The organism is Chryseobacterium lathyri (genome assembly GCF_003290185.1).
Lineage (GTDB): Bacteria > Bacteroidota > Bacteroidia > Flavobacteriales > Weeksellaceae > Chryseobacterium > Chryseobacterium lathyri.
Window position 1 is genome coordinate 1 of record NZ_QNFY01000002.1, and the last position, 230,686, is coordinate 230,686.

General features: G+C 37.5%; 222 protein-coding genes and 8 tRNA genes (1 of these 230 cut by a window edge). 108 read left to right on the forward strand and 122 right to left on the reverse strand.

The window, feature by feature from the left end; genetic code table 11:
• The 4 genes from DRF61_RS02195 to DRF61_RS02205 form a co-directional block, all read right to left on the reverse strand.
• On the reverse strand, positions 1-2,736 hold a 2,736-nt coding region (locus tag DRF61_RS02195), incomplete at its 3' end, for a hypothetical protein (RefSeq protein ID WP_157963352.1).
• A 4-nt stretch (positions 2,737-2,740) separates the two neighbouring features.
• A complete protein-coding gene (locus tag DRF61_RS02200; RefSeq protein ID WP_238601909.1) occupies positions 2,741-3,976 on the reverse strand; it encodes a T9SS type A sorting domain-containing protein in 1,236 nt (411 codons plus the stop codon).
• Positions 3,936-4,307 carry a hypothetical protein gene (locus DRF61_RS22850; RefSeq protein ID WP_238601910.1) on the reverse strand — a complete coding sequence of 124 codons (372 nt, stop codon included), beginning with the start codon at positions 4,305-4,307 and terminating at the stop codon, positions 3,936-3,938. The genes DRF61_RS02200 and DRF61_RS22850 overlap by 41 nt, the downstream gene beginning before the upstream one ends.
• 362 nt (positions 4,308-4,669) lie before the next feature.
• Entirely contained in the window at positions 4,670-6,748 is a 2,079-nt protein-coding gene (locus DRF61_RS02205) for a T9SS type A sorting domain-containing protein (RefSeq protein WP_111953629.1), read from the reverse strand.
• 148 nt (positions 6,749-6,896) lie between these two features.
• Here DRF61_RS02205 and DRF61_RS02210 point away from each other — a divergent pair, with 148 nt between their 5' ends.
• Positions 6,897-7,766, forward strand: coding sequence for a helix-turn-helix transcriptional regulator (locus tag DRF61_RS02210; RefSeq protein ID WP_111953631.1), 870 nt, complete (start codon positions 6,897-6,899; stop codon positions 7,764-7,766).
• Positions 7,767-7,861: 95 nt separating this feature from the next.
• On the opposite strand, the gene DRF61_RS02215 is transcribed toward DRF61_RS02210, so the two are convergent.
• Together DRF61_RS02215 and DRF61_RS02220 are read right to left on the reverse strand one after the other, a co-directional pair.
• Positions 7,862-8,146, reverse strand: a complete 285-nt coding sequence (locus DRF61_RS02215) for a hypothetical protein (protein ID WP_174772309.1) — start codon at positions 8,144-8,146, stop codon at positions 7,862-7,864.
• Between the two features lie 91 nt (positions 8,147-8,237).
• Positions 8,238-9,845, reverse strand: a complete 1,608-nt coding sequence (locus DRF61_RS02220) for a fumarate hydratase (RefSeq protein ID WP_111953633.1) — start codon at positions 9,843-9,845, stop codon at positions 8,238-8,240.
• A gap of 136 nt (positions 9,846-9,981) precedes the next feature.
• Between DRF61_RS02220 and fumC the strand changes: the two genes are divergently transcribed.
• A complete protein-coding gene (gene fumC / locus DRF61_RS02225; RefSeq protein WP_111953635.1) occupies positions 9,982-11,376 on the forward strand; it encodes a class II fumarate hydratase in 1,395 nt (464 codons plus the stop codon).
• Between the two features lie 143 nt (positions 11,377-11,519).
• Positions 11,520-11,726 (forward strand): bacteriocin-like protein, encoded by a 207-nt coding sequence (locus tag DRF61_RS02230; protein ID WP_111953637.1) that lies wholly within the window; start codon positions 11,520-11,522, stop codon positions 11,724-11,726.
• A gap of 43 nt (positions 11,727-11,769) precedes the next feature.
• Here the strand turns inward: DRF61_RS02230 and DRF61_RS02235 are convergent, their stop codons facing one another.
• From DRF61_RS02235 to DRF61_RS02275, 9 genes are all read right to left on the reverse strand, one after another.
• Positions 11,770-12,495, reverse strand: a complete 726-nt coding sequence (locus tag DRF61_RS02235) for an ABC transporter ATP-binding protein (RefSeq protein ID WP_111953639.1) — start codon at positions 12,493-12,495, stop codon at positions 11,770-11,772.
• Between the two features lie 2 nt (positions 12,496-12,497).
• Positions 12,498-13,964, reverse strand: coding sequence for a DUF5687 family protein (locus tag DRF61_RS02240; protein ID WP_111953641.1), 1,467 nt, complete (start codon positions 13,962-13,964; stop codon positions 12,498-12,500).
• Between the two features lie 48 nt (positions 13,965-14,012).
• On the reverse strand, positions 14,013-15,662 hold the full coding sequence (locus tag DRF61_RS02245; RefSeq protein ID WP_111953643.1) for a DNA repair protein RecN: 1,650 nt from the start codon (positions 15,660-15,662) through the stop codon (positions 14,013-14,015).
• Between the two features lie 75 nt (positions 15,663-15,737).
• Positions 15,738-16,640 carry a type IX secretion system protein PorD gene (gene porD / locus DRF61_RS02250; RefSeq protein WP_111953645.1) on the reverse strand — a complete coding sequence of 301 codons (903 nt, stop codon included), beginning with the start codon at positions 16,638-16,640 and terminating at the stop codon, positions 15,738-15,740.
• Positions 16,641-16,676: 36 nt separating this feature from the next.
• Entirely contained in the window at positions 16,677-17,882 is a 1,206-nt protein-coding gene (gene coaBC / locus DRF61_RS02255) for a bifunctional phosphopantothenoylcysteine decarboxylase/phosphopantothenate--cysteine ligase CoaBC (protein ID WP_111953647.1), read from the reverse strand.
• A 122-nt stretch (positions 17,883-18,004) separates the two neighbouring features.
• A complete protein-coding gene (locus tag DRF61_RS02260; protein ID WP_027372958.1) occupies positions 18,005-18,328 on the reverse strand; it encodes a DNA-directed RNA polymerase subunit omega in 324 nt (107 codons plus the stop codon).
• A 42-nt stretch (positions 18,329-18,370) separates the two neighbouring features.
• Positions 18,371-19,366 carry an outer membrane protein assembly factor BamD gene (locus DRF61_RS02265; protein ID WP_111953649.1) on the reverse strand — a complete coding sequence of 332 codons (996 nt, stop codon included), beginning with the start codon at positions 19,364-19,366 and terminating at the stop codon, positions 18,371-18,373.
• A gap of 163 nt (positions 19,367-19,529) precedes the next feature.
• Positions 19,530-20,153 carry a GyrI-like domain-containing protein gene (locus DRF61_RS02270; RefSeq protein ID WP_111953651.1) on the reverse strand — a complete coding sequence of 208 codons (624 nt, stop codon included), beginning with the start codon at positions 20,151-20,153 and terminating at the stop codon, positions 19,530-19,532.
• 129 nt (positions 20,154-20,282) lie between these two features.
• Positions 20,283-20,912 carry a TetR/AcrR family transcriptional regulator gene (locus tag DRF61_RS02275; protein ID WP_073328854.1) on the reverse strand — a complete coding sequence of 210 codons (630 nt, stop codon included), beginning with the start codon at positions 20,910-20,912 and terminating at the stop codon, positions 20,283-20,285.
• Between the two features lie 96 nt (positions 20,913-21,008).
• Between DRF61_RS02275 and DRF61_RS02280 the strand changes: the two genes are divergently transcribed.
• The 4 genes from DRF61_RS02280 to DRF61_RS02295 all read left to right on the forward strand — a co-directional run bounded on the left by DRF61_RS02280 (position 21,009) and on the right by DRF61_RS02295 (position 23,548).
• A complete protein-coding gene (locus DRF61_RS02280; RefSeq protein WP_111953653.1) occupies positions 21,009-21,635 on the forward strand; it encodes a TatD family hydrolase in 627 nt (208 codons plus the stop codon).
• On the forward strand, positions 21,628-22,353 hold the full coding sequence (locus tag DRF61_RS02285) for a tRNA threonylcarbamoyladenosine dehydratase (protein ID WP_111953655.1): 726 nt from the start codon (positions 21,628-21,630) through the stop codon (positions 22,351-22,353). The genes DRF61_RS02280 and DRF61_RS02285 overlap by 8 nt, the downstream gene beginning before the upstream one ends.
• The gene (rnpA, locus tag DRF61_RS02290; RefSeq protein ID WP_111953657.1) at positions 22,353-22,730 is read left to right on the forward strand and encodes a ribonuclease P protein component; all 378 of its coding nucleotides are present in this window, start codon (positions 22,353-22,355) and stop codon (positions 22,728-22,730) included. Before DRF61_RS02285 ends, rnpA begins: the two co-directional genes overlap by 1 nt.
• 209 nt (positions 22,731-22,939) lie before the next feature.
• Positions 22,940-23,548 (forward strand): DUF4126 domain-containing protein, encoded by a 609-nt coding sequence (locus tag DRF61_RS02295; RefSeq protein WP_111953659.1) that lies wholly within the window; start codon positions 22,940-22,942, stop codon positions 23,546-23,548.
• Between the two features lie 56 nt (positions 23,549-23,604).
• On the opposite strand, the gene DRF61_RS02300 is transcribed toward DRF61_RS02295, so the two are convergent.
• The 14 genes from DRF61_RS02300 to DRF61_RS02360 all read right to left on the reverse strand — a co-directional run bounded on the left by DRF61_RS02300 (position 23,605) and on the right by DRF61_RS02360 (position 39,465).
• Positions 23,605-25,572, reverse strand: a complete 1,968-nt coding sequence (locus DRF61_RS02300) for a hypothetical protein (RefSeq protein WP_157963353.1) — start codon at positions 25,570-25,572, stop codon at positions 23,605-23,607.
• A 67-nt stretch (positions 25,573-25,639) separates the two neighbouring features.
• Positions 25,640-26,161 carry an LPS assembly lipoprotein LptE gene (lptE, locus tag DRF61_RS02305; RefSeq protein WP_111953663.1) on the reverse strand — a complete coding sequence of 174 codons (522 nt, stop codon included), beginning with the start codon at positions 26,159-26,161 and terminating at the stop codon, positions 25,640-25,642.
• A gap of 153 nt (positions 26,162-26,314) precedes the next feature.
• Positions 26,315-27,601: a sigma-54 interaction domain-containing protein gene (locus tag DRF61_RS02310; RefSeq protein ID WP_111953665.1), complete on the reverse strand. Its 1,287-nt coding sequence runs from the start codon at positions 27,599-27,601 to the stop codon at positions 26,315-26,317.
• A gap of 30 nt (positions 27,602-27,631) precedes the next feature.
• A complete protein-coding gene (locus DRF61_RS02315) occupies positions 27,632-28,429 on the reverse strand; it encodes a tetratricopeptide repeat protein (protein ID WP_111953667.1) in 798 nt (265 codons plus the stop codon).
• Positions 28,401-28,577, reverse strand: a complete 177-nt coding sequence (locus DRF61_RS22525; protein WP_157963354.1) for a hypothetical protein — start codon at positions 28,575-28,577, stop codon at positions 28,401-28,403. Before DRF61_RS22525 ends, DRF61_RS02315 begins: the two co-directional genes overlap by 29 nt.
• 200 nt (positions 28,578-28,777) lie before the next feature.
• Positions 28,778-30,214 (reverse strand): tRNA (N6-isopentenyl adenosine(37)-C2)-methylthiotransferase MiaB, encoded by a 1,437-nt coding sequence (gene miaB / locus DRF61_RS02320; RefSeq protein WP_111953669.1) that lies wholly within the window; start codon positions 30,212-30,214, stop codon positions 28,778-28,780.
• Positions 30,215-30,333: 119 nt separating this feature from the next.
• A complete protein-coding gene (locus DRF61_RS02325) occupies positions 30,334-30,714 on the reverse strand; it encodes an energy transducer TonB (RefSeq protein ID WP_111953671.1) in 381 nt (126 codons plus the stop codon).
• Complete coding sequence (locus DRF61_RS02330) at positions 30,701-31,111, reverse strand: energy transducer TonB (protein WP_111953673.1); 411 nt, start codon at positions 31,109-31,111, stop codon at positions 30,701-30,703. Before DRF61_RS02330 ends, DRF61_RS02325 begins: the two co-directional genes overlap by 14 nt.
• A 9-nt stretch (positions 31,112-31,120) precedes the next feature.
• Positions 31,121-31,606, reverse strand: coding sequence for an energy transducer TonB (locus tag DRF61_RS02335; protein WP_111953675.1), 486 nt, complete (start codon positions 31,604-31,606; stop codon positions 31,121-31,123).
• Positions 31,607-31,719: 113 nt separating this feature from the next.
• The gene (locus tag DRF61_RS02340; protein WP_111953677.1) at positions 31,720-32,964 is read right to left on the reverse strand and encodes an MFS transporter; all 1,245 of its coding nucleotides are present in this window, start codon (positions 32,962-32,964) and stop codon (positions 31,720-31,722) included.
• Positions 32,964-34,697: a thiamine pyrophosphate-dependent enzyme gene (locus DRF61_RS02345; RefSeq protein ID WP_111953679.1), complete on the reverse strand. Its 1,734-nt coding sequence runs from the start codon at positions 34,695-34,697 to the stop codon at positions 32,964-32,966. The genes DRF61_RS02340 and DRF61_RS02345 overlap by 1 nt, the downstream gene beginning before the upstream one ends.
• Before the next feature lie 265 nt (positions 34,698-34,962).
• Entirely contained in the window at positions 34,963-36,162 is a 1,200-nt protein-coding gene (gene lysA, locus DRF61_RS02350) for a diaminopimelate decarboxylase (protein ID WP_174772310.1), read from the reverse strand.
• A 260-nt stretch (positions 36,163-36,422) separates the two neighbouring features.
• A complete protein-coding gene (locus tag DRF61_RS02355) occupies positions 36,423-37,646 on the reverse strand; it encodes a 3'-5' exonuclease (RefSeq protein WP_111953683.1) in 1,224 nt (407 codons plus the stop codon).
• A gap of 295 nt (positions 37,647-37,941) precedes the next feature.
• Positions 37,942-39,465, reverse strand: a complete 1,524-nt coding sequence (locus tag DRF61_RS02360) for a helicase HerA-like domain-containing protein (protein WP_111953685.1) — start codon at positions 39,463-39,465, stop codon at positions 37,942-37,944.
• Between the two features lie 309 nt (positions 39,466-39,774).
• Between DRF61_RS02360 and DRF61_RS02365 the strand changes: the two genes are divergently transcribed.
• Genes DRF61_RS02365 through DRF61_RS02375 form a run of 3 tightly spaced genes read left to right on the forward strand, consistent with a single transcriptional unit; the run spans position 39,775 to position 41,921 of the window.
• The gene (locus tag DRF61_RS02365; protein ID WP_111953687.1) at positions 39,775-41,184 is read left to right on the forward strand and encodes an MBL fold metallo-hydrolase; all 1,410 of its coding nucleotides are present in this window, start codon (positions 39,775-39,777) and stop codon (positions 41,182-41,184) included.
• Between the two features lies 1 nt (position 41,185).
• Positions 41,186-41,563: a rhodanese-like domain-containing protein gene (locus tag DRF61_RS02370; RefSeq protein ID WP_111953689.1), complete on the forward strand. Its 378-nt coding sequence runs from the start codon at positions 41,186-41,188 to the stop codon at positions 41,561-41,563.
• A gap of 58 nt (positions 41,564-41,621) precedes the next feature.
• Positions 41,622-41,921, forward strand: a complete 300-nt coding sequence (locus tag DRF61_RS02375; RefSeq protein ID WP_111953691.1) for a thioredoxin family protein — start codon at positions 41,622-41,624, stop codon at positions 41,919-41,921.
• Between the two features lie 130 nt (positions 41,922-42,051).
• Here the strand turns inward: DRF61_RS02375 and DRF61_RS02380 are convergent, their stop codons facing one another.
• Complete coding sequence (locus tag DRF61_RS02380; protein ID WP_111953693.1) at positions 42,052-42,867, reverse strand: hypothetical protein; 816 nt, start codon at positions 42,865-42,867, stop codon at positions 42,052-42,054.
• A gap of 123 nt (positions 42,868-42,990) precedes the next feature.
• Positions 42,991-43,746: a nitrilase-related carbon-nitrogen hydrolase gene (locus tag DRF61_RS02385; protein ID WP_111953695.1), complete on the reverse strand. Its 756-nt coding sequence runs from the start codon at positions 43,744-43,746 to the stop codon at positions 42,991-42,993.
• Positions 43,747-43,845: 99 nt separating this feature from the next.
• Here DRF61_RS02385 and DRF61_RS02390 point away from each other — a divergent pair, with 99 nt between their 5' ends.
• From DRF61_RS02390 to DRF61_RS02410, 5 genes are all read left to right on the forward strand, one after another.
• The gene (locus DRF61_RS02390) at positions 43,846-44,286 is read left to right on the forward strand and encodes a DUF6646 family protein (protein ID WP_111953697.1); all 441 of its coding nucleotides are present in this window, start codon (positions 43,846-43,848) and stop codon (positions 44,284-44,286) included.
• A 103-nt stretch (positions 44,287-44,389) separates the two neighbouring features.
• Positions 44,390-45,871: an RIP metalloprotease RseP gene (rseP, locus tag DRF61_RS02395; protein WP_111953699.1), complete on the forward strand. Its 1,482-nt coding sequence runs from the start codon at positions 44,390-44,392 to the stop codon at positions 45,869-45,871.
• 81 nt (positions 45,872-45,952) lie between these two features.
• Positions 45,953-46,029, forward strand: a tRNA-Asn gene (locus DRF61_RS02400).
• Positions 46,030-46,296: 267 nt separating this feature from the next.
• Positions 46,297-46,373, forward strand: a tRNA-Asn gene (locus DRF61_RS02405).
• A 585-nt stretch (positions 46,374-46,958) separates the two neighbouring features.
• Positions 46,959-49,487, forward strand: coding sequence for a DUF5686 family protein (locus DRF61_RS02410; protein ID WP_228452612.1), 2,529 nt, complete (start codon positions 46,959-46,961; stop codon positions 49,485-49,487).
• Positions 49,488-49,641: 154 nt separating this feature from the next.
• Here the strand turns inward: DRF61_RS02410 and DRF61_RS23080 are convergent, their stop codons facing one another.
• The 3 genes from DRF61_RS23080 to rplU form a co-directional block, all read right to left on the reverse strand.
• Positions 49,642-49,809, reverse strand: a complete 168-nt coding sequence (locus DRF61_RS23080) for a bacteriocin-like protein (protein ID WP_223557801.1) — start codon at positions 49,807-49,809, stop codon at positions 49,642-49,644.
• Positions 49,810-50,008: 199 nt separating this feature from the next.
• Positions 50,009-50,266 carry a 50S ribosomal protein L27 gene (gene rpmA / locus DRF61_RS02415; RefSeq protein WP_111953703.1) on the reverse strand — a complete coding sequence of 86 codons (258 nt, stop codon included), beginning with the start codon at positions 50,264-50,266 and terminating at the stop codon, positions 50,009-50,011.
• 12 nt (positions 50,267-50,278) lie between these two features.
• Positions 50,279-50,854 (reverse strand): 50S ribosomal protein L21, encoded by a 576-nt coding sequence (gene rplU, locus DRF61_RS02420; protein WP_111953705.1) that lies wholly within the window; start codon positions 50,852-50,854, stop codon positions 50,279-50,281.
• Between the two features lie 193 nt (positions 50,855-51,047).
• Here rplU and DRF61_RS02425 point away from each other — a divergent pair, with 193 nt between their 5' ends.
• The 8 genes from DRF61_RS02425 (at position 51,048) to DRF61_RS02460 (ending at position 60,375) form a co-directional block, all read left to right on the forward strand.
• Positions 51,048-51,935, forward strand: a complete 888-nt coding sequence (locus tag DRF61_RS02425; protein WP_111953707.1) for a neutral zinc metallopeptidase — start codon at positions 51,048-51,050, stop codon at positions 51,933-51,935.
• A gap of 114 nt (positions 51,936-52,049) precedes the next feature.
• Complete coding sequence (locus DRF61_RS02430; RefSeq protein WP_111953709.1) at positions 52,050-53,138, forward strand: acyltransferase family protein; 1,089 nt, start codon at positions 52,050-52,052, stop codon at positions 53,136-53,138.
• A 75-nt stretch (positions 53,139-53,213) separates the two neighbouring features.
• The gene (locus tag DRF61_RS02435) at positions 53,214-53,795 is read left to right on the forward strand and encodes a MiaE family protein (RefSeq protein ID WP_111953711.1); all 582 of its coding nucleotides are present in this window, start codon (positions 53,214-53,216) and stop codon (positions 53,793-53,795) included.
• 26 nt (positions 53,796-53,821) lie between these two features.
• Positions 53,822-54,439 carry a DUF502 domain-containing protein gene (locus DRF61_RS02440; RefSeq protein WP_111953713.1) on the forward strand — a complete coding sequence of 206 codons (618 nt, stop codon included), beginning with the start codon at positions 53,822-53,824 and terminating at the stop codon, positions 54,437-54,439.
• Positions 54,440-54,588: 149 nt separating this feature from the next.
• The gene (locus DRF61_RS02445) at positions 54,589-55,509 is read left to right on the forward strand and encodes a DsbA family protein (protein WP_111953715.1); all 921 of its coding nucleotides are present in this window, start codon (positions 54,589-54,591) and stop codon (positions 55,507-55,509) included.
• Between the two features lie 24 nt (positions 55,510-55,533).
• Positions 55,534-56,619, forward strand: coding sequence for an FAD-dependent oxidoreductase (locus DRF61_RS02450; RefSeq protein WP_111953717.1), 1,086 nt, complete (start codon positions 55,534-55,536; stop codon positions 56,617-56,619).
• 3 nt (positions 56,620-56,622) lie between these two features.
• Positions 56,623-57,780, forward strand: coding sequence for a pyridoxal phosphate-dependent aminotransferase (locus DRF61_RS02455; protein WP_111953719.1), 1,158 nt, complete (start codon positions 56,623-56,625; stop codon positions 57,778-57,780).
• Positions 57,781-57,942: 162 nt separating this feature from the next.
• Entirely contained in the window at positions 57,943-60,375 is a 2,433-nt protein-coding gene (locus DRF61_RS02460) for a TonB-dependent receptor plug domain-containing protein (protein WP_111953721.1), read from the forward strand.
• An 82-nt stretch (positions 60,376-60,457) separates the two neighbouring features.
• On the opposite strand, the gene DRF61_RS02465 is transcribed toward DRF61_RS02460, so the two are convergent.
• The gene (locus DRF61_RS02465; protein ID WP_111953723.1) at positions 60,458-61,675 is read right to left on the reverse strand and encodes a PQQ-dependent sugar dehydrogenase; all 1,218 of its coding nucleotides are present in this window, start codon (positions 61,673-61,675) and stop codon (positions 60,458-60,460) included.
• A gap of 105 nt (positions 61,676-61,780) precedes the next feature.
• Here DRF61_RS02465 and DRF61_RS02470 point away from each other — a divergent pair, with 105 nt between their 5' ends.
• The 3 genes from DRF61_RS02470 (at position 61,781) to uvrB (ending at position 65,693) form a co-directional block, all read left to right on the forward strand.
• A complete protein-coding gene (locus tag DRF61_RS02470; protein WP_111953725.1) occupies positions 61,781-62,152 on the forward strand; it encodes a BlaI/MecI/CopY family transcriptional regulator in 372 nt (123 codons plus the stop codon).
• Between the two features lie 2 nt (positions 62,153-62,154).
• Positions 62,155-63,552, forward strand: a complete 1,398-nt coding sequence (locus DRF61_RS02475; RefSeq protein ID WP_111953727.1) for a M56 family metallopeptidase — start codon at positions 62,155-62,157, stop codon at positions 63,550-63,552.
• Between the two features lie 149 nt (positions 63,553-63,701).
• Entirely contained in the window at positions 63,702-65,693 is a 1,992-nt protein-coding gene (uvrB, locus tag DRF61_RS02480; RefSeq protein WP_111953729.1) for an excinuclease ABC subunit UvrB, read from the forward strand.
• A gap of 85 nt (positions 65,694-65,778) precedes the next feature.
• On the opposite strand, the gene DRF61_RS02485 is transcribed toward uvrB, so the two are convergent.
• The 4 genes from DRF61_RS02485 to DRF61_RS02500 all read right to left on the reverse strand — a co-directional run bounded on the left by DRF61_RS02485 (position 65,779) and on the right by DRF61_RS02500 (position 68,647).
• On the reverse strand, positions 65,779-66,006 hold the full coding sequence (locus DRF61_RS02485; protein WP_111953731.1) for a DUF3820 family protein: 228 nt from the start codon (positions 66,004-66,006) through the stop codon (positions 65,779-65,781).
• Between the two features lie 2 nt (positions 66,007-66,008).
• Complete coding sequence (locus DRF61_RS02490) at positions 66,009-67,091, reverse strand: AI-2E family transporter (protein ID WP_111953733.1); 1,083 nt, start codon at positions 67,089-67,091, stop codon at positions 66,009-66,011.
• Between the two features lie 24 nt (positions 67,092-67,115).
• On the reverse strand, positions 67,116-67,853 hold the full coding sequence (locus tag DRF61_RS02495; protein ID WP_111953735.1) for a beta-carotene 15,15'-monooxygenase: 738 nt from the start codon (positions 67,851-67,853) through the stop codon (positions 67,116-67,118).
• Between the two features lie 71 nt (positions 67,854-67,924).
• Entirely contained in the window at positions 67,925-68,647 is a 723-nt protein-coding gene (locus tag DRF61_RS02500) for a hypothetical protein (RefSeq protein WP_111953737.1), read from the reverse strand.
• Between the two features lie 47 nt (positions 68,648-68,694).
• Between DRF61_RS02500 and DRF61_RS02505 the strand changes: the two genes are divergently transcribed.
• A complete protein-coding gene (locus DRF61_RS02505; protein WP_111953739.1) occupies positions 68,695-69,672 on the forward strand; it encodes an aminodeoxychorismate synthase component I in 978 nt (325 codons plus the stop codon).
• Positions 69,656-70,282 carry an aminotransferase class IV gene (locus DRF61_RS02510; protein ID WP_111953741.1) on the forward strand — a complete coding sequence of 209 codons (627 nt, stop codon included), beginning with the start codon at positions 69,656-69,658 and terminating at the stop codon, positions 70,280-70,282. Before DRF61_RS02505 ends, DRF61_RS02510 begins: the two co-directional genes overlap by 17 nt.
• On the opposite strand, the gene menD is transcribed toward DRF61_RS02510, so the two are convergent.
• On the reverse strand, positions 70,279-71,955 hold the full coding sequence (menD, locus tag DRF61_RS02515) for a 2-succinyl-5-enolpyruvyl-6-hydroxy-3-cyclohexene-1-carboxylic-acid synthase (protein WP_111953743.1): 1,677 nt from the start codon (positions 71,953-71,955) through the stop codon (positions 70,279-70,281). The genes DRF61_RS02510 and menD overlap by 4 nt on opposite strands.
• Positions 71,956-72,039: 84 nt before the next feature.
• Between menD and DRF61_RS02520 the strand changes: the two genes are divergently transcribed.
• Positions 72,040-72,990, forward strand: coding sequence for an isopenicillin N synthase family dioxygenase (locus DRF61_RS02520; protein ID WP_111953745.1), 951 nt, complete (start codon positions 72,040-72,042; stop codon positions 72,988-72,990).
• Positions 72,991-73,173: 183 nt separating this feature from the next.
• On the forward strand, positions 73,174-73,335 hold the full coding sequence (locus DRF61_RS22775; protein WP_167409392.1) for a bacteriocin-like protein: 162 nt from the start codon (positions 73,174-73,176) through the stop codon (positions 73,333-73,335).
• A gap of 84 nt (positions 73,336-73,419) precedes the next feature.
• Here the strand turns inward: DRF61_RS22775 and DRF61_RS02525 are convergent, their stop codons facing one another.
• Positions 73,420-74,466 carry a PA0069 family radical SAM protein gene (locus DRF61_RS02525; protein WP_111953747.1) on the reverse strand — a complete coding sequence of 349 codons (1,047 nt, stop codon included), beginning with the start codon at positions 74,464-74,466 and terminating at the stop codon, positions 73,420-73,422.
• Positions 74,467-74,585: 119 nt separating this feature from the next.
• Complete coding sequence (locus DRF61_RS02530; RefSeq protein WP_111953749.1) at positions 74,586-74,780, reverse strand: hypothetical protein; 195 nt, start codon at positions 74,778-74,780, stop codon at positions 74,586-74,588.
• Between the two features lie 173 nt (positions 74,781-74,953).
• On the opposite strand from DRF61_RS02530, the gene DRF61_RS02535 reads away from it, so the two are divergent.
• Positions 74,954-75,304: a hypothetical protein gene (locus DRF61_RS02535; protein WP_111953751.1), complete on the forward strand. Its 351-nt coding sequence runs from the start codon at positions 74,954-74,956 to the stop codon at positions 75,302-75,304.
• A gap of 57 nt (positions 75,305-75,361) precedes the next feature.
• On the opposite strand, the gene DRF61_RS02540 is transcribed toward DRF61_RS02535, so the two are convergent.
• Genes DRF61_RS02540 through DRF61_RS02550 form a run of 3 tightly spaced genes read right to left on the reverse strand, consistent with a single transcriptional unit; the run spans position 75,362 to position 79,941 of the window.
• Positions 75,362-78,010 (reverse strand): hypothetical protein, encoded by a 2,649-nt coding sequence (locus DRF61_RS02540; protein ID WP_111953753.1) that lies wholly within the window; start codon positions 78,008-78,010, stop codon positions 75,362-75,364.
• A 37-nt stretch (positions 78,011-78,047) separates the two neighbouring features.
• Positions 78,048-78,845, reverse strand: coding sequence for a DUF2797 domain-containing protein (locus DRF61_RS02545; protein ID WP_111953755.1), 798 nt, complete (start codon positions 78,843-78,845; stop codon positions 78,048-78,050).
• Positions 78,846-78,882: 37 nt separating this feature from the next.
• Positions 78,883-79,941 (reverse strand): DUF389 domain-containing protein, encoded by a 1,059-nt coding sequence (locus tag DRF61_RS02550; RefSeq protein ID WP_111953757.1) that lies wholly within the window; start codon positions 79,939-79,941, stop codon positions 78,883-78,885.
• A gap of 76 nt (positions 79,942-80,017) precedes the next feature.
• On the opposite strand from DRF61_RS02550, the gene DRF61_RS02555 reads away from it, so the two are divergent.
• The 9 genes from DRF61_RS02555 to msrA all read left to right on the forward strand — a co-directional run bounded on the left by DRF61_RS02555 (position 80,018) and on the right by msrA (position 93,456).
• Positions 80,018-81,040 (forward strand): GDP-mannose 4,6-dehydratase, encoded by a 1,023-nt coding sequence (locus DRF61_RS02555; RefSeq protein ID WP_111953759.1) that lies wholly within the window; start codon positions 80,018-80,020, stop codon positions 81,038-81,040.
• A 143-nt stretch (positions 81,041-81,183) separates the two neighbouring features.
• Positions 81,184-81,405, forward strand: a complete 222-nt coding sequence (locus DRF61_RS02560; RefSeq protein ID WP_002662059.1) for a DUF2795 domain-containing protein — start codon at positions 81,184-81,186, stop codon at positions 81,403-81,405.
• Between the two features lie 127 nt (positions 81,406-81,532).
• Positions 81,533-84,607, forward strand: a complete 3,075-nt coding sequence (gene secA, locus DRF61_RS02565) for a preprotein translocase subunit SecA (RefSeq protein WP_111953761.1) — start codon at positions 81,533-81,535, stop codon at positions 84,605-84,607.
• 153 nt (positions 84,608-84,760) lie between these two features.
• Positions 84,761-86,947, forward strand: coding sequence for a TonB-dependent siderophore receptor (locus DRF61_RS02570; protein WP_111953763.1), 2,187 nt, complete (start codon positions 84,761-84,763; stop codon positions 86,945-86,947).
• 40 nt (positions 86,948-86,987) lie between these two features.
• Complete coding sequence (locus DRF61_RS02575) at positions 86,988-88,190, forward strand: PepSY-associated TM helix domain-containing protein (protein ID WP_111953765.1); 1,203 nt, start codon at positions 86,988-86,990, stop codon at positions 88,188-88,190.
• Positions 88,190-90,307 (forward strand): TonB-dependent receptor, encoded by a 2,118-nt coding sequence (locus tag DRF61_RS02580; RefSeq protein ID WP_111954386.1) that lies wholly within the window; start codon positions 88,190-88,192, stop codon positions 90,305-90,307. The genes DRF61_RS02575 and DRF61_RS02580 overlap by 1 nt, the downstream gene beginning before the upstream one ends.
• Positions 90,308-90,359: 52 nt before the next feature.
• Positions 90,360-91,571: a PepSY-associated TM helix domain-containing protein gene (locus DRF61_RS02585; protein ID WP_111953767.1), complete on the forward strand. Its 1,212-nt coding sequence runs from the start codon at positions 90,360-90,362 to the stop codon at positions 91,569-91,571.
• Positions 91,572-91,655: 84 nt separating this feature from the next.
• Complete coding sequence (locus DRF61_RS02590; RefSeq protein WP_111953769.1) at positions 91,656-92,624, forward strand: ROK family protein; 969 nt, start codon at positions 91,656-91,658, stop codon at positions 92,622-92,624.
• Positions 92,625-92,901: 277 nt separating this feature from the next.
• Positions 92,902-93,456, forward strand: coding sequence for a peptide-methionine (S)-S-oxide reductase MsrA (gene msrA, locus DRF61_RS02595; protein ID WP_111953771.1), 555 nt, complete (start codon positions 92,902-92,904; stop codon positions 93,454-93,456).
• Positions 93,457-93,505: 49 nt separating this feature from the next.
• Here msrA and DRF61_RS02600 read toward each other — a convergent pair whose 3' ends face one another.
• Positions 93,506-94,321, reverse strand: a complete 816-nt coding sequence (locus DRF61_RS02600; RefSeq protein ID WP_146897028.1) for a hypothetical protein — start codon at positions 94,319-94,321, stop codon at positions 93,506-93,508.
• 377 nt (positions 94,322-94,698) lie between these two features.
• On the opposite strand from DRF61_RS02600, the gene DRF61_RS02605 reads away from it, so the two are divergent.
• From DRF61_RS02605 to DRF61_RS02665, 13 genes are all read left to right on the forward strand, one after another.
• A complete protein-coding gene (locus DRF61_RS02605) occupies positions 94,699-94,896 on the forward strand; it encodes a hypothetical protein (protein WP_146897031.1) in 198 nt (65 codons plus the stop codon).
• Between the two features lie 64 nt (positions 94,897-94,960).
• Complete coding sequence (locus DRF61_RS02610) at positions 94,961-96,601, forward strand: tetratricopeptide repeat-containing sensor histidine kinase (RefSeq protein WP_111953777.1); 1,641 nt, start codon at positions 94,961-94,963, stop codon at positions 96,599-96,601.
• 11 nt (positions 96,602-96,612) lie between these two features.
• A complete protein-coding gene (locus tag DRF61_RS02615; RefSeq protein ID WP_111953779.1) occupies positions 96,613-97,278 on the forward strand; it encodes a response regulator in 666 nt (221 codons plus the stop codon).
• Between the two features lie 126 nt (positions 97,279-97,404).
• Positions 97,405-97,611, forward strand: a complete 207-nt coding sequence (locus DRF61_RS02620; protein WP_111953781.1) for a hypothetical protein — start codon at positions 97,405-97,407, stop codon at positions 97,609-97,611.
• 9 nt (positions 97,612-97,620) lie between these two features.
• Positions 97,621-97,953: a YegP family protein gene (locus tag DRF61_RS02625; protein WP_111953783.1), complete on the forward strand. Its 333-nt coding sequence runs from the start codon at positions 97,621-97,623 to the stop codon at positions 97,951-97,953.
• Between the two features lie 10 nt (positions 97,954-97,963).
• Positions 97,964-99,034: a type I restriction endonuclease gene (locus DRF61_RS02630; protein WP_111953785.1), complete on the forward strand. Its 1,071-nt coding sequence runs from the start codon at positions 97,964-97,966 to the stop codon at positions 99,032-99,034.
• A gap of 15 nt (positions 99,035-99,049) precedes the next feature.
• Positions 99,050-99,556 (forward strand): SH3 domain-containing protein, encoded by a 507-nt coding sequence (locus DRF61_RS02635; RefSeq protein ID WP_111953787.1) that lies wholly within the window; start codon positions 99,050-99,052, stop codon positions 99,554-99,556.
• A gap of 18 nt (positions 99,557-99,574) precedes the next feature.
• Positions 99,575-100,198: a PH domain-containing protein gene (locus tag DRF61_RS02640; RefSeq protein ID WP_111953789.1), complete on the forward strand. Its 624-nt coding sequence runs from the start codon at positions 99,575-99,577 to the stop codon at positions 100,196-100,198.
• A gap of 4 nt (positions 100,199-100,202) precedes the next feature.
• Positions 100,203-100,418, forward strand: a complete 216-nt coding sequence (locus DRF61_RS02645) for a TM2 domain-containing protein (RefSeq protein ID WP_111953791.1) — start codon at positions 100,203-100,205, stop codon at positions 100,416-100,418.
• A gap of 11 nt (positions 100,419-100,429) precedes the next feature.
• Positions 100,430-100,831: a DUF6804 family protein gene (locus DRF61_RS02650; protein WP_146897034.1), complete on the forward strand. Its 402-nt coding sequence runs from the start codon at positions 100,430-100,432 to the stop codon at positions 100,829-100,831.
• A gap of 7 nt (positions 100,832-100,838) precedes the next feature.
• The gene (locus DRF61_RS02655) at positions 100,839-101,246 is read left to right on the forward strand and encodes a hypothetical protein (protein WP_111953795.1); all 408 of its coding nucleotides are present in this window, start codon (positions 100,839-100,841) and stop codon (positions 101,244-101,246) included.
• 6 nt (positions 101,247-101,252) lie between these two features.
• Complete coding sequence (locus tag DRF61_RS02660) at positions 101,253-102,590, forward strand: coiled-coil domain-containing protein (RefSeq protein WP_111953797.1); 1,338 nt, start codon at positions 101,253-101,255, stop codon at positions 102,588-102,590.
• 10 nt (positions 102,591-102,600) lie between these two features.
• Positions 102,601-103,488, forward strand: coding sequence for a hypothetical protein (locus DRF61_RS02665; RefSeq protein WP_111953799.1), 888 nt, complete (start codon positions 102,601-102,603; stop codon positions 103,486-103,488).
• 50 nt (positions 103,489-103,538) lie between these two features.
• Here DRF61_RS02665 and DRF61_RS02670 read toward each other — a convergent pair whose 3' ends face one another.
• From DRF61_RS02670 to DRF61_RS02680, 3 genes are all read right to left on the reverse strand, one after another.
• Positions 103,539-103,988 (reverse strand): GNAT family N-acetyltransferase, encoded by a 450-nt coding sequence (locus tag DRF61_RS02670; RefSeq protein WP_111953801.1) that lies wholly within the window; start codon positions 103,986-103,988, stop codon positions 103,539-103,541.
• On the reverse strand, positions 103,981-104,604 hold the full coding sequence (gene yihA, locus DRF61_RS02675; RefSeq protein ID WP_111953803.1) for a ribosome biogenesis GTP-binding protein YihA/YsxC: 624 nt from the start codon (positions 104,602-104,604) through the stop codon (positions 103,981-103,983). Before yihA ends, DRF61_RS02670 begins: the two co-directional genes overlap by 8 nt.
• A gap of 64 nt (positions 104,605-104,668) precedes the next feature.
• Positions 104,669-105,430, reverse strand: coding sequence for an alpha/beta fold hydrolase (locus tag DRF61_RS02680; protein ID WP_111953805.1), 762 nt, complete (start codon positions 105,428-105,430; stop codon positions 104,669-104,671).
• Positions 105,431-105,702: 272 nt separating this feature from the next.
• On the opposite strand from DRF61_RS02680, the gene mraZ reads away from it, so the two are divergent.
• The 17 genes from mraZ (at position 105,703) to DRF61_RS02765 (ending at position 125,649) form a co-directional block, all read left to right on the forward strand.
• The gene (gene mraZ, locus DRF61_RS02685) at positions 105,703-106,161 is read left to right on the forward strand and encodes a division/cell wall cluster transcriptional repressor MraZ (RefSeq protein WP_048501622.1); all 459 of its coding nucleotides are present in this window, start codon (positions 105,703-105,705) and stop codon (positions 106,159-106,161) included.
• Positions 106,162-106,202: 41 nt separating this feature from the next.
• Positions 106,203-107,096, forward strand: coding sequence for a 16S rRNA (cytosine(1402)-N(4))-methyltransferase RsmH (gene rsmH / locus DRF61_RS02690; protein WP_111953807.1), 894 nt, complete (start codon positions 106,203-106,205; stop codon positions 107,094-107,096).
• A gap of 113 nt (positions 107,097-107,209) precedes the next feature.
• The gene (locus tag DRF61_RS02695) at positions 107,210-107,575 is read left to right on the forward strand and encodes an FtsL-like putative cell division protein (RefSeq protein WP_111953809.1); all 366 of its coding nucleotides are present in this window, start codon (positions 107,210-107,212) and stop codon (positions 107,573-107,575) included.
• The gene (locus tag DRF61_RS02700; RefSeq protein ID WP_111953811.1) at positions 107,559-109,550 is read left to right on the forward strand and encodes a penicillin-binding transpeptidase domain-containing protein; all 1,992 of its coding nucleotides are present in this window, start codon (positions 107,559-107,561) and stop codon (positions 109,548-109,550) included. The genes DRF61_RS02695 and DRF61_RS02700 overlap by 17 nt, the downstream gene beginning before the upstream one ends.
• Before the next feature lie 65 nt (positions 109,551-109,615).
• The gene (locus DRF61_RS02705) at positions 109,616-111,076 is read left to right on the forward strand and encodes a UDP-N-acetylmuramoyl-L-alanyl-D-glutamate--2,6-diaminopimelate ligase (protein ID WP_111953813.1); all 1,461 of its coding nucleotides are present in this window, start codon (positions 109,616-109,618) and stop codon (positions 111,074-111,076) included.
• A gap of 47 nt (positions 111,077-111,123) precedes the next feature.
• Positions 111,124-111,504: a four helix bundle protein gene (locus tag DRF61_RS02710; RefSeq protein WP_228452614.1), complete on the forward strand. Its 381-nt coding sequence runs from the start codon at positions 111,124-111,126 to the stop codon at positions 111,502-111,504.
• 39 nt (positions 111,505-111,543) lie between these two features.
• A complete protein-coding gene (gene mraY, locus DRF61_RS02715) occupies positions 111,544-112,785 on the forward strand; it encodes a phospho-N-acetylmuramoyl-pentapeptide-transferase (RefSeq protein ID WP_111953817.1) in 1,242 nt (413 codons plus the stop codon).
• A gap of 74 nt (positions 112,786-112,859) precedes the next feature.
• Positions 112,860-114,185: a UDP-N-acetylmuramoyl-L-alanine--D-glutamate ligase gene (murD, locus tag DRF61_RS02720; protein ID WP_111953819.1), complete on the forward strand. Its 1,326-nt coding sequence runs from the start codon at positions 112,860-112,862 to the stop codon at positions 114,183-114,185.
• A gap of 55 nt (positions 114,186-114,240) precedes the next feature.
• The gene (locus DRF61_RS02725) at positions 114,241-115,494 is read left to right on the forward strand and encodes an FtsW/RodA/SpoVE family cell cycle protein (protein WP_228452616.1); all 1,254 of its coding nucleotides are present in this window, start codon (positions 114,241-114,243) and stop codon (positions 115,492-115,494) included.
• A gap of 33 nt (positions 115,495-115,527) precedes the next feature.
• The gene (murG, locus tag DRF61_RS02730; RefSeq protein ID WP_111953821.1) at positions 115,528-116,640 is read left to right on the forward strand and encodes an undecaprenyldiphospho-muramoylpentapeptide beta-N-acetylglucosaminyltransferase; all 1,113 of its coding nucleotides are present in this window, start codon (positions 115,528-115,530) and stop codon (positions 116,638-116,640) included.
• A 50-nt stretch (positions 116,641-116,690) separates the two neighbouring features.
• The gene (gene murC, locus DRF61_RS02735) at positions 116,691-118,064 is read left to right on the forward strand and encodes a UDP-N-acetylmuramate--L-alanine ligase (RefSeq protein ID WP_111953823.1); all 1,374 of its coding nucleotides are present in this window, start codon (positions 116,691-116,693) and stop codon (positions 118,062-118,064) included.
• Positions 118,065-118,140: 76 nt separating this feature from the next.
• Positions 118,141-119,106 carry a cell division protein FtsQ/DivIB gene (locus tag DRF61_RS02740; RefSeq protein ID WP_111953825.1) on the forward strand — a complete coding sequence of 322 codons (966 nt, stop codon included), beginning with the start codon at positions 118,141-118,143 and terminating at the stop codon, positions 119,104-119,106.
• An 89-nt stretch (positions 119,107-119,195) separates the two neighbouring features.
• Positions 119,196-120,578 (forward strand): cell division protein FtsA, encoded by a 1,383-nt coding sequence (ftsA, locus tag DRF61_RS02745; protein ID WP_111953827.1) that lies wholly within the window; start codon positions 119,196-119,198, stop codon positions 120,576-120,578.
• A 117-nt stretch (positions 120,579-120,695) separates the two neighbouring features.
• Complete coding sequence (gene ftsZ / locus DRF61_RS02750) at positions 120,696-122,609, forward strand: cell division protein FtsZ (protein ID WP_111953829.1); 1,914 nt, start codon at positions 120,696-120,698, stop codon at positions 122,607-122,609.
• Between the two features lie 111 nt (positions 122,610-122,720).
• A complete protein-coding gene (locus DRF61_RS02755; RefSeq protein ID WP_111953831.1) occupies positions 122,721-123,167 on the forward strand; it encodes a GatB/YqeY domain-containing protein in 447 nt (148 codons plus the stop codon).
• Between the two features lie 451 nt (positions 123,168-123,618).
• Positions 123,619-124,029 (forward strand): BrxA/BrxB family bacilliredoxin, encoded by a 411-nt coding sequence (locus tag DRF61_RS02760; protein ID WP_034701172.1) that lies wholly within the window; start codon positions 123,619-123,621, stop codon positions 124,027-124,029.
• Between the two features lie 105 nt (positions 124,030-124,134).
• Entirely contained in the window at positions 124,135-125,649 is a 1,515-nt protein-coding gene (locus tag DRF61_RS02765; protein ID WP_111953833.1) for a GH3 auxin-responsive promoter family protein, read from the forward strand.
• Positions 125,650-125,724: 75 nt separating this feature from the next.
• Here DRF61_RS02765 and DRF61_RS02770 read toward each other — a convergent pair whose 3' ends face one another.
• The 17 genes from DRF61_RS02770 to DRF61_RS02850 form a co-directional block, all read right to left on the reverse strand.
• Positions 125,725-126,105, reverse strand: a complete 381-nt coding sequence (locus tag DRF61_RS02770) for a hypothetical protein (RefSeq protein ID WP_111953835.1) — start codon at positions 126,103-126,105, stop codon at positions 125,725-125,727.
• Between the two features lie 23 nt (positions 126,106-126,128).
• Complete coding sequence (locus DRF61_RS02775; protein ID WP_111953837.1) at positions 126,129-126,491, reverse strand: hypothetical protein; 363 nt, start codon at positions 126,489-126,491, stop codon at positions 126,129-126,131.
• Positions 126,492-126,495: 4 nt separating this feature from the next.
• Positions 126,496-127,470 carry an endonuclease/exonuclease/phosphatase family protein gene (locus tag DRF61_RS02780; protein WP_111953839.1) on the reverse strand — a complete coding sequence of 325 codons (975 nt, stop codon included), beginning with the start codon at positions 127,468-127,470 and terminating at the stop codon, positions 126,496-126,498.
• A 75-nt stretch (positions 127,471-127,545) separates the two neighbouring features.
• A complete protein-coding gene (locus DRF61_RS02785; RefSeq protein WP_111953841.1) occupies positions 127,546-128,535 on the reverse strand; it encodes an endonuclease/exonuclease/phosphatase family protein in 990 nt (329 codons plus the stop codon).
• Between the two features lie 8 nt (positions 128,536-128,543).
• Entirely contained in the window at positions 128,544-129,272 is a 729-nt protein-coding gene (locus tag DRF61_RS02790) for a rhomboid family intramembrane serine protease (protein WP_111953843.1), read from the reverse strand.
• A 3-nt stretch (positions 129,273-129,275) separates the two neighbouring features.
• Positions 129,276-131,066: a DNA mismatch repair endonuclease MutL gene (gene mutL / locus DRF61_RS02795; protein ID WP_111953845.1), complete on the reverse strand. Its 1,791-nt coding sequence runs from the start codon at positions 131,064-131,066 to the stop codon at positions 129,276-129,278.
• Between the two features lie 395 nt (positions 131,067-131,461).
• Positions 131,462-132,289 carry a YoaK family protein gene (locus DRF61_RS02800; RefSeq protein WP_111953847.1) on the reverse strand — a complete coding sequence of 276 codons (828 nt, stop codon included), beginning with the start codon at positions 132,287-132,289 and terminating at the stop codon, positions 131,462-131,464.
• 32 nt (positions 132,290-132,321) lie between these two features.
• Positions 132,322-132,816, reverse strand: coding sequence for a hypothetical protein (locus DRF61_RS02805; RefSeq protein ID WP_111953849.1), 495 nt, complete (start codon positions 132,814-132,816; stop codon positions 132,322-132,324).
• 269 nt (positions 132,817-133,085) lie between these two features.
• On the reverse strand, positions 133,086-134,489 hold the full coding sequence (locus DRF61_RS02810; protein WP_111953851.1) for a HAMP domain-containing sensor histidine kinase: 1,404 nt from the start codon (positions 134,487-134,489) through the stop codon (positions 133,086-133,088).
• 3 nt (positions 134,490-134,492) lie between these two features.
• On the reverse strand, positions 134,493-135,200 hold the full coding sequence (locus DRF61_RS02815) for a response regulator transcription factor (RefSeq protein WP_111953853.1): 708 nt from the start codon (positions 135,198-135,200) through the stop codon (positions 134,493-134,495).
• Positions 135,201-135,308: 108 nt separating this feature from the next.
• Positions 135,309-135,788 (reverse strand): GNAT family N-acetyltransferase, encoded by a 480-nt coding sequence (locus DRF61_RS02820; protein WP_111953855.1) that lies wholly within the window; start codon positions 135,786-135,788, stop codon positions 135,309-135,311.
• Between the two features lie 16 nt (positions 135,789-135,804).
• Positions 135,805-137,220, reverse strand: a complete 1,416-nt coding sequence (locus DRF61_RS02825; RefSeq protein ID WP_111953857.1) for an aminotransferase-like domain-containing protein — start codon at positions 137,218-137,220, stop codon at positions 135,805-135,807.
• 41 nt (positions 137,221-137,261) lie between these two features.
• The gene (locus DRF61_RS02830; RefSeq protein WP_111953859.1) at positions 137,262-137,630 is read right to left on the reverse strand and encodes a hypothetical protein; all 369 of its coding nucleotides are present in this window, start codon (positions 137,628-137,630) and stop codon (positions 137,262-137,264) included.
• 240 nt (positions 137,631-137,870) lie between these two features.
• Positions 137,871-137,952, reverse strand: a tRNA-Leu gene (locus DRF61_RS02835).
• Positions 137,953-138,129: 177 nt separating this feature from the next.
• Positions 138,130-138,213 (reverse strand) — tRNA-Leu (locus DRF61_RS02840).
• 5 nt (positions 138,214-138,218) lie between these two features.
• Positions 138,219-138,294: transfer RNA gene (locus tag DRF61_RS02845), tRNA-Gly, on the reverse strand.
• A gap of 4 nt (positions 138,295-138,298) precedes the next feature.
• A tRNA-Leu gene (locus DRF61_RS02850) sits at positions 138,299-138,380 on the reverse strand.
• A gap of 176 nt (positions 138,381-138,556) precedes the next feature.
• Between DRF61_RS02850 and DRF61_RS02855 the strand changes: the two genes are divergently transcribed.
• Genes DRF61_RS02855 through DRF61_RS02865 form a run of 3 tightly spaced genes read left to right on the forward strand, consistent with a single transcriptional unit; the run spans position 138,557 to position 140,525 of the window.
• Positions 138,557-138,934 carry a DUF3127 domain-containing protein gene (locus DRF61_RS02855; RefSeq protein ID WP_034739828.1) on the forward strand — a complete coding sequence of 126 codons (378 nt, stop codon included), beginning with the start codon at positions 138,557-138,559 and terminating at the stop codon, positions 138,932-138,934.
• A 60-nt stretch (positions 138,935-138,994) separates the two neighbouring features.
• Complete coding sequence (gene aat / locus DRF61_RS02860) at positions 138,995-139,648, forward strand: leucyl/phenylalanyl-tRNA--protein transferase (RefSeq protein WP_111953861.1); 654 nt, start codon at positions 138,995-138,997, stop codon at positions 139,646-139,648.
• Positions 139,635-140,525 (forward strand): DMT family transporter, encoded by an 891-nt coding sequence (locus tag DRF61_RS02865; protein WP_111953863.1) that lies wholly within the window; start codon positions 139,635-139,637, stop codon positions 140,523-140,525. Before aat ends, DRF61_RS02865 begins: the two co-directional genes overlap by 14 nt.
• A gap of 161 nt (positions 140,526-140,686) precedes the next feature.
• Here DRF61_RS02865 and DRF61_RS02870 read toward each other — a convergent pair whose 3' ends face one another.
• The 8 genes from DRF61_RS02870 to DRF61_RS02905 form a co-directional block, all read right to left on the reverse strand.
• Positions 140,687-142,069, reverse strand: a complete 1,383-nt coding sequence (locus DRF61_RS02870; RefSeq protein WP_111953865.1) for a tetratricopeptide repeat protein — start codon at positions 142,067-142,069, stop codon at positions 140,687-140,689.
• A 206-nt stretch (positions 142,070-142,275) separates the two neighbouring features.
• Complete coding sequence (locus DRF61_RS02875; RefSeq protein ID WP_111953867.1) at positions 142,276-143,247, reverse strand: quinone oxidoreductase family protein; 972 nt, start codon at positions 143,245-143,247, stop codon at positions 142,276-142,278.
• Positions 143,248-143,323: 76 nt separating this feature from the next.
• Positions 143,324-143,911: a Crp/Fnr family transcriptional regulator gene (locus tag DRF61_RS02880; RefSeq protein WP_111953869.1), complete on the reverse strand. Its 588-nt coding sequence runs from the start codon at positions 143,909-143,911 to the stop codon at positions 143,324-143,326.
• Between the two features lie 48 nt (positions 143,912-143,959).
• Positions 143,960-145,342 (reverse strand): phosphoglucosamine mutase, encoded by a 1,383-nt coding sequence (gene glmM / locus DRF61_RS02885; RefSeq protein WP_111953871.1) that lies wholly within the window; start codon positions 145,340-145,342, stop codon positions 143,960-143,962.
• A 58-nt stretch (positions 145,343-145,400) separates the two neighbouring features.
• Positions 145,401-146,429, reverse strand: a complete 1,029-nt coding sequence (locus DRF61_RS02890) for a DUF4421 family protein (RefSeq protein ID WP_146897037.1) — start codon at positions 146,427-146,429, stop codon at positions 145,401-145,403.
• 221 nt (positions 146,430-146,650) lie between these two features.
• Positions 146,651-148,684 carry a ferrous iron transport protein B gene (feoB, locus tag DRF61_RS02895; RefSeq protein WP_111953875.1) on the reverse strand — a complete coding sequence of 678 codons (2,034 nt, stop codon included), beginning with the start codon at positions 148,682-148,684 and terminating at the stop codon, positions 146,651-146,653.
• Positions 148,684-148,938: a FeoA family protein gene (locus DRF61_RS02900; protein WP_111953877.1), complete on the reverse strand. Its 255-nt coding sequence runs from the start codon at positions 148,936-148,938 to the stop codon at positions 148,684-148,686. The genes feoB and DRF61_RS02900 overlap by 1 nt, the downstream gene beginning before the upstream one ends.
• Positions 148,939-149,073: 135 nt before the next feature.
• Positions 149,074-149,991, reverse strand: coding sequence for a GLPGLI family protein (locus DRF61_RS02905; protein WP_111953879.1), 918 nt, complete (start codon positions 149,989-149,991; stop codon positions 149,074-149,076).
• 248 nt (positions 149,992-150,239) lie between these two features.
• Here DRF61_RS02905 and DRF61_RS02910 point away from each other — a divergent pair, with 248 nt between their 5' ends.
• On the forward strand, positions 150,240-150,737 hold the full coding sequence (locus DRF61_RS02910; RefSeq protein WP_111953881.1) for a DinB family protein: 498 nt from the start codon (positions 150,240-150,242) through the stop codon (positions 150,735-150,737).
• A 61-nt stretch (positions 150,738-150,798) separates the two neighbouring features.
• On the opposite strand, the gene DRF61_RS02915 is transcribed toward DRF61_RS02910, so the two are convergent.
• Positions 150,799-153,474: a carboxypeptidase-like regulatory domain-containing protein gene (locus DRF61_RS02915; RefSeq protein WP_111953883.1), complete on the reverse strand. Its 2,676-nt coding sequence runs from the start codon at positions 153,472-153,474 to the stop codon at positions 150,799-150,801.
• A 433-nt stretch (positions 153,475-153,907) separates the two neighbouring features.
• Here DRF61_RS02915 and DRF61_RS02920 point away from each other — a divergent pair, with 433 nt between their 5' ends.
• Positions 153,908-154,789, forward strand: coding sequence for a cupin-like domain-containing protein (locus DRF61_RS02920; protein WP_111953885.1), 882 nt, complete (start codon positions 153,908-153,910; stop codon positions 154,787-154,789).
• Positions 154,790-154,823: 34 nt separating this feature from the next.
• On the opposite strand, the gene DRF61_RS02925 is transcribed toward DRF61_RS02920, so the two are convergent.
• The 16 genes from DRF61_RS02925 to DRF61_RS03005 all read right to left on the reverse strand — a co-directional run bounded on the left by DRF61_RS02925 (position 154,824) and on the right by DRF61_RS03005 (position 167,040).
• Positions 154,824-155,234 (reverse strand): hypothetical protein, encoded by a 411-nt coding sequence (locus tag DRF61_RS02925; RefSeq protein WP_111953887.1) that lies wholly within the window; start codon positions 155,232-155,234, stop codon positions 154,824-154,826.
• Entirely contained in the window at positions 155,224-155,505 is a 282-nt protein-coding gene (locus DRF61_RS02930; protein ID WP_111953889.1) for a hypothetical protein, read from the reverse strand. Before DRF61_RS02930 ends, DRF61_RS02925 begins: the two co-directional genes overlap by 11 nt.
• A gap of 141 nt (positions 155,506-155,646) precedes the next feature.
• Positions 155,647-157,371: a M14 family metallopeptidase gene (locus tag DRF61_RS02935; protein ID WP_111953891.1), complete on the reverse strand. Its 1,725-nt coding sequence runs from the start codon at positions 157,369-157,371 to the stop codon at positions 155,647-155,649.
• 312 nt (positions 157,372-157,683) lie between these two features.
• A complete protein-coding gene (locus tag DRF61_RS02945) occupies positions 157,684-158,430 on the reverse strand; it encodes a metallophosphoesterase family protein (RefSeq protein ID WP_111953895.1) in 747 nt (248 codons plus the stop codon).
• 2 nt (positions 158,431-158,432) lie between these two features.
• Positions 158,433-158,975: an RNA 2'-phosphotransferase gene (locus DRF61_RS02950; RefSeq protein WP_111953897.1), complete on the reverse strand. Its 543-nt coding sequence runs from the start codon at positions 158,973-158,975 to the stop codon at positions 158,433-158,435.
• A gap of 11 nt (positions 158,976-158,986) precedes the next feature.
• A complete protein-coding gene (locus DRF61_RS02955; protein ID WP_111953899.1) occupies positions 158,987-159,928 on the reverse strand; it encodes an ADP-ribosylglycohydrolase family protein in 942 nt (313 codons plus the stop codon).
• Positions 159,928-160,614 carry an SIR2 family NAD-dependent protein deacylase gene (locus tag DRF61_RS02960; RefSeq protein ID WP_111953901.1) on the reverse strand — a complete coding sequence of 229 codons (687 nt, stop codon included), beginning with the start codon at positions 160,612-160,614 and terminating at the stop codon, positions 159,928-159,930. The genes DRF61_RS02955 and DRF61_RS02960 overlap by 1 nt, the downstream gene beginning before the upstream one ends.
• A gap of 47 nt (positions 160,615-160,661) precedes the next feature.
• Positions 160,662-161,303: a DUF4291 domain-containing protein gene (locus tag DRF61_RS02965; RefSeq protein ID WP_111953903.1), complete on the reverse strand. Its 642-nt coding sequence runs from the start codon at positions 161,301-161,303 to the stop codon at positions 160,662-160,664.
• Entirely contained in the window at positions 161,300-162,115 is an 816-nt protein-coding gene (locus tag DRF61_RS02970; RefSeq protein WP_111953905.1) for a TIGR02452 family protein, read from the reverse strand. The genes DRF61_RS02965 and DRF61_RS02970 overlap by 4 nt, the downstream gene beginning before the upstream one ends.
• Entirely contained in the window at positions 162,112-162,531 is a 420-nt protein-coding gene (locus DRF61_RS02975; RefSeq protein ID WP_111953907.1) for an ADP-ribosylation/crystallin J1, read from the reverse strand. The genes DRF61_RS02970 and DRF61_RS02975 overlap by 4 nt, the downstream gene beginning before the upstream one ends.
• Positions 162,532-162,544: 13 nt before the next feature.
• A complete protein-coding gene (locus DRF61_RS02980; RefSeq protein WP_202974493.1) occupies positions 162,545-163,195 on the reverse strand; it encodes a DUF4291 domain-containing protein in 651 nt (216 codons plus the stop codon).
• Between the two features lie 8 nt (positions 163,196-163,203).
• Positions 163,204-164,274 (reverse strand): adenylosuccinate synthetase, encoded by a 1,071-nt coding sequence (locus DRF61_RS02985; RefSeq protein WP_111953909.1) that lies wholly within the window; start codon positions 164,272-164,274, stop codon positions 163,204-163,206.
• A 3-nt stretch (positions 164,275-164,277) separates the two neighbouring features.
• Entirely contained in the window at positions 164,278-165,132 is an 855-nt protein-coding gene (locus DRF61_RS02990; RefSeq protein WP_111953911.1) for a hypothetical protein, read from the reverse strand.
• 2 nt (positions 165,133-165,134) lie between these two features.
• Entirely contained in the window at positions 165,135-165,470 is a 336-nt protein-coding gene (locus DRF61_RS02995) for a hypothetical protein (protein WP_111953913.1), read from the reverse strand.
• A gap of 71 nt (positions 165,471-165,541) precedes the next feature.
• Positions 165,542-166,090, reverse strand: a complete 549-nt coding sequence (locus DRF61_RS03000) for a prolyl hydroxylase family protein (RefSeq protein ID WP_111953915.1) — start codon at positions 166,088-166,090, stop codon at positions 165,542-165,544.
• A 272-nt stretch (positions 166,091-166,362) separates the two neighbouring features.
• Entirely contained in the window at positions 166,363-167,040 is a 678-nt protein-coding gene (locus tag DRF61_RS03005; RefSeq protein ID WP_111954392.1) for an NUDIX hydrolase, read from the reverse strand.
• 140 nt (positions 167,041-167,180) lie between these two features.
• Between DRF61_RS03005 and DRF61_RS03010 the strand changes: the two genes are divergently transcribed.
• Positions 167,181-167,813 carry a DUF1579 domain-containing protein gene (locus DRF61_RS03010; protein WP_111953917.1) on the forward strand — a complete coding sequence of 211 codons (633 nt, stop codon included), beginning with the start codon at positions 167,181-167,183 and terminating at the stop codon, positions 167,811-167,813.
• Positions 167,814-167,911: 98 nt separating this feature from the next.
• Positions 167,912-168,121, forward strand: a complete 210-nt coding sequence (locus DRF61_RS03015) for a hypothetical protein (RefSeq protein ID WP_111953919.1) — start codon at positions 167,912-167,914, stop codon at positions 168,119-168,121.
• A gap of 39 nt (positions 168,122-168,160) precedes the next feature.
• Here the strand turns inward: DRF61_RS03015 and lepA are convergent, their stop codons facing one another.
• From lepA to DRF61_RS03040, 5 genes are all read right to left on the reverse strand, one after another.
• A complete protein-coding gene (gene lepA / locus DRF61_RS03020; RefSeq protein WP_111953921.1) occupies positions 168,161-169,957 on the reverse strand; it encodes a translation elongation factor 4 in 1,797 nt (598 codons plus the stop codon).
• A gap of 77 nt (positions 169,958-170,034) precedes the next feature.
• The gene (locus DRF61_RS03025) at positions 170,035-171,066 is read right to left on the reverse strand and encodes a hypothetical protein (RefSeq protein WP_111953923.1); all 1,032 of its coding nucleotides are present in this window, start codon (positions 171,064-171,066) and stop codon (positions 170,035-170,037) included.
• Positions 171,067-171,253: 187 nt separating this feature from the next.
• Positions 171,254-171,772, reverse strand: coding sequence for a hypothetical protein (locus DRF61_RS03030; protein WP_111953925.1), 519 nt, complete (start codon positions 171,770-171,772; stop codon positions 171,254-171,256).
• 5 nt (positions 171,773-171,777) lie between these two features.
• Positions 171,778-172,311 carry a hypothetical protein gene (locus DRF61_RS03035; protein ID WP_111953927.1) on the reverse strand — a complete coding sequence of 178 codons (534 nt, stop codon included), beginning with the start codon at positions 172,309-172,311 and terminating at the stop codon, positions 171,778-171,780.
• Between the two features lie 18 nt (positions 172,312-172,329).
• The gene (locus DRF61_RS03040; protein ID WP_034701130.1) at positions 172,330-172,881 is read right to left on the reverse strand and encodes an RNA polymerase sigma factor; all 552 of its coding nucleotides are present in this window, start codon (positions 172,879-172,881) and stop codon (positions 172,330-172,332) included.
• 190 nt (positions 172,882-173,071) lie between these two features.
• Between DRF61_RS03040 and DRF61_RS03045 the strand changes: the two genes are divergently transcribed.
• The 4 genes from DRF61_RS03045 (at position 173,072) to porW (ending at position 177,555) form a co-directional block, all read left to right on the forward strand.
• Complete coding sequence (locus tag DRF61_RS03045; protein ID WP_111953929.1) at positions 173,072-173,821, forward strand: Rossmann-like and DUF2520 domain-containing protein; 750 nt, start codon at positions 173,072-173,074, stop codon at positions 173,819-173,821.
• Positions 173,811-174,329: a KdsC family phosphatase gene (locus DRF61_RS03050; RefSeq protein ID WP_111953931.1), complete on the forward strand. Its 519-nt coding sequence runs from the start codon at positions 173,811-173,813 to the stop codon at positions 174,327-174,329. Before DRF61_RS03045 ends, DRF61_RS03050 begins: the two co-directional genes overlap by 11 nt.
• Positions 174,330-174,335: 6 nt before the next feature.
• The gene (locus DRF61_RS03055; RefSeq protein WP_111953933.1) at positions 174,336-174,890 is read left to right on the forward strand and encodes a Maf family protein; all 555 of its coding nucleotides are present in this window, start codon (positions 174,336-174,338) and stop codon (positions 174,888-174,890) included.
• An 85-nt stretch (positions 174,891-174,975) separates the two neighbouring features.
• Positions 174,976-177,555 (forward strand): type IX secretion system periplasmic lipoprotein PorW/SprE, encoded by a 2,580-nt coding sequence (gene porW / locus DRF61_RS03060; protein WP_228452619.1) that lies wholly within the window; start codon positions 174,976-174,978, stop codon positions 177,553-177,555.
• 57 nt (positions 177,556-177,612) lie between these two features.
• On the opposite strand, the gene tsaB is transcribed toward porW, so the two are convergent.
• From tsaB to rpiB, 8 genes are all read right to left on the reverse strand, one after another.
• Positions 177,613-178,299, reverse strand: coding sequence for a tRNA (adenosine(37)-N6)-threonylcarbamoyltransferase complex dimerization subunit type 1 TsaB (gene tsaB, locus DRF61_RS03065; RefSeq protein ID WP_111953935.1), 687 nt, complete (start codon positions 178,297-178,299; stop codon positions 177,613-177,615).
• A 146-nt stretch (positions 178,300-178,445) separates the two neighbouring features.
• Positions 178,446-179,195 carry an SDR family NAD(P)-dependent oxidoreductase gene (locus DRF61_RS03070; protein WP_111953937.1) on the reverse strand — a complete coding sequence of 250 codons (750 nt, stop codon included), beginning with the start codon at positions 179,193-179,195 and terminating at the stop codon, positions 178,446-178,448.
• A 48-nt stretch (positions 179,196-179,243) separates the two neighbouring features.
• Entirely contained in the window at positions 179,244-179,615 is a 372-nt protein-coding gene (locus tag DRF61_RS03075; protein WP_111953939.1) for a YraN family protein, read from the reverse strand.
• A complete protein-coding gene (locus DRF61_RS03080; protein WP_111953941.1) occupies positions 179,615-180,040 on the reverse strand; it encodes a hypothetical protein in 426 nt (141 codons plus the stop codon). The genes DRF61_RS03075 and DRF61_RS03080 overlap by 1 nt, the downstream gene beginning before the upstream one ends.
• A gap of 17 nt (positions 180,041-180,057) precedes the next feature.
• Positions 180,058-180,987 (reverse strand): S66 peptidase family protein, encoded by a 930-nt coding sequence (locus DRF61_RS03085; RefSeq protein ID WP_111953943.1) that lies wholly within the window; start codon positions 180,985-180,987, stop codon positions 180,058-180,060.
• Positions 180,984-181,670 carry a LysE family translocator gene (locus tag DRF61_RS03090; protein ID WP_111953945.1) on the reverse strand — a complete coding sequence of 229 codons (687 nt, stop codon included), beginning with the start codon at positions 181,668-181,670 and terminating at the stop codon, positions 180,984-180,986. The genes DRF61_RS03085 and DRF61_RS03090 overlap by 4 nt, the downstream gene beginning before the upstream one ends.
• 64 nt (positions 181,671-181,734) lie before the next feature.
• The gene (gene rnr, locus DRF61_RS03095; RefSeq protein WP_111953947.1) at positions 181,735-183,888 is read right to left on the reverse strand and encodes a ribonuclease R; all 2,154 of its coding nucleotides are present in this window, start codon (positions 183,886-183,888) and stop codon (positions 181,735-181,737) included.
• 428 nt (positions 183,889-184,316) lie between these two features.
• Positions 184,317-184,751, reverse strand: coding sequence for a ribose 5-phosphate isomerase B (rpiB, locus tag DRF61_RS03100; RefSeq protein WP_111953949.1), 435 nt, complete (start codon positions 184,749-184,751; stop codon positions 184,317-184,319).
• Positions 184,752-185,305: 554 nt separating this feature from the next.
• Between rpiB and DRF61_RS03105 the strand changes: the two genes are divergently transcribed.
• Positions 185,306-186,496, forward strand: a complete 1,191-nt coding sequence (locus tag DRF61_RS03105; protein WP_111953951.1) for a phosphoglycerate kinase — start codon at positions 185,306-185,308, stop codon at positions 186,494-186,496.
• A 546-nt stretch (positions 186,497-187,042) separates the two neighbouring features.
• Here the strand turns inward: DRF61_RS03105 and DRF61_RS03110 are convergent.
• The 6 genes from DRF61_RS03110 to DRF61_RS03135 all read right to left on the reverse strand — a co-directional run bounded on the left by DRF61_RS03110 (position 187,043) and on the right by DRF61_RS03135 (position 195,731).
• Positions 187,043-187,864 (reverse strand): class I SAM-dependent methyltransferase, encoded by an 822-nt coding sequence (locus DRF61_RS03110; RefSeq protein WP_111953953.1) that lies wholly within the window; start codon positions 187,862-187,864, stop codon positions 187,043-187,045.
• A gap of 116 nt (positions 187,865-187,980) precedes the next feature.
• The gene (gene mnmG, locus DRF61_RS03115) at positions 187,981-189,843 is read right to left on the reverse strand and encodes a tRNA uridine-5-carboxymethylaminomethyl(34) synthesis enzyme MnmG (protein WP_111953955.1); all 1,863 of its coding nucleotides are present in this window, start codon (positions 189,841-189,843) and stop codon (positions 187,981-187,983) included.
• Between the two features lie 150 nt (positions 189,844-189,993).
• Positions 189,994-190,413, reverse strand: coding sequence for an rRNA maturation RNase YbeY (gene ybeY / locus DRF61_RS03120; RefSeq protein ID WP_111953957.1), 420 nt, complete (start codon positions 190,411-190,413; stop codon positions 189,994-189,996).
• 4 nt (positions 190,414-190,417) lie between these two features.
• Positions 190,418-192,574, reverse strand: coding sequence for a patatin-like phospholipase family protein (locus tag DRF61_RS03125; protein WP_111953959.1), 2,157 nt, complete (start codon positions 192,572-192,574; stop codon positions 190,418-190,420).
• A gap of 2 nt (positions 192,575-192,576) precedes the next feature.
• On the reverse strand, positions 192,577-195,024 hold the full coding sequence (locus tag DRF61_RS03130; protein WP_111953961.1) for a bifunctional UDP-N-acetylmuramoyl-tripeptide:D-alanyl-D-alanine ligase/alanine racemase: 2,448 nt from the start codon (positions 195,022-195,024) through the stop codon (positions 192,577-192,579).
• Positions 195,025-195,140: 116 nt separating this feature from the next.
• Positions 195,141-195,731: a thymidine kinase gene (locus DRF61_RS03135; protein ID WP_111953963.1), complete on the reverse strand. Its 591-nt coding sequence runs from the start codon at positions 195,729-195,731 to the stop codon at positions 195,141-195,143.
• Between the two features lie 61 nt (positions 195,732-195,792).
• Here DRF61_RS03135 and DRF61_RS03140 point away from each other — a divergent pair, with 61 nt between their 5' ends.
• From DRF61_RS03140 to fabG, 4 genes are all read left to right on the forward strand, one after another.
• Positions 195,793-197,292 carry a hypothetical protein gene (locus DRF61_RS03140; protein WP_111953965.1) on the forward strand — a complete coding sequence of 500 codons (1,500 nt, stop codon included), beginning with the start codon at positions 195,793-195,795 and terminating at the stop codon, positions 197,290-197,292.
• A gap of 2 nt (positions 197,293-197,294) precedes the next feature.
• Positions 197,295-197,969 (forward strand): 16S rRNA (cytidine(1402)-2'-O)-methyltransferase, encoded by a 675-nt coding sequence (gene rsmI / locus DRF61_RS03145; RefSeq protein ID WP_111953967.1) that lies wholly within the window; start codon positions 197,295-197,297, stop codon positions 197,967-197,969.
• 5 nt (positions 197,970-197,974) lie between these two features.
• The gene (locus DRF61_RS03150) at positions 197,975-199,483 is read left to right on the forward strand and encodes a WG repeat-containing protein (protein ID WP_146897040.1); all 1,509 of its coding nucleotides are present in this window, start codon (positions 197,975-197,977) and stop codon (positions 199,481-199,483) included.
• A gap of 173 nt (positions 199,484-199,656) precedes the next feature.
• Positions 199,657-200,400 (forward strand): 3-oxoacyl-[acyl-carrier-protein] reductase, encoded by a 744-nt coding sequence (gene fabG / locus DRF61_RS03155; RefSeq protein ID WP_111953971.1) that lies wholly within the window; start codon positions 199,657-199,659, stop codon positions 200,398-200,400.
• A 120-nt stretch (positions 200,401-200,520) separates the two neighbouring features.
• Here fabG and DRF61_RS03160 read toward each other — a convergent pair whose 3' ends face one another.
• Positions 200,521-201,561 carry a GMP reductase gene (locus DRF61_RS03160; protein WP_111953973.1) on the reverse strand — a complete coding sequence of 347 codons (1,041 nt, stop codon included), beginning with the start codon at positions 201,559-201,561 and terminating at the stop codon, positions 200,521-200,523.
• A gap of 70 nt (positions 201,562-201,631) precedes the next feature.
• Between DRF61_RS03160 and DRF61_RS03165 the strand changes: the two genes are divergently transcribed.
• Genes DRF61_RS03165 through DRF61_RS03175 form a run of 3 tightly spaced genes read left to right on the forward strand, consistent with a single transcriptional unit; the run spans position 201,632 to position 204,021 of the window.
• The gene (locus tag DRF61_RS03165; RefSeq protein ID WP_111953975.1) at positions 201,632-202,375 is read left to right on the forward strand and encodes a prolipoprotein diacylglyceryl transferase; all 744 of its coding nucleotides are present in this window, start codon (positions 201,632-201,634) and stop codon (positions 202,373-202,375) included.
• Positions 202,372-202,605 (forward strand): hypothetical protein, encoded by a 234-nt coding sequence (locus DRF61_RS03170; RefSeq protein WP_174772311.1) that lies wholly within the window; start codon positions 202,372-202,374, stop codon positions 202,603-202,605. Before DRF61_RS03165 ends, DRF61_RS03170 begins: the two co-directional genes overlap by 4 nt.
• A gap of 12 nt (positions 202,606-202,617) precedes the next feature.
• Positions 202,618-204,021: a radical SAM protein gene (locus tag DRF61_RS03175; RefSeq protein WP_111953979.1), complete on the forward strand. Its 1,404-nt coding sequence runs from the start codon at positions 202,618-202,620 to the stop codon at positions 204,019-204,021.
• Between the two features lie 75 nt (positions 204,022-204,096).
• On the opposite strand, the gene DRF61_RS03180 is transcribed toward DRF61_RS03175, so the two are convergent.
• Together DRF61_RS03180 and surE are read right to left on the reverse strand one after the other, a co-directional pair.
• Entirely contained in the window at positions 204,097-204,762 is a 666-nt protein-coding gene (locus DRF61_RS03180) for a GNAT family N-acetyltransferase (RefSeq protein ID WP_111953981.1), read from the reverse strand.
• On the reverse strand, positions 204,762-205,532 hold the full coding sequence (gene surE, locus DRF61_RS03185; RefSeq protein WP_111953983.1) for a 5'/3'-nucleotidase SurE: 771 nt from the start codon (positions 205,530-205,532) through the stop codon (positions 204,762-204,764). The genes DRF61_RS03180 and surE overlap by 1 nt, the downstream gene beginning before the upstream one ends.
• Positions 205,533-205,677: 145 nt before the next feature.
• On the opposite strand from surE, the gene DRF61_RS03190 reads away from it, so the two are divergent.
• The gene (locus DRF61_RS03190) at positions 205,678-207,807 is read left to right on the forward strand and encodes a carboxy terminal-processing peptidase (RefSeq protein ID WP_111953985.1); all 2,130 of its coding nucleotides are present in this window, start codon (positions 205,678-205,680) and stop codon (positions 207,805-207,807) included.
• Between the two features lie 52 nt (positions 207,808-207,859).
• Here the strand turns inward: DRF61_RS03190 and DRF61_RS03195 are convergent, their stop codons facing one another.
• Complete coding sequence (locus DRF61_RS03195) at positions 207,860-208,363, reverse strand: superoxide dismutase family protein (protein ID WP_111954394.1); 504 nt, start codon at positions 208,361-208,363, stop codon at positions 207,860-207,862.
• A gap of 148 nt (positions 208,364-208,511) precedes the next feature.
• Here DRF61_RS03195 and DRF61_RS03200 point away from each other — a divergent pair, with 148 nt between their 5' ends.
• The 9 genes from DRF61_RS03200 (at position 208,512) to DRF61_RS03240 (ending at position 216,474) form a co-directional block, all read left to right on the forward strand.
• Positions 208,512-209,414: an AraC family transcriptional regulator gene (locus tag DRF61_RS03200; protein WP_111953987.1), complete on the forward strand. Its 903-nt coding sequence runs from the start codon at positions 208,512-208,514 to the stop codon at positions 209,412-209,414.
• A gap of 92 nt (positions 209,415-209,506) precedes the next feature.
• Positions 209,507-211,750: a TonB-dependent receptor gene (locus DRF61_RS03205; protein ID WP_111953989.1), complete on the forward strand. Its 2,244-nt coding sequence runs from the start codon at positions 209,507-209,509 to the stop codon at positions 211,748-211,750.
• Between the two features lie 82 nt (positions 211,751-211,832).
• The gene (locus tag DRF61_RS03210) at positions 211,833-212,483 is read left to right on the forward strand and encodes a hypothetical protein (RefSeq protein ID WP_111953991.1); all 651 of its coding nucleotides are present in this window, start codon (positions 211,833-211,835) and stop codon (positions 212,481-212,483) included.
• Positions 212,484-212,611: 128 nt separating this feature from the next.
• Positions 212,612-213,946 carry a 2TM domain-containing protein gene (locus DRF61_RS03215; RefSeq protein ID WP_111953993.1) on the forward strand — a complete coding sequence of 445 codons (1,335 nt, stop codon included), beginning with the start codon at positions 212,612-212,614 and terminating at the stop codon, positions 213,944-213,946.
• Positions 213,930-214,232, forward strand: a complete 303-nt coding sequence (locus tag DRF61_RS03220) for a 2TM domain-containing protein (protein WP_111953995.1) — start codon at positions 213,930-213,932, stop codon at positions 214,230-214,232. The genes DRF61_RS03215 and DRF61_RS03220 overlap by 17 nt, the downstream gene beginning before the upstream one ends.
• Before the next feature lie 53 nt (positions 214,233-214,285).
• A complete protein-coding gene (locus tag DRF61_RS03225; RefSeq protein WP_111953997.1) occupies positions 214,286-214,855 on the forward strand; it encodes a methyltransferase family protein in 570 nt (189 codons plus the stop codon).
• Between the two features lie 222 nt (positions 214,856-215,077).
• Positions 215,078-215,374: a 2TM domain-containing protein gene (locus DRF61_RS03230; protein ID WP_111953999.1), complete on the forward strand. Its 297-nt coding sequence runs from the start codon at positions 215,078-215,080 to the stop codon at positions 215,372-215,374.
• Between the two features lie 24 nt (positions 215,375-215,398).
• Positions 215,399-215,674, forward strand: coding sequence for a 2TM domain-containing protein (locus DRF61_RS03235; RefSeq protein WP_111954001.1), 276 nt, complete (start codon positions 215,399-215,401; stop codon positions 215,672-215,674).
• Between the two features lie 56 nt (positions 215,675-215,730).
• Positions 215,731-216,474 carry a LytR/AlgR family response regulator transcription factor gene (locus DRF61_RS03240; RefSeq protein WP_111954003.1) on the forward strand — a complete coding sequence of 248 codons (744 nt, stop codon included), beginning with the start codon at positions 215,731-215,733 and terminating at the stop codon, positions 216,472-216,474.
• Positions 216,475-216,646: 172 nt separating this feature from the next.
• Here DRF61_RS03240 and DRF61_RS03245 read toward each other — a convergent pair whose 3' ends face one another.
• Complete coding sequence (locus DRF61_RS03245; RefSeq protein WP_111954005.1) at positions 216,647-217,543, reverse strand: hypothetical protein; 897 nt, start codon at positions 217,541-217,543, stop codon at positions 216,647-216,649.
• A 138-nt stretch (positions 217,544-217,681) separates the two neighbouring features.
• On the opposite strand from DRF61_RS03245, the gene DRF61_RS03250 reads away from it, so the two are divergent.
• From DRF61_RS03250 to DRF61_RS03260, 3 genes are read left to right on the forward strand one after another with little or no spacing between them, the layout of a single operon-like run.
• Positions 217,682-218,422, forward strand: a complete 741-nt coding sequence (locus DRF61_RS03250; RefSeq protein ID WP_111954007.1) for a glycine-rich domain-containing protein — start codon at positions 217,682-217,684, stop codon at positions 218,420-218,422.
• 13 nt (positions 218,423-218,435) lie between these two features.
• Positions 218,436-218,792 carry a hypothetical protein gene (locus tag DRF61_RS03255; RefSeq protein WP_167409393.1) on the forward strand — a complete coding sequence of 119 codons (357 nt, stop codon included), beginning with the start codon at positions 218,436-218,438 and terminating at the stop codon, positions 218,790-218,792.
• 10 nt (positions 218,793-218,802) lie between these two features.
• Positions 218,803-219,603 carry a hypothetical protein gene (locus tag DRF61_RS03260; RefSeq protein WP_111954011.1) on the forward strand — a complete coding sequence of 267 codons (801 nt, stop codon included), beginning with the start codon at positions 218,803-218,805 and terminating at the stop codon, positions 219,601-219,603.
• A gap of 94 nt (positions 219,604-219,697) precedes the next feature.
• On the opposite strand, the gene DRF61_RS03265 is transcribed toward DRF61_RS03260, so the two are convergent.
• Together DRF61_RS03265 and mnmA are read right to left on the reverse strand one after the other, a co-directional pair.
• Positions 219,698-219,904, reverse strand: a complete 207-nt coding sequence (locus DRF61_RS03265; RefSeq protein WP_111954013.1) for a hypothetical protein — start codon at positions 219,902-219,904, stop codon at positions 219,698-219,700.
• An 80-nt stretch (positions 219,905-219,984) separates the two neighbouring features.
• Positions 219,985-221,172 carry a tRNA 2-thiouridine(34) synthase MnmA gene (gene mnmA, locus DRF61_RS03270; protein WP_111954015.1) on the reverse strand — a complete coding sequence of 396 codons (1,188 nt, stop codon included), beginning with the start codon at positions 221,170-221,172 and terminating at the stop codon, positions 219,985-219,987.
• A 117-nt stretch (positions 221,173-221,289) separates the two neighbouring features.
• On the opposite strand from mnmA, the gene DRF61_RS03275 reads away from it, so the two are divergent.
• The gene (locus tag DRF61_RS03275; RefSeq protein WP_111954017.1) at positions 221,290-221,817 is read left to right on the forward strand and encodes a hypothetical protein; all 528 of its coding nucleotides are present in this window, start codon (positions 221,290-221,292) and stop codon (positions 221,815-221,817) included.
• 332 nt (positions 221,818-222,149) lie between these two features.
• On the opposite strand, the gene DRF61_RS03280 is transcribed toward DRF61_RS03275, so the two are convergent.
• On the reverse strand, positions 222,150-224,678 hold the full coding sequence (locus tag DRF61_RS03280) for an ATP-dependent Clp protease ATP-binding subunit (RefSeq protein WP_111954396.1): 2,529 nt from the start codon (positions 224,676-224,678) through the stop codon (positions 222,150-222,152).
• Positions 224,679-224,830: 152 nt separating this feature from the next.
• Between DRF61_RS03280 and DRF61_RS03285 the strand changes: the two genes are divergently transcribed.
• Genes DRF61_RS03285 through DRF61_RS03300 form a run of 4 tightly spaced genes read left to right on the forward strand, consistent with a single transcriptional unit; the run spans position 224,831 to position 227,593 of the window.
• Positions 224,831-225,055, forward strand: coding sequence for a uroporphyrinogen decarboxylase (locus DRF61_RS03285; RefSeq protein WP_111954019.1), 225 nt, complete (start codon positions 224,831-224,833; stop codon positions 225,053-225,055).
• Positions 225,055-226,149: a glycosyltransferase gene (locus DRF61_RS03290; RefSeq protein WP_111954021.1), complete on the forward strand. Its 1,095-nt coding sequence runs from the start codon at positions 225,055-225,057 to the stop codon at positions 226,147-226,149. Before DRF61_RS03285 ends, DRF61_RS03290 begins: the two co-directional genes overlap by 1 nt.
• 50 nt (positions 226,150-226,199) lie before the next feature.
• Positions 226,200-226,619: a SufE family protein gene (locus DRF61_RS03295; RefSeq protein WP_111954023.1), complete on the forward strand. Its 420-nt coding sequence runs from the start codon at positions 226,200-226,202 to the stop codon at positions 226,617-226,619.
• 2 nt (positions 226,620-226,621) lie between these two features.
• Entirely contained in the window at positions 226,622-227,593 is a 972-nt protein-coding gene (locus DRF61_RS03300) for a glycosyltransferase family 9 protein (protein ID WP_223557911.1), read from the forward strand.
• Here DRF61_RS03300 and DRF61_RS03305 read toward each other — a convergent pair.
• The 4 genes from DRF61_RS03305 to DRF61_RS03320 form a co-directional block, all read right to left on the reverse strand.
• Positions 227,583-228,704, reverse strand: a complete 1,122-nt coding sequence (locus DRF61_RS03305; RefSeq protein WP_111954027.1) for a glycosyltransferase family protein — start codon at positions 228,702-228,704, stop codon at positions 227,583-227,585. The two genes, DRF61_RS03300 and DRF61_RS03305, sit on opposite strands and share 11 nt — an antisense overlap.
• 92 nt (positions 228,705-228,796) lie before the next feature.
• A tRNA-Val gene (locus tag DRF61_RS03310) sits at positions 228,797-228,871 on the reverse strand.
• A 35-nt stretch (positions 228,872-228,906) separates the two neighbouring features.
• Positions 228,907-228,981, reverse strand: a tRNA-Val gene (locus tag DRF61_RS03315).
• Between the two features lie 41 nt (positions 228,982-229,022).
• A complete protein-coding gene (locus tag DRF61_RS03320) occupies positions 229,023-230,267 on the reverse strand; it encodes a bifunctional folylpolyglutamate synthase/dihydrofolate synthase (RefSeq protein ID WP_111954029.1) in 1,245 nt (414 codons plus the stop codon).
• A gap of 98 nt (positions 230,268-230,365) precedes the next feature.
• Here DRF61_RS03320 and DRF61_RS03325 point away from each other — a divergent pair, with 98 nt between their 5' ends.
• A protein-coding gene (locus DRF61_RS03325) for a TolC family protein (protein WP_111954031.1) crosses the window boundary here: on the forward strand, positions 230,366-230,686 show its 5' portion. The gene runs 1,017 nt beyond the window's last position; only the first 321 of its 1,338 coding nucleotides appear in the window; its start codon is at positions 230,366-230,368; the stop codon falls past the right edge of the window.

A 230,686-nucleotide genomic window follows, 5' to 3' on the forward strand; every position in this document is an offset into this window, starting at 1 on the left:
AATAGTCTCGGTTCTTGACAGTGTTTTTGTGCTGCTTCCAATAGTCTGGTTTGTAGTAGTTTCTAATGGAATGCCAACCATATTCTTATCAATCATCAGTTGGTTGCCTTTTTCATGAGCATAACTATAATTTGTTTCATTAATAGATGCATCAGGAAAAGTAATTTTTTGTTTATTCAGCTGATAATGCGATGGATTATTGTAGAAGTATTCTGTTTGGGTAACAACCGGAACACCATTTAAATAATCACTTGTTTTCTGAGATTTTAAATAAGTAAAACGGCTGATGTTTTTATAATATACAACATCCATATGTGGATGATCAGCATCCCAAGTACCATTATTACCATTAGTGGCAACAGGCTCATAAATTTTACGTCGACTGATACCTCCCAGATAAGATATTCTGGTGGGATCTTCAGCATACAGATTTTCAACAGCTTTTAAAGTAGTTCCCCCATTGTCTTTATAAACGGTTAATACCTCTTTTCCATTCTTCCAACCTGAGTTCGTCCAAGGAGCAGAGATAATAGAACCTCCTTTAATAGGATTACCCGGGTAATCCGTCTCGGAACTGAAATAATGGACGCTTTTTCCTTTTCCTTCTATTTGTTCTTCCACGGTATCATAAAAAATATTCGGATTAAAAGAAAATAACCTGCCTATGTTGGATGAAGTAATGGCCGTATAGGTGGACATAGCAGGCAACGAATTTGTAGAGCCTATACAAAGTGAACCTACCAACCTATCTTCAACAAATACAGGGTCTCTGGTAATATTAATAGAATACTCCCCATTATCCCTAATATACTTATATTTTCTGGTTATAGGAAGTCCGTCAACAGGAGTGTCAACCGTTGATGCAACTCTATATCCTCCTTTTAACACATCTTGTAATACATATTTGTCTTCCTGATCAAAGTAGTAAGCCTGAATATATGCCTGACAACAAGCGAATAATGCTTGTACAGTGATTTTAATGGTCTGATTTTTCTCAACATATACATAAGCTGTTTGGCTATTATTCAATGAAGATTCTGCCGAAATACCAAGAGAGGTATATCCGATACCAGGAAAATATTCAAATAAAGGCATATAATTGCCTGACTGATCTTTAACCCACATTCCACCTTTCTGCTTATCAGTTTCTAAATCAGGGCTGTCTTTACAGTTCCCATAAGGATTAAGATAATTGGATAATTGAATACGAACATATCCCGACTTTGCAGGGGTAATAGTTAATTCCTGTGTTGAATCATAAGTGTTAGAGTTATTGACAGTCGAGGTACCTAAAAAAACTTCAGGTGCATACACCAAAACATTTTCCTTCCTAACGTGATTTTCGTAATTAAACAGTGTGTTGCCTCCTGTTGGGTAAGTAATGGTTTTTAATAACCCGTACTGTCCATAGGAAGGTTCAACTTTCTGATTAGCGCCACTATATTGAGGTGCTGTAGTATCGTTACTCGAAAACAATTGAGGTACGAGACTGCTGTTGCTCGCCCCATTATAAAATCCCCACATATCCCTAGAAAAGCTCAATCTTGAAGGAAGTACCTCAGGGTTATTGTAGATAAATTTATGTAACGAATTCGTTTTATTATTTCGTATTTCGGTTAAGAAAAGTCTTGATGCTCCGGTGGTGGTATAATTAAAACTATAATCATCTACATCTATATTATTATGATATTTTTTGATACTGGTGAGTTTTGAGTAATCACCATTTTGCGCCGAATATGAAAAAACGATAGAATTATTATTGGAATCATATATTTTTTTGAGTTGTTTGCCCAATACATACTGCTCTGAATCTGCAATAAGACCTAAATCAGGTGGTATTGTATATGTTATAAGAGGGCAATAAGGCAGTCCCAAAGAACCACCATATAATACATCTCCATATTTATACTGTTCCTCTTTGGTATAGGTCATTGTTTGGGATTGTGAAAGAATGGTCGTATAATTCACATCCTGATATTCAAAGGTAAGTGTCTGACCATTAGGAGTAATGATGGAAGTTAAATACCATGATTGTATATATTGTTGTGGAGGCTGATGTCCTCCAGTATTAAGTGTCCTGTTTTGTATATATTCTACAGCATTGAAATTATATCGTACTCCATTATCCAAGATAATTGAAAATAGGTTTCCATTATCATTTCTTTTAATTTGGTAATCTTTCTGATCAATCATAATAATATTACCTGCTTTATTGATCACAAATTTCACATTATAACCACCAAAGTTCGCAGAGTACAAATCAGGCTCAGAATCAAAATCATCATTTTCACAAAATGCCAGGTACGCATTCAGTTGTGTAGCAAAGTTCTCAGTTAGTGGAACATCCCCACTATTAAAACTACTTTCTTCATCGGGTCTATCCCGTATGGTTCTGGTAATTACTCCACCTGAAATAAAAGTCCATCCCAATCCTACTGAGCCATTCATTTCGTCCACATTAATTCCGTTGGAAGCATAGTTTAAAGAAATGGGAATACTTGTTCCATCGACTGAAAGTTCTGTAATTGGTATATTAATATTGGGAGCACCTGTAAACATTCCTATGGGAACATTTCCATATTGGCTGAATTTAAATGATTCAGGGCTGGTTGGAGATATCTTAGGAATGTGTTTGCCAGCATCATTCGTATTGGTAGTATAATCCTCTGGGGTATTACTTTGGCTATACACCAAAGCAGAAAAAATAATCCCCACCAATGTTAATTTTTTTTTCATCGTGTTATTTTTTTATGAGTTTAGCACTTGCTGTTTTATTAGTATCCGTTTTTATCGTCACCAGATAAGCCCCCTGTATCAAATTCTGGGTATTAATCTTCGTCACTTTATTCTTAGTCTTTAAAATCTGAAGCTGTCTTCCACCCATATCATACAGCATAATATCAGCTTCTTTAAAGTCAAAACCGATTTCTACATAAGCATAATCTGAAACAGGATTAGGATAGATTTTGATGTCTTGTTTTTCTATAAGCTGATCAAGTTGTTTATCTCCCAGCTTTACGATCTTCCAATTCTCTTTTCCAAGCTCTTCTGCACTGGTTCCTGCTAAAATGATTGAGCCATCTCTATTCAGCTTTATATCTGAAAGTCTTTCTTCTCTCTTCCTGGATTCTCCTTTTACGTGTTTTCTCCACTGCTCATTGCCCTCTTGATCCAAATACAGCATCCAGAAGGTTTCATCATCAGTCTCAATTCTTCCTTCTGCCTGAGTATAGCCTCCTAAAAGAATTCCTTTTGTGACATCTTGGTTCTTGGCTCTTGAATCTTGACTCTGGATTACACTCGTTCCCATCAGAATATCTCTGTTCCCAAAATTGTAAGATTTCTGCCAGATTTCTTCCCCTCTTTCGTTAAGTGAGATAAGCCATAAATCTGTACCTTCTTCTATACCTGAGGTTTTGTTTCCTGATCTCTCGGATCTGGATTCACCGCCAATTAAATAGCCTGAAGAGGTCAATGCCAATGTTCTTAAATGGTCATCTGCTTTGCCCCCCAAATTTTTTTCCCATTCTGTTTTTCCTGTTTTATCAAGCTTGATCACCCAGTAATCTCCTTCTCCAAAATTTTCAGTTTTCTTTGAACCGCCTGTAGCACTTCTGGAATAGATTCCTAATAAGGCACCACCATCTTTAGTGGGAATCATTTTCTCTATTTCATCAAGACCTTTTCCTCCTAAAACTGACTGAGAAAGTTCTTTTCCATCTTTATCGAGTTTTACAATTAAAACATCTTTTGAACCATAACCTTTAGCTGAGTTTTGAACGTTACCAGCTACAAAGAATCCTAAGTCTGTTGTTTGAATAACAGATCTTGCTTCTTCATCGGATGCTGATCCTAAAGTTTTCTGCCAGAGTTCGTCTCCAAATTCATTAAGTCGTATCAGCCAAATATCAGATCCACCTTTGGAATCTTCTTTTTTATCCAGACCCTTTCCTGAATATGAGGTACCAGAAATCAAAAATCCACCATCTTGTGTAGCAACGGTTGCGGAGATAGTCGTGATTATTTCCTGAAATGTATTTCTCCCAGGCTGCTTCACCTTGTTGGTTAAGCTTTACCAGATGGAAATCATAGCCGTTATTCTGCTTTTGACTTGAGGTCCCTGAGCCTATTGAAGGGCTGGATTGAATTGAGCTTCCCGTGATCAGATACTGTTGATCTATTGTTGTGGTCACCTGGCTTAGAAAATCCTGTGTAGAGGATTTGATGTCTTTCTGCCATAATACTTCCTGGGCAGAAAGTCCAAGAATCGTGCATAGAATACATGCACCAGAGTAAATTTTCTTCATCTGATTGTGTATTTAGTTTTATAATTAAAAATGTAAAATTAACTTTTTTTAACACATGTGCAAGTCTCCTTGCTGAGATTTAATATAGATCATATCACTTGCCAGTGTTTTCTTTTCTTGCTAATGCAAATCTATTAATGTAAAGCGACAGATCTTGACGTATTATTATATTACTTCCCCTTCATTTCTAATTGTAATAAATACATTATTAATTATCCTATCAAAAATGAAAGACCCATGATTGCATGAGTCCTTAAAACTAAATAAAAAAGTTATCCCCCTATAATACATAATTCCTATTAAACATAAAACAAAAGGCTTTGCTAAAAAAGGCTTTGCTGATCAACCAAACGGAACAGGACCTAGTTTTTAATAATTTTCTTAGAAAAAATATGGCCGTTCTTTAATTTTAATTCCACGATATAAATTCCATCCGGAAGTCCGTTCATATGGATTTGATTATTAACAAGCTGTACATTATTAAGTCTTTGCCCTGTCATATTGGTCACATTTACGCTTTCAATCAGTGAATCTGCCTTGATATTAAGGATCCCGTTTGTCGGGTTAGGATACATTCCCACTGTTTCAGTATTTTTTATGATATCCGATGTTCCAAGAGCAGAAGCAGTTTTTATACATCTTACCGCAGAACCCTGTCCCCTCATCGCCCCTGAAGAAGGATTGGCAATGGTAGAACCTATATATAAGTATTTCCCCCCTGAATTTGATGTATCCGAGCTCCAGAAATACCCTCTCTGTCCTGCAAACGTAAGTGCCCCGCTGGAAGAACTTCTGTAACCGGACGCAGGAAGTTTCAGGTGACTGTTGTAAGCTGTGCCGGGATTGGCAATATTTTCTGCATTCACAATACCTGTCCATTCTGCCTGCGATGGCATTTTCCAGCCTGTTCCTACAGCCCGGCAAGGGTCTGCCCCTACATGCTTGGATACATTTGCAGGATCTGAAGCAGTCCATTTATCGGTAGCCTCAAAGGTTCCCCACCATGAAGGTGAACCAATGATAAAAGCACTCAAACCAGCTAATCCGTCCGGTGAATTGGGAGATACCGGAGCCGCTGTTGCTGAATTTCTAAGCTGATGCCCGTCATCCCATCTTCCCCATTGGAAAAGGTCTCCATAGGAACTCTCGTCACCCATGGCAGAGGCAATCTGAGAGCTTCCCAGGTTTTGCTGCAGCCATATATTTCCGTCACCACCTCTTACAGTTGCATAGGTAACCTGCTGTCCACGGTAAGTAAAAGTAATACAGCCCGTATCTCCGGCATTGCTGCCCGGGTCTGTATTGGTACAGCCAGGCGGAACACCGTCTAACGGAATTCTTTTCACTTTAGTAACATCTTCCGTATAAGCCAGTACCAAATAATTATTTACCCTGTCTATGGCCAGGTCGTTATATTTTGCCTGTCCGTCAGAAATAAAATCCCCGCCTAAAGTCACCCAATTTTGGATAGCAGCATCAAATTTATACACTGTATTTCTTAACAGATCATCATTTTCAAAACGGCTGGCAACCACATAAGGCTGTCCGGACTGGGTCACCGCTATAGCTACGTGCTGTACCTTCCCACCGGAAAAATTAGCCTGTCCAAGCTGTACCCATGCATTTCCTTCAAATTTCTTAACGTTCAGTTTCTGCCCGTTAGCCGAACTGGAAACATAAGCTACATACAGATTATTATTTCCATCTATAGCAATATCTGAGGTATACTGTTCTGAGGAAGAAGCGGCATCTACAATACTTCCTCCAACCAGGCTCCATGCATCCGTAGCCGCTGCTGAAGTATTATTCTGATACACCCTTACACCTCCGGATATACTGCAGGTGTATACTTTTTGATCAGATCCTATAACCATTTCTGCAAATGTAGCCCCATTGGAAAATCCTGTATTTCCTACCTGTTCCCAGGCTCCGTTTATATAACGCTGTACTGTTCCTGAATTCTGACCTCCAAATGTAAAAAGTATGTTAGATGGAGAAACTGCAGAAGCATGATAGTTAGCTGCTGATGTTGTAACGTTGGGAAGCGATGACCATACAGTTCCGTTAAATTGCTGTGCTGCAATTCCCGAACCCGGATAACCAATCTGACTGGTATAAAAAACATTCCCGGAACCGTCTAATGACAGGGAGTTAAATGTTGCCGTTCCTTCTGTAATTCCTGGAGATCCTCCTACATATGACCATGAAGTTCCATTGAATTTCTGTACAGAGCCTTTAGCGACAGAAGTGTCATAATAAGAAAGGTAATAATTCCCTGTCTGGTCTACGGCCAGGTTATTATAACTGCTTCCAGCTGCTGAAACTCCCGCTGCACTTCCTACATCTTCCCATTGTTGGGCATATAGATAACTTCCTGCGATGGTCAGCAATGCTAAACCGGTGCCTATTTTACGCATCGCAAAATGTAAATTTTGAAACATATTTAATATTATTTTTAATTATTCTAAATTTAATTTAATTTTGTGCAAAATTACCTTTCATTCTTAACCCTGAGTTATCATTTCCAAACTTTTTGTTATCCGATGTTAGGCTTATTTCAAAAAATTATACATCCCTAAATCATTGTGTATGAAGAATTCCTCCAGAAACGGATTGCTTTTCAGTTCCGACCATATCAAGATGATCATGCAGGAAGAGCATCAGCCTAAGAAGTTTTCAAGATTACATATGATTGAGAGTAAGGCGAGCTTCAGTCTTCTCTTTCTGCTAAGCCCCAATATCAGATTAGAAGCGAATGACTGTGAAACAAAATTCATGTTCAGAAAAAACCAGTATATTCTCCACTATTCTTCTCAGGAAAGCACAGCCGAACTTTGGACAGAAAGCCAGGAAACTATAAAATATTTCCAGATACAGATCAATTACCAGCATATCTTTAACCTTATTGATCCCGAATCGAGCAGAGAAAATGCGGAAATTCTGGAAAATATGATCCGGAACAATTATATTTTTCTCCACAAGAAAACTCCTCCCTACATGACTGTGGAAATGCACATGATTTTAAATGAGCTGATCAGCTATTCAAAGAAAGGAATGATGCAGAGGTTATTTGTCGAGGCAAAGATTATTAAACTCCTTATCCTTATTTTTGAGCAATTCAATGAAAAAAACAATACCCGGGAAGAGCCTGGCATTTCTTTTACCGTCAAAAAGTTCATCGATGAGAATTATCACAAAAATATAAGAGCAGAAGACATCGGAAAGCTGGCGGGTATTAGCCAGAATAAGATCAGGAAAGAATTTAAACATCAGTATGATATGACCGTGACGGATTATATTTCGGAACTGAGAATGCTCAAGGCAAAGAAAATGATCATCGACAAAGACATTATGATTAAGGAAATCGCTATTGAATGTGGTTATGAGTATGTCCAGAATTTTACCCGTGCATTTAAGAAAAAATTCGGAGTTTCCCCGGAAAAGCTGAGAAACGGGTAATAAAAAAACCGCCTAAAAAATTAAGCGGTTTATATATGTTGTTTTGCTTTGATATTACTTTTTCAGAATTAAGGTGAAAAAGCAATGACAATCAATTAATGATGATGTCCGTGATCGTGGATGAAGGGTCCGTTCCCTTTAGGGTTGCTAAAGATCACTTCTACACCTTCCTGCTCATTTACCTGTTTTCTTCTGATATCTTCAGGGTCAAAAGGTTTTACTTTTCCGAAATATTCTTTCAGACCTTCAGTTAACCACATTGGGATTACCAATCCGAAGAACATGAAGATACACCAGAATCCTACTAAGAACATAATTATAAAGAATACAGTCCATAGGAACTGGTAAAACGGCCAAAATGCTGATAAAATAGTTATCATTCTCTAAGATTTTAGGCAAAAATAGGACTTTTTTGTTTTGTACACAAAAGATACAAGCCCTATTTTATAATTTATTTTGATTTTAAACTAATTAATGGGCAAGATCTGCGAAGAAATCATTGCCTTTATCGTCAGTAATGATGAATGCCGGGAAATCTTTTACTTCAATTTTTCTTACGGCTTCCATCCCTAATTCAGGGAAATCCACAATATCTACAGACACAATATTGTCTTTGGCAAGGATGGCGGCAGGTCCTCCGATGGATCCCAGATAAAAACCTCCATATTTACCACAGGCATTGGTAACATCCTTACTTCTGTTCCCTTTGGCCAGCATGATCATACTTCCGCCGTGACTCTGGAACTCATCAACGTATACATCCATTCTTCCTGCTGTTGTAGGCCCGAAGCTTCCTGAAGCCATTCCTTCCGGAGTTTTTGCCGGTCCTGCATAATAGATCGGATGATTTTTGAAATATTCCGGCATCGGTTTTCCGCTATCGATGATCTCTTTGATCTTTGCGTGGGCAATATCTCTTGCTACAATTAACGTTCCGTTCAATTTCAATCTTGTTTTGATCGGGTATTTGGACAGTTCGGCAAGAATTTCAGGCATTGGTTTATTTAGGTTAATCTCAACAGCCTCTTCCAGGTGTGGAGGCGTATCCGGTAAAAATCTTTTCGGATCCTGTTCAAGCTGTTCAAGGAAGATACCCTCTTTTGTAATTTTTCCTTTGATATTTCTGTCTGCTGAACACGAAACGCCCATTCCGACCGGACAAGAAGCAGCATGACGAGGAAGTCTGATTACTCTTACATCATGGGTAAGGTACTTTCCTCCGAACTGTGCTCCGATAGCACTTTCCTGACAGATTTTCTGAACTTTAGCTTCCCATTCAAGGTCTCTGAAGGCCTGTCCTGCTTCGTTTCCTTCTGTCGGAAGATGATCGTAATATTTTGCAGATGCTTTTTTCACGGCAGCCAGATTCGCTTCAGCAGAAGTTCCCCCAATGACAAGCGCCAGGTGATAAGGCGGGCATGCCGCTGTACCCAGATCTGAAATTCTTTCTTTAACGAATTCTTCAAGAGATTTTTCGTTCAGTAATGATTTGGTTTTTTGATAAAGGAATGTTTTGTTGGCAGAACCTCCTCCTTTCGTTAAAAATAAAAATTCGTAGTAATCTCCTTTTTTAGCATAGATATCAATCTGTGCAGGAAGATTTGACCCTGAATTTTTTTCGTCAAACATCGTCAAAGGGACTACCTGGGAATATCTCAGGTTTCTTTTCTGATAAGTATTGTAAATTCCTTTGCTTAAATATTCACCGTCATCAACCCCTGTATAAACATTTTCTCCTTTTTTCCCCATTACAATAGCCGTACCTGTATCCTGGCATGAAGGAAGAGCTCCTTCAACGGCAACCGCAGCATTCTGCAACAGGTTATAAGCAACGAATCTGTCGTTATCAGTAGCCTCCGGATCATCGATGATTCTTCTCAGACTTTCAAGGTGTGAAGAGCGAAGCATAAAAGAAACGTCTGCCATTGCTTCTTCAGCCAGAAGTTCAAGACCCTTAGGATCAATGGTCAAAATCTCTCTTTCTCCTAATTTTTCAACCTTTACGTAATCTGATGTAAGCTTTTTATACACCGTATCGTCTTTCTGGATCGGATACGGATCCTGATATCTAAAATCCATTCAATTTTTGTTTGTGCAAAAATACGGCATCCTCAAAAAAGCATGAGTAAAATCAGTCATCTGTATTGATATTTATAATGATTATAAATTGCGTGATTCTGCGTTTATAATTAACTTTATAAAAATTTCAATCACAATGAATTACAGAATCGAAAAGGATACTATGGGAGAGGTTCAGGTGCCTGCAGATAAGTTTTGGGGAGCACAGACTGAACGTTCAAGAAATAATTTTAAGATCGGACCTGAAGGTTCTATGCCCCACGAAATCATTGAAGCTTTTGCTTATTTAAAGAAAGCAGCAGCTTACACCAATACTGATCTTGGCGTTCTTTCTGCAGAGAAAAGAGATATGATTGCTAAGGTATGTGACGAAATCCTGGAAGGAAAGCTGAATGATCAGTTTCCATTGGTGATCTGGCAGACGGGCTCGGGAACGCAATCGAATATGAACGTTAATGAAGTGGTTTCAAACAGGGCTCATGTTAACAATGGAGGAACTTTAGGCGACAAATCTGAAATTCATCCGAATGATGATGTGAATAAATCACAGTCTTCCAATGACACTTATCCTACAGCCATGCATATTGCCGCTTATAAGAAAGTGGTGGAGGTAACCATTCCTGCTGTTGAAAAATTAAAGAATACACTTGCTGCAAAAGCAGAAGCTTTTAAAGATATTGTAAAAATCGGCAGAACGCATCTTATGGATGCTACTCCGCTTACCCTGGGACAGGAATTTTCAGGATACAGAGCTCAGCTTGAATTTGGATTAAGAGCTTTAAAAAATACACTTCCCCATCTTTCTGAACTTGCGTTGGGCGGTACCGCAGTAGGTACAGGGCTTAACACTCCAAACGGTTATGATGTAAAAGTAGCTGAATATATCGCGAAATTTACGAACCATCCTTTTGTTACGGCTGAAAATAAATTTGAAGCGCTGGCCGCTCATGATGCGATTGTGGAATCTCACGGCGCATTAAAACAACTGGCTGTTTCTTTATTCAAGATTGCCCAGGATATCAGGTTATTAGCGTCAGGACCACGTTCAGGAATCGGGGAAATTCATATTCCTGAAAATGAACCGGGATCTTCTATCATGCCTGGGAAAGTAAATCCTACGCAAAACGAGGCAATGACTATGGTTTGTGCCCAGGTTTTAGGAAACGATACCACGATTTCTTTTGCAGGAACGCAGGGGAATTATGAACTTAATGTTTTCAAACCTGTTATGGCATATAATTTCCTTCAGTCTGCCCAATTGATTGCAGATGCATGTATCTCATTCAATGATCATTGTGCGGAAGGTATTGAACCCAACCATGAGAGAATTAAAGAACTGGTAGACAAATCATTAATGCTTGTTACTGCTTTAAATACCCACATCGGTTATGAAAATGCAGCAAAAATTGCAAAAACAGCTCATAAAAACGGAACTACTCTAAAAGAAGAAGCTGTGAACCTTGGCTTTTTAACGGCTGAGCAGTTTGACGAATGGGTGAAGCCGGAAGATATGGTGGGAAGCCTGAAATAAATTTTTAGAATTATAGATTAAATGTAGAAAAGCCTCAGGAATCCTGAGGCTTTTAATTTGTATAAAATACTGATATTCAAAATTTTAAATCTATTTCAATTAATAATTTCACATATTAGTGATATAATATAAAAACTAATCTTATGAAAAATTTAAAAAAATTCAGCAGAGAAAGCCTGAAACAGGTATTTGGAGGTGCGGTTATTCCGCGTTGTCCTACGAACTGGTATCTTGTTCAGTACAATGGTTATTATGCATGCTGTAGTATTCCCACGGACAATCCTTGCCAGGGGTTGTGCATGGTGCATGTAGATATGTGTGCAATTCCGATAGAGGAAGATCCTATTTAAGATAATTGATGGAATGGCCGGGAAAATTTTCTCGGCCTTTTTATTATAAACTAACTGCTGAAGGCACTGAAACCTGATCTGCAAAATACTGTTCGAGATCCTTTAACGTTTCCGGATTGGTCTTTATATCTTTTACAAGCTGTCCTTTATTCACAACAACGATTCTGTTGCAGACTTCTGTGGTATGGGAAAGATCATGGCTCGAGATCAGAAAAGTTACACCATCCTGCTTTGAAAGTTCTTTGATCAGATTTTTCAGTTTGATCTGGGTGGAAGGATCCAGGTTCGCAAAAGGTTCATCAAGGATAATGATCTCCGGATTTCCGATGACAGCTCCTACTATTCCTACTTTTTTCTGATTTCCTTTTGACAGATCACGGACGTATTTTCCTGAATTAAGAATCTCACCATTGAAAAAATCGTGAAATGGTTTTAAAAATTCATCAATGGAAGCCTTATTCTGCCCTCTCAGTTCTCCGATGAAATAAAAATATTCTTCCGGTGTCAGATAGCCAATCAGGAAAGTATCATCTACAAAAGCAGAAACTTTGTTTTTCCAGGCTTCAGATTCATTCACCCTGATCTCATCAATACTTACGAAGCCTGTAGTAGGCTGAATCAGATCAAGCATAAGACTGAAAAGAGTGGTTTTTCCGGCTCCGTTGTTTCCTACCAGTCCAAAGGTTTCACCGTTAGGGATTTCAAGATGCTCAATATTAAGAACTGTGGCAGTTCCGTAAGTCTTGGATAAATTATTGATAGTAATCATAGTTAATCTTTGTTTTTAAATGCGTCCAGTGTACTGTATTTTTCGCGTTTATATTGTTTGACGATGATATCGAATATTTTTTCTCTGAGGAAGAATCCTGCAAGTCCAAAAACTGCGATGCTTACAACTCCGGCCGTAATTCCAAAGAAATATTTTGAAAGGGCAAAAACACCCATTGGAAGCAGCATTTTCGGAATTAATAAGAGCATGGATTTCAGATTAAAGCTGTTTTTCTGTCCTATCCTTTTTTCTTTTGAATTCAGATCAATTTGGGTTTTATTAAATGCTCCGGACCAAAGGGTAAGCTGGGAATTCACTCCGATATTATAAAGTCCTGCTGCCAAAAATGTGATATAAACTTCCCAACCGAAATAAGCATAAAATAATGCAACAATGATTGAAGCTGCCGTCACAATATTGATCAGCCACCATTTTGCTTTGAGATATTCTTTGTAAGGAACATTCAGCGTCATCATCAATGGATAGTAAGAACTGTCGAATGCAGGAACCCGCTGCCCGAAGAGAAACTGAAAGCCTCCTGTTACAAACAGTCCCATAAACATCATCATGGCAGGCGTCTTATAAATCACAGAGGTATACATCAGCAATCCGTAAAAAAGAAAGAAAAAACTTCCGATCAGAATTCCTTTGGTGACTTTATTCCGTCTCAGCATTTTAATATCATTATTGATAAAGGTTCCGATAACGCCATATTTGTTTAGAAAAGCAATATTTTCCGTTTTCCCGAACTGTTTTTTAGCTTCAAGCCCCTGATCCAAATAAAATTCTTTCCGGACGTAATTAAAGCATATTTTCCAAAGACTGAAAAACAGCATAACCGGAATTACAATCATATAAGGATTCTTGTAGAAACCGTAAACAAATCTCTCTGAGTAAGAAAGCACAGGGACTATATTATAATACCCAAGCCCGGCCACTGCAGCAAATAGAAGCCCTATGATAATTGCTACTATTTCCTTATCATTAAACAGAATATTAATGAAATTATTAAGGTAAAACGAAAAAGAAATCCCGATTAACCAGGCCAAAATACCCGTCACACTGTATCCATTGAACAGTGCAATAACGGAAAATGTAATAAAGAATAAAGAATTCAGCCAGCTTAATGCCGAAAGAAAGGTTTTCACAAGCATATAATTGACCAGTGTATTCTTGGGAATATTCTGGGTCAGAAACGGTTTAATATTCTGGGTAGACATTTCCTGCCAGATGTATTTCAGAATGAGGTCCAGCGCCCAGGCAACCACTACAAGTTTTGAAATCGCTTTTAAAGGATCTTGGTGCATTTCGTCCCGCACATAGAAGAATGCGGCAAAAGCACCTCCTGCCAGGCATGCCATAAAGTAGAGGATTCCTATAAAACGAAGGATCTTCATGGCAAGATTCACCCCTACAGAAGTACCACGGAAAAAGCTCTTGATTTCGAGCCTGAGGAACTTTAGAAACATATTTAGTTTTTTTACATTAGTCAGTATAATGTAAAATATGTTACAATTTTAGCCAATAAGTTCTTTAGCCTGTGCCAGTGCGGCCTCAGTAATTTTGCTCCCGGAAAGGAGCTGGGCAATCTCGTTCAGCTTTTCCTCGTCATCCAGAGGAATGATGGTAGATTGTGTTTTACCGGAAATATCACGTTTAACCACTTTGTAGTTATTATTTCCTTTGGCTGCAACTTGTGCAAGGTGAGAAATAACAATAAGCTGCATGTCTGTGGCCATTTCCCGCATCAGGTTTCCAATCTCTTCTGCTACTTTCCCGGAAACTCCCGTATCTATTTCATCCAGAATCAGGGTTGGAAGCTCATCGCTTTCGGCAATGATTTTCTTCACTGCAAGCATGACCCTGGACCTTTCACCGCCGGAAATAGCCGTCTGAATTGGTTTTAAAGGGAAGCCTGAGTTAGCTTGAAACAGCAACTGTATATTTTCTTTCCCGAATGCATTAAATTCAGGGGTATCCTGAAGCTCAATGTCAACTCGGGCTTTTTCAAGTCCTAATTTTTTAAGAAGACCTTCTGCTTTTTTGACAAAGACAGGAATAGATTTTTTTCTGTTTTTTGAAAGTTTTTCGGCCAGAGACTGAAGTGTTTTTTCTTTTTTGGAAATACTTTCTTCAATTTCCAAAATTTTATCTTCAAGTTCTGAAGCACCTTTCTGTTCTCCTGCAAGCTGGTCTCTGAGTTCTTTCAATTCATTGATATCAGAAACGCTATGCTTTAGAAACTGGGCATTGATTTTATTATTAAGATCAACAAGGATAGCAAGATTGGCTGGATTGATTTCTATTCTTTCCGATTCATTTTCAAGTTCGGAAATAATATCTTTTAGCTCCACAAAAGAAGTTTCCAGTCTTTCATCAAGTTCTGAAAAACTACTTGAAACTTCTGATATTTTTGATAGTTTATTTTTAGCTTCGTTGAAGAAAGAAAGGATCCCGACTTCTTCCTGGTGAAACCTTGAAAGAATCTGGACCAGGTTTTCAGAGATCATTTCGGCATTCTCCTGGATGGAAAGCTGGTTCTGAAGGTCTTCATAGTCTATATCGTCCAGTTTCAGTTCCTCCAGTTCGTTTAAGAGAAACTCTTTATAATCGCTTTCTTTCCTGTTTTCAGAAAGCTGGGCCTGAAATTTTTTAAGCTGTATTTTTAAACTCTGAAAATCTGAAAATTCATTCTGATATTCTTCAATCGCTTTTTTATTTTCAGAAAGACCGTCAATAATTTTAAACTGGTATTCTGAGGTAAAAAGGTTTGAGGTTTCAAACTGCGAGTGGATATCAATCAGTTTTGAAGATAATTCTTTAAGTACATCAAGGGTTACCGGTACATCATTGATAAATGCTCTGGATTTTCCGGAAGGAAGAATTTCCCTTCGGATGATGGTCTGATGCTCATAATCGAGATCATTTTCAATAAAGAATTTTTTGAACTGGTTATTTAAATCAAATTCAGTTTCTACAATACTTTTCTCTTCTGATTTGGAAATAGACTTTACGTCTGCCCTTTCGCCCAGGATAAGCCTTAAGGCACCTAAAATAATAGATTTTCCTGCTCCGGTCTCGCCGGTGATGACCTGTAAACCGTTATGCAATGATACTTCAAGAGTATCAATCAAGGCAAAATTTTTAATATAAATTCTCGAAAGCATGGATAATAGCTGATTACTTTAAGTAATGCAAATATAGAATTAAGTATTCAAAAACTTAAAACGAAGGATCTATCTTTATTTCCACTTACTCCACTTATTCTCCGAATATTTAGGTGTGAAGATCATCATCAGCTGTTTAAGATCATTCATAACAAGTCCTCCATTATTTCCTGAATTGAAAATATTGAAGATCTCATCACTTTTATTATCAAGAAACAGATTGAAGTAATAGGATTGCTGGAAAGAGTTTTCATACCTTTTCAGCTGCATAAGGGCGTCAAAAATCACTTTTTTCGCAGCGGTCTGATCCTGATTGAACAGATTATCCAAACCTGCTCTGTGATAGGTATACATCGTGGAACGCAATTGATTCCAGTTCGGGTTGATAATTTCATTGATGAGGATGGTACGGCTTCTTGGCTCATTGATGACATTCCAGCCTTCATAGTTTCTGTTCTGAGAGTTCTGGGCAATCTGCTGGGCTTTTGCAAACCATGGTGTTCCGCCCATAGACTGGAAGCTGTCTGCGTCATAACCTAAAATGACGTACACATAAAAGCTGATCACATCAATAAGGTTTTTTCCTGAGAACTGTCTTTCATTGAATACAAGATTTTCGTTTTCAATATATTCAAAGGCAAATCTCTGGTCCTGAAGGTTAATCAGCGGAGACTCATAGCTGGTACTGAATACGGGGCGCACAGCCTGAATCACAATGCTTCCCTTGAAACGGTTTCCGTCTCTTTCAGCAATAACAACTGCAAAATTACATTTGATCTTTTCGAAATTCTGAAGTTTTTTCCCGGTCCAGCTGGTATTATTGATGAAGTCTCTAAGACTTTTCTCCAAGGCTTTATAGGCCTGCTGGTTACTCCCTCCCAGTTGCTGGGAGTTGATCTGTACGGTCGCAAGCAATTCCTGGGAAAAACTCAGATTATATATAAAAAGCAGCAAAAATAGGCTTATGATTTTTTTCATTATCTATTAAAAATTGAGAACGGAAATTTATTAAAATTATTTTAAAAGTTGAGCCTCAACAAAATCCAGAATATCTGCAGCGACTTCATCTTTAGATTTGAGATCAAATTCTTTTTTTCCTGTTTTGGTAAATATCTTAATTTTATTGGTGTCGTTTTTAAAGCCTGCACCTTCATCACGGAGGGAGTTCAGCACGATCATATCAAGATTTTTCTTTTCGAGTTTCCCTTTGGCATTTTCTTCTTCATTCTGGGTTTCCAAGGCAAAACCTACCAAAAACTGATGGGTTTTCTTTTCACCCATTGTTTTAAGAATATCAGGATTTTTAACCAGTTCAATGGTTAAATTATCATCATTTTTTTTTATTTTCTCTTTCGCAACCTCTTTTGGGGCATAGTCTGCTACGGCGGCACTGGCAATACCAATATCCACGCGGTCATAAAATTCAAACACTTTATTCAGCATTTCTTTGGCAGAGGTTACTTTATGAAGCTGGATATTTTTATCTTCTGTCTTCTGTGAGCTGGGTCCTGATATCAAAATAACTTTTGCGCCTCTTTTTGAGGCTTCTTCAGCAAGGGAAAAGCCCATTTTGCCTGAGGAATGGTTACCGATAAATCTTACGGGATCAAGAGCTTCGTAGGTTGGCCCGGCTGTGATCAGCACTGTTTTTCCTTCTAAGCTTTTGGCATGATTTACGGAATTAAAAAAGTTTTCAACAGTTTTAAAAATAGTCTCAGGTTCTGCCATTCTTCCCTGCCCTACCAATCCGCTGGCCAGTTCACCGGTTTCAGCGGGGATAATGATGTGACCGTAATCTTCTGCCAGTTCAATATTCTGTTTGGTAGAAGGATGCGCATACATATCAAGGTCCATTGCCGGAGCAATAAATACAGGGCATTTTGCAGACATATAGGTAGCAATCAAGAGGTTATCACACATACCGTGAACCATTTTAGCCAAAGTATTAGCCGTACATGGAGCTACGATCATTACATCTGCCCATAAGGCCATCTCCACATGGCTGTTCCAGGTACCGTTATTGCCATAAAAATCTGAATATACAGGTTTTCTGGAAAGGGTTGAAAGACTTAATTTCGTTACAAACTGCTCTGCATCGGGCGTCATAATCATCTGAACTTCGGCTCCTTTTTTTACAAAATCCCTGATCAGGAAATGAATTTTATAGGCCGCAATTCCCCCAGAAACAGCGATAAGTATCTTTTTACCGGAAACACTCATTTAGTTTTAATTTTTGAAATACTAAATTACTTATTTTTTCGCACAAAGACAGGTATAAACAGACAAAGGTCATAAAAGAACTGAATTCCTTTATGACCTTCATATATAAAAAACACAAATAATTATTTTCTGTCTTCTGTCTTTCTGAAATAGATATCTTCATTCAGCCATTCTTCGATAGCAATAGAAGTAGGCTTAGGAAGTTTTTCATAATGTTTAGAGATTTCAATCTGCTCTCTGTTTTCGAAAACTTCTTCCAATGTAGAATTGTGCACCGCAAATTCGTCCAGTTTATTGTGAAGTTCTGTACGGATTTCTGCGTTGATCTGCTCTGCTCTCTTTCCCATGATAACAATAGCTTCATAGATTGAACCTACTTTATCTTCAATCTTGTCTTTATCGTAAGTAATAGTATTTACTTCTGCTTTTGTATCTTTTACGCTCATTTTGAGAAATTTATTTTATTAATAAGATGGCAAATTTACGAATTATCTTTGGATTTTGAAAGTGGCCGCCGGAGGAGGGGTCTGAAGTGCTGCACTATCCCTCTGGATCTGCATTGCCTTCTTTTCATTGCTGATCTGATCTTTAATCTGCTGCTCAGCTTTAGTTTTTTCTGCCATTTTATCAGCCTCCTTTTTCTGTCTTGCCGTTAATGCTGCAATTCTTGCTTCTGTCTGTTTTTTAACAACAGCAAAGTTTTCTTTTTCTTTTGTCAGTTTCGCTCTAAGGTCTACTGCTGTTTTAGAATATTCCGTATTCGGAAGCTCTTTTTCTACCAGCTTTGTATAAGCAAGGGCACTTTCTATACGCTCATCTTTAAGGTCATATACAGACTTTAAAGCCAGCTCATAGCGTGATTTCATGATATAATCATAAATCTTCGGACGAAGCTTGGTACTTGGAAAATCTTCCAGTACGTTTTCAAAAGCAACATTAGCAGCTTTGTACTCACCCATTTTGAAGTACTGTCTGGCATTTTCATATGCCTTGAACTCTAATTTATAAGACAGCTCATCAATCAGCTGGCTGATATTTTTAGATCTTTCAGAGTTTGGATAATTGGTCAGGAAATCCTGAAGCTCATTGATTGCGGTTTCTGTAGTGGACTGGTCCAGGTTATAATCCATAGAACCTTCGTAGTAGCATAATGCAGACATATACGCTGCTTCTTCTGCTCTCGGATCTTTAGGGAAGTTGACCGCAAAGTTTTTAAACTGATGCCCCGCCAGCTTATAGCTTTTGTCATAATAATTCGCATAAGCAGTATTAAAACCTACATTAGGAAAATCATCTGTTCCTGCTACGAGGTTAGTAAGCCTGTCATATAGTGCCAATGCATTCTTCCACTTCTTTTTGGCAAAGTTATCATTAGCTGCCTTTAAGATAAAATTCTTGTCAGCACTCTTCATTGCTTTTTCCTGCTGGCTTACGCATGAGGAAATCACTGCCACTGCAAAAAGACCTAAAATATATTTTTTCATATAAAAAATTCAACAGTTTTCGGATGATACAGCCGATTTACTAATTTGCAAAAATATAACTTTTTTGTCAATAGATTTTTTTTTATGAATATTTAACGTATTTTAGTTTACAATAGATGCTGAATTATCAATTGCAATAAAAATATCCAAAATACATTTTAGGCTATTTTACCGGTTCTCTTAAAATCGTCCTTAACTTTTCAGGGGCTGTTTTCCTAAAATCAGAGAGGTAAATTTCGTGGTGTAAACCATTCCTGGAAAGACGGTTATTATCCATAAAAACACTGATTTTTTTCAACGATTCAGGTTCCGTAGAAAACGGGCCTAAATGCATTATCTGAACTGAACGTCCTTTCTCTAATGTGAACCATTCAACAGCCGTGGCTTTTTGTATTTTCTTTTCACCGGATACTTTGTCTATTGCGTTAACGAGATCTTCAGGCTTAACAAATTCAGGCATACGAATCATTAAGCGGTACTCCCATTCGCTTCTGGGAACTTCAACCGGACTGCTATCAATCGTTTTTCCCGCATATTTTTTTTCATCGAACCACCAAAGTCCTTCTAACTTTGACACCACAAAATCTTCATTTTTTTCTTTATGTGTAAATTTTAAGGTATAAGCAATGGAATACAATGCTTCAATGTTTTTTTTAAAAGGTTCTCCGGAGGGATCTCCTTTGCCGCAAATTGAAATAAAAGATGCTTTTTCAATCTGTACTAGCTGTGGCTGAGCTTTAGCTGTAAAATACGTTTTGTATTTTTTAGCAAGATCTAATTTTTCCATATTAATTATTTTAATTTGTTAAAAATATTCGGTGTGTTTTCCGATCTAATTAATATGCAAAGTATATTTTTTCCGCTAATAGATTCTTATATTTATAATCATTTAACGCATTTTAAGTGTGCACCTATTTTAATCCGCAGCATATCCTAAAATAGCAAAAACACTGACTAAAAGATTCATTCTTACTTTTTTTTCTGCTTCTTTGGTATAGGCCTCTTCATTTTTACTCGGCACATACAGCTCATAGAAATTTTTGTTCCTGATGACAAATAATGTAGACCCAATGATCATGGTAAGAATATCTTCAGGCTTTGGTGTGAAAGTAAATACGCCTGATGCAACCCCTTTTTTGATAACATCATCCAGCTTTTTCACAAACAGCTGATAAAAATCCAATAGCTCATCTTTTAAATTTTCGGTATGTCTGAGCTCCTGTGTCACAAACCCGTGGAAATAATTGTATTTGAATAGTTGCGAAACAATGTACTTAATGATCTCCCTGAGCTGCATTTCGGGTTTGCCATCCTTAATGGTATCTGCAAATTCTGAAAAATTCTCTCTGGTCTTCAATACGCGGTATTGATAGAGATAGGACATCATTTTTTCTTTGGAACCGAAGTAATAGGAAATCATGGCCACATTAATGTTGGCCTTGGAACAGATATCCCTTACAGAGGTTCCTTCATATCCCTTTTTGGCGATAAGCTCTTCGGCAATGTCCAAAATATGGATCTGTTTTTCTGTAAATTTTTTTCTCATGAAGTGCACTTTGAGTAAAGTTAAGAAATTTTTAACAAAATTATAAACGTTCGTTTAATAATTTTAAATTAATTCTGGATAGTTGTACTTTTGTGAATGGATTTTTTTGATTTTCACCATCATAAGAAGAATAACCTGAATGGGATCTACAATATAGATTTTGGGACAGTTCCTCCGGATTCTCCTTATTCTATAGGTATACATCCTAAAGATATTGTTGTGGATTCTATGAAGGAACAGTTCAGCTGGCTGGAATCCAATATTTCAGAAAACTGTCTGGCTATCGGTGAATGCGGACTGGACTCTATTGTACCGATACCCCAGAATATCCAGGAGAAGGTTTTCCAGAGACAGATTATTATTTCAAACGAGGTGAAAAAACCTCTGATTATTCACTGTGTAAGAAAGTTTTATGAGGTCATTTCTTTTAAAAAGAAGGCTGAACAGGCGGTTATCATTCACGGTTTTAATAAAAAGCAACGGATAGCGGAAGACCTTCTGAAAAATAATTTTTATTTGAGTTTTGGAAAAGCTGTTTTGTATCATCTATCTTTGCAGGATATTGTAAGAAACACTCCTTTAGACAGATTGTTTTTAGAAACTGATAATGAAGATTTTAACATAGAGGAGTTATATTCAAAAGTTTCGGAATTAAAGGGTATTTCTCTCGAAAAACTGAATGAACATATTGTAGAAAATTTAGACACGATAAAGAATGGATAAGTATTGGCTGGAGAGAACAGAGCTCCTGATCAAAGAAGAAGGGCTGGAGAAACTTAATAAAGCAAATGTACTGGTAATAGGCTTAGGAGGCGTGGGCTCTTTTGCCGCAGAATTTTTAGCCAGAGCGGGTGTAGGGAATATGACTATTGTAGACGGTGATACGGTGGATATTACCAATGTCAACAGACAGCTTCCGGCATTGCATTCTACAGTGGGGAAACACAAAGTGGAGGTTGTTGCTGAAAGGCTTCTTGACATCAATCCGAAAATTAATTTAATCAAGATCAACGAATTCCTGAATCCGGAAAGAATGGATGAAGTCATTGATTCTGATAAGTTTAACTATATTTTGGACTGTATCGACAGTGTTACTCCAAAGCTATGCTTAATAAAAGCAGCCAAAAGAAGAAAAATAAAACTGATCAGCTCTATGGGAGCCGGTGGAAAAACAGATCCCAGCAAAGTAATGGTAAGAGATATCAGCAAAACGCAGAACTGTTTTCTTGCCCGGCAGATCAGAAAAAGACTTAAAAAGGAAAAGATCAATAAGGGTTTCAGATGTGTATTCTCGAATGAGCTTCAGCAGGAAGAAAGTTTGAAAATGACGGACGGAGCCAATTACAAAAGGTCTTTCTACGGCACTATCAGCTATATCCCTGCCATCTTCGGATTGTATGCAGCAGCTGAGGTGATTAATTATCTAGTGAAACAAGATTAATGCAGAACTTTAAATACTCCAGGGAAGAAAAGCTCAAAAAAAATACTGAGATTGCTTTACTTTTTGACAAAGGTAAATGGAGAAGCTGCGGAAATCTGAGGGTCATCATTCTGAAAGACAAGCCCAATCTGGAGGTGGAAAGCCATAAGTTCGGGGTATCTGTTTCTAAAAGATATTTCAAAAAGGCTGTATACAGGAATCGGGTAAAAAGGCTTTTGCGGGAGTGTTATCGTCTGAACAAGAATCTGTTTAAAGAGGCTTTTGGAGAAAAAACATTAGCTATGATGTTTTGGGTTTCTCCTGAAATGCCTGCTAAGTTTCAGGAAGTGGAAGAGCAGTTCATCAAGCTTTGTCATATGCAGAAGAAGCCTCAATGATATAGCAATATAACAGTGTAGTAATTTCCCAATGCAATCATCTTGTATAAACTCTTGTAAAGTCTGAAGGTGTGTTTAGCTACAGATGGCACAGATTTTCACAGATGATTCCGGAAAGTTGTTGTTATAAAATCTACAAGTATTTATTTTTTACAAAACCTTGCATAGTTTTTGTAATTTTAGGGGAAACAATAAATCTGAAAATTAAAATGTTAGATCATGTTCCCTATTTTTCCTACATACTCAGTGCCTTCATTGGTATAGGATTGGCTGCCGCTACGGGCTTCAGAGTTTTTCTGCCGATGTTTGCGGTAAGTCTTGCCTCTTATTTTCACTGGATCCCGATGAATGAGCATTTTGAATGGCTTTCGGGGCTTCCGGCACTTATTACTACCGGAATTGCAACAATCGCTGAAATTTTAACCTATTACATTCCGTTTGTGGATCATCTGCTGGATACGGTCTCGGTTCCTTTGGCTACTGTGGCAGGCTCTGTTTTATTTGCCAGCCAGTTTGCCGATCTTGGAACTTTTCCGCAATGGGCACTTGCATTAATTGCCGGGGGCGGAACAGCTGCTACGATCAGTTCCGGTTTCGCAGGAATCCGGGCAGCTTCTACTGCGACAACGGGCGGCCTGGGAAATTCTGTAGTGGGAACTACTGAAACTGCAGGAGCCGGAATCATGTCTATACTGGCGATGGCTGCACCGATTATTGCTGCTGTTTTTGCACTTATCATGATTATTCTTGTTATTATCTTTGGACGGAAAGCCCTGCGGAAACTGCGTGGCAATAAAAACGCCACTGATAGTATATAAAAAAATAAGGCTGACACTTTTCTGTGATCAGCCTTTTTATTATTTTTTAAGCCTATTCAGCTTTTACTTCTGAAATCTTTTATTTCCTTGATTTTAGATTGGAAATATTCCTTTTTTTCCGGATTTTTAGTGATCAGAATTTCAAATGCCTTGATGGCTTTCGTATAGAGTTTCTGCTCGAAATAAAGGTTGGCAAGTGTCTCTGTCATCAAATGAGAAATGTCATCATTCTTTTCTTTGACAACGTAAGTACTCTCGTCTCTTAACTGACTTATTTTAGGATTATTTTCAATGAAAGCTTCAATTACCTTTTCCTGAACCGGAGTTTTTTCCTTTTGAGAAACCTCCTCTTCTGTTCTGCCGATCTTAAGCCAGCTCTGCCATGTATTGATAAATCCGGGCACATTGCTGTCGGCCTGTGTTTGGCTCTCTGCTTTGCCCTGATGAACAGGCTCTTCTTCTTTTGCTGCTTTTTCTACTGCCAGACTCGAAATATCGGTCCCAAAGAAAGATACATTCATAACTGGTGCTTCTTCTTTTGGCATTTTTGTTTCGATCATTGCTTCTGAATTTTCAACTTCTTCATTTTTCTCTTCTACAATTTCAGGTATTTCTTCTTCAGCAACAGAAAGTTTTTCGTCTGAGACTGTTTCAGAATCTTTTTGAGGTTCTTCAACCGTTTGTGGAACAATTCTTTCTTGTTTATCTTCTATTACCGGGATTTTCTCCTCTTTTGGGATTTCTGCCTTAGCCGCAGGAACTGCACTGGCATGGCTGATCATGGAATCGGGCAGATTGGACTCAAGACTCATAGGCTTCCACACAAAAGCTTGTTCTACCGCAGTTCCGATTTCTTCTACTTTTTCCCGAATCTCTACAGGCTCTTCATGCTGAATTGGCTGTTCGATTATATCTTCTTTTACTTCCGTAGCAGGTTCTTCAGCTTTTGGTTCTTCTTTTTCCGTGGACCAGAAATGAAAGCTCTGTGTTTCAGCAAAACTGATCTCATGATCAGCAGTTTCCGGCTCTTCATTTTCAACCTTTGATACCGCCTGTACTTCTTTCATTTTTTTCTCTACTTCTTCAATAAGGCGTCTCATTTCTTCCTCATGCTTATTTACATTCGGCTTAGGAATTTCAGCAGTTACAGCTTCGTTATCTGTGTTTCCTTGGATTTTAACATCCGGCAGAAATTCATCCATCCCGTGGAAACTGATCTCAGCATGAGGCTCATTTACATGGGTATCTTCATTTGTAATTTCCGGGTCCGGCGCTGTTTCAGCAGTCACGGGCTCTTCAATAGCTTCATTTGTCTCTGTCTGTTCAGCTGATGGCTCTGTTTCCGGTGTCAGAGTTTCTACTTCATGGAAGCTTAGTGCATCATCTTTCTGTATTTTCAGCTCTTCTGAGGGGCTGTCAATTTTATTTTCCTCAACAATTAATTCAGGAGTGAATTCTACTCCGGCTTCTGAGTTTTCAGGCTGATCGTTTTTATTTGCGGCCGGCTCGGTTATAATTTTTTCGTTAAGATGTTCTGTTACCGGTTCAGTTTTTTGCGTAACTATTACTCCTGATTCCAGTGTAGATTCAAGATCTATTATTTCAGAATGCACTTCGTCCAGGAAGTTTTCTTCTCCTTCAAATAGAATTCTGTTTCTTTCCCCATTAACATGAATATGCTTAACTTCCTTTGAAGGCGGAATCATACCTGCTGCCTCTTCATATTTGTTTTCCCTTTTTTCGGGAGACTCGTCTCTTTTTATCGGGAATGTTTTCTCTTTATAAGAATATTTTACTGGTTTTTCCAGAATTTTAGAAGCATATCTATCTTCTACAGTTTCCGGTTTCGGTTCACGTTGGATTTTACCGTTGATCAGCTGGTAAAGAAGTTTCTTATCTGTGGTATAAGCGGCGGTCGTGGAAAGTTCTTTCTGATAGTTTTCTTTATCGTAAAGATGTACCCCAAACAAATGAAGCGCCCTGATGTTCTGAACATAGGGAAAAGCATGTATTTCTTCTTTCAAAAGAGCTAGATCTTCTGACTGTATATTTTTGGGACTCTTTAATAGTTCTAAAACTCTGGGATTCATCTTACCAATTGGCTACAATATCGTTAAATATCTTATTAATAATTCTATCTGTTACAAGTTTTACCTGGGAAGTTTCTATCTGGCTCTGGCTCAGGTCGCTGTTGTAAACCACTTCATCCGAATAGGTTCTGTCAAAACTGGAATCCGGATGTATTTTATTTTCGTAATGCACTTTTACACTGATGGTCAGCTTGTTCTGTGCCTGCTGTACAACGCCTCCCGAAGGGTTTGTCAGTGTATTGGAGCTGATCGTAGTCGGCGAAAAATTATAGTCTGAAATTTCACCTTCTATCAGAATGTCAGGATTTGATTTTGTTCCTTTTAATGTGGTTCTCTGCAGAAATCTGTTCTGGATATCTGTAGAAAACTGCTGGGAAAGGGTAGGATTCACCAGCGCTGCATTATTCGGAAATTCATTGATCTGGACGGTTTTTTCGTCTGTCAATGATGATCCTGTAAAAGAGTAACACTGCTGGAACAGCGAAAGAATTACAAACCCAAATATTATTTTTAATTTACTCATACCTTTTTTATTTCTCTAATACATCTTTACAGACTACATCCTCATACAGATCCCCAAAGGTATGGAAAACAGTATTCTTATCCCGCATGCAATAATTATAAGCTGGGAAATGCTTTCTACTGGGGGTGAGTAGCTCCAAATTCTTCATCTCCGTTAGTCTTCTAAGTTATATTGTTTTATTTTTCTGTATAAAGTTCTTTGTGAAATACCAAGCTCGTCTGCCGCCCTGTTCCTGCGTCCCTTATGCTTATCCAATGCTTTGATAATCAAATCTTTTTCATTATTCTGAAGAGATAAGGATTCAGGTCTGTTTTCTTCTATTTCTATATCTTCAATATCTTCATAGCTGTCCTCAGCATTTGAAATGATGGTAGGTGCAGACTGTACTCCCGGTGATTTGTCCTCGAAATACAGCAGTGAATTTTGGCTCACCGGCGGTGTCTGATCTGCAGAATAGATCCTGTTGATCAGATTTTTCTCCTGATTGCTGAGATCAGCAGTTCCTCTGTTTTTGATCAATTCTGAGGTAAGTGATTTTAAGTCGTTGATATCACTTCTCATGTCAAAGAGAATTTTGTACATAATTTCTCTTTCACTTCCGAAATCATTCTGCTTTTGGGCATTCTGATTATTCACAACCATCGGCAAATGGGTTTCCATAGGGATATATTCAGCCAGTTTTTCAACTGTTACCTGTCTGTTTCTTTCCACTACGGTCATCTGCTCTACCAGGTTTCTCAGCTGACGGATATTTCCCGGAAAGCTATAATTTTCAATATAATGAACGGCACTTGGCTCTAGTTCCAGTTCCGGCATTCTGTATTTTTCTGCAAAGTCTATAGAGAATTTTCTGAATAGCAAGTGAATGTCTCCTTTTCTTTCCCGTAAAGGCGGCATGTCAATCTGCACAGTATTCAGACGGTAAAATAAGTCTTCACGGAATCTTCCGTCGTGAATAGCCTTCATCATATTCACGTTGGTAGCTGCCACAATTCTCACATTGGTTTTCTGAACCTGAGAGGAGCCCACTTTCATGAATTCACCGCTTTCCAGCACCCTCAAAAGACGGACCTGGGTCTGCAGGGGAAGCTCTCCTACCTCATCAAGGAAGATGGTTCCGCCATCTGCTACCTCAAAATATCCTTTTCTGGTTGCTGTAGCTCCGGTAAATGCTCCTTTTTCGTGGCCAAATAACTCAGAATCAATGGTCCCTTCCGGAATTGCTCCACAATTAACCACAATATAGGGCTGATGTTTTCTTTTGGATTCTGAATGAATGATTTTCGGGATAAATTCTTTTCCAACACCACTTTCTCCAATGACCAGGACGGAAATGTCCGTAGGCGCAACCTGGATTGCTTTTTCTAAAGCGCGGTTCAGTGCCGGGAAGTTCCCGATAATTCCAAAGCGGTTTTTTATGTTTTGTAAGTCGTTGCTCATAAGTAAATTTTTGATTATTGATTTAATAATCTACAGCTCCTTGATCTGTTTTCTGTAGATTTTGTTGAAGTGATGAGTGTAGACATCTTTCATGGTCTTTCCTTCATCATAAGTCATTAATGCTAACTTTTTTAAATCCAAATAATCTTTGTTCCTGATTTTAGAAACTTTACTTTTAAAGTATATATTCTCGGCAAAGTTGTTTTCTTTGCTTTGTTTTTCAAAATTTTCTAAGGCTTTGTCATATCTGCCAAGCTCAAAATAAGTTACTCCAAGCTGGTAGTGGTCGTACATCCCTTTAAAATACCCTTTGGGAGCCAAAAGGTTTTCAATGATCGCGACCGCTTTTTCTTTCTGTCCTAAAGCACTGTAAGACATGGTTTTCACCACCTCTAAATGATAGTCTCCGTTTAAAGACCTTCCCAGATCCTCAGGATAATATTTTTTTAATTCTTCTAAATCCCGGATTGCCCCTTTATAATCCCGCAAAAACTGGAATTTGCACCAGCCTCTGTACCCTAAATGCATTTTAGGATCTGCAGCAACAGCTTTATCAATAAGTATTTTCCAGGTTACAAAATCCCCGTTTTTAAGGTAGGGAACGGCTTTCTCCATATAGGAACTGGAGAAATCGGGGCAGAGCCCAATCGCTTTATCAAAGGCTTCCTGGTATTCCCTGCTTCCTTGCCTGTCTGAAGCCCAGTTGTATAGTTCACAAGCTTTTTTGCAGTCCTCACCCTCTACTGCATTACAGTTGACCTGCGCAATAGTATTGGTGTAAACGATAAGTAACAAAAAGCTAAGGTAATACCTCTGAAACTTTTCCATTTTCAATTTTATAGGTTAAATACTGATAATAGCCTGCTTTAAAACCTTTTTTCTCTTTTGGCATCCAGCCGTCCAGCGATTTCGTAAACCGCAGCAGTCTGTCTTCCAATTCTTTATCCGGACCCGTTTCTTTAAGATCTGTATTCATCTGCTGAACCCTGACAGTCCTGTTTTTCCTTCACAATTTACTAAAAATCTTACGGTAATATAACCGTTCATCTTAGTTTCGGAAGATATTTTTTCTTTTTTGTAGTTTTTCTATAGTGGTCAGTTTCTCTCCTTTATAGTCAAATCCCTTTGTCCCCTGGTCATATTGAAGACTGCCAGTTTTTCAGGAAAACTTTAAAATTACTCCGCTGTTCTTCCTAAAAGTGTGCCCTGTGTATTGCCATAGACAAAAACGTCCACAATGTCACCTATTTTCTGGCCTTCAAGCATATCAAAAACACAGACTGCATTCTGTGAGTTTCTTCCCTTCCACTGGTTTTTATTTTTTCTGGATATCCCTTCGATGAGGACCTGATGATGTCTTCCTACATAAGATTCCATTCTTTTTCTGGATAGCTCTCCCTGAAGGGCAATAACCTCAGCCAGACGCTTTTGTTTGACGTCAGCAGGAATATTGTCTTCCATTTTTTTATGGGCAGGCGTTCCCGGTCTTTCGGAATAAGCAAACATATAACCGTAGTCATACTCCACTTCTTTCATCAGGCTTAAGGTATCCTGATGATCCTGTTCTGTTTCATTGCAGAAACCTATGATCATGTCCTGTGAAAAAGCAATATCAGGAACAATTTCCTTTGCTTTTTTAATTAAATCTAAATATTCTTCACGGGTATGCTGCCTGTTCATAGCCAGAAGCATATTGTTACTGCCGCTCTGTACTGGAAGGTGTACATATTTACAGATATTGTCATGTTTTGCAATCATTCTGAACACTTCAAGGCTCATGTCCTGAGGATTTGAAGTAGAGAACCGGATTCTCATTTCAGGTACAGCTTTAGCTACTAAATCAAGCAGTTGTGCAAAATTAACAGCCGTAGCTTTCTGCATTTCGGAAGCTTTAACGAAATCTTTTTTCGGACCTCCTCCGTACCATAAGTATGAGTCTACGTTTTGCCCTAAAAGGGTGATCTCTTTGTATCCGTTATTTAAAAGGTCTTTACATTCTTTAATGATGGAATGCGGATCGCGGCTTCTTTCTCTACCTCTGGTAAAAGGAACTACACAGAAGGTACACATATTATCGCAACCTCTGGTGATGGTTACAAAAGCTGTAACCCCATTTCCGCCTAAACGGACCGGATTGATGTCTGCATAAGTCTCTTCTTTTGAAAGGATTACGTTGATGGCGTCTCTTCCGTCCTCTGTTTCTTTCAGAAGGTTGGGAAGGTCTCTGTAGGCATCAGGGCCTACCACAAGGTCTACCAGCTGCTCTTCTTCCAAGAATTTGGTTTTTAATCTTTCTGCCATGCATCCCAAAACTCCTACCGTCATATTAGGTTTCTCTTTCTTCAGGTTTTTGAACTGTGAAAGACGCATTCTTATGGTTTGCTCCGCTTTTTCACGAATGGAACATGTATTTAAAAGGATAAGGTCTGCTTCTTCTACTTTCAGGGTTGTATTGTACCCCTGCTCATTAAGAATAGATGCAACAATTTCAGAATCAGAAAAGTTCATCTGACAGCCATAGCTTTCTAAAAACAACTTTTTAGAATTCTCAGGTCTTTCAGCGATAGCAAAAGCTTCTCCCTGTTTTGTTTCGTCTATATATTTTTCCTGCACAATAATCGTTTTAAAAGTTCAATGCTCAGCATTTAAATTTCAAAGCATCGTGATGAATTTTAAATCCCAAACAAATTAGTCTGCAAAGATACAAAATATTGTGACAGAATGGCAGGGGATTATTTCGGAGGATTAAAGTTTAACGGAAGGGTATAAAAAGATTCAACCGGCTCTCCGTATCTCTTTGCAGGTGTCCATTTTTTCTTTCTCATCCTTTTGATTCCGTCTATGATCCTTTGGTCAAATTCAGCATTTCCGGAAGACTCCTGCAGCTTTATATTTTCCATTTTTCCTTCTTTGCTCACGGAGAAATTTACTACGAGCTTAAAGGGCTGCGTCCAGACGAAACCACTGAGATCGATTTGTTTAGCCACTTCTGCTCTGAAACTGTTCATTCCCCCCGGCATAGCTTCTTTCGAAGAATTTTGCACAGCTTCCTGTCCTGATAACTTCAGGGAAAATATAACCAATAATGCAAACAGCATTCTAATCATGATCATATGTATTGGTATTGAAATTAACCTTGATGATCATTTTAGAATCAACAGGAGTATCCCCATACATGGCGGGCGTCCATTTTCCTTTGATCTTCTTCATAGCATATTTTACATCATCAATAAACATTTCACTGTTTTTGATCTTCGGGACAACGTCAAGCTTGTTCATTTTACCTTCCGGTGAAATATTGATTAAAAAAGTTATTTTACCATTGATGGCGTAGCTTTGGGTATCAACATAAGCGTAAAGCATATCCATAAATTGTTTCCGAAAAGCTTCATCACCACCGGGGAATTTAGCTTTCTGGGTATATGAAGCTACTTCTACCGGGGACGTATTTTGAGAAAAGCTTTTAATTCCGATGCATAGTAAAAGTAATAATAAAAGGTATTTTTTCATCTGAGTAGTTTATAAATCTGTAGCGATTGAAGAGAAATGCATTTTAATTTTGATCTGTGAAGCAACAGGCTGACCGTTACACGAAGCGGGAATCCAGTTCTTTTTGATTCTTCTTACTACATATTTCATATCATCAAAAAAATAAGTGCTGTTGGCTACTTTAGGAGTTCCTTCAATATGGGTCACTTTTCCGGTCTGATCAACGGTGAGAGTAAATGTAAAATCTCCGTTCAGGACATAAAAATCTGAATTCAGGTAATCGTACATAAATTTTTGCAAGGTTTCTTTATAAACCGTTACACCGCCTTCAAAGGCTGCCGGCTTGAAATCGTTACAGTTTTTCACCGCCACCTGTAAAAGAGGTTCTTTGATATCTATTTTTAAAAGATTTTTATTGATTTCCGTAATCGGGTTATCATCCCTGTCTTCAACATCCTGCTGGGCAAATGTAAAGTTTGCCACAAGAAGTGCCATCACTAATGTAAAAATTTTCATAGACTGTTCATGAGTTATTAAATTGCTTTAACAAATTTACTTATTTAAACGCTTTCTAAGAAAGAAAAACTTCAGGCTGCGCCTGAAGTTTTCCATAAACTATTGAAATTCATTTAAGCGTTTAAAGTCTGTAATTGTGCTTTACTTCCTGTTTCTTTTAACAAGAATGAAATCAAAACTGCAAGAACAATTCCTGCAATCCAGAATAACAGGGAAGACTGAAAATGCATCTCTCCTGAAGAAGCCTCTAAACTTTTCCCAAACCATCTGCTGAATACCGGACTCACCAGGGTAGTTACTCCAAAGGTGATGAAATTAATTGCTCCGGTTGCACTTCCTTTTACATAATCAGGATTTGCTTCTTTAATGATAGAATACGGGATCATGGCAGCCCCGGAACCAAGGCCAAAAATAAACATGCTTATTTTGGCCGGATACAATTCCGGAAGATACAGCAGCTGCAGAAAACTGAAGATCATCAGGATTGCTCCTCCGATTAAAACAGGTTTCCTTCTTCCGATTTTATCTGTAATAAAACCTAAAAGCGGACACCCGAATACCCATCCGAAAGCAACCATTGCACTGGTAATGGCAGCATCATGAAACATAAAGCCTTTATCTTTTTCGAAGAATGCAACACCCCATGTCATTGCAAATATGGTGGTAGGAGCAAATAGTAACCCTGAAATAATACCACAGAGCCAGGATTGGGGATTTTTAAAGACAATTTTATATGGCTCTAGATATCCAACTTTTTTAACAGCATCGCCAGGCTGTACTTCAGATTGTTTTTCACCGGGAATTACCAAGAACAGGCAAAATGCTGTAATAACTGTAATAATACCCGACCAAAGCCAGAAGGTATCTATATTTACCCCTTCTTCTACCCATGGTCCCACGATAAACTGTCCCGCGGTACCACCCAGCATTCCGATACATTGTGTAAATCCAACAGCCGTTGCCAAAGATTTGGAAGAGAATCCTTTACTTGCAAGATAAACACAGCCAGGAAATGCAAAAGCACATCCTGCTCCCTGCAACAGCCTTCCAGCCACGCCACCAGAATAGGAAGAAGCTAAAAACAGCAAACAGCCTATCCCCAGGATTAAAGCGCCTGCAAAAAGTGACTTTTTGCCGCCAAATTTATCCAAAGCCATCCCCGCGATGAGGCTGCAGGTAGAGTAAGTATAGTAATACGTTCCGATCAGACTGACAAGCTTCAGTTCTGTTGTACTGAAATTATTGACCAATTCCGGAATCATGACTGCCGGTGCTGAACGGACCACATAATCCAGAAAATAAAACACCAGCCCGAATAACCACGCGATTATATAAAACTTTTTTAAGGAAGCATTCATTACAGCAGTCCTTTAATATGTTTATAATTGGATTTCACAGTTTCCAGAACCTCTTCCATCTTACCGCCAAGCATCAGCTGGGCCATAGATTTTGTCATTCCCATGACCTGATCAAAGTCTATTTTCGGGGGAAGAGCAAGTGCATTTGGATTGGTAAATATATTAAGAAGATAAGGCCCGTTATAAGCAAGACATTCTTTAATGGCATCTTCTACCTCTTCAGGTTTATGAACATTCTTTCCGGGATATCCCATAGCCTGGGCTATCATTGCGAAATCCGGGTTAATCATATCGGTTTCATTATCCGGCATACCGCCTACTTCCATTTCCAGCTTTACCATTCCCAGGGTTCTGTTATTGAAAACGATCAGTTTTACCGGGAGCTTATACTGAAAGATGGTTGCCATATCTCCCAAGAGCATTGAAATTCCTCCGTCTCCGCACATAGCGATCACTTCTCTGTCCGGATGAGCCAAAGAGGCACCTATAGCCATGGGCATAGCATTCGCCATTGATCCGTGATTGAAGGAGCCCAACATTTTTCTTTCGCCTGTTCCTGTAATAAACCTTGCCCCCCACACGCAGCACATGCCTGTGTCTACTGTGAAAATGGCATCTTTTTTAGCCAACCGGTCTAAAGTATGTGCAACATATTCAGGCTGTATGGCGTTTTCTTTTCCAAAGTCTTTCACGTAAGCAAATTGAGTTTCTTTTACTTTTTCATAAAATGCCAATTGTTCATTAAGGAAATGAGCATCTGTTTTTTCTTGCAGCAACGGCAGCAGGGCTTTAATAGTTTCTTTTACATCTCCTGCCAGACCTAGTTCCAGTTTTGCTCTTCTTCCCAATCTTTCAGGACTTTCATCGATCTGGACAATTTTGTTTTTTACAGGCATGAATTTTTGGTACGGAAAATCGGTTCCTAAAAGAATAACAAGATCTGCTTCGTGCATCGCATGATAGGCTGACGGAAATCCCAGTAGCCCTGTAAGCCCCACTTCATTAGGGTTATTAGGCTGAATGGCCATTTTTCCACGGAAAGAATAGCCTACCGGAGCTTTTAGAAACTTCGATAGTTCTACAACCTCAGCATTCGCTTCTCCTGCTCCAATTCCACAATAAAGGGTAACTTTTTTGCTTTCATTAACCAAGGTAGCCAGCCGTTCTAATTCTTCATCAGAAGGTCTGATGACAGGATTGGTCCTGAATATCTGGGCAGATGTAGGCCCTTCTTCGGCATCAAGTTCCGACACATCTCCCGGAAGCCCGATTACTGCCACACCTTTTTTTGAGATGGCATGCTGAATGGCGGTCTGAAGCGTTCTCTGTACCTGCTCCGGTCTTGTGATCATCTGGTTGTAGTGACTGCAATCATCAAATAGTTTTATAGTATTCGTTTCCTGGAAATAATCCATTCCCATTTCATCACTTGGGATCGTGGAAGCGATGACAAGCATGGGAACGTGGGATTTATGTGCCTCATAAACTCCATTGATCAGATGAACGTGTCCCGGACCACAGCTCCCTGCACATACTGCAAACCCATCAAGCTCTGCTTCTGCCGCAGCCGCATATGCACCTACTTCTTCATGCCTTACATGAATCCATTCAATACTGCTTTTTTTAACAGCAATATTAAGATGATTAAGGCTGTCGCCGGTTACTGCATAAATTCTTTTCACATTGGCATTTTCGAGCATTTCAACAATCTGCTCTGCTATGTTTTTAGCCATAATTAGTATTTTTTGGTGTTTATTTTAGTTAAGGAATCCCGAAAGGATCGTGAATGGGAAGTGTTTAAAATTCTTACCTCTCTCAAATTTAGCTAATAAATTATAATTTCTATTCCTAAAAAGTATTAAAATTTCAACACATTAAAGCTCTTTTGATTACTGTAAAATGCTTTAAAACATTATTAAGAATGAATTTTTTTCTGGTTCCTTCAAACAAAAAAACTCTGCAGTAATCTGCAGAGCTTCTATAAATTTATATTTGATTTTAAATTACTTCTATCTGGTTTCTCAACAGATCTTCAAATTCATCTCTTTTACGGATCAGATGTGCTTTTCCGTCTAAGAATAAGACTTCTGCCGGTTTTAATCTTGAATTAAAGTTTGAGCTCATTTCAAAACCGTACGCTCCGGCATTATAGAAAACAAGAATATCACCTTCTCTTACTTCATTTAGTTTTCTGTCCCAGGCAAAAGTATCGGTTTCGCAGATGTTCCCTACTACCGTATAGATTCTTTCCGCTCCTTTTGGGTTTGAAAGGTTCTCGATTTTATGGTAAGAGTCATAGAACATCGGACGGATCAGGTGATTAAACCCTGAATTCACTCCTACAAATACAGTAGCCGTGGTTTGCTTGATCACATTAGCTTTTACCAAAAGATATCCGCTTTTTCCTACTAAGAATTTTCCGGGCTCAAACCATAGTTCGAACTTTCTTCCTGTAGATTTTGTGAACTCGGACAATACTTTTTCTACTTTTTTACCTAAGGTTTTCACATCTGTTTCTTCTTCGCTGTCCTGGTAAGGAATTTTGAACCCGCTTCCCATATCCAGATATTTAAGATTAGGGAAATGCTCGGAAAGTTCCAGCATAATGTCTAATGCCTGCAGGAAAACATCCGGATCTTTAATCTCGCTTCCTGTGTGCATGTGAAGCCCCTCCACATTAAGGTTGGTGCTCTTCATCACTCTTTCGATATGGCGAACCTGGTGAATAGAAATCCCGAACTTACTGTCGATGTGTCCTGTTGAAATTTTGTAGTTTCCTCCTGCAAAAATATGTGGGTTGATTCTTACAAGGATCGGATAAGAGTTTCCAAATTTATTCCCGAACTGCTCAAGAATAGAGATATTATCAATATTAATGTGAACACCCAGCTTCATTGCGTCTTCAATTTCGGCAAGGTCTACACAGTTTGGCGTGAAAAGGATCTTTTCTTTAGTGAATCCGGCCTTCAGCCCAAGTTTTACTTCATTTATTGATACACAATCCAAAGATGCGCCCAGATTCTTGACATACTTTAAGATGTTGATATTGGTCAACGCCTTGGCAGCATAAAAGAACTTCGTGTGTTTTAAGAAAGAAGATGTAAGCTTCTCGTATTGGGTTTTAATAGATTCAGCATCGTAAACATACACTGGCGTGCCATATTCATTGGCAATCTGTAGCAAATCTTTTGAATTCATAATTTGATTTTAACATAAAAAAAGACAGATTCTTCCAAAAGAGCCTGCCACATTAATTATTTTTATGCAAGACAACTCTTTTAAATATTCCAAACCTTAGAGAACTTTACAGCCCCCTTTTTTCCAGTTTTAATTTGTTTAAAATTTTGCATTGCTTCTTTTTTATTTTTGCAAAAGTACTATTTATTTTTTATTTCAAGGAAATTCATTTGAAAAGCATTTTTTTCCTGATAAAAACATGTAAAGTATTAATTCTTCTATTATTTTGGCAATGGCAACGTCTCAAAATCACCACGAAGCAGGGCAAGCTGGAGATCATTATGGAGATCTGTAGAAGATAGAGGCAGGTCTATTTTCAGTTTTGAAAGCTTACTGAGGGTTTGTATCTGTGTAAACAGTTCATAAAAGCCATATGAAACTACCCTGTCGTTTTCAATAATCAGAAACAGCTTCTCACCCAGTTTTCTTCCCTGACCGAGCCAAAGTTCATTTCTTTTTCTGAAATCTATCTTTTTGAGGAAAACATTGACATCATTAAATTCTTCCTGCAAGCCAATAAACTGAACCGCTTTTGTTCCCTGGGTAAATGATCTGAATTTCAGGATAGGCCTTTCCGTTTTATTCAGTTTATTTTTTTCAACTATGTACTTATTATTCCTGAAGTAAAGCCCAAAAGGAAATACTTCTCTTTTTTTGATGTTTTTGGAATTAAGGATCAGTTTTGCAATAATATCAGTTCCTGTAAGTTCATAATTGATCTGCTCAACGTCATTCTGGATCTGTTCCCATTTTTTTGACTTGGAATTGAACACTTTTTTGGAGAATTTATTGATATCCTGAACATAATCTGATAAAATTATTTTCCCAGCTTCATTCTGGAAATACACAAATCCTTTTTCGTTCGGAAGATCCTGAGTCAGAACTTTGATCTTGTTGATATAGGTTTTCGCATTGGTTTCATCATGCTGCTTTTGAATAATCTCATTTTCAGTATCTTTTGATATTAAAAGCTTGAATAGCTCCAATGTTGCCCTTGCATCTCCCTCTGCTCTGTGATGGTTCGTTAAGGGAATTCCCAGCGACTTCACCAGCTTTCCCAATGAATAGCTCACTTCATCCGGGATCATTTTTTTTGCTAAAGGAATGGTATCTAAAGTATTGATCTGAAAGTCATAACCGAGTCTTTTAAAAGACTGGCGCAGCATCCTGTAATCAAAATCAATATTGTGACCCACCAAAGTGGTATTTTGAGTAATTTCAATGACTCTTTTTGCTATTTCGTGGAATTTAGGAGCTGTTTTCACCATTTTAGGGGTGATGCTTGTCAGCTTCTGTACAAAAGGAGTGATATCACTTTCGGGATTGACGAGGGATATGAACTGGTCCGTAATTTTCTGACCATCATACCTGTAGATGGCTATATCTATAATGCATTCATTCCTGTAACCTGCACCATTACTTTCTATATCAATAATCGAATACATTGAATTCTGGTTATACTCCTGTTTTTATCATTACTATTTAAATCAACTGCTGAAAACCTAATATTATTAGGCTTAATACATAACCTGTGCCATAGGTTCTCAAAGACTGTACTGCAGTGCTATCCTGTTTTCCCAATAAGGGCAGTTTTGCGAAAATAACAAAAAATATATCAAAAAAAAGTAAAAACAGCTTTTACATCACCCTTGTCCAGATTAAAAAACAGCCGGTGATAGGCAATAAAAAGCTGATACTCTTTATATAATAAAATATTTTGCAGAAATTTTAATCCACTTCTTATCTTCTTCCGCCCAGCCCGAACATTCCGAGAAGGGCTTTTGCACCTTCCCGCATCAAAGTACTGGTAAAAGTTCTACCTGCCTTACTCTGAAGCACCTGCTCAAACATTCCCGGCTCTTCTTTCACCGGTTTTGTTTTCTGGGAGGGTGCCGGGTTCTGGGCGGCTTGCTCCATTCTGTTGGTCAGGATTTCATAAGCAGATTCCTTATCAACAGGCTGCTCATATTTAGCTACTAAAGAAGAACTTCCTGTCAGTTCTGAAATTTCCGCATCATTCAGCACATCCATCCTTGATTCCGGAGAGATCAGATAGGTATGGACAAGTGGTGTCGGAATTCCTTTTTCGTCCAGAGCCGTTACAAAGGCTTCTCCAATCCCGAGATTCTGAATCAGGTTCGATGCATTATAAAATTCTGTCGTTGGGTAATTTTCGACAGCTTTGGTAATTTCTTTTTTATCTTTTGCGGTAAAACCTCTCAGGGCATGCTGTATTTTCAGTCCAAGCTGTGACAAAATATTTTCAGGAACATCCCCTGGAATCTGCGTGATAAAATAGATTCCGACACCCTTAGAACGGATCAGCTTGACCATTGTTTCGATCTGTGAAAGCAAAATTTTTGAAGATTCATCAAAAATAAGGTGAGCTTCATCTATGAAAAGGACAAGTTTAGGTTTTCCGCTGTCTCCTTCTTCAGGGAAAGTCATATAAATTTCGGCAAAGAGCGAAAGCATAAAGGTAGAAAACAATTGTGGCTTATTCTGAATTTCCGACACCCTTAAAATATTCACGACTCCCTTTCCATCTCTGGTTTCAAGAAGGTCATGAACATCAAAGCTTAGTTCACCAAAAAAATCAGCAGCCCCCTGCTGTTCCAATGCAACAATAGATCTTAGGATCGTTCCCAGTGAAGCCGGAGCAATAGATCCGTAGTTGGCTGCCAGTTCGGCTTTTCCCTGGGCATTATCTGTTACATACTGCAAGACTTTTTTTAAATCATTAAGGTCAATTAACGGAAGACCCTTATCGTCACAATATTTAAATACGATAGACATAATACTCTGCTGAGTATCATTCAGTTCCAGAATCTTGCTTAATAATATTGGGCCAAACTCTGTAACGGTAGCCCTTAATTTCACTCCTTTCCCGCCTGATATGCTCATCAGCTCTACCGGAAAGGCCTGTGGATTATACGGGAGCTGGGTTTTTGCATATCTTTCTTCAATGATCGGGTTCATCTGGCCGGCTTCTGCAATTCCGGAAAAATCCCCCTTAATATCCAAAACCAGTGAAGGAATTCCTGCATGGGAAAGCTGTTCCGCAAATACCTGAAGCGTTTTTGTTTTTCCTGTCCCCGTAGCACCTGCAATAAGGCCGTGGCGGTTAATTGTTTTTAAAGGAATGGCAACATTAACTTCCGGTACCACTTCTCCGTCCAGCATTCCTTTTCCGAGTATAATATGTTCTCCTTTAGGAGTGTATTTTGCGTTGAGTTCTTCAATAAATTGTGTTTTATCTGCCATCTGATCTTTTTTTAAACTTATAAATATAAAATTTTTTATAAAATATTGGACTACTAAAGTAATAATACAAAATAATATTAACAGCATCTGCGTAGATATCGGTACTACATAAATATTTCCGTTTTTTAAACATGATAAAAAACATTCGCTAAAACTCCTGCTCTTTACCCGTCGTATTTTATTCGAAAATAAAGGGTTTTATAGCTGACCGCCCATGAATATTGAAAGAAACTATCATCCGAATTTAACAATTCGTTTACATTTCATCTAATACTTCGTATCTTTATCTAAAATTTAAAAAAGACCCCAATGAAAATTGAACAAATATATACGGGCTGTCTGGCTCAGGGTGCCTATTATATTGTATCAGAAAATGAAGCTGCCATTATTGATCCGCTGAGAGAAGTAAAACCTTATCTGGATCGCCTTGAAAAAGACAACGTCACTTTAAAGTATATTTTTGAGACCCATTTCCATGCTGATTTTGTTTCAGGACATTTAGATCTAAGTGAAAAAACAGGAGCTCCCATTGTTTACGGGCCTACTGCCCAGCCTGCATTTGAGGCTATTATTGCTGAAGATAACCAGATCTTTAAGATCGGAAAAATAAAAATAAAAGCATTGCATACTCCCGGACATACGATGGAGAGTACCACCTACCTTTTAATTGACGAAAATGGTACTGAAACTGCAATTTTTACCGGGGACACATTGTTTTTAGGGGATGTTGGAAGACCTGATCTTGCACAGAAAGCAACTAATCTTACGCAGGAAGATCTTGCAGGAATTCTTTATGACAGCCTTCAGAACAAGATTATGCCACTGGACGACAGCATAACGGTTTATCCCGCTCATGGCGCAGGTTCTGCCTGTGGAAAAAATATGCAGAAAGAAACGGTGGACATATTGGGGAACCAGAAAAAAACCAATTATGCACTGAATCAGCCGGATAAAGAATCTTTCATCAGAGAGGTTCTTGATGGTCTTACCGCTCCTCCGAAATATTTTGGAATGAATGTAGCCATGAACAAAGGTGGGTACGAAAGTCTTGATGTAGTAATGAACAAAGGACTGAGCCCTGTGAGTGCAGAAGATTTCGAAGTTTTGGCGGAAGAAACAGGAGCTTTAATTTTAGATACAAGAAGCCCGGCAGAATTCCATAAAGGTTTTATTCCGAATTCTATCAATATAGGTCTTAAGGGAGATTTTGCCCCGTGGGTAGGAAATATGATCGTAGATGTAAAGCACCCGCTTTTGCTGGTGACTGATAAAGGAACTGAAGAAGAAGTCATTACAAGATTAAGTAGAGTCGGTTTCGATAATGTTTTAGGATATTTAAACGGCAGTTTTGCTGCATGGAAAACTGCCGGTAAAGAAACGGATGAGATCAAAAGGATTTCTCCTGCTGAATTTGCTGAACAATTCACGGAAAACGCTACCGTAATTGATGTAAGAAAATTAAGCGAATATTCTGCCGAGCACATTGACAATGCATTCAACAAGCCATTGGATATAATCAGCGACTGGGTAAAAACCATTGATGATTCTGAACACTTCTTTCTTCACTGTGCAGGAGGATACAGAAGCATGATTGCAGCAAGCGTACTTAATTCACACGGAATCAGAAATTTTACTGAAATAGAAGGAGGCTTTAACGGCATCAAAAAGATAGAAAAACTGCCTACAACGGATTTTGTTTGCCAGTCAAAAACATTATAGGATGCTGAAAAAAACAATTTTCGGATACATTTTTGCATTAACCTTAGCTTTAACATCCTGTAAAACAGCAGATACAGCTGCCGCACCAAAACCAAATATCAAAGAAGTTGTGAATAGTGAGGGTGTAACACTGGTAGATGTAAGAATCCCGGAGCAGTATCGTGCAGGAACAGCAAAAGGAGCGGTCAATATTCCTTTGGCTGAAATTCAGAATAATATAGATTCACTTAAAGGCAAAAAGGTTGTGGTATTCTGCAATAAAGGGATTCAGGCCGATCAGGCTATGGAAATCCTAAAGAAAAACGGCGTGGAAGCCTATGACGGTACAACCTGGAAAAATGTGAAGGCGATCCAGGATGAAAAACAGTCAGGAAAATAAAGTATTATGCTGTCAAGACTTATAAGTAAATCTTAGCATTTCAATAAAACCAAAAATTATGTCACAAAAATTTCAAGAAATCATCAATTCGGAAAGACCGGTACTTATTGATTTTTTTGCTACCTGGTGCCAACCTTGTAAGGTACAGTCTTCTGTGCTAAATACGGTAAAGGAAAATGTAGGCGAAGGAGCAAGAATCATCAAAATAGATGTAGACCAATATCCTGCAATTGCTGCTCAATATGGAGTAAGGGGAGTCCCTACCCTGGCGGTCTTCAAAAACGGAGAGCTCTTATGGAAAGAAAGCGGCGTCCACGACGTGAATACGCTCACGGAACTGCTTAAACAACATGCTTAAACTGTGATTTTTTCACAGTTTTTTTATTTTTACATCCCATAAATTTCACGAATTTGCACAGGTAATTGAGAATAGCATCCGTCTAGATTCGTGAAATCCATGGGATTTTTATAACAAATTACTTGCGTATTTATGGACAATTTTTCTCATACTCTTTTATGATTCCAATGTAGATTTCAGCCTGCCTGTTTTGTATTTTATCTCCAACGATATAAAATAATCTTTTGGTTTGCTCTCTATCCTTTTTTACTTCTTGTAAAGTTGTTTTATAAATTTCCTGATATTGTAAAGTTTTATCCAAATGCTTTTCCTGCATCATTTCTTTCTCAAAAGAATTTAAATACTGATTAAATGAACTACAATCTCCGGCAATTGCTCTGAAAGCATCAACGATATTTTCAATGGATGATCCCATCTTAGAATTGAACTGACTCTTTTGTTTTACTGCCAAAACCGTGTAAGGTTCACCACTTTTTTGGATATAAAAGTTTGAATGAGTATAATAGCATGCATTCAATCCCATACACTCAAATACATTTGAACTGTATAATTTAATTTTACCATCATAGAGTAAGTATTCGAACGTTTCGGCTGTATCATTGGAAAGATTTCCTTTCTTATCTACCGTTTTAACTTTAATTTTTTCCTGAATTTGAGAAATTTCATCACCTTTATAATAAATAATTTTTCTTACATCTTTAGAGTTTATTTCTTTCCTTTTCTCATCTGCCGCTGTAGTATATTGAAATGCAGATACTCTGTTGTTAACTATTATTTGTCCCAAATTAATAGTTTTAGTAACCGCTTCAACTGAGTTTGCTTTAAATGAAGATCCGTCCTCCAAATGAAATTCAGCCATACTATTTTCTTGATTATGTGTATTTTCCTGCCCATTCATAATCAAATTCAAAATACAGAAGGCAACAAACAGTAATTTTTTGTTCATATATATTATCTTTTCTAATTATGTATTTAAAATTAGAAAAAATCCACAATATATTGTTGAAAAATTAAAAAAACATCTCAATCATTTAATAAAAATCAAAACACTATCATTTTAGCTTCCGAATTATCTAATTTTGATCTCAAAATCATCTCTATCATTTAAAAATTGAAAATGATTTCTAAAACTTTTCAATTCTTGAATATCTAATTCTGCAGAAATAATATTACCATTCTTTTGTGAAATTTCTGTCCCATCTGCAAAAAAACAATGCGAGCTTTCCTGATAAAAAAGACCGTTCCCATCTGTCCCGATTCTGTTTAAACCAAAAACAAAAGACAGGTTTTCTATTGCCCTGGCTTTTAGCAAATGCTCCCAGGCTCCTACTCTTTTTTCAGGCCAGTTGGCCACATATAAAATAGCATCATAATCATCATTGTTTCTCGCAAAAACCGGGAAACGAAGATCGTAGCAGACCTGTAATAAGATCCGGAACCCCTTATAATTTACAATAATCCTTTTATCTCCGGGAGTATACACTTTATCTTCTCCCGAAAAAGAAAACAGGTGCCTTTTATCATAAAACACAGGCTCTGAGCCGGGCTGAACGAAGTACATTCTGTTATAAAACTTTCCGTCCTGCTCTACCGGAGCACTTCCGCAAACAGCTGCATTTTTTTCTTTGGAGATTTTTTTCAGGAATTCAAGAGACTCTTCATTTCTGTCCGAAACTTCAGCTGCATCCATACAGAAGCCGGTAGAAAACATTTCAGGAAGCAGGAAAATATCAGCTTCAAGGTTTTTAAACTGTTCTTCGATGGATTGGAAATTCTTTTCTTTGTTTTTCCAGACAATATCTAAATTAAGTCCTGCAATTTTCATAAACTTTGTTAAAAAACTTCAATAAAAATACGATTTTCCGTTGATTTCGGTTCTATTTTTGATGAGGATATTTCCATTATCAATTTAAAAAGTAAAATTATGAAGAAATTGTTTTTGGTGCTGATGATCGCTTTTTTCGGAACGGCAGCCAATGCGCAGGCATACACGGGTAAAGGCGACCAGAAAGTTCAGGCGGGATTAAGCGCCTGGGGATACGGAACCGGAGTTACCGGGACCTATGATTACGGATTGAATAAGCTTATATCCGTTGGAGCCGGACTGAATGTTTATTTTGATAATTATAAAAATCATGATAAAGACAACCGCGTTTTTGCTTTCGGAAGATTGAATTTCCATCTTAATGAAGCACTTGATCTGCCTGCAAAATGGGACATTTATCCTGGTGTTGATGTTGGTGTGCTTGGCAAGGATTTCGGGATCGGAGCCCATATTGGAGCCCGTTACTTTTTCACCGAGAAAGTGGGCGTTTTTGCAGAAGTAGGCAGCAACGGCAGCATCGGTGTTTCTTTCAACCTGTAGAATTCACGAAATATATGACAAAGCTTCTCATTTAGAGGGGCTTTTTTATTTGGCATAGTTTTGATAATTGTTACCTTTGCAAATTAAAATCTAAAATTTATTAATGGAATTAGCAATCAAGATTTTCCAGTTCATACTAAGTATTTCTATTTTAGTAGTTCTTCATGAGCTTGGACACTTTTTACCGGCAAAATGGTTTAAGACCAGGGCTGAGAAATTCTTCCTGTTTTTCGATCCATGGTTTTCTATCTTTTCAATGAAGAAGATCAACGGAAAATGGCAGTATAAATTTCTTTCCAAAAACCTTCCGGACACAGAAACTATCGTAGTAGACGGAAAAGAGAAAGAAGTTCCTATCGATATATCAAAGCTTTCAGACAACGACTGGAGAAAGCACCCTGAGCAAACGAAATACGGCATCGGATGGCTTCCTTTCGGAGGTTATGTGAAAATTGCAGGAATGATCGATGAAAGCATGGATAAAGAGCAGATGAAAAAACCTGCACAGCCATGGGAATTCAGATCTAAACCAGCCTGGCAGAGGTTAATCATCATGCTGGGAGGGGTTACTGTGAACTTTTTCCTTGCGTGGATTATTTTCGGATGCCTTTCTTACTTCAATGGTGAGAGTTCTTTCGATACCACCAAAGTAGAAACACCAATGCATTATACCAATGTTGCAAAGGCAATGGGGTTTGAAGATGGTGATAAGATCTTAAAAGTAGACGGAAAGGTCCAGAATAACCTGGATAAGCTGTCTTTGGATATTTTATTAAGTGACCAGGTAACGGTTTTAAGAAATGGACAGGAATTTACTTTCAATACAAATGATGACGGGAAGGCACTTGCTTTTAAAGATGAAAATCCAAGAGCATTCCTTACGCCAAGATATGCTCCTGTAATTGATACAATCGTGAACCCTAAAACTGCTGAGGCGGGATTAAAAACAGGTGATCAGGTAGTTTCAGTAAACGGGCAGAAAATCAATTATTATGACGAACTGCAGGGGGCTGTTGTAAAAAACGCAGGCAAGGTTATTAATGTAGAGGTATTAAGAGCCGGCGTAGTGCAGCCACTAAACCTTCAGGTTTCGAAGGAAGGAACATTAGGAATAGCTTCTTATAAGCAGCTTGAAAAGTTTGCCAGCACAAAGCATTTTACTCTTATTGAGTCTATCGGAAGAGGATTTACAAGAAGTATTGAAAGCTTAACCTACCAGGTTAAACAATTTAAACTGGTATTCAACAAGAAAGTTCAGGGTTATAAGAAGGTGGGCGGCCCACTGGCCATCATTAAGAATATGCCGGTAGAAAAGTCTAAAGACGGGGCAGTATCTGTGAACTGGAGCATGTTCTGGAGTTTTACGGCAATGTTTTCTGTATGGCTGGCATTCCTGAACCTTATTCCTATTCCGGGACTTGACGGAGGACACGTTTTGTTTACTTTGTGGGAAGTCATTACGGGGAAACCTGTTCCTCAGAAAGTACTGGAAAATGCACAGATGATCGGGGTTATCTTCCTGCTAGGATTGATGGTACTGATCTTCGGAAGTGATATCTTTAAGGCACTTACGGGCAGTTTATAATTTTTTTGAATTTTTTTCTAAAAAATATTTGTACGGTATAAATATTCGTCCTATATTTGCACCACTTAAAACAAAGGACATTCCTCCTTAGCTCAGTTGGTTAGAGCATCTGACTGTTAATCAGAGGGTCGCTGGTTCGAGCCCAGCAGGAGGAGCCAAAAAGACTTACAGAAATGTGAGTCTTTTTTTTATTTCTATACATTTTGTTAAAGCAGCAGAATATTATTAGCCATAAACAGTTTCTACACATTAATTAAACATTATTTCCGGCATTTATTTCATGGCCGTTTGATTAATTAAAAATTTAATGAAATATTTCTCACTGAAATTCAACATTTTTAGTCAAAAATCACCATTAATTGGGGATAAAATTTGCCTGATATGAATATTCCTTTTATATTTGCAGCACCTTAAACAAAGGAAATTCCTCCTTAGCTCAGTTGGTTAGAGCATCTGACTGTTAATCAGAGGGTCGCTGGTTCGAGCCCAGCAGGAGGAGCCAAAAAGACTTACAGAAATGTGAGTCTTTTTTTGTGCTTTCAAAATACATTATTCACACTTTAATCTTAACCTACAGTATTTTCTTTTTCTAATTATCCACAAGAAATCAAAAGTGTTAGTAATTCTTTCGTAATCCATGATGAGAAGAAAAATCTCATAAACTATTATTTATTGTGGGAAAAATGATTTTTATTACTAACTAACTTACATTAAACAAAATACAATGTTAATAACCTGTGGAAAAGATATCAGCAAGCTATCAGTAATATGACGAATTATATTTATAATTCCGTGAATAACCTATGGATAAACTCTTAACAACATCTTGAAAACCTATTAACAAGCCACTTAAACTTGCGGAAAAACTGTCAAAAAGTTGTTAGTTTCGCTTTTCAATCCAGCTTTATTCACAATCGTTTTTTCATATCAAAACACTTTATGATCAACTCATTAATTATCATAATCTTTTACTGTTATTTTCGTTACATTTGTAGTTTTGTGAACTTTTACATAAAACGTAAAAAAATATGAACTTTTTTGAAGAAACTGCACGCTTTTTGTTTGTGCTAATTGCTTGAAGAACCAAATGATGTTAAACAACAACTCTAAATATTATAATCTATTTTTTCTGCTCTTTATATCCTGCCTGGCATATGCCCAAAATACAGCGAACGGAAGAATTATAGATGCAAAAACCAATAAAGAAATTTCCGGTGTAGATGTCTTTATAAATGATAATACAGAACCTTTTCTCAAAACCACCCTGGGAAGCTTTAGCGTTCAGTCCGACAGTATTATTTATAAACTAAGATTTTCGAAAAAGAGTTACTCCACCGAAACCGTTACTATTACTCCTGAAAACGTGGCCAATGTTTTCGTGCAGCTTTCACAGGAAAAGGTAAGCAGCATCGGTGAAATTGTTATCCACAACGAAAAACCAAAATACAAAAACAAGAAAGAAAATCCTGCCTATGCTATTATGCAGGAGGTATGGAAAAGGAAACGCAATAATGGCCTGGAGAAATTCGATACCTATACTTATAAAGAATATGAGAAGATTCAGTTTGACGCAAACAATCTGGACAGCGCTTTTATGAGTAAAAAAATCTTCAATAAACTGGATTTTATTTTTGATTATGCAGACTCTACAGCTAGCGGAAAGATTGGGCTTCCCATCTTCCTGAATGAATCCATCTACGAAAACTACGGAGAAAACAAACCGGGAAAAAAGACAAAAAGATTACTTGTTGCCCAAAAAACATCAGGCTTCCAGGATAACCAGGTAATTACCATTACGGCAAAAAATCTTTATCGGGATATTAATATTTACGACAATACATTAAATTATTTCGATATAGGGTTTCCAAGCCCCGTGGGGACAAACGGGTTCAGCACCTATGATTATAATTTAACAGACACCATTTCTATCCACGGTGAGAATGCCTACAAAATAAGATACCAGCCTAAAAGAAAAGATGTTTTAGCATTTCAGGGTTATCTTTATATAGATACGGACAACTATGCTGTTTTAGGAGCCACATTAAAGTCTACACAGAAAATCAACGTTAATTTCATCAACAGCATTTCCACAGAACTGGAATATGACAATCCTGATGAGAATACTTTTCTTCCTAAAAAATTTATTACAGAAATAGAGCTTACACCTTTCGCTAAGAAAAGGACTTCCAAAAGTATTATCGCCAAACGGACCGTCGATTATTCTCAATATGATTTCAACAAACCCCTTGATGATAAAGTTTTCACACGGAAACAGGAAGAGTATGATGATAAATTTGTAGATAAAGATGACGCTTATTGGCTAAAAGCAAGACCTGACTCGTTATCGAAATCAGAACAAGGCGTTTATGAAATGCTTGACAGGCTTCAGCAGACACCAAAATTCAACCGTATTGTTAAAATCTATGAAACACTTGCATCCGGATATTATAATGCGTTTAAAGGCATTGATATCGGTCCTATTTTTTCAATTTACGGTAAAAACGAAGTGGAAGGCGACAGAATAAGACTTGGAGCAAGAACTTACTTTGGGCAAAACGACCCTTGGAGAGTTCAATTCTATACTGCATATGGTTTCAAAGATCAACAGGTTAAATATGGTGCAGAAGGCCGTTATATGTTCAACCGGGTCAACAGATTTATGATCGGCGCCGGTACGAAGAGGGATATTGAGCAGCTGGGTGTGCAACTTACCACTGATGATGGAATCATGGCACGTACCTTTGCATCATCCACTCTTTTTGCAAGGGGAGAGAATGCTTCTTTGAGCTCCATTAACAAAACTAACATTTTTGCTTCCATTGAGCCATGGAAAAACTTCCAGGTTCGAGTAGATGGAACATTGCAGAGCATAAAATCAGCCAATCCTGATAAATTCAGCTTAATGTATTACCGGAATGGTGATCTGAGAAAAACACTTAACGATTCTCACGTTACTTTAAGTTTAATTGCAAGACCGGGAGCAAAGTTCTCCCAGACAGGAGTTGACCGTTATGAGCACGGAACACTGGCCCCTACCATTATCCTTAAATACACTAGAGGTATTGAAGGCCTTTTTAACGGTGATTTCAACTATAACAGGCTCCAGTTTATGTTCTACAAGCCAATCCTAATTGGAAGCTGGGGGAAAACCATCGTAAACTTTGAAGCCGGAAAAACTTTTGATACAGTTCCATTGGCTCTGCAGAATGTAATTCCCGGAAACCAGTCGTACAGCCTGGCACAGAATACTTTTTCACAGCTTAACTATTATGAATTTGTAGCAGACACTTATACAACACTACACCTTGAACATCATTTCAATGGAAAAATACTTTCTTTTATCCCTTTGATCAAAAAACTTAAACTTAGAGAAATCGCTTTCATCAGAAGTGCTTACGGAACTTTAAGTGATGCTTCCAAGGCCATTAATGTAGATGGATTCAAATATTCAGCACCAAGCGAGCAGATCTATTTTGAATACGGATTCGGAATTGAAAATATCGGAATCGGAAACCTTAGAATATTTAGGGTTGACTTTAACTGGAGAGGAAATTACCTTGACAGGCCGGATATTTCAACATTTGGAATAAAAGCAGGATTCCAGGTCGGATTTTAAAATACAAGCTCCTTGTCTACTTGACAAGGAGCTTTTTTGATCAATTACAGATGAGTCTATCTACACAGCAGGCGTAAAAATTTTTACAGCAGTATGTTTTAATATAAAAACCTCAGCACTGCCGAGGTTTATATTTTTCAATAACTTATTTATTCTAACATCCGCATGGATCCGGATCTATAATCATGTTACGGCACATTAATCTCTGTTGTGGAGTCCATGTGCACCATTCTACGCAAGTAGTTGCAGGAGGAGGACATGCTAAAGCACCACCATCTATTGTTCTCAATTGTTTTTTTGATAGCTTTTTTAGATTTTTCATAGTATTTTGTTTTAATTTGTTGCCTACTCTATCTGCTTTTCGGCATCCGCAAATGATTTGTTATTTGATTGTTAACAAATATATAAATATTTCACTACAATAAGAATATTAGCAAAAATATTTTTCTTTTCACAGAATTAAGCACAAAAAAAACCTCAGCCATTGGCTGAGGTTTAAATTTTATAAAACGCTTAAATAATTATGCGTTTGGCTCTACAGATACGAAAGATCTGTTGTTTGCTTTCTTTCTGAAAACTACTTTACCGTCTACTAATGCAAACAAAGTATGGTCTTTTCCAATACCCACGTTTTCACCCGGGTGGTGTTGTGTACCTCTCTGTCTGATAATAATATTTCCGGCAATAGCTTCTTGTCCACCGAAAATCTTCACACCTAATCTCTTAGAGTGAGACTCTCTACCGTTCTTGGAACTACCGACTCCTTTCTTGTGTGCCATTTTATTACTGGATTATTTGTTAAGTGCTTTAAATTGATCAATATTCTTAACGATAGCAGCATCTACTTCTTCGTGAGTAAGAACATTCTTTTCTAATTCAACTTTAACCGCTTTACCTAAAGTAATTAAAGTTTCTCTGTTTTCTTTAGACTGAGACAGGTTGTTTTTCTTTAAGTGATAGTTCAGTTCGTGATCTTCACCAAAGTTAACCGTTGCGTTGTCTGAAAGAACTTCAGCCTTTACAGTTTCTTTTTTAGCAGCTTTCTTAGTACTTCCGTCAAAACCAGTGATACCAGTGATTTTAATTTGAGTTAAAGATTGTCTGTGACCGTTTTTCACCTGATAACCTTTTCTTCTTTTCTTTTTGAAAACGATTACTTTATCAGCTTTTACATGGTCTAGGATCTCTGCATCTACAGTGATTCCGTTTACAGCTGGGGCGCCAACAGTGATTGAACCGTTTACAGTAAGAAGAATTTTGTCAAAAGAAACTTTGTCTCCTTTTTCTCCTTTTAAACGGTTTACAAACAACTTCTGGTCTTGCTCAACTTTGTATTGAAGCCCTGCTATTTCTACAATTGCAAACATTGTTTATAAATTTTTAGTTATTTCGAGGTGCAAATATATGAATAAATTTCCAAATAGCTTACAATCAGTCCCGTATTTTTAGTAAAAATAATAACAAAATCCATTTCACTATGTTTTGAATAATTTTTAACATTAATATGCTCATACTTAAGAGATAATTTTATACCTTCGTTATCACCAAAAAATATTTTATATGAAAAGAAACTTTAAATTCTGCTTATTAGCAGGAGCCATTGCCGCTTTTTCATTATCAGCGTGCCGTGATGACAAAATGGAAGAATCTGTCCTTCCTGAATCTCAATCTGCAAGTGCAAAGATCGAACAACCCGGAGAACTTCAAAAAAGCTGCTCCTATGTAGATCAGTACTGGAGTTCAACCGCAGTGCTTAAAACGGGTCTTTCAAACACAACAGACACCAACTTTATGAATTCCCAGATGACTAAAATCGCCAGTCTTTGGGGAAGAAGCAATCCAACTCTTCGTTTTGTAGACGATCCTTCCAATTTCAATTCCACCTACAATGCGATCTCTTATTCCACAGGAAAAATTTATTATGGTTACGCAATCTATGCGGATGCAAAGAATAAAGGAGGAGATATCGTGAATGCCATGATCCTTGCTCATGAATACGGGCACCAGTTACAGTATATTTTCGGTCTTCCTACTGTAAACGAATCTACAGCAAGACCAAACGAACTGGAAGCAGACGGTTTTGCAGGATATTATTTAAGAAGACCAAACGGATACAACAAAACCAGTTTCGCTGAAATTGCTGCAGCTTATGAATTTGCACAGAGCATCGGTGACTACCAGACCACAAGCGCGAATCACCACGGAACTCCTCCTCAAAGAAGATCTGCAGTACGTTTAGGATTCCTTCTTGGGCAGTACGATCTTAACGCAGCCAATTTTGACTACAATTTCTTCTACTATTATCAGGGCGTGTTAAACGGCACCTACAAAATGGGCAAAAACACTGTAAATCCGGAGATCGATGCTTATATGAGCCAGTATATCGATGAACTTAGAAAGATCCAGACCGGAGAAATTTCTGAAGAAGAATTTAAGCACCTTAAATAACATTCATTTTTAGCATATTTAACAAAGGAGACAGGCAGCAATGCTCTGTCTCTTTTTAGTTTATTTGATAAATATCCCAAACTTTATTTATTTTTGAACCATATCCTACAACACATGAACAGAGATCTCTATATTGATTTTGCCAAGGGAATGGCAACCCTCTCCATTATATTCATCCATACCGCTTTTTGGTCCGGGCAGTTTTATATTCCTGCCGAGGTGAGAGTATTTTCCCTGGTATTTGATGTAGCCCTCTTTTATGCTTTAAGCGGAATCACATCAGGATCAAACATCGAAAAAACATTTTACAGGTTATTAAAACTTCAGATCACTTATATGATCTTTGTAACATTTCTGTTCTTTCTGGATTATTTTTTCAAGGTCTTCGGATTAACGTTCTTTTCCCTGGAATGGCTCCAGAGTTTCTATTCAACCTTTGGTTCAAAATATGCAGCGACCAGCGTATCAGATATTCCGCAATGGCAGAATCTTGGCAACTGGTATCTTCACCAGTACACAAACGCTGATACATTCCCCGTTGTCATGGGAAGCTTCTGGTATCTGAAAGTATATTTTATACTGGCTGTTTTCGGAGTACTGATCTTAAGATTCTTCCCAAAACATGTCAACTGGTTCATAGCACTATGCCTGACACTGACTCTAATATTTAATGTTTTCCCGGAATATTATCCCGGAGGACAGGTAGGCTATGTCGCTTTTTATCTTGCCATCTTTTTAATTGCCAACAGAATGCGTGGTGAAAAGATTCCCGCAAAAGCAATCCCTGTTTTATATATGATAGTCGCAGCAGCACTGATCTGGATGTTTTGGTATTATGGAAATGAGATTTTCTACAAAATCAATAAAAATAAATTCCCGCCAAAAATTCCTTATATCATTTGGTCACTGTTTTCATTAACGACATTATTTGTACTTTATAACAGATTAAAGATTACAAAAGAAAATTTCGTTACCTACATTGGTAAAAATGCCATATTTTTTTATTTCGCACAGGGTATAAGCTCATCACTCGTCTATTTCATTGTGGTTGCCTTACAGGAAAACATGCCGTGGTGGGTGCTCATGATTTTAATTTATACCGTTAATGTAATCTTTGCTTTCATTATTGCGGCTGGATTGAAAAAAGTGGATGATACAGGCTGGAAAATTCTGGAATTTTTAAGAAAAAAAACAGCTTCTTAACGCTTTAGCAATCAATTTGAAATAAAATAATTTTTCTTATCGCAATTTATTTTAATTTTACAGAAAATTCAAAGCATGTTTAAGTTGAAACTTCCCACCGATCCAAGGTGGGCAAATATTGCAGAGGAAAACATTGAAGAAATTTTAACGGATCACGCGTGGTGTGAGCAAAAAGCAGCAACTAATGCTATTGGCTTAATCACTATGCTTCCCGAATATCCTGAAATTGTTACTGAGCTTCTCGCCATCGCGCAGGAAGAGCTGGATCATTTCAATCAGGTTCATGAGATCATTAAAAAACGGGGGTATACTTTTGGGCGTACTAGAAAAGATGACTATGTAAATGAACTTGTGAATTTCATTCAGAAAGGAGGCAACAGAGATGATCTCATTGTTGACAAAATGCTTTTTGCCGCTATGATAGAAGCCAGAAGCTGTGAAAGATTTAAAGTTCTTACTGAAAACATTAAAGATGAAGAGCTGAAGACATTTTATAAAGAGCTGATGATCTCTGAAGCTAACCATTATACAACATTTATAGGATTTGCGAGACAGCTTGGAAATCCCGAAAAAGTAAACAAGCGCTGGGACGCATGGCTGGAATATGAAGCCAATATCATTAAATCTTACGGAAACAAAGAAACAATCCACGGTTAAAAAAATAAAAAAGTAAAGAATCCACGTTGAAAAAACTGACCTTCGAAAATATTGCCAATTTTTTTCTGAAAAATTTCTTTCAGGGGTTGGTTATTATTGGTCCAATCGGACTTACTATTTTTGTGATCTGGTATGTTGTAAGCGCTGTTGACAACATTATTCCTTCTGTCGCAAAAGAGATTCCGGGTCTTGTTTTTGTTTCAACGATACTTATCACAGCAGTTCTGGGATATCTCGGAAATAAATTTGTCGTAGGTAAATTCTTTTTCGATACTATGGATAGCCTTCTGGAAAAAATTCCGGGAGTAAAGCATATTTATACCCCTACAAAAGACGTTATGTCATCATTTGTAGGAGACAAAAAGAAATTCAACGATCCTGTCTGGGTAAAGACAAATGAAAATCCGGAGATTTGGAGAATCGGCTTTCTGACTCAAAAAGAAATGTCAGACGTTGAAAAACACAATTACGTGGCGGTATACCTGCCCCATTCCTACGCTATTTCAGGCTGGGTAATAGTTACTGAAGAAAAAAACATCAAACCTGTAGTGGGAATGACCGCAGCTTCTGCCATGAAGTTTGCAGTGAGTGGTGGTGTCGCAGGGTTTCATTCGGACGACAATATCTTTAAAGCTCCGGAATAATTCTACTTTATTATTCTTTCAATAATAACCGGTCTGGTTATTATTCCTTTGTCCTGCCCAAATATTATGTTAACCAAAAAAACTTCATTTTGGACATTTTTACCTACCTACTTTTATTCTTTAATTTACTTAACTCAAACAACAATAATATGAACAAGAATCCTCTTCTAAATTGTGATCCGGAAAAAGGAATATGCGAAATCCTGGAAACACAAGATTCAGAATACTCAACAGAACAGCTTCAGGGTACTAAAGATAAAATCACCATTATTTATTACACAGATCCCATCTGCTCTTCCTGCTGGGGAATTGAAGCCCAGCTGAGAAAAATGAAATTAGAATATGGCAATTCGGTAGAAATAGATTACAGAATGGGAGGGCTTTTACCATCATGGGATATTTACAATTCCGGAGGGATCAGTAAACCAAGTGATGTTGCCGGCCATTGGGAAGAGGTAAGTCCTTATTATAAAATGCCGATTGAAGGAGGAGTCTGGCTGACAGATCCTTTAAATTCTTCCTATCCCCCATCCATTGCTTTTAAAGCAGCACAAATGCAGGATAAAAAGAAAGCTGTAAACTATATGAGAATTATCCGTGAAATGGTTTTTCTTGATAAATTAAACATTACAAAATCCGAGCATCTTGAAAAAGCAGCGGAAATGGCAGGATTAGATGTAGCCCAGTGGAAAGAGGATTATGAATCCAAAGCTCAGATCGAATTCAAAAAAGATCTGGACCTTGGAAGACAGCTTGGGGTAAGAGGATTCCCTACTTTGATCTTCACCAAAGACGATGAAATCTTAGACATTCTCTACGGTTTTAAACCTTATACAGATTTTGAACGCAGAATAACAAAAATAAGCCCTGACGCAAAAAAACAGGAATATTCTACAGAACCAGACCAGTTGTTTGCAGTTTATCCTACTCTAACCACCCAGGAATTTGCTGTTCTTTCCAATATCTCTTTCGATAAAGCATTTGATACGCTCAAGAAACTTACTGAAGAAAACAAAGTCTCCCGCAAAAAATACAAAAACGGAGATCTTTGGATTTGTAATAAAAACTAATAACACTATTTAAAACTAATAAGGATGTATAAAGTTGCAATCATAGGAGCGGGAGTTTCCGGATTGAGTATGGCAAATTATTTGGAAAAAAATAATATTGATTACCATATTTATGAAAGAAGAACTCAAAATGACCTGAAGGGACACGGATTTATCCTTCCCAAAGAAGGCATTGAATACCTTTCCAATATCATTAATATTGATGATCTCTACAAAAAAGGCCAGTTTTTAAAAAAGTATCTTCACTACCATCAAAATGGCGAGATTCTTTCTGAAAAAGACCTTGAAGATGTTTTTGTCGTTTCAAGAAGTACCCTGATAGAGATTTTGGCCGAAGGCATTCCTTCCGATAAAATATCTTATGATACAACAGTTACCCTGAATGGTTTTTCCGGCGGGAAATCCTGTATAACACTCAATGACGGCACATCCTTAGAAGCTGACATTATTATAGCTTCAGACGGTTCAAGAAGCAGAATCAGAAGAAAAATTTTTGAAGATGAAAAAATGAAAGCCGTTTTAGAAAATGAAGTGGTCAATATTATTGAAAATGAAGAAATTGCCAGCAAGCTTGAAAGTAATTTTTTGAAATTTCATCATGAAAACGGCGGCCTTACGTTCGGAGTATTAAAGCTTTCCTCTACAAAAATACTATGGTACTGCCAGTTTGATATTACCCGGTTTTTCATCAATGAAGATTATACTCCAGACTGTATCAAACAATTCATTGTTGATAATTTCGGAGACTGGAATCCTCTTATGTCCTCGATTATCAATGATTCCAGCTATGAAAATGCCCACATATGGAGGGTGTATGAATTGGAAAAGCTCAATCCTTTTTATCACGAAAATATTGTATTTATAGGCGATGCGGCTCATCCTCTGATTCCTTTTACAAGTCAGGGTGTTACTTCGGCTTTAAAAGACTCTTATGTTTTAACAAGCCTTTTACTGGAAGACAATAATCTTCCGGAAACTTTCCAGAAATATGAGGAAGAGAGAAAAGCAGAAATTGAGATCCACATCAAAAACGGAAGAACACTCCTGAACCAGTTCCTGCTTCCATTAAACGAGCAGCAAAAAAACACCTTACCAATTTCATACAAATAAAAAATGTTTACAAATAAAGATATCAATTTTGAGGCCCTGAAAAGAAAAGCGTATAACGGAAGATGGGCAACCCTGGAAAACGGAATTATTCCTTTAACAGCAGCAGATCCGGATTTCAGAATGTCTCCCGAGATCGAGCAGGGAATTATTGAATATATCAAAGACGGATACCTCAGCTATGGTCCGTTTTCAGGAATTCCTGAATTCAAAAAGAGCGTTGCAAAACACTTCAATACGGAAAAGAACGGAAGTTTTACCCCGGAAAATGTTTTAGCAGTGAACAGTGCTGCCCAGGGAATGTTTCTGGTCGCCAAATATGTTTTAGGCCCCGGAGATGAGGCTATTATTTTCGATCCGGTGGATTTCCTGTTCAAAAAGACAGTGGAAGCAGCGGGGGGAAACATCAAATTATGCGCTGTTGATTCCAAAACAGGAGAGATCGATTTTGAAATGCTGACTTCTTTAATCTCATCAAAAACAAAACTGATCAGCATCTGCAATCCTCACAATCCGGTGGGAAGGGTTTATTCAAAAGAGGTTTTAATAAAAATTTCAGAAATAGCTGAAGCTCATAATCTATGGGTAATGAGTGACGAGATCTGGAGTGATATCGTTTATGACAAGAAAGAATTCAATACGTATTCTTCAGTCTCAGAAGCTGCAAAAAAGAAGAGCTTTACTGTTTTTGGATTTTCAAAATCATTCGGGATCGCCGGTTTGAGAATTGGAGCTGTTTTGTGTAATGATCAGGAACTTTTGGATGATTTTACCGAAAAATCCCAGTTCAATTCTACCATTGAAGGTGTTTCTACATTATCTCAGATTGCAGCAAGTGTGGCTATTGAAAAGGCCAAGCCGTGGTTTAATGATTTCCTTGAGCATTTGCAGCACAACAGGGATCTTGCCTATAGCATGTTGAGTAATTCCGGTATTTTAACCCCGAATTTACCTGAAGCAACGTTTGTTATTTTCCCGAAAATTGAAAACGGATTTTCAAGCGAAGCCTTTACACAGCACGTTTTAAAAGAGGGAAAAGTAGCTGTTGTTCCAGGCTCTGAAAGATGGTTTGGAAAAGGTGCCGAAGGTCATATCAGGATTTGCTTTTCTACTTCCAGGGAAATTCTGGAAGAGGGACTTAGCCGCATTATCAAAAGTTTTTAAAGTTAATATTTTTCATCATTACAAACATATTGATTAAAATCTTTCTTTATTTAATTAAAATTTAACTTAATTTAAATAATTCTTACACAATAGCATATTTTCATATTGATTTGAGATTAAAATTCAATATTTTTGATACAATCACTAACTTAAATATGAAATATGAAATTAAAGTACACAAGTGTTCTTTTTTTGGGAACAGTTTCGATGTTGTATTCGCAAAATACAAATGATACGATTTCCAAGGAATCAAAAATAGAGGAAGTTTCCATTACCGGAAGCCGGAATAAAAAAAGGACCGTCACCAACACTCCTGTTCCCGTTGATGTAATTGATATTAAACAAGTTAGCCAGTCGACGGGACAGATAGAAGTCAACCAGCTTCTTCAGTTCAGTGCCCCTTCCTTCAATTCCAATAAACAGTCGGGATCAGACGGCGCTGATGCAACTGACCCAGCAACCCTTCGTGGACTTGGCCCGGATCAGACCTTGCTTTTACTGAACGGAAAAAGATATCACCAATCCTCACTGATTAATGTTTTTGGAACAAAAGGAAGAGGAAACACAGGATCGGATATGAACACCATTCCGATCGGGGCGATAAAAAGGATTGAAGTGCTTCGGGACGGAGCCTCAGCACAATACGGATCTGATGCGATAGCCGGGGTTATCAATGTTATTCTTAATGACCACAGTCAGGGTTTTGAGGGCAATGCCTTTTATGGAATGAATCTTTTTAAAAGCCCCGGGAACAAAGATGTGGTATCGGATCATAAAATAGACGGAACTACTTTCGATTTCAGCGGAAATCTGGGAACCAAAATAGGCAACAAAGGAGGTTTCGGTAATTTCACTATTGAATTTGTCAATAAAGACCGTACCATACGGAATGCCAATCCGGAAAAGTATTCATCTCCAAGGGAAAGGTTTGGGGATGCAAAATCACAGAATATTTATTTCTTCGGAAATGTAGAGCTTCCCCTGTCTGACGGGTTGAAATTCTATTCCCGCCAGGGATTTTCCTATCGTAAGACGAATGCCTATGCATGGACAAGATCACCGGATGCCGACGGAAATATCCCTGAAGTTTATCCTAACGGTTTTAATCCTATAGAAGATACCAGCATTACAGATTTCACTTTTGACAACGGTCTGAAATTTAAAGTTGCTAGCTGGGATCTCGATTTTTACAATGCATTCGGAAGCAACAGGTTTACTTATCAGATAGACAATACAATTAATGCCACTCTGGGAATAAAATCTCCTACGAGTTTTAATGCCGGTGGACATTCTCTTTTGCAGAATACAACAGGTTTTAATGCTTCAAAACAGTTTAAGGTATTGGAAGGTTTAAACGTTGCTCTCGGATCCGAATTCAGATATGAAGAATTTGAGATTATTAAAGGAGAAGAAGCATCATATGCAATGTATGACGTTAACGGAAATATTGTAACATCTGACACTCCTGAAGGTCTCCTTGTTACCAATCCATTATCCGGCGATGTGCGCCCCGGCGGCTCGCAGGGATTTCCTGGATATTCACAGGAATTTAATAAAAACAGGAATAATTTTGCTGCTTATGTAGACACTGAACTGGATATCACCAAAGACTGGATGATCAGCGTGGCAGGAAGGTTTGAAAACTACAGTGACTTCGGAAGTACTTTGAATGGTAAATTTGCGACACGGTATGCCATTACTCCTCAATTTGCATTCAGAGGCTCGGTATCTACAGGATTCAGGGCGCCTTCTCTGGCACAAAAATATTACAGTCTTCAGTTTACGAACTTTCAAGGAGGAAATCTTGTAACGATACAGCTTGCTGCTAATGATAGCAACCTTGCACAAACAGTTGGAATTCCACAATTAAAGCAAGAAACCTCGTTAAATGGAAGTGCCGGATTCACTTTCAATACAGGAAAGTTTACGGCAACAGTGGATGGATATTACATTAAAGTAAAAGACCGGATTGTATTGACAGGAAATTTCACACAGGATGATGATGCTATAGGTCAAATACTAGCTGATAATCATATCGACCAGGCCCAGTTTTTCACCAATGCAATAGATACCAGAACAAAAGGGGTTGATATTATATTAAGCTACACGGAAAATATTGGTTCGGGAAAGCTTTCCGCTACTTTAGCAGGAAACTACAATGACATGGAAATCACTAAAATCAATACTTCAGAAAAGTTAAAAGGAAAAGAGGACGTCTACCTGAGTGCGAGAGAAAGAGCATTCATTTTAGCGTCCGCTCCCAAAACAAAGGTCAATCTGAACTTAAATTACAAAATTGATAAGTTCAATGCCAATCTTCAGCTGGTAAGATTTGATAAGGTAAAGCTGATAGGCTACAACGGTGCAGATGACTACCAGCTTTATGGAGCAAAAATAACAACCGACTTATCTTTTGGTTATGAATTTTCCAAAAGCTTCAATCTTACTATTGGAAGCAAAAACCTGTTTAACCGTTATCCTACATTACAAACTGCCGCTGTAGACGGTAATACAGAATCCGGAGGCATTTTCGATCCTGTACAGATGGGTTTTGCAGGAAGACAGGCTTTCGCAAGACTTAATTTTAAGTTTTAAAATAAGTATAAAGGGCTGTATCAACGTAAAGAATAATCAACAATTTGATTTTGTTGAAATAATCTGCTGATACAGCCTCTTTTTATTTTTTAGAGATTTTATAGAGCTTACCACTGTCTGTAACAGCATACAGGCTGCCATCCATTCCATCCAACACATCTCTGAAACGTTCTTTCTGGTCAGCAAGAAGGCGTTCTTCGCCCACCACCTTATTATCTTTCATAACAATTCTGTTAATGTGCTCGCCACTTAAACACCCGATGATAAGATTCCCTTTCCATTCCTCAATATTTCCGGTATAGAACGTGACTCCGCTCGGAGAAATTACAGGATCCCAATAATAAACGGGCTGTTCTGTTCCCTCTTTTTGGGTTATACCATCCCCCACTTTGGCTCCGGAATATTCAATTCCATAGGTTACATCTCCCCAGCCATAATTTTTCCCGGGTTGTATCAGATTGATTTCATCACCACCTCTGGGGCCCATTTCAACATCCCAAAGCGTTCCGTTTGGATCTATTGCCATTCCCTGCGGATTCCTTACGCCATAGGCATAAATTTCCGGCTTATATCCCTGTTTTCCAATAAACGGATTTCCTGGAGCCGGTTTTCCGTCTTTTGTAATTTTTAATATTTTTCCTAAATAATTATCTGTTTTCTGGGCATACACTCTTGTCTGTTTGTCAGATCTTTCCCCTGTACTTACAAATAGATTTCCGTCCCTGTCAAAAGCCAGTCTGCTCCCATAATGCTTATCGCCATCATAGGAAGGTTCTGCACGGAAAATAACTTTAACTTCTGAAATATTTTTAAGATCTGCCGAGAGCTTTCCTTTTGCCACCGATGTCAGATTTCCTTCACCAAATGGTTCTGAAAAACTAAAATAAATAATATTATTCGTCTTAAAATCAGGATCAAGGGCTACATCCAGCATTCCTCCCTGCCCTTTTGAATCTACTTTGGGGAATCCTCCGATTTTAGAAACCTGTTTTCCATCTGTTGAAACCACATTCATATGGCCGTTTTTATCGGTAATAAGAAACCTTCCATCGGGAAGATTTACAATTCCCCATGGCCTGCCAAGGTCTTTATTAAGGACTTCAACTTTATAGGCTGTTGTGGTTTTTACAGCTTTAATTCTGGTTTGTCCATTAAAAGCTGGTTTGTAATCTGTATTCGGTTTTTCGGTTTCTACACTACCGTCGTTTCCTGTCTGCTGGGCATTTGCATTGTTCTTCTTACATGAAGATAAAAGTAAAAAAACACTGAGTGCCGGTACATAAATTGGGTTGAATTTCATAGCGTTGTGATTAGTGGTTAAAAATAAATGGAAAAATAGTGCCACAAAAATTTGCTGGTGAAAATTTTTATTCTACATTTGTAGAGCAAATTACAACATTGTAGAATGAAAGAGATAAAATTAACCGATTCGGAAAAAAACCTTATGGAAATCCTTTGGGAAAAGAAGCGAGTTTTCATGAAAGACATTCTTGATTCGTATCTGGAACCCAAACCTGCCGCGACAACCATCGCCACTCTGCTGAAAAGAATGCAGAATAAAGACCTGGTAGGTTATACATTGTATGGAAACTCCCGTGAATACTATCCAAAAGTAGAGAAAGGGAAATATTTTAATGAGGAAATGACCTCTATGATTGACCGTTTTTTCAACAGCTCGGTGACTCAGTTTGCATCATTTTTTACTTCTAATGCAAAGTTCAGTCAGAAGCAGTTGAAAGAACTCCGTGATATAATCGACCAAAAGATAAAAGAATAAACATGTTCATCATTGTTCTAAAAATGTTGCTGTGCTCTTCAGTATGTATTGCTGTATATTACCTGTTTTTGGAAAAAGAAAAAATGTACCGGTTTAACAGGTTTTATTTGCTTGTTTCTTTGATTTTCTCTCTTGTGATCCCATTCATTTCCATCACAGTACAGCCTCCAAAAACAGTGAATAAGTCTGAGATCATATTTGAAGATGCCGCACAACAGATCATCCAGACACAGCCTGCCCAGGAAATTTTTGATTGGATAAATCTGATATGTTTCATCTACGGAGCCGTTGCTCTTTTCCTTTTAATAAAAAGTGTCTTGTCAATTATAGCTATCAGAAACGTACAGGGTGAAAAGATGATCTACCAGAATTATACTGTTAAGGTAACTCATGAAAACCTTCCTCCGTTTAGCTTTTGGAATACCATTTATTTAGGTAAGAGTTATATAAAAAATAATATAATTGATCCAAGGATCTTCCTGCATGAAAAAAAACATATTGACCAGAAACACAGCATAGATCTTATTTTTATAGATATCCTGAAAATTTTCACATGGCTCAATCCAATTCTTCATATTTATAAAAAAGCAATCATTACCAACCATGAATTTCTTGCAGACGAAGCTGTTTTGAACAGCAGATACGATATAAAAGAGTACCAGAATCTGATTCTTGATGAGATTATCAATATCCAGAACCTGCCTCTTACCCATTCATTTAATTTTAACAACACCAAAAAACGATTTATTATGATGACAAAGAAAAAATCCAGATTCACTGTCCTGAAAAAAATGGCAGGAATCACAACTCTCATTGCAGCAACAGCTCTATTCGCAGAAAGAACATACGCAGTCAATCCTATTGCTCCTTACAACCCCCAAAAAGTGGGCACAGGGACTGTAGAAAATGTGGAGTCTCCTCAAGTCACTTCAACTAACTCTGGTTATTTTGAAAAAATAAAAGAGAAGCCCAGTAAAGCAGTGGAATTCAAGAAAGAAAATACAAAAGCCGCTGCAGATACTATCTCCCCAAAGAAAACAGCACAAGCAAATAGTAATGAAGGTAATAACACAAATGTAAACCAACAAGAGGATAGGGATTTTGTTCAAGCAGAATTTCCAGAAGGAGCAAAATTACTTCGCTCAAAAATTGGGTCAATGCTTGACACAAGTATATTTGACGGAAAAGAAAAACTGGTAAAATCAACAGCACATATACATGTTGATGAAACCGGAAAAATAAGTCAAATAACAGCTTCCGGTGATAATGAGGCATTCAATAAAGAAATTGTTAAAACCGTTACAACAGTAAATAACGGAATGGTATGGAAGCCCGCAACAAGAAATGGAAAAGCGACAGCAAGCATCTTCACATTGCCTATGTCCATGAGTTTTCAGTAAGATGAATTAACAAGCGCTATAAGTTTAGCGCTTTTTTATTTTGTATACTTTACGGACAGAGAAAAAAAACACAATTAAAACATTCACCTTCAAATACTTTATGAAGGCTAAAAATTTCTTTCGTATTTTTGTTGTATACATCATTTCCTATGAATTTTAATCTTCAATCAGAATATAAACCTACAGGCGACCAGCCACAAGCAATCGAAAAGCTTACAGAAGGCATTGAGATCGGCGAAAAATACCAGACCCTTCTTGGTGTAACGGGCTCCGGGAAAACCTTTACTGTCGCAAACGTTGTACAGAATGTACAGAAACCCACATTGGTTCTTGCCCACAACAAGACTCTGGCAGCACAGCTATTCATGGAGTTTAAGGAATTTTTTCCCGATAACGCTGTTGAGTATTTTGTCAGCTATTATGATTATTACCAACCGGAAGCCTATATTGCAACAACCGGGACTTATATTGAGAAAGATCTGAGCATTAACGAAGAAGTAGAAAAACTACGTCTCTCCGCAACAGCCAGCCTTCTTTCAGGAAGAAGAGATGTACTGATTGTAGCCTCTGTTTCATGTATTTACGGTATCGGAAACCCTTCAGAATTTCATAAATCACTTATCACATTAGCTATTGGAGAAAAAGTAACGAGAACCGCACTCCTCCATTCTTTAGTTAATGCATTATATGCCAGAACATTGGGAGACTTTCAGAGAGGTACGTTCCGGGTAAAAGGAGATGTTATTGATGTTTTTCCGGCATATGCTGATAATGCAGTGAGGATTCAGTTTTTTGGAGATGAAATCGAAAAAATCCAGAGTTTTGATCCTGTAAGTGGAAATGTAGAATCTAATTTTGATCAGATTCAGATTTATCCCGCGAACCTCTTTGTGACATCAAAAGAAACTCTAAACGGAGCTATCAGAAGCATCCAGGACGATATGGTAAAGCAGGTAGATTTCTTTAATTCTATTGAAAAACCCCTGGAAGCTAAAAGACTTCAGGAAAGAACAGAACTGGATCTTGAAATGATCAAGGAACTGGGCTACTGCTCAGGGATTGAGAACTATTCAAGATATCTTGACGGAAGGCTTCCCGGTTCAAGACCATTCTGCCTGATTGATTATTTCCCGAAAGACTTTTTAATGGTTATTGATGAAAGCCACGTTACTATTCCCCAGGTTCATGCCATGTACGGTGGCGACCGAAGCAGAAAGGAAGCTTTGGTAGAATATGGCTTCAGACTTCCGGCCGCTATGGACAACAGGCCTCTTAAGTTTGAGGAATTTGAAGCCATGCAAAACCAGGTGATCTATGTTTCTGCAACACCAGCTGATTATGAGCTGGAGAAAACCGGAGGGGCTTATATTGAGCAGATCATCCGTCCAACAGGGCTTCTCGACCCCGTTATCGAGGTAAGGCCAAGCCTAAACCAGATTGATGACCTGATGGAGGAGATCCAAAAAAGAGCAGACGCTGACGAAAGAGTTCTGGTTACCACCTTAACGAAGAAAATGGCCGAAGAACTTACCAAATACTTCATGAAGTTCGGGATCAGGACAAGATATATCCATTCAGATGTAGAAACGTTGGAACGTATCCAGATTATGCAGGACCTACGTTTGGGAATTTTTGATGTACTCATCGGGGTCAATCTGTTAAGAGAGGGACTTGACCTTCCGGAAGTGTCTCTGGTAGCCATTCTGGATGCTGATAAAGAAGGTATGCTCAGAAGCAGAAGATCGATGATCCAGACGGTAGGACGTGCAGCAAGAAATGTTAACGGAAAAGCAATCATGTACGCCGATAAGATCACAAAATCCATGCAAGCCGCCCTGGATGAAACCGAATACCGTCGTAAGAAACAAATACAGCATAATGAAGCCAATGGACTTGTTCCTCAGGCCTTAAATAAAAAGATCTCAGAAAATCTTGTGGGAAGAAGTAAAGACTTCCCGGATCCGAAATACACCCAGAAGGAGATTCTTCAGAAGGCAGCTGAAACAAAAGCCAGCTACGGAGATAAAGACATTGAAAAAATCATTGTCCAGAAGCAGAAAGAAATGGAAGCTGCCGCTAAAAATCTTGATTTCATAAAAGCAGCCAAGCTTAGAGATGAAATCACAGCTTTGAGAGAATAATAGATTGTATTATAATAATTTTTAGGGCCGCATCTTCGATGCGGCCCTAAATTTATACTTATTTGTCAATCAGAAAGACTCTTCCTTATCTTAAAGAAGCTCTGATTGGTATCAGAAGGTCCATCAGGCCATTGAGCTTAATTTCGTAAACGGTTGAAAGCTGCATTCCTAATTTTCCTTTAGGCATACCCTTTCTGTTGAACCACTCCAGGTAGCTTACCGGAAGATCAGCAAGCACTGTTCCTTCATATCTTCCAAAAGGCATCTTTACGATGCAGATCTCTTTTAATATTTCTGAATTTACACCTTCCACTTTTATACAATTAAATTAACTTTTTCTTCATCATCATTATCCGGCAGTTTAAGATCTGGCGGTGTGTCTTCATCTGAAAATTCATTCCTGTAAACCTGGATCAGAAGCAGGGTAAATGAAATAAGGATCGGTCCGAAAATCAGTCCCATAAAGCCGAATAAATTCATTCCCATAATAATTCCGAACACAGTATTCAATGGATGAATATTTTCAAGTTTCTTTAAAAGGGTGAAGCGAAGCAGATTATCCGTAAGCCCGACTACTATCAAACAATAGGCGGCCAAACCAAGTCCCTGCCCCGTATTGCCTTCAGCAATCATAAAAATACATACCGGAATATACACAATAGCCGCACCTACAACAGGAACCATTGAAGCAGCAGCTGTTAAAGCAAAAAGAAGAACCGGACTGGGTGCTCCAAAGATAAAGTACCCTATCAGTGCTACGATTCCCTGCCCTAGGGCTACAACAGGAATTCCAATCGCGTTGGCCATGATCAGCTTTCTAAGCTTATCGCCGATCAAAGAAATATTAGCCCTTTTTAATGGAGCGGAAGAGCTCAGTATCTTCTCAAACAGTCTTGGCCTATCCAGCATAAAATAAAGGATAAAATACATGGACATTACCACAGTAAGGGTATTAAATGTACCACTTAATGCTGATGTAGAAAACTTTCCTGCAGAATTCTTTACTTTATCCATATTCTCTTTACTGAGAATATCAAAACTTGTTTTTGAGTAAATGTATGAGTGTATTTTATCCAGAAATACATTGAATTTGGTCATATAAACCTGGGCATTTCCCAGCTTATCGATCAGAAGGTCGGCAATAAAATAGATTGGAAGAATAAGGATAATAAGACTGGCCAGCATCAAAACAAGCGATGATTGCCAGGATTTCCATTTTTTTTCTTCCTGCAGATAGAAATTATATCTTCTACAGACCACATAAATAGTGATCGCTCCAAGCACTGATGGTATGAACAGTGAAAGATTAAAACAGATTAATCCGGTAAGCACCAGAATTATAGCCAGCAGGGCAACTTGTTTTATCGCAACATTGCTTATCTGTTTATCTTTATCCATTGTGTTCCTATCTTATTATTTTATTTATTTCTTAAATTCGATTTGTCTCGGTTTTCCTAAAAAAGCACAATAAGCAGAATACATGACGATCATCATAAAAGGAGCCGTTAAGATAATACCAATACCGCATAAAACAATTCCGGCAATAGAGATCAGTCCTCCCAATACGGTAGTACCAAGAAACGTTCCGTAATTTTCTTTGGCAATGTTAAAAGACTTCCCTAATGCTTCAGTAGCCGATGCATTTTCGAATAATAGAATAGGATACCCCAATAAAAGGAAAGGATAAACAAAAATAAACGGGAAAAAGCACAGCGCCATCGCAACACTTGAAATAATCCCCGAAAGAATACTGTAGATCAGGATATTCACAAAATTCTGCTTATATCCGATGAAAAGGTCTGCAAAATCGATCTGAATTTTAGTATTGTATTTATTCACTATATAGATCAGTCCTACGTATAATGGAGCCAATAAAATCCCCAGAAGACCGGACAATGAAAGATAAAGCGAAAATCCTGGAGCATTCCAGTAGCTGAAATTAGAGTAATCTCCACCTGCATCTTTCATTTCTTCCATCATGGACGCAGAATTGAACCCGCTGACAGACTGAATGATGAATCCTCCTATAAGGTAAATTATCATCGCGACGATTCCGTAAAGAAAAACGCCTTTATACATTTCAAATGAATGCGAAATAATGGATCCTGTATCCCTGTTTGGAACGGATCCCTGTTGATCAAATTCGTTAAATTCTGACATAGTTTAATATTTAATGGTTTCACCAAATTTAACTTTTTTTGGCATAAAAACATATTAAACCTTTTGAAAGTTTAACTTTTTTCCGAGAAAATCATTTTATACAGTGAGTAAATCATTGCGTTCCAAAACGGAAACGTAAAGAGTCCGCCTATAAAAAATAATGCAAACCCAATAAACTTAAAGAAAATCGCAACAATAACGCAGACCAGTATTTCTAAAAAATATTTTCTTAAAGCCTGAAGATTCAGTGAAACAGCTTCGAAAATCCGTTTATTGTTAAAAAACATCAGTGGGGCAACAAAAATGGTGACAAATACCCATATAACAGCTAGGATAATAGTCTGAAATGTATAGACATAGACAAATGACCAGAAAATATAATATCCTATATATTTGAAAAAATTAAACCCATTGTATCCTACAAGCAGATCTCCAAGTTCCAGTTTTTCATTCATGTCAATTTTCCTGTAAATCTGATAAAACCCAATATTAAGGGGATAAAGAAAAATAGAAGTTCCGATAATAGCCCAGGAAAAATATTGGAATCCCGGATTGGACTGCATTTTTACGATCTGCGCAGAATACGCTTCCATGCCATCTTTTGCATATTTCGCCGCTTCTGCATATTGTGCTAAAATACCATACTTCCCATCAAAGAAGAAAAGCACCGTAAAAAAGATCCCAAAATAAAAAATTGAAAATATTAATTGAAAGAAAAGAGTCTTATTCCAATAGAAAAAAGCCTGCTTCAGTATAAAATCTATTCCTGGTTTCTGAGGATATCTGCTCTGCATTAAAAAAATTTTACACAAAAGTAATCATCATTAATTATTTTTGCAGGATGTTTTCAATGAATCATCAAAAATTTATGGAAATGGACGAACTTTCCCTTCAGAAGGTTCCGTACTTTTTCATGATCGATTTCCTTTCGGAGAATATAGAAATCTATAGAGAAAATGAAATTAATAAATCAGGCTTGTTAGTTGATTTTCAGCAACTATCAAACTCAAAACAGAAACACACCCTCAATAAAAAAATTGAATGGGAATCATTTCCGGAAACGCTGGAAAGCTTTAAAAAAGGATTTGATAAGGTTCAGAAAAATATTCGTCTGGGAAATTCTTATCTTGTCAATTATACAAGAAAGACTAGGATTCAGACCAATTTAAGCCTCGAAGAAATTTTTTATCACTCAAATGCGAAGTATAAAGTGTTTTATAAAGATTTTTTTGTATTTTTTTCTCCTGAAACTTTTGTAAAGATTATTGACGGCAAAATTTTGACTTATCCAATGAAAGGTACTATTGATGCATCATTGGAAAACGCGGCTGAAGTTTTGAAAAACGACAAAAAAGAAAAAGCGGAGCATTATACTGTTGTGGATCTTCTCCGGAATGATCTCAGCATGGTTGCAGATAATGTGAAAGTTGACCAGTTCCAGCATATAGACCTCATCAGGACACAGCAAAAAGACCTGTATGCGATGAGTTCTGAAATTTCAGGAAATATAAAGCCAGAGTTTGCAGGAAAAATAGGCAGCATGATGGAAAAACTGCTTCCCGCCGGGTCAATTCTCGGCGCTCCAAAGCCGAGAACACTGGAAATAATCTTAGATGCGGAAGGATATGACAGGGGTTATTATACCGGAGTATGCGGCTGGTTTGACGGTGAAAACCTTGACAGCTGTGTGATGATACGCTTTATTGAAAAAGAGGGAGACCTGCTTTATTTCAAAAGCGGTGGCGGTATAACGCATATGAGCAAGTTAGAAGACGAATATCAGGAAATGAAAAATAAAATCTATGTCCCAATTCATTGAAAGCATAAAAGTAGAAGATCAGGAGATTTTTCTTCTGGAACTACATCAAAAACGTATCAACCAGACTTTTGCCCATTTCGGGAAAGAGGGCTCTATTGATCTGGCCAAGATCTTCAAAAATCTCGAACATGATGAGGACGGTCTTTTCAAACTGAGACTTTCCTATGACCTTGATAAAAGGGTACGGACAATGATGATTCCATACGCCATTCCTGAAATACAGAGCTTCCAGTTGGTTGAAAACAACAGCTTTGACTATTCTTTCAAATTTGAAGACCGTAAGGAACTGGACAAGATGAAAATGAAATCAAAAGCTGAAGAGATCATCATTGTTAAAAACAACCACATCACTGACACTTCTTTTTCTAACATTCTTTTCTTAAAAGGTAAGGACTGGTTTACGCCGGCTACTTATCTGCTGAACGGAGTACAGAGGCAGAATCTTCTGAAGCATAAAAAGATAAAAGAAACTGAAATCACACTTCAGAACATTAAGCAGTTTTCTCATTTTCAACTGATTAATGCTCTGAATGATTTTGATGACATGTTTATTTATCCTATTGACAAGATTACAAATTTACCGGGGAACGAAGAATATCTTGATCTTTAATTCCCTTTCATGAACTCGAAATAAGCTTTCTGAACATCTGCACTGTTTTTCCCGTATGTATTTACCTCAAGGATTTTCGGCTGCAGATCAGGTTTGAAGAAATTCTCCAGCACACGGTCCAGCGTAGGCTCATCTTCCACTTTGATGTAGGAGAAACCGAAATGTTTTGCTAAATGTTCAGCATGTTTGCGGTGTTTTGTCGCTATAAATTCGTCTAAAGTATTGGGATTGGCATTACCCGGTCCCGGAATAATTTTAAAAATATTTCCTTCCCCGTTATTGAAAATAATAATTCTTACAAATGGTGGAATATATTGGTTCCAAAGCCCGTTGATATCATAGAAAAAGCCTAAATCCCCTGTAATAAGCAGGGTTGGATTTGCATTTTTTATGGCAAAACCCATTGCCGTAGAAGTAGAGCCATCTATACCACTTGTTCCTCTGTTACAGTACATTTTCCTTTTTCCAAAATCAAAGAGCTGTGCATATCTGATCGCGGAGGAATTACTGAAATGGATATTGTAATTTTCAGGAATGGTCTGTGAAGCTTTATTAAAGAAATAAAAATCCGAAAATTCGGCTTTATTCAGGAATTGTTCATGTTTAGCATCTTTTTTATCCCTTAGAACGTCCCAAAGATTAAAATAGGGTCTAGGTTCAAGGTTGATGAATTTCAGAAGCTTGGAAAAGAAAACCTCCGGCTTCACTTCAATCTTTTCAGTCAGAGAGAAATAGGTATCAGGCTGCCACACTTCATCCAGGTGCCAATGTTGCTTCGGACGGGCACTTCTCAGGAATTGTTTTACTTTTTTGGAAACAACATTCTGACCTACCGTAATCAGAAGATCCGGAGCATAGGTTTTATAATCCTCTTCAGTAAAATTAAAAATATAACGGTCAATATGCCTGAAAAACTTCTCATGATACAGATTAGAGTTAGCTTCACTCAATACAACAACAGAATGGTTTTTCACCAGTTGCGTTAATTGATTTTCCAGCTCCGGGCTGTGATCTTTGGTTCCCACAAGAATCATAATTCTCTGGGACGTATGCCAGTCTGCAATTAAATTGGATGGCACCTCATATTCCTTATGCCTGATCGTTTTTTCAACGGAGGGAAAAGAGGGAAGCTCTGAAACCAGCTCATATAAAGGCTCTTCCAACGGAATATTGATGTGTACCGGTCCCTGTTTTTCAAAACAAAGCTCGATTGCTTTTTTAATAATGTCAAAATTAACATCCTCTGCATTTTCTTTACTGTCTTCCAAGAGCTGAAAGTCACCATAAGAATGCTGATGAAAAATATCCTTCTGCCTGATGGTTTGCCCGTCAAAAATATCTACAAAATCCGTAGGCCGGTCGGCGGTCAGGATCAAAAGCGGAACATTCTGATAGAAAGCTTCTGTAACTGCTGGGTAGTAGTTGGCCACTGCAGAGCCGCTGGTACATGTTATTGCTACCGGCTTTTTCTCACTTTTAGCCATTCCTATTCCTACAAAAGCTGCACTCCTTTCATCTACAATACTGTAACAGTTGAAAGCATCAATTTCCGAAAAATGAATCGCCAGGGGCGCATTTCTAGATCCCGGGGAAATGATAACATCTGAAATTCCGTACTGCTGAAGAAGATGGGCAAGTATCTGAATACTTCTCTTAGAAGAATATTTTTTCATACAGCAAATTTAACTGATAAATACTTATTTTAGAATTATTTCATTTAAAAAATATGTAATTTTGTGATTCGTAAATTTCTAAAAATGGATAAAATACCTAGTGTAGACCTGCGTGATTTCCTTTCGGACAACCCGGAACGCAAACAGAAATTTGTAAATGAAATCGGAAAAGCTTATGAAGAAATTGGTTTTGTTGCCTTAAAAGGCCATTTTCTTGATGACAAACTAGTAGATGAACTCTACGGAGAAGTTAAAAACTTTTTTGAACTCCCTGTAGAAACGAAGCAGAAGTATGAAATTCCAGGAATCGGTGGCCAGAGAGGTTACGTAGGATTCGGTAAAGAAACCGCTAAGGGTTTCAAAAAAGGTGATTTAAAAGAATTTTGGCATTTCGGACAGTATGTGTCTGATGATTCAAAATACAAATCCGAGTATCCTGACAACGTGATCGTTGATGAGCTTCCAAAATTCAATGAAGTAGGTAAAGAAGCCTATCAAATGCTCGAAAAAACAGGCCAGTATGTATTAAGAGCTTTGGCTCTGTATCTTGGTCTGGACGAGTTTTATTTTGACGATAAAATCGCTGAAGGAAACTCTATTTTAAGACCCATCCACTATCCACCAATTACCCAGGAGCCGGATGATGCGGTAAGAGCTGCCGCTCATGGAGACATCAACCTGATCACTCTTCTGATGGGATCTCAGGGAAAAGGCCTTCAGGTTCAAAACCACAACGGAGAATGGATTGATGCGATTGCTGAACCGGATGAATTAATGATCAATGTTGGAGATATGCTCTCAAGACATACCAACAACAAATTGAAATCTACTATTCACAGAGTGGTTAACCCTCCAAGAGAATTATGGGGAACATCAAGATATTCTATTCCGTTCTTTATGCATCCGGTGAGCGAAATGTCATTGAATGCTCTTGAAAACTGTATTGATGAAAACAATCCGAAGCTGTATGAAGATACAACTGCAGGAGAATTTTTACATGAAAGACTTATTGAATTAGGACTTATCAAAAAGTAATATAAAAAAGTCAATAATTAATCTGTATTCCGGGTACCAAGGTAATAGGATACCCTTCAGATTAATTATTGACTTTTATTTTTATATCACAAATTTTTAATATTAAAACCTACCATATCTTATTTTTAGTTAAAAATATTTTAATTATCTTTACTTTAATATCAAATTTTTAATTAAAACAGTATGAAAAATTTAAAAAAACTAAACAAAGGCCAGTTAAAAAGCATCTCAGGAGCAGGAGCAATTAAGCTTCCAGAACCGGAATTCTGTATGTATTATTGCAGCGGAACTGTAATCTGTGCAGCTTGCAGCGATGATTTCCAATGTCCGGATGACTCTATGTAATTTTGAAATCAAAAACGAATAAGAAAACCGTTCCTTTTGGAGCGGTTTTTATTTAAGAAAGACTTTAGCTAAAACTCTTTAAATTCAATCGAACAGCCTCAATTGCTGATCTTTGGCTCCGGTAAAATTCGCTGTAGACAGTTTGGGAAATTCGCTTCCGTCAAAAAATTTCTTTCTCCCGATTTTGAATGTATTGTGAATCATTTCAGCGATATTCCCCTCTCCTCTCTGTCTTTCAAAATATCTTTTGTCACCCAGTTTTCCTCCTCGCATAGATCGGATAAGATTTAAAACCTTTTGTGCCCTGTCCGGGAAATGGGTTTCTATCCAATTGACAAAAACAGGCTCTACCGTATCATTGAGCCTTACCAACGTATACCCGAAGCTTAAGGCTCCTGCATCGGAAATAGCTTTTAAAATGCTTAACGGCTCATCACTGTTCAGCCCGGGAATAATGGGTGCCACCATGACATGCACGGGAATTTTGTTTTCTGTAAGAATCTCTACAGCCTTCAGTTTATTCGGAGCCGAGCTTGTTCTCGGTTCCATTTTCCGCCTAAGCTCTTCATTAATAGTAGGTATACTAAGTGACACAGAAACCAGGTTCTGCTCCGCCATAGGTTTTAGAATATCCAGGTCTCTCAGAACAAGCGCATTTTTTGTCAGAATATTAACTGGATGTCTGTAATCCAGGCAGACCTGAAGTAGTTTTCGGGTGATTTCAAACTGCCTTTCTGCAGGCTGATAGCAGTCAGTGTTTCCGGAAAGAAGGATAGGTGCTGGTCTGTAACCTCTTTTCTGAAAAAATTTCTCTAACAGTTCCGGAGCATTTTTCTTTACCATGATTTTTCTTTCAAAATCAATTCCGGCACTATAGCCCCAATATTCATGGGTGGGTCTTGCAAAGCAATAGGAACATCCGTGTTCGCAGCCCTGATACGGATTCATGGAATATTCCATGGGCAGGTCTTCGCTTTTCACCTGATTCACAATGGTTTTCGGAAAAACTTCCGTAAAAGAAGTTTTTACGGTTTCGAAATCTTCATCATCCGGCTCATAGGTATACCTGTCGAAACGGTTGATCACGTTTCGCTGCGCTCCTTGTCCTTTTATGAATTTTTCGTTCTGCATTGTGATGTAAAATTAAAGTGGATTTCTTATAAAATATAAGTTTTAACATTAAAGTTATCCACAAAAAATCCGGCCCCTTTGACAGAGCCGGATTTAACATAATTAAATATATTCTTTTACTACTTCAGTGCATAAAATTCCACTCCGTGATATTCATCATCGTGGTTTTTTTCATCAAAATGTCTGTGATAATCCGAATAGGTATCACTATATTTTTTATCTTTTTTAGTCAATATCTTTTTTATTCCAATAAAACCTAATACTGCCAAAAGACCAACTCCCCCTGCCAGTAAAACGCCAACTTCTTTTTTCATATTTTGTCCGATTTATTAAAGTAGTTATTGCAAAAAGTATACCTATTTTATTTTTTTGAATTATAAATTTTGTTAACATTCAGCATTATTTTAATCAAAGATGTAATTGTCTTTTTATGTAAATTTGACAAATCAATGGTTTAATTATTGTAGTAGTTTAAGAAAATAATATTATGGATAATTCAGAAAATAACGACAGGATGACAACTTTGAGCCAGGTCATGAATACTCTTGCAGGAAGAGGAATACATAGAGAATTCAGAATGAATGAGGCCTGCGAAATGAAATTTGAAAATTCAGAAAAAGTATACCAGCCGTCAGAGCTGACCATTTTAAAAACTTACCGTTTTGAAGGAGACAGCAATCCTGATGATAGCGCAGTATTGTACGTTGTAAAGGATAATGAAGGAAACCGAGGAATGATTATAGACTCTTACGGGGCAGACAGCAACTATCCGGGAGAAGAATTTGATAAATTTTTAAGAGACATTCCTATTCTGGAAAGTGATGAATTTAACTTTTAGCGGCTTAAAGATTAAATCCAGAAAGAACAACTTTATCCCTTAAGATATATCCCGGAACTATTCAGTTACGGGTTTTTCTTTTTTCTTAAAAACTCCTTTCAGGAAGCCTTTCTTTTCCTTTTTCTGTGGCTTAGGCTCTTCTTTTTTTGCTTTAATATCCTGTTTCAGTTCTTTTACTGTTTGTTTTACTTCTTTTACAGAAGAAACGGCATCTTTTACGGTTTTCTCGGTTTTATCAATATTCACACCTATTAAAGTCTTCTTCAGCCCCTGCTCAATTCCTTTCCAGAAAAGATTGAAGAATGATTTTGTAGGGTCTCTTTCAACATTTTCCACTGCAACGGCTTCAGGAAATTTTTCGGAGTCGGATCTTATAAAGAGATTGGCAACAGCAGTCAGTACACCCTTTTTCTCATGATTATCCTTATTCAGAACGGCAATTTTGAGATCTTTATGTTTCAGGTTGAATGTTCCGTGTATTCCTGCAGGATTTCCTTTGAAATTAAATAACATTTGCTGAATTGTTCCAGAAGTGGCCGTGACATGAAGGTAAGGTCTGATAAACGGATTAATTCCGCCTGCAGGAAGATTGGTTGTTTTCCCGGAAATTGAAAATGCATCGGTATGATCTGCCACATCAAAGCCCCAATTGACAGAAAGCGGCGCCAGGTTCATAAACGAGCAGTTGATGTTGATATCTACTTTTGTAGATCTTCCTTTTGTTTTGGCAGAATTAAGATTTTTAACGTTCATATTAAAACTACTGAACGTCAGTTTTCCGGGCCCTGCACTTTCCGGAGTGTCTTCTTCATAGACCAGAACTGAATTTTTCAGGTCAAGGTTATTAACGGTCATTGGAATTTTTATAGACCTTAGCAACCTGGAATACAAAGGTTTTATTTTAGGATCATCTTTGGGAATCTTACTTCTGAAAATATTGGCATTTGCAGCAAGAACACTCACATTGGAAGCATTGATGGATTTATTATCCGAAAACAGGTCCCAGCTTCCGTCTGCCGTTATCTGTGTCGCCTTGAGGTCGTACAGATCCCGTTCAACAGGTATCATTCTGATAAACTGTGCTCTTGAAACGAGAGGCTTCATCGCAAAGTTATTGATCTGAACTTTATTTTTATTTAATTTTAAAAGACTGGCGCTTAAATTATAAAATTGTGTTTTATAAGCGAAGTTCCGGGTTGTGAGGAAATAGTCTCTAATTTTGAAAGAGAGCCCTTGGCCATTAGGTTTTCGAGCTATTTCAATGGCATTGACAGTCGCATTGAGGTCATGAAATGCCAATGGCTGCATTCCTTTATCGTAAACAATATCAGAGTTTTTAAGAGTCATTTTCCGGACTATTACAGATTGTATTATTCCCTGGCCATGGTTCTTTTTCACTTTGCTTTCAGCAGCCTTAATCGTTCCGTTTATATTCTCAACAAGAACATCTTTAAGATCAAGATTAAGTTTTCTGTCAATAAATTCAAACTTATTAATGTTGAATGCAATATGACTGGTTTTTAAATCCATAGAACCCTTCTCTGCTGCCATTGTTCCGGGAGAGAGGATCAGATTCCTGATTTCGCCGCTTTTGGGGTTTAATGCAAAGCTCTCAACAGCAAAGTTCCGGTGATTTGAGTACTGTATATCCTTTCCTGAAAAATGGAAATCTTTATATCCAACAGGAATCACTTCTGCCGCAGTGACCTTATCAAACTTCAGCTGGTTGACTTTTACATTCAGTGTTTTTGCAAAAAACAGCCTGCTTCCGTCAGGTTTATTGACCAATACGGAGAGGTTGTTAAGTCTCACATCTTTCAGATTGATCTCAAAATTCATTTTTCTCTCAGCCTTTTGGGGGGTTACTCCGGTATTATATACATTAAGAACCGGATTTTGAAAATCAGCATTGGCCAGCGAAATTTTGTTCTTCTTTAAAACCACATCTTTAAAATCCATTTTTGGAATGGAAAACTCAAACAGTTTTGGTTTCTTGGGATAGAATCTTTTAAACTGTTCGAAAGAAAGCAGCGGAATCAGACGAAAATTTCCGACCGACATCTGTCCGTTTGACGTTGCAATATTGCTGATGGTAATGGCATAAACATTATCCGGACGAAAGAAAAAATTCCTCCCTTTGATATCATAACGGTCAAAAACTACCGGAAGCTTATCTTCTACAGACTCTTCGGTCATCTGGAGATTTTCTACAAAAAGATCTAGATCCTTCACGGACAGAAATTTCTGTTTGGTATGCTTAAAAATATTGATGACCCCTTTATTGATCCTTATATTTTCAAACAAAACCGGATTTCGCTTTTTTCCCGTTTTATGGTCTACAGGTTTGGCAAGGCTGATATTTAAATTGGGTTTCGCCAGCAGAAGGTCAGATGAGCTGATTCTTTTATTGAAAACAGCATCATAAATTCCGAAACGGCTGATCTTTAGGGTATCAATTGTTCCCTGGAGTCCAATTACGTTGGTATTTTGGGGGTCTTTGCTGTTTACCGTTATTCCTGCTACAAAAATATTTCCTGAACCAAGATCTACATCCAGTTTTTTATAGGAAACCTTATAGTCGGTATTATTCTTTATATATTCAGGAAGCTGGGTTTTAAGCCAGATATTCAACCCGAAATTTGCAGCCAGAAGAATGAGCAACAGAATTCCAAGGCCTATCAATAACTTTTTAACCCATTTATTCATATTTGTGATTTGGTTTTCGTTATTTTAAATATAAGGATTAATTTTTTATTTCCAGCTCAATTACATACCCCTCATGTCCTCTCACATTCATGAAATCTCCCCCTTGAAAACTTAAGTACTGTCCTTTGATACCGATAAGCTTTCCGGTAAACTCAGGTTTCTTATCCAGAGTGAAAGACGTTATTTTAGCTGGTTTTTCAAAAGGATAATCGAATTTCCATAAGTTTTCTCCTTCGCTGTAGAACTTCTCAAAATCCTCAGGAAAATACTGCCTGATCTTCTGCTGGAAATCGGCAAGATCTATTTCGCCTTCAAAATCATCCTGAAGCATTTTTTTCCAGTTTGTTTTATCAGGAAGATGCTCTTTTAAAGCAACTTCTATCATTCCTGCTTCATAACGGTTCTCTGTTCTGGCGATCGGAAGGGCAAAAGTGGCCCCCTGATCGATCCATCTCGTCGGGATCTGGTTATTTCTCGTTACACCAACTTTTACATCCCCGGTATAAGCAAGATATACGGTATGAGGCTGCAGTTGGATTTGTTTTTCCACTTCCAGGTCACGTTCAGCGACCCCCAAGTGAGCCGTAGAAAGCTCAGGCCGTATAATTGTATCACTGGCGTAAGGACTTTCAAAGAAGCAGTTTTTACAGAACCCCATTCTATAAACAGGTTTATTTTCTCCGCAGTTAACACACTGAAATCCGGTGTGTTTTACCCTCAATTCTTTTCCGAACAGCTCATTCATATGGATAAGGTCTCCAGAAAGATTGAGATAATATTGAATTGGCTGTGCATCGAAACTCGTCATTTTTAAAATTTGCCCTTGAAACTGCATAATTGTTCTGTTTATCGTAAATATATTAAAATTAAATTTATTTGATTTTATTCTGTGATTTGATCCTGTCTATTTCTTCTTTCAGCGCTGTTATCTGACTCTGAAGTTTTTGCATTTCCGGATTTTCAGAACTTCTCACCCCTGGTGAATATTGCCAGATCAAGTGAATATCTTTTACCAGCTCATTGTGGGCATCCAGTCTTTTTTTACTAATCGTGACACTGTCATTCAAAAGTGTTATCTTCAAAAAGTCCTGATCATTTTCTTTAAATGCCTCATAGCTGATAATAGCCAGCTCCGAATGGTTTTCTTTAATATTTTTAATATAATTTTCTGCACGCTCCTTTAGCTTTTCCTTTTCCCATTTCTTTTTTGTAAGTAGAATACTGGGAATTAAGATAACGATTGAAAGTAAACTGATGAAACCAGAAATTTTACGGTTGTGAGATCTATCCTTTATTCTGTAATATCTTTGATACCCTAAAAATATACTTAATATCCAGGTTCCTACTCCTATAAAAAAGCAATTGATAAGATAAAAATAAAAGCCTCCCCAAAAATACTCCCAATTTCCATTCGCTATTCCAAAACCAGCTGTACAAAGAGGCGGAATACATGCCGTGGAAACAGCAACACCCGCAATTACTTTTACGGCTTCCTTCCTTACAATTCCGAGGAACCAGGCCAGGCCGCCCAATAAAGCCAGGAAACAATCAAAAATCGTAGCGGTCTTAAAACTTTCCAATTGAGAAGTCTCTGAATGAAAAGGGGAAACAAAAAAATACAGTGCGGAGGAACACATCGCAACAACAATCATCAGAACCCAATTGATAATGCCAAGTCTTATAAGCCTCCTGTTTCCTGTAGAAAGACCAAAGGCCATTCCTACAATTGGACCCATTAACGGTGAAATAAGCATTGCACCAATAACAGCTGCTGAACTGTTGATATTCAGGCCTACACATGCAATTCCCATAGAAATTACCAGAAGCCATAAATTATGTCCCCGAAAATAAATTCCTTCTTCTATTTCCTGGAATGTAAATTCTTCATCTTCTTCCTTGGGTAATACAAATAGTTTTCGGAAATTGATCATGTATTATTCTTTCTGACAAAAGTATGAAAACAGCATTCAAGTATTATTAATAAATTTGCCTATTAAAAATCCACAAATGATTTATCTTGTAACTGGCGGAAGCGGCTTTATAGGTTCACACTTAATAGAACGATTATTAAGGAATGGACATTCTGTCATAAACGTTGACAATTTTGATGATTTCTATAATTATCAGACAAAAATTAAAAATACATTAGAGTCTATTGATAAAATTTCGGATTTTGAGTTTTCGGACAAAGAGACCGATATTACACATCTGGTTAGCCTTTCACAATCGGATAAATATCAGTTATATTATCAGGATATCCGTGATAAAAAGGGACTTGAAACTATTTTTAAAAATCACAAAATCGACCTTGTCATTCATCTTGCAGCCCTTGCAGGAGTACGTCCGTCCATTGAAAGGCCTCTGGAATATGAGGAAGTAAATGTACGTGGAACGATGAATCTTTGGGAACTCTGCAAAGAATTCAACATCAATAAATTCATATGCGCCTCTTCGTCAAGCGTTTATGGCAACAATGAAAAAACTCCGTTTTCAGAAGCAGATAATGTAGACCACCCTATTTCACCTTATGCTGCAACTAAAAAAAGCGGCGAAATTTTGGGACACGTTTACCATAACCTGTATCATATAGACATGATCCAGCTTAGGTTCTTCACCGTATACGGCCCCAGACAGAGGCCGGATCTTGCCATCCATAAATTTACAAAATTGATCTCAGAAGGACAGGAAATACCATTCTATGGTGATGGAAATACAGCAAGAGACTACACTTATATTGATGATATTATCGACGGAATCACAAAATCCATTCTCTATTTAGAAGCTCATTCCGGGGTTTACGAAATTATTAACCTAGGAGAAAGTGAGGTGATTACTTTATCAAAAATGCTTGGCACAATAGAAACCGCCCTGGGAATTTCTGCCATGAAGAAAAATCTGCCAATGCAGCCGGGAGATGTCCAGAAAACCTGTGCAGATATCACAAAAGCAAAGGCATTAATTGGCTACAAACCAGACACAGACTTCCAAAATGGCATAAAAAAATTTGTGGAATGGTTTTTGAGAAAATGACATCATATAAGTTGCTGACACAGCTGTAATGCAGCCTATGACGGGCAATGAACAAAAATTAATCAAAAAGAATTGAAAATCAAGTATAAAAAAGCGTATAATATAAGCTAATTTTATACTTTTGCAAAAAAAATCAGAAAATTATGTACTGGACATTAGAATTAGCCTCATACCTAAGTGACGCACCTTGGCCAATGACAAAAGCAGAACTTATTGACTATGCAATCAGAACTGGTGCACCAATGGAAGTAGTTGAAAACCTTCAGGCAATTGAAGACGAAGGAGAAATCTATGAATCTATCGAAGAGGTTTGGAGTGATTATCCTACCGACGAGGATTTCCTTTGGAACGAAGACGAATATTAATGAAAGCAATAAGCTTTGAGCGTCATGCTTAGAGCTTTTTTGCCCTTTTTTATATAAAACATTCACACGATAAGCGTGTCAGTAAAACGCTTAAAGCATATTGCTTTAAGCATAAAGCAAAAAATTTATGAGTTTTTTAAACAAAGTTCTTAAAGGGTTTTTGGGAGACAAAAAAGCGCAGGACCTAAAAGAAGTAAAAAAAGTTGTAACAAAAATCAAAGCTGTAGAACCAGCCATTCAACAGTTAACTGATGATGGGCTGAGAGAAAAAACTGCTGAATTTAAAGAGAACATAAAATCTTCAACCAGCAAAATAACAGCGCAGATAGAACAAATAAAAGAGCAGGTAAAAAATTCAACTAACGTAGATGAAAAAGAAGCTCTTTTCTCAAAGATTGAATCTCTGAAGAAAGAATCATACGACATTGAAGAGAAAGTTCTTGCTCAGGTTCTTCCTGAAGCTTTTGCCCTGGTAAAAGAAACGGCAAGAAGATGGGCCCAGAACGGAGGCATCCGTGTTAAAGCAACTGATTGGGACAGACAATTGGCTGCTGCGGGTAAAGATTTCGTAGAGATTCAGGGAGATACTGCAATCTGGAAAAGCTCATGGGACGCAGCCGGAACTCCTGTAGTTTGGGATATGGTCCATTATGATGTTCAGTTTATCGGAGGGGTTATTCTTCACAGCGGTAAAATTGCTGAAATGGCAACCGGTGAAGGTAAAACTTTGGTAGGAACATTGCCTATTTACTTAAATGCTCTTCCTGAAAGAGGGGTTCACGTAGTAACTGTAAACGACTATCTTGCGAAAAGAGACTCCGCATGGATGGGCCCTCTTTATCAGTTCCACGGAATGTCTATCGACTGTATTGATAACCACCAGCCGAACTCAGACGGAAGAAGAAAAGCATACAATTCAGATATTACCTACGGAACGAATAACGAATTCGGGTTCGATTATCTGAGAGATAACATGGTAACTTCACCTACAGAACTTGTGCAAAGAGAATTGAACTTTGCCATTGTGGATGAGGTAGATTCCGTATTGGTAGATGATGCCAGAACACCGTTGATTATTTCAGGTCCGGTTCCTCAGGGAGACAGACAGGAATTCGATGTTCTTAAACCTTCTATCGACAGAATTGTTGAAGTTCAGAAAAAAACAGTTTCCTCCATCTTTAATGAGGCGAAAAAATTAATCGCTGCAGGAAACACAAAAGAAGGAGGATTCAAATTGCTTCAGGCATACAGAGGTCTCCCTAAAAACAGACAGTTAATCAAATTCTTATCGGAAAGCGGAAACAGAGCATTGCTTCAAAAAACTGAGGCTCAGTATATGCAGGACAACAACCGTGATATGCCGATTGTAGATAAAGATCTTTACTTTGTAATAGAAGAAAAGAACAACCAGGTAGATCTTACGGATAAAGGTGTTGAATACATGTCTCAGGGAAATGAAGATAACAATTTCTTCGTTCTTCCGGATATCGGGACAGAAATCGCAGAAGTTGAGGCTAAAAATTTATCTAAAGAAGAAGAATTTGAAGCTAAAGAAAAACTTTTCTCTGAATTCGCTGAAAAATCTGAGCGTGTACACACGATGAGCCAGCTGTTAAAAGCGTATACATTATTCGAAAAAGATGATGAGTATGTAGTTATTGACGGTGAAGTAAAGATTGTTGACGAGCAGACAGGCCGTATCATGGAGGGAAGACGTTATTCAGATGGTCTCCACCAGGCAATTGAAGCTAAAGAAAATGTAAAAATTGAAGCAGCTACGCAGACCTTTGCAACGGTAACGCTTCAGAACTATTTCCGTATGTACAATAAGCTTGCGGGGATGACAGGTACTGCTGAAACAGAGGCGGGAGAGCTTTGGGAAATCTACAAATTAGATGTTGTGGTAATTCCTACCAACCGTCCTATCTTAAGACATGACAGACAGGATCTAGTTTTCAAAACTAACCGTGAAAAATATAACGCTGTAATCGAGGAAATTGAAAAATTAACAGCAGCAAAAAGACCTGTACTTGTAGGTACTACTTCTGTTGAAATCTCTCAGTTGCTTTCTAAAGCGCTTCAATTAAGAAAAATTCCACACCAGGTACTGAATGCGAAGCTTCACAAAAAAGAAGCGGAGATCGTTGCCGGAGCAGGACAGCCGGGAGTTGTAACGATTGCAACGAACATGGCAGGTCGTGGTACGGATATCAAGCTTACCAAAGAAGTAAAAGAAGCTGGTGGTTTAGCCATTATCGGTACGGAAAGACATGATTCAAGACGTGTAGACAGACAGCTTAGAGGTAGAGCGGGACGTCAGGGAGACCCTGGTAGTTCTCAGTTCTATGTATCTCTTGAAGATAACCTGATGCGTTTATTCGGTTCTGAGAGAATCGCAAAAATGATGGACAGAATGGGTCATAAGGAAGGTGAAGTTATTCAGCATTCTATGATCAGCAAGTCTATTGAAAGAGCTCAGAAGAAAGTGGAAGAAAACAACTTCGGGATCAGAAAAAGACTTCTTGAATATGATGACGTAATGAACAAGCAGCGTGACGTAATCTATAAGAGAAGAAAGAATGCCCTGTTCGGAGATCACCTGAAATATGACATTACGAACATGATTTTCGATGTTTCCAATTCAATTGTTGCTAAAGGAAAAGCTACAGGAAACTATAAGGATTTCGAATTTGATGTCATTAAGTTCTTCACTATGGAATCTCCGGTTTCTGAAAATGACTTCAAGAGCAAGCAGGTTCCTGAATTAACAGATCTCCTTTTCAAAGCAGCTCAGGAAGATTATAAAATGAAACTGAACTTACTGAAAGAGAAATCATTCCCTATCATTGAGAACGTATATCAAAACCAGGGTTCCATGTTCAAAATGATCCAGGTTCCTTTCACAGATGGTCACAAGACAATGACTATTGTTGCGGATCTTAAAGAAGCTTACGAAACTCAATGTGAAAGTCTGATCAATGATTTTGAAAAGAACATCACTTTATCCATCATTGATGAAAACTGGAAACTTCACCTTCGTGAAATGGATGACCTGAGAAGGTCTTCACAGGGAGCTGTTTACGAACAGAAAGATCCACTGGTAATTTACAAACAGGAATCATTCCACTTATTCAGTGAAATGGTAGACAAGATGAACAAAGAAATTATTTCTTTCTTATACAAAGGAGAAATTCCGGCCTAAGAATTCAATAATAAAATCTTATAAAAACCCCGCTTCAGCAGTACTGAAGCGGGGTTTTGCTATTCATCAACTAATAATTTATGACAAATATCAATTTTATTATTTATTTAGAACAATTAAAAACAATATATTTGCAGAAAATTAGACTTATTCATGAAAAATGTACTGATCTGTGCCTCATTGTTAGGTTCTATCCTGGTTTTTTCTCAGGAAAAAGACACTATTAAATCTAATGATATCGAAGAGGTTGTTGTCAACGGAAGATATTATCAAAAATATAAACTTAACGAAGTCTCCGGATCATTAAGGCTACAGACTCCTCTTATAGAGCTGCCACAGAACGTACAGTCTATAAGTGGGCAGGTTCTGGCCGACCAGATCACTTTAAACATGTCCGAAGGAATTGTCCGTAACGTAAGTGGTGCCAGAAAAGTAGAACACTGGGACAATGTTTACTCAAACGTTTTCATGCGGGGAGCAAGTATCGCAACTTACATGAACGGAATGAATGTTTCTTCAACATGGGGACCTATTAATCCGGACGCCTCTATCATCGACAGAATAGAATTCGTAAAAGGCCCTGCTGGTTTCATGGGATCTATGGGTGACCCTGCCGGGTTTTACAATGTAGTCACAAAAAAACCTACCGGAAAATTTGCCAACAGCGTAAGATTCACAACGGGAAGCTACAACCTTTTCAGAGGTGAAGCTGATCTTGACGGTGTTATTGTGAAGGATGGTGTTTTGGATTACCGTTTAAACTTAATGGGAAGCTCTAACAAATCATGGTCAGAAAATGATAAAACAAGTAAAATAATCATCGCTCCGTCTATTACATTCAGACCTACAAAAACAACAACATTCACGGCTCAGTATAATTATCAATATCTGAAATTCAACCAGCCGGGAGCATATTTAATGTCTAATGACGGCTATGCTTCGTTGAATGTTCATACCAATTTTAATGATCCGAACTTCAAAAAAACAGAAGTGAAAGATCAGAGTTTATTCTTAAGCCTGGATCAGAAATTATTCAAAGACTGGGTTTGGAGTACACAGTATGCCTACATGGATATGAATTATGACGGTGGCTCATGGTGGGGAACTTTTGACCCTGCTGATAAAAACATATTTAACAGGACTTTAAGCAACTGGCAGGCTGCCGGAAAAAACCACATATTCCAGACTTATTTAAGAGGGACTCTGAATACAGGAAATATCGTTCACAAAATTATTGCTGGATTTGATTATGGGAACAGAAAATATAACGCAGATTTTTCAGGGTATTCAAAAATTGTAAATGGAGTTGAGACTGCAATTTATCCAATTAATATTCAAAACCCTCAATATGGTGTAGATCCTTCTACATTACCGCCAGATAGTTTTTATACTTTAAACTCCGCAGCTCCTTTCTACAATGACCAGGGCGTAAAATATACCTCATATTATGCACAGGATCAGATAGAAATGTTCAATAATAAACTTCGTCTTACATTAGCAGGAAGATACACAAGCGGAACCACTTTCGCAGGGTATCCTTACTACTCGGAAGGAAATATAGTTCCTAAAGATACAGCTGGTGAATTTACACCAAGAGTAGGATTAAGTTACTCTTTCAGTGATGATTTCTCTGCATATGGAGTTTTTGACAAGACTTTCGTACCACAGTCGGCTATTCAATATTCAGAAACAAACCCTAAAGGTGTCCCTCTTACCACGCCTTTCAGAGGCCAAAACCTTGAAATCGGTATTAAAAAAGACTGGTTTGGCGGGAAATGGAATTCAACATTTGCTGTATATGATATAAGAAGACAAAATATATTTACATCTGATCCCGCCCGTCCAGGCAGTGGTCTTTCAGTAGCTACAGGCGAACAGAGAGCAAGAGGTTTCGAAGCTGACATTAAAGGAGAAATTATCAAGGGATTAAATGTTGTTATTAATTATGCCTATACAGATGCAAAAACAATTAAAGACAGTGATGCTGCAAAAATAGGTCAGCAGTCTCCCGGAAATGCCAAAAATGTACAGAATACCTGGTTAAGCTACAGATTTGAACATGGCAATTTAAAAGGATTCGGTATTTCAGCAGGTTATCAATATCAGGGAGGGAGACAGTCCTGGTTTGGAACAACAGCAAAGTATGATCAAAGCCTTGAAGATTATTTTGACACCAACTTCGGGATTTCTTATGTAGCAAAAAAATTCGATGTCAATCTATTGCTGAACAACGTTTTGAACAGAAAGCTTTACAGCGGGTATAGATCAGATGATGGCTCATACGCATGGATCTACAATGCTCCACGTAACTGGAGGTTATCAATCGGATATAAATTTTAAATAATTAAAAGTTAGCCTTTACGGAGGTTAACTTTTTTCTATGAAGAAAAAGCACCACCATAAAAAGAAAGTTTCTTTTACAAAGAAATGGTCTGCCAAACTGCATTTGTGGTTTGGTTTATCCATTGGTATCATTGTTTTCATTGTTGCTTTAACAGGTACAATGTATGTTTTCAAAGATGAGATTCAAAACGTTCTCAGAAAAGATGCCATTTATGTAAAAGCTGAAACCATCAACCAAAATCCCCTTTCCATTCAAGTTCTTAAAGAAAAGGTTTCTTTGGAAATGAATGAAAAATACCCTGTCAGCTCTATTGAAATTCAATTAGATAAAAACAAATCTTATGAATTTCTTTATTACGAAAAAAACAAAAAAGCCTGGAATTATTTTGATGAAGTTCTTATCAATAAACTGGTATATGTTAATCAGTATACAGGAGAAATTACAGGAATTTATAATGAAAAATATGACCTCTTTCCTATTTTAAAAGCCATTCACTGGAGTTTACTTTTAAAATCAGATTGGGGAAAATATGTAGTAGGAATTCCTACAGTCCTGTTTATCTTCATGCTGATCACGGGAATTATTTTATGGTGGCCAAAGAACAAAAAAGCAAGAAAAGGACGATTCTGGTTCAGCTGGGAAAATGTGAAGACCTGGAAACGTAAAAATTACGACCTTCATAATGTATTAGGTTTTTATGCTTCATTCTTGGCCCTGCTGATGAGTATTACAGGAATTTACTTTGCCTATCCGTACGTCAAAAACACCTTCAATCTTACACTTTCGGGCTCTTTGGATCTGCCAAAAGAAAAGGAAATCAAATCTCCGGACTCCCTGATGATCAAAAACACATCCGTTTTTGATCTTACCGCTCAGGAAACCAGAAAGCTTTATCCCACCTCTTCCAGTTTCAGAATTCCACTGAACGGAAAAAACAAAAAGGGAAAAGAATTAAAGAACATACCGGTTACCATATATGGACAGGAAGGACGCTACAGTGAGAGAAATACATTGGTCTTTGACAAATATTCAGGGAAACTTCTTGCAGATAAACCTCATCAGAAACTGAGCAATGCAGAAAAATATGCCAATGCCAACTATGATATCCACACAGGATCCTATTTTGGGCTGTTCGGGAAAATTTTATGGTTCATTACGGGCCTCATCTGCACATCACTCCCCGTTACCGGCTTTTTAGTATGGTGGGGAAAACAAAAGAAACAAGGAAAGAAAATATAATGAAAAAAGCGCTTTTATCAGCCGCATGCTTAGGGTCGGCAACAGTTTTTGCACAGGTTAAGGACAGCCTGCAGACCAACAATGTGGATGAAGTTGTGATGACTGCTTCCAGAAAAAAAGAAAGTATTAAAGAAATACCAAGCTCAGTAACGATTGTTGCAGAAAAGCAGATCCAGTCTCAGCTTACCGTCAATTCTGATATCACCAGCATTCTTCAGTATACGGTTCCCAGCTTAGGGACCAACTCCGGGCAGACCTCCAACACAGGCCAGACTTTAAGAGGTCGTCAGGTTCTTGTTCTTATTGACGGAATTCCACAATCTACCCCTTTAAGAAACGGGGCAAGAGACATCAGAAGCATCGATCCTTCTGTTATTGAAAGAATTGAAGTGATCAAAGGAGCCTCTTCTATCTACGGAAACGGTGCAGACGGCGGAATCATCAACTATATCACCAGAAGAAGTAAATCTGATAAAAAAATTTCCGGACTTACCCAGGTTGGTTTTACAGGCCAGACCTATGGAGGAACCTTAGGAGTAAGAGCCAGCCAGCTGCTATCCGGAAAAGTGAATAAATTTGATTATGTTTTCTCTCTTGCCTATGAAAGAACCGGCTATATGAAAGATGCCGACGGAGTGAACCTTACTCCAACCTACAGCCCAGCAAAAATGGATAACTATAACGGAATGCTTAAAGTTGGTTATAACATCAATAATGACCAGAGAATTGAAGCTTCTTACATTGGATATTCCTCCAGATCGGATCTTAACTTAGGGCTCGTAACCGGAAAATACGGCTTTAAACCAACCATTGGCGAAGGTGTAGGAAAAAACCTCGAAACGACACCTCAGGGAACACCAAAAAACCACAATTTCAGGATCAATTATGATAACCAGAATCTTTTTGGGGGAACTACTTCATTGAATTTCAATGCTTATATGCAGGATTTCAAGACAGTATACGGATACAGTGACACCTTCTTCGGAGGAGGGCAGTCCAATGTCATTTCCAAAAAATATGGCGCCAGATTCAACTTTGATACAAAGCTTTGGAACGCTCAAAATTCGCAGGCTGAAGTCATGTACGGAATGGATATCCTTAATGACCAGACCGTTCAGAAGCTTGAAGATGGGCGTTACTGGACACCGGATATGAATATGACCAACTTGGCCCCTTTTGTGTTGGTTAAAATCGATTTATTAAAAAAATTAACCATTAAAGGAGGCCTTCGCTATGAAAACATGAACGTTAAAGTAGGAGATTTTAATACCCTTTCCTCTATTAAAAGTGACGGAACTTTTACAACAAGCATTTTTGTGACCGGTGGAAAACTAAAATATAATGCATTAGTGGCTAATTTAGGAGTACGTTACAATATTGAACCGTTCGTTAACCTGTTCGGAAGCTTTTCACAGTCCTACTCTATCAATGAGCTGGGAAGAATTCTGAGAACATCCACCCAGGGAACCATTCAAAATCTTGAAACCAAACCTATCATTGTCAACAATTATGAATTCGGTGCTACAGGACAGATTTCAAAATGGGTCAACTACGAAATTACGTCTTATGTAAGCACTTCAAAACTGGGGGCTTCATTTGTACAGAGTGCAGACCGGGCATTAACCATACAGAGGTCGCCGGAAATTGTTTACGGTGTAGAAGGGTTCCTTCACTTTACCCCTGCAAAATGGATCAATTTCGGAGGAAGCTACAGCTGGATGGAAGGGATTACCTCTATTAAAGACGATGGGGATTATTCTGCAAAAATCAATAACAGCCGGATTTCTGCGCCTAAGATACTTGCTTATGTTCAGGCAAGACCTATACAAACTCTATCAATTGGTTTTGACATGCTGCACGCCTTTGAGCAGGACAGATTTCAGCCAAATGCAAAAACCGGATTATTTGTATACGGAGAAGGTTATGTTCCGGAATACACTGTTTTTAATTTTAAATCAAGCTACGAAATCAATACAAACTGGAGAGTTTCGTTGGGTATTGAAAACCTGTTCAACAAAATGTATCAGCCTGCCATAGCATGGTGGTCTGCTCGTGATAGCGAATTCGTGAATTCACTGGGGAGAAGAGGCACTCTGATGCTTGAATATAAATTTTAATTAAACTAAATAAAAAGATAAAATTTATCTTTGTGATACTTTGAACTGCGATATGAGAAAAAAACATCATCATAAGAAAAAACCGGGCTTTTTCAAAAAATGGTCAGCCAAACTGCACCTGTGGCTAGGTCTGGGAATTGGCTTTTTGATTTTTATCATTTCCATTACAGGAGCGCTTTATGTTTTCAAAGACGAAATAGAAAATCTCACCAGAAAGGACGTCATCTACCACAATGAACAGAATATAGCACAAAAGCAGGCTCTCCCCATCAGAATAATAGAAAAAGCTGTTGCCGAACAGGTAAAAGAAAAGTATCCTATCCATTGGGTAAATGTCCCTATCGATAAAAAAATGTCGTACATATTTTATTGGTATGAGCATAATACGGATACCTGGAATTATTTTGATGAATTTCCGATCTATAAAGCGGCTTATGTAAATCCTTATACGGGAAAAGTCCTCAGAACATATGATGAAAAGAACGGATTCTTCAATATTGTAAAAATGATCCACTGGAGCTTTTTACTGAAGCAGGACTGGGGAACCTATGTAGTGGGAATCCCTGTTATCATTTTTATCATTATGCTTATTACCGGAATTGTTCTCTGGTGGCCTAAAAATAAAGCAGCAAGAAAGCAACGTTTTTCTTTTAAATGGAAAAACATCAAAAGCTGGAAAAGAAAGAATTATGACCTTCACAATGTGCTTGGCTTTTATTCCTCCATCTTTGCTCTCATCTTCGCAATTACAGGACTTTTTTATGCTTTTTTCTTTGTACAGGCTATGATATACGTGATATTCTCCGGGGGAGAAACAAAATATCCGGATTTTTCCTACATTAAAACCAAGGCTCCGATAGAACTACGGACTGAAGGAACACTGGACAAAGTCATTCATACTGTACAGCAGAAATACCCTGATGCTTTCGGTTTTGCTATTGACCTTGGCCATGAACATATGGATGATCATGAGCATCCTAATTTTGAAGTGTTTGTAAAACACCTTTCTTATTCTTATCACAAAAGCAGCAGCCTTATTTTTGATGAAAACTCCGGCGAACTGCTCCACACCCACGATCCCAAGGACAAAAACTTCGGCGAAAAAGCAGTAGCGGCCAACTATGACATTCATGTAGGAGCAATTCTAGGGCTTCCTACAAAGATCATTGCATTTATTGTCAGCCTCTTGTGTGCATCCTTACCTGTAACCGGATTTATGATCTGGTGGGGCAGAAGAAAAAAGAAACCGGTAAAAGCTGCATAAAAGTTTTTTAAATAAAAGTTTGTTAATAATTCATTAATACAATCTTTTTTATAATTTTAACCCTTTAGAATTTATAAACAGGAAATGTCATTAATAGATTTATCAAAACAAGTTGCTCTAGGAATTGATATCGGCGGAACGAATACAAAGTTCGGAGTAGTAAACCATCGCGGTGAAGTTCTGGAAAAAGGAAGTCTGAGAACTGATGAGTACGAAAAAGTGGAAGACTTTATCGAAGCTTTGTATGAGCAGGTTCAGCCCCTGATCGAAAAATACGGGACAGAGAAAAACTTTGACGGAATTGGAGTAGGCGCTCCTAATGCCAACTATTATAAAGGAACCATCGAACAGGCTCCCAACTTACCCTGGAAAGGACTGATCCCTTTCAGTGAGCTGATGAAAGCCAAATTCAGCCTGCCATGCACCATTACCAATGATGCTAATGCAGCTGCCCTTGGGGAAATGCTTTTCGGAGCAGCCCGTGGTATGAAGGATTTCATTATGATCACTCTGGGAACCGGTGTAGGCAGTGGAATCATTTCCAATGGAAGTCTGATTTACGGGCACGACGGCTTTGCAGGAGAACTTGGCCATACCATTGTAAAACCTGGCGGAAGAAAGCACTGGAGCACAGGATCTGAAGGAAGCCTGGAAGCTTATGCATCAGCCACAGGAATTGCGATCACCGCAAAAAAAATGAGGGCTGAATTTCCTGAATCTATGCTGAGCCAATATCCTGAAGAATCCATTAACTCAAAAACGGTACATGAATGCGCCATAAAAGGTGACCCGATTTCTATTGAGGTTTTCAGATATACGGGACAGAAACTGGGTGAAGCTTTGGCGAATTTCGTCATGTTTTCTTCACCGGAAGCCATTCTTTTATTCGGCGGCGTGATCAAGGCCGGTGATTTTATTTTGAAGCCTGCAAAACTTCATATGGAAAGAAATCTTCTTCCGATCTTCAGAAATAAAGTGAAACTGGTTTTCAGTGAACTTGATGAAGCAGATGCTGCCATTCTTGGAGCAAGTGCTTTAGTTTGGGAAAAATAACTGAAACAGCATTAAAATAATAAAAGCATCCTTTTGGGGATGCTTTTTGTTTTTAAACAACATACTCAATTGATTTTTTCACAGATCTCACAGAATTATTTTGTGCCATATCTTTCAATTTATCGTCTCATTAATCATTAAAACATACAATCAATTCTGTTTTAAATCATTCTGTTTATCATCCGAAATGAAAAAGTTTTTCTTATTTTTGATTGGTTTTTTACTCATTTTCTGCCAATGCAGAGAGAAGAAAACGGCTAATAAATAATTAAAAATAATGGATAATAATAATTTAGAACAGATCACTTTCGGCGGTGGATGCCTCTGGTGTGTGGAAAGCTGTTTCAATATGCTTAAAGGCGTGCAATCTGCTATCTCCGGATATTCAGGAGGCCACAAAGACAATCCAACCTATGAGGAAGTGTGTACAGGAGAAACGGGACACGCTGAAGTGGTACAGATTACTTTCGACCCTAAAATCATTTCTTATGCACAGCTGATGGATGTATTTTTCTTCCTTCATGATCCTACCCAGCTAAACAGACAGGGCAATGATATCGGAACACAATACCGTTCCGTTATTTATTATAAGGATGAAGCAGAAAAAGCTAAAGCTGAGGAAGCCCTTAAAAAATCCGAAGAATCAGGTAAATGGCCTGGAAAATACGTAACGGAAATAACGCAGTTCGAGAAGTTCTGGCCTGCAGAACAGTATCATCAGGGGTATTATAACGTGAACCCTAACCAACCTTACTGTAGTGCCGTAGTAGGCCCGAAGATCCAGAAATTTAAAAAACATTTTGGGGAATTGGGAATGCTGAATGAAGCGTAAAAAATATAAAGCGAATATCTTTTTGATGTTCGCTTTTTTTTGTGAAAAATTACTCTTCTGCTTCTATAGAATCTTTTTGTTTGCCGGCATATTTATAAATAATAAGAGATGTTGATTTTCGTAATTCTCTTCCGTTATCCGGATCTATTCCATCGTCTGTAAAAAACTCAACTTCATTGTAATACTTTGAATACCACGTCCTGCCAAGAGCATTCTGGTTAGTAAGAGTATCTTTTCTCATAATCTTTTTAAAATGCTGAAATTGATGTTTATTCATGGCTACAACATCAAGTCCGGGCTTAATATAACTACTATCCGTCGCAACATATCTTTCCCCATCCCAGTACATATATTTTTTGTCAATACCAGATTCTACATTTGATATTAACCCTAGTGGAAATAAAGAGTTATTCTTAAGTTTCTTATTGTTGGAGAATACAATATTACCAGTGACAAGACATAAAAGCAGTGCAATCTCCATTATACCGAAGCCATTTTGTTTCATAAACTCGGGCATTGCGAGAATTGGCTTATTAATGATAGTGATCACAATTTTAGAAATTGCTTGTTGAATACTATATTCCACCGTTCTCCACTCAGAACAGTAATCTTTAAATGTATCATATCCTATATATCGGCTTAGATTATCTAAAACCGCTCTTTTTATGTTATAGTCTTCACCTTGTTCAACTATTGCCTTATAATAATTTTCAAAAGATTTGTAACTCAGTGGTTCAAAATCATCTTTTAAAATTTGTTCAAGATGTAGAAGAATTCCATTAAATGATGTTTCTGTAGCTTCATTTGAAGCTTTTTCGTAAACATCTTCTAACAATTTCTTTTTTTCAGATAAAAATTTTGACATACTCATGGTTATTATGATGAAAATTAAGAAGTTTCAAGTCAAAATAAATACGGTTTCCCGTATATCCCCACTGATAAAAACTTTCCAAAAACTTTCCAAAAACATTCTAACCCTTGCCTCTTCTTTCGTCGTTAATTTGCCATAGAAATCAGTGAGAAACAAAACATTACAAAAACAAATGTACAAAACTGATTTCAAAATTCACCAGATAAAACGGAGGAAAACTCCGGGTTGGGAAGCGGATGTTTCTCCTCCGTTTTTGAAGGTTTACTTCCCAAAAATTTAAGAAGCGCTTCGAAATTTTTACCCGTGTAACACTGCTTACGATCTGTTTCGTGAGGAAGAACACCAGTGCCAAATTTTAAATTTTTAAACCAATGTTAGAATTAATATTGATGCTACTGGGATTAGCATTTTCAAATAACACAGCAAATACTACATCAGATAATAATAGTAATCAGGGACAGACAATAGTTCAACTGACAGATCCGGGAGAAGGTTTAGATCCGGGAGACGGAGGCCCAATTGGAGGAAATACGGGACAACTCCCACCTCCTCCATCAAATAACCCTTAATATTCAGTAAAAGAGCGGATTGTATAAATCTGCTCTTTTTCTTATTTTGCAGGAAAAACTATTCATGAAAACATTCTTCTCTCTAGTCTTACTCATAATCTTATTTTCCTGCAGAAGGGAAAGCAACAGAGAAAGTAGTCATAAAAATCCTAATTATGAGAAAGCAAAACAATTCCGTATAGCGAATAAACCTGATTCGGCATTCTATTATTATAATTTGGCAAAAAGTGATTACACAGCCAACAACGATTCATTAGGAGCCGCCAAATCCTTAGTAAATATGGCAATGCTCCAAACTACTTCTGGCGATTTCTATGGAAGTATTGAATCTTCATTGGAGGCAAATAGCCTGCTTAAAAATGAAAAAGACAGCATTACAAGAAGCACTTTAGCTACAAATTATAATAATATGGCTATGGCATCTAATTCTCTTAAGGAATATGAAAAAGCTTTTGAACTGTTTAAAAAAGCATTAAGGTACGTTGATAATAAAGAGGATGAATATTTATGTTATAATAATATTTCAGATGTATTAATAAGCCAGAAAAATATAAAACTGGCCAAAAAATATCTTCAAAATGCAATACTGGCAAAAGACAGTATTAATTATTCCAGAGCTTTAAATAATTTTGCCAAAGCAAAATACCTAGATGATAAAAATTACAACCCACTGCCAGAACTATATAAAGCATTGGTAATTAGAGAAACACAACAGGACAATTGGGGGAAAAATGCTAGTTATGCCACATTATCTGACTACTTTGCAGAAAAAGATAAAATAAAAGCTCTTTTTTTTGCAAAAAAGATGTTACAAACGGCATCAAATATTAAAAGCCCAGATGATAAAAAAGAAGCTTTGTTAAGAATTATTTATTTAGATCCTGTTAATTATTTAAATAACTTTCAAAAATTTAATAGTGTTAATGATAGCATTCAAACAGCAAGAAACAAAGCAAAGAATCAATTTGCTCTTATCAGGTTTGATGTTGAGAAAATGAAAACTGATATTGCAGAGGGGCGAAACCAATTGTTAATTAAGAATATTCTTGTTGCAGCTCTAATTATAGCAATCATTATAATTATCATATGGTATTGGAAAAGACAAAAAAGACTCAAACAAGAAAAAGAGCTCGAAATTAAAAACACCCAGCTCAAACTCTCCAAAAAAGTTCACGACGTGGTTGCCAACGGCATTTACCAGGTCATGACAAAAATAGAAAATCAGGAAAATTTTGATAAAGAAAAAGCTTTAGATGAGCTGGAATTTGTGTACGAGAAATCCAGAGACATTTCCTACGAAAAGGAAGATGCTAAAGATGAACAGGATTTTAGCGAAAAGATTTCAAACAGTATTGGCTCTTTTAATAACGATACAGTAAAAACCTATATCGCTGGAAACGAAAAAAATATCTGGGAAAATGTAAGCCAGCCTAAACAGGAAGAAATCTATCAAATCATTCGTGAGCTGCTTGTCAACATGAAAAAACACAGCAAAGCATCTGTTGTTTCGTTTCGCTTTGAAAGAATTAACAATGAGATCACCATCCACTATAAAGACAATGGAATTGGAGTGTCCGGAGCAGTAATGTATAAAAATGGATTATCAAATGCGGTTTCCCGTATAGAAATTTTGAAAGGACAAATTATTTTTGACACCGAAACCGAAAAAGGATTGAAAATCGACATTTCATTTCCTGTTTACTAAAAAACTAAAAAATGTTCAAAAAAATTTTAATAGCCGAAGACCATGAAATGGGTAGTTTATCTGTCCAGAAAACATTAGAAGAACTCAATATTCCGAATGTTGATTATGTATATTACTGTGATGATGCTTTAGCAAAAATTAAAAAATCTATTCGGGAAAACGATCCTTACGACTTGATGATTACGGATCTTTCTTATGAAGAAGATCATCATCTTCAGAATATTAAAGATGGAAAAGAACTGATTGACGAAGTCAGAAAGTTACAGCCTTTATTAAAAATCATTGTCTTTTCCGGAGAACGTAAATCAGGAATTATTGATTTGCTTTTTACCGAATTCAGGATTAACGGATACGTCTGCAAAGCCAGAAACGACTCTAAAGAACTGAAAAAAGCAATCGCATCCGTTTACGTTAATGAAAACTATCTGTCTCTTGACCTTAAACAAGAAGTTAAAAAACTCAACAGTTATGAGTTTACAAAATATGACATAACACTTGTTTCTCTTCTTTCTCAAGGGGTTCAGCAAAAAAATATTCCGACTTATCTGCAGAATAATAATATCACACCCAATAGCCTGAGTAGTGTGGAAAAAAAATTAAACAGTTTAAAAGAAGCACTTGGAGTTACAAGCAATGAACAATTAATAGCTTTCTGCAAAGATCTGGGAATTATTTAATCTTGTTTTTAAATATTGTATAAAACCTTTCAAAAATTTGAAAGGTTTTTTCTTTTACGGTTAACCGTAAGGATTGGTTTTCTAATCGTTCTACTTTTGGAGTGTTAAACATTTAAAATAAATAATATGAAAAAGTATTACGTAAACAAAAGAGCACAAAGCAACGGAGATCATGAAGTACATCATGAAAACTGCAAATATCTACCGGACCCTGCGAATAGAAAATATTTGGGAGAATATTCTTCTTGTAAGGATGCTGTAAAAGAATCAAAGAAAACGTACTCCCAATCAAATGGATGTAAAACATGTTCAAACGAATGTCACACTAGCTAAGTAATTGTTATGGAAAAATTTGTCATCACAAAAAGAGTCAACAGCGAGTATCAGTTTAATCTAAAAGCCGGAAATGGCGAAATCATTTTAACAAGCGAAGGCTACGTTCAAAAAGCATCTTGTATAAAAGGTATTGAATCTGTGAGGGTCAATTCCCAGGAAGATTCAAGATACGACAGAAGAGTTGCGAAAAACGATAAAGACTACTTTGTACTAAAAGCAAGAAACGGAGAAATCATTGGTAAAAGTCAATATTACAGTTCCAAATCTTCAATGGAAATCGGGATTTCATCTGTGAAAAAAAATGCGTCTACTGCTGAAATCGTTGACGAAACCCTTTAAAAACAATACTATGGATCTCAAAATTAAACTTGAACAGTTACACCAGAAAGTAGTCGGCCTGAAAGACCAGATCAGTACGGAAGAAGCGACAAAAAATGCTTTTGTAATGCCTTTTATACAGATTTTAGGGTACGATATCTTTAATCCGACAGAAGTTCTTCCGGAACATATTTGCGACATCGGAACGAAAAAGGGAGAGAAAGTAGATTATGTAATCAAACATAATGATGAACCTATTTTTATTATAGAATGTAAGCACTGGAAAGAAAATGCTGATGCACACAATTCTCAGCTTCACCGGTATTATCATGTTTCAAAAACACGGTTTGGCGTGTTGACCAATGGAATCGTCTATAATTTCTATACCGACCTGGAAAAGCCTAATATTATGGATGAGAAGCCTTTTTTCACCATCAATATTGAAGATTTAAAAGACAGTTCTATCAAAATTCTTGAAAGTTTCACCAAAAAAGATTACAATCTTGAAAGCATATTAGATTCTGCCGAAGCTTTAAAATACATCAAAGCGATCAGAAAAGAGTTTGAGAAAGAAATTGAAACCCCATCCGATGAACTCGTCAAATTATTGGTCAGTAGATTTTTTGAAAAACACCTGACAGCCAACAGAATGGTTTCTTTTAAAGAATATACCAAGAAGGCTTTAACGACTTCCATCAATGAATCCATCAGTTTCAGGCTTAAATCTGCATTAAGCATTAATGAACAGATTGAAAAACAGGAAGAAGGGGTGAAAACCGCTCAGTCTATCGATGAAAATAATGATTCAAAGATTGTAACCACCGAAGAAGAGTTGGAAGCCTTCCAGATTGTAAAAGCTATTTTAAGAGAAAAAGTTCCTTCCCAGAGAATTGCCCACAGGGATACTCTATCCTATTTTGGAGTTTTACTGGATGACAACAACAGAAAACCGCTTTGCCGCTTTCACTTTAATACCTCAAATAAATATCTGGAAACTTTTCATAACGGTAAAGAAGCTGGGGAAAAAGTCCTATTGAACAATCTGGATGAAATTTACAATTTCAAAGAAGCACTCCATAAAACCTTAGAAAACTATAATTAACAAAAACTAATATCCATGAAAACACTCATCTCTATACTCATCCTAAGCATTGGTATATTGACTGCTGATTCTTTCAGTCTTTCCGGCTCCAAAAGCCTACACCATGGCAGAAGATGTACCGGTTCTGCATCATGCAGTGCCTGCTCCAACTGTACAGGTTGCGCTCATTGCTCTTCCGGAGGAAGCTGCGGCGTATGCAGTGGTGGCTCTTATGGAAAGAAATCATCTTCCAGTAAAAAGAAATCTAAAGCCTCTCCGGATTCGCATTACACTAAAAAAAGTAAATCTTATAATTCTCCGAAAATCCGGATTGATGAAATCAACATCAATACCAACAACCGGTATTTTGCAGGGATTGCAATAACCAAGATCTATGAAAAGCCTTTTCTAAAGTCTAAAGTAATAGAGACCGTTCCAAAAAACACTGAATTAAAACAGTTATCCAAACAGGATTCCTGGTATAAAGTGCAGGTGAAAAAAAGCGGAAAAGTAGGATATGTCTATTACAAAGATGTAAAATAATTTGAAAAACAAAACATCATGAATTTAAAGAAATTTTTAAACGAAGAACAAGATCCAAAAGCCGTTGAAAAGCTTTTAGAGAGAATCAATGATCTTATAACATCTCAGGAGTTTGTAGAATATATTGCTGTTCAAAAAAAACCTGCTATCAATTTTTCTCCAGACTGTATCGCACTTACCAACAGAAGAATTATCTTCTGCAGACCTAAAAACTTTGGATTATCCATGGACTTTCAGGATTATAATTGGGTAGATATTGCAGATTGTCATATTAAAGAAGGAATTTTAGGGGCCACTTTTACAATGAAAACCATAGGCAATTATACCAATATGATGGATTATCTGCCAAAAGCCCAAGCCAGAAAACTTTACCAGTTTGCCCAGGAAATTGAAGAGAAGATGAGAGGTGTAAGAAGAGAAAAAGATCTTGAGGTCAGAAGAGCCTCAGCAGGTGGAGTTACAGTAAATAATGCCACCCCGATAATAGCACAACCTTTTCAAACTCCGCAAACTGTTACACAGCTTATAGAAGCTGAAGATCCTTTTGCTGTTTTACAAAAACTGAAAGGATTAATGGATAACGGAATCATTTCTGTCGAAGAATTTGAAAGTAAAAAGAACGAAATATTATCAAGAGTTTAGCCATATGAAATCAAAATTTACTGCTGCAATGCTTGCTTTCTTTTTAGGCGGCCTAGGCATTCATAGATTTTATTTAGCACAAAATAAATTAGGATTATTGTATTTGCTATTCTTTTGGACATTCATTCCCGCATTTATTGCACTGATTGATTTTTTCATTTTCATTTTTATGTCTGAAGATAATTTTAATTACAAATATAATCTCAAGACCGGATTTTAAAACTTAATCCCATGAAACCTTTTCTTACCTTATGCGCGGTCTGTTGTTTCCTAGCTATTTTCAGACTTCCTATAGAATATTATACTATTTTGAGAATTCTCATTTCCATGGGTGCTTTACTTGTTTTGTATAATGCAGTCCGTTTTAAGCAATATTATTTCAGTCTGATTTTCCTCTTCATCCTTATCCTTTTCAACCCTGTTTTTCCTATTTATCTGTACAGAAAAAATATCTGGATTCCTATGGATATCATAACCGGGATCCTCTTTCTGCTGATCGCTTTTGTTGAAAAACCGGAAGAAAAAAAGAAAGAAATCACAGAAGCTACGGAAGAAACGATAGCACACCCTACCCAGCCGAGGCTCCATTCCCGGGATGTCATTATTAATCCTAAAAAACCAAGAGAAAACTAATCCAACCATGGAACATATTCAAATTACCGAAAACCTTAAAGCACATTTTTTAAGACTCTACCAGATGGCCATCTGTGATGATGATTTCAGTACCCTGGAACTGAAAATGCTTTATAAATGTGCGGAAGAAAGAGGAATATCCCCTAAAAACCTGGACGAAATCCTTTTAAATCCTATCAATTTTAAATCACTCGTTCCCCAGACCATTGAAGAAAAAGTAGACTATCTCTATGACCTCACTGTAATGATCTGGGCAGATGGAGTAGTTTCCCCGAATGAATATTCTGCAATGGAAAAATATGTTCTGATGTTTGGGTTCCTTCAAGAAAACGTAAAAGCGATTGTCGATTATCTGATAACCTCTGTAAAAACCGGAAAAAATAAAACAGATATTTTATACGAACTAAAAAACTAACTGATCATGACCACTAATATTAAAAATTTATTCAAATTAAAATCAATTCCCATTGAAGCGTCAAAAGAAGAATCTCCCATACCGGAAATTGATTCCAATGCAGAATCTCCTGAGGAAAGCAGAAAGCGAACCTACCATGAATCCGGCTATAGAGACAGTTCCAGAAATAATGGAAACCATACAACGCTCTTCATTTGCCTGGATGCCGTTTACTCCAAATTCCAGAATGAGGAAAAAGAAATGGTGGAAAAACAGCAAAAGCTCAAAGAATCTTATATTAATGAACAAAAAAACAGAGAAACAGAGATTAAAGCATTGACCGTTTCACTGGAAACCAAAGAAGAACAATTTAACAATAAAAATAATGAAATTGAGAATCATCAAAATAAAATTGAAAGTTTAAAAGTGGAGATCAACGATTTACCCAGAAATCCGGAAAAGCACAATGTAAAAGCAACAAAAGGGGCTTCCACAAAATTCTGGATCGGTGCCATTCTTCTTGTTCCCATCAGTTTGTACCTGCTTACATTTTATATTTCAACTTCCTATTCGGCGTTTTTTAAAAGTTTTGATGCTAAAAGCACGGTGATTCAAAGTGTATTAGATGCACAGGCGTTCAGCAAAGCATGGAATGAAGGGGCAATAGAAGGGGCTTTTGTCACCCTGATTCCATCTGTTTTCTTAGGTCTTGGTTTTTTAATTCATATGTTTGGAGAAAACAAAACCAGACTCAATTATATCAAACTGGGACTGTTATTCCTCATCACCTTCATCTTCGATGCTATTTTGGCATACGAAATTGAGTCTAAATTATATGAACTAAACAAAACCTTCGATTCTCCCCCATTCAATCTTAAAATCGCTTTTACCAAAAATCAGTTTTGGGGAATTATTTTCGCGGGATTCATTGTTTACATTATTTGGGGACTGGTTTTCGATTTTGTGATGAAGGAACACCGGGAGAAAGATAAAATTAAAAACGAACAGGAGATCAGACAGAAAAATGTGCTCTTCCTGATGGAAAAAATTAATGTTCTTAAAAAAGAAATTGAAGAAATCCTTGTCAGTATCGGAACGACTAAAGAACTCATCATAAAAACACGCGGAAGAATTGAAGAACTTCAAAACATCATTGACGGAGTGATTATTCCTACCAAAGATTACAAACTCTACGCTTCGGAATATGTTCAGGGCTGGATTACCTATATCGGTGAAAAAATAGCTGTTTCAAAAACGGAAAAGCAAACCATGATAGACAGCTGTATCGACACCTACAACACCAATCTGAAAGATGTAGGAGCTAACTCTGATAATCAAAATTTAGTTTATTTATCTGCATTATAAGTCACTTGTCATGAAAAAAATATTGTATTTATTATTAATCATTTCTTTGGTCTGCTGTTGTAAAAAAGAACCCAAAGATCTCCCACCTGGTACAACTTCTTCTAAAGTTGACTCTAACAATATCAATGTCAGTATTCTGATTGATTTATCCGACCGGATTGATCCCCAAATAAACCCGAATCCAACAATGGAATATTTCCAAAGGGATATAGAATATATTAAAGCAATCGAAAAAGGATTTCTGAACCATATCAAAACAAAAAGAATCATCACGTATAATGATCAGATGCAGGTCTTCTTCAATCCTGAGCCTTCCGACCCTAAAATCAATGACTTTACAAAAGAGCTTAAAGTTTCTTTCGATCAAAATACAAACAAAGCCTATTTCAATACCGTTGAAAAAAAATATGCTACATTACCCACCAATATTTATCAGTCTGCAATTAAAGACGGAAAATATGTAGGTTCTGATATCTGGGAATTTTTTAAAAATAAAGTCAATGATTATTGTGTAAAAGAAGATCACAAGAATATCTTGTTTATCCTGACAGACGGATACATGTATCATGAAAATTCCAAGTTTTCAGAAAAAACAAAAACCTCTTATTTAACCTCAAAGCTTATTAAATCAAACAATTTAACAAAGTCTGATTTTAAAACGACATTTGAGAAGAATAATTTTGGTTTCGTGAAAGCCAATGATAATTTAAGCAACCTGGAAGTCATTGTACTCGGAATTAATCCTGAAAAAGGGAATCCATTTGAGGAAGCCGTTATCAAAGAATACTGGGAAAATTGGTTTAAAGAAATGAAAATTAAAAAATATCAGATAAAATCAGCCGATTTACCTTCCAATTTAGAACCTATTATTATAAAAGCCATTACAGGTGAATCATAAAAAATACACTCATCGTATTTCAAAAAAAGCGAAGATTTCTCTTCGCTTTTCTATTTTCTTATCATTTCCGTATGTGGAATATCATCTTCCAGGTATTTTTTCCCTGTATCTACAAATCCGAATTCGGAATAAAATCTTAATAAATAATCCTGTGCCGAGATTTTAATCTCTGAAGTATGGAAACGGTTCTCTATTGTTTCTACAGCATACTTAATCAGCTGTCGCCCCAGGTTTTTTCCTCTCGCCTGTTCCGTTGTAAGAACTCTTCCGAGAGAAGTTTCATCATACTTTATTCCTTTGTCAAAAACACGGCAGTACGCAAGAATCTGACCATCTTCTTCAGCCCAGATATGAATTCCCTTCTGATCGTAATTATCCAGATCAGGATAAGGACAGTTCTGCTCGATCACAAAGACATCAATACGGGCCTTTAAGACCGAGTACAGCTCAGGAACTGTAAACTCGTCGAACGTTTTAATCTTCCAGATTATATTACTCATCAAAACTTACATTATTATTTTTCAGGAATTCATTCGTTTTCTGAATAAAATCCAGGATCTCATCACCACCCGTTTTCTTTTCCGCAGAAGTTACATACAGTTCGGGCAAATCATCCCAGGTTTTGTGCAGCTCGTTTTTATAGTTTTCTACATTTTGTATTGCAACATTCGGTTTCAGCTTATCAACTTTCGTGAAAACAATTGAAAAAGGAATCCCGCTTTCCCCGCACCACTGGATAAATTCCAGATCTATCTTTTGCGGAGTATGTCGTGAATCTACCAAAACGAAAAGGTTCACCAGGTTTCTTCTGTTCAGAATATAATTGGTAATCAGCTTTTCAAAATCCTTTCTTATAGATTTTGAAACCTTTGCATATCCATAACCCGGTAAATCCGTCAGATACCAGTCTTCATTTACTAAAAAATGATTGATCAGCTGAGTTTTTCCCGGAGTTCCGGAAGTTTTTGCCAGATCCTTGTGATTCATCATCGCATTAATCAGTGATGATTTTCCGACATTAGACCTTCCGATAAAAGCATATTCAGGCATAGTAGGCTCTGGGCATTCCTGCCATTTCCCACTACTCTTTACAAAATTTGCTGTTTTAATAACCATTTCTCGAATATTTTAGAAAAACAAACCATTAAGAAAAGCTCTTAATGGTTTATTATTATTTGTTTTAAACTTTGTCTTTTAACCAGCTGTAGAGAATTTCATTGAATTCGTCCGGCTTCTCCATCATCGCAGCATGTCCGCATTTCTCGATCCAGAAGAGATCTGAATTTGGAATAAACTTATGCATATCTTCAGCCACTTCAGGAGGTGTTACATTATCCTGTCTCCCCCAGATCAAACACGTAGGGGTTAAAATCTTAGGAAGGTCGTTCAGCATATTATGTTTAATAGCGCTTCTTGCCAGCATTACTGTTTTTATTCCTTTCATTCTGTCATTTACTACAGAAAAAACCTCGTCTACAAGATCTTCTGTGGCGATAGCAGGATCATAGAAAACCTCTTCCGTTTTCTTCCTTATGTAGGAACGGTCGTTTTTTCTTGGGAAACTGTCTCCGAAAGTTCTTTCATACAATCCAGAGCTTCCTGTTAATACAAGATTTTTCACCAGGTCCGGCCTTGCCAGAGTCAGAATAAGTCCCACATGTCCTCCCATAGAGTTTCCTACAATAGTAACAGGTCCGGAAATATGACTTTCTATAAACTTGATAATATATTTGGCAATAGTGGTAAGATTAGTATTGAGTACCGGTAAATCATAGATAGGCAACTGAGGAACATATACCTTGAATCCCTTTTCCGAAAAAAAATCTACCATCTTATCGAAATTACTCAAACCACCCATTAAACCGTGCAACAGCACCAATGGATGTCCTTCTCCCGCCTCTACAAAAGTATATTTCTTTTCTTTTTTTGTACTAAATATCATAAAATGCCTTAATAAAGCTCTGCAAAAATACAAATTAAACCTCAAAAAAATTTTGATTACCCTAATTTAAACTAAAAATAATATAATATCATCCTTTTTCTTTACTTTTTTCAGAACCTCTTTACTATGGCCTAAATAACATATTTTACAACAAACAACATATCAATTACTTACCCGTTTCAAATTGAATCTTTAATAAAACTTATTAACATTAAGTCAAAAAGTGGGAAAAAGTGGGAAATTTTGGAAATTATTATATAAATTTGTCCCAAATGAAAAGTTTCATTGGAACATATGAGTGTAAAATTGACGACAAAGGCCGTTTAAAAGTTCCCTCCTCCCTGATCAAACAGATGGAAAACTTCGACGATAAGGCATTTGTAGTCAAGAGATCTGTGTTCCAACCTTGCCTCGAAGTCTATCCTATGAATGCATGGGACAAACTGATGGGCAAAATTAATAAGCTAAACAGATTCATTAAAAAGAATGCTGATTTCATTCGAATGTTTACGGCAGGGGTAAAAACAGTAGAGTTGGACAATGCGGGAAGACTTCAGATCTCAAAAGATCTGGTTCATTTTGCAAACCTTCAGAAAGATACTGTCATTACCAGCGCAGGAGAGCTTTTTGAAATTTGGGATAAAGAAGCCTATGAAAAGGTGATTTCTACCAATGAAGCTGATTTTGCAAGCCTGGCCGAAGATGTAATGGGCTCTTTCGATGAAGAATAAACCACACTTGCAGTAAAAAGCAAGTAAAAACACAATTAAGTATGTACCACAACCCCGTTTTATTGAAGCAGAGCGTTGATGATTTGGTGACGAATCCTGACGGAATATACGTGGACTGCACTTTTGGAGGAGGAGGCCATTCAAGAGAAATTTTGAGCAGACTTTCAGAAAAAGGAAAACTTTTCAGTTTTGATCAGGATCTGGATGCTCTTAAAAATACAATTGACGATCCCAGATTTACACTGGTGAATCAGAATTTCAGGTTTTTGGAAAACTCTATGCTGATGTATGGTATTTCCCAGATAGACGGAGTATTGGCAGACCTTGGTGTTTCATCCCATCAGTTTGATGAGGCAGAAAGAGGTTTTTCTACCAGAAACAACGCTCCTCTGGACATGAGAATGAACGTGATGCAGAATCTTGATGCCAAGAGAGTAATCAATGAATATGAGGAAACTGAGCTTGCCGATATTTTTTATCATTACGGTGAATTGAGAGAAGCAAGAAAGCTGGCAAGAGATATTGTTCATCACAGAAAAACGAAAACCATCACGACGACCGAAGACCTGAAAAAACTTTTCAGCTACCTTCCGCCCCATAAGGTTAATAAATTCTATGCACAGCTTTTTCAGGCAATAAGAATAGAAGTTAACCAGGAGCTTGAAGCCCTGAAAGAAATGCTTGTTCAGTCTCTGAATATTTTAAAACCCGGAGGAAGACTTGTCGTGATTTCTTACCATTCATTAGAAGACCGTCTGGTAAAAAGATTCCTTAAAAACGGAATGTTTGAAGGAGAGCAGCAGAGAGACATCTACGGAAACTATAAAAAGGTATTCGAATTGCTTAAAAGTAAAGCGATCATCCCGGATGACAAGGAGATTGAAGAAAACTCAAGAGCAAGAAGTGCAAAAATGAGAACCGGAATTAAAGTGTAAAAGTGAATGGCAAATAAGTGAATTGTCAATTGTGAAAAGTGAATAAAGATTCATAAGAAATTGACCATTGACAGGCAAAGCGGATTCACTGCAAACAAATTGACATAAACAAATTGGCAAAACGAACAACAAATCGCCCTCAGAAGAAGCTCACTTTTATAGACATTATAAAAGGAAACTTTCTGAACCGTGATGAGATCAAAACTCATTACAGGTATTTTTTGCTGTTGTTCATCCTCATGATGGCGATGATTTATAGCAATCACCTCGTCAACAAGAAGATCAAAATTGTCAATGCATTAAAAGAAGAAACTGAAGAATATAAATCAAGAAACGCTTACGCCCAGAGTAAGCTGATCAAAGTAAAAATGGAATCCCAACTGGGGAAGGAAGTAGCAAAAGACTCACTGATGACTTTGGAAAACCATCCTCATAAATTGCTAATCAAACTGGACAGTACAGATGCAAAAACAAAATGAATACGATAACAAACGTAAAAAAACGTTAAGGTGGGGCTACCTCTTCGCTGTAGGAGTCTTGTGCGTATTTGTGATGTTTCTTGCTAGGATCGTGATCCTGCAAAACACTAATGTTCAGGAAATTAAGGACGATTACATTAATAAAAATTACCGCGAAGCTACTCTTAAGGCTGCCCGCGGAAACCTGTTCGCTTCAGACGGATCCATTCTGGCAACAACCGTAATGCGCTATGATATCTATCTTGATTTTAAAACAATGAAGGATACTATCTACAGCAACAATATCGGTGCATTAACGGATTCTTTGAGCAAAATGTTCGGAAAACCCAGAGGAGAATTCAGAAAGAAATTTGACGAACAGAAAAAGAAGAAAAACCAATACTATACTTTAGTTAAAGGGCTCGACTTTGATGAGTACGACAGGATCAGAAACTTCCCAATCTTCAAAAAAGGAAAAAATAAAGGCGGTTTTATCGTCGACAGAAATTATAAAAGAGAACTGGCTACATCAGAAATTGGAGCGGGAACCATCGGTATGGATAACGGCGAAGTGAAAGCCGGTCTTGAAGGCGCTTTTTCTAAATACCTTACAGGAACCGACGGAAAAAGATTGGAGCAAAGGATCAACTCATCCCAATGGAAGCCCATCGACTACTGGAAGGTAAAAGAACCGGTGGACGGTGAAGATGTTTACACCACTTTAGACCTTAGAATTCAGGATATTGCCCACTCTGCTTTAGAGAAACAGCTGATCACTTTTGAAGCCAAGCACGGAACAGTGATCGTCATGGAAACCGAAACCGGAAAAGTACGGGCTCTTGTCAACCTGAGAAGAATGGAATCAGGAGGATATGAAGATTCTTATAATTATGCTTTAAAAGACAATATCGAACCGGGATCAACCTTTAAAACCATTTCACTTTTAGCAGCAATGGACGACGGCTTCATTGATGAAAATACAACCGTAAATGTAGGAGGCGGAGTCTGGACTTATGCCAAGCAGAGAATTTCAGACGGTCATGGCGGGGGAACTTATGATATAAGTGATGTTTTAGCCAAATCAAGCAACGTGGGAACCGCAAAATTGATTACAAAATATTATGCGGAAAAACCACAGATCTTTCTTGATCACCTGAGAAGATGGAAATTATTCGACAAAATGGATATCGAGCTTCCGGGAATCACAAAACCGAAAATCGTAACTCCACAAAACAAGAGATGGAATGCCGCAACACTGGCTTCAATTTCTTACGGATATTCATCAAATATCAACCTGTTACAGCTAACAACCTTCTATAACGGGGTTGCTAACGGCGGTAAAATGCTTAAACCTCTGTTCATCGACAAGATCATGAAAGAAGGAAAAGTAGTCTACAGTGCGAAGCCCGAAGTAATGGTGAACAAAATGGCATCAGAAAAAGCGATTAAAATGATGACCAGCGCACTTACCAAAGCCGTAGAAAAAGGAACGGGACGAAGCATCTTTACACCCAACCTGAAAATGGCAGGAAAAACAGGTACCGCAAGATTTGAATACTGGTTGCCGGGCCCAATGAAGTACCGCGCATCATTTGCCGGCTTCTACCCTGCAGACCAACCGAAATATACCTGCTATGTGATGATTAGTGAGCCCAATACCGCAAAAGGTTTTTATGGGGGATCCGTTTCAGCTCCGGTATTTAAAGAAATTGCAGGAAAAACATTCCTGAAGACCCCGCAGAATATTGAAAAAGAAATGCTGGTAGACAGAAAGGTGAATCTCAGTAAAATGGTAGAGCCTAATGTAAAGGTAGCTGTTAATAATAAACAGATGCCTAATGTAGTAGGCCTCATCGGTAAAAATGTGATCCCCCAACTGGAAAACTTAGGTTACAGAATTGATTATAAAGGTGTTGGAAGAATTAAAGAACAGTTCCCGCTGGAGGGCACAATAATCAGCAAAAACCAGAGAATTTATTTGTCTCTGCAGAATTAAAATAACAGAAACAAGTCTCAAAGGACTACTAATAAAGGATAGGAAAAATTCCTCTCAGATATAAAATGATAATAACAGAATTATTAAAAAGGATCCCAGTTTTAGAAATTCACGGCGAAGATACCCGTGAGGTTTCCGAATTGGTTTTCGACAGCAGAAAGGTTACGGAAGACTCACTCTATGTAGCAGTGAGAGGAACCGTTGCAGACGGACACTCTTACATTGCATCATCTGTTGAAAAAGGTGCAAAAGCTATTGTATGTGAAGAGTTTCCAGAAACCATGGATGAAAGCGTTACCTACATCAAGGTGAAAGATTCATCTAAAGCATTGGGACATTTGGCATCCAATTTTTATGGAAATCCGTCACAAAAGCTTAAACTGATCGGAGTTACCGGAACCAACGGAAAAACATCTGTATCTACCCTTCTTTTTGATGTATTCAAAAACCTGGGGTACGATTCTGCACTGCTTTCTACAGTGGAAATCAGAATCGGCGAAAAAATTATCCCGGCAACGCATACAACTCCGGATGTTATTACCATTAATAAAATTTTAGCCCAGGCTGTTGAAGAAGGCTGCGAATTTGCTTTTATGGAAGTAAGTTCTCACGGAATTGCTCAAAACAGAATCGAAGGTTTACATTTTAAAGTGGCTGGTTTCACCAACCTTACTCATGATCATTTAGACTATCATAAAACGTTCGATGAATATCTGAAAACAAAGAAAAGATTTTTTGACGAACTGGAAGATACAGCCATAGCCATCACCAATGTGGATGATAAAAACGGGATGGTGATGCTTCAGAATACAAAGGCAAAGAAAAAGTCTTACGCTATGAAAACCATGGCAGATTACCACGGAAAATCTTTAGAAATAGATTTCAATGGAATGCTGCTGAACTTTAACGGAAAGGAATTCTGGACTACACTGACAGGAAAATTCAACATTTATAATCTACTGCTGGTTTTCGGAATTGCTTCCGAACTTGGTTTTGAGCAGGATGAAATTTTGCAGGCAATCAGCAAACTGAAAAGAGTTTCCGGAAGGTTTGAAACATTCAAATCAGATGGCGGAATTTTCTTCATTGTTGATTATGCGCACACGCCGGATGCATTAGAAAATATTTTGGAAAGCATCAACGATATCAGAACGAAAAATGAAAGGCTGATCACCGTTTTCGGGTGTGGAGGTGATAGAGATCACTCCAAAAGGCCTGAAATGGGAAATATTGCCACTAAAAAATCAACACTGGCAATCATCACTTCAGATAATCCCAGAACCGAAGATCCCGCCCAGATCATCAAAGAAATTGAAGCAGGCGTTGAACCTCAGAACTTCAGCAAATACACTTCAATTCCGGACAGAAAAGAGGCTATAAAAATGGCAATCAGGTTCGCAGAACCAAGAGATATAGTGTTAGTAGCCGGAAAAGGGCATGAAAACTATCAGGACATTAATGGTGTGAAACATCATTTTGACGACAAAGAAACGATCAACGAACTTTGGAAGTTAATGAGCAAATAAAAATAAGATTAAAAGATTTAAATTATTTAAAGGATTAAAAAATTTTGATGATGACTAAAAATTTTGAAAATTTCCCGGTTTACATCAAGAGCTTAGATTTAATTGAAAAAGTTTATTTATTTCTCAAAAGTGAAAATTTAGAAAGAGAATTTGAATTTAGTAACCAAATAAAAAGAGCCGGATTTTCAATATCCAATAATATTGCAGAAGGCTCAGAATATAACAATAACAGACAATTTATTAAGTATTTAAAAATTGCAAAAGGCAGTTGTGCCGAAGTTAGAAGTATGATAATTGTGAGTAAAAGATTAAAATTAGGAGATGAAAATAAAGCAGAAGAAATTATTAATCTTTCACGGGAAGTTTCTTCTAATATTTCAAACTTTATTAAGTATTTAAGTGAAAATATGGAGAGACCTCTTCCTTAAATCTTTAAATAAATTAAATTTTTAAATTAAAGAAAAGACATGCTATACTATCTATACGAATATCTAACCAGTCAGGGAATCCACATACCGGGATTGGGAATGCTGAAATACATTTCTTTCCGTGCAGGTATTGCCGTGCTGTTTTCTCTCATTATTGCCTTAGTCTACGGGAAGAGAATTATCAATTATCTGAGATCAAAACAGATGGGTGAATTGGTGCGTGACCTTGGATTGGATGGACAAAAGCAGAAAGAAGGGACTCCTACTATGGGAGGACTTATTATTATCATTGCAACCATTATTCCGGTGCTGCTTTTTACGAGGATTACCAATGTGTATATTGTTTTGCTTCTTGTTTCCATGTTATGGATGGGAGCTATAGGTTTCGTAGATGATTATTTAAAAAAGATCAAGAAAAATAAAGACGGTCTGAGCGGAAAATTTAAAATTGTAGGCCAGGTCGGATTAGGGCTAATTGTCGGAATTACAATGTATTTCCACCCGGACATTACCGTCAAAAGAAAATATGCGGATGCTAAAGTAGTGAACAGAAACAATGTAGAGCAAAACTTTATGCCTACAGAAAAGATTACTGTTTCTACTGTTCCGTTTGCAAAAAACAACGAGTTCGATTACAGTGGAATACTGTTCTGGATGAATGATAAAGATGCCCATGAGTGGGCATGGATTGTCTTTATCCCAATTGTTATTTTCATTGTAACTGCCGTATCAAACGGAGCTAATATTACAGACGGAATAGACGGGCTTGCAGCAGGAACCAGTGCCATCATACTGCTCACCCTCGCGCTGTTCGCTTATCTTTCCGGGAACATTATTTTTGCAGATTACCTTAATATTATGTTCCTCCCGAATATGGGTGAAACCACCATTTTTGCAGTAGCTATGGTGGGTGCCGTAATAGGTTTCTTCTGGTACAACACCTACCCGGCACAAGTTTTTATGGGCGATACAGGAAGTCTGATGCTTGGAGGGGTAATTGCTGTTTTAGCCATTATTTTAAGAAAAGAACTCCTGATTCCGGTATTATGCGGGATCTTCCTGATTGAAAACGTGTCTGTCATGCTGCAGGTTGTTGTTTTCAAATACAGAAAAAGAAAATACGGGCTGGAATATGCCCAGAATAACAGATTTTTTAGAATGTCACCATTACATCACCATTATCAGAAAGGTGGTTTCCATGAAAGTAAGATCGTAAACAGAATGATCATCATCGGTGTAATGCTGGCTATTGTATGTCTGATCACATTAAAAATGAGATAAATTTATCAAAGTAAGAGTATTAAAAATAAAACCAAATTACATTAATACTTTTTACTTTTTACAAAAAAATAAATATGAAAATAGTTGTTTTAGGAGGTGGAGAGAGCGGGTGCGGAGCTGCTTATTTAGCGAAAAAACAAGGTCTGGAAGTTTTTCTTTCAGACAAAGGAGCTATTAAGGATAACTACAAGCAGTTTTTAGCCGAAAATGAAATTGAATTTGAAGAAGGAAACCACAACGAAGATAGAATTTTAAATGCCGACTGGATCGTAAAAAGCCCGGGAATTCCCAAAAAGGCGGATATTGTTCACAAAATTCATGAAAAAGGAATAAGACTTTCCTCTGAAATTGAATTTGCTTCAGAATTTACTGATGCCAAAATCATTGCCATTACAGGAAGCAACGGAAAAACAACAACAACTTCCCTGATCTACTACATCCTGAAAAATGACGGACTGAATGTAGGGCTGGGAGGAAACATAGGATACAGCTTTGCAAAGCAGGTGGCCGATGAGAATCATGAATATTATGTTCTGGAAGTAAGTTCTTTCCAACTGGATGATATTCAAAACTTCAGACCTTATATTTCCCTGCTGTTGAACCTGTCCCAGGATCACCTGGATCAGTACAACTACAATTATGAAGAATATGCTTTAGCTAAATTCAGAATTGCTGAGAACCAGGAAAATGATAATTTCTTCATCTACAACAAAGATGACGAGATGAGCAAAAACATCCTTGAAAAGCTGGAAATAAAAGCGAAAATGATTCCCTTCTCCACAAAAGAAAAATTGTCTGAAGGAGGTTTCGTTGATGACGATCAGATCGTGATAAAAATGAAGGATGAGTTCTCAATGAAGCTTGATAAGCTTTCCCTTCTTGGAAATCACAATGTTGCCAATAGCCTGGCAGCCTCAATAGCCGGTAAAATATTGGAAATCAATAATGAAAGCATTAGAAATTCATTGATGACCTTCCAGGCAGTAGAGCACAGACTTGAATTCGTAACAGAAACCAATGGTGTAAAATACATCAACGACAGTAAGGCAACAAATGTAAACGCTACCTACTATGCTTTAGAAAGCATGAAAACTCCAACCGTTTGGATCGTAGGAGGTTTAGATAAAGGAAACGATTACTCGGAAATTGAGGATCTCGTTAAAAGAAAAGTAAAAGCAATTGTCTGCTTGGGAATAGACAATACGAAGATCATAAACTTCTTTAAAGACAAAAAAGAATTTATCTATGATACTTCAAGTATGGAAGAAGCCGTGAAAATATCAAAATCACTGGCAAAAAGCGGAGATACCGTTCTGCTTTCCCCATGCTGCGCAAGTTTTGACCTCTTCAAAAGCTATGAAGACAGAGGAAAACAGTTTAAAGAGCAGGTATTAAAGTAAATGTAAAAAGTAAAATGGCGGATGTAAAAAGTACATTGTACAACATCCATTTTACATGAATACAAAAAATATGGACGAACAGAACACAGAAAACAGAATAGAACTGCTAAAGGGCGATAAAGTACTTTGGATGGTCATCCTTGTGATCTCCATTTTCTCTATTTTCCCGGTATATTCTGCAAGTTCAAATCTGGAATATATCGTTAATAACGGGACCACTACAGGCCACGTTATCAAACATATGTTCTTTGTAGTTCTGGGTCTGGTGATCATGAGAGTCGTTGGAATGGTAAAATATGAGTACATCGGTAAGCTCAGCAGTATCCTGCTCGGCTTAATGATTGTGCTTCTCGTTGTCACCATGTTTACAGGACAAACCATTGATGGGGCCAGTGCTTCAAGATGGCTCAAAATTCCCGGCACACCGATCTCATTCCAGCCGTCGTCATTTGCCTTTTTAATGCTCGTCATTTATCTCTGCAGGTATCTGACCAAGAAAATAACCAGGGAAAGACTTCCGATTGAGAACATTATGTACATATTCGGACCTATCCTGTTGGTATTTGTTTTAGTGGCAAAAGACAACGGTTCCACAGCATTGATGATCCTGCTGGTTTCTGTTATTGTTCTGATTATAGGACAGCTTCACTGGAAATACATTGCAGGCTTCATATCTTCCTCATTTGTAGCCATTGTTCTCTTCCTGATTATTGCATTAAATACCAACCTTATCGGCGGTAACCGTGTGCATACCTGGATGAGCCGTATCGAAACATTTACCTCCAGCAAAGCAAAAACAGCTGATGTAGATGATGAAAGCGTAAAAGCCAAAAACTACCAGGTCATGCAGGCCAAAGCCGCTATTGTCCATGGTGGAATTACCGGAATGGGACCTGGGAAAAGTGCATTGAAGCAGATGCTTCCACAGTCCGCCTCCGACTTTATTTTTGCCGTGATTGTAGAGGAATATGGGCTTATTGGTGCCGCTTTCCTGATCTGTCTCTATCTTATTATGATGATCAGAATTGTGATGATTGCCAGCAAGATGCCCGCCTTTTTTGGCTCGCTCCTCGTGCTCAGTCTCGGGGTGATGATCTTCATACAGCTTTCTGTTAATATTGCAGTAGCCGTTAATCTGATCCCGGTAACAGGACAGCCATTACCATTAATAAGTTATGGAGGAACCTCCATGTTGGTAACCTATCTCCAGCTTGGAATTATTTTAAATATAAGCTCAAGAATCCAGATATACGATGAAGAAGGAATGGGCAAAAAACAAAGTGTAGCAGAAATTAATGATATCGCTTAACTCAAAACAAACGGTACCAATAAGACAATAAAAATGAACAAAAAACTAAAAGTAGTATTATCCGGAGGCGGAACAGGAGGGCACATCTTCCCGGCTATCGCTATTGCAGATGAAATCAGAAGAAGATTTCCTGATACGGAATTTTTGTTCATCGGAGCCAACGGAAAAATGGAAATGGAAAAAGTTCCACAGGCAGGCTATAAAATCGAAGGCATTGATATTGCCGGAATCGACAGAGGAAATATTTTATCAAATTTAGGACTGCCTTTCAAAATTTTGAAAAGCCTATCTAAATCGAAGAAAATCATTAAGAATTTCGCTCCCGATTTTGCGGTCGGAACTGGAGGTTTTGCAAGCGGACCAGCTTTATATGAGGCCAGTAAACTGGGAATTCCAATCTTTATTCAGGAGCAGAACGCCCATGCAGGGGTAACCAATAAAATCTTAAGTAAAAAAGCTAAAGCAGTTTTCACAGCTTATCCAAAAGTGGAAGGCTTTCCTTCTGAAAAAATAAAATTCCTGGGCAACCCTATTCGTGAGAATATCATTACAGGAATGGCAGAGACCAATTTGGCAAAAGAAAAAATGGGACTGAGCAAAGATAAGCTTACCATCCTTTCAGTAGGTGGTTCTTTAGGATCCAGAACACTGAACAATGCCTGGAGATCCCATTTAAATGAAGTAATCAAAAAAGATTATCAGCTCATCTGGCAGACAGGAAAGCTTGATTATAAAGATATTGTAGAAGAAACAAAAGGCATCAACAGCAGAAACATCCAGATCCTTGAATTCATCAAAGATATGGAGCTGGCCTACTCTGCAGCCGACATTATTGTTTCAAGAGCCGGAGCCATTGCTATTTCAGAGCTGGCAGTAGCTAAAAAGCCGGTTCTTCTGGTGCCATTTCCGTTTGCAGCGGAAGACCACCAAACCAAAAATGCCATGAATCTGGTTGAAAAAAATGCAGCAAGAATGGTAAAAGACTCTGAAATGCAGGAAAAATTCTGGAATACACTGGAAGAGATCTGCAGCAGTGAAAGTATAAGAAATGAAATGTCTCACAATCTGGAATATTTTGCCAAGCCCAATGCCGCAAAAGAGATTGTAGATGAGATATTTAAAACTGTAAAAAGTAAAATGTATTAACGACGAAACATACATGAATACATTTTACACCATACATTAATACAAAAAGAATGAACATATTAGAAACATATCAAAATTATTACTTCGTAGGAATCGGAGGTATAGGAATGAGTGCTTTGGCACGCTATTTCAATGCTTCCGGTAAAAAAGTGCTGGGTTACGACAAAACGAATACCAAGCTTACTGACCTGTTGATGAAAGAAGGAATTGATATTGTTTTTGAAGATACCATTGACGAAAAAATAACCACACTTCAAAAAGAAAACACTCTGGTAATCTATACTCCCGCCATTAAAACATTGGGAATATTAGATTATTTCAACCAAAATCAGTTTGAAGTTTTAAAACGGGCCAAGGTTTTAGGCCTGATCACAGAAAATACAGATTGTATTGCTGTAGCAGGAACCCACGGAAAAACAACTACTTCTACATTGGTTTCTCACCTGTGTAAAGAAGCCGATCTTCCGTTTTCATGCTTTTTAGGTGGTATTTCTGAGAATTTCAAATCAAATTTTCTGTATAATGGTACACAGTATTCCGTAGTAGAAGCAGATGAATATGACAGAAGCTTTCTAAACCTTTCCCCGGACTGGGCAGTAGTAACCTCTACCGATGCAGACCATCTGGATATTTATGGTGATAAAAGCCATATCGAAGAAGGGTTTAAACAGTTTGCTGCATTAGTTCCGAATGACAAACAGCTTTTTGTAAGAAAAGGGCTGGATATTGGCAGAGACCATAAAACCTATGCTGTTAATGAGGTGGCAGATTATTATTCCGATAATCTCCGCATGGAGCATGATAAGATCTATTTTGATTTCCATACCCCTTCTGAAACCATTAAAGATTTCGTATGGGAAATCCCTGGAATCCATAATGTGGAAAATGCTACAGCAGCATTGGCAATCCTTCACAATTTAGGCGTAGATTTTGAAACGCTGAAAAGGGCTATTGCCAATTTTAAAGGAATTAAAAGAAGATATACCAAGCATATTTATCCTAACGGTAAAATTTATATCGATGATTATGCACATCACCCAACAGAAATCAATGCGGTAGTGAGCTCAATCAAAACCTTTTACCCGGATAAAAAGCTGTTGGTGGTCTTTCAGCCTCATCTTTTCAGCAGAACAAGAGATTTCGCTGACGGATTTGCAGAAAGCTTAGGGAAAGCAGACGAACTAATCCTTCTCGATATTTACCCCGCAAGAGAGCTTCAGGAGAATTTTGAAGGAATAACTTCTGACTGGCTGTTGGAAAAAGTAAATTTAGATAAAAAAGAGAAATCGGACTTGTCCGGTGCTTTTGAAAAAATAAAAGAAAAAGATTTTGATATCCTTCTCACTGTAGGCGCAGGAAATATTGATACCCTGTATGATCCTATTTGTGAATGGATAAATTCTTCTGTACAAAGTACAATGTAAAAAGTACAGAGATCATTAATAAAGTAACTAATTAGAATACAATAGTACACTGTACTTTTTACATTGTACAAAATATATGAAAAATAAATACAGAATATTAAAAATTGCTGTCACAGTGATCATCCTCGGATTACTGCTGAGTTTCTCATTAAAGAGATTCAGCGGCCAGAAGATTACGGACAATAAGATTTCTGTAAAAATGAATGAAAAAACACCCGTATACTTCATTGATGAAAAAGATATCCGGGAAATTGTAAAAAAAGAAAACCCTTCCGGAAAAGTGGGAGATTTGAATATTCCGACACTTGAAAAGAAGATCAATTCACTTCCGGCCGTAGACAGTGCCAATGTCTATTTAAACCTGAACGGAAAATTATACCTCGATATCAAGCAGAGAGTTCCTGTTTTCAGGCTGAATAAAGACGGAAAAGACTTCTATGTAGATGAAAAAGGAACAGAATTCCCTATTTCCAAAACCTACTCGCATCCATGCATGCTGGTAACCGGAAATGTGAAACCGGATGAATATCAGAAACTGGCCGAGCTGGTTGAGAAAATTGATAAAGACGATTTCAGCAAAAAATTCTTTATCGGAATTTCAAAAAGCAAAGACGATTATAACCTCCTGACCAGTGACGGAAATTATAAAGTGGAAATAGGAGATCTGGACAATATTGAATTTAAAGTAAAAGGTCTGAAAACATTTGTGGAAAAATATCTTGTATTTCAGGATCCTCAAAAGTACAGCATGGTCTCTGTAAAATATCAGAACCAGATTGTAACCACTTTAAATCCTTATTTTAAAGAAAACGACAGTATTCTGAAAGCAGGGAATATGGAACTGGCGAAGGCCCCGGCTCTGGCAGCGGTTAAAAAGCCTGATATTCTTCCTAAATCTGCAGAAACAAAGAAAACAAAAACGCCTTCAGCTAAACCGAAAGAAAAAGCAAAGCCAAAGACTACAGTCAAACCAAAGGAAACTAAAAAAACAGAGAAAAAACCAGCGACCACAAAGCCTAAGGCAAAAGTAAAAATAGAATAAAAAAGTCCTGATGGACAATTAGCATAAAACCGGAATAAACCCCGGATTGAAAACAAGGAAAAGTAGAAAAAAAATCAAATCGACATAAAATGGAAAATCAAGAGTATTCAGTAGGTCTGGACATCGGGACAACGAAGATTGTCGCGATTGTCGGAAGGAGGAATGCGCACGGGAAGATAGAAGTTCTCGGGGTTGGAAAGGCCAAAAGTCTTGGAGTTCATAAAGGAATTGTGAATAATATCTCACAGACCATTAATTCAATCAAGGCCGCCGTTTCTGAAGCACAGTCCAGCGCAGGAGTTCCCATCCGTAAAGTGACAGTAGGTATTGCAGGAAAACACATCCGTTCTCTGCAGCATTCCGACTATATCATGCGTGAGCATCCGGATAAATTTATTACAGATGACGACATCGAAGCACTGAAAGACCAGGTAAAAAAGCTTGTGATGCTTCCCGGAGAAGAAATTATCCATGTTCTTCCACAGGAATATAAAGTGGATTCCGAAGGCGAAATTCAGGAGCCGGTAGGAATGCACGGAAAACGTTTAGAAGCTAATTTCCACGTAGTGGTAGGACAAATGGGCAGCATCAGAAACATCGCAAGATGTGTAAGAGAGGCCGGCCTGGAAATGGAAGCCCTTACCCTGGAACCTTTGGCGTCTTCAGAAGCCGTTTTAACCAAAGAAGAAAAAGAAGCCGGTGTTGCCATTGTAGACATCGGAGGTGGTACCACAGATATTGCCATCTTCAAAGACAATATCATCCGTCATACCTGCGTAATTCCTTACGGAGGCGGAATTATTACGGAAGATATCAAAGAAGGCTGCTCCATTATAGAAAAACATGCAGAACAATTGAAAGTAAAATTCGGTTCTGCTGTTCCGGAATTAGAAAAAGACAGTACATTTGTCACTATTCCCGGGCTTCACGGAAGACCGGATAAGGAAATCTCTCTTAAAACCCTGGCGCAGATCATCAATGCCAGAGTAGAAGAGATCCTGGAAATGGTGAATACAGAATTAAAAGCTTACGGGGCATTTGAACAAAAGAAAAAGCTGATTGCAGGGATTGTCCTTACAGGAGGTGGATCCAACTTAAAGCATCTTCGTCAGCTTGCCAATTATACAACAGGTTTTGACAGCAGAATCGGTTTTGCCAATGAATATATTGCTAACGATAAAAACCAGTACCTGAAAGGCCCGGAATTTGCTACATCAATCGGCTTGCTGATGGAAAGCTTAAAGATCCGCGACAAAAAACAGGGATCAGAAACAGAAGAGCTTGTTGAAGAGGAATTGGCCAAAGCTGAAACTGTTCCTTCACAAACAGAGACAGTGCAACAGGCTCAGCCGACAGCAATAGCTCAGGAACAGTCCGTTGTTAGTGAGCAGCAGGAAAACAGAAGAGCGAAACTGACTTTCGGGCAGTCGCTTATGGAAAAAGTTAAAAAATTCTTTGAAGAAGTAGAGTAAAATATAAATGATAGAAGATCATTGATAATTGATAAATAAAATGCACAGTTTATTACCGGCGCCATTTATCACTCATCAGTTATCATTCGTCAATCATCAATTATAAAAAGCATAGTTATGGAAAATATAGGTACACAAGGATTTTCATTTGATTTGCCAAAAGGAAATTCATCCATTATAAAAGTAATCGGTGTAGGAGGCGGCGGAAACAACGCCCTGAAGCACATGTACGAGAAAGGTATTTACGGAGTAGATTTCGTGGTCTGTAATACCGATGCCCAGACTTTAGACAATAACCCTGTTGCTAACAAAGTACAGCTGGGGACCACCATCACCGAAGGTCTTGGTGCCGGAGCAGATCCTGAAGTTGGGGAAAAATCCGCTATTGAAAGCATTGAAGAGATCAAAGCATCCATGGGCCAGAATACCAAAATGGTGTTCATTACAGCCGGAATGGGTGGCGGTACAGGTACCGGAGCCGCTCCGGTTATTGCCAAAGTAGCCAAAGATATGGGAATTCTAACGGTAGGTATCGTTACTGTTCCTTTCAGCTTTGAAGGCAAAAGAAGACTTGAGCAGGCCGAAATAGGTCTGGAAAAATTAAGAAATAATGTTGACTCACTGATTGTGATCAATAATGATAAACTAAGACAGCAATTCGGAAACCTTGGCTTCAAGCAGGGATTCTCAAAAGCCGATGAAGTTTTAACCAATGCCGCAAAAGGAATGGCAGAAGTTATTACCGGTTACTTTGATGTAAACATTGACTTTAGAGATGCTAAATCTGTCCTTCAGAACTCCGGTACGGCTTTGATGTCTACAGGAATTGCTTCAGGAGAAAACAAAGCAGAAGAAGCGGTTAAAAAAGCACTGGATTCTCCGTTGTTGAATGACAACAAGATCACAGGGGCTAAAAACGTTCTTCTACTGATCAGAAGTGGTGCAGAAGAAGTAACCATGGATGAGATCGGGGTAATTATGGACCATATCCAGAAAGAAGCTGGAAATACCGCTGATATTATCTTCGGGGTGGGTGCAGATGAGGAATTAGGAGATTCTGTAAGCGTTCTTGTTATCGCCACAGGTTTTTCAAATGACAGCAAAAGATTCGCCGGGCCTACTGAAAAAATCAGAATTAGCCTTAACGACAGTTTAGAGACTCCGAAAGCCTCTCCTTTTAAAACAAGGGAAGAAAGAGATGCTACTTCTGAAACAACTCGCGATTTCGGAGGAAAACACACGTTCAGGCTGGATGATGAAGACAGTGATGCTCCACAATTCGGTATGACTTCTTCTGAAAAAAAAATGATTATTAAAGAAGAAGAAATTAAAACCGAAATAAAATTCTTTGATAAAGAGGAAGATACACAGAATAGCTGGAGAAATGAACAAGAAGCAGAGGAACAATCCTACAGCTTATTCTCTCATGATGACGAAGAAGGAGAAGATCCCAATGATCTGGAAATTGAATCTTTTAAATTTGATTTTGATGCCAGAAAAGATGAAGCTCCGTCTACACCGGCAACCCGTGCTTTCTCAGATGAAAAGCCTGTTGAGTTCAGTTTCTTTGTCAATAATCAGCCTTCGTCTAATGAGCCTAAAACAGATTTCGGACAGCCAAAAGCAGAGTTTACAGCTCCAGCCAGTACAGTAACAGAAATTCCGGTTCAGGCAGTTGAAGCTATCTTCCACACAAGACAGGAAGAGCCGAAAGCTGAAACAAAACCAGCTTTTGAGGAAAAAACAGAAATTGAAACGCCAAAACCCACTGAGTCAGAATTCACGTTTGTAAATAAAGCTGTTGATCAGGAAAGAATTTCGGAGAGAAGAAATAAATTAAAAGAATTCAATTCACGCTATCAAAGCTTTGACAGCACAAGCGAATTCGAATCTGTTCCTGCTTTCAAAAGAAAAAATATTGCCATTGACGGAACCAATGCATCTGACCAGAATATCAACACGTATCTGTCCGATAACAACGGATCCATGCAGGTGAGAGAAAACAGATTTTTAAATAAAGATGTTGATTAAATTAATATAACAATGTAAAATGTACCAATGTAACAATACAACCGTCATGCTGAGTTTGTGAAGCATCTCATTGGTAAACTGTTACATTGATACATTGTTAAATTTAAAACCATGAGTTTAGAAAATACTATAAGTGAAGCGATTAAAGCAGCGATGAGAGAAAAAGACAGGGTTGCTCTGGACTCTCTGAGAGCTGTAAAAGCTCAGATTTTACTTCTACAGACGGAAGCAAGAGGTGCTGAAGTTTCTGCAGAACAGGAAATTGCGATCCTTCAGAGAATGATCAAGCAGCGTAAAGATTCTTTCGAACAGTTCGCAGCACAGGGAAGAAATGACCTTGCGGAAGTGGAAGAAGCACAGATGAAAGTGATTGAGAAGTTTCTTCCTGAACAGCTTAGTCCGGAAGAGCTTGAAGCAGAAATTAAGAATATTATTGCCCAAACCGGAGCCGAGTCTACCAAAGACTTAGGGAAGGTGATGGGAGCCGCTTCAAAAGCGTTGGCAGGTAAGTCTGACGGAAAAAGCATTTCCGAAATGGCTAAGAAGCTGCTTTCGTAAACAGGATACGTGAAACGAGGTTCGGGTATATATCATCTCAAACATGAAACACGATCCCCAAAACAGGATATCCAACCTTTGCATATCGATTTGATTAAAGAATCCCGGAACGCTGGCGTTCCGGGATTCATTTTTTTGATATTCAAATTTAATTCAGTCTGTCATCATTCAAAACTGAATAAGCTTTACTTAACTGCTGTAAATTACATCATGTTAAATAATTTGAATGCTCGAGGGAAAGCATAAATGTTTTTTTCATGGTCAGTCGTTTTCAGAATCATTTCAAATTTAATACTTAATTATCATTATTCATAACTTTATTTCAGGTTTTTTGGAATATTATTGAAATATTAATATTGTATTAATTTTTTATGACTAAAGCTTTGATAGTTTTTATATATTGAACAAACGCAAAGAATTGTTTAACTTTGTATCGATAAAAACAAAATATATGTATCCAACAGATTTAGTAATGCCTATGAAGGCAGAACTTACAGATAAAGGTTTCGAAGATTTAACATCTCCAGCACAGGTAGAAGAGGCTTTAAAGCAGCCGGGAACTACTCTATTGGTTATTAATTCAGTATGCGGATGTGCAGCAGGTGCAGCAAGACCCGGAGTTGTCTATTCTTTGACAGGTGACAAAAAGCCCGATCATTTAACAACTGTTTTTGCAGGATTTGATACGGAAGCTGTAGCAGAAGCAAGAAAACATCTTGCTCCATTCCCTCCAAGCTCACCATGTGTAGCTCTTTTCAAGGATGGTGAATTAGTTCACATGCTGGAAAGACATCACATTGAAGGTAATCCTGCAGGCGCTATTGCAGCTAATCTTCAGGCAGCTTTTGATGAGTATTGCTAAGAAATAATAAATCTAAATACAGAGCCGTTACATAATTTGTAGCGGTTTTTTTATTTAACACCATAAAAATTCTCTAAAAATCCAAATATTATTATATTTGTTGGAATGGCAACAAAGGCACTTTTCAATACTGTGGTCAACTGGTTTATCCGCCAAAGGATAGATCAGATTCAGAATTTCATGGATCATCCCATTGAAACTCAGAAAGGTATACTCTTTTCCCAGCTGTTTCATGCAGAAGACACTGAATATGGCAAAACCTATGGCTTTAATTCGATTTCGAGCTATCAGGACTTCAAAAACAAGGTTCCGATCGTTACTTATGAAGATTTTGAACCTTATATTGAGAAGGCAAGGCAGGGGCAAAAAGATGTAAGCTGGCCGGGCTACATCAAACATTTTGCAAAATCATCGGGAACCACAAATGCAAAGAGCAAATTTATACCTATTTCTGCAGAAAGCCTTGAATACTGTCATATGAAGGCAGGAAAGGACATGGTTTCCATCTACGCCAACAACCATCCTGAAAACCAGCTATTCACTAATAAAAACCTACGTTTGGGCGGAAGCTCTGAGCTTCATGCAGATTTCAACACCAAATTCGGGGATCTTTCAGCTATTTTAATTGACAATCTTCCTTTTTGGGTGGAGATTACTACAACGCCAAGTAAAAAGGTTTCCCTGATGTCTGAATGGGAAAGCAAACTTAAAGCGATCACCTCAGAAGTAAAAAATGAAGATGTGGGAAGTATCCTTGGGGTACCCAGTTGGATGATGGTTCTGCTCCAAAGAGTTTTAAAAGAGACGGACAGCGGAAGTATTTCTGAGCTGTGGCCTAATTTAGAGGTCTTTTTTCACGGCGGAATCAGTTTTAAGCCATACAAGGACCAGTACAGGCAGATCATCGGAAAAAAGATCAATTACTACGAAATTTACAATGCTTCTGAAGGCTTCTTCGGGATACAGGACAGATCAAACAGTGATGAAATGCTGCTGATGCTGGATTATGGTATTTTTTACGAGTTCATTCCGATGGACCAGTTTCATTTTTCCAATCCGAAAGTTGTAAGCCTGGAAGATGTTGAAGTCGGGAAAAACTATGCCATGGTGATCACTACCAACGGAGGACTGTGGAGATACCTGATTGGCGATACCGTTGTGTTTACTTCGACCAATCCTTTCAGAATAAAAATTACGGGAAGAACCAAACATTATATCAACGCGTTCGGAGAAGAACTGATGATTACCAATGTAGAGTCTGCCCTTACGAAAGCCTGTGAAGTTACCGGGGCAAGTATCACCGATTTTACGGGGGCTCCTGTTTTTATGAAAGAAAATGAAAGCGGTGCCCATGAATGGATTTTCGAGTTCAGCCAGCATCCGGATGATCTGGAGCGTTTTACCGATGCTTTTGATCATCATTTAAAAACGATCAATTCAGATTATGAGGCCAAAAGATACAATAACCTGACCCTGAAAAGGCCAATTGTCCACAGTGCAAAACCTAATCTTTTTTACCACTGGCTGGAATCCAAGGGAAAACTTGGCGGCCAGAATAAAGTTCCGAGGCTAAGCAACGACAGGGAGTATATAGATCCTTTGCTGGAGCTTAACAAGTAATAACATTCCTCAAAAGATATGTAACAAAAAACGCAGTCAAAAATTTGACTGCGTTTTCTTTTATTTGGTATTTCACTATTTCTTCAGATCTTCCTTCAGCTGTTTCGCTCCCTCTTCTACTTTGGCAGCTCCTTTTGCCGCAGCATCTTTTACATCCTGGCCAACTTCCTTAGCTCCGGCTTTGATATCTTTTCCGGCCTTATTAAGGTCTTCCTTAGCTTTTTGGGCAGCATCGTCTATTTTATTTCCGGCTGCATCCACTTTAGTTTTTACATTTTCTTTAGCCTTGTCTATTTTAGCGGTATCTATAACAGCAGTAGGCGTTTCTGAAACTGTAGTCGTTGTCGTTGTTACCGATCCGTCTGCGCTTTCAACCTGTTCTGTTTTAGTTGTTGATTTTGTGCATGATACAGCAAGTACTGCCACTGCAGCTGCTGCTAAAATTTGTTTTTTCATATTGTATATTTTTTTAAATGTATTTATTCTGTTTTTGTTCCGTTGGCGGGCGGGCTGTCAGCCGTTTTCTTTTTCTTCTCTGCTTCAGTCTTTTTCTTATCCTCTTCCTGCTTTTTTTTATTTTCTTTATCAAGCTCTTCTTTCAGCTTCTGTTCTTCTTTCTGAAGTTTTTCTGCCTGTTTTATAGAGTCCTGGTATTTCTGTGAAGACATCCGGATCTGGCGGACAATATCTATTGATGTTGCTCCTGCCGAAAATGAATCCACCGCTGCCGTATCATAATGAATTTTTACGTCCTGATCGGCGGCGAAACCCGGAGTTTCTTTCTTTGAGCAGGCCATTAAAAACAATGATACCATAAAAACTGCAGACAGTAAATTTTTCATGGAACTAATTTAGCAGAAATTCTGCAATTACAGGATAGTGATCCGATAATTTTACAGCATGATCCACTTTATAGCTTAAAGGAATAATGGATTTTGAGGTAAATATATAGTCGATCCTAAGCGGAACTTTATAATCATGAAAGCTGGTAGAAGCGCCATTTCCTACCGTAACAAAGGCATCCTGAAGGTCTTTTCCCAGGTTATAATATTCATAGGAATTAGGCACCGAATTAAAATCACCTGCCAGGATAACCGGATAAGGTGAGAAATCAATTACTTTTCTGATTTTTCTGATCTGATCTTCATGAGCCTTAAAGGTCGGAGTCATATGAGAAAGAAGATTGGTAATTTTCCCTCCTACCTCTGCAAGACCATCAAATTTAAGCATTGATTTGTGAAGCCTGAAAGGTTCCAGATAAACAGTAACCACCCTTATGATCTTTCCGTTGATGTCTACATCTGCATAGAAAGAGTTTCCTCTTGCCTTATCCTCAATCAGCTGTTCCTGTCTTAAGATTTTATGTTTTGTTTTCAGAATAACCGACGGATATTTTATCATATCCCGTTTTATTGCTCTGTTGGTATCTTTTTCTTGAACAAGAATAATATCTGCATTCTGATCTGTAATGTACTTTTTTACTTTGTCCCAGCCGAAATCTCCGTATTTTACATTAAATGTAAGAACTTTAATATCTCTGATCGACTTTAAATTCTCCGTTTTTGGTGAGAAGTTTACCCACCTTCTTACCGGGTTATAAAAAAGAAGAGCACCTAAAGCAAAAGCAATAGCGATTTTCTTTCTTTTAAAAATCCAGACAAGCGTCAGTAAAACATAGATTAAAATCAGATAGGGAAACCCTAGGGAAAGCAGGTTAAGACTGCCTAAAAAATTAGGCGGAATCCACGCGTTACCTAATGTGCACAGGAGCAGCACGGCAACAGCAATATGTATAAACAGCAGTAATTGACTCAGCTTCATGAAGTAACGGTCTAGGGTATATTTTTTTCATCAAAAACCTTACCAAGCCTGTTACTTTAACTAATTTTATGATTATTAGTGGCTTATTGAAAATGTGGATACTACCGGATAGTGATCTGAAAGCTTTATAGTCCGGTCCACTTTATAGGTAATGGGCAATATACTTTTCGAGGTAAAAATATAATCTATTCTTATCGGAAATTTATAATCATGAAAGCTTGTGGCGCTCCCTTTTCCTGCCTCTACAAAAGCATCCTGCAATCCATCAGATAAATGATAATATTCATAAGAATTGGGAACGGAATTAAGATCTCCCATAACCATCACGGGATAAGGCGAACTTCTAATCGCTTCTTTAATTTCATCCACCTGATCCTGATGTTTTTTAAAAACAGGAATAAGCCTTTTAACAATATTTTTCAGCTTCCTTTCATCTTCTTCTTTTACCCCATCCATTTTGATCATCCCTTTTTCAAATTTAAAGGGTTCAAGATAGATATTGATAAAACGGTATATTTTACCTCTGATTTCAATATCTGCCTGGGAAGCATAGGCATTATTACTTTCATAATCACTCTTGATGAGTTCTCTGGAGTCTATTATTTTATGTTTTGAAAAGATTTTAAGAATCCCATTCTTATTAATCACTTCCCTGTCTTTAACAGAAACTTTTTTACCGGCCTCCTGCAGCATAACGACATCTGCATTGGCATTGTTTAAAAATTTCTCAATGTCAGAGGCTCCCATTAAGCCAGCTTTCACATTAAAGGTAATGACCTTCAGATTTGCTGTCTCTTTTTTATCAGAAGAAAAATTCACCCATCTTTGTATAGGGCTAAAAAAGATAAGCCCGGCCAGCATAAATACAAAACTTCTCTTTTTCCAGCTGAAAAGCCAGAAAAGCGTAAATACTGCATATATGACAATAAGGATCGGAAAACCTAAGGAAAGCAGATTGAACCACGGAAATATTTTAGGCGGAACATAGGCATTCAGAAAGGTACAAAGCAGCAGGAACAAAACGCCTACATGCAGGATTAATATAATAAGACGGAAGACTTTCACAGATGTTTCTAATTGAATCTATACAGATGTTTCTTCCAGATTCTTGCAAGAATCCAGCCAACTAATGCTCCTCCAACGTGAGCGAGATGGGCAATACCACCTCCGTTCCCGGATACTCCAAGGTATATGGAAACTATAATAACGATAGGCATCAGATATTTTACCTTTATAGGAATAGGAATGAACATCATCATGATTTTTGAATCGGGATAAAGGGTAGCAAAAGCCGCCACTACTCCGAAAATAGCTCCGGAAGCACCCACCATAGGCGTTGCTACAATTCCCTTCAAACTCTCCAACAATTCTTTCTGCTTAAGAACTGATGCAGCGTCGCCACTAAATCCTACACTTGCTCCGGATAAATAAGCATTAACATTAAATCCGAGCTGCTGCAGTTCATTTGTAAGCTGTTGTGCCTCAACGAAATTCCATAAATTAAAAAGGAAAAAAGCTCCTAATCCACTTAAAAAATAGAGAATCAAATATTTTTTATCCCCCAACGTTTGCTCCAGGATAGGCCCGAAACTGTACAGAGTCAGCATATTAAACAGAATGTGCATAATGCTTCCATGCATAAACATGTGGGTAATGATTTGCCATGAATGGAAAAACGGAGAAAAAGGATAAAAGCCGGCAAGGTAGCCGATTACCTGATTTCCAAGAAAATAAGTCCCAATGAACACGATAACATTGATAATGATAATATTCCTGGTGATGGGCGGTATATTGTTAAACATTTTTTAAAATTTGTTTTTAAAATCATTAAACGGAACTTCATAAAAGCATCTTTTGCCATCCGGTAAAAATTCCGGGAAGCCTAATGCTGTAAAGTCTTTGATCATCTGTTCCGCATCTTTTTTATAGATGAAATCAAACCTTGATTTGGACTGCATTTTGTTCCACTGGTTGAGATAAAACTGCATAAATTCTTCTTCAGTCTTATATTCCAGGATCTCAAAAAGGTTCTCCAGGAACTTCATGGCCTGGGTTTCTTTCAATCCCTCGGGAAGCGCGTCTATTCTCAGCACGCTTTCATGTGCAATTTTCATGTCAAACCCAAGTTCAGGCAGAAATTTTTTGAAAGAATTATATTTATTCTTTTCTATTTCGTTCATATGATACTCCAGAGAAAACAGAAGTGTATGGCTGTTTGGATTGATATTTGGCTTCCTGGAGGTTTTATTGTTCTCTGAAACAACCAGCCGGTGCATTCTTCCAAGGTCCAGCATCAGGGTTACATCTCCTTTATTGAACAGCCAATAGCCATTGGGTAACCTCATCAGGTCCTCATCAAAATCTTCGTCTTCAAATAAATTGATCTTTGAGGGCTCTGCTGTAATATTCTGATGGTACATTTCCGTAAGATTCTGAATTTCTTCGGGACGTACATTTCTTTCTTCAATAAAAGGGTTGTAGTCTTTGTCTACTATAATTTCCGGCATTTTGATGACTCCTCCGCCGCCGTTTCCTTTGCTTGGGAAAGGCTTATTCATCATGGCGTCCATTTCCGGGTCTTTATCAAAATCAAGGCTAGGAGAAACGTTATAAATTCCCAGGGACCTTTTAATGGTGGAACGGAGAAGGGCAAAAATCAGGTGTTCATCTTCAAACTTCACTTCCGTTTTCTGGGGGTGGATATTCACATCTATTTTTTCAGGATCTAATTCAAGATAAAGGAAAAATGTAGGAACATAACCCGGTAAAAGCAATCCTTCGAAAGCTTCCTGAACCGCTTTATTGAAATACGGACTTTTGAAATACCTTCCGTTAACGAAAAAAAACTGTTCTCCTCTTGATTTTTTGGCGCCTTCAGGCTTCGCAACAAATCCATGAAGTTTACACCAGATAATATCTTCTTTTATAGGAATCAGCTGCGGCTGCAGTTTACGTCCGAAAACATCTACAATACGCTGCATCTGGCTGCCTTTTCTCAATCTGAAAACAGCTTCATCATCATGAAACAGAGAAAATTCCAGATTTTCATGAGCTAATGCAACGCGCTGAAATTCATCAATGACATGTCTGAATTCAACATTATTATTTTTAAGAAATTTTCTTCGGGCCGGAACGTTGTAGAATAGGTTTTTCACCAGGAAATTGGATCCGTCGGCAGTCTGTATCGGGTCCTGAAACTGAAATACACCGCCTTCAATATAGATATTGGTTCCAATTTTGGCATCATTCTGCTTCGTCCTCAGTTCAACCTGGGAAACGGCAGCAATGGAAGCCAATGCTTCACCCCGAAATCCTTTTGTAGCAATTCTGAAAATATCTTCTGTTGCTTTGATTTTTGACGTAGCATGTCTTTCAAACGCCATCCGGGCATCTGTTTCAGACATTCCTTTGCCATCATCTACCACCTGGATCAGGTTTTTTCCTGCATCCCTGATAATCAATTCTATCTTGGACGCACCCGCATCAATAGCATTTTCCAAAAGTTCCTTCACAATGGACGCAGGTCTCTGCACCACTTCTCCTGCCGCAATTTGGTTGGCTACATGATCCGGTAAAAGCTGAATAATATCTGACATAAAACGTATAATCAACTTACAAAAATAGGCAATGGAAACGGGAATTAAAACATTAAAACCGTGAATTAAAATTTAATTATCAACATTTTAATCACATTTTGTATCCTGTCCATTTTTTAATCTCTGCCAGAGGAAAAGAATTCTGAAAGGCTGGTATTTTTTAACGCAAAGTTTAAAGATGAGCTGCTTTAGTTTTTAGTTGAGCAAAGAGACGCGGCTACACCACTGACTAAGCATACGTTCTATCTATCTGTTTATTCTTGTCTAAAACAGGTAGCTCATTTACGCGACCAAGATTTCTGATAAAGAACACCCCTTTTTTATTATCAAAAAGGGGTGTTTCACAGCTAGTTTACACAAAAAATAATTTGATATTTATTTTATTTCTTTATTGCTCAATCATCAAAGACAAGTTTTCTTTTTTCTTTTCTTTTTGGAATACCGTGGACTTTGTCGTATAGATAAGCCAGTACAGTGGGCTTTTTATAAATTCTGCTGTATCGGTATTTGGTATTAAAATGCCTTATATGAATCTTATAGGCATCATAACCGATCACAATCAAAAGACACAGACTGATCACATAAAATACCCTGAATTCAAGATAGTAATACGTTAGTCCAGAGAAAACAGCTCCTAAAACATAGGCTGCCATTATACTCATGAGCAGTTTTGCCCTTCCTATCAGCTCACCATTCTTTCTGTATTTTTTCTGGGTAAACATGGAAAGCAGAATTCCAAGATCGGTGGTGGTACCCGTAAGGTGGGTCGTTTTCACCGAGAAATTGGAGATGCTTGCCGTAAGCCCGTTCTGAAGTCCTGTTGCAAAAAGCATCAGTGCAACCAGATATTCTGTTTCTTCCAATGTTTTCTGATAATAAAACTGCCCATAAATTCCCACAAAAAGCAAACATATGATTTCCAGCACAATCGGCATTGCATGAGCAAAATATTTACTTTTCTTATTAAAGTTGATGACGATGAAGTTGGACAAAAAGCTTCCGAAGAAGAACAAAAAGATCCATGCCCCAACTACGGCCACCTGCGTCCAGTTTCCTTTGCTGATTTCCGCAGCAAGGATGGCGTAATGTCCCGTTACGTTCGATGTAAAAGAGAGAAATATTAAAAGGGAGGCAATATTTATAGTCCCTGCAGTGAATGCAGTCAGCGTCCCCAATCTGATATTGTCTCCCAACGTTCGGCTGTTACTATAATTTCTTAACATTTTTTATTCTTTTATATTGTGTTTATCATTTTTTAGGCCTCAACAAATATCTCTGCCAGTTTTCCTCTTTCAGGAAGTCTTTCAGGGATTTCAATTTTAATTTCCTGAACCTTGATATCTTTGCATTTTCTGATGTAAGGAGCAATATCAAATTTTCCCTTTCCTTTACTCTTAATAGATGGAGAGTAATAAGCTTCCTCAATATTTTCCGTTTTCATATAATTATTGAACGTCCTTTGAAAGCTTCCTGTAAAAATATCGCAGACAATCTTATTTATTAAATGGGGGTATTTATTTTTGATAATTCCATAGGCATCACAGAATTCCTGCGGCCTGATCTTATTAAAAATGGTACTTTTTGTGTTGAACAGAAGGTCCCTGATGGAATCTCCACCATCATACCCTGAAACCAAAAGAATAGTATACTGATTCTGGTCTTCCGATGTTTCTTTCTCTTTCAGCACTTTTTTTAATATATTCAGTGACTCAAGAGAGTAATCCGTGGCGATTAAGATTGTTTTGGTCATATCTTTTTAGATTTAGGTTTGTCGTCATATTTTGATGATACAAAACTAAAGTGGTAAGATTAGAAGCGCTTTGGAACGGAATTAAAATGTGATTAAAGAGATTAAAATGAGATTAGAATATTGTTAACAGGCGTTAATATGAGACATTTGAGATGGATACTTTAATTTTTCGGAGGAATGAAAATAAAGTACATAGTTTTCTCTCGCTGATTTAAGAAATTGAGCAGATTGTTCTTTGCTTTTTGTATTTGTAGGATTGTTCTTTGCTATTAAGCTCCTTCCGGTCTCGTACTGTAGAAATTAGGAAAACGCATCTGTACTGTGGTTCCCTGGTTTTCGTGAGAACTTACGATCAGTTCGCCGTGGTGCATTCTTACGATGTTTCTGGCCAGCGGAAGTCCGATTCCGTAGCCTTCGTAGTTTTTGGTATTGGAAGCCCTGAAGAATGGGTCGTAGATTTTATTCATTTCCACCTCCGGAATACCTATTCCAAAGTCCTTTACAATGATATAAACATCTGTATCTGTAGCGCCCAGCGAGACTTTTACCTGCTGGAAATTAGAATATTTACAACCGTTATTGATGATATTGGCTACCGCAAGATGAAGCAGCTGTTCGTTGCCCTGTACTTTTAATTTTTTAGGATTATCCGGAAGCATACTGATATCCAGATAAATATTATTTCTTGAATCAATTTTTCTCAAGGTTTCAATGACGTCCCAAAGCAGCTGATCGATTCTTACTTTATCCATTTTCTGGATCTTTCCATCGAAACCGGTCTGAGCAATCATGAGCAAGGCTTTGATCTTTTTATCCAGCTTTTCGGCTTCATCAAGGATAATCTCAAGGGTTTCTTTGTATTCATCAGCTGTTCTGCCGATAGAAAGAGCGACATCCGCTTCTCCCATGATCGAGGTAAGTGGTGTTCTCAGCTCATGGGAAACATTCCCGATCAGATGGTTTTGGGTCTCAAATGAGGTTTCTATCCGGTTCAGCATTCCGTTGAAAGTATCTACCAGCTCATTAAGTTCCTTATTGTCGGGTTGCGACTCCAGTCTCAGGTGAAGATTTTCGGAGCTGATCTCTTTTACCTTACCTGTAATTTTTAAGATGGGCCTAAATAAGGTTTTAGACAGATAAAAAGAAAAAATCATACTGAAGAACAGGGACAGTACAATACAGGTAATCAGCGTTCTCTTTAAAAATCCCAGGTAGTAAATTACGTAATGGTTCTTGGCAGAAGCAATGGCAATATAGTCCTTATCATCATACCTGAAGGTCTGCCCGATATAATAAAATTCTTTGTCATTATAATTGGCCTCCCCTTTTCTGACAATGCTTTTGAAAAAATAGTCCGGAATATGAACCTCCTGTGAGATCTTCCTGAAATTGGAATCCGCCGGAACCGCAAAAACATAATCTCTTTCCATGGGAAGCTCCTCATCATTGAGGCCGTTGAGGATATAGTTTTCGGGAAGGTCAAGGTGGTCTTTGCTTTTTTCGATCTGAACAATAGTTGTTGTACGGATTTTCAGCAGCTCATAAAATCTCTGGTGTGAAAAGTTGACAATAGAAAAATAAACCAGGCCACTGAACAGCAGAATGATGGCAGTAAATACCAGCATCAGAAGCACCATTGTTTTGGTTTGATTTGTGACAACTTTATTAAACATCCATTAAGGTTTTTTCAATACATACCCCATCCCTATTACAGTATGAATCAGCTTATGATCATCCTGATTATCCAGTTTTTTTCTCAGATAATTTACATAAACATCTACAACATTGGTTCCCAGCTCATAATTAACACCCCAGACTGCATCCAGAATTTCAGCTCTGGAAATTACTTTTTCAGGATTATTCAGGAAATAGAGCAGCAGTTTATATTCTGTAGAAGTTAAAGAAATTTCATCTCCGGCACGGGTAACTTTCTTGGTATAATCATTAACAATCAGATCTGAAAACTTGAAGACATGTTCATTATCAGGCTCCGGTTCAGCAATTTCCTGAGGATTTACTCCATTGCTTCTTCTTAATAATGATTTCACGCGGGCTACCAGCTCAATGAACTTGAATGGCTTTACAAGATAATCATCACCTCCGCTTTCCAGACCCAACACTATATTTTCAGAAGTTCCCAAAGCTGTTAAAAAGAGGATAGGAACATGTTGATTGGTTTTCCTGATTTCTTTGCAGACATCCAGCCCATTCATTTCCGGCAGCATAATGTCCAGAATTACCAGATCAAAATCGTTGGCCTGCACCAACTGTACACCAGTGCGTCCGTCAAAGGCTACGGAAACTTCATACCCGTTTTCCTGAAGCCCTTTCTTTATAAAAGATACAACACTGGTTTCGTCTTCGATGAGGATAATCTTTTTCATTGAAATAAGGAATTTCACAAAAATAAGGAAAAAGAGCGAATAGGCATGAGGGAAAGCAAAACCTCATGAACAGAAAGAATCTTAGCTAAGAACAGCAATATTTCTTATTTAAAGCTCCAGCAGCATCTGTGTATCACAGCGGCAATAAGCTGAATCAGAGGCTGGCATATGCTTAAAACCAAGCTTTTCATATAATTTTATTGCAGGAACGAGCACAGAGTTGGTTTCAAGGGAAATACTTTCTGCATTTAATTCCCTGGCTTTATCTACCAAGGTCTGTCCTACCAGATATCCTATTTGCTTTCCTTGTGCTTTGGGGCTTACAGCCATCTTTGAGAGTTCAAATTTAAGTGGTTTATCGGACAATTTCACTAAAGCACATGTTCCCACTGGCTCATTATCCAGCAGAGCAAAAACAATATATCCTCCTTTGTTTATAATGTGCTCTTCGGGATTGTCCAGCAGTTTATAATCGCCGGCCTCCATGGTGAAAATTTTTTTGATCCATTCTTCGTTTAAAGCTTTGAAAGCATCTTTATATTGAGGATCATAGGCTATAATTTTTACTTCATTATTTGTATCATTCATCGTTTATAAGGTTTAATTAAATTCTTTTTTTAACCATTTTTGCAAGCTTTTCAAGGTCACTTTCTACCCTGTCCGTCCATTCCAGGGCATAGTTAAGGCGCATACAGTTTTGATATTGATTATATTGGGAAAACATTCTTCCCGGGGCAAAGGTTATTTTCTGGCTCATGGCTTCATCATAAAGGTCTTCCGTGCATATCCTTTTATCCAGCTCCAGCCATAGCATAAAGCCTCCTTTAGGTTCCGAAACCTTTGTATTGTCCGGGAAATACTCTCCCACTGATTTCTGTATCTGAAGATAGTTTGCATACAGCTTATTTCTGAACATTCTCAGGTGATGGTCATAGCGGCCGTGTTCAAGAAAATCCGCAATTACATCCGGATACAGGGATGGGCTGCACACAGTCTGCACCAGCTTCTGCCGGATTACCTTTTCTTTAAATTTTCCGGGAGCAACCCAACCGACACGATAACCGGGAGCAAGGGTTTTGGAAACTGATCCTATCCACATCACAAGCCCGGCTTCATCATAAAATTTACACGGTTTGGGTCTTTCTGCTCCAAAATACAGGTTTCCGTATATATCATCTTCGATCAGAGGAACATTATATTCCGTAATCATCCTTACCAGTTCTTTTTTATTGTCATCCGGCATCTGAAAGCCTAACGGATTATTAAAATTCGTCACAAAACAACAGGCAGAAAGTGTAGGAAGCACTTTTTTCAAGGCATCCAGATCTACTCCGTAAATAGGATGGGTAGGAATTTCCACCACCTTCAGCCCCAGCTGCTGGATCGCCTGAAGCACTCCAAAATAGACCGGACTTTCCACCGCTACGGAATCTCTAGGTTTCGTCACCGCCATCAGGCAGGTATATACTGCATTCATGGCCCCAGAGGTGATGACCAGATCGTCTTCTGATATTTTTCCCTCCAACACCAGAGCCCATTTGGCAGCTTCCCGACGGAGGTATTCGCTTCCCTGTACCGGCTCATAATCTGTACCGCTGTCATTCTTTCTCTTGATCACATTGATCATGCATTTCTTGAGTTTTGCCAAAGGAAGGAAGCTTTTCCCAGGAATTCCCAAAGCAAACTGGGTAACATCTGTCCCATCAATGGTTCCGAATACTTTATCAATAAGGTCTTCCGGTGTATTTTTCTTCTCAGCTTCTTTCATTGGAGCCACCGAAGGCAATGCCAGCTTTCTTTGGGAAGTCTGGCTCACAAAATAGCCATACTTGGGACGGGATTCAACCAGAGAGCGGCTTTCCAGTTCCATATAAGCCTGTTTTACAGTATTCAGACTGACATTATAGAGTTTTTGAGCACTTCTTAGTGAAGGCAGTCTGTCTCCTTGCTGCAGCGTATCGCTTTTGATCTGCTCAGTGACAGATTTTGCTATTTTAAGATAGAGAACGTCTTTTGACATAAAGCCCCGGTTTTAAGTAAATGTACAAATTTATTGACGTTTTATCCAACATTCAACCAGCTGATCATTCTATTGATACTGCTTTTCAGCTGTTCTGCATTCCGGAAATTTGCTGAATTGTTTTTATTGAAATAACGCTCCGCCTGAAGATTAAAATTCTTTTTTTCAGAGTCCGCAAGATCACTTTTCCCATAGATCTTAAATGCGATCTCCCCTTTTCCGTTAATGATCAGACTTGCAAAACCAAGAATCTCATTTCTTTTTTTAGCCAAAAGAAAGGGTACACCGAAATCCTGGCTTAATCTGGATAAATTTTGGGACTGCAGAAAGATATTTCTCAGCGACTGCATATCTGAAATATAGACGTCAGCATATTGAAGCTGCTGTTGGTTTCGAATAATAGTTTCCATAATGCTCTGTTTAGTATAACAAAATTATGGAGTATTCCATTATGGACACAGATACAGAAGTTACTATTATCTTGGATACAGATTGAATATTTGTGGAAAATACAGATAAGGGCTAATTAAACTGACACGGATCAATAGTTTATCAAAAAGCCTTATGACTAATGCACGCCAAACACCCGTTTATGAGGGCTATAAAAACAAAAACTCCCTGTAAACAATACAGAGAGTTTTTTCGCATAGTGCGGATGAAGGGACTCGAACCCCCACGCCTCACGGCACCAGATCCTAAGTCTGGCGTGGCTACCAATTACACCACATCCGCTCGTTATTTATTCTTTATATAAAGAACTTATTCTTTTTATGACTACAAATATAAAACATTTGCCTTAAAATAAGAACTAAAAAAAACATAAATACTTACCAACAATGATAAATAAACGATTTCTTACAAACCTTTAAAAATAAAAAAACTCTCCGTTGAGATCAACAGAGAGTTTAGTACCCCGGGCGGGACTTGAACCCGCACGTTCTTACGAACACAGGATTTTAAGTCCTGCGTGTCTACCAGTTCCACCACCAGGGCAGGTGTGGAGCGAAAAACGGGATTCGAACCCGCGACCCCAACCTTGGCAAGGTTGTGCTCTACCAGCTGAGCTATTTTCGCATAGTGCGGATGAAGGGACTCGAACCCCCACGCCTCACGGCACCAGATCCTAAGTCTGGCGTGGCTACCAATTACACCACATCCGCTGGTTTGTTTTTGCTTATTTTAAAGAGCTTGCTTCGTTTTTGTGAGTGCAAATATAGGACTTTTTCCATTGTCTCCAAACTTTTCAGAAAAAAAAATTAAAATTCTCATATTTTTTTTCAGGTCCTCCAATTATTACATTTCATTTTCTTACTTTTACAACGTTAATAATTACAATATGGAATTACAAGGAACGGTAAAGAAACTTTTTGATGCTCAGACATTTGCAAGCGGCTTTCAAAAGAGAGAAATGGTTATTTTAACCCAGGAACAGTATCCACAGCCGATAAACATAGAATTTTTGTCTGATAAGATCAGTTTATTAGATAACCTTAAGGAGGGTGAAAATGTAAAAGTGGGAATCAACATCAGAGGAAGAGAATGGGTTTCTCCTCAGGGTGAAACTAAGTATTTCAATTCTATTACAGGATGGAAAATTGAAAAAGTAATGGACAACGGATCTGAGCCTACTCAGGCCTCTCCTTCTCAATCTGCATCCCCGGTTTCCAATGAAAATCCTTTCGCTGGTGACGATGATGATGATTTACCTTTTTAATTAAAAAATAAGATCAAATATAAATCCTGCTTTATCAAGTGGGATTTTTTTTCCAAAAAAATGGTCCGATTAGACGAAAACGAGATTTCATTCCCCGATCCTGAACTTTATGACGGTCACGACGGGCTGGTTGCCTTCGGAGGAGACCTGTCTACAGAAAGGGTTTGGTTCGCCTACCAGCTGGGGATCTTTCCGTGGTACAATCCCGGAGAGGAAATATTGTGGTGGTGCCCGGATCCCAGATTTGTCCTGTTTCCTGAAGAACTAAAAGTTTCAAAATCGATGCGGAAAATACTGAACAGGGGTATTTTTACATTTTCTGAAAACAAATGCTTTAGGGAAGTGATCCAAAACTGCCAGCAAACGAGCAGAAAGGGACAGACTGGAACATGGCTTTCGGATGAACTGATGGAATCTTTTATTCAGCTTAATGAATATGGTCTTGCCAAAAGTATTGAGGTATGGCAGGATGGAGAACTGGTTGGAGGTTTTTACGGCCTTCAGATCGGAAATGTTTTCTGCGGCGAAAGTATGTTTGCGAAAGTAAGCAATGCTTCTAAAGCCGGCTTTATTCATTTTGTGGAAAACAACAAAGATAATATTGATCTCATTGACTGTCAGTCTCATACAGAGCACCTGGAAAGCTTAGGCGCAAAAATGATTCCTAAAAAAGAATTTTTAAACATCTTACACAAAAATAATGAACGCAGATAAAGAAAAATGGATCCTTCTGATTGTATTAACTGTTATCTGGGGCTCGTCTTTTATTTTGATCAAAAAGTCTCTTGAGCATTTCAGTCCCTATCAGGTAGGGGCGCTCAGGGTTCTGATCGCAGGAATTATTTTAATGCCGGTCGCGATTTCAAAATATAAACTGTTTCCCAAAAAGCATTTGAAGTGGCTTATCCTGGCTGCATTTACAGGAAATTTCATTCCTATGTTTCTATTTCCGATTGCGGAAACGGAAGTAAGCAGCAGTATCGCTGGAATTATCAATTCTATGATGCCTATCTTCGTGATTATTGTGGGAGCGCTGGTCTGGAAGTTTGACACCACTAAAAGGCAGATCGTGGGAACAATGATCAGCTTTGCCGGAGTCTGCTTATTGGCTTTCGGAGGAGATGGGGAAGGCGGAAAATTCAAGCTTATTCCGATATTATTGCTGTTACTGGCCACGCTGTGCTATGCTTTAAGCACAACAACGGTGAAATCTAAACTAATGGATGTCTCTTCCACGATTTTATCGGCATTTGTTTTTTCATTTGTTTTATTTTTCCCTTCTCTTATTGCTTTAACATTCACGGGATTCTTTTCAACATTCAGTTTTAATGAGGACAATATGCTGGGACTGATGTTTGTAAGCTTGCTGTCTATCTTTGGAACCGGGCTGGCCATGACTTTAAATTACAGGCTACTGAAGGTATCTACCCCGCTATTTGCGTCAACAGTAACCCTGCTGATGCCTATCGTTGCTATTATCTGGGGATTTCTGGATGGTGAAAAACTGAGCTTTTTACAGTTTGTTGGAGCAGGAGTTATTATCGGCGGACTGATTTTTTTAAGGTCTAAAACAGCGGTTATAAAAAAATAAACAGGTATTGATACATTAAAATTGATACATTAAAAATCCTGCATCGCTGCAGGATTTAAGTATGTATGATTGTTAATTTAAGTCATTAAGAATCTTTAAGCTGCTAAGGAGAATTAAGGCAGATCCTTCGATCTTCAGTCTAAACTTCCTTCTTCCAACTTCTAAGAATTCTTCTTTTTCACTTTGGCTTTGACTTTCTTTACCTCATCTTTGATGAAAGGATATTTTTTCTGCATATCCTGAGCAAGCGATGCGTCAATATTTAAAGCTTTCTGAAGAGATTCTGCTCCTTTTTCCGGGTTTCTCAGGTTGAAATAGCAGTTGCTGAGCTGATAGTAAAGCTCTGCCCTGTCATGTACCCTTAAGGCATTATCCAGAATAGTTACCGCCTCTTCATATTCTCCAAGAAGCATCAAAACCTCTGAATAGGCATACCAGTTATAAAACCTTGAAGGTTCCGCATCTACCAGCTTTTTCAGGCAGGCAAGGCTTTCTTCAAATTTTCCGGAATCAATAAATAGAAATGCCAGTCTTTTCTGATAGTCAAGGTTACTGTCATTCAGCTGGGTAGCTTCTCTTGCAAAATGCAGGGCTTCTTTCATACCTCCCATTTCTTCATAGAGATAAGATTGTTCCATCATCGCAAGATAAAACTGTGGGTCTTCTCTCAATGATTTCTGGAATGCATTTAAGGCCATTATGGACTGTTTCTGCGCCTTATAGCACAATCCTATTTTATAAAATGTAAATGCTTTGGTATATTCAAGCTCAAGCATTTCCTCGTATACCTCTACGGCCTTCTGGTACTGTCCCAGGGCTTCGTAACAGGCTGCTTTGTTTGCATATACTCCTACAGAACTTGAGTTGATAGCCAAAAGGTAATCATATCCTTTTATGGCTTCTTCGTAATTCTTTCTGTTGAAGTAAAACTGCCCGTATTCGAACCAAGCGGTTTCGGAATAGGCAAATTCATCTAAATATTCATTAAGAAAGGCAATAGCCTCCTCGCTCTTATTCAGGTCGCTGAAGCAGATCATACAGTTTTCGAGAGAATACTCATCCATAGGATCTTCTTTCAGAGCTTTTCTGTAGTGTTTAAGAGCGTTAAAAGGGTCTCCCAAGTTTACATATTCGTCCGCAATAAAGTTATGAAGGAAGTTTTCTTCTTCCTGCAGTTCTAAGGCTTTTTTGCAGATGTCAATGGCTTTTCTGGGGTTTCCCAGGTTCGAATAATACTTCGCATAGCAGACCATAAAGTCTGTGTTTTCCATGGATGAACCTTTCAGTTCGTCAATGAGTTCTTTTGCGGTATTATAATCTTCCCATTCCAAAAGAATCTCAAGTCTTTTGATCTTGATATCCAATGAATTGGGATGAAGCTTAAGGCCATAATTAACAGCATTGTCTGCGTAGTTAAAGTCTCCCAGCTCCAAATAATAAACAATAATGTCTTCTAGCTCTTCGGTATCGAAGTAGAATTCATCATTATTTTCCATCATTTCCTCGAACTTTTTTACAAGTTCATTTCCAAAATACTCTTCCAATAGTGTTGTCTTTGTCGGCCCGATGTCTGAATATGCTTACAAACCTCGGCAAACTTTTAATTAATAATAACCTCTGAAACTGAAATTCAAATGTTTATGCAAAGTTGCAACTTTTTTTTGAATTATTTTTTCATAAATTTCTATATTAAAGATAGTAAAAAAAGAAAACAGATAAAAGGATTGTGGATAAAAAACGGAAATTGTGGTTAAATAGTCAGAACAAGTCTTTTTCCGGCCGGAATTTCGGTATTCCAGACTGATTCTACATCCTTTATTTCTGCCGTTTCCGTATCTATTTTAATTTTACCTTCTACTGCCGCCTGGAACATTTCAGGAATAATTTCCGTAAACAGCATACGGGTCTCTTCTTTTGTCCAGCTTCCCAATCCGGATCCGGAGATCTGAATATCTGTTCCTCTCAGAATCTGCGAAGACAGCTGAATGGTATCTCCGCTCATTCCTCCTACAGAAACCAGTCTGGTCTTGTGAGAAAATGTTACGTTTCCTTTAAGAGCATACAGCAACATCTCTATAGAATGGCCCCAGAGATAATCTAAGATAATATCAATAGGTGTTTCGTTGTGAATTTCTTTAATTTTTGCTACAAAATCTTCGTCCGGCTGCTTTAAAGAAACTACTTCATCTGCTCCCAATGTAAGAAGTGACTGTAAAGACGCCTCGTTTCTACCTGTAGCAATGATATTTTTGGCTCCGTATAATCTGGCCACCTGAACTGCAATTTTTCCCGTCACTCCGGTTGCTCCATTGATCAGAACGGTATCTCCGGGTTTCATCCCTGCTTTGAATTTCAATCCCATCGCAGATCCCATAACGGCGTTGGGCAATGCGGCAGCGGTAGCGAAATCCAGTTCTTCCGGTACGGGAATGACAAATCCTTTTTCAGCATTGACTTTTTCGGCTGTGGTTCCTTTTTTACTGAAAAAATATACTTTCTGACCATTTTCAAGATATCCGGCACCATCTGTCCCGATAATTCTTGGCTGATGTACCTCGCCGCTGACGGAATAATGACTTCCACCCGCTATAGCTCTATCAAGATTTTTGATGGATGCTGCTTTGACTGATACCTGCGTTTCATTTTCCTTAGGGGTTTCCGGATCCTGAAAATCTGCATATTGAGGAATTCTTCCTTTTTCAAATACGACTGCTGCTTTCATTATTTAAATTTTTATACAAAATTAGGATGAGAGCGGTCTGCAGTGCAATAACATTTGTTATCAGTTATCCTGCTGATTATTTTTTTAAAGCATCCTCTTTTAAAATTGCGCCTTTGATCCTGCTAAGATGTACTGTAGTAATTCCCAGGTAGGAAGCAATATAATGCTGTGGGATTCTTCTGATGATTTCAGGCCGTTCTTTGGTGAGGCTGAGATAGCGTTGTTTCGGGGTATCTTTTATAAATGAGAAAAAATGTTTCATATAGTCGAAGATTCTTTCAAAAAGAGAATCCATGAATTGGTTCCTCAGTTCCGGATCTTCGTATACCTCAGCTAAAACAGCATCTGCATCAGCTTTACGGATCTTCCATAAAATACAGGATTCTATGGTTTCGAAGGATACCATACTGGGCAGGCCTTTCCTGAAGCTTTCGAGGGAAGAAAACATCGTATTTTCCATAAAGAACTGAAAGGTCACGTCTTTCCCGTCATTGTTGTACCATGCTCTTACGACCCCTTTTTCAATATAATAGGCACAGTCTGAAACTTCATTTTCCTTTAAAAGCAAAGTTTTAGCAGGAACATCCATGCGCTCGAAGCAGCTTAGAAATTTCCGCCATTTTTCTTTCGGGAAGAGAAACCTGTTCTGTATATGCTCAAACATTTCGATAAGAAAAAAGAACGGAGCATTTCTGTTCCGTTCCTGATTTATTTAGATTAAACTTTTAATTTTAGCGATGATATCATCTCCAAGCTTATCGGCTTCTTCCTGAGTGTAAGCTTCAGTATAAATCCTGATAATCGGTTCTGTATTGGATTTTCTAAGGTGAACCCAATTGTTTTCAAAGTCGATTTTAACACCATCTACCGTAGAAACTTCTTCGTTCTGATATTCTTTTTCCATTTTGGCTAAGATATCATCTACATTAATCTCCGGAGTCAGCTCTATTTTCTTTTTCCCCATAAAATAGCTTGGGTATCCTGCTCTTAATTCGGAAACGGATTTGTTTTCTTTTGCCAGATGGGTTAAAAACAATGCTGCTCCTACCAAAGAGTCTCTTCCATAATGAAGATCAGGATAGATAATTCCTCCGTTTCCTTCGCCTCCGATTACTGCATTCTTTTCTTTCATCAGGTTCACTACGTTTACTTCTCCTACAGCACTTGCAAAGTATTCTGAATCGTGGCTTCTGGCAACATCCCTCAAAGCACGGCTTGAGGAAAGGTTTGAGATAGCAGCGCCTTTCTTATGTTTCAATAAATAATCTGCAACGGCAACCAAGGTATATTCTTCCCCGAACATCTCTCCTTTCTCATCAATTAAGGCTAATCGGTCTACATCCGGATCTACAACGATTCCTAAATCTGCATTTTCTTTTTTTACAAGCTCACAGATGTCTCCCAAGTGCTCTTTCAAAGGTTCAGGATTGTGTGGAAACTGCCCGTTTGGTTCGCAATATAATTTAATTGTTTCGCAGCCAAGCTTATCCAGAAGCATTGGAATTGCAATTCCTCCTGTAGAATTTACCGCATCGAGAACGATTTTGAATTTTTTAGCTTTAATGGCTTCAATGTCTACCATCGGAAGATCTAAAATCTGCTGGATATGAATATCAAACGCATCATTTCTTGTTTCATATTTTCCAAGATCATCTACTTCTGCGTAGTTGAAATCTTCACTTTCAGCAAGAGCGAGTACTTTTGCACCATCATCCCCACTGATGAACTCTCCTTTACCATTCAACAGTTTAAGAGCATTCCATTGCTTTGGATTGTGGGAAGCAGTCAGGATAATTCCTCCATCTGCATTCAGTTCAGGAACCATTACTTCCACCGTTGGTGTTGTAGAAAGTCCAAGATCCACTACATTTATTCCCAATCCCTGCAGAGTAGCTGTTACCAGCGAGGAAACCATTTCCCCGGAAATTCTGGCATCTCTTCCTATGACCAGGGTTAAATTCTTTTTATTCTGTGTATTCTGAAGCCAGGTTCCAAATGCTGATGCAAATTTCACGACATCCAGAGGGGTTAAGTTATCATTTACTTTTCCGCCGATCGTCCCTCTGATCCCGGAAATAGATTTTATTAACGACATTCTGTTTTTATTTTTTTAATTGGTTTCATTAGCAAAGATACTTAAAAGACCTAATAAGTTATAAGATGGGAATCTTTTTCTGAATCTTGTCATAATTCCTTTTGATAACCTTCGGTGGCGGAAAACGGTAACCTATATACAGCAATCCATATAGATTGTTATTTTCTACATTCTGGTTATCTTTTTCATTGTAGGCATAAGCATTGACATTAAATTTTCCTCCGAACAGAAACCGGTCTGTATTATATCCTATATGAAGTCCGCTAGCAAACTTCAGGGTTAGATACTGTGTATTTTGTTTGTTAAATTTTGTCCCGTCCGCCTGAATATCCCAGCTGTTGGAAAACATTCCGCCTAATCCCAGCGAGATATGAGGAGCAATATTCACTCTTTTTTTCGCGCCAAGCACCCAATTATAAAAGTACCCCATGCTGCCCCCGAAACTGTACTGGGTTTCTTTACTTTTCTGTCCGTTTAAAATATCTCTGAATATGGAAAGGTGATAATCTACAATAGGCACCCAGCTTCCACGGCTTTCTTTCTGCCATTCGCCTTGTGTATAAATACTTTTCAGAGAGAAATTATCCTTTAGTACATAGGCTGTAGACCCTCCAAAACTCTGAACCCTAAGATCGGGAAACTGAAGGTATGGGTCTTTTCCTTCTTTCCAGTCCGGAAAAAAATCGCTCATATTTTCCATATAAAATCCTTTTACGTTTTTGTAATAAACGGTCTGGATAAATTTTTTGGGGAAAAGCCTGAATCTAAAGTCTGCATAGGAGCTACTTCCTTTGAGCGCATCATCATTATTCCCAGGAAGAAAACTTGGTGTAAATGAAATAGTTGCACTTATAATCCTATAATCAATAGAAAAGGAAGCTCTTGTTTTATTGTTGATTGAAAAGATGGTTTCTAAAGGTTTGTCCTCAGGGCCTTCTGTAAAAACATATTTTTCAATATTGGTGTCGAGATTTACACGGACCATTACCTGATCTGCATAGGACTTGATTTTAGCAGTATCGATCTGGGCGTTTGCCCAAATGGTTAGAAGAGAGAATAACAAGACTGCTGCTGATTTTGGGCTCAAATCGAAAAGGTTTTAGTTTCAGAGAATGAAATTACTACAATTTTTTCAATTATAAGCTTAAAAACAGGATCAGGAGCAACCGCAGTCTTTATCACAGTTGGTTCTTTTGGAACTGAATTTTTTCGGTGCGAAATTCTTTCTGAGTACTTTAAATAAAGAATAACAGGCGAATGCAACGATCAGTATGATGATTACGTACTGAAAAATTAGTGAAGTATCCATTATTTTAAAATCTGATATGCTATCAACGACACAAAATATGCCAAACCGGTCATCATTACAACCTGAAAGCCGGTCCATTTCCAACTTTTGGTTTCTCTGTAGACTACTGCAAGCGTAGAAACACACTGCATTGCGAATGCATAAAATAAAAGTACGGAAATTCCCGTTGCGAAGCTGAACACTTTTTCGCCGTCAGGTTTTACGTCTCTTCTCATTTTATCTATTACTTTCACTTCGGGGGCATCATCATCCAAACTGTAGAGTGTAGACATTGTCCCGACGAAAACTTCTCTGGCCACAAAGCTTGTCAGAATTCCCACGCCCATTTTCCAGTCGTAACCAAGCGGTTCGATAAGAGGCTCAATCCCTTTACCCATTTTGGCCAGATAAGAATGGTCGAGTTCTACATTGGGAGCCACGAATTGATTGGGTTTCTGTTTGGGTCCAAAATAACTTAAAAACCAGACAATGATACTTACAATAAAAATAATCTTTCCTGCTCCTGTAACGAAGTCCCAAACCTTACCCAGTACCATTTTAAGATCGTATCCGAAAAGAGGCTTTTTATAAGTTGGCAAATCCATTACAAGATAAGTCTTGTCTTTATTTTTGATAAATCTTTTCAAAACTGCTGCTGAAAACAGTGCTACAAGGAAGCCCAAAAGGTACATTCCCATCAATACCAGCGCTTTATATTTAATTCCAAGGAAAGATCCGTCAGAAATGATCAGCCCGATAATGATGCTGTATACCGGAAGCCTTGCAGAACAGGTCATAAAAGGAGTAACCAGTATGGTTAATAATCTTTCTTTTACATTTTCAATATTTCTTGTAGAAATCACTGCAGGAATGGCACAGGCCGTTCCTGATACTAAAGGAACGATACTTTTCCCATTCAGTCCGAAAGGTCTCAGCAGCCTGTCCATCAGAAATACCACTCTCGCCATATATCCTGAATCTTCCAGTAGATATAGGAAATATAATAAAATACCAATCTGTGGGGCAAATACTACAATTCCTCCGATTCCGGGAATAATTCCACTTGAAACCAGTGAATTGACAGGCCCTTCCGGCAAGTGTTCTGCAGCAAAAGCAGCCAGCCATGAGAAGGAATCATCGATCCAGTTCATCGGATATTCTGCAAGGAAGAAAACACTTTGGAAAATAATCAGCAGAATAAAAAGAAAAACAACATAGCCCCAGAATTTGTGGACCAGCACTTTATCTAATTTCTCCGTTAAAAGCTCTTTGAACTGGGCTTTTTTAGAGATTACATCTGCTAATATTTTATCTACGCTCTGATATCTTCTTACGGTCTCCTGAACCTGTAATCGTTTTGGAACCAAGCTTTTAGAATCAGGCTGGTTAAGAAGATCTTTTATAGATTCTATTCTTCCGAGATCGGAGCCCAATGAAATACTCATCCAGGCTTTATATTCGTTGTCAAGTCCTTTATGGGCCGCAATTTTCTGAATAAAATCTTTATGCTCGTTTGGCGTTTCGAAGGTGATGGTCTCTGCTTTTTTAAATCCATTTTGCAAAACAGACTCTTTAATCTTATCTATTCCAATCTGTTCTTTGGCATTGGTTTGAATAATTTTAATCCCCAGAGCATCAGAAAATTTCTGGATATCAATGCTAATGCCTCTTCTTTCTGCCTGATCAATCTGGTTGACCACCAGGATCATAGGAATACCAAGATCCTGTATCTGCTGGAAAAGAAGTAATCCTCTTTTTAAGCTTAATGCTTCAAGAATATAGATTACACCTTCATAATTTTCCTGCTCATCAATAAGAAATTTAGAAAAAATAGCCTCGTCTTCCGAACTTGGATAAACGCTGTACGAGCCTGGCAGGTCGATCACCTCAACCTCTTCATTTTTATAGGTGTAATTTCCGGAATGGCTCGCAACGGTAACTCCTGCATAGTTTCCGGTCTTCTGTTTTTTATTGCACAGTGCATTGAAAACCGTAGACTTTCCTACATTAGGATTCCCGACTAAAAGGACCTTTTTTTTCTTATTTTCCTGCATTAATTCAATTCTTCAACAATGATATACTCTCCCTCTTCTTCACGAAGAGCGATGCGGCTTTTTTCTTCTCCAAATTCTACATACATAGGACCCTTGAAGGGTGCCTGGTACAAAATTCTGAAAATAGTCTCCGGTAAAAGTCCCATTTCTATGATCTTGTTTGGCATTTTCAGGTAATCGTTATCATACCCTAAAATTTTTCCCATTTTGTTTTTAGGGAAACCGCTTAATTTATGTAAGTCAATCTGTTTCAAAGCCGGATTTTTTGTAAGGGCAAATATACGCTATTTAAATTTAATCTAAATAACGAAAAGTATGAAAGAAATCAACCCAAACACATTGCTGTATCTGGGTTGATTTTAAAAATATAATTTAGTTGATATGAAGTCTTATTTTTTCTTTTTATCCTGCTGTGCTGATGATATTTCTATCGGATTATCATTGGCGTTGTAAAAGTCTTTGTACTGCTTCTCCTGTTTTTTCACCATATCACCTACTGTACCATCCATTCCCGGAACTGTTTTAGAAAGCATTTCCTGTGTCATCATTGGTCTTATGGATGCAAAAGGGTCTTTTTTGAAATCATTGAATGTTTTTTCAAATTTTTCTCTTGGTAATTCATTTACTTTTCCTCCTTTCGCCTGCATCAGGTTTTCGATGTAAGAGTATTCTGTATAATCCTTGACTTTTTTATTTCCCTGTAAAACCCATGAATAGTTTTTCTGATCATCTTCGATTTTAACGATCAAACCTGGAAGTCCAAAGAATTTGTAAGGTCCATCCTGAAAAGGCAATTCTGTACTGAACCATGCTGTCCATTTTCTTCCTCCGAATTCAGTAGTCGCTTTTTGAGTGTTATATTCTCCAATTTTCTGCTTATCGTTAAGGATATTCCAGTTAAATTTTAGGTCTTCGCTATATCCTATATTGCTTGGTGTAAACCCGTTTGCTATCTTATCCACATACTGTACTTTCATACCTGGATATGATTTGTATATTCTGGCTGATATTTTAGGGGTTTTAATGGTTTTCGACAAATCTTTCATCGTTCCTGCCTTCTGCATGGCTTCAATTTCAATTTTCATGATAGAATCCTGCGAAATCACTGTATAATCCTGATAAATGGATCTGTTTTTGTCTGTAATATCCAGGATCGTAATTACTTTATCCATCTTGGCAGAATCCTTTTTCGGTTTAAAAGTCAGCTCATAGAAGAAACGGTTTGCTGCCTCTTTTGATTCTTTGGCATCCTGCGCCGACGCTATGGCAAAAAGAGCAATAAAGAATACAGAAAATAGCTTTTTCATTGTAATAAAGATTTACTAATTAGTTATCAGTTCCTGAAATATGTTACAGCTTTTTTAAAGAATTTTACTTCAATTGATATATTTCACTGATTATCAATCGAATACAAAACAACTATATATATTATAATTTATCAGACTTTTTAAAGGTATAACTGGTAAATCTGATCAGCCATGAGAGAAAATTATGATTTCCTTAAAACATTTTCTCTCTTAAAACTCTTATCTTTAAGTACTTAAAAACAAATATTATGGACACTTTATCACAATTTAAAGATGAACTTGAAGCAGAGTACCAGACGACCAGGAAATTTTTTGAAGCTTATCCTGAAGGAAAAAATGATTTTGCTCCTCATGAGAAAAGTATGAAAATGATGCCTCTTGCCACTCATATTTCTGAAATTTTCGGGTGGCCGGATGTGATGCTGAAAACTTCGGATCTGGATTTTGCGAAGGGAGACTTTCAGCCTAAGCATCTTTCTACAAAAGAAGATCTTCTGCAGACTCTGGACGAAAATTTCAAATCTGCGGAGAAGGCGCTTGACAACGCTAAAGAAGAAGACCTTAATGAAACATGGGCTTTAAAAAACAATGGTCAGGAAATAGCAAAATGGACGAAATATGGCTCTATCCGTCATTCTTTAAACCAAATCACGCATCACAGGGCGCAGCTGGGAGTGTATTACAGACTGAATGATATTCCACTTCCGGGAAGCTATGGTCCGTCAGCAGATCATCAGAGCTTTTAGCAATATGTATGGATATATCTCAAATAAAAAACCAATCTCAGTGAGATTGGTTTTTGTTTTTTTACTTAAAGTTGAATTTCACGGTAAACATAACCTGGCTTGGGCGAAGTTGATATCTTGTAAAAGTAATATTCGTGGTATTGATATCATATGTTTCGAATACTTTTTTGTTGGCTATATTCATCCATTTAAGTTCAAAATCAATTTTCTTTTTGGCCCAGGTAAATTGATATGAAACGTCATAGAATCCGTTGTGGTATTTTTGATCGGCTGCATTTGTATTTACCTGATCCCAGTTGAATCCGATAGTATGGTCTTCTACCGGATAGAAGAACGCTCCAAGATTATGCGTGAACCCGGTTCTGGTGGCATTGGAGTTTATATTTCCTGTACTGGTTTGCTTTGTTCTGGAAATACTTGCATTATAATCTATGCTCATCCAGCTGAAATAGGTATTATTGAATTTAATTCCGTATGACTGGCTGTTGTTGTTGTTTGTAAAAGAATTATTATTCAGGAATGCATCCGATTTTGCTGTATTGTTGCTGTAGCTGAGGGAGGCATTTGTTTTGAACTTTGGAAAGTATTTTCCCACTTCTACACTGTAGCCATTATTTAATACATGATTATCCTGTTCTATATACTGCATTACGGTATAACCTGCCCCATTGATCAAAGGATTTGAAATCAGGTTTCTTTTAGCGTCTGAAAATCTGTAATTGATGTTGAAGAATAAATTATTCAAAGGGTTTCTATACTCCAGCCTTGTTCCTGCAGATTTATTATTATTCTGAGGTATCGGATTATTGATATCCATGGCACTGATTCCACCTGGAGAGGTCATTAAGAATCCTGAATAAGCCGTATTTATTTCTCCAAAATTGTTATTAATATTAGCATTTACCGAAGCTTTCCAAAAGGAGGCAAAAGTATACTGTGCAAAAACACTAGGTTCAAAAGTCACCTTATTTACATCTTTAGCAACATTTCTTAATGGATCTTCCGCCTTAATGTTATTAGAGTTTACAGGAAAATTGGCATACAACATCCATGAATCATTTTTATAATTTACTCCCAAACTTCCGTAAGGTGTTGCCGTAGTATATCTAAGATCATTACTATAGGCTGCCGGAAGTGCTCCTGCCGTTATAATATTTGATAAATCTGAAACTAAATCTGTTGTTTTAAAGTTAAATCCAATTTCCGGAGTGAAGGTCCATCCCTTTTTAGAGAACCCGATATTGGCAGAATGATTGGCTTCAATTGTTTTAAGTCTCAGGTTTTGTTTTGCAAAATTCTTAGGTTCGGGAGTGAATCCCGGAATATCCAGATAAGAAGCCGGAAAAACTTTCAGTGTCTGTTTATCGGTCTGATAACTTATAAAAGATAAAAGATTCACCATTTTTTCTTTCCACGGAATAATGGTACTCAGGGAATTCTGGAAAGATGTTGTTGGAGACTCTATTGCTTCATCGCCGTGTCTTTTCACTCCGTTTGATGCATCTGTTCTGTCAACAATTGCCCGGTCTGCATTCCAATACTGGGAAAAACTTGTGGTGTTTTTAAAGAATCCCTTTTTTGCATTTTTTGTAAAAATTAATTCTCCTTTTGCTTTATCTGTGTAAAAATTATTAAGAATGTTTACAATATTGGAGCTTCCCCCAAAATAGTCTGTCTGGCTGTAAGATTCTCTTTCAACTGCATTATTGGTATAGTTGGCATTGGCTTTAAGCTCCCACTCTTTCTTTTTGTCGATATTGGTAAGATAGTTGGCTGACAGATAATGCACATTGTTCATCAAGTATCTTTTTACAGGAAGGTTGGGTGTACTTGCGTTTTCTACATTCAGCCAGTCATTTTGAGAAGCATTAATCCTTCTTCCTTCGAACCTGCTTCCAAAAGCTAAGATATTCCCTTCATTTTCCACCTGCTCACCCATATTGTTCGTTTTGTAATTCACCACCCACTGGCTTTTCTGTCCAAAAAACATCGGGGTAAGTTTAACATTCCACAACCACGGGTCTCCGAATCCTGTCCCGACCTCTCCTCTTCCGGTCATGGTAACAGAGTTTTTTAACTTGATATTGATCGCTGCCTGATCGGAAGGCACTTTATCCTGAAGAATTTTTACCGGCTGGTGGTTTTCAAGCACTTCTACTTTCTGCACTGCATCTTTGGGAAGAGAATTGTTGATCGTCCCATACCCGCCTTCCATCAGATCTTTTCCGTTCACATAAAATTTATTGATGGCATTTCCCTGGTAAAGAATCGTTCCGTCTTTATTGACTTCAATACCGGGAATTTTTCTCATTACATCGGCAAGTGTTCTGTCGCTTTTACTGTCAAAAGCTTTAAGATCATAAGCAATGGTATCGCCTCTTGCCGTGATCATCTTTGTTTTCAGCTGGACTTCTTTTATTTCTGTAGCTTCAGACTGCATTTTGAAAGTCAGAGTCTGGTCGCTGTTACTGATCTGTTTGGTCAGGGTTTTTTGGTTGAATGCTTTTACTTTCAGATCCACATTAGGTTCTGCAGATGTAAACGTCACTTTATATTCTCCTTTGGAATTGGTGATTCCATATGCCAAAATAGCATCTTTGCCTGGTTCTTCTACCGTAACACTGGCACTGGGAATAGCAGATCCATCTTCATCGGTAATTTTCCCTGACACTGTTTTCTGCGCAAAGGTGAGCACGGTGAAAAAAAGCATCAGAAATAAAGAAATCTTTCCTTTCATAATTTATTATTTGCTTAATTAGTTTGTCGCTTGTGTTTTTTGTTACACTTTTATAAAGATGTATTTTAATGATAAAGGTTAAATGCTTTAACACTATAAATTTAGTGATATTTAAATTTCAACCATTTAGTAAATCATTTGAAGTAACAGGATGTAAATTTCATTTCGATAGTTTGTTTGGCTTATTAATTCTTTAAAAATCTGACTCCAAAATTTTAATTTATTTAGAATCTTATTGTTGACCGGCTGTATGTTTTTTGAATAATAATGGCTAATATTGAGAAATAGCTAAGAGTTCTTAAGAAAAAAATGATTTTTTTAATTTTTTATTTAGTCTAAATAGTTAAAAATGATTTGAATCATAGATTAAAAAATACTTAAACACTGATTCATATATATTTATTTAATAATTTTGTAACATAAAATTTATAGAATGGGAATTATTTTAAAGCCTATAGATGTTGTTGATGATATTACTCAGGAAGAGTTTACGGAAAAATATCTAAAGCCCAGAAGGCCCGTTGTCATTAAAAATATGGCAAGAAACTGGCCTGCTTACCAAAAGTGGACCATGGATTATGTAAAGGAAGCAGTAGGTGATGTAGAGGTTCCTCTTTATGATTCTAAAAAGGCCGATCCTGCCGCTCCCATCAATACACCCACTACAAAAATGAAGTTCGCAGATTATATAGACCTCATCCAAAAAGAGCCTACTGATCTGAGAATTTTCTTTTTTGACCCTATAAAACACGCTAAAAAATTACTGGAAGATTATATTTCTCCAAAAGAACTGATGGGTGGATTCCTTGATAAATATCCGTCCATGTTTTTTGGAGGGAAAGGTTCTGTTACATTTCTTCATTTTGACATTGATATGGCGCACATTTTCCATACTCATTTCAACGGAAGAAAACATGTAAAGCTGTTTGAATACAAGTGGAAAGAAAGACTGTACCGGCTTCCTTATGCAACCTATGCACTGGAAGATTATGATATCGACAATCCTGATTTTGAAAAATATCCTGCACTGGATGGTGTAGAAGGGATTGAGTGCTTCCTTGAGCATGGCGATACTCTTTTTATGCCTACCGGATGGTGGCACTGGATGAAATACCTGGACGGAAGTTTCTCTATCTCTTTAAGAGCCTGGGACAAATCCTGGGCAGTAAAGGCTCATTCTTTATGGAATCTTACCGTACAGCGTAAATTTGACGATATTATGAAGTCCAATTTCAAAAAGAAATATATGGACTGGAAAGAAAAAGTAGCCGTGAAAAGAGCAGAAATTGCTTTAAAAAGGGGCTTACCAAAATAAAACAAAAAAGACGTTTCAATTTGAAGCGTCTTTTTTATTCTTGCGTATTTACAAGCAGTTCTTCCATATTTCGTGTCACTTCATTGCAAGAAAAGCAGGCCTCTTTTCCATCCTGAGAGAACCATCTGCACTGAGACCGGATCGGGCAAAAGGCAAGCTCTGTTTCTTTATGAAAATCCAAATTCTGAACTTTCCGGGATAGGGAACATTTAGACTCTTCTTTATTCCATTGTGCGCAGCCTTTTTCTACACATTTTCCGGTAAAACGGAATCTCTGCTCAAGATTGTTTTTATCTTTATTCTGCTGCAGAAAATCTTCTGTGACGGCGAGCGGTGTGATAAACTGGACCTTCCCCTCTTTGCTGACCACCCCGAAAAGCTGTGCCCCAACTTTTCCTAGATAACTGGGACACATCTTTTTTGAAGTATTGGAATTAGCCTCCATAGCTTTTGATTTGAGACTGTATGTCTTTCAACTGGCTCTGAATATCAATTCCGGGTTTGAAAATAATGATTCCCCACGGAAACCAGTCTTTAATTTTCAATGGTCTTACCAATCCTTTGAAGTCTCTGTGAGCTCCGAAAGCCTGGGTATTATCAATCTTTGAAAGTTCAGAAAGAACTACGTTCTGAATTCCTCTGTCAATGTTTTTCAACTGCTCATCCGAAAGATCTACTCCTTCCAGTGAAACGAAAAAATGCTTTTTAGTTGCCATAACTATAGTTTTTATTGGTTTTATAAAGCAAATTTCGTCCGAATATGTACCAAAGTTATCAGGAAAAACACCCTTTATTCAGGCGTGAAAAACCTGTAAATTAAATTCTGATTATCAGTTATTTAAGTCAAATATAAAATTCTATAAGATTCTATAAATTGGATATTGTCTGAATGTCTTTTCTTCGAAGTAAGGAGAATTTCTGTAAATCCAGTCGAGTTGGGCCGCTCCGTCGTCTGCAAACTTTTTATCTGATGTTTTTTTGGCCTCAAAAGCATCTTTCAGCTTTTTATCTGACTTTAGTAATTCTGAAGCGGTGTCTTCAAAAATATAGGCGGAATAATATTCTTTCTGCGCCAGGATTCCATCAAATAAATTCCAGTTAAAAAATGAGTCTAAACCCTCAGGCTCAAGGGTTTCAACGATATATTTTACACCAGGCTGATCTGTTGGAATTAAATAATCCCCAGCTGAAAAAACCAAATTCCTTTTTGCAGTTTCCACACTGGTATCATAATGAAGATAATGTCCTTCGTATGGATTTTTAACCGTTTTAAAGTCTTTGATTTTATAAGCCTCAACCATTGCCGTGCTGTCTTTTTTAAGAGCAGTCATACGGATTTTATTTCTTTTCAGCTCTTCGATCACACGGTATTGGGATTGTGGAACTACATAGTATTTAGGAATGATGATATATCCCGTAGGAACGGCTGTCATGAAGAGCTTAATCTTCTTGGTAAAAGGTTTATTCCTATCGTAATAGAGTCTTGGCTTTCCGGAAATATCACTTGGTTTGTACCTCCCCTCGTAGCCTTTGAAATCCATTGTAGAAAACCTGGTTGAATCTATTTTCCAACGGATTCCGTACTGCATTCCGGGTTTATACTGCTTCAAATTATCAAGACGGAGTTGTTTTATTTTCCTGTAATTCTTGTCTAAATTCTGAAGATTCACGAGCATATATTTGTATGTCGCATCCACTCTTTTATCATAAGGCTTCAGCATATGCGTTTCAGGAACCGTTCCCAGCGAATTAAAGAGCGATGTGTAGCCTGTAGAATATCTCGGAGAGTCTTCAAAAGCAGCAAATCCCTCATCCGGAATATCTCCGTGAATATTAACATAAGGAGTGCTTTCATAGCCCAGTTTCTTCATATCCTCAAGGTTTTTAGCCTGATAGTCATTGTAAAAGTAATTTCCCAATGTGTCTCCAAGGCGTTCCTTGAAGGTAGAAATATAAGTGAAAGTATACTGATAATCAGCTCCATTACTTACATGGTTATCAATAAAAACATCTGGCTGCAGCCACTGGTAAATTTCCTGGAAGCTTCTTGCATTTTTTGAATCTGCTTTAATGAAATCCCTGTTCAGGTCATAGTTCCTTGAATTTCCTCTGAAACCATACTGCTCGGGACCGTTCTGATTAGCTCTGGAGTGGGAGCCTCTGTTCAGCATTCCACTTACGTTATAGGCGGAAATAGCTGCTATAATAAAATTCTGTGGTGCTTTTACTTTCCCGGTTGCGAGATCCCTTATAAGCATCATTGTGGCATCTATTCCGTCCGGTTCGCCCGGGTGAATTCCGTTGTTTACAAAGATAATGGCTTTGTCTTTTCTGAGTTTTTCAACATCTTTTTCGGAAAAGGGATTGTAAATTACCACATAAATGGGCCTTCCATTATCGTCCTCTCCTTTTTTAAGGTATTGGACGGTATTGAAGCTTTTAGCCAGGTTCTGATAATAGCTATTCATTTCATCATAAGTAACCGTTTGGTTTTTATTTCCTTTTTCAAAAGGGGTCTGAAATGAATTTTGAGCGAAAAGCAAAGATGTAGTCAGGAAAATCAGGAGGTATCTCAGTTTCATTGAAGCAGTTTTTGAACTTCAAAATTACTTAATATGATTTGGGTGGGAAAGGGAAATTGTGGATTTATTGATGTCTGTTTTGTGATGTTGGATTATCACAAGGACGCTAGGGTTTTTGATCTTAGTGCTGTTTTAAGGCGCCAGAAAACCAAGGATTTTCGTTTGGTTATTCGTTATTTCAGAAAAAGATCTGTGATCTGCGGGAGAAAAAAAATTAATAGCCGGGGCGCTGTTATTAATAGAAACCTTATAGGTTTTAAAAACCTATAAGGTTGGTGGATGTTGAAAATTTGGGATGCTTTTTCATAAGGTTTACTTTCCTGCACTATCGTTATTTCTGCCTTTTTCATCCGGATATAAAGTAGGAAGCAGATCGCTCTGCCAGAATTCCTTGGTATTAACATCCATTATTGACAGGGAACCCGTGAAAGCTGCTCCGGTATCCATATTCCAGACATTGGCCTTATTGACAGGATGACTGATTCCTATGTCTAGTGTCGGTGTATGCCCTATAAATATCTCACTGTATAAAAGCAGTCTCTTCGGATAGAGTTCTGAATTTTTCGCTAATTTCTTATCCATTGCGACTGCCGTTTCCCACAAGGTTCTGTCCCAACGGTAATTGCTGGAATAGACTTCTTTTTCAGGTCCGTGCATAGAGGAATAGCCTGCATGAATAAACAGCCGGTTTTGATCATCTACATGATAGTTTTTCATCCTTTGAAAGAATTCCAGGTGTAAAGCCAGATCTTCCAATGAGTAGTCATTATAACTTTCTACAGTGCTTTTTCCTCCGTTGAATAACCATACATCCTGTCTTTCTCCGGTGGACATCCATTCCTCACACCAGGCATCGTGATTTCCTTTAATGAAGATGCATTCCTGCTTTTCGGAAAATTCCATGAGGAAACGGATAACCTGAGAAGATTCGCTCCAGCCGTCAACATAATCTCCCAGGAAAATAAGTCTATCTTCCTTTGTGATTTCCGCTCTTTCAAACACCTGTTTCAATGCTTTAAACCCTCCGTGGATATCACCAATAACTAATGTTCTGTCCATCTTTACTTTGAAATATATTTGGCATCCACAAAATCTGTCAGCCACACTCCGTTTGCCGAAAGATAAAACGGTATTCCGTCTTCATGCATGGTATTCGTTCTTATACTCAGAATCACAGGTTTTCCATGGCGCATTCCCACTTTTGCAGCTGTTTCCTTGTCTGAGCTTAAATGAACATGTTGGCGGCTCCTTTTATCAATTCCTTTTGCCAGAATAGAAGAAATATTGGTTTCTGCTGTTCCGTGATACAGAAAATCGGGTGGCTGTGCCGGTTTCAGGGCCAGATCTATATCAATGGAATGTCCCTGGCTGGCTCTGATCCTGGTTTTATCTTCATTAAAAGCAAAGCGTTTTTTATTATTGGTTTCCACCACTTCTTCCAGCTCTTCAAAACTGAAATGCATTCTGCCTTTTGCAGATTTTGTAATGAGTTCATCAACATCTGCCCATCCGTTTTCATCCAGTGTCAGCTGAATGGTCTCGGGCTGATGCCTCAGAATAAGGCTTAGAAATTTGCTTATTCTTTTGTTTTGTATTTCGTTCATGATTTTTGTCTTTAATTCATTAATTTTTTCTGAAGCTTTTCACATAAAACTTCAATATCTCCTTTTCTTACAAGTTCGGAAACCCATTCTTCCGGAATATTTTCAAATCCGTAGTAAATGCCTGCAATTCCTCCTGTGATGGCTCCGGTTGTATCGGTATCTTCTCCCAGGTTCACTGCTTTTAATACAGCTTCGGAATAAGTTTCAGAGTTGAGAAAACACCAAAGCGAGGCTTCTAAACTGTGGAGGACATAGCCGCCACTTTTGATCTCTTCTTCCGGATAGGTTGAAATATCATTTTTTAAAACTCTATAAAAAAGTCCTATCTCTTTAGGGTTAAAACCTTGAATTTCTGAATATTCCAAGGCCACCTTCTGCATATGCATATAAGCTTCTTTCCTTTTCTTTCCTTTGATTAGCTCAATGGCTAAAATAACATAAATGAAACATGCAAAAACAGAACGGAAATGCCCATGGGTAATCGCGGAAACCTCTTTTACCGTTTGATACAGTTTTTCGATATTTTCTTCATCTTTAAGATAAAAAGCTAAGGGAAGAATTCTCATCAAAGAACCATTCCCATTATCTTCCTCAAAAATATTTCCGGAAAACTTTGCACTTTCTCCTTTGATCAATCGTGCAATGGAGTGTCTTGTGGTTCCACCAATATCAAAAAGTCTTCCGTGAGCTGTCCAGTGTCCATATTTGTTCCATTTTACAAAGCTTTGTCCAATTTTTTCTAAATCATAGCCTTTCGTGAGCTCTTCTGCAAGACAAAGAGTTAACGAACTGTCATCACTCCATGTTCCTTTGGGCTGGTTCCATGACATAAATTCCAGATAACCCATAACGGGAAATCTTTTTAAATCCTCTCTTTTCTTAAATTCAACCGGAACCCCCAGCGCATCCCCAATGCACGCTCCAAAAATTCCGGCTTTTACCATATTTTCCATCAGGCAAGGTTTACCAGTTTATCAAATAGCAGCTGCATACCTCTTGTTGCGGATTCTTTCATCACTACGGCTCTTTGTCCATATCCGAATCCTGTTTCGTTAGGATTGATAACTACCAGCAGACAGTCATTTTTGATGTCATGGATCAGTCCGGCTGCCGGATACACCTGCAGAGATGTTCCTATAACGACCAAAATATCGGCCTCTTTTACCTTTTCCTGCGCAGTCTTGTGCAAAGGAACATCCTCCCCAAACCACACGATAAAAGGTCTTAACTGAGCTCCATCTTCTGCTTTGTCGCCAATTCGTATATCTCCTTTCTGTTCGTAGATCAGGTTTTTATTATTACAAGAGCAAGATTTGAACAATTCTCCGTGAATATGAAGAATATTGGTTGATCCGGCTCTTTCATGCAGATCATCTATATTTTGGGTAATGATCTGAACGTCAAAATGTTTTTCCAGTTCTGCGACCAATAGATGGGCTTCATTAGGTTCAACTTCATGAAGCTGTCTTCTTCTCTGGTTGTAAAATTCCAGAACCAACTCCCTGTCTTTTCTCCATCCTTCAGGACTTGCCACATCGGTTATATTATGATTTTCCCAGAGACCATCCCCGTCTCTGAATGTTTTTATTCCGCTTTCGGCGCTGATTCCTGCACCGCTTAATATGGTTAGTTTTTTCATTGTTTTAATCTAATAATTTTTTGTAAATCATTTCATTGTCATGGCAATTAGTTATGATTTAATCTTAGCTTTTCATTTAAACTTTTCTGATCGAATAACAGAGGCTTTTCTTCCGGAATAATCAGATTATCCAAATCATCCCTTAAAACAAACTGGTACTGCTCTTTTACAAAATCTGAAATATTTTCTATTAAAAGAATATCTTCCCGAGCAAAAGAACGGGTAAATTCATTTCTTAAACCTATTTGTATCGCTCTTCTCTCCAGCTTGTTTCCAAAAGGCTCATGATCCGGGTCCCATTGTAATCGTACAGAAGATTGTTTCACCTGATTCTGCCATTCTTCACGGGAAATTCCTAATTTATCATTATAAGTAGAATAGACTGCATTCTCCAGATACCTTTTAAAAGCAGACATTTTCAGATGAATCGCCAAAACATATTCTTGGCCTTCTTTATTTCCCCAGCCGTTTCGATACATCATCCAAAGGAAATTAGGTTTTATCCATGTCATCCTTTCCAGACTAAATCCTCCACCAAAATATTGATTTTCAAACGCAAAATCTCCAATTTCTTTTCGGTAAGATTGATAGACTATGATTTTATCTTCATCATATTGAGCCATGATGTGATATCCTTTTTGAGGCCAATCCTGTAGTTGTTCTTTATATTTTTTTAATTTAAGTTTCATGATATTGTTTCGAACAATTTCAGCATCTCTTCATTTTTAGTCAAGACTGCAAAAACCACTCTTTTAAATTTATTTTTATATTTCCCATGAAGATGCTTTTTAAATAACCCTGCAATCTCTTCTGGATCATTTCTGAAGACTCCACATCCCCAGGCTCCTAAAATTAGGGTTTCATTTGCATGATTCAGGGCCAAAGCAAGCATTTTATCCATTCTAATATCCATGGCATCACATATCTCATCTGCTCTTTCCGGTTCCTGCCGCTTTACCACTCCGGCATTGACCGCAGGAGAAGTAATAAAATTACACAAAACAGGTTTCGGTAATAATTCTCCTTTATCTTTTCTGAAAACAGGAACTTTAGGACTGTAAATCATCATGTCGGTATAAAAACAAGACTCCATTGCTCTGTGAATCTTATAATAATCTTCCGCCTGAAGCTGAGTTTCATACAATGCTGATGTTCTGGCCAGACTTTCTTCCTGCGCTTCAGCACCGTTGATAAATCCACCGCCCGGATTTTTGGCTGACGCAAAATTCAGACACATTAATTTTTTCTGATTTTCTTCATCTGCTAATTTTAATATTGCTTTCAAGGAACTGCAATTCCAAATTTCAATCTTTGTTTCAAAATCGACTTCCGGAAGTTCATTTTTTGCCATTTCAGCAAGTTCTTCGGGTGAAAATAAAACGGTTTCTTTTTTACAGATTTCAAGTTCTTTTTCTATCGTTATTTTTTCGTTTTCTTCGTTTATATAATATGTCTTGGCTAAGATCTCTAAGGTATCTTTTGCCATCCCTTTATTTGTCATGGTAATTTTTTAATATTTAATATCAGGCTTTCCAATTCAGGACTTGTCTCTTTTGTAAACTCGTCTCCTATGAATACTTTAATCACCTCAATATTCCCAACAATCACATCATTAAAGCTTTCCAGCTCTTCCGCCGGAACCCACAATTCATTATGGTTTCTCGCACCCACATTCTGAGCCGGATATTGATTCATGATTTCTTCCGGAACCTCGAATTTTGTAACAAATCCGAGATAATTTCCAGCTTCATCCCTTGTATTCCATTTTTCAGCAATTTCTGAAGCATAGCTTTCATCTAGTACAGGGTAAAATATAGGCTGCCATTCCAGTCTTGGTGGAAATTTTTTATATCCGCTTTCTACAATCAGGATCATTTCTTTTTCTCCTACCGGTCTGTAAAGACTTATTGTTTTCATTTCTTTTGTTTTTTTAAATACTTGCCCCTATTGTAAGAGCAAGCTCAGCCGGCAACGGATACAATTTTTCAATGGGTAACAGCTTTTTTGCCTTATCATATTCTCCCAACTTTGTAAGGTTTAAGATCTTTTTTACCAAAGGCGTATAATCTTCTATTTTAATGATCCATTCATTATTAAATTCTTCAATCAGGTACCGGCTGATTCCAACCTGAATAGAACGGTACGCCAGTTTGTTACCTTTAATATTCCTTTCCGGATCCCACTGCACATGGACTTCTGCTTTTTTAAATTCTTTTTCCCAGGTCCCCGGATTAGGATATATCCTTTTTTCGGGTGAAGTTAAAACCGCTTTACTCAATGCCTTTTCCCAGGCCTCTCTCTTAATATGGATGGCTAAAGTACATTCCTGTCCGGATTTTTGTCCGTAATTACTCCGTTCCATCATCCAGAGGAAAGAAGGTTTGATCCACGTCATCCTGTTGAATGAAAAAGGAGCAGAAAACTTCTGATTCATCACGGCAGATTTTGCAATCTGCTCATTGTATGACTGGTATATCACAATCGTATCTCTGCCGTAATCTGCTCTTATTTCAAATTCTTTCATCATTGTATTGTATTGTATTGTATTCGGCTCTGTTTTTATCACTAAATATAAAGCCATTATTTGGTTTATAAAATTTGTTTAAAGTCTTTTGAATATGGGGAATATGATCCGTAGACCTCATCAAATTTCACTTTTAAATTCTCTGTTTTAATTTGTTCATCTGTTTGATCAAGACACGTCACAATCAAGTTTTTTTTGCTTGCTGAAACATAAGCTCCATCCAAAAGAAGGGCATAATTCAGCAGATCATAATCCAGTTCTCCAAAACGGAGTTCCTTCTGATAATCATTAAAGACACATGTTTCCTCTTCATTATTTTTCAGCACCAATTCTTTTTCATTACTCATCCAGCCATTTCCGTGACGTGTGGAATAAATCCTTGTCACGTAATACATTTCAATATCCTCAATGTTCAACAGCTTGCAGATCTCAAAAGCATTTTTTGAAGTGGTATGGGCATAGGTTACATTGGGAAATACTCCGTGATCCATATCCAATAAAATTCCTTGGCTTCCCTCAAAAATTAAGTTTTCAAATGAATTCAGATAAGTATAATCATCTATTTTCCAATCGATCCGGTCTATGGCACCCAGAAAATCCTGAAGCGCTTTTTCCAGCTGATCCTCTTCCATAAAACCATAATAATAGGCTATTCCTTTTAACTTTTCGATCAGCATTCCTCTTGGAGCTATTAAATCCGCGGCAAATAGTTTGTAAGGACTTTCCTGTCTTTTCATCGTTGCTCCAATACCTTTTCCGCAGGTTCCGTGTTCCAGGTTTTTTACATTGGTTCTGTTTTGCCAGACATCAAACGGAGTGGTTACTTTTGCCAATGGGTGAATATGCAGTTCAATATTTCCGTTTTTCTCCAATAATTCCTTTCTTTCATTCAGTAAAAATACTGGATGAATCGTACAATGTTCTGTAAAATAAGAGGGCAGACCCCGAAGTGCTCCACTTGCAAAACTGGAATGGATATGTTTTTTATCCTCAATCATTACGGTATGTGCGGCCTGCTGGCCTCCGGAAAACCTGATGACCACAGACTCCGGGTTTTGCTGTGCCAGAAAATCAGTAGTGATCCCCTTTCCTTCATCACCAAAACCCAGACCTATTACTATTTGTGCCTTTTTCATGACTTAAAACATTTGAATATCATCAAAACCGTGTTTATCTGCAGATCTGAACGTTTTATTTTTAAATGTGTTACAGATAACTTCTTTAATTACATTCGGAATTTCTCTGTGATCGGCTATTGATAAACAGTTTTGTCCTAATAATTCCTTCCAGCCTCTATCTGCTCTCATAGCCTGATCAGAATGCAGAACATTAATGTGATACACTTCATATCTCTTTTTCGCTTCTTCCAGTAATTCGTGATGCGTATAAGTCTGCTGCCCTGTCCCCATAATTTCCCTGATTGCTGATGCCGGAAGCGTTTTTAAGCAAGGTTCGTCACCTACTGTAAACAAAATCCCTTTCTGATTTCTCTTTTCAAACGCATCGGTTCTCGTATGGAAAGCGGCAAAGTACCACGCCAACAGATAACTTTCTCCAGCATTTCCGCCACCTCCGGATTCAATATAAGTACGTGTCAGCCACATATCCAGCTCCTCATCTCCGGATTCAAACTGGCCAATCTGTAAAGGGTACGCGTCACATTCATGATCACCTATTCCCAGAAATAATAATGCCGGATCCGGAACGCCGCCCTGGATAATTCCGCCCATTAATTTTGGAAGTCCTTCTTTAATGAGCTCGTGCGGAATATGTCCCATACTGCCCGTTACATCCAGTCCCAAAATAATGGGAACAGAGTTCGGGTGCACTTCAGAATCTCTGGATTCTCTGAAAGAAACCCCTTTGGGATTCATAGATTCATGAGCCATTCTTTTGGCATTCTGAGTGAAAATTTCACCTGCGGATTTAGATCCGTAACCTTCTTTTCTTGCTCTGTCGAAACGAGCGTCCATATCGTATCTTGTACTTCCCATAATTAAAATGTTTTACCGAATAAATATTCAAATCTTTTTACTGCGATTTCTAACTGAATATTTAAATTTCTGAGGGTTAATGAATATTCTATATCTTTCTGAACAAATGCCTCGGGCTGAAAGTCTGCAAATGTGAGGCTGTTCCTGTCTAAAGGACTGATATCAATGAGGCCTTCTTGTTCTCTCTCCAGTCTCTTTATTTTCAGTTCTATATCCTCAACCCTGCGCCTGTAGATCAATTCGGAATCTGCCCCGATGGTGCGTGCACGGTCTTTTCTTATCTGGTCATTATTTCTCTGTAACGACTCTATGAATCTTGGTTTTAGTCCGCTTTCCATTTTTTATTTATTTTGTGTTGTTTTTACGCTAAAAGGAATAGGCATAGTAATGCATATCCTATTACAGATTGTCAGTTATTGGAATACATTACATCAGTTCTTAAAACATATTTCTGCCCGCTGATCAGGGTTTTCCCTTCGTGTCTCAGCGGATGGTAAAAAACCAGAGCAGATCCTTTCTTTGGGGCTACTGTGAACAAACTTTCAAATTCTGTTTCTCCTCCTTCAAAATCATCATTCAGATAGATTAGAAAAGTATAGAAACTTTTTTCATTTTCATTCCGGATGTAGCTTCCGTCCCGATGCATTTTGAATTGCTGCCCCGGAGAATATTTATAAACTCTGAACATTTCATTAAAATTCTGAAGCTTATAATTTTCATGTTCCTGAGGAAGAAATTCTGCTGCTTTTCTGAAAAGATCTTCTGCCAAATCGTTATCAAAAATCATCAGTCGGTCGTTATTCCTGATGCCTTTACTCATCATCTGGCGCCCATTCATATTGATCTTCGCTTCTTCAAATACTTTTCCCTGTGCCATAGCAATATATTCATCACACTCATCGGAGGTCAGGAAATCTTCAATTAGAAATATCTGCGGGTGAAGTTCTGTTTTTTCCATGATATTATTTTATGTTTGGTAATTGTGTTATTCTTACACAAATGTAAAACAATATAATTCTATGAACAAATTTATTTGTGTTATTTTAACGCTAAATATTTAACCTATTGATTATCAACATTAAAAATTAAATATTTTAAACACTAATGACACTAATGTTTTCACGAAATATAACAAAAATACATCAAACTAAAATTTAAGTTTAATTATTTTAAAATGGTAAACGATAAGCTTTTTATGTAAATTCGAACTTGATTCGTCTGAAGTAAAGATTATTTGAGTTCGAAATAGAAGCCTTCTTTTTCAAGTTCTTCATACTTCTCCTTATTGAAAGTAAAAAGTTTTCCGGGCCTGCCGCTGCCTTCTTTTTTAACATTATTGGTTTCGTTAAGCAGACCATAGCTCATGATCTTTTTGCGAAAATTTCTGCGGTCTATCTCACGCCCAACAATAGTTCTGTAAAGATTTTCAAGGTCAGAAAAAGGAAATTCTTCATTCAAGAGATTAAAGCCGATAGGCTGATACTGAAGCTTGGTACGGAGTCTGTTTAACGCAATATCAATAATGGATTTATGATCGAAGGCAAGTGATGGAAGTTTATTTACGCTGAACCACTGGGCATCTTCTGCATCAGAATCTGCAAACAGTTCATGATAGGATGGGTTGACAAGGCCTAAATAAGCCACAGAAACTACTCTATTCCGTGGATCGCGGCCAACGTTACCAAAAGTATAGAGTTGTTCCAAAAAATCGGGCTTTATGCCTGCTTCTTCGTGAAGTTCTCTTTTCACTGCATCATCCAGGTTTTCATCATCCAGAACAAGACCGCCCGGAAGCGCCCAGCCTCCTTTGAAAGGATCAATTTTTCTTTTGATCAAAAGAAGCTGAAGATCCTGCTTATCAAAGTATCCAAAAATAACGGCATCAACAGCCACTTTAATATCCTGAATTTTTTTTGAAGATCCCATAATTTTAATTTGCGTTACCAATACACAAAGGTAAGATTAATAAACGAAATCAAAAAAGAATTGACAGAATAATAAAATTAACTAACTTTATTTTATAATAACCCACTTAAAATTAACTGATTATGAAAAATCTATTGTTATTATTTTCAATAGTCTTTCTTTTGACCGCTTGTGAAAAAGGAAAGCCCGTAACTGAAAAAGGCTTAGCTAAAACAGATTCTGCAGAATGGAAACCTGTAGATTCTGCTGCTGCGACAAAAGCCTGGATGGACTACGCCACACCCGGTGAGATGCACAAAACGCTGGCATTATATGACGGAAACTGGACTGGAGCAACTACTTCCTGGATGGAGAAAGATTCAAAACCTGTAACCAGCCAATCTGAATGTACTAATAAAATGATCTTTGAAGGAAGATATCAGCACAGTACTTACAAAGGAAGCTTTATGGGAATGCCGTTTGAAGGAATGAGCATAATGGGCTACGACAACGCTAAGAAAAAGTTTGTAAGTACCTGGGTCGATAACATGGGAACGGGAATCATGCATGCGGAAGGAGACTGGAACCCTTCCAAGAAATCTATTGAACTTAAAGGTAAGATGACTGATCCGGCAAGACCTGGACAAGATTGTGATTTCAGAGAGGTTTACACATTTACGGATGCCAACAATCACACCATGGAAATGTATGGTCCTGATTCTAAGACAGGGAAAGAATATAAAACCATGGAAATAAAATTCACCAGAAAGAAATAAAAACAAGTGAAATCACCGCAGCGAAACAGTGATTTTCCTTATAAATTTCATGACAGATATGCTCAACTTTGGTATAGAAAATAAAAAATTATACCATCATGAAAACATTATTAAGAGCCTTTATCGTGGTCATTATTATCATAGGAGGAGTTTTGATCATTGTTGTAGGGAAAAAACCTTTCCCGGAACCTGAATGTCTCGTATGCGGGATCAATCTTGTAAGAACTTTGGGAATTGCTGAAGTCATCCTCGGCCTCGGTGCTTTGGTAATACAGGCCAACCTTATCGAAAAACAGCGAAATTTCTAAAAAAATAAAAGACCGGTAATTTTTACCGGTCTTTTTATATTAATCGTTTAGTTTTAATACAGCCATGAAAGCTGATTGCGGTACTTCTACTCTACCAATCTGCTTCATTTTCTTCTTACCTTCCTTCTGTTTTTCAAGAAGTTTACGTTTTCTGGAAATATCTCCTCCGTAACATTTTGCGGTTACGTCTTTTCTTAACGCTTTAATCGTCTCTCTTGCAATAACCTTTGCTCCCAGCGCTGCCTGAACCGCAATGTCAAACTGCTGTCTAGGAATCAGCTCACGAAGCTTTTCACACATCTTTTTACCGATATAATAAGCATTGCTATCGTGAATCAGTGAAGAAAGGGCGTCTACCATATCCCCATTGATCAGAATATCCATTTTAACCAATTTAGAGGAACGCATTCCTATTGGTGAATAATCGAATGACGCATATCCTTTGGAAATAGATTTCAGTCTGTCGTAAAAGTCAAAAACAACCTCTGCCAAAGGCATATTAAATGTTAATTCTACCCTGTCTGCCGTTAAATAACTTTGGTTGACAATCTCCCCTCTCTTTTCAATACAAAGCGTCATTACAGCACCCACAAAATCGGATTTAGTAATGATAGAAGCTTTTATATAAGGTTCTTCAACTCTATCTAAAAGATTGGGATCAATCATTTCTGATGGGTTGTTGATTAAAATTGCAGTTTCAGGATCTTTTTTAGAAAACCCGTGATATGAAACGTTGGGAACCGTAGTAATTACGTTCATATCAAACTCTCTCTCAAGACGTTCCTGTACGATTTCCATATGAAGCATTCCTAAGAATCCGCAACGGAAACCAAAACCAAGTGCTGCAGAACTTTCAGGTTCGAAAACCAAAGAAGCATCATTCAGTCTTAATTTTTCTAATGAAAATCTTAACTCCTCAAAATCTTCCGATTCAATAGGATAAATCCCTGCAAATACCATTGGCTTTACTTCTTCAAAACCGTCAATCGCAGCAGCGGCTGGGTTTACGAAAGAGGTAATGGTATCGCCTACTTTTACTTCTCTTGCATCTTTAATTCCGGAAATAATGTAGCCTACATCACCGCATTCAATAGTCTTTTTCGGAACCTGCTTTAGTTTTAATGTTCCTACTTCATCAGCACCATATTCTTTTCCCGTAGCGAAAAATTTGATTTTCTCGTTTTTAGAAATACTTCCGTTTACTACTTTGAAATAAGCCTCAATCCCTCTGAACGGGTTGTAAACGGAGTCAAAGATCAGTGCCTGTAACGGAGCATTCGGGTCTCCAACCGGGGCAGGAATTCTATTGACAATCTGTTCGAGCAAATCATGAACTCCCTCTCCTGTCTTTCCGGAAACTCTAAGGACATCTTCATATTTACAGCCCAAAAGTCCCATAATTTCATCGGTTACTTCTTCAGGGTTTGCTGACGGAAGATCTATTTTATTAAGAATTGGAATAATTTCCAAATCATTTTCTAATGCCAAATAAAGATTACTGATGGTCTGAGCCTGAATACTCTGTGCCGCATCTACTATAAGAAGGGCACCTTCGCAGGCAGCAATAGAACGGGAAACTTCATAAGAAAAGTCTACGTGTCCCGGGGTATCAATAAGATTTAAGATATATTTTTCTCCTTTATACTCATAATCCATCTGGATCGCGTGAGACTTGATCGTAATCCCGCGTTCTTTCTCCAAATCCATATCATCCAGCGTCTGAGACTGTAATTCTCTTTGGGTAACAGTATTGGTATATTCCAATAGTCTATCCGCCAAAGTACTTTTACCGTGGTCGATATGAGCGATTATGCAAAAATTTCGTATGTTTTTCATTTAAGAACCTTGTAATTTGCAAAGATAAAAAAATGCAGGAGAAATTCATTTTTAATTTTTAGTCGCCTCTCTATGTATTATTTAGATTTACCAAAATTTTCAGGCAATATATAATTGCCGGTCAAAGGATCAAGTGAGACTTCCGTTCCCGCCATTGCTTTTCTTTTTTTCGCTGCATTGGCATCAATCGCTACAATAGCTGCATTGGCTACTATACTTCCTATCAAACCACCTATACCTCCGCCTAACATTATCATCGTAGAATTAGATTCAGGAAAAAGCTCTTCTTTCTTAACTTCAATGAAAAGTCCCATTTCATCTCTGAAAATTTCAACATAACCCACCGGAATTATTTTATATGGAACTCCGTTATGAACAAATGCATAAAAATTTCTGATTGGCTTTTTATCATCGCCCTTCGCTGCTTTTGTTGCAACACCTTTGCTGTTGGTTTCAATCGTATAACCTGGTTCTGGATTGTGGGTAAAAAAACTGTAGGAATCTTTATAAACCCCTTCTTTTAATGTATCTGATTTTAAAATATCAAGCTTATCCATCAAAATAGAATTATAGCTGGCAAGATCATTTTCCGAAATACCAAATTCCCAAGTAGTTTTACTGTAAGAATCTTTCAGCAAATCTGCTAAAGACAATGTAATTTTCTTTGCTAAACTTTGTGATAAATAAGGTGTATTTCGTGATGAAATTGTTGTAACGGTATCTATTCTGTTAACAAAATGATAACCGTCATCTTTCTTTTTAAAAGTACTCGCCCGTAATTCAAGCTTTCCGATAGAATATTTTTCTTTTATATCTTCAGAAATAACTATATTTTCCAATAAAAGTACTAATTCATCATTTCCTCTAGCCGTGTTGTATTTATAAAACCAATCTGAAATGTCTTTACTCGGGTCATTTTCAAAAACAATATTCACTTGATTTTTATGAAATAATATGCTTCCAATTTCTTTATTGGGTCGCTGATCAATTACACTGAAGCTTTTGTACGTATTTTTACTGTCTTTTATAGACTTTGACAGGTCAATTACTTCCGTTTTCTGCGCGAAAAATAAGCCGGAAAGTAATAGAAAGAAAAATATTTTTTTCATACTGATAATTTTACGAACCTGGGATCTGTTTTAAACAAAAACTTTGAATTTAATTGAACTTACTTCACAAAAATAAGAATTAGCTCACTATGTATTGAAATTAAATCATTTTATACATCTTTTAAAACTAAACGGCTCTCACAAACAATTGTCTGTAAGAGCCGTCCAACATTAAAAAAATAAACTATTATGGGTTTTGTTTGGGCTTTGCCATACTGCGTCCGCTGTGAGGTTTTCTCTCATTCATTTTATCTCTCATCATTCCTTCAGACTGGAATAGCTTCAATACTTTTTGGCAAGGAATCACCTGCTGCATCTTGTCAGCATATTTCTTTCTGTTATCAAGCAGTTTCTGTCCTACTTCGAAACTCTGCTGAAGCTTTGCTTTGGCTTCATCGTCAGATAATGTTTCAGGGTTGAAATCAGGGTTAAACTGGCTTTTTATCTGCTTCTGGTTATCTAAATACTCATTATAAAGCTGAGTAAATTCTGTTTTATCGCTGGCATCAATTTCGAGATTTTCTACCACCATATTATTCCTAAACTTTTTAAGAAGTTCTTTTCTCTCTTCAGGAGAAAGATTGTTTATTACCTCTTTTCGTTGTTTAGGGTCCATTTTTTTCCAGTCATAATCTGTAGTCTGTGCATTTTGTGCATTCAGGCCAAAACCATAAATAATAAAAAGTGTAAATAATATCTTTTTCATCTTTCTTAATTATATAAATCTAAATAAACGTCCTGAGTCGAATTGCTTGCCAGTTCTGATATTTCGGAATTGGAAAAAGAATCCAGATATTCATTCATTTTAATTTCTTCTTTTTTAGTGGCAGCTTTTACAGGCTGCGGAGCTGTTACGCTTTCAACATCCTTTTTAGGAGTGTATGAAATAGTTTTAGTTCCCTGACTACTAACTGTTTGATTATTATTTTCAACAGAAGTTAAATCTGCTTCCAAAGTTTCATAAGCACGTTCGCTTTCTGTTTTTGGTTCCTGAATGTTGACTGCTAATGTTTTTGAATTCGCCACATCTGCCGCCGTATCATTGTCAGAATTAAAAACATACGTTGCCCCGAATATTAAAGCAAGCGATGCCGCAGCGGCATACATCCAGTTTAATTTGAAAACCGGTGCTTTTTTATTCGCTTTCACTTCGTTCATTACATTATCCTGGATATTTTCAAATAAATGATCCGGAATTTTGTAAATATTCTTACGTTCTAGTTTTTCTATGTCGAACTCTTTCATCTTTGTTTGTTCAAAAAATTATCTCTCGTAATTTTCTTTAATATACTCTTCTATTTTCTGTTTGGCATAATGATAATTCGTCTTTAAAGTCCCCACAGACATATCTACAATTTTAGAAATCTCTTCATAGGGTAAATCATCATAATACCGCATCATAAATACCAGTTTCTGCTTTTCGGGCAGGCTTTGTATGGCATTCTGGAGCAGCAGCTGTATTTCTTCCGCATCTCCTTCCGTATTGTCGGCCACCAGGTTCTGCATATAATACTCAGGATCTTCATCCGTTTTCTGCATTTTTTTCAACTTGTTGACCTGCTGTAATGCTTCGTTGGTAGCAATCCTGTAAAGCCAGGTATACAGCTGACTGTCATTTTTAAACTGGTGAAAATTCTGGTAAGCTTTAATAAAAGTCTCCTGTAGCGTATCCTGAGCAAGATCTCCATCCACAATAATTCTTCTGATATGCCAGTACAATCTGCTTTGATAAGCATCCATCAAGGCACGGACTCCTTTTTCCTGGGTCCGTGGATTCTGCATCAACGAAATAATTTCCGCGTCCTTAATCTTCATAAGATGCTTTCACTGTTTTGGATTACAAAAATAGCCGAAAGTTAAATTACTTATTCAATTTTCGGTCCAAATATTTAAAATAATATCAGATCATTACGTCACGTGCCTTACACAATAGGAACAGAGATATTCCACCATAAACTTCAGGGAGCTCTGCCTCCGTCTTCCTTTAAAATCTTATCTTTGTTAGATGCAAACTGTAATTATAGGTTCCGGAAATGTGGCTTATCACATGGCAAAGGCGTTTAGCCTGAAGAATATTCCATTAATGCAAGTTTTTGGAAGGAACGGCGAAGAATTAAAGAAGATTTCCGGGGAATTGAATGTTCCTTATTCTACGGAGCAACTTCAAGATGCAGACCTGTATATCATCTGTGTAAGCGATAACTCCGTTGAAAATGTTTCTCAGCTTATCACCAAAAAAGACTGTCTGGTTGCCCATACTTCGGGATCTCTTCCCAAAGAAATTCTGAAAGGCGCGTACCGAAAAGCGAGTTTTTATCCTTTGCAGACATTTTCAAAATCAAAAGAACTGGATTATGAGAAGATTCCGTTATTTATTGAAGCTGAAAATGAACAGGATAAACAGCTTCTTTTTGAAATTGCTTCCAAAATCTCAGAAAATGTGATGGAAAGCAGCCACGAGAAAAGAAAATATATCCACCTTACCGCAGTTTTTGCCTGCAATTTTGTCAATCATCTTTTCGCAAAGGCAAAGGAGATTTCAGATTCGCAGGAAATTCCATTTAATTATTTTCTGCCTTTGATTGATGAAACAGTACAGAAAATTCATGAGATCGAGCCTAAAGCCGCCCAAACCGGCCCAGCCGTAAGAAATGATGTGAGGATACTGGAATTACATGAACAGTTACTAAAAGGCGAAAGTCTTGAAATTTATAAAACAATGAATCATTCTATTCAAAAAATGTATGAGCTATAAAGAGAAATTAAAAGATATTAAGGCATTTGTATTTGATGTAGACGGAGTTTTTACAGATGGAAGTGTTTATCTGATGCCCGGTGGAAATATGTGCAGGGTAATGAATGTTCTGGATGGTTATGCAGTAGTTAAAGCACTAAAAAACAATTATTTAATCGGAGTAATCACTGGCGGAAATGATGAAATGGTAAAGCACAGGATCAATTATCTTGGAATAGAGGACTATTATCCAAAGTCACACGATAAAATGGTTGACTTTGAAGATTTTAAAAAGAAATACAATCTTAAAAATGAGGAGATCCTGACAATGGGAGATGATCTTCCTGATATTCACATTATGGAAAATTCTGCTATTTCAGCCTGTCCTGAAAATGCCGTTCCTGAAGTAAAGGGAATATCTGATTATATTTCTGCCAAAAAAGGAGGAAGCGGGGCAGTACGTGATGTAATAGAGCAGGTCATGAAGGTTCAGGGGAACTGGCATGATGATAATACGCAATCTGTATAAAAACTTATGAAATTACTTTTAGCATCCCAGTCACCAAGAAGAAAAGAACTGCTTTCAAGCTTAGGCTTCGATTTCGAAGTTGTAAAAATAGATTGTGAAGAAATTCTTCCCAAGGATATCAAAATAGGAGAGGCAGCAGCTTATCTGTCTGAATTAAAGGCAGCAGCATTCAGAAAACTGTCTGATGATGAAGTACTGTTAACTGCTGATACTGTAGTTGCAATAGATAATAAGGTCCTTGGAAAACCGAAAGACGGGAATGAAGCAAAGCATATGCTGCGGTTGCTTTCTGGAAAAACTCATCAGGTTTATACGGGAATTACCATAAAATCCGTTAATAAAACATGGACTGAAACTGATGTTGCGGATGTAGAATTTGATGAAATTACCGATGATGAAATAGAATATTACGTTCAAAATTTCAAACCTTTCGACAAAGCAGGCAGCTATGGTATCCAGGAATGGCTGGGCATGGCAAAGATCAACAGGATGAATGGAAGCTTTTATACGATCATGGGACTTCCTACTCATTTGGTTTATAAAATTTTGAAAGAAATATAAATATTATTCATTACAAAATTTTGTTATTTTTACAAAATCATCAGCTGCTCATAATAAAAAGCAGATAAGAGAGTTATATTGAATAATGAAAAAGAATATATTATTCCTTTTAATCATGTGCATCGTTGCTTCCTGTGCTACCAAGACCAAAAAGCCGGAACAGCGATCAAAATTCATGAAAGGATTCAACACATATTACAATACCCTTTTTAATGCAAAAGATGCGTTAAACAGCGAATTCACGAGCAGAGACAAGGGACACAAGGACAATTTTTATGCGCCTTATATTCCTATTCTTACTATTGAAGATCAACCTTTGGGAAGTGATCTGGGCCAATCTGCCGCCTTCGCTGAAAATTCCATGAAAATGGCTGAAGTAAACAGACCTTCTTCTGAAAGAGGAGCTCCGGGGATGCCACCCGGAATGCCCGATGCACAGGGAAATACAACTCCCGGAATGCCTGATGAGCTCCAGAACAAGGGAGCAACTACGTTAGAAATTGCTGAAGCAAAGGCTCAGAAAGCCATCAACAAATATTCTGTTATCAGAAACGGTGAAGAAAAGAATAAAAAGATTTTTGACGCTTACATGATTCTTGTACAATCCAGAATCTACCAGAACAAGGCTGTACAGGCTCTGGATGCCCTGAACTATGTTTTCACCCACATGAAGGATGATAAAAGGCTTCCTCTGGCAAGAATCTACCAGGGTGTAGCCTATGCACAGATCAAAGATTATCATAAAGCCAACGAAACTTTTGCCAAACTACAGGGTGAGGATATTAATAAAAGCTATGCTAAACTGCTGAGCATTTATCATTCTGAGGCTCTTTTGGACGCAGGAAAGCTGGAGGAAGCCGGAGCTGAACTGGACAGGGCTTTTGAGCTGAATTCTGACAGAAAACTGAAAAGCAGGATAGCCTACCTGAGAGGACAGGTTTCTGAAAACCTGGGACAAAATGATAAAGCCCGTGAAAGCTTTACCCAGGCTTATAAATATGCCAATGATTTTGAATTTGAAGTAAAATCCCAAATTGCCATTGCTAAAACTTTCAATGGAAAAGGGGATTATAACGGAGCCAAAAATTATCTGGAAGGGATCAGTAAGAAAGGAACTTACGGCTCCAGAAAGAATGAATTTTACTATGCTTTAGGTTTAATGGCCAACAAAGCCGGAAAGAAAGACGAAGCTCAGGAATTCTTTAAAAAATCTCTTTTTGAAAAGGTCTCAGATCCACAGGTAAGAGGTCTTACGTATTATGAAATAGGGAAGAGCTACCTGGAAAAAAATGATTATATCGGCGCCGGAACTTATTATGATTCTGCCCTTACGGTAATGACTTACGAGCCTTCTAAGGTCCTTTTAAAAGACCAGTCTGAATATATTAAGAAGATCTCTAAAAACTATTATCTGATCAAGAAAAACGACAGTATTCTTTCTTTAGCGAAGATGAATGATGCTCAGAAAACAGATTTTTTCTCGAAGTATATCGCCAAACTGAAAGTTAAGGAAGAAAAAGAAGAACAGGAGAGAAGACGTGCAGAAAGAAGCAAAGGTTTTGATTCGGGGGATTATAGCGCAAATTCAATTTTTGCCAATAACACCAATTCTTTTGAAGATTTTGGGGTTACCACCAAAGGTTTTTATTTCAGCAATACAGGAACAATAAGCAAAGGATCATCTTCCTTTAAGCAAATCTGGGGAGACAGGGCGTTAGCTGATAACTGGCGTTATTCTAAAAAGATGGCGACTATTGAAGATATGAAAAATGAAGCTCTTGGCGTGACTTCGGCACCTAATCCAAGACGTTTTGAGCCGACTTACTATATTGAGCAGATTCCTACTGATCAGGAAAAACTGAGCCAGTTAAAGAAAGACAGAGACACCGCTTCATTAGGTTTGGGCGTCATGTATCAGAATTATTTTACGAATACCCCTTTGGCAACAAAGACATTATATGATCTCGTAGATGTAAAACCTGAGGAAAAAGTAATGCTTCAGGCTCTTTATGAAATCTTTGCAATGAATTACCAAAAGAATCCTCAGGTCTCTGAAAGAGCAAAACAGATTCTTTTGACCGATTATCCTTATACTTCTTATGCTGAATTTGCAAGAAACCCTAAGAATAATTCATTTGTGAAATCATCAGCAGATGTTGAAAATGAATACAAAAAGGCTTACGCTCTTTATGAAGCTGAAAAGTTCGGGGAAAGCCGTGACATCATAGATCAGACGATACAGAAGTATCCCAAAGATGCCCTTGTTCCGAAATTCCACCTATTGAATGCATTCAACACCGGGAAAATGAGCGGAAAAGAGGTAATGATTCTGCAGCTTGAACAGATCGCACTGAACTATTCTAAAACTCCAGAAGGCATAAAAGCGAAAGAAATGCTAAATTATCTGAAAAGTGAGCTTTCTTTCCAGGCAACGGATAATAAAGGAAATTCCCTTCCACAGCAGCCACAAATGCCGGCACAACCTGTACAGAATATGAATAATGGTATTCCTCAGAATCCAGCCGGAAATGATAAAAACAGCCAGCTTCAGCAGGTTGTACAGGACGCAGATACAGAGCCCAAAAAGCCTAAACAGAAACTGAAAAAGGATAGAGATAAGGATAAAGAAAAAAATCCTGATGGTATTCCGGAAATGCCCAAATAAAAAAAAGCGAAGATTTACTCTTCGCTTTTTTTTATGTAACTGCTTATTTTTTTATAGTCATACAGAATCTGAAGATTTCTTTTTCTTCACCCCATGGAAATCTTTGAGATAGAACGGTTCAAAGTAGGCAATATCTTCAAACTCTTTTTTATCTATCATTTCTATGGTCTTTCTGATCAGGTATTGTGCAGAAGGGTAGATATCATTCCTAAATTCTGCATCCGGAAGATTCAGAATTTCTTCGGCCTTCTTAGCGCCGTCGCCTACAAAAATCACCTTTTTATCTTTAAATTCCCCGAAAGAGGTTTCATCTAAAATTTTGGCTTCGGTCGGTGAAAGTTCTTTTCCTGTTTTGCCGTCATAAGCAGCCGTATAAACCTCCATTCTCCTCGCATCGACTAATGGCACTATATAATCGTAGTTTTTGCCTAAAAAAGGCTCTATCATGCTTTCTAGAGAATTTACTGCGATTAAGGGAACCTTCAGTCCATAGCAAAAACCTTTTGCAGAGGCAGCCCCAATCCTTAATCCGGTGTAGGAACCAGGCCCTTTACCTAATGAAACAGCCTCTATATCTTTCATGGTAAGCCCTGCTCCTTCAAGCGCCCACTCCACAAAGGTATGTAGGCTTTCAGATTGTTTATAGTTTTCAGAAACTTCTTCGCACAGGCAAAGGAGATTTTCATCGTCTGAAATAGCTACCGAACAGTTTTTGGAAGAGGTTTCGAGGTATAATACTTTCATTTTCTTAATTTAAAAATTGCAGAAAGCGAAATTGCTTTAATTTATGCAAATTTATGGCTTTATTTCTATCTATGCCAGCTCCATAGTTTTTACCCATTTCAAAAAGCCAGTGAAAACAGCAGAATAAAAAGTGATGTTTTTTCACCTTATTTTCTGTAAATCGTTCTCGGCTCGCTCTGTGCACTAGGATAAATGGTCATATCCGAAACCATCACATGTTTTGGAGCATTAATGCAGTAAGCAATAGCATCAGCAATATCTTCCGCCTTTAAAGCTTCATATCCTGCATATACAGTAGAAGCTCTTTCACTGTCTCCTTTAAACCTTACGAGAGAGAAGTCTGTTTCCACAGCACCTGGCTGGATATTGGTCACTTTGATCCCGAATTCAGTAAGTTCCAGACGCATTCCTTCAGAAATCACATCAACTGCTTTTTTAGTTGCACAGTAAACAGTTCCGTTGGCATAAGTCTGTCTTGCCGCCACTGAACTAACGTTTACAATATGCCCTGAATTACGGTCTTTCATGGAAGGGATGATCATTTTGGAAACATATAAAAGCCCTTTTACATTCCCATCGATCATAGAATCCCAATCATCTGTCTTTCCGGCAGAAAGAGGATCTAAACCGTGTGCATTTCCTGCATTATTAATAAGAACATCAATAGCTTTCCATTCTTCAGGCAGTGAACTTATTGCTTTTTCAACTTCTTCAAGATTCCTTACATCAAAACTTAAACTAAATATTTCGGTAAATTGAGAAAGCTCAGTCTTTAAAGATTCCAAAACTTCATTTCTTCTTCCACAGATAATAATTCTGTTTCCCTGTCTGGCCAAAAGCTCTGCAGTAGATTTTCCTATTCCGGAAGTAGCTCCGGTGATGAGTATTGTTTTCATTGTATTGTAAAATGTATAGTTGTATAGTGTGCAAAGTATTTAGTGACTTTAATTTGCATCTAATGCTTCAAAAGCACTTTCAATATGTTCTATATCTAAATTTCCTTTTCCGTCGGCAAGAACAGAAATAATATCAAATCTTACTTCACTGCTTTTGTTAAATTCTTCAAGATAATGATTGGCCGCAATAACTATGGATCTGATTTTTGTTTTGGTTACCGCCTCCTGAGGCAGCATAAAGGCATCTGTGGAACGTGCTTTTACTTCTACGATGATAATTAAACCTTCTTTTTCAGCAATAATATCGATTTCAGCTTTCTGAAACCGGAAATTTCTGGTAACAATCTTATAGCCGTTCTTCTGCAGATATTCTGCTGCAAGGTCTTCCGCTATTTTACCAAAATCATTATGTGTTGCCATTATTTAAAAGATAATTTATGGTGTGTTGATATCCACACTTCTCTGTTTTTGCAGTCCCAGTAAAATCGTTTTGAAAACAAATCAAACTCACTTTTTTCTGAGGGTTTGAACAGGGTATCATTCAATTTATAAAAATCAATATTTTCAAGCTTATCAAGTGTAAAACCCATTCTGTTCTTGAGTTTAAATGTTTTAAAATCGGGTTTAGAAGCATAGTTCCTTCTTTCCCAAATCTTTCCTCTCTGATCATACTGAGAAAGGGTGTACTCAGCATTACAGGGACATTTCTCTTTATATTCAAACTTTAGTCCTTTGTAAAAGAATAGAAAATAAGAGACTACACTAACTAAAAACAGAATATAAAGCATGCTTTTCACCAGATCCGGAGTGATTTTTATGGGCTCAAAATTTTCAATAAGCTTCATCCGGAATCATCTTTTTTCTAAAACTCAATCTTAACCTTATCTCCGACCTTCATATTAACTTTCCCTCCAATGATTAAAGGTCTGTTATCTTTAATATGTCCATTCGGAAATCCAAAAACAGTTGGGAATTTATATTTTGAAATTCTGTCAGAAATTAGCTTGTAGGCAAATTCATCGAAGCTTTCTTCATAGCTTTTATTCTCTTTTTCATCACCCATATTGGTCATCCCACCAACGATCAATCCTTTTATTTTATTGAAAACTCCGGCTAATTCCAGGGTCATGATCATTCTATCCAAAGCGTAAAAATTTTCCCCTATATCTTCAATGAATAAAATTTTATCCCTGAAGTCAAAAGAATATTTGGTTCCTAAAAGCGCATAGATCAAAGCTAAATTACCTCCGACCAGCTCTCCTTCAATATTCCCTGCTTTATTAAACTTATGAGATTTTAAAGCATATTCAGGCCTTTTTCCTTTCAAAATATTAAAAACCAGATCATAGCTTTCATCTGTAACTCCAAAGCTGGAGGTTTTAATGGTTTGTCCATGAATAGATGCAAAACCTTTTTTCAATAAATAGCTTTGAATAACAGTATTATCGGAATAACCGATATACCATTTCGGATTATTTATAAAGTTTTTCAACTTTAAGTGCTGAATCAGATGCTGGCAGCCATAACCTCCTCGAGAGGCCCAGATTGCTGAAATATCCTGATCATTTAAAGCCCAGTTGATGTCTTTAATTCTTTCCTGTTCTGTACCGGCGTAATTATAGCCGTTTGAATATTTAGTATAAAGGTGCTCACCCAGAACGGGTTCAAAACCTTTGTTTTTAATCATTTCTATTCCCTTTTCAAGCTGAGAAACATCTACAGCTCCGGCAGGGGAAATAACAGCTATTTTAGACCCTTTTTTAAGGGCCTTGGGAAATATTATTTTTTTCATTCTGTTTTTTGATACTTGATTTCTTTTTTCTCAGCTTCTTCTAAACGCCTGTCGAACTGATTAAATTTCTTAAAGCTCTGCAGAAAGATGAAGAAACTGAAAACAATAAGAATCCCACCAACGATTCTTCTGATCTGGTTGGCAAGCTTCTGGGTAAGTTTATCGTGAAATTGTTTTGCTAAGAATATTTTGGCCAGGTCGATACACAAATAGGTACCAATAACGATACTCACATACAGTATAAAACTGCTGGTATCAGGGTACTGGTTTCTTACAGAGATTACTGTAACCAGCCAGAAAAGAATAACCCCCACATTTAAAAGATTGAAGAAAAAACCATTGAAAAACGTTTTAAAATAGTTCTGGCCAATGATTTTTTCTTCACCGGGCATATGCATTTTGGTCCTGGTGACCATCATGACAATCCCATATACAAAAATAAGTATGGAAGTGATCCTGTAAAATCCGGGATGCTTATCTATTAATGTGACAATATCCGCACTTGCATAATATGCAGCAACAATGCATAATAAATCTGCCGTAATGACTCCGAGATCCAGTGCCAGAGCATGTCTTGGCCCTCTGGTGAAGCTGGTCTCAATTAAAAGGAAAAAAATAGGTCCTATAAAAACCAGGCTCAGCATAAATCCTAAGACAATAGCAGATAGTACAAGTTCAAACATTCAATAGTATTTTAAATGAAAAAAATTTCATCCCATTAATACAAAGTTAGACTTTATGATTTAATTAATCAACAATCTTAAAGTCTAACTGTTTTTGAATAAGGTTGGCTTTTACCACTTTGATCTGAACCTGATCTCCTAACTGATATTTTTTACCGGTCCTGTTGCCATACACTGCATGGGTCTTTGCGTCATAAGAATATGAATCATCTACCAGATCCCTTAATTTGATTAATCCTTCAGCTCCGTTTTCAGGAATTTCAACCCAGAAACCGAATTCTGCAACACCTGAAATAACTCCTGTAAATGTTTCTCCAAGATGTTTTTCCATAAACTTCACCTGCATGAACTTGATGGAATCTCTTTCTGCGTCGGCAGCCAGTCTTTCCATAGAACTGCAGTGTTTTGCTTTGTCTTCCAGCTCCTGCTTGCTTGGAGATTTTCCTCCGTCAAGATAGTGCTGTAAAAGGCGGTGGGCAAGAAGGTCTGGATAACGTCGGATAGGAGAGGTAAAGTGGCTGTAGTATTCGAAACCTAGACCGTAATGGCCGATAGGCTCTGTAGAGTATACCGCTTTGCTCATACTTCTCATGGCCAACGTTTCGATCATATTTTCTTCTCCTTTTCCTTTGACATCGGAAAGAAGCTTGTTTAAAGATTCTGCAACTTTCTTGGTATTGTCAAGATTCATTTTGTACCCGAATGTAGAAACAAAATCTCTCAATGCTTCCAGTTTTGCAGGATTCGGATCATCGTGGACCCTGTAAATAAAGGTATTGTTTGTTACTCCACCTTTACTGTTCAATGATACAAATTCAGATACTTTTTTATTGGCTAAAAGCATGAATTCTTCGATCAGGTGATTGGAATCTTTACTTATTTTAAAGTATACCCCGATAGGCGAGTTGTTTTCATCCAGATTGAATCTTACTTCACTTCTGTCAAATGTAATAGCTCCGTTTCTTACACGTTCGTCACGCATGATTTTGGCTAACCTGTCAAGGGTATTGATTTCCTCTGCAAGGTCTCCCTGGCCTGTTTCTATACGTTCCTGAGCTTCTTCGTAAGTAAATCTTCTATCTGAATGAATCACTGTTCTTCCAAACCATTGTTTCTTGATCTCAGCTTTATCATTCAACTCGAAAACTGCAGAGAATGTATATTTATCTTCATTAGGACGAAGTGAACATACATCGTTACTCAAAACTTCGGGAAGCATTGGAACCACACGGTCTACAAGGTATACCGAAGTTGCCCTTTTGTAAGCCTCATCATCCAGGATAGTTCCCGGAACTACATAATGTGAAACGTCTGCAATATGCACACCGATCTCCCAGTTTCCGTTTTCCAATTTTCTTATTGAAAGCGCATCATCAAAGTCTTTTGCATCCTTAGGGTCAATGGTGAAGGTACAGATATCACGCATATCCCAACGCTTTGCAGCTTCTTCATCGGTAATCCTTCTGTCAATTTTATCCGCATCGAGCTCAACTTCCTGTGGAAAATCGTAAGGAAGGCCATATTCCGCAAGAATAGAGTGGATCTCAGTTTCATGCTCACCCGGAGCTCCCAATACCTGGATGATTTCTCCTTCAGGGTTCTTATCACCAGGCTTCCATTCTATCATTTTTACCACAACTTTATCGCCATTTTCAGCACCTCCAAATTTGGTTCTTGGAATAAAGATATCTGTGTGGATGGATTTTTTATCACAAACCACAAATCCAAAATCTTTATAGGCAACTACCTGGAATGTTCCTACAAATTCAGTTCTTGCTCTTTCCAGAACTTCCAGTACGGAACCTTCCAGTTTTTTTCCTTTGAAATGATAAGTCACGATCAGGACTTTATCGCCCTGTAATGCATCTTTCACATTTTTGGAATGGATAAAGATATCATCTTCCACACCTTCTACATTAACATAGGCATTTCCGGATTGGTTAAAATCAATAACTCCTGTCAAAGTTCCTGCAATCTTCAGATTAACGATATATTTTCCTTTTTCTACTTCTTTGATCTTTTCAGAGCCCTGAAGTTTGTGAAGGGCCTGGATCACCAGCTCTCTCTGGCGGGGATTTTTATACTCTATTCCGTCTGCAATCTGCTTATAATTATAGATCTTCGATGAATTGGTATTCATGAAACGCAGGATCAGTCTTCCGATCTCTATGAGTTTCTGTTCGTTTTTATGGCTTATATATTTACCTTTTCTTGGCATTTTTAATGTTATTTAATTGTTATTATTGTAATAATCCGTTTTTGAAATCTCTGAACTGCAGAGTTTTTAAATTCAAAATAAATAAGATCACGAATTAAAACTTTCTATTTATTATTTTTTCCTCCATATTAAGAGACATTTCAATAAAATCACTTTCAGGAATTATTACCTCTTTATGGATACTGTTTTTATATTTTCTTATTAATTCAACAGCATCAATTTTCTTTCCAATTTATTTACAATGGAACTTAGTCTGTTAAAATTACTACAAATATGGAGAAGAGGGGAGAAAAACCTGTGAATAAATATCTTTTAGGTATCAGGTTTGGGATGGAAATAATAGACTGGTAATTTCTATTAACTGCTGCAAAGATACAAAATAAAAAATAAATAAGGCCTGCAATTTGATTTACAGGCCTTTATATATTTTAGCAAACAGCAATTTTATCTACTCTGTTCTGGTGTCTTCCTCCTTCAAATTCTGTAGAAAGAAATTTTTCAGCAATTTCTATGGCTAATTCTTTAGAGATAAACCTTGCCGGTATTGAGATCATATTGGCATCATTATGCTGTCTTGCCAGCACTGCAATCTCCGGCATCCAGCAAAGTGCGCATCTGATCTTCTGGTGTTTGTTCGCTGTGATCTGAACTCCGTTTCCGCTTCCGCAGATCAATATTCCCAATTCGTTCTCACCATTTTCCACAGATGTTGCGGCAGGGTGAACAAAGTCCGGATAATCCACACTGTCTGTGGAAAACGTGCCAAAATCCTGAACATCAAATTGTTCTGAAAGATAGTTCTTAACAATCTCCTTGTATTCATAGCCTGCATGGTCTGCAGCAATAGCTATTTTTCTTTTCATAATACCTGTATTAAGTCTTTTTAGATTTTATTTCATGACAAAGGTAAGAATAATAACAAAGTCTGTTAGTTAATCCATGGTAATTTGTGAAAAGGTATGTGAATAACTGTGGAAAACTTTTTCCAACTTTCTGTTTTTAAAGATGGATTTATTTCGTAATGGGAAATGTATTTGAAAATTTTAACCACAACTTTCAAAATGTTTTCTCCACTTAATCCAAAGTTTTTCCATAATCAAATAACTAATAATGGATTTGTGGCAAACTTACTCACATCTGTTAATAAGTCTGTGAAAAGACAGATTTACAAGATATTACAATGTGAATTAAATATGAATTGAATAAAAATTATTTGTTACCAATTATTTTGATAAAACTTATCCCCGAAACTAACAATACTCAACAACAACTACATTATTCTTTTCTTTTAAAGAGAAAAAATTGTTGATTAGTGGGTGATTGGGTTGGGGGAAAGTTTTCAAAAAGTTTTGTTTTATTGGTTCTCTTGAAAATGTTTAAAAGCTTACATTTGTGAAACGAAAATTCAAAGATACTTATGAAAACAATCAATGATTTCAATTTTAAAGACAAGAAAGCTCTGGTAAGAGTGGACTTCAATGTTCCGCAGGATGATCAGTTAAAAGTAACAGATAATACAAGAATCGTAGCTGTAAAACCTACAGTAGAAAAAATTATTAATGACGGGGGCTCTGTAATCTTAATGACCCATCTTGGGAGACCTAAAGGCGAAGTAAAAGATGAATTCTCTCTTAAGCATATCGTAGATGAAGTTTCTGCCGTTCTTGGAAAGGAAGTTAAGTTTGTGGATGAATGTATCGGGGAAAAGGCTGAAAAGGCAGCTTCTGAGCTTCAGCCTGGTGAGATCTTATTGTTGGAAAATCTTCGTTTTCATAGTGAAGAGGAAAAAGGGGATGCAGGATTCGCTGAAAAGCTTTCAAAACTTGGAGATGCATTTGTAAATGATGCATTCGGGACAGCTCACAGAGCACATGCTTCTACAGCAGTTATTGCTCAATATTTTGAATCAACTAAATTTTTCGGTTTATTAATGGCTAAAGAACTTCAGGCTATTGATAAAGTGTTGAGAAAAGGAGAGAAGCCTGTAACTGCAATACTTGGAGGTTCTAAGGTTTCAACTAAAATTACCATTATAGAAAATATACTTCCGGCAATTGATAATCTGATCATTGGAGGAGGTATGGCATTTACTTTTATTAAAGCTTTAGGCGGAAAAATAGGAAACTCATTAGTAGAAGAGGATAAACTTCCTTTAGCTCTTGAGATTTTAGGAAAAGCCAAGGAAAATAAAGTTAAAGTATATCTTCCTTCTGATGTTATTATTGCGGAAGCTTTTAATAATGATGCGGAAAGAAAAGAAGCAGATATCTATGCAATTCCTGAAGGGTGGATGGGACTTGATGCAGGTCATAAATCAAGAGACCAGTTCAATGATGTATTGCTGAATTCAAGAACAATCCTTTGGAACGGGCCGATCGGAGTTTTTGAAATGTCAAACTTTGCGGGCGGGACAGTTGCTTTGGGAGACAGCATTGCTGAAGCTACAAAATTAGGAGCTTTCTCTTTAGTGGGAGGAGGTGACAGTGTTGCTTTTGTGAAGCAGTTCGGTTATGATGATAAAGTGAGCTATGTTTCTACAGGTGGAGGAGCGATGCTGGAAAGTCTGGAAGGTTTGGAACTTCCTGGAGTTGCTGCTATCAATAAATAATATTTTATTTTTATATATAGGAGACCGTCAGATATGGCGGTCTTTTTTTGTTTTGCTTTTAATTAAGAGTGAGTTGAGGCTAGTTTTCGAAAATGAGTGGTAAATTTCCAATTTTGTTAAAAAGATGTGGATATCTGCAAATTTTTTATAAAATTTATTTTCTGATGAAAATATGCTATTGGCGAATATTTTTTTAAGGTTATTTTTTTTTCACATGATCAAATTTTTAACCTTCATTCAAAATTTTGTAAAATAATTTGTTAGCTCAATTTTATTTTCAACAGCTTTTTTATTTGGATAATTTTTCTAACCTGAAATTGTTCAATCAATAATTTTTAGAAATTTACAGCTTGCTATAAATTGATATACTTCTTTTTTATATTTTCTAAATTGTTAAAGGAGTCGAGTAGGGGAGTTTTTAAATTTACTTTTTAATTTGACTTATATATCGATCAAAAAATAAACCCGGAATATTTTCCAGGTTTTTGTTTTTTTTGTTGAAATTGGTGAAAATTGACCTTCAGAAATGGCTCAAAAATCGATTTTCTATCTTTTTTCGATAATGTATATCAAACTTGAAAATTCGTTCGAAAAAAGAGCCTTTACGTTAGAAATCGTTCCGTAAACAATTGCTTTTAGCCAAAAAAGAGGTGATTTTTTGTATTTTTCGCTCAGCATGGAGATGTAAAAGGAGTCAAGGACCAAAGGTTTGATTTTTCTCATTTTCCAGTTTGGTTTCTTGGAAATTAAATTTTCCATACCATTTTTGGAGAAATGATAAATATGTCTCGGTACATCATAAGCTGCCCAATATTCTTTGTAATGTTTTGCGTCATAAGAAGTAGGGTTGGGAACAGCTATAATGAGAAGTCCTTTATCTTTTAATTTTCTGTGAAAAATTTCAAGCATCTCATCCTGGTTCTCTACATGTTCAAAAACGTGCCATAATGTAATAGCATCTAAACTGTAGTCCTGAATAATATTGATATTATCAATTACCGTTGCTTTGGATATTTTATTAAGTGCAGCTTTTCTGGCATCGGCATCAGGTTCAAAACCGAAAGTTTCAAAATCGTTTTCTATATATTTTACAAATTCTCCGGCACCGCAACCGTAATCAAGAACTTTAGATCCCTTTTTTATCCTGTCTGCGAGGATATTTTTTTTGTATTGTAGATTAAAAGACTGTAAGAATTTATAAAGCTTTTCTTTAAAACTTCCTGAATCCTGATGATGGGAAATATAATCTTCGCTTTCGTAATATTTGGAAATATTGGATGGAATAGGAGAGGTCTTGAAAACCCCTTTTGTTTCTGTTTCTTTTATTTCAAATATTTCCTGTGAAAGAAAATGATCCTTTATTCTCATTGAATTAATTACTTGATATTTAAAAATAAGGTATTTACTGCTTGAAAACTTAACGGCTATAAATACCTTAATTTTTGCTTTTAATTTATAAATGTTTCACGTGAAACATTTTTGCTTTAACGTCCTAAATAGACCAGTAAAACGTTTATATCGGCTGGAGAAACACCACTGATTCTGCCTGCCTGTGCAATTGTTTTCGGTCTTACATTAGACATTTTCTGCTTTGCTTCTGAAGAAAGGCTGGAAAGGCTTTTATAATCAAAATCTTCCGGAATTTTTATATTTTCCAGACGGTTAAGTTTCGCTACATTTTCTTTTTCCTTTTCAATATAACCTTTGTATTTGATATTAATTTCGGCCTGTTCTCTTACTTCATCATCATATTTTGATGAAAATTCTTTAATAACATCAATAGTATCAAGCTTTTCCAGTGTAATATTAGGTCTGGTAAGAAACTGCGATGCTCTGTAAGCCTGATCTACGGGATTACTTTCAATAGTTTCTAGTATTGGATTAATAATACCTGGCTTTAAAGAAGTTTCTCTTAAAAACTCTTCAAGTTCCTGACTCTTAGATACTTTTGTTTCAACTTTTCTTAACCGGTCTTCTTTAGCAAGACCTAGATGGTAAGCTTTTTCAGTCAATCTGATATCAGCATTATCCTGTCTTAATAAAAGTCTGTATTCTGCACGGGAAGTGAACATTCTGTATGGTTCTTCCGTTCCTTTTGTGATCAAATCATCAATTAATACTCCAATATAAGCTTCATCTCTGTTCAGAATAAAATCTTCTTTTCCGTGTACTTTATTGTGGGCATTAATACCAGCGATTAATCCTTGTCCTGCAGCTTCTTCATATCCTGTGGTTCCGTTGATCTGGCCCGCAAAATATAAATTGTCGATTAGTTTTGTTTCTAATGTATGCTTTAATTGGGTAGGAGGGAAGTAGTCATACTCAATAGCATAGCCGGGACGGAATACTTTTACATTTTCAAAACCGGGAATATGCTTCATCGCTTTGATCTGTACATCTTCAGGAAGGGAAGAGCTGAATCCGTTTACATAGATTTCAACCGTTCTCCATCCTTCCGGTTCTACGAAAAGCTGATGTCTGGTTCTTTCCGCAAAACGGTTGATCTTATCCTCAATACTTGGACAATATCTTGGGCCTAAACTTTGAATTGTACCATTAAACATTGGGCTTCTGTCGAAACCTTCACGTAAAATATCATGTACTGTCTCGTTGGTGTAAACGATATGACAGCTGAGTTGTTTTGTTAATTTTGGAGTATCTGTATAGCTGAACTTTTGAGGATTTTCATCGCCTTTCTGCTCTTCCATTTTAGAATAATCAAGACTTCTTCCGTCTACCCGTGGAGGAGTACCTGTTTTCATTCTACCTGCTTCGAAACCTAAGCTTACCAATTGTTCGGTAATTCCGAATGCTCTAGGTTCGCCCATTCTTCCACCGCCTAATTGTTTGTCTCCAACGTGAATCAATCCGTTAAGGAATGTTCCGTTGGTAAGAACTACAGATTTACTTTTTATCTCAATTCCTAAAGAAGTAATAACTCCGGTTACCTTATTGTTTTCTACAATAAGCTGTTTTACCATATCCTGAAAGAAATCAAGATTGGGTGTGTTTTCTAATGCTAATCTCCATTCTTCTGCAAAAAGCATCCTGTCATTTTGCGTTCTTGGAGACCACATCGCAGGGCCTTTTGAAAGGTTCAGCATTTTGAACTGGATTGCTGACTTATCTGCTACGATTCCGGAGTATCCTCCCATAGCATCAATCTCTCTTACAATCTGTCCTTTTGCGATTCCTCCCATGGCCGGGTTGCAGCTCATCTGTCCGATGGTCTGCATATTCATTGTAACAAGCAGGGTTTTTGAACCTAGGTTCGCCGCAGCGGCTGCAGCTTCACAACCTGCATGTCCGGCGCCTACTACGATTACGTCATATGTATCTGAAATCATTTTTATATTGCTTATTTAAAGCCTTTAATTTTACTGTTTTCTATGAATGTTTCACGTGAAACATTTTTAGAGAATGTGCTCCAGGTGAGCTTTTATTGTGGCTATAATTGAACACTTTACGGATTATTCTTTAAGTGATTCTTCAATTTATTAAGGATTTAATTCCTTAAACTTAGCCAGGTATAAATCTTCCATTCTCCGCATTTCTTTCTCTTCTTCTTCTGTCTTATCCTTGTATCCTGCAAGATGAAGGATCCCATGGGCCAATACCCTTTTTAATTCCTCTTCATAATCTCTGGATAGGGCAGAAGCATTGTCTGAAATTCGCTGCAAAGATACGAAAATCTCTCCGCTTATTGTTTTCCCTTTTACATAATCAAAAGTGATGATGTCGGTATAATAATCATGCTGCAGATAATCCTGATTAATCTTAAGCAGATATTCATCATCGCAGAAAATATAATTGATTTCGCCTAGTTTTTTTCCTTCTGAAAGAATAATATCTTCCAGCCATTTTTGATAATCTGTATTTACAGATTCCTCTAAATTTTCGTAAAAGAATTGTATCATTGTATTAAAACCAGTGTCCTAAAATAACACTGAATATGCCTTTTTGATTGTTTTTAAGTGAGTGGCTAAAATTGACCTTAATTTGTCCAAACGGAGATTTATATCCGGCAGTAAGTCCTACTGAACTATAATTTACTTTAACTGCATCTTCAAAATTGATATCATCCGAAAGATTGGCAAAGCTAAAATTCCCGCTTAAGAAATAGTTTTTATTGAATTTGAACTGAAGATCATTGGAAACAAGAATGACATTATTGGTATTGAGCTGAGCAAAATAAAATCCTCCGAAGCTTCTGAAATTGATCATATTCTGTTCAAAAATTCCGCCAAGTCTATATTGGTAAAATTCCGGAAGATTATCGCCGATGGTAATTCCGCCATACAAATTAAGACGGTAGGAAAATTGCTTTGAAATTGGAACATTAATCCTGATATCTGCTTTAACCTGTATAATTCTCTTTTCAACCTCGGATTTCAAAAGATCGATTACTTTACCTTCCGCGTTGATGTAAATGCCTCTAGATGGGAAGTCTTTGTCATTCTGGGTATCACTTTTCAGGAAAACATAAGGATTTAAAAAACGCATATACCTCTCATGCTCGCCATTTATTTCAGCTCCGAAATAATCATGACTGATTCCGCCTCCGATTGCAAATTTATCCTTCCATACAGACTGTATAAAGGCTTCATTCCTGAACCATTCCCATTTATCCACTACATTATTGTCAATATTCTTTAGATCAAAGCTCATTCCGGAAGAGTAGATACCGAAGCCCGGGATATATCCGTTATCAATAAAATAGTTTAGATAATATCTTGGTTTATCGCCTACGATAACATCAAGGGACAAGTTTGAATTTTTAAATAAAAGACGTTTTCCTGAATAATTCAGAAGGAGACCGGTTTTGAAGACTTCATCATAATGCAGTCCAACTTTTAAAAAATGGCGGGCTTCATCCTCTGTAACGTAAAGCTTAAGATAATTGGCATCATTTTCTGGAATAATATCATAATTGATGAAACGGTAGTTATTGGTAGCAACCAGTTTATCGATTTTTTTGTTGATAGAGCCATAGGTTTGCATGGATGGCAGACGTAGGCCCATTTTACCTAAGACGTAGTTTTTACCATAAATACGGCCTCCATCCAGCGAAATACTGTCAATCTTATACACATTGGAATATATTGGGTTTACACGCTCTCTAAGGCGGTCAAACTCTCGTTTGGGAAGCTGATCCAACACAGCGGTGTATTTCATACCTTCCGCATAGCCACTGTCGAGAATTTTTTTCTTCTCATCATAACTGGTGGCAGTCATTCCTTTCAGATTGGGCTTGATATTAATATCTGTGTATTTATATTGTTTTCTGGTATCTCTTTTAATTCCGAAATCAATAACCTGATTAAGGATTGATATAATATTGTTTAAATCTTCTCTTTTCGATAAATCCTGGTTTAGGTCCACACCGATCACGATATCGATTCCTTTGTCCTTTAATGGCTTTGAAGGATAATTTACCGTCATCGCTCCGTCTATATAAATACTGTCACCAATTTTTACAGGATCCATCAGAGAAGGAAAGGCAGAACTGGCCATTATTGACTGTACAAGATCGCCTTTTTCGAAAATTTCCATATTGCCGCTTTCCAGATTGGTAGCAACACACATAAAAGGAATTGGCAGTTTGGAAAAATCATCAATATTGGAAACATTTTTAAAAAGTTCCTTAAGTAGGTAAACATTTCTCTGTCCTGAGCTTATGGAGGAGGGAAGGGATATCTTCCCGTTTTTTAAAGGAATGGATAAAAGGTATTTATCGACGGATTTATTAAAGAAAGAAGTTTCCTGTCTGGATTTAGGATCCATTATAAGAGAATAGAAATCGGTGTCCATTACAATCTTTTCTATTTCTTTCCCGGAATATCCCGAGGCATATAGGCCTCCAACAATGGCTCCCATACTGGTTCCGGAAATATAATCGACCTTTACTCCTAGTGAATCCAGTACTTTCAGTACTCCGACGTGTGAAAAACCTTTGGCACCACCACCGGCAAGAGAAAGGCCGATTCTTGGATTTTTTGGTATGACCAGATCCTTTTTCACTTGAGAATGGATCATCAGGAGTTGGAATGCGAAGAGAAGGATCAGGAGTTTTCTCATAACTAGTCTTTTATATAAATCCGTTTCACCCGGGGCGAAATGGAGGTTAACACTTCATAGGTTATTGTTTTGCAGTAGCCTGCGAATTCTTTTAAACTTGGTTTTGCATTAAAAACGGTGACTGTATCACCTTCTTTTACATTGGGAATCTGATCTACATTAATCATCATCATGTCCATGCAGATGTTTCCGACAATCGGAGCCAATATTTTGTTAACGCCTACATTTCCAACCTGGTTTCCAATCAGTCTTGGGATTCCATCGGCATAGCCGACAGGAATAGTAGCGATCTTTACTGCATGATCAGCCTTATATTTTCTGCTGTAGCCAACAGATTCACCGGTATCAACCGTTGATATCTGTGAAATTACGGTTTTAAAACTTACCACAGACTGAAGCTGTTTCTGTATTTCACTACAAGGTGATTCTCCAATCATTCCAATGCCAATTCTTACCATTTCATACTGATGTTCCGTATAACTTGTTATCCCGGAAGAATTCAGGATGTGTCTGAGAGGAGCGTAACCCAGTTTCTCGATCAGATAACTGGAATTCTTTTCAAAAACTTCAAGCTGTCTGAATGTAAATTGTTTTTCTTCAGGCATATCAGAAGATGATAAATGACTGAATAAGCTCTGGACCTTTACATTTTTATGACTTAAAGTTTCGCTTAGCTGATCCAGCTCAAAATCTTTAAAACCAAGGCGGTGCATTCCCGTCTCCAGTTTGATATGAATAGGATATTTTTTGTCGTAACCGGATTTCTGTACGGCATCGTAAAACAGTTCCAATACTCTGAAACTGTAAATCTCAGGCTCAAGGTTATATTCAATGATGGTTTCGTAGCTGTGCTGTTCCGGATTCATGACCACAATAGGAGTGGTTATTCCTTTTTTTCGAAGCTCTACTCCTTCATCGGCATAAGCAACACCCAGATAATCAATATGATGATGCTGTAAAAATTCGGAAATTTCATAGCTGCCCAGCCCATAAGCATTCGCTTTTACCATCGCCATCATTTTCGTTCCCGGTTTTAGGAGGGATTTGTGATAGTTGATATTGTGAAGAATAGCATTCAGATTGATCTCTAGAACGGTATCATGCTTTCTGAGTTCAAGAATATCCTTAAGCTTTTCGATCTCAAATTTTCTTGCTCCCTTAAGCAGGATAATCTGGTTTTCAATTTCGGTAAGATGCTTGCTGTCAATTAATTCCTGAGTATTAACGAAAGTAGAAGTTTTAGATTTAAATAATTCACTAAATTTTGATATTTCGTCACCGATAAGAAATACAGAATCGAAATTCTGGTCATTCACCAGTTCAGAAACTTCTTCATAAAGTTCTTTGGAATTAGAATTAACCCCTACAATATCCGTTAAAACCAAAGATTTTTTAGTTTTTTTATATTCATTCAGGAACTGAAGGGCAGTTTTAAGGGAATCTAAATCCAGATTAAAAGAATCGTTAATAACGATATTATTTTTTATACCTTCAATAGCTTCCAGACGCATTTCCACTGCCTTTAAAGCGTTGATTTTTTCGACAATTTTCTGATTATCGATATTCAATTCTTTTAAAACGGTGATCAAAGCCAGAGCGTTCGTTAAGGTAGCTTCGTCTCTCTGATGGACAGGGAAGGAGATTTCTTCATCGAAATAAGCAACCGTAATTTTTTCATCCTTGGAAATATTTTCTTTTATGAAAACCTGGTTGCCTTTCTTAAGGCCGTAGGAAATTAATTTTTTACTAGAATATAATTCCTTTATCTTTTTGTCAACCAATGTATTATCTCCATTATAGATAATGGTTTCAGAACCTTTAAAAAGTATGACCTTTTCATTGATCAGCTCTTCTTCGGATTCAAAATTGGCTGCATGAGCAGTTCCGATATGGGTAAGCAGCCCGATCTGGGGATGGAATATATTTTCCAGTTTTTCCATCTCGTGTGGCTTTGAAATTCCTACTTCAAAAATTCCAAGCTGATGGGAATTGTTGATCTGAAGTAAGGAAAGCGGAAGACCGATCTGGGAATTAAAACTTTTCGGACTTTTTACAGTCGGGAATTCATTCCACAGACATTGATACAGCCATTCCTTCAAAATGGTTTTTCCATTACTTCCTGTAATTCCGATGGACTTAAGGTGAGAATTTTCGAAATGATATTTTGCCAGTTTCTGAAGGAATTCCACCGAATTTTCAACAATGACCCATGTTATAGTATCAAACTGCGGAAGCTGATGCTCAGAAATGATCACACCAATACCACGATCTATGGCAGCTTCAATGAATTTTTCACCGGAATTCTTATGCGTATTGATTGCTACAAATGCCGTATTCTTCGTTGAATAAATAATTCTGCTGTCGAACGCTATATTTCTGATCACTAAATCCTGATCTCCAATGATCTGTGCATTGGTGATGTCTGCAATTTGTTTTACTGTATAATTCATTGGTACCCCTTCTGCTATATTTTGAGCTAATAATGGTAAATGGAGGGAATTTGAAATATATAGTTCAAACCAGGCTTTTATTTCAAAGTTTTGCTCTTTTACCTTTACAAGTTAATTTATTTTTTCTTTTTTAAAAGTACTTCATCAATAAAAACACGCCGGCTTACTGCTTCGTAACTTTCCGTTTCGCCAAGCTCCACAAGATCATTTCCCTGGGAAGTTCTCATAGAATAGTTGGCCAGATTACCCGTTCTCTTGCAAATAGCATGCACTTTAGTAACGTATTCTGCAGTAGCCATTAAATTGGGCATCGGTCCGAATGGACGTCCAAGGAAATCCATATCGAGACCTGCCACAACCACTCGTACGCCGCTGTTGGCAAGCTGGTTGGCAATATCAACAATGCTTTCATCAAAAAACTGAGCTTCATCTATTCCCACTACATCACAGTTAGAGGCCAGCAGAATAATTTCATTGGGATTATCTACTGCTGTGCTGCGTATTTTATTCTGATTATGAGAAACAACATCCTCGTCAGAATATCGTGTATCCAGTCTCGGTTTAAAAATTTCCACGTTCTGGCCCGCCATTTCTGCTCTTCGCAATCTTCGGATCAGCTCTTCGGTTTTCCCCGAAAACATAGAGCCACAAATAACTTCCATCCAACCACTTTGTTTGGAATGATTAATTGTATTTTCTAAAAACATTTGTTAAATTAGCCGTATATTTTTAAGATCAAAAGTAAGCAATTTTAATAAGATTCTTATTATGCAGAACATCCAAGATTTAAAGGAAAAAATTTTTTTTGAATCCAAGAATATCATTGATATTCTGGAGAAAATAAACAACGTAGATGAATTACTTTCCAAGCAGGATCTTGTAGATGAGCTTGCAAACAGGATCTCTTTTTTAAGACTTCTGGAAAAGAATATCGAATACTTTATTACTGATAATTCGCAGCAAAATTCAGAAAACCAATACGCTTCATTAAAAACTGATGATGTACATGAATCTCATCATGAGGTAACGGAAGAAGAAGCGATCTTCAATAATGAGTTTAATGAAATTGATGAAAATGAAGGAGAGGAATATGCAGTTGCCTCAGGAGATGAGGAGGAAAAATTTAACCATCAGCTTGATGAGATCGCAGAAAATGAGTTCCATGAAAATATTGTAAGTTTTGTAGAAGAAAATTATAATCAGGATCCGGCTAAAAATGCTAATGAAAAACTTTCTCAAGGTGATCTTACAGAAGAGGAGGCTGTTTTTAATAATCAGCTGAACGAAATCGATGAAAATGAAGCATTCAACGTTAACGAAAAAGTCTTTAGTTTTGTGGATGAGGAAAGAATCCTTGCTGATGCTGAACCGGATAATGATGAAGGTCTCAATGAGGATTTATTCATCAATGAAATTACAGAAGAGGAGGCTGTTTTCAACAATCAATTGAACGAAATTGACGAAGATGAAGACAATGTTTCACATGAAACGGATGCTTCAAATGACCTTGAAAACGAAGAAACAGATAATAATACCGAAGCTAAAGACAAAAAACAGACAGAAATAATTCCAAGCATCTTTGATACGGAAATGTTGGAAGACGAAATTCTGATTGAAGAAAACGAAGAACAGTTCAGTGTATCCAATATAACTGTTGAACAGGGTGAAATGCTGACAGAAACTTCTAATGTCGAAAGTATTCTGAGTGAAATAAAAAATGATTTTCCTTCAGAAGAAAAAGAAGAAACTATCCTTGCAGAGGTTTATGACAGAAGAAAAATTGTTGAAATAGAAAAGCCTGTTCCCGGGACAGAAAAAACAAAACCGGCTTCTGATGAGAGCTTCGAAGATTTGGATGCCTATCAGCAGGAGAAAAAGATAAAACTGGCTAATATCAAAGGATTGAAGGCTGTGCAGACGCTTTTTGATGATGATCCTCTGGAAAGAGAAGTGCCGAAAGAAAAACCTTCTGAAACAAAAGAAGATCAGGGAAGCATTCTTAAAACAAATATTCCGACTAACTTTATGGAGGCTGATAAGGTGAAGCCTGAATTCAGGCTCGATCTGAACGATAGAATTGCCTTTTCAAAAATGCTTTTTAGCGGAAGCCAGACAGATCTGAATGAAACAGTAGCCCAACTGAACAGTTTCAGAAACCTGGAAGAAGCAAAAGAATATCTCAGCGATCTTTATTACGAAAGAAAGTGGAGTAAAGTAGATGAATATGCCCAGAGACTCTGGATATTGGTAGAAAATAAATTCTTATAATTTTGAGCGGAATCTTATATTTTGTTCCCACACCGGTCGGGAACTTAGAAGACATGACCTTCAGGGCTGTAAAAGTCCTTAAGGAAGTTGATTATATTTTATGTGAAGATACAAGGACATCAGGAATACTTTTAAAGCATTATGAGATTTCCAAGCCTTTAAAATCTTATCATCTTCATAACGAGCATCAGGCTACTGAAAAAGTGATTGCTGATCTTAAAAGCGGACAGAATATTGCCATTATTACCGATGCGGGAACCCCGGGAATTTCAGATCCCGGTTATCTGCTGGCAAAAGCAGGTTCAGACAATGGTATCGAAATGATATGTCTGCCCGGAGCCACAGCTCTAATTCCGGCCCTTGTCGTGTCCGGACTTCCGAATAATGAATTTTTGTTTGCAGGATTTCTGCCTCAGAAGAAAGGAAGACAGACGAAGCTGAAACAGCTTGCAGAAGAGAAAAAAACGATCGTTCTATACGAAAGCCCACATAAGATTAATACCACTCTGGAGCAGATCAAAGAATTTTTCGGAGAAGAAACAAAAGCCAGTCTAAGCAGAGAAATTTCGAAAAAATTTGAAGAAACCAAACGCGGGACAATCAATGAATTAATTGAATTTTCTAAAAGCAAAACTTTAAAAGGAGAGATCGTTCTTATTGTCAATAATTCTATTTAAATTCATTGAGAAATTTAGTTTTCGCACTGTGTTCGTCAGTGTGTATGGCCCAGACCAATCAGTATACCAAAATTCTTTTATCAAAAAAGATCGGAAAAGAAGTCAATTCCTATTCCGGCGGATACGGAACCGTTTATGATTCAAAAACAAAGACCAGAAGCATCGTAGATTCATTAGGAAATATAACCTTTGAATCAAAACACAGCATTTCACATATATTCAAAAACAGGTTCATTCTTACTACTGAAGAATCCAATTATAAGACAAAATCTGCCATTATCGACGAAAAGGGAAATCAGTTGCTCTCTCTGGATGACCAGAGTTTTAATACTCCCTGGCTCAGCGAAAAATGCATCATTTCTTCAAAACAGGAGAAAGAAACCGTGTATGATTACAATGGAAAACAGATTATTCCTTATTCTGACAGGATCAGGTTCGTAGCAGAAGACCGACTTTTCGTATTGAAAGATAAAACTTGGTATTTATACGATCTGAAAGGGAAACAGGTCAGCAGCAGGGAGTTTAAAGAAGATTATCAGTTTGAAAATGATAAAGCGTTGATTATTAATGAAGATAATCAGAGTGAAATCATTGGAAAAGACGGGCAGACGCTGCACAAATTTTCGGCCCAGATCTACAGTTTTACTTCATACCCTTTTCTGATCACTAAAAACCGGGCTACAGGAAAATACGGCTTAATTGATATCGAAGGAAATATCCTCGCTGATGAGATCTTTGATGATGCTTCGCCGGAATATTTTGGAACAAAAGAATATGTTTATCTCAGAAAAAAAGGAAAAATAACTGTTTTTGATAAGAAAGACAAAAAGCTTTATCCTGGCAACTTTAAGTTTTTAACGCCATTGTTCAATGATCTCTTTAGTGTTTACAGTGATCAATCAAAGAAATCGGGAATTGTGAATCTTCAAGGAGATATTATTGCTCCTCAGGAATATGATTTTATACAGAGCTTCAGTATTTCAGGGAAAGATTTCATTTATCTTAAAAAAGGAAATGAAGACAAATTTCTGGATAAAGACCTGAAGAACATCTTAGAGGAAAATACCCGGATCATAGCTTTCTATCCGGATCAGCTCATCATTAAAAAACAGAACAGTTATTATAGATTCTCTGTGCTTGATAAGTCAGTTTCTGTTTTGAAAGACATTGATTTTATCAAAGAGCAGGAGCCTGATTTTTTCAATATTTTTAATCTGTATTCAAAACCGGTAGTCTGCAGAAACAGCAATAATTTGTACGGAATAATTAATGAAAAAGGAAAAGAGATTGTTCCTTTTATCTACGATGATATCATTGTATTTGAAAATTCTGAGAATGAAATTGTTGTAAAAAAGCAGGATAAATATGGTGTTGTGAATTTTCAGAACGAGCCTTTGAAAGATGTTATTTATGATAAGTATTACTGGCAAAAGGAAGTTTTGAAACTGGAGAAAGATAAAAAAACAGATATTCTTTATTTTACAAGATTTAAAAACAGCGGCAGCCGTCTGTAGAATATGATAAAAAACAGCGAAAAAATTTCACTAATTTGATGATTTGAAATGCATTGAATAACAATTTATAATATCTTTGCGGACTGCTTAATTAGTATAAAATTAAATATGCTAAATTGCCGTTTTTTAAAAGACGATAGTATTTACCAAGAATATAATTATCAAGAGATATGATGAAACTATTAGAAGGAAAGGTAGCACTAATTACCGGAGCTACAAGAGGAATCGGAAAAAAAATTGCTGAAATGTACGCTGAACAGGGTGCAAAAGTAGCATTTACCTATGCCGGTTCTGTAGACAAAGCTCAAGCATTAGAGGCGGCTTTAAGTTCTGTAACCCAGATCAAAGGATATCAGTCTGACGCATCAGATTACGATGCAGCTCAAAAATTAATCGACGATGTAATGGAAGAGTTCGGAAAGATCGATATTCTGATCAACAATGCTGGAATCACCAGAGATAACCTGCTGTTGAGAATGTCTAAAGAAGACTGGGACCAGGTAATGAGAATCAATCTGGATTCTGTATTTAACCTTACGAAAGCGGTGATTAAGCCGATGATGAAAGCTAAATCAGGATCTATTATCAATATGACTTCAGTAGTTGGAATCAGCGGAAATCCGGGACAGTCCAATTATGCAGCTTCTAAAGCCGGAGTAATAGGATTTACAAAATCTATCGCACTGGAGCTGGGATCAAGAAATATAAGATGTAACGCGGTTGCTCCAGGATTTACTGAAACTGAAATGACAGCAGATCTGGATGAAAAAACACTTCAGGCTTGGAGAGACAGAATTCCGATGAAGAGAGCAGGACAGACCAAAGACGTTGCCAATGCATGCGTATTCTTAGGAAGCGAAATGTCTTCTTATATCACAGGACAAACTTTAAACGTAGACGGCGGAATGCTGACTTAATACTAAAACAAACAAAACCGGCTGTACATCACTTGTACAGCCGGTTTTTATTTCTGCCGGATTAAAAAGAAAAATCTGCTCCATCTGCAAAATCAGCGAGAGCCTATTTCTTTTCAGATATCAGTCTTTAAATATCTGGTTCTCCTGTTCCTGAACCCGGATAAAAGTAGTCCTCTTAGACAATTCTTTCAGTTTGGAAGCTCCTACATAAGTACACGTAGAGCGTACGCCGCCTAAAATATCTTTCACCGTTTCCGAAACAGGGCCTTTATAAGCTGCTTTCACGGTTTTTCCTTCCGAAGCACGGTATTCTGCCACACCTCCCGAATGTTTATCCATTGCTGTTTTTGAACTCATGCCATAGAATAAACGGTATTTTTTTCCGTTTTCTTCAATGATTTCGCCGCCACTTTCATCATGACCGGCAAACATTCCGCCAAGCATTACAAAATCTGCACCTCCTCCGAAAGCTTTGGCTACATCCCCGGGAACTTTACAACCCCCGTCGGCGATAATATGCCCTCCAAGACCGTGAGCAGCATCAGAACACTCAATAATCGCAGAAAGTTGAGGATAGCCTACTCCTGTTTTCACCCTTGTTGTACATACTGAACCAGGTCCGATGCCGACTTTAATAATATCAGCGCCCACAAGAAGAAGCTCTTCCACCATTTCTCCGGTGACTACATTTCCTGCCATAATAATTTTATCAGGAAAATTGGCCCTTGCCTTCTTCACAAATCCAACGAAATGCTCAGAATAACCATTCGCTACATCGATGCACAGAAACTCAATTTTTGGGTGCTTTTCGAGGATCATTTTAAGTTTTTCTTCATCCGCCTGGCCAGTACCGGTACTCAATGCGATATACTGGTAAATACTTTCGGGCTGGCTGTCCAGAAACTGGCTCCATTCCTCGGGAGTATAATGTTTGTGAACGGCAGTAATGATTTTGTCTTTGGCCAGCTCTACGGCCATTTCAAAAGTTCCTACCGTATCCATATTAGCTGCAATAAGGGGAACGCCGCTCCATTTCTTTTTGGTATGTCTGAAAGTGAATTCCCTTTCGAGGCTCACTTCCGAACGGGATTTTAAAGTAGAACGCTTTGGTCTGAACATCACATCTTTAAAACCCAGTTTTATATCATTTTCTATTCGCATTTTGATGAATTTATTTGTTGTTTAAAAATTAAAATTAGTAATTTACCTTAAATATACTACTTTTGACAGGATGGATTTTCCTGTTACTTTTCAGATTTTCGGTAAAACAGTTCTTGCACATCCTGTATTTGAAACCCTGGGTATTTTTCTCGGGATGCGTTTTTATTTTTATTTAAAAAGAAAATCAGCCGAAAAACTGTCTTTCAATACTTCCGCAGCAGTACTTATCGGGGCAACGGCCGGGGCCTTAATCGGTTCAAAGCTTATTGGTAACCTTGAAAATCCTTATGTTTTATTCGAAAATTTTAGCTTTAAAAGATTTTGGACCAATAACACCATTGTTGGTGGTTTAGCTTTTGGACTTATTGGAGTTGAATGGGCAAAAAAGATAGTCGGTCACAAAGAAAGTACCGGTGATTTGATTGTTTACCCTTTAATATTAGCTATAATCATTGGCAGAATCGGCTGTTTTCTCACAGGAGTTCACGAAGAGACTTACGGGTTACCCACTGATTCAATGTTCGGAATGCATCTTGGTGATGAATATTTAAGACATCCGGTAGCGCTTTATGAAATTGCTTTTCTGATTGTTTTATGGGCCTGTTTAAAAATAATTGAGAAAAAAAGAAAATATCCTTCAGGCTTTATTTTTCAGGCATTTATGCTCAGTTATTTTACATTCAGGTTCTTTTTAGATTTTATTAAACCTAAAATTGATATCATTGGAAATTTAGGAACCATTCAACTGGTATCTCTTTCGGTGATTATTTACTACATTTATAAAATTAAAAACACCATAAAACTTAAATTATGAAAATGCTGACACTTCTGGAAGTTGGTAACCTTGGCGGCCTGGTCGTCATGATTATAGGAATAATCATAGTAATTGGCCTGGTAGTTTCATTAGTTATAACCTTGATCGCAAAAGTTATTTATGAGTGGAATAATGACAGGAAATTTACAAAAAAGCAGTTTTGGCAGACGATGCTGATTTCTTTGTTGATTTGTGGCCTGATCAGCGGCTTTGTGTGTGGAGGAATGTAAAAAATTGAAATTATGCCGGTAAGAAATTATACGTACTACGATTATACCATCAGTCTTTGTCCAGAATGCCTGAAAAGGGTAGGCGCGAAGATCATTATTGAAGATGAGGCGGTTTTTATGACCAAAAGATGTCCGGACCATGGCTTTTTTAAGACCATGATTGCTTCAGATGTGCAGTACTACAAAAATATCAGGAACTACAATAAAGCCTCTGAAATGCCCGTTCATTTCGGAACCGATGTGGAATATGGCTGTCCTTACGATTGCGGTTTATGCGTAGATCATGAGCAGCACAGCTGTCTTTCTATTGTGGAAGTTACTGACCGCTGTAATTTGACTTGTCCTACCTGTTATGCAATGTCTTCACCGCATTATGGAAGTCACAGAACTTTGGAGCAGATTGAAGCCATGTTTGATACTATCGTTAAAAACGAGGGCGAACCGGATGTAGTACAGATCAGTGGTGGCGAGCCGACCATTCATCCCGAGTTTTTTAAGATTATGGATATCGCCAAATCCAAACCGATTAAACATCTGATGCTCAATACCAACGGAATCCGTATTGCCAATGATCCCGGTTTTGCAGAAAAACTGGCGACTTATGCCCCGGAATTTGAAATTTACCTTCAGTTTGATTCTTTTAAACCTGAAGTTTTGGAAGATTTCAGAGGAAAAGATTTGACGGATGTACGCATGAAAGCCTTGGAAAAATTAAATGAATTAAATCTTTCCACGACTTTGGTGATCGTTCTTCAGAAAGGAAAAAATATCGACGAGATCGGGAAATTGATTGATTTTGCCTTAAAACAGAAATGTGTCCGTGGAATTACCTTTCAGCCCGTTGAAGTAGCCGGAAGGAACAGGGAAGATTCTGCACACGAAAAAATTACCTTAACAGAAGTAAGACAGGAAATTTTAAATCAGTTTCCGCTTCTGAACGGCGATGATATTATTCCCGTTCCATGTAATCCTGATGCTTTGGCGATGGGCTATATTCTGAAGCTCGAAGGGGAAACCATCCCTCTTACACGGTATATCAACCCTGCCGACTTGCTGAATAATGAAACGAAAAATACGATCGTTTACGAACAGGATAAGGGATTGCAAATGCAGCTTTTGGATATTTTCAGCACCGGAATTTCTGTAGATAAAGTTCAGCCTAAAGTAAACCAGCTATTATGCTGTCTTCCGGAAGTTTCGGCTCCGAATTTAGACTATGACAATCTCTTCAGAATTATCATTATGAATTTTATGGATGCGCACGATTTTGACGTGCGCGCCATCAAAAAATCTTGTGTTCACATCGTCAATAAAGATTTAAAAATGATTCCTTTCGAGACAATGAATTTGTTTTACAGGGATGATAAAATCAAATACCTTGAGGAATTGAGAAAAGAGGATAAAGTTTTGTTTTAAAATGATTTACCGCAGATCCTCTCAGATCGTTCAAATTTTTAAAAGTCTGTGGATAATAATAAAAGGGCGGGAAAATTATCTTTTCACGCCCCATAAGTTTATTTTTCCTCTATGCATAAATCCAAGCTTTTCATAAAGCATTTTAGCTCCGGTATTGCTTTCTGCAACATGCAGGAAAGGTGTTTTTCCATCTTCAAAGATCTTTCCGGAAACAAAAGTGACCAGCTGTTTGGCCAAACCTTTTCCCAGATGATCCGTATCTGTAATCACAGCGCTTACCTCCGTCATATCATTCATCTGCATCCTTTCGCCCGTTACAGCAACCAATTGATCATCTTTAAAAATTCCAAAATAGCGCCCTAATTCAGGGGTTCTTGCTTTAAAGTAATAAGGATAGAATTTCATTACAAATGCCAGAAGCTCGCCATAATGATCTTCTTTCAGTTCAATAATTTCCTCAGTCAGATCACTCTGAATGGGATTTTCCAGAACATATTGATCACAGACAAGTTGCGACAGATCCGTTTTTAAGTTTCCCAGATCAGGGCGGGTCCCGAAAATAAGAAAATCATCACAAATCTTTGCATATTCTGTAATGTCTTCTGCTGTTGAAATCTCTGCTGCGCCACCAAAAGAGGCTACTTCAGGGTTGTAAAATTTCGTATCCCCAAAATTAAAGCAGAACTTTTCGTGATATTCATTAAGTGAATGATAAACAGGATTGTCTAGCTTGCCGTACATCAGTTGAAATTCATTACTTCTTCAAGGGTTTTCATGTATTCATAAGCCGTAAGGTCGAACTTTACAGGAACAATTGAAATATATCCGTTGGCCAATGCCGTTTCATCAGCATCTTCAGAATCATCCATATTGTTGAAATAACCCGTTAACCAGTAATATTTCTTTCCGTGTGGATTCACTCTTTCGTCAAAGCTTTCTTCCCATTTGGCGTTGGCCTGTTTGCAGACCTTTATGCCTTTTATTTCTCCTGCAGTTAATTTCGGGATGTTGACGTTCAGTACAATTCCTCTTGGCATTGGGTTTTCAAGAGTTCTTCTTACAATATTCTGAATATATTCTTTAGCCTGGGTAAAATCAGCTTCCCAGCTGAAATCAAGAAGGGAGAATCCAATAGCCGGAATACCTTCCACACCTGCTTCTACAGCGGCGGACATCGTTCCGGAATAGATCACATTGATCGAAGAATTGGCGCCATGATTGATTCCTGAAACGACAATATCCGGTCTTCTTGTAAGAATTTTATCAAGAGCCATTTTTACACAGTCTACAGGAGTTCCACTACAAGAATAATCTGTTTGTGGCCCTTCAAGTGTTACTTCTTCGTAGCTTAAGGTAGAATTAATTGTAATAGCGTGGCCTTTTCCACTTTGGGGAGAGTTGGGGGCAACAACAATAACTTCTCCAATTTCGTTCATGAATTGTATAAGGTTTCTGATACCAGGCGCTGTGATTCCGTCATCATTAGTTACCAGAATAAGTGGTCTTTCCATAAAAAAATTAAATTTTAACAAAAATACTCAAAACTATCCGATAATTATAAATAAGGTATTAAATTTGATAGTTTGTAACAGCGAATTAATTGCTGCTACTAATTGTAGTACATATTTTAAAAAAATTAATAAATAAAGACAGTTTATGTGGAAAAATTTCAAACTGAATAAATTTTTACTCCTAATTCCATTGACAAGTCTAATGTTTTGTTTCAACTCGCCAAAGAATGACGATGAAAAGATGCAGACGATTATGGTGAGCGTAAAGAATACCCTTTCTTATTTACATTACAGCCCGAAACCCATCAATGATGCCTATTCCAAGGACGTTTATAAACACTATTTCGAACTGGTAGACCCTGCTAAAAGATATTTTCTGCAGTCTGATATGGACGAATTCAGCAAGCATGAAGCAAAGCTGGACGATTATATCAGCCAGGGCGACCTGATATTCTACAAACTTACCATCGACAGACTTTATCAGAGAGTGGATGAAATAGATAAGATTACTCAGGATATCTTCAGCAAGCCGATTAATCTTCAGGAAGATGAATCATTGACTCTTGAACCTAAGCTTAAGAAAGTACCTGTCAACAAACAGGAACAGTATAACGAGTGGAGAAAGTATATCAAATACAATATCCTTCAGGAGATTGAGTCTATGAACAGTAAAGAAGAAGCTCAGAAAGAGAAGAAAGACTCTGTTCAGAAGTACAAGCTGAAAGATACCATCAAATATCAGCCGCTTAATCAGGATCAGAAAATCAAAAAAGCGACTGATGAAGTGAAAGATCTTGTAAAAGATACCTTCACCAGATTCAAAAAGAGAAAGAAAATGGATTGGTTTACCGTGTATATGAATGCATATACTGAAGTATTCGATCCGCATACCAATTACTATTCTCCAAAAGATAAAGAAGATTTTGATACCCAGTTCACCGGAAAAGTGATCGGTATCGGAGCTCTTATCCAGGAGAAAAAAGGGAATCTTTTCCTTGGTGCTTTAACGATTGGTGCACCGGCCTGGAAGTCCAAGCAACTTTCAGAAGGTGACAAGATCCTGAAAGTAAAATCTAAACCGAAAGAAGATGCGGTAAATGTAGTGGGAATGCTTTCTGATGAAGCCGTAAGACTCATCAGGGGTGAAAAAGGAACGCCGGTAACACTGACGGTTCAGAAAAAAGACGGAACGATTAAGGACGTAACGATGATCCGTGAAGAAGTAGCTATTGAAGATACATTCGCAAGAAGTATCGTAGTGAATTCTCCAAACGGAAAGAAATATGGATTCATTAACCTTCCAAGCTTTAATGCTGATTTTGAGGATGCTAAAGGAAGAAATGCTTCTGACGACATCAAAAATGAGATCCTCAAGCTTAAACAGCAGAACATTGAAGGAATCGTTCTTGATCTTAGAAACAACGGCGGCGGATCATTAACTGAAGTAGGAGATATCATGGGACTTTTCATGGATGCAGGACCATACGTACAGGTGAAAGACGGAAACGGAAAAATCCAGACCTTAAAGAACAAAAACGAAACTCCAATCTGGACGGGTCCGTTAGTGATCATGCAGAACGAACTTTCCGCTTCGGCTTCTGAGATTCTGGCCGGTGTAATGCAGGACTACGGAAGAGCAATGATCATTGGTTCTCCGCAGTCTTTCGGAAAAGGAACAGTACAGACTTTTGTAGACCTGAACAGATTCCTGAATACAGAAGATGATTTCGGATCTTTGAAACTGACCATCCAGAAATTCTACAGAATCACAGGAGAATCTACCCAGAGAAAAGGAATTGTTTCCGATATCCAGATGAAAGACTTCTTTACTTATGCTGAGGTAGGAGAGCGATATGATGATTATGCTTTGGCCTGGGATAAAATTCCAGGGACTAATTTCCAGAAACTGAATTATTTCAATATTCAGGCTCTTGAAAAAGCAAGTGCAGACAGAATGGCTAAAAACAGCAACTACCAGTTATTGCTTGAATCTGCCCAATGGAGAGAAAAGCTGGATAAAGAAGAAAATATCACGCTTAATATCAACAAATTCAATGAACTGATGAAGCAGAGAAAAGCTCAGATCGAGAAATTCAAGGCTTTAAGCAAGTTTGAGAATGGTCTTAAATTCATGATGTATCCTTCTGAAATAGAAAGAGAGAAAAAAGACGAAGCATTCAAGAAAAAATCTGAAATGTGGATCAAAAATCTGAAAAAAGACCCATACTTACAGGAAGCAATGAATATCGTTTCCGATATGGGAGCTAAATCATAAAAACAAAAAAACCGCTGATGAAGATCAGCGGTTTTTTTATGGCAATAAAAGATTATTTAATTTCTACGCATCCCACTCTTCCTCCTGCATTTCCGGTAGGCTGAGTATGGAAATCGTCTGCAGCAGCATGTACAATAAGCCCTTTTCCGATGATATTTTTAGACTCATCCGTACAACCCAGACACCATTTGTTTGTTTTGAAAGTAAGGACAGCTTTTCCGCTTGCATCAGCAGTAAGGTTTCCTATATCTCCCATGTGGAAATGCTCGGCACCCCATTTTCCATGGTCGTCTTTAGCAGGATTCCAGTGTCCACCTGTAGAAGTTCCATCGGCTGCAGAACAGTCGCCTTTTTCGTGAATGTGTACTGCATGAATACCTGGAGTAAGATTTGTAACCTCAAGTTTCATGGTCACTTCTTCTCCTTTCTGGGTGAACTTTGCCGTTCCACCCGTCTGTGTTCCGCTCTTAGCGTTAACGGCATACGTTTTTGTAGTGCAGCATGAAGCTGCTAAAAATGCACACCCCGCCAGTAATGCTAATGTTTGTCCTTTCATTTTTAAATGATTTAAAGTGATTTTAACGATAAATTTATAAAACATTTTCCGAAAGACTTTATGATTTCAGTCCTTTTTTCAAAAACAGCAATATATGACAAGTAAAATTCGGTTCATCTTAATACCTTTACCTGTCAGTATTGGTTAAATGGAAGAACATAAAAAAAGAATCATTAAAGCAATAAAATACATAGACAGCAACCTTGATGCTGATCTTTCTCTGGAAAAAATTGCAGAAATAGCTACGTATTCCTCCTTCCATTTCCACAGGATATTTAAGCTTACTACAGGTGAAACCCTCCAGAACTATATTATCAGGAAGAAAATAGAAAAAAGTGCCCTTTATCTGGCTGTAAAGAAAGAAATACAACTTAAAGATATCTACCTTGATCTCGGATTCTCCAATCATTCTGTTTTCAGCAAGACCTTTAAAAAATACTACGGAATAGCTCCGTCCTCTTTTAGAAATTCTGCCCCGGAAACTTTTCACAAGATTTTACAGATACAAAGCAAGAACGGACAAGTTGATACGGTTTTCAGCCAATACATTTGCACTATAGAAAACCTGTTAAACTGGACAAAAATGAATTTAAAAATCGAAATAAAACAATTGCCGGAAATGGATCTGGCTGCAGTAATGAGCTTAGGAATTGCCAATGTGGAACCTTCTTATAATACACTCATAGAGTGGGCGAAAAAGAAACAGTTATTTCCCCGGGAGAATGTCAAAATGATCTCCGTTTACCATGACAGTTTCAAAGTAACACCGCCGGATAAAGTAAGAATCCATGCGGGTATGCTTTTGGATGAAAAGCTAGAGAAACAGGAAGGGCTGGTATTTTCAGAAACCATAGATGCCGGAAAGTTTATTGTAGGAAGTGGAGAAGTTACCCTTCAGGACTTTGAACAATGCTGGGTATCCCTGTTTTTATGGATGAATGAGCATCATTATACCATGAGAAAAGCTTTTCCTTTTGAGATCTATCATTCCAATTTCAAAGAACATCCGGAGGGCAAAATGGCCGTGGATTTCTGCATCCCGGTCCATTAATTTCCCATTCAGAAGCCAAAGTATGCCTTTCAGTAAAATTTATTTTAAAGAAAGGCATATTCCGTATTATTTTTGATCCGAAAATTAACCCCATGAAAACACAAGAAAACAAACTTTTACTGCTGATTGCTTTTCTATCCTTTATCGCAGGATATTCACAGGTCAGGATCTCAGGAAAAGTTACTTTCAAAAGTAAAGGCATTAGCGAAATCAATGTCACATTAAAAGACACCTATGATGGTGCCACTACAGATGCTCAAGGGAATTTTTCCTTTGAAACTTCGGAAAAAGGAAATCATATCCTGACGTTTACCCATCCGAAGTATCAGGAAGTAGAAAAAGCTGTTGTCATTGATAACCAGGATATTTCAGTCAATGCAGAGCTTAAAGAGCAGATCAGTGAGATTGATGCTGTAGTGGTTTCTGCAGGTTCTATTGAAGCCAGCGATAAAAAGAGGGCCACGGCCTTGTTGACACCTATTGATATTTATACTACGGCAGGAGCAGACGGACAGATTTCTTCGGCTTTAAATTACCTCCCGGGTGTTCAGAAGGTCGGGGAAACAGAGGGACTTTTCATCAGGGGAGGTACAGGAACAGAATCCAAGATCTTTATGGATGGAAGTCTGATCAATAATTATTTCTCCAGCTCAGTTCCGGGAATTGCAGGAAGGGATCGTTTCAATACCTCTCTTTTTAAAGGAAATGTTTTTTCTAGCGGCGGGTATTCTGCATTATATGGTCAAGCACTTTCAGGAGCTCTGATGCTTGAAAGTGTGGATCTTCCGGATCAAAGCTCTTATGATTTTGGGGTATCACCCATCTTTCTGAGTGCAGGATTTCAGAAACTGGGAGAAGATAAAAACCATTCTTTCGGGGCAACTTTAGGTTATTCGCTTTTAAGTGTTATGCAGAAAGTTTTTAATTTTAATACAGATTTCATTGATGCTCCCCAGGGCTTAAACGGTGATTTTAATTTTAGAATCAAAACAAAATCAGGCGGATTCCTGAAATATTACGGAATGTATGACTCCAATAAAATGGGTGTGAGAACTGAAAGCCTGGAACCGGAATACGATTTTGCACTGGTAAGACTTAAAGGGAAAAATACCTACCATAACCTGTCTTTTAAACAGAAATTCGGGAAATATCTTCTGAATGCCGGAACCTCTTATTCCTACAACAGATCCGATCTTCATTTTTCTACGGAAACCAATAATTCAGAATCAGGCAGATCCGAGCTTTTAACAGACGGAAATTACATCAACTTTAAAGCAGTTCTTGAAAGAAAGATCAATAAAATCAGTGCAGTGAGAGCCGGTTTTGAATTGAATAATACAAGTGAGAACCTGAACTTTGGAGAAGTACAGAAAAATTATAAAGACCTTATATCCGCTGCTTTTGCAGAAACAGACCTTGGATTCAGCAATGCACTGTCTGCAAAAATAGGGGTGAGGGCTGAAAACTCTTCTTATTTAGGGAAAAGCAATGTTGCACCACGCTTCGCATTGGCTTACCGCCTGGCAAAAGACTGGACGACCTCCTTTGCCTATGGATTATTCTACCAGAATCCCGAGAGTAAATATATCAACTGGCCTGCAGATCTTGATTTTCAGAAATCCCAGCATTATATTTTCCAGGTTCAGAGAGCATCAGACGGCAGAAGCCTTCGTTTTGAGGCCTTTTACAAGAAATATGACCAGCTGATTAAAACATTTAATATCACGCCGGACAAAGAACAGAACCAGCAGGTACAGACCGCTTTGAATAATAACGGCTATGGCTACGCAAAAGGTCTTGAGCTGTTCTGGAGAGATAAAAAAACCTTTGAAAACATAGACTACTGGATCAGCTACTCATTCCTGGATTCAAAAAGAGACTTTATCAACTATCCTGTGAGCCTGAAACCGAATTTTGCTTCTGCACACACCCTTTCTGCTGTAGCTAAAAGATTTATCCCGGAATGGAAGCTGGGTGTCAATCTATCCTATACCTATTCCAAAGGCCGTCCTTATTATGATATTGCAGCGAAAGATGAAAACGGAAACATGATCAATTATATCAGAAACGAAGGAAAGCTGAAAGACTACAATGCCTTAAACATCAGCTTTAATTATCTTCCGAATCTTGGAAAAAAAGATGCTAAAGCCTTCACTGTATTTGTATTGAGCGTTTCCAATGTTCTGGGTTCTAAAAATGTTTATGGGTACAATTTCTCAGTGGATGGTACCAGGAGCTCATCAGTAGTCCCGCCGGTCAATACCTTTGTGTTTGTGGGAGCTTTCATCAGTTTTGGAGTGGACAGAACGCAGGACGCGATTAATAATAATTTATAAAATAACAACACCGGATATTATAATGATTACAAAATACATAACTTCGGAAATACAATTAACTAACTTTTAAAAAATTGATATAATGAAAAAATACCTATTAAGTTTTGCTTTAGCTTTTATAAGCTTAACCGCTTTTGCACAGGCAGATTATGAAAAAATAATGGCTGAAAAGATCGCGAAAACAGAAACATGTAAAACACCCGAGGAGTTCCAGACTCTGACTAATGATTTCCAGAGAATCGGGAGCAAGGAGAGCTCAAAATGGCTTCCACCGTACTATGCAGCATTCTCCCAGATTCAAAAGGGAAGGCTGATGATGAGAAACGGAAATATGCAGGAGCTGGATGAAACAGCAGCTCAGGCTGATAATTATCTGGCAAGTGCTCAGAATCTTGCCGGAGCAGACAATGCAGAGATCCATTTGCTGAGAAAAATGGCAGCTTCCCTAAGAATGATGGTCAACCCGGCTCAGCGTTATATGACAGACGGCGCCAAGGCTACTGAAGAAATGGGGATTGCAGAGAAGCTTGATCCTTCCAACCCAAGGATAGCTCTAATCAAAGCAGAGGATGTCTATTTTACACCTGAACAGTATGGCGGAAGCAAAACCAAAGGACTGGAGCTGTTTAAAGAAGCCATTGCGAAATTTAATGCTTACAAACCCAAAACAGCCTTAGATCCGAATTGGGGCAGGGCAGAAGCCGAATATTTTATCAATATGCCGGCAAAATAACAAAAAAAGAAAGCCTTCCTGATACGGAAGGTTTTTTTATTCCATTCGGAAAGGAAAATCTGCCTTTCAGTAAAAAATAATTTTTGATACCTTTATTAAAGACTAATTTTGAGCCAAGAAAACGGATCATGAAACGTAAAGGATTTATAATCTTACTTTGGGTATCGTTGGGAACAGCGCTATTTTTCTTCTTATTTTTTACAAAAGAGAAGAGTTTTCACAATTTTTTGATTACGCTGTTGATCTCTACCATGTACTCCTTTGTTTTGGGATGTGGAAACGCTTTTATTAATGACTTTCTCAATAAAAAGTTTCCATGGTCTGAAACAACCGGAATAAGAACAGCCTTAAGTGTAGTTTCTATCATTGCCGGTAATTTTATTCTGGTTTATTTCTGCAATTATATCAATTATGTTGAGATCCAGAAAGTGGCAACAACAGAAACCTTTTTTTCAAAAGAATATTCCACTACAAATTGGTTTATGATCAATATTGCGCTTCTTATTTCTGCCTTTCTGCATGCAAAAAGCTTCATGGAGGAGCTTAAGAAAACATCCAGAAAAGAGGTCGTGGAACAGAAGCTCATCGCAAAATCTGCCAATGCGCAGTTTGAAAGCCTGAAAAACCAGCTGGACCCACATTTTCTTTTTAATTCTTTAAATGTTCTGAGTTCCCTGATCGATGAAAATCCGGCTCAGGCACAAAAGTTTACGGCCTCAATGTCAAAGATTTACCGCTATGTGCTGGAACAGAAAGACAAAGAACTGGTAACGGTAGAAGACGAGATCGAATTTGCAAAAACCTACTGCGATCTTTTAAAAACAAGATTTGAAAACAGCGTAGATTTTATTTTTGATGTTAAAAAAGAAGATTACAGAAGATATGTTGTTCCGCTTTCACTTCAGCTTTTGCTGGAAAACTGCATCAAACACAATTTTGCGACCTCTTCAAAACCTTTGGTCATTAAAATATTTTCGGATAATGATACCTTATGCATAGAAAATAATCTCCAGGCAAGAGAGCAGATGAAAGAAAGTGCCGGAATCGGGTTAGCGAATATCGTTCAGCGGTATGCACTGCTTACCAAAAGGAACGTTTTCATTGAAAAGTCAGAAGATTATTTTAAAGTAAAAGTTCCGATACTGTCCAATAAACCAAATACAATCAGTGTAAAAACGGAAGATGAGAACGGATCTTATGAGAAGGCCAGAAAACGGGTAAAAGAACTCAAAAGCTTTTATGCCAATTTAATTTCCTATTGTACTGTGATTCCGTTCTTAGTGATTATCAACCTTATGACTTCTCCGAAAAACCTTTGGTTTTATTTTCCCATGCTGGGGTGGGGAATTGGTATCGTTTCTCACGCATTTCGGGTGTTTGGAGTCGGAGAATCCTGGAAAGAAAAGAAAATCCGGGAGATTATGGATAAGCAAAAAAATAGAAATAATGGAAACGTACGATGAAAATGATATCCGGTATCAGCAGGCTAAAAGGCAGGTTGAAAGATTAAGGGGATTTTATGGACATTTATTCTCGTATATCGCAGTAAATGCTATGATCGTAGTGTATAATATTAAGCATTTAGAACACGGAGAGAGTTATTTCCAGTTCAAAAACTTCTTTACGGCGACTTTTTGGGGAATTGGACTGGTGGCTCATGCTATTATCACCTTTTTGCCCAATATAAGCTTCGTTAAAAATTGGGAGGAAAAGAAAATCCGGAAACTGATGGAGAAAAAGAAGAACTGAAAGAGTTCTGTAAATGAAGCTTAAACTTACTTTTTTAATCTTAATCTAAAAATATGCATTTACTCCAAACTTTGTTCACAATCTCAATGGTTGCCTGGTTTCTTACAGAGATTCTCTATAAAAATATGCTGAAATCCGGCAAAGAAGACAAGAAAGACAAAGATAAGTCTACCCTGAATATTTTATGGATGGCCATTCCGTTTTCCATTGCAGCTTCAGTAGCAGTATCTTATATGACAAAATTCCCAATGACGGAAGGTGCCTGGATCTTATATGCGGGTGAAGCTTGTATTCTGATAGGAATTGTTTTTAGGTTTATAATCATCAGATCTTTAGGGAAATATTTTACGGTAGATGTTACAATAAAACAAGACCATAAGATAAAGAAAGAGGGTTTTTACAAATACTTGAGGCATCCGTCGTATGCATTCTCTTTGTTAACTTCTTTAGGGTTAGGTATTTACCTTAATAATTGGGTTTCTTTACTCCTGGCTTTTCTGCCACCATTTATTGCTTTTGCTTACCGTATAAAAATTGAAGAAGAAGCTCTTGTAGAACAGTTCGGAGAAGAATATTTGGAATACCGGAAGGAGACCAAAAAGCTCATTCCTTTTATTTACTGATTTCCCTTTTTATTTTAAACATAATCATCTGCAATATCTGTGGAATGTGTGGAAGAAAAGAAGAAAGGTTTACATCCAAAGAAACAAAATTTACAATCCAACCAATCTTTTTACGATTCAGAAAGCAAATCCTACGACTCAGTCATATAAAATTGATTGGAGCTCTGTTTCTGAGCTATCTTTGATTCAACAAAAAAACAAATTACTTTTAAAATAAAAATTATGGAAACATTAGGATACACAAAAGAAACACTAGCTTATAAAAAAGCAGAAAAAAGAGTAAAAGAACTGAAAGGATTCTACGGAAATCTTACCTCATACTGTTTGGTTATTCCTTTCCTTATTGCGCTGAATTTGCTTACATCTCCGGATCATTTATGGTTCTATTGGCCCATGCTGGGATGGGGAATCGGAATTTCAGCCCATGCTGTGAATGTTTTCGGAATAGGGAAAGAATGGGAAGAAAAAAAGATCAGAGAATTGATGGAGCAGGACGCGAAAAACATAAAAACATTATAATTTAACCACATATTTTTAACGATCATGAATTACGATAACGCATACGAAAGAGTTACTCAATTGAAAAAGTTTTATAAAAGCCTTCTTTGGTTTGGAATAGTAGCTGGAATTATATTTTTTAATGACGTTTTTGAAAATGGAAAATTCGATTTTTCTTTATTCGACGGATCTGTTATTCTGTTGATCTGGGGAATTATCTTAACAGTAAAAGCTGTAAAGCTCTTCCTTTTAGACGATGAATGGGAAAGAGATCTCATGGAAAAAGAGCTGAAGAAAAACAAAAAGAGCATACACTTTTAAGCTGTGCATTTTTTTCTCTAATTTTATTCCCGATTTAAACTAAAAACTATAGCTCAATGATTAAGACTGTCATTATTGAAGACGAAAAACCGGCTTCGCGGAAACTGGAAAGAATGCTGGGTAATTTTCCTGAAATAGAGATCGTTGGCAAAATAGAATCGGTAGAAGAGGGAGTTGCCTGGTTTTCTGAAAATGAACATCCGCAGCTTATTTTTTCAGATATTGTTCTTGGTGACGGCTTGTCTTTCGATATTTTTGAAAAAATGCCTACAAAAGCATTTATCATTTATACGACGGCTTTTGATCAGTATACTTTGAAGGCATTTAAACTGAACAGCATTGACTATCTTTTAAAGCCTATTCTGGAAGAAGATCTTTCAGGAGCAGTAGAGAAGTTTAAATCATTTATTCCGGCCAGCAATACAACCGGTTCTGAGGATATCAAACAGTTGATCAGAAAAGAGAAATCTACCCTTTCAAGGATATTGGTGAAAATAGGATATAATCTGAAAATAGTTCAGACTCAGGAAATAAGCTGCTTTTTCAGTGAAAATAAAATCGTTTACCTTCAGACTGAAGAACGTGCTTATCCTTCAGATTTCACATTGGATGAGTTGGAAGATATTCTGGATGAAAAGAAATTTTTCCGTGTCAACAGACAGTTTATCATCAATTCAGACTATATAAAAAATATTCATACATCCCCGTACTACAAAGTTGACATGGAGTTTCAGCCACAGGAAGAAATCACGGTCAGCCGGGACAGGGTGAAGGATTTTAAGGAATGGCTGGTGAGGTAGACTGATTAGAAGCTAGATTTCAGACATCAGACATTAGATTTCAGACTGAGAATAAGGTTAAGGCTAGGACTGGGTATTTTAACTTTAAACCCAACCCCAATCCCTTAAACTTTGAACCGAAAACCTGAACTCTCCTTACACTAAAACCCTCAAACTCTCAAACGCACTGCAACTACCTGTAATCTATCCTGTTAGATTCAGTATCTTCAAGCTGTTTTATAATAGATTCGGGGATCTCATCACTGTCAATTGGAAAGCTGATGGAATCGGAAATGAACGTCTTTCTGTCTGCTTTCTGAAATATCTCAAACAGGGCTATCGGCTCTTGGTTAAAACTGATACATGTACTTATAAAATGAACCTCATGGAGCTTATATTCTGGATTTTTGAGCTTTTCCTTGATATCTTTTATCCTTGAGATAAAGTGTCGCTGGCGGATGAATGTATTGCTGTTCATGATGATGAATACATAATCGGAGTAGGCCGTTACTTTTCCGAAATACTTATGGTGATCCCCGCCGCTTCTTTCGATGAAATATTCGCCCGTGGTTTCAGATTTGTAGATCTCCATCGCAGAACGCCAAATCCGCTCTTCCCGGGCCTGAAGAGGATTCTCAGGAAGATTTCTGTTGTAAGAATACCAGCAGCCAACCAGGCGATCTAAAAGAGACGTATTCTGATTCACATTATTCATATCGATCCTGAGATCATTGAAATTGAATGCCTCCGTGTTGGAATTAATGAAATCAATATAATTGGAATAGCCTAAAACGGTAACAATTTGACTTAATTTACTAAGGTTTGGCCTGCTCAGAACTGCATTGTTGTTTTGCTGGTATTTCTTTAATTTATTGATAATCAAATGTTCATAGAGGTAGTTGGAGCCTAGGAGATCAGGTGCTTTTTTGATTTCTTTTTCAGAATGATCACTGATGATGAGGTCATTAAGTTCCGAACTGATGTATGACCATTCGGTTTTCGTCACATCTTCCCAATGATTCTTCTTTAAAAAATGAAGGCTTAAAAAATTCATTAATTTTTCAAGATGCAGAATATCTTCTTTTTTCATCAGTTCACTCTTTAAAATAATTACTGTTTTAAATTATAAGACTAATATAAGATTTTTATACGTCAAGATAAGTTTTTTGAAAGACTTTTATATTCTAAAATCAAATGATATTTGAGTAGAAAAACAAAAGTTAACACAATGGAAACAACAATCTTATTAAAAGACGAAACCCTTTGGAGCAGGATCCAGAGTTTTTCATTAGATGCTTCGGATGCTGATTTCCCATTTTCGAAAAAACTGGCCAAAGAAGAACGATGGACCTTAGACTTTACTCAAAAAGCCATTCAGGAGTATAAAAAATTTGTTTATCTCTGCTGTATCCTTCCCAATGGAGCTTCTCCAAGCGAAACGGTAGATAAGGTATGGCATATGCACCTGATTTATACCCAGAATTATTGGGAAGATTTCTGCCCGAATATTTTAAAGAAAAAACTTCATCATCATCCTTCTAAAGGAGGAATTTCTGAGAAAAAGAAACACCAGGACTGGCATCATGACACTTTGCATCATTATAAGGAAATCTTTCAGCAGGAGGCACCGGAAGATATCTGGACAGGTCAGATAAAGAAAAATGATCAGAAGACGTTCTGGAAAAAGGGACTTAAACTCCTTGCGTTAGGCTGCCTCTTATTTCCGGTGTATTCCTGCTCCGGAGGTATCTTTGCAGGGGTGATCGTCACTATTTCATGGATCATTGGCTTCTTCGTTTTCATGGGGTTTATTTCATGGATTTTCGGAGGAAATATCAATAAAGAGCAGGATAAAAATGTCGACAGCAATTCCGATGGAAGTTCAGGCTGCAGCGGCGGCTCCAGTTGTGGAGGCGGTGGCGGTTGTGGCGGCGGATGCGGAGGAGGTTGTGGCGGATGTGGCGGTTAAAAAAACAATAGCTATGAAAAGAATACTGCTCTACTCAGTCCCGGTAATGATAAGCATGATCTGGCTTATTCTTACACAGCAGACCTGTAATCCGATCTCAATAAAAGGTCCTGAATTTCTGAAGTTTTATTTAATGCTTGTGCTGGGTTTTTATGCTTCAGTAATGATTCTGAAATCTTTTAAAGAAAACAGCTCAAAGACAACACTTTACTTTATGATTCTAATTCTTTTGTTGGGCATTGTAAAACTGATAAAAGGATTAATCATAGGAAAACCGGTCGGATATCTTGTTATGATATTGATTGTCGAAGGAATTATCTTGCTGTGTCAGACAGGTTTATCATCCAATAACAAACATAAGCAGATTTAAAAACAATATCATGACCAGAAAATTCACGGAAGTTGAGAAAAACATAATATACAAAAATATTCCTTTGCAGAAGCAGGGGCATGCCGTAGGATGGGAACCGATTTTGTTTATTATCCTGACCGTACTCCTTTTTGTATTGGGAATCAAAATAATCCTGTTTGATTATAATCCGTTTTTGGATGATGAAAAAGAGACTTTGGGCTCTTTTCTCTATTTTATGGCGATGTTTATTCCTATTGGTGGAGTATCCTTCGTAAGCGTTGCCGTTTTATTTATGCTCGTAAAAAGCATGATTTTGTATCCGAGGTATGGAAAATATGCAGAAGAAAAATCATTTGATGTGGCAGACATTGAGATTATTCAGGGGAAAGGATCCGAAGATTTTATCATCCGGATTTTCAATACCGGAGGCGGGAAAACAGAAATAAAAATCGATCTGAAAATAGACGTGGAATCCTCTTTAAAAGATAATTTTCTCAAAACAATTGAAAAATACAGAGCTAAAGATTCTGAAAACATCAATATTCCGTTTATGAAAGTCCTTCGTATTCTTGAAACGAAACCTTTTTCAGGAATGATACATCTAAGATTAAGTGATTTTTCTAGCGATACGAAACTGGATTCCAGCCAGCTGATCTATTCTTATGATCTTTTTTTCAGGACAAAATATAATGTAATCTCCAGTTTAAAAACAAGAGAACCCCTTTTTATGAATTTCTACGGAGATAATTTTGAAAAAGAAATCAATTTTACGATGAATGATGTGGAACGTAAAATAACTTACTATTTTGTTGAAGATTATTTGCTTTAGATCGAGGTGTATTTGGCTGATCAAGCTCGGGAAAGAAAAAAAATAACCCCAAAGCAAAGTGCTTCGGGGTTTTATTGATATCAATTAAGATGATTTAATTTTTCTGTTTCTCCTTTCCCGCTGCGTTGTTATATCTGCGGACTATAACCGAAGTTACTACAGCAAAAATAAGCGTTAACGCAATACTGGTAGTTTCCTGATGTACAATAGCCTGATAAAGATTAAAACCAAAAACAGCACCTACAACAGCGATTAAAATTTGATTCACAAAAGCATACTGGATTTTTGAAGTCGTTTTCATAATGATATTTTTTATTGTTATTTACTGAGTAAGTCTAACAACTCAAAATTCGTTACAGAAAATTTTCAAAAAACTTTTCGTTATGCAATCACGCCGCTTCCAATCAGCTCCTCACCAATATACCAGGCTGCAAACTGTCCCTCTGCAATCGCCGACTGAGGTTCTTCAAATTCAATATAAGCTGCATTTTCAAACTGATACAAAACCGCTTTCTGTAACGATTGCCTGTATCTGAATCTTGCCATTATTTCCATAGATTCTCCATTTCCAAGCTTCATATCCTCACGAACCCAATGCATCTCCGAATTGTCAATTTTTAACGCTTTTTTGTGCAGTCCCGGAGAACTGTGACCTTCGCCCACAAAAATAATATTGTTTTCCATGTCTCTGGAGAGGATAAAACAGCTTTCTTTATGTCCGCCGATACCAAGCCCTTTGCTTTGTCCAATCGTGAAAAATTGAGCACCCTGATGCTTTCCGATCACTTTTCCGTCGGATTTTTTATAATCGATTTTTCTGGACAAAAATTCCAGTTCTTCTTCTTTTGAAGAAAATTCAGGTTTTTCCACTGAAAATAAAGGTGAATCTTTGAAAATTTCTACAATTTCTCCTTCTTTGGGAACCAGCTGTTGCTGTAAAAACTGGGGAAGGCTTACCTTTCCGATAAAGCATAATCCCTGAGAGTCCTTTTTGTCGGCAGTTACAAGCCCGATTTCTTTGGCAATTTCCCTTACTTCCGGCTTTGTGAGCTCTCCGATAGGGAACAACGCTTTTGATAGCTGATCCTGGCTTAGCTGGCACAGGAAATAAGACTGGTCTTTATTATTATCTTTTCCGGATAAAAGATGGAAGATTTCCTTTCCGTTTTCATCAAAAGTGGAATTCACCTGAGCATAATGTCCTGTTGCCACCTTATCGGCACCCAAAGACATAGCCGTCTTCATAAAAACATCAAATTTTACTTCTCTGTTGCACAGAACATCCGGATTCGGAGTTCTTCCTTTCTGGTATTCATCGAACATATAATCTACGATTCGCTCTTTGTAAAGCTCGCTCATATCGATGACCTGGAAAGGAATTCCCAATTTCTGAGCGACCATCAGGGCATCATTACTGTCTTCAATCCACGGGCATTCATCCTCCAGCGTTACCGAAGCATCATTCCAGTTTCTCATAAACAAAGCCACAACTTCATGACCTTGCTGCTGCAGCAAATATGCTGTAACACTGGAGTCTACACCTCCAGATAATCCTACGACTACTTTCATTTTATTTCAATTTTACGGAACTCTTAACGGGAGTCCTTAGTTTGACCCGGCAAAAATACAATTAAAAAAATTCGCAAAAAAACCATAATTTTAAACATTGATAAAAACGATATTAATATGAAAAAAATTATTATTCCCATAATGCTGATGATTTCAGGATCGGTATTTTCCCAGATTACCACCAGCGCACCTGTCGCAGAAACCAACCGCTGGACTTTCGGTGGAGGAATAGGGCTGGGTTTTGGAAGCAACAGCTCATTTTATCTTCAGGCTTCTCCCAGAGTGGGATACAGGCTTACCGATGATCTTGAGGCTGGAGTGGTAGGAAGTGTTTCATGGCAAACCTCCGATTATTACAAATCTACGATGTTTGGGGTGGGTCCTTTTGCCAATTATTATTTTGCCAGGTCCTTTTATGTAGGAGCCAATCTTCAGCAGTACTTCATCAACTATAAAGATAAGTTTTATGATTATAAAGTGAACGAACAGGAAACTGCCCTGTATCTGGGTGGTGGTTATATGCAGAGAATAGGCGGGAATTCTTTTATGCAGCTCGGGGTAATGTATAATGTACTGTGGAAAGAGAATTCGAGTGTTTTCTCTAGCGGTCTTGTCCCAAGTATTGGGTTTGTAGTAGGGCTTTAATCTTTGTTTTATAAGAATTGTTTTTCACAATATTTTCTAACTACAGATTTCACGGATTTTCACAGATCATGCCTAATGGCTATCAAAATGTATGCTCTTTAAGTACTTTATTTGTTGATATTATTAAAGTAATACTTTCGCAAATATCTGTGAAAATCCGTGAAATCTGTGGTTAAAATAAAGAGAGCATCACCAAAATTATTAATAGAAAAGGACTTTAGCCTGCTTAATTTTTACACATATATGAAAAGGCTTTAGCCAAAAGATATAAAAACGAAAAGCACCGGATTTTTCCGGTGCTTTTCAATATAATTACATTACTTCTATTAAGATTAAGAAGACTTTTCAGTTGTTTTTTTTGCTTTAGGAGCTTTCCCGATTAATGCATCTTTTGTATCATTAAGATCCAGGATCACCGTTTCACCTTCAGATAATTGCTTGTTTACCAGCATTTCTGCCAATAAATCTTCAATATATTTCTGGATGGCACGTTTCAATGGTCTTGCTCCAAAGTCTTTATCCCATCCTTTTTCAGAGATAAAGTCTTTTGCCTCTTCAGTTAACTCAACTTTATAGCCTAATTTTTCAAGTCTGCCATATAATTTATTAAGCTCGATATCGATAATTCGTTTAATATCATCCTGTACAAGAGAGTTGAAGATCACAATGTCATCAATTCTATTTAAGAATTCCGGAGCAAATGCTTTCTTAAGCGCATTTTCAATCGTACTTCTTGCTCTTGAATCTGTACTTGTTTTCTTAGCTGAAGTTCCGAATCCTACACCATCTCCGAAATCTTTAAGATCTCTTGTTCCGATATTTGAAGTAAGGATAATGATTGTATTTCTAAAATCGATTTTTCTGCCTAAACTATCGGTTACGTGACCTTCGTCCAGGATCTGCAACAGGATATTGAATACATCCGGGTGAGCTTTTTCAATCTCATCCAGAAGAACCACAGCATAAGGTTTTCTTCTTACTGCTTCCGTTAATTGGCCACCTTCTTCATATCCAACATATCCCGGAGGCGCACCAACCAATCTTGAAACTGCAAATTTTTCCATGTACTCACTCATGTCAATTCGGATCAGAGATTCGTCAGACTCGAAAAGCTCTCTTGCCATTACTTTAGCAAGCTCGGTTTTACCAACCCCGGTGGTACCAAGGAAAATAAAAGTACCGATAGGACGGTTCGGATCTTTAAGTCCGGCTCTGTTTCTTTGAATTGCTTTCACAACTTTCTTCACAGCGTCTTCCTGACCAATCACTTTTCCGTTCAGTTTCTCATCCATCTGAGCTAATTTATCAAGCTCATTTTTGCCGACTTTCGTTACCGGAACACCACTCATCATAGAAACCACTTCGGCTACATTTTCTTCCGTTACGGTTTCTTTTTTCTCTTTTACATCCTTATCCCACTTCTCCTGAGCCGCATTCAGTTCCATCTGAAGACGTTCCTCTTCATCTTTAAGCTTTCTGGCCTCAAGATAATCCTGAGCCTTAACTGCTTTCTGCTTCATTTCTTTAATATCCTCGATTTTCTTTTCAAAATCAATGATTTCGGTCGGAACTTTCATGTTTTTAATATAAACACGTGAACCTGCTTCATCCATGGCATCAATAGCCTTGTCCGGTAAGAAACGGTCTGTAATATATCGTGATGTCAAATTGACACACGCCAGAATAGCCTCCGGAGTATATACTACATTATGGTGCTCTTCATATTTATCTTTAATCTGATTCAGAATCTGAATGGTTTCGTCAATAGAAGTAGGCTCTACCATTACCTTCTGGAATCTTCTTTCCAAGGCTCCGTCTTTCTCAATATACTGACGGTACTCATCCAAAGTTGTAGCCCCGATGCATTGAATTTCACCTCTTGCCAAAGCTGGTTTAAACATATTCGATGCATCTAAACTTCCTGTAGAGCTTCCTGCACCAACAATAGTGTGAAGCTCATCAATAAATAGGATGACATCTCTGTTTTTTTCCAGTTCGGTCATGATCGCCTTCATTCTTTCTTCAAACTGGCCACGGTATTTTGTTCCGGCCACTAAACTTGCCAGATCCAAAGTGATGACACGTTTTCCGTAAAGAACCCTGGAAACCTTTTTCTGTTGAATTCTTAAAGCTAACCCTTCCGCAATCGCAGATTTACCAACACCCGGCTCCCCGATAAGAAGCGGATTGTTTTTCTTTCTACGTGATAAGATCTGAGAAACACGCTCAATTTCTTTTTCACGCCCGATTACCGGGTCCAATTTTCCATCTCTAGCCAAAGAAGTTAAGTCTCTACCAAAGTTATCCAATGTAGGGGTTTTACTTTTTGCAGAGCCTAAATTTCCTGAAGGCTTTCTCATCTGCTCAAATTCCTCTCGGTCATCATCATCGTCATAAGCACTCATTTGTGGTGCCTGTCCGGAATTTTTAAGCATAGTCTGGTATTCTCTTGAAACTCCTTCATAATCGATGTCGTAAGCTCCCAGGATATTCGAAGTAGGGTCCTCATATTTGTAAAGAATGCCTAAAAGCAGATGAACGGTATTAATTTCATTGCTTTTATATTGTCTGCATTCCAGCTCAGCACGTTTGATCGCATGATCTGCCATCTTAGTGAAAGAAATATTAGTAACCTCCTCAGAAATAGGATTAAGACTTGCTGTATTTAGAGTTTCAATTTTTCTTCTGATTTGTGTTAAATCCGCATTAAGGTTTTGAAGGATTTCTTTTGCAGAGTTTTCTGTTTTTATAATACCTAAAAGTAGATGTTCTGTATTAAGAAATTCACTTTTGAGCCTTTTCGCTTCGCTCTTGCTTTGTTTGAACACTTGGCTCAAACCTTGTGAAAACTTATAATCCATAATATATCTCATTAGAATAATGGCAGCGGTGCCATTTATTCATTATCTAAATTACAAATATTTTACCAAAAATCAATTAATGACTTTATGGCAGAAAAAATTTTATTATCTTATTGAAAATGATTAAGTTTGTTATCCTTTAAAAATTCCCCATGAATCCTGAAATTACTACATATATTGGTTATTCTGCATCCATTTTTATAGTATTGAGTTTTATATTAAAAGATGTAAGAAAAATCAGAATAGTCAACATGATAGGCTGTATCTGCTTTGTCATTTATGGTATCTTCAATGGAATGCTCTGGCCGGTTATTATCCCCAATGGACTGATCTGCTTTATTCAGGTTTATCATTTACTGGCCGGAAACAAAAAGTAATGAAAAAAAAGATAATTATCTCTGCTTTCAGTAGTCTGTATACAGATCAGCGAATAGAAAAAGTATGCAGGACTTTACATGAGAACGGTTACCAGATGGAACTGATAGGGAATGACTGGAATGGAGCAGAACAAATGGAGCGGCCTTATCCGTTTTCAAGGATACATTTATCTTCCACAAGTTTAAAAACAGCTTATTTCGAATTTAACTGGAAACTATATCATCAGCTAAAGAAAAAATCAGATCATAATACAATTCTTTATGCCAACGACGTTGACGCACTACTTTCAAATTATCTTATTGCTAAAAAATTAAATATCCCATTGGTTTTTGATAGCCATGAAATTTTTTCAGAAATGCCTGCAATTCAGGGCAAAATGTCACAAAAAATCTGGAGATATCTGGAAAAGAAAGTCATTCCCAAGCTTAAATTTATGATTACGGCCAGCGGAAGCTATGCAAAATGGTTCCAAAAAAAGTATGGTGCCGATCCTGTGGTCATTCAAAATGCACCCAGACGGCAGGATTTTACAATGGAAATTCCTGAAAATAATCCTAAAATATTTTTATACCAGGGATCCATTAATCCTTTTCGGGGTATCGATAAAGCTATTCTGGCGATGCATCATCTTGACGGTGTTGTTTTTAAAATAGCAGGGGACGGCCCGAGAAAAAAAGAATACCAAGCTCTGGTTAGTAGAGAAAAGCTTGATCATAAAGTTCAGTTTTTAGGAAAATTAAAACCGGAAGATCTGAGAAAAATAACAGTAACAGCCGATGTAGGGATGAGTATCGAAGAAAATGGGGGCGAAAGCTACTTTTACTCTCTTCCGAATAAAGTTTTAGACTGTATTCAATCCCGTGTTCCATTGATATTATCTAACCTTCCCGAAATGCAGAATATCAAAAATCAGTTTGATGTGGGAGAAATTATTAAAGATCACCAGCCTGAAAATATTGCTGCTGCAGTACAGAAAATCCTTGATAACGGAAGGGAAAGCTATCAGGATGAACTTGAAAAGGCTTCTAAGGTATTCTGCTGGGAAAATGAAGAAATAAAACTGTTGAAAGTTTTTGAAAAAGCGTCAGAATAAATAATCTTTATAAAAAATGGTATCTTTGCATTAAAAATTTGTTAAATAAAATGACCATTAAAGAAAAACAGCAGGAAATCATTGAAGAGTTTGCGTTTCTTGATGACTGGGAACAAAAGTACGAGTATATTATTGATCTCGGAAAAGAATTAAAAGGACTTCCCGAAGACCGCAAAACGGATGATAATCTAATCAAAGGATGCCAGAGTAAGGTATGGATTGATGCTGAATTTAAAGATGGTAAGCTTTTTTTCGATGCAGACTCCGACGGAATTCTTCCGAAAGGAATTGTTTCTCTTTTGGTAAGCATTTATAGCGGCCATACCACTCAGGAAATTTTAGATTCTGATTTTGAATTCATTTCAGAGATCGGGCTTCAGGAATTTCTCTCGCCGTCCAGAGCAAATGGACTAATGGCGATGACCAAGCAGATCAAATTTTACGCAGTTGCTTATCAGCTAAAATCGTAGCAGTGACCAGAATTCTAGCATATCGTTTTTCTGCTTTTGGCGATGTCGCGATGACGGCGCCAGTATTCCGGGAGTTTCTGGAACAGAATCCTGACGTAGAAATTATCATGGTTTCCAGAAAAAATTTTGAAAGCTTATTTACTGATATTCCGAATGTTACATTTAAAGGAATTAACCTTGATGACTATAAAGGCATCTTTGGATTAAGAAGGCTGGCCAATGAGCTCATTAAAGAATTCAATCCTGACTTTATAGGCAATCTTCATGATGTGATAAGAACCAAAATTCTTGATAGGATCTACAGAAGAAAAGGATTTAAAGTTTTTAAAATAAACAAAGGAAAAGAAGAAAAAGAAGAGCTTACAGACGTATGGAATTTAAATAAAGTTCAGCTAAAAAAGACCGTCGAGCGTTATGCAGATGTTTTCCGTGCGATGGGGTTTAAAGTAGAGCTTTCCCATAAGCTTAGACCGGCATCGGTACAAAAATCAGGAATTGGTTTGGCTCCTTTTGCACAGCACAGAGGAAAAATGCTTCCTTTGGAAAAATCATACGAACTGGCAAAAATCCTTTCAAAAAAGCAGACCATATATTTCTTTGGCGGTGGCAAAAAAGAAACGGAAACCCTTGAAAAATGGGAAAGTGAAATTCCGAACACCAAAAGTCTTTCAGGGAAATTAAGTCTTTCAGAAGAGCTTCAGAAAATTTCTGAACTGGAGCTGATGATTTCCATGGATTCCGCCAATATGCATCTTGCCAGCCTTATGGGAACGAGATGTATTTCCGTTTGGGGTGCGACACACCCGTATGCGGGATTTTTAGGCTTCGGACAGAGCGAAAATGATGTGGTCCAGGTAAAAGATCTTACCTGCAGACCCTGTTCTGTGTTTGGAGATAAAGAATGTTACCGTGGCGACTGGGCCTGTCTTGAAGAGCTTAACATCCAGAAAATAGTAGAGGCAGTCAATTCTTAAAAATTATTTTACTCATTTCTGCGGCCTTAGCATCATCGGAATAGTTCTTTTCCAGAACCTTACTTCTGATTTCATTTTCGTTATAATCTTCAGCTGCTGTTTCAATAATCCGTTGGCGGATTTCATCCGAAGTAGCGCCCAAATGGCATAAGCTCATCAGGGCAGGATCATCTGTAATATTCTGATTGATAATAACGAATCTACTGTTGTATAATGCATTAAACAATTTCACCTTCGTACCGGAATTCTGATAGGAGAGAAGAACGTTAGCATGGGCGTTTTCAAAAAGGTGACGAAGATTCTCACTTGTTTCGATTGGGACAATGCTTATATTTCCAATGTTATTGATTTTCTTTCTCACATCATCACTGGCGCGGTCGGATGCTACTACAAGCCTGTGCTGAGGAAGGGCTTTAAACATCCTGATGGTTTCTTCCAATGCCTTTTTGTTGTCAGATATACTCAGGTCACCATGAAAAAGAAAATAATCACCCTTTCCGTTCAATTGCTTTACAGATTCGTTGCCATGAAAAATATGAATAAGACGGGCGTTTTTTGAATATGAATTTACTTCATTAAATTCTTTCCCGGAAAGGCAGAATACACTTTCAAATTCCTTTAAAAGCTTTTTCTGATAATCAACAAATTTTAAAGATTCTATTTTGTAAATGATCTTTTTAAAAATATTTTTTTCTGAAGAGGAGAGCCCTTTGTAATACTCAGATTCATTATTGTGGAACCTCAGGTAGAATTTGTAACCTTTACTTTTTAATCTACGGATAATTTGAGTGGTTTGCAGCCCTTCAAACAATACTGGAGCCTCTATCTTCATAAGGTTTTCAAAAAGAGCATCAGAAGTTCTTATAGCCGCCGCAAAGGGTACCGACGAAAGATAATGGAAGGGATTTTTCTTCTTTTTGTAAAAGAAAACATTTTCTGTAATGCTTTCTATCTCTTGATCAATGATTTCCGGAATATCATCAACAAAACAGTGGAGGTGTATCTTTATGCCTAATCGGGCCAATGCTTTAATCTTATAATAAACATCAATAATACCGCCGTAAGAGGGAGGGTATGGATAATTGAATGATATAAGATGGAGTTCCTTCAAAAAAAGTGAATTTATGGCTGTAAGATCACAAAGGTAAGAATATCCCGAATGTTTTTAAACAAAAAAATCTCCCAATACATTGAGAGATTTTGTGGGCCCTGAGGGATTCGAACCCCCGACCCTCTGGGTGTAAACCAGATGCTCTGAACCAACTGAGCTAAGAGCCCTGAACTTTTTTTGAAAGGCTTCAGTTACCTTTGTGTGGGCCCTGAGGGATTCGAACCCCCGACCCTCTGGGTGTAAACCAGATGCTCTGAACCAACTGAGCTAAGAGCCCCTATACTTGTTTCCTCGTTTAGAGTGGTGCAAATATACGACTTATTCAGAAATCTCCAAATTTTTTTCTAAAAATTCTCCTACAACAAAGTTGCTTCCACCGATGAAAATCATTTCTTCTTTTGTACATCGCTCTTTTGCAGAAAGATACGCTTCCTGTACGGAATCGAAAATTGTATAAGAAATTTTTGCCTCCTGCAAGAGATTTTCATAGTCTTCAGGATGTCTTCCCCTGTTGATGAATGGTTTGGCAAAATAAAATTCAGAATTTTCAGGAAGAAGAGCCATTACTTCATCTATCTTTTTATCATTCACAAACCCTAAAATAACGTGTTTATGTTTGTTTATGGTGTTCAGTTGAGAAAATACATACTCAAGTCCGGCCTGGTTGTGTCCGGTATCACAGATCGTAAGCGGATCTTTTGAAAACTCAAACCAACGTCCGATGAAACCCGTATTTTGATGGACTTTAAATAATCCCATCTCAATATTTTCTTCAGAAACGGGAATATTTATTTTTTTTAATTCTTCAATCAATGCAAGAACCACCCGGATATTTTTCTTCTGGTAATTTCCTTTAAGATCAGAATTCAGATCTGAATGTATGATTGTAGCATCAATAAAAGGGGCATTTTCTTTATTCGCTGTCTGTTGGATAATGTTTTTAACGGTCTCATTTTCATCTCCGGAAATTACCGGAATATTGGCCTTAATGATTCCTGCCTTTTCTGCAGCGATCTCTTCAATACTGTCTCCCAAAATATTCTGGTGATCCAGTTGTACATTAGTAATTGCGGCTACCAAAGGTTTAATGATATTTGTTGAATCCAGTCTTCCGCCAAGACCCACCTCAATAATGGCAAAATCTACCTTTTGCTGATAAAAATATTCAAATGCCATGATTGTTGTAAATTCAAAAAAAGAAGGGAGGATATCTTCAGGAAGGGTTTTTAGTTTTTGGATAAAATGATAGACAAACTCTTTACTGCAGTTTTTACCGTTCACTTTAATACGTTCCGTAAAATCAATAAGATGTGGAGAATTGTATAAACCAACTTTGTATCCTGCTTCCTGCAGAACTGAAGCCAGCATGTTGCTGGTGGATCCTTTGCCGTTTGTGCCTCCGATGTGGATGCATCGTATCTTTTCCTGTGGGTTTCCAAAGAAAGTACAAAGCTTTGTAATGTTTTCTAATCCAGGCTTATAGGCTTTCAGTCCGTCAATTTGATAATTGGGAGCCTGTACGAAAAGCCAGTCGACAGATTCCTGATATTGTTCGGTTGTCATGATGCAAAATTCTCAAAAGTTTTATTAAAATGAAACAATAATTTTTTTAAACTGTAACTTTTTTATATTTGGCTCGTCTAATATGGAAAATTCTTAATATGAAAAAAGTTTGGATTATCGTTTTTGGATTAAGTTGTCTGGGGCTAAGCGCCCAGAAGAAATGGTCCTTAAGAGAATGTGTAGACTATGCTGTTGAGCATAATCTCCAGGTTATCCAAAATCAATATTCTAAACAGATCCAGGATTCTAACCTTAAAATGGCTAAAAAGGAATACCTGCCTTCTGTATCCGCAGGAATGTCCAATTCAGTGGGTTTCGGACAGCTTCCATTGGGTACAGGTAGTATCAGAAATGACAGGTTCAACAACAGCGCGAACCTGGGTGCGGATGTTCTGCTTTACAATAATGGCAGATTAGAG

Bases quoted from the DNA above. Each gene is read 5' to 3' on its own strand.
- DRF61_RS02915 (WP_111953883.1), bottom strand. From the start codon at position 153,474: ATGAAAGGAAAGATTTCTTTATTTCTGATGCTTTTTTTCACCGTGCTC.
- fumC (WP_111953635.1), top strand. From the start codon at position 9,982: ATGAATTACAGAATCGAAAAGGATACTATGGGAGAGGTTCAGGTGCCT.
- DRF61_RS02530 (WP_111953749.1), bottom strand. From the start codon at position 74,780: ATGAAAAAAGAAGTTGGCGTTTTACTGGCAGGGGGAGTTGGTCTTTTG.
- DRF61_RS02810 (WP_111953851.1), bottom strand. From the start codon at position 134,489: ATGTTTAATAAAGTTGTCACAAATCAAACCAAAACAATGGTGCTTCTG.
- DRF61_RS03045 (WP_111953929.1), top strand. From the start codon at position 173,072: ATGCAAACTGTAATTATAGGTTCCGGAAATGTGGCTTATCACATGGCA.
- DRF61_RS02875 (WP_111953867.1), bottom strand. From the start codon at position 143,247: ATGAAAGCAGCAGTCGTATTTGAAAAAGGAAGAATTCCTCAATATGCA.
- DRF61_RS02280 (WP_111953653.1), top strand. From the start codon at position 21,009: ATGGATTTTTTTGATTTTCACCATCATAAGAAGAATAACCTGAATGGG.
- DRF61_RS02680 (WP_111953805.1), bottom strand. From the start codon at position 105,430: ATGATATTTAGTACAAAAAAAGAAAAGAAATATACTTTTGTAGAGGCG.
- DRF61_RS03070 (WP_111953937.1), bottom strand. From the start codon at position 179,195: ATGAAAACAATACTCATCACCGGAGCTACTTCCGGAATAGGAAAATCT.
- DRF61_RS03165 (WP_111953975.1), top strand. From the start codon at position 201,632: ATGGATTTTCCTGTTACTTTTCAGATTTTCGGTAAAACAGTTCTTGCA.
- ybeY (WP_111953957.1), bottom strand. From the start codon at position 190,413: ATGATACAATTCTTTTACGAAAATTTAGAGGAATCTGTAAATACAGAT.
- DRF61_RS03135 (WP_111953963.1), bottom strand. From the start codon at position 195,731: ATGTTTTTAGAAAATACAATTAATCATTCCAAACAAAGTGGTTGGATG.
- DRF61_RS02370 (WP_111953689.1), top strand. From the start codon at position 41,186: ATGCTGAAAAAAACAATTTTCGGATACATTTTTGCATTAACCTTAGCT.
- feoB (WP_111953875.1), bottom strand. From the start codon at position 148,684: ATGCAGGAAAATAAGAAAAAAAAGGTCCTTTTAGTCGGGAATCCTAAT.
- DRF61_RS02620 (WP_111953781.1), top strand. From the start codon at position 97,405: ATGAAAAAGTATTACGTAAACAAAAGAGCACAAAGCAACGGAGATCAT.
- DRF61_RS22850 (WP_238601910.1), bottom strand. From the start codon at position 4,307: ATGAAGAAAATTTACTCTGGTGCATGTATTCTATGCACGATTCTTGGA.
- DRF61_RS02985 (WP_111953909.1), bottom strand. From the start codon at position 164,274: ATGAAAAAGGCACAAATAGTAATAGGTCTGGGTTTTGGTGATGAAGGA.
- DRF61_RS02775 (WP_111953837.1), bottom strand. From the start codon at position 126,491: ATGAAAAATTTACTGTCTGCAGTTTTTATGGTATCATTGTTTTTAATG.
- rpiB (WP_111953949.1), bottom strand. From the start codon at position 184,751: ATGAAAAGAAAAATAGCTATTGCTGCAGACCATGCAGGCTATGAATAC.
- DRF61_RS02560 (WP_002662059.1), top strand. From the start codon at position 81,184: ATGTACTGGACATTAGAATTAGCCTCATACCTAAGTGACGCACCTTGG.
- DRF61_RS03245 (WP_111954005.1), bottom strand. From the start codon at position 217,543: ATGAAAAAAGAAGATATTCTGCATCTTGAAAAATTAATGAATTTTTTA.
- DRF61_RS02660 (WP_111953797.1), top strand. From the start codon at position 101,253: ATGACCACTAATATTAAAAATTTATTCAAATTAAAATCAATTCCCATT.
- DRF61_RS02975 (WP_111953907.1), bottom strand. From the start codon at position 162,531: ATGAAAACAATAAGTCTTTACAGACCGGTAGGAGAAAAAGAAATGATC.
- DRF61_RS02475 (WP_111953727.1), top strand. From the start codon at position 62,155: ATGTTCATCATTGTTCTAAAAATGTTGCTGTGCTCTTCAGTATGTATT.
- DRF61_RS02585 (WP_111953767.1), top strand. From the start codon at position 90,360: ATGAGAAAAAAACATCATCATAAGAAAAAACCGGGCTTTTTCAAAAAA.
- DRF61_RS02470 (WP_111953725.1), top strand. From the start codon at position 61,781: ATGAAAGAGATAAAATTAACCGATTCGGAAAAAAACCTTATGGAAATC.
- DRF61_RS03000 (WP_111953915.1), bottom strand. From the start codon at position 166,090: ATGGAAAAAACAGAACTTCACCCGCAGATATTTCTAATTGAAGATTTC.
- DRF61_RS03190 (WP_111953985.1), top strand. From the start codon at position 205,678: ATGTGGAAAAATTTCAAACTGAATAAATTTTTACTCCTAATTCCATTG.
- DRF61_RS02270 (WP_111953651.1), bottom strand. From the start codon at position 20,153: ATGGAAAAATTAGATCTTGCTAAAAAATACAAAACGTATTTTACAGCT.
- DRF61_RS02260 (WP_027372958.1), bottom strand. From the start codon at position 18,328: ATGAGCGTAAAAGATACAAAAGCAGAAGTAAATACTATTACTTACGAT.
- rpmA (WP_111953703.1), bottom strand. From the start codon at position 50,266: ATGGCACACAAGAAAGGAGTCGGTAGTTCCAAGAACGGTAGAGAGTCT.
- DRF61_RS02640 (WP_111953789.1), top strand. From the start codon at position 99,575: ATGAATTTAAAGAAATTTTTAAACGAAGAACAAGATCCAAAAGCCGTT.
- yihA (WP_111953803.1), bottom strand. From the start codon at position 104,604: ATGGTTATTAAAACAGCAAATTTTGTAAAGAGTAGTGGGAAATGGCAG.
- rseP (WP_111953699.1), top strand. From the start codon at position 44,390: ATGGAATTAGCAATCAAGATTTTCCAGTTCATACTAAGTATTTCTATT.
- DRF61_RS02945 (WP_111953895.1), bottom strand. From the start codon at position 158,430: ATGGACAGAACATTAGTTATTGGTGATATCCACGGAGGGTTTAAAGCA.
- DRF61_RS02925 (WP_111953887.1), bottom strand. From the start codon at position 155,234: ATGGAGGCTAATTCCAATACTTCAAAAAAGATGTGTCCCAGTTATCTA.
- DRF61_RS02610 (WP_111953777.1), top strand. From the start codon at position 94,961: ATGAAAACATTCTTCTCTCTAGTCTTACTCATAATCTTATTTTCCTGC.
- DRF61_RS02510 (WP_111953741.1), top strand. From the start codon at position 69,656: ATGTCCCAATTCATTGAAAGCATAAAAGTAGAAGATCAGGAGATTTTT.
- DRF61_RS02820 (WP_111953855.1), bottom strand. From the start codon at position 135,788: ATGAATGATACAAATAATGAAGTAAAAATTATAGCCTATGATCCTCAA.
- mnmA (WP_111954015.1), bottom strand. From the start codon at position 221,172: ATGAAAGTAGTCGTAGGATTATCTGGAGGTGTAGACTCCAGTGTTACA.
- DRF61_RS02495 (WP_111953735.1), bottom strand. From the start codon at position 67,853: ATGTCAGAATTTAACGAATTTGATCAACAGGGATCCGTTCCAAACAGG.
- fabG (WP_111953971.1), top strand. From the start codon at position 199,657: ATGAAACTATTAGAAGGAAAGGTAGCACTAATTACCGGAGCTACAAGA.
- DRF61_RS02380 (WP_111953693.1), bottom strand. From the start codon at position 42,867: ATGAACAAAAAATTACTGTTTGTTGCCTTCTGTATTTTGAATTTGATT.
- DRF61_RS03175 (WP_111953979.1), top strand. From the start codon at position 202,618: ATGCCGGTAAGAAATTATACGTACTACGATTATACCATCAGTCTTTGT.
- DRF61_RS02880 (WP_111953869.1), bottom strand. From the start codon at position 143,911: ATGTTTGAGCATATACAGAACAGGTTTCTCTTCCCGAAAGAAAAATGG.
- DRF61_RS03200 (WP_111953987.1), top strand. From the start codon at position 208,512: ATGGAAGAACATAAAAAAAGAATCATTAAAGCAATAAAATACATAGAC.
- DRF61_RS02705 (WP_111953813.1), top strand. From the start codon at position 109,616: ATGATAATAACAGAATTATTAAAAAGGATCCCAGTTTTAGAAATTCAC.
- DRF61_RS02590 (WP_111953769.1), top strand. From the start codon at position 91,656: ATGTCATTAATAGATTTATCAAAACAAGTTGCTCTAGGAATTGATATC.
- DRF61_RS02635 (WP_111953787.1), top strand. From the start codon at position 99,050: ATGAAAACACTCATCTCTATACTCATCCTAAGCATTGGTATATTGACT.
- DRF61_RS02800 (WP_111953847.1), bottom strand. From the start codon at position 132,289: ATGTTAAGAAATTATAGTAACAGCCGAACGTTGGGAGACAATATCAGA.
- DRF61_RS03255 (WP_167409393.1), top strand. From the start codon at position 218,436: ATGAAAAGAATACTGCTCTACTCAGTCCCGGTAATGATAAGCATGATC.
- DRF61_RS03085 (WP_111953943.1), bottom strand. From the start codon at position 180,987: ATGAAAAAAATAATATTTCCCAAGGCCCTTAAAAAAGGGTCTAAAATA.
- DRF61_RS02430 (WP_111953709.1), top strand. From the start codon at position 52,050: ATGAACAGAGATCTCTATATTGATTTTGCCAAGGGAATGGCAACCCTC.
- DRF61_RS02805 (WP_111953849.1), bottom strand. From the start codon at position 132,816: ATGACCAAAACAATCTTAATCGCCACGGATTACTCTCTTGAGTCACTG.
- DRF61_RS02340 (WP_111953677.1), bottom strand. From the start codon at position 32,964: ATGAATGCTTCCTTAAAAAAGTTTTATATAATCGCGTGGTTATTCGGG.
- DRF61_RS02650 (WP_146897034.1), top strand. From the start codon at position 100,430: ATGAAACCTTTTCTTACCTTATGCGCGGTCTGTTGTTTCCTAGCTATT.
- DRF61_RS03015 (WP_111953919.1), top strand. From the start codon at position 167,912: ATGAAAACATTATTAAGAGCCTTTATCGTGGTCATTATTATCATAGGA.
- DRF61_RS03180 (WP_111953981.1), bottom strand. From the start codon at position 204,762: ATGTACGGCAAGCTAGACAATCCTGTTTATCATTCACTTAATGAATAT.
- DRF61_RS02245 (WP_111953643.1), bottom strand. From the start codon at position 15,662: ATGCTTTCGAGAATTTATATTAAAAATTTTGCCTTGATTGATACTCTT.
- murD (WP_111953819.1), top strand. From the start codon at position 112,860: ATGAAAATAGTTGTTTTAGGAGGTGGAGAGAGCGGGTGCGGAGCTGCT.
- DRF61_RS02575 (WP_111953765.1), top strand. From the start codon at position 86,988: ATGAAGAAAAAGCACCACCATAAAAAGAAAGTTTCTTTTACAAAGAAA.
- DRF61_RS02265 (WP_111953649.1), bottom strand. From the start codon at position 19,366: ATGAAAAAATATATTTTAGGTCTTTTTGCAGTGGCAGTGATTTCCTCA.
- DRF61_RS03080 (WP_111953941.1), bottom strand. From the start codon at position 180,040: ATGAAGCTTATTGAAAATTTTGAGCCCATAAAAATCACTCCGGATCTG.
- DRF61_RS03215 (WP_111953993.1), top strand. From the start codon at position 212,612: ATGAAACGTAAAGGATTTATAATCTTACTTTGGGTATCGTTGGGAACA.
- DRF61_RS03230 (WP_111953999.1), top strand. From the start codon at position 215,078: ATGGAAACATTAGGATACACAAAAGAAACACTAGCTTATAAAAAAGCA.
- DRF61_RS03125 (WP_111953959.1), bottom strand. From the start codon at position 192,574: ATGAGAAAACTCCTGATCCTTCTCTTCGCATTCCAACTCCTGATGATC.
- DRF61_RS02275 (WP_073328854.1), bottom strand. From the start codon at position 20,912: ATGAGAAAAAAATTTACAGAAAAACAGATCCATATTTTGGACATTGCC.
- mraY (WP_111953817.1), top strand. From the start codon at position 111,544: ATGCTATACTATCTATACGAATATCTAACCAGTCAGGGAATCCACATA.
- DRF61_RS02375 (WP_111953691.1), top strand. From the start codon at position 41,622: ATGTCACAAAAATTTCAAGAAATCATCAATTCGGAAAGACCGGTACTT.
- DRF61_RS22525 (WP_157963354.1), bottom strand. From the start codon at position 28,577: ATGAATACAGATCTTAAAGAAACGGGTCCGGATAAAGAATTGGAAGAC.
- surE (WP_111953983.1), bottom strand. From the start codon at position 205,532: ATGGAAAGACCACTTATTCTGGTAACTAATGATGACGGAATCACAGCG.
- DRF61_RS02445 (WP_111953715.1), top strand. From the start codon at position 54,589: ATGAACAAGAATCCTCTTCTAAATTGTGATCCGGAAAAAGGAATATGC.
- DRF61_RS02995 (WP_111953913.1), bottom strand. From the start codon at position 165,470: ATGGAAAGCGGACTAAAACCAAGATTCATAGAGTCGTTACAGAGAAAT.
- DRF61_RS02780 (WP_111953839.1), bottom strand. From the start codon at position 127,470: ATGAAGCTGAGTCAATTACTGCTGTTTATACATATTGCTGTTGCCGTG.
- DRF61_RS03225 (WP_111953997.1), top strand. From the start codon at position 214,286: ATGCATTTACTCCAAACTTTGTTCACAATCTCAATGGTTGCCTGGTTT.
- DRF61_RS02980 (WP_202974493.1), bottom strand. From the start codon at position 163,195: ATGGCTTTATATTTAGTGATAAAAACAGAGCCGAATACAATACAATAC.
- DRF61_RS02230 (WP_111953637.1), top strand. From the start codon at position 11,520: ATGAAAAATTTAAAAAAATTCAGCAGAGAAAGCCTGAAACAGGTATTT.
- DRF61_RS03205 (WP_111953989.1), top strand. From the start codon at position 209,507: ATGAAAACACAAGAAAACAAACTTTTACTGCTGATTGCTTTTCTATCC.
- DRF61_RS03265 (WP_111954013.1), bottom strand. From the start codon at position 219,904: ATGAAAACGACTTCAAAAATCCAGTATGCTTTTGTGAATCAAATTTTA.
- DRF61_RS03130 (WP_111953961.1), bottom strand. From the start codon at position 195,024: ATGAATTATACAGTAAAACAAATTGCAGACATCACCAATGCACAGATC.
- DRF61_RS03170 (WP_174772311.1), top strand. From the start codon at position 202,372: ATGAAAATGCTGACACTTCTGGAAGTTGGTAACCTTGGCGGCCTGGTC.
- DRF61_RS02450 (WP_111953717.1), top strand. From the start codon at position 55,534: ATGTATAAAGTTGCAATCATAGGAGCGGGAGTTTCCGGATTGAGTATG.
- porW (WP_228452619.1), top strand. From the start codon at position 174,976: ATGAAAAAGAATATATTATTCCTTTTAATCATGTGCATCGTTGCTTCC.
- DRF61_RS02615 (WP_111953779.1), top strand. From the start codon at position 96,613: ATGTTCAAAAAAATTTTAATAGCCGAAGACCATGAAATGGGTAGTTTA.
- aat (WP_111953861.1), top strand. From the start codon at position 138,995: ATGGTCCGATTAGACGAAAACGAGATTTCATTCCCCGATCCTGAACTT.
- DRF61_RS02970 (WP_111953905.1), bottom strand. From the start codon at position 162,115: ATGACAAATAAAGGGATGGCAAAAGATACCTTAGAGATCTTAGCCAAG.
- DRF61_RS02755 (WP_111953831.1), top strand. From the start codon at position 122,721: ATGAGTTTAGAAAATACTATAAGTGAAGCGATTAAAGCAGCGATGAGA.
- menD (WP_111953743.1), bottom strand. From the start codon at position 71,955: ATGAAAAAATATTCTTCTAAGAGAAGTATTCAGATACTTGCCCATCTT.
- DRF61_RS03195 (WP_111954394.1), bottom strand. From the start codon at position 208,363: ATGAAAGGACAAACATTAGCATTACTGGCGGGGTGTGCATTTTTAGCA.
- DRF61_RS22775 (WP_167409392.1), top strand. From the start codon at position 73,174: ATGAAAAATTTAAAAAAACTAAACAAAGGCCAGTTAAAAAGCATCTCA.
- coaBC (WP_111953647.1), bottom strand. From the start codon at position 17,882: ATGAGTGTTTCCGGTAAAAAGATACTTATCGCTGTTTCTGGGGGAATT.
- DRF61_RS03280 (WP_111954396.1), bottom strand. From the start codon at position 224,678: ATGGATTATAAGTTTTCACAAGGTTTGAGCCAAGTGTTCAAACAAAGC.
- DRF61_RS02295 (WP_111953659.1), top strand. From the start codon at position 22,940: ATGTTAGATCATGTTCCCTATTTTTCCTACATACTCAGTGCCTTCATT.
- glmM (WP_111953871.1), bottom strand. From the start codon at position 145,342: ATGTCGTTAATAAAATCTATTTCCGGGATCAGAGGGACGATCGGCGGA.
- DRF61_RS02790 (WP_111953843.1), bottom strand. From the start codon at position 129,272: ATGTTTAACAATATACCGCCCATCACCAGGAATATTATCATTATCAAT.
- DRF61_RS03110 (WP_111953953.1), bottom strand. From the start codon at position 187,864: ATGAGAATAAAGGATCATTTTCTTTCACAGGAAATATTTGAAATAAAA.
- DRF61_RS02455 (WP_111953719.1), top strand. From the start codon at position 56,623: ATGTTTACAAATAAAGATATCAATTTTGAGGCCCTGAAAAGAAAAGCG.
- DRF61_RS02355 (WP_111953683.1), bottom strand. From the start codon at position 37,646: ATGTATTCGATTATTGATATAGAAAGTAATGGTGCAGGTTACAGGAAT.
- lepA (WP_111953921.1), bottom strand. From the start codon at position 169,957: ATGAAAAACATACGAAATTTTTGCATAATCGCTCATATCGACCACGGT.
- DRF61_RS02700 (WP_111953811.1), top strand. From the start codon at position 107,559: ATGCAAAAACAAAATGAATACGATAACAAACGTAAAAAAACGTTAAGG.
- DRF61_RS03290 (WP_111954021.1), top strand. From the start codon at position 225,055: ATGAAAAAAAAGATAATTATCTCTGCTTTCAGTAGTCTGTATACAGAT.
- DRF61_RS03010 (WP_111953917.1), top strand. From the start codon at position 167,181: ATGAAAAATCTATTGTTATTATTTTCAATAGTCTTTCTTTTGACCGCT.
- DRF61_RS03210 (WP_111953991.1), top strand. From the start codon at position 211,833: ATGAAAAAATACCTATTAAGTTTTGCTTTAGCTTTTATAAGCTTAACC.
- DRF61_RS02505 (WP_111953739.1), top strand. From the start codon at position 68,695: ATGTTTTCAATGAATCATCAAAAATTTATGGAAATGGACGAACTTTCC.
- DRF61_RS03250 (WP_111954007.1), top strand. From the start codon at position 217,682: ATGGAAACAACAATCTTATTAAAAGACGAAACCCTTTGGAGCAGGATC.
- DRF61_RS02710 (WP_228452614.1), top strand. From the start codon at position 111,124: ATGATGACTAAAAATTTTGAAAATTTCCCGGTTTACATCAAGAGCTTA.
- DRF61_RS03050 (WP_111953931.1), top strand. From the start codon at position 173,811: ATGAGCTATAAAGAGAAATTAAAAGATATTAAGGCATTTGTATTTGAT.
- DRF61_RS03105 (WP_111953951.1), top strand. From the start codon at position 185,306: ATGAAAACAATCAATGATTTCAATTTTAAAGACAAGAAAGCTCTGGTA.
- DRF61_RS02955 (WP_111953899.1), bottom strand. From the start codon at position 159,928: ATGGAAAATATGGTAAAAGCCGGAATTTTTGGAGCGTGCATTGGGGAT.
- DRF61_RS02235 (WP_111953639.1), bottom strand. From the start codon at position 12,495: ATGATTACTATCAATAATTTATCCAAGACTTACGGAACTGCCACAGTT.
- DRF61_RS02285 (WP_111953655.1), top strand. From the start codon at position 21,628: ATGGATAAGTATTGGCTGGAGAGAACAGAGCTCCTGATCAAAGAAGAA.
- DRF61_RS02905 (WP_111953879.1), bottom strand. From the start codon at position 149,991: ATGAAAAAGCTATTTTCTGTATTCTTTATTGCTCTTTTTGCCATAGCG.
- DRF61_RS02550 (WP_111953757.1), bottom strand. From the start codon at position 79,941: ATGATCAATTTCCGAAAACTATTTGTATTACCCAAGGAAGAAGATGAA.
- DRF61_RS02215 (WP_174772309.1), bottom strand. From the start codon at position 8,146: ATGATAACTATTTTATCAGCATTTTGGCCGTTTTACCAGTTCCTATGG.
- porD (WP_111953645.1), bottom strand. From the start codon at position 16,640: ATGAAAAAAATCATAAGCCTATTTTTGCTGCTTTTTATATATAATCTG.
- DRF61_RS02625 (WP_111953783.1), top strand. From the start codon at position 97,621: ATGGAAAAATTTGTCATCACAAAAAGAGTCAACAGCGAGTATCAGTTT.
- DRF61_RS02490 (WP_111953733.1), bottom strand. From the start codon at position 67,091: ATGGATAAAGATAAACAGATAAGCAATGTTGCGATAAAACAAGTTGCC.
- DRF61_RS03320 (WP_111954029.1), bottom strand. From the start codon at position 230,267: ATGACAACCGAACAATATCAGGAATCTGTCGACTGGCTTTTCGTACAG.
- DRF61_RS23080 (WP_223557801.1), bottom strand. From the start codon at position 49,809: ATGAAAAATCTAAAAAAGCTATCAAAAAAACAATTGAGAACAATAGAT.
- DRF61_RS02760 (WP_034701172.1), top strand. From the start codon at position 123,619: ATGTATCCAACAGATTTAGTAATGCCTATGAAGGCAGAACTTACAGAT.
- DRF61_RS02240 (WP_111953641.1), bottom strand. From the start codon at position 13,964: ATGTTTCTAAAGTTCCTCAGGCTCGAAATCAAGAGCTTTTTCCGTGGT.
- uvrB (WP_111953729.1), top strand. From the start codon at position 63,702: ATGAATTTTAATCTTCAATCAGAATATAAACCTACAGGCGACCAGCCA.
- rplU (WP_111953705.1), bottom strand. From the start codon at position 50,854: ATGTTTGCAATTGTAGAAATAGCAGGGCTTCAATACAAAGTTGAGCAA.
- DRF61_RS03025 (WP_111953923.1), bottom strand. From the start codon at position 171,066: ATGAAAAAAATATTTTTCTTTCTATTACTTTCCGGCTTATTTTTCGCG.
- DRF61_RS02865 (WP_111953863.1), top strand. From the start codon at position 139,635: ATGAACGCAGATAAAGAAAAATGGATCCTTCTGATTGTATTAACTGTT.
- DRF61_RS02630 (WP_111953785.1), top strand. From the start codon at position 97,964: ATGGATCTCAAAATTAAACTTGAACAGTTACACCAGAAAGTAGTCGGC.
- DRF61_RS02555 (WP_111953759.1), top strand. From the start codon at position 80,018: ATGATTTATCTTGTAACTGGCGGAAGCGGCTTTATAGGTTCACACTTA.
- lysA (WP_174772310.1), bottom strand. From the start codon at position 36,162: ATGAATTCAAAAGATTTGCTACAGATTGCCAATGAATATGGCACGCCA.
- DRF61_RS02740 (WP_111953825.1), top strand. From the start codon at position 118,141: ATGAAAAATAAATACAGAATATTAAAAATTGCTGTCACAGTGATCATC.
- DRF61_RS03220 (WP_111953995.1), top strand. From the start codon at position 213,930: ATGGAAACGTACGATGAAAATGATATCCGGTATCAGCAGGCTAAAAGG.
- DRF61_RS03160 (WP_111953973.1), bottom strand. From the start codon at position 201,561: ATGCGAATAGAAAATGATATAAAACTGGGTTTTAAAGATGTGATGTTC.
- DRF61_RS02365 (WP_111953687.1), top strand. From the start codon at position 39,775: ATGAAAATTGAACAAATATATACGGGCTGTCTGGCTCAGGGTGCCTAT.
- DRF61_RS02990 (WP_111953911.1), bottom strand. From the start codon at position 165,132: ATGGGAAGTACAAGATACGATATGGACGCTCGTTTCGACAGAGCAAGA.
- DRF61_RS02335 (WP_111953675.1), bottom strand. From the start codon at position 31,606: ATGAAAATTTTTACATTAGTGATGGCACTTCTTGTGGCAAACTTTACA.
- DRF61_RS03035 (WP_111953927.1), bottom strand. From the start codon at position 172,311: ATGAAAGAGTTCGACATAGAAAAACTAGAACGTAAGAATATTTACAAA.
- DRF61_RS02435 (WP_111953711.1), top strand. From the start codon at position 53,214: ATGTTTAAGTTGAAACTTCCCACCGATCCAAGGTGGGCAAATATTGCA.
- DRF61_RS02930 (WP_111953889.1), bottom strand. From the start codon at position 155,505: ATGGCAACTAAAAAGCATTTTTTCGTTTCACTGGAAGGAGTAGATCTT.
- ftsZ (WP_111953829.1), top strand. From the start codon at position 120,696: ATGGAAAATATAGGTACACAAGGATTTTCATTTGATTTGCCAAAAGGA.
- DRF61_RS02410 (WP_228452612.1), top strand. From the start codon at position 46,959: ATGATGTTAAACAACAACTCTAAATATTATAATCTATTTTTTCTGCTC.
- DRF61_RS02540 (WP_111953753.1), bottom strand. From the start codon at position 78,010: ATGAATAAATGGGTTAAAAAGTTATTGATAGGCCTTGGAATTCTGTTG.
- DRF61_RS02825 (WP_111953857.1), bottom strand. From the start codon at position 137,220: ATGTCAAAAGACGTTCTCTATCTTAAAATAGCAAAATCTGTCACTGAG.
- DRF61_RS02665 (WP_111953799.1), top strand. From the start codon at position 102,601: ATGAAAAAAATATTGTATTTATTATTAATCATTTCTTTGGTCTGCTGT.
- DRF61_RS02910 (WP_111953881.1), top strand. From the start codon at position 150,240: ATGGACACTTTATCACAATTTAAAGATGAACTTGAAGCAGAGTACCAG.
- DRF61_RS02670 (WP_111953801.1), bottom strand. From the start codon at position 103,988: ATGAGTAATATAATCTGGAAGATTAAAACGTTCGACGAGTTTACAGTT.
- DRF61_RS03295 (WP_111954023.1), top strand. From the start codon at position 226,200: ATGACCATTAAAGAAAAACAGCAGGAAATCATTGAAGAGTTTGCGTTT.
- DRF61_RS02655 (WP_111953795.1), top strand. From the start codon at position 100,839: ATGGAACATATTCAAATTACCGAAAACCTTAAAGCACATTTTTTAAGA.
- DRF61_RS02360 (WP_111953685.1), bottom strand. From the start codon at position 39,465: ATGGCAGATAAAACACAATTTATTGAAGAACTCAACGCAAAATACACT.
- DRF61_RS02520 (WP_111953745.1), top strand. From the start codon at position 72,040: ATGGATAAAATACCTAGTGTAGACCTGCGTGATTTCCTTTCGGACAAC.
- ftsA (WP_111953827.1), top strand. From the start codon at position 119,196: ATGGAAAATCAAGAGTATTCAGTAGGTCTGGACATCGGGACAACGAAG.
- DRF61_RS02855 (WP_034739828.1), top strand. From the start codon at position 138,557: ATGGAATTACAAGGAACGGTAAAGAAACTTTTTGATGCTCAGACATTT.
- DRF61_RS03235 (WP_111954001.1), top strand. From the start codon at position 215,399: ATGAATTACGATAACGCATACGAAAGAGTTACTCAATTGAAAAAGTTT.
- msrA (WP_111953771.1), top strand. From the start codon at position 92,902: ATGGATAATAATAATTTAGAACAGATCACTTTCGGCGGTGGATGCCTC.
- DRF61_RS02770 (WP_111953835.1), bottom strand. From the start codon at position 126,105: ATGAAAAAACAAATTTTAGCAGCAGCTGCAGTGGCAGTACTTGCTGTA.
- DRF61_RS02390 (WP_111953697.1), top strand. From the start codon at position 43,846: ATGAAGAAATTGTTTTTGGTGCTGATGATCGCTTTTTTCGGAACGGCA.
- DRF61_RS02920 (WP_111953885.1), top strand. From the start codon at position 153,908: ATGGGAATTATTTTAAAGCCTATAGATGTTGTTGATGATATTACTCAG.
- DRF61_RS02205 (WP_111953629.1), bottom strand. From the start codon at position 6,748: ATGTTTCAAAATTTACATTTTGCGATGCGTAAAATAGGCACCGGTTTA.
- rsmH (WP_111953807.1), top strand. From the start codon at position 106,203: ATGTACCACAACCCCGTTTTATTGAAGCAGAGCGTTGATGATTTGGTG.
- DRF61_RS03090 (WP_111953945.1), bottom strand. From the start codon at position 181,670: ATGTTTGAACTTGTACTATCTGCTATTGTCTTAGGATTTATGCTGAGC.
- DRF61_RS02500 (WP_111953737.1), bottom strand. From the start codon at position 68,647: ATGCAGAGCAGATATCCTCAGAAACCAGGAATAGATTTTATACTGAAG.
- DRF61_RS02950 (WP_111953897.1), bottom strand. From the start codon at position 158,975: ATGAACGAAATACAAAACAAAAGAATAAGCAAATTTCTAAGCCTTATT.
- lptE (WP_111953663.1), bottom strand. From the start codon at position 26,161: ATGAGTAAATTAAAAATAATATTTGGGTTTGTAATTCTTTCGCTGTTC.
- rnpA (WP_111953657.1), top strand. From the start codon at position 22,353: ATGCAGAACTTTAAATACTCCAGGGAAGAAAAGCTCAAAAAAAATACT.
- DRF61_RS02600 (WP_146897028.1), bottom strand. From the start codon at position 94,321: ATGTCAAAATTTTTATCTGAAAAAAAGAAATTGTTAGAAGATGTTTAC.
- DRF61_RS02465 (WP_111953723.1), bottom strand. From the start codon at position 61,675: ATGAAATTCAACCCAATTTATGTACCGGCACTCAGTGTTTTTTTACTT.
- DRF61_RS03140 (WP_111953965.1), top strand. From the start codon at position 195,793: ATGCAGAACATCCAAGATTTAAAGGAAAAAATTTTTTTTGAATCCAAG.
- mnmG (WP_111953955.1), bottom strand. From the start codon at position 189,843: ATGATTTCAGATACATATGACGTAATCGTAGTAGGCGCCGGACATGCA.
- DRF61_RS03240 (WP_111954003.1), top strand. From the start codon at position 215,731: ATGATTAAGACTGTCATTATTGAAGACGAAAAACCGGCTTCGCGGAAA.
- mraZ (WP_048501622.1), top strand. From the start codon at position 105,703: ATGAAAAGTTTCATTGGAACATATGAGTGTAAAATTGACGACAAAGGC.
- DRF61_RS02605 (WP_146897031.1), top strand. From the start codon at position 94,699: ATGTTAGAATTAATATTGATGCTACTGGGATTAGCATTTTCAAATAAC.
- DRF61_RS02545 (WP_111953755.1), bottom strand. From the start codon at position 78,845: ATGCAGTTTCAAGGGCAAATTTTAAAAATGACGAGTTTCGATGCACAG.
- DRF61_RS02315 (WP_111953667.1), bottom strand. From the start codon at position 28,429: ATGGAAAAGTTTCAGAGGTATTACCTTAGCTTTTTGTTACTTATCGTT.
- DRF61_RS02385 (WP_111953695.1), bottom strand. From the start codon at position 43,746: ATGAAAATTGCAGGACTTAATTTAGATATTGTCTGGAAAAACAAAGAA.
- DRF61_RS02310 (WP_111953665.1), bottom strand. From the start codon at position 27,601: ATGAGCAACGACTTACAAAACATAAAAAACCGCTTTGGAATTATCGGG.
- DRF61_RS02330 (WP_111953673.1), bottom strand. From the start codon at position 31,111: ATGAAAAAATACCTTTTATTATTACTTTTACTATGCATCGGAATTAAA.
- DRF61_RS02210 (WP_111953631.1), top strand. From the start codon at position 6,897: ATGAAGAATTCCTCCAGAAACGGATTGCTTTTCAGTTCCGACCATATC.
- DRF61_RS02525 (WP_111953747.1), bottom strand. From the start codon at position 74,466: ATGCAGAACGAAAAATTCATAAAAGGACAAGGAGCGCAGCGAAACGTG.
- DRF61_RS03260 (WP_111954011.1), top strand. From the start codon at position 218,803: ATGACCAGAAAATTCACGGAAGTTGAGAAAAACATAATATACAAAAAT.
- DRF61_RS03285 (WP_111954019.1), top strand. From the start codon at position 224,831: ATGAATCCTGAAATTACTACATATATTGGTTATTCTGCATCCATTTTT.
- DRF61_RS03055 (WP_111953933.1), top strand. From the start codon at position 174,336: ATGAAATTACTTTTAGCATCCCAGTCACCAAGAAGAAAAGAACTGCTT.
- DRF61_RS02830 (WP_111953859.1), bottom strand. From the start codon at position 137,630: ATGGAAACTATTATTCGAAACCAACAGCAGCTTCAATATGCTGACGTC.
- DRF61_RS02325 (WP_111953671.1), bottom strand. From the start codon at position 30,714: ATGATCATGATTAGAATGCTGTTTGCATTATTGGTTATATTTTCCCTG.
- DRF61_RS03040 (WP_034701130.1), bottom strand. From the start codon at position 172,881: ATGAAGATTAAGGACGCGGAAATTATTTCGTTGATGCAGAATCCACGG.
- DRF61_RS02645 (WP_111953791.1), top strand. From the start codon at position 100,203: ATGAAATCAAAATTTACTGCTGCAATGCTTGCTTTCTTTTTAGGCGGC.
- DRF61_RS03075 (WP_111953939.1), bottom strand. From the start codon at position 179,615: ATGGCAACACATAATGATTTTGGTAAAATAGCGGAAGACCTTGCAGCA.
- DRF61_RS02460 (WP_111953721.1), top strand. From the start codon at position 57,943: ATGAAATTAAAGTACACAAGTGTTCTTTTTTTGGGAACAGTTTCGATG.
- DRF61_RS02815 (WP_111953853.1), bottom strand. From the start codon at position 135,200: ATGAAAAAGATTATCCTCATCGAAGACGAAACCAGTGTTGTATCTTTT.
- DRF61_RS02535 (WP_111953751.1), top strand. From the start codon at position 74,954: ATGGATAATTCAGAAAATAACGACAGGATGACAACTTTGAGCCAGGTC.
- murC (WP_111953823.1), top strand. From the start codon at position 116,691: ATGAACATATTAGAAACATATCAAAATTATTACTTCGTAGGAATCGGA.
- DRF61_RS02725 (WP_228452616.1), top strand. From the start codon at position 114,241: ATGAATACAAAAAATATGGACGAACAGAACACAGAAAACAGAATAGAA.
- DRF61_RS02345 (WP_111953679.1), bottom strand. From the start codon at position 34,697: ATGGCTAAAAACATAGCAGAGCAGATTGTTGAAATGCTCGAAAATGCC.
- DRF61_RS02570 (WP_111953763.1), top strand. From the start codon at position 84,761: ATGAAAAATGTACTGATCTGTGCCTCATTGTTAGGTTCTATCCTGGTT.
- DRF61_RS03030 (WP_111953925.1), bottom strand. From the start codon at position 171,772: ATGAAAAAGATATTATTTACACTTTTTATTATTTATGGTTTTGGCCTG.
- DRF61_RS02220 (WP_111953633.1), bottom strand. From the start codon at position 9,845: ATGGATTTTAGATATCAGGATCCGTATCCGATCCAGAAAGACGATACG.
- DRF61_RS02960 (WP_111953901.1), bottom strand. From the start codon at position 160,614: ATGAAAAAACTAACCATATTAAGCGGTGCAGGAATCAGCGCCGAAAGC.
- DRF61_RS02425 (WP_111953707.1), top strand. From the start codon at position 51,048: ATGAAAAGAAACTTTAAATTCTGCTTATTAGCAGGAGCCATTGCCGCT.
- DRF61_RS03275 (WP_111954017.1), top strand. From the start codon at position 221,290: ATGAAAAAAATTATTATTCCCATAATGCTGATGATTTCAGGATCGGTA.
- murG (WP_111953821.1), top strand. From the start codon at position 115,528: ATGAACAAAAAACTAAAAGTAGTATTATCCGGAGGCGGAACAGGAGGG.
- tsaB (WP_111953935.1), bottom strand. From the start codon at position 178,299: ATGAAAGTATTATACCTCGAAACCTCTTCCAAAAACTGTTCGGTAGCT.
- secA (WP_111953761.1), top strand. From the start codon at position 81,533: ATGAGTTTTTTAAACAAAGTTCTTAAAGGGTTTTTGGGAGACAAAAAA.
- DRF61_RS02965 (WP_111953903.1), bottom strand. From the start codon at position 161,303: ATGAAACTTAAATTAAAAAAATATAAAGAACAACTACAGGATTGGCCT.
- DRF61_RS02765 (WP_111953833.1), top strand. From the start codon at position 124,135: ATGGCAACAAAGGCACTTTTCAATACTGTGGTCAACTGGTTTATCCGC.
- rnr (WP_111953947.1), bottom strand. From the start codon at position 183,888: ATGCCAAGAAAAGGTAAATATATAAGCCATAAAAACGAACAGAAACTC.
- mutL (WP_111953845.1), bottom strand. From the start codon at position 131,066: ATGTCAGATATTATTCAGCTTTTACCGGATCATGTAGCCAACCAAATT.
- DRF61_RS02935 (WP_111953891.1), bottom strand. From the start codon at position 157,371: ATGAAACTGAGATACCTCCTGATTTTCCTGACTACATCTTTGCTTTTC.
- DRF61_RS02580 (WP_111954386.1), top strand. From the start codon at position 88,190: ATGAAAAAAGCGCTTTTATCAGCCGCATGCTTAGGGTCGGCAACAGTT.